Genomic DNA, 227,132 nt, shown 5'->3' with positions numbered 1-227,132 from the left:
TGTCGCTGATCGGCGCCTTCTACTACCTGCGCGTCGTCAAGGTCATGTACTTCGACGCCCCGCTGACCGCCACCAGCGTGTCCGCCCCAGTGGACGTGCGCGTGGTGCTGACCATCAACGGCGCCCTGGTGCTGGTGCTCGGCCTGCTGCCCGGTGGCCTGATGGCGCTGTGCGCCGAGGCCGTCGTGCGCGCCCTGGCCACCTGACCGACCGGCCGGAGCGAACCCGTGTCCCTGACCGGTTCCGTCTGGCTGGTGATCGTGGCGGCGCTGATCGCCGCCAACCTGCCCTTTGCCAACCAGCGCTGGCTGGTGGTGGGGCCGGTGGCGCAGCCGAAGAAGGGCCTGCCGGTGCGTATCGCAGAACTCGTGCTGGCGTATTTCCTGGTGGGGGGGCTGGCGCTGCTGCTGGAGCGCCGCGCCGGGCAAATCGCTCCCCAGGGCTGGGAGTTCTACGCCATCACCGGCACCATGTTCCTCACGCTGGCCTTCCCCGGCTTCGTGTACCGCTACCTGCTGCGCCGCCACGGCTGATCAGCTTTGGCGTCCTTTTCCCTCTGCTGCGCATCCCATGAAAGTGCTCGACCTGCACTGCCACGAAGGCCATGTCTTTGAAGGCTGGTTCGCGTCCGAGGACGATTTCCAGAGCCAGAACCAGCGTGGCCTGGTGCAGTGCCCCTGGTGTGGGGATTCGAGCATTTCCAAGCGCCTGAGCGCGCCGCGCCTGAACCTGGGCGCCAAGCCGCCGGTTCCCGCACCTGCCAAACCTGCTGCCACCGCCGGCAGCCAGGAGGCCGTGGCCTTGCCCCCAGCCTTGCAGGCAGCCTGGCTGGAGCTGGCGCGCAAGATTGCTGCCAACACCGAGGATGTGGGCAAGCGCTTTGCCGACGAGGCCCGGCGCATGCACCACGGCGAGACCGAGGAGCGCGCCATCCGCGGCCAGGCCACGCCCGACGAGGCGGCCCAATTGCTTGATGAAGGCATTGCCGTGCTGCCGCTGCCCTTGCCGGCTGCAGCCAAAGAAACCCTGCACTGATACGGATTTGCCTTCAACCGTATAACGTCGTTGAGTCGCCTTGCCGTGCTAAAGCACTGTCTGCGGCTCCCCGCCTAGTTCTACGGTCGAATGCAAATCCGTATGGATCTGCGCGTGGGCAGGGCAGGGGGACTGCGTTGGCCTCGGCTCAGGCCGTGAACTGCAGCGCCGCCAACCGCGCGTAGATGCCGTCGGCCGCCAGCAGGTCGGCATGCGTGCCTTGCTCCACGATGCGGCCATGCTCCAGCACCACGATGCGGTCGGCGTTCTGCACGGTGGCCAGGCGGTGGGCGATCACGAGCGTGGTGCGCTGGCCCGTGTGGCGCTGCATGGCCGTGTCCAGGGCCGCCTGCACCATGCGCTCGCTCTCCGCATCCAGGGCGCTGGTGGCCTCGTCGAGCAGCAGCAGGGGCGGGTTCTTGAGCATGGCGCGGGCGATGGCGATGCGCTGGCGCTGGCCGCCCGACAGGCGCACGCCGCGCTCGCCCAGAAAGGTGCCATAGCCCTCAGGCAGCGCCATCAGGAAGTCATGTGCAAAGGCCGAGCGAGCGGCGGCCATCACTTCTTCGTCCGTCGCCCCGGGGCGCCCGTAGCGGATGTTCTCCATCGCCGATGACGAAAAGATCACCGCATCCTGCGGCACCACGCCCACATGCGAGCGCAGCTCTGTGAGCGACAGGGAGCGGATGTCCGTGCCGTTCAGGCATATGGCACCTTGCGGCTCGCCGCCGGACGCCGCATCCACGTCATAGAAGCGCTGCAGCAGCTGGAAGACGGTGGTCTTGCCCGCGCCGCTGGCGCCCACCAGGGCCACGGTCTCGCCCGCGGCCAGCTGCAGGTTGAAGCCCTGCAGCGCAGGCTGGTCGGGGCGCGAGGGGTAGTGGAAGTCCACCTGCTCGAAGTCCACGGCCAGGCCCCTGCCGGTACCGGGCAGGGCCACGGGCGCGGCAGGCTCGGCCACGGGCGAGCGGCTGCCGAGCAGCTCCATCAACCGCTCGGTGGCGCCCGCCGCACGCAGCAGGTCGCCATACACTTCGCCCAGCACCGCCACGGAGCCCGCCAGCAGGACCACATAGACGATGGTCTGCCCCAGGTGCCCGGCGGTCATCTTGCCGGCCAGCACGGCCTGCGTGCCCTGGTACAGGCCCCACAGCAGCAGGGCGGCGTTGGCGATGATGATGAAGGCCACCAGCACCGCCCGCGCCAGGGTGCGGCGCACGGCCACCTGGAAGGCGTTTTCGTTGGCCTGCGTGAAGCGCTGGGCCTCGCGCGGCTCGGCCGTGTAGCTCTGCACCACGGGGATGGCGTTGAGCACCTCGGCCGCGATGGCGCTGGAGTCGGCCACGCGGTCCTGGCTGTCGCGCGAAAGGCGCCGCACACGCCGTCCTATCCACATGGTGGGCACGACCACCAGCACGATGGCCAGCAGCACCCAGGACATCACGTACGGGTTGGTCCATACCAGCATGGCCAGCGCACCGATGCCCATCACCGCGTTGCGCAGCCCCATGGACAGAGAGGAGCCCACCACCGTCTGCACCAGCGTCGTGTCCGCCGTCAGGCGCGAGAGCACCTCGCCGGTCTGCGTGGTCTCGAAGAACTGCGGGCTTTGCTGCAGCACATGGCTGTACACCGCATTGCGCAGGTCGGCCGTAACACGCTCGCCCAGCCAGCTCACCATGTAAAAGCGCCCGGCCGAGAACACGCCAAGCGCAATGGCCACGGCGAACAAGGCCTCGAAATGGTCGCGCAGCGCCATGGCCTGCTCGCCCTTGTCGGCGTTGACCAGGCCGCCGTCAACCAGCGTGCGCAGCGCGATCGGAAACGCCAGCGTGGCCAGCGCTGCCAGCACCAGAAAGACGCCCGAGAGGGCGATGCGCCCGCGGTACGGCCGCAGGAACGGCAGCAGGCCGCTCAGGGAGCGCGGCGCACCGCGGGCGGGGGAGGATGTCGAGGGAGAGGCCATGCGCGCAGTGTAGGGTGCCGCTTGCTTGCGTGTGCGAGGGAGGCTGACAACCGCACAGGTTGGTACAGGTCCCCGCCCACCCCACGCATGTCCTACCAGTCAGTAAAAAGTCAGCCGCCCGAACGGGTGGGTCCCCCGCTGCCCACACCGGGCTGTCGCGGTCTGCTCCAGAGGAGGCATTCGGGTATACGCGCATGCCCCGGGCGGGGTGCACACCGCCTCGCACTGTCACCTAGGCGTTTATACATAGGCATTAGTCCCAGTATCTGTGGATGGGCTCACCCGCATACGATGCGTTGCAACAAATAAGTATGCATGGAGACCTTGTTGCAAGGCCCGTCCATCCCGCACACCACGGAGCAGCCAAGGCGCAATGAGCGACGTCATCCTCGAAACCACCAGCCTGACCAAAGAGTTCAAGGGCTTCACCGCCGTCAGCGATGTGAACCTGGCCGTGCGCCGGGGTTCCATCCATGCGCTGATCGGCCCCAATGGCGCAGGCAAGACCACGTGCTTCAACCTGCTGACCAAGTTCCTCACGCCCACGTCGGGCGTCATCCGCTTCAACGGCCATGACATCACGCGCGAGCAGCCCGCACAGATCGCGCGCCGCGGGGTCATCCGCTCGTTCCAGATCTCGGCCGTGTTCCCGCACCTCACGCTGATGGAGAACGTGCGCCTGGGCCTGCAGCGCAAGCTCGGCACCTCGTTCCACTTCTGGCGCAGCGAGCGCAGCCTGCACCAGCTCGACGACCGCGCCATGCAGCTGCTGACCGAAGTCGGTCTGGCCGACATCGCCGACGAAGTCACCGTGAACCTGCCCTATGGCCGAAAGCGCGCCCTGGAGATCGCCACCACGCTGGCCATGGAGCCCGAACTGATGTTGCTCGACGAGCCCACCCAGGGCATGGGCCACGAGGATGTGGACCGCGTCACCCAGCTCATCAAGAAGGTCTCGGCCGGCCGCACCATCCTCATGGTGGAGCACAACATGAAGGTCGTCTCCACCATTGCCGACCGCATCACCGTGCTGCAGCGCGGCGCCGTGCTGGCCGAAGGGCCGTATGCCGAGGTATCGAACAATCCGCTGGTGATGGAAGCCTACATGGGCACCACCGACGGCCAACTGCAGGGAGCCCACTGATGGCCGGCACCCCCGCACTCGAAATCAAGGGCCTCGAAGCCTGGTACGGCGAATCGCACGTGCTGCATGGCGTGGACATCGTCGTGCAGCCCGGCGAAGTGGTGACCCTGCTGGGCCGCAACGGTGCTGGCCGCACCACCACCATGCGCGCCATCATGGGCCTGACCGGCGCGCGCAAGGGCTCGGTCAAGATCCACGGCGTGGAGACCGTGAACATGGCCACGCACCGCATCGCCCACCTGGGCGTGGGCTACTGCCCGGAAGAGCGCGGCATCTTCTCCAGCCTCTCGTGCGAGGAGAACCTGCTGCTGCCCCCGCAGCTCAAGACCGGCACGCCAGGCATGTCGGTGCAGGAGATCTACGCCATGTTCCCCAACCTGGCCGAGCGCAAGAACAGCCAGGGCACGCGCCTGTCAGGCGGCGAGCAGCAGATGCTGGCCGTGGCCCGCATCCTGCGCACCGGCGCCAAGCTGCTGCTGCTCGATGAGATCTCCGAAGGCCTGGCGCCCGTGATCGTGCAGGCCTTGGCGCGCATGATCACCATGCTGCGCGAGAAGGGCTACACGGTGGTCATGGTGGAGCAGAACTTCCGCTTCGCAGCGCCGCTGGCCGACCGTTTCTACGTCATGGAGCATGGCCGCATCGTCGAGAAGTTCGGTGCCGCCGAGCTCGAAGCCAAGATGCCGGTGCTCACCGAGCTGCTGGGCGTCTGAGCCGACCTCAGCGCCCTTGCGAAGACCCCACCCCCGATTCTTCACCACCACCACACCTACAGGAGACAACCATGAAGAACCAACTCAAAATGCTGGCCTTGATGCTCGGCGCAGCAGGTCTTGCAACGTCGGCCGCGCACGCACAGGACAAGGTCAAGATCGGTTTCATCACCGACATGTCCAGCCTGTACGCCGACGTGGAAGGCAAGAACGGCGCGCTGGCCATCCAGATGGCCATCGACGACTTCGGTGGCAAGGTACTGGGCATGCCCATCGAGCTGATGAGCGCTGACCACCAGAACAAGGCCGACATCGCCGCCTCCAAGGCGCGCGAGTGGATCGACACCCAGGGCCTGACGATGATCTTCGGCGGCACCAACTCCGGCACGGCCCTGGCGACGGCCAAGGTGGCGTCGGAGAAGAAGCGTGTCTATATCAACAACGGTGCCGCCAGTTCGGCCCTGACCAACGAGCAGTGCTCGCCCTACACGGTTCACTATGCCTACGACACCGTGGCGCTGGCCAAGGGCACGGGCTCGGCCATCGTCGATACCGGTGGCAAGAGCTGGTACTTCCTGACCGCTGACTACGCCTTCGGCCATGCGCTCGAAGCCGACACCACCACCGTGGTCAAGGCCAAGGGCGGCAACGTGGTGGGTGCCGTGCGCCACCCACTCAATGCATCGGACTTCTCGTCCTTCCTGCTCCAGGCGCAGAACTCCAAGGCCCAGATCCTGGGCCTGGCCAATGCGGGCGGCGACACCATCAACGCCATCAAGGCCGCCAAGGAATTCGGCATCGGCAAGACCATGAAGCTGGCCGGCCTGCTGATCTTCATCAGCGACGTACACAGCCTGGGCCTGCGCAACACCGAAGGCCTGCAGTTCACCACCAGCTGGTACTGGGACCTGAACGACGAGACGCGCAAGTTCTCGGCCCGCTTCTTCGAGAAGACCAAGCGCATGCCCACTGAGATCCAGGCCGCCGACTACTCGGCCACGATGAACTACCTCAAGGCCGTGGAAGCCGCCAAGAGCATCGATGCCGACAAGGTCATGACCACCTGGCGCGGCATGAAGATGAACGACTTCTTCGGTTCGGGCCAGCTGCGTGCCGATGGCCGCTACGTACACGACATGTACCTGATGGAAGTGAAGAAGCCTTCGGAGTCCACCAAGCCATGGGACTACTACAAGCTCGTCAAGAAGCTGCCCGGCGACACGGTGTTCACCACCAAGGCCGAGAGCAAGTGCCCGCTCTGGAAATAAGCCTTTTCTCGACCTGACCCGAACCTCCTTCGCACCTCCTGCCGCCTTTGCCCATGGAAATCTTTGGTGTCTCATTGCCAGGCCTGTTGAGCCAGCTCCTTCTGGGGCTGGTCAACGGATCCTTTTATGCAATCCTCAGCCTGGGGCTGGCCGTGATCTTCGGCCTGCTCAACGTCATCAACTTTGCGCATGGAGCGCTGTTCATGACGGGGGCATTGATCACCTGGATGGCCATGAACTACCTGGGCCTCGGCTACTGGTGGATGCTGCTGCTGGCGCCCCTGGTGGTGGGGGTGTTCGGGGTGGTGATCGAGCGCTTGTTGCTGCGCTGGATCTACAAGCTCGACCACCTGTACGGGCTGCTGCTCACGCTCGGCCTCACGCTGCTGATCGAAGGGGTGTTCCGCTCCATCTACGGCGTATCGGGCCTGGGCTACGACACGCCCGAGCTGCTCGAGGGGGCGACCAACCTCGGCTTCATGATCATGCCCAACTACCGGGCCTGGGTGGTGGTGGCCTCGGTGGTGGTCTGCCTGGCCACCTGGTACGTGATCGAGAAGACCAAGCTTGGTGCCTACCTGCGCGCCGGCACCGAGAACCCGCGCCTGGTGGAGGCCTTCGGCATCAACGTGCCGGTGATGGTGACCCTGACCTACGCCTTCGGCGCAGCCCTGGCCGCATTTGCCGGCGTGCTCGCCGCGCCGGTCTACCAGGTCACGCCGCTGATGGGGCAGAACCTGATCATCGTGGTCTTCGCCGTGGTGGTGATCGGGGGCATGGGCTCCATCATGGGCTCCATCCTCACCGGGCTGGGCCTGGGCGTCATCGAAGGCTTCACCAAGGTGTTCTACCCCGAGGCTTCTTCCACCGTGGTGTTCGTCATCATGGTCATCGTTCTCCTCATCCGCCCCGCCGGCCTGTTCGGCAAAGAGAAGTAAGCAGGGGCCGCTCGCATGAATCTCAAGAACCTTGCCCCCATCGGCTACGGCCTGCTGCTGCTCGCCTTGATCGCCGCGCCCTTTCTGGGCGCCTACCCCGTCTTCGTGATGAAGCTCATGTGCTTTGCACTGTTCGCTTCCGCCTTCAACCTGCTGCTCGGTTTCACCGGCCTGCTGTCCTTTGGACATGCGGCCTTCCTGGGTGGCGCGGCCTACGTGGCCGGCCATGCGATCAAGGTCTGGGGCCTCACCCCCGAAGTGGGCCTGCTGCTCGGGACGGCCGGCGGCGCCTTGCTGGGCCTGTTGTTCGGCTGGCTGGCCATCCGCCGCCAGGGCATCTATTTCTCGATGATCACCCTGGCCCTGGCGCAGATGCTGTTCTTCGCCTGCCTGCAGGCCCCGTTCACCGGTGGCGAGGACGGCCTGCAGGGCGTGCCCCGCGGCAAGCTGTTCGGCGTCATCAGCCTGCAGAGCGACCTGGTGATGTACTACGTGGCGCTGGTCATCGTGGTGCTGGCCTTCCTGGTCATCGTGCGCACCATCCACTCGCCGTTCGGGCAGGTGCTCAAGGGCATCAAGGAGAACGAGCCGCGCGCCATCTCCCTGGGCTATGACACGCACCGTTTCAAGCTGCTGGCCTTTGTTCTCTCGGCCGCACTGGCCGGGCTGGCGGGCTCGCTCAAGACCTTGGTGCTGGGTTTTGCCACCTTGTCCGACGTGCACTGGACGGCTTCGGGGCAGGTGATTTTGATGACCCTCGTGGGCGGGCTCGGGACGCTGTCCGGACCGCTGATCGGGTCGGCTGTTGTCGTTATGCTGGAGAACAAGATCGGCGAGTTCGGTAACTTGCTGGCTGCGCTCACCAGCGTCGAATGGTTCAAGACGCTGGGTGAGTCGGTCACCATGGTCACGGGCTTGATCTTCGTGATCTGTGTGCTGGCGTTCCGACGCGGGATCATGGGGGAGATCATTGCCTGGCTGGCCAGCCGTCGGGCATCCGGTTCGCGGCACTGATCTTTTTGAACTGCATGTTTTAGTTGAGGGCGGAGGCCGGGTCTCGGCCCGGCGGCCGAGGTACTCGTTCTTTGCTTCGCCAAAGAAAAGTACCCAAAAGAAAGGCGACCCTGCTGTCCGTGTCCCCGCTCGCCCGTTGGGCGAACGGGGCAACCTGCGATGCTCGGTCCTGGGGTGTGCCGCAGAACTCACTGCGTTCCCCCTGCGGGTGAACTCCGTTCGAACAGCTGCGGCAAGCCAGACAACGATGCGCGTGTCCTTCGGCACGCGCTCACCCCAGGCCCTGCGCTTCTCGGCACGTCCAGAAGGGATTGGGTGCCCCACACGGGCCATCGCTTCGCTCGGCCTGTGGTCCTTCGCTGCGCTCGGCTCGCCAGGGCGGTTGCACCGCCCCGTCGGCAGCGCGCAGCGCGAACCGACCCCCGGCGCAGCTGCGAAGCAGCAGCCGTCTTTGTCCCCGCTCCCCACCCCTGCTGGCTGCGCCGAGAAGCGCAGGAGCTGGGGTGGGCGTATGTGCCGAAGGACACACACGCTTCGTGATCTGGCTTGCCGATGCTGTTTGAGCGGAGTTCGAAGAACGCAGCGAGTTCATCGGCACCACCCCAGTTCCGAGCATCGCAGGTTGCCCCCATCGCCCGACAGGGCGATGGGGGACGCAGACTGGGGGCCGCCTTCTCTTTGGTGACTTTCTCTTGGCGGCCAAGAGAAAGTTACTGCGCCGCCGGGCGCACATCCCGGCTCCCGCACTCAACCAAGGCATGCTGCAACCACCGACCACCGACTACAACTTCAAAGGCCTCGCATACCCCGTCATCTCCAGATACCCCTTCCCCACCACAGCCCCCTCCCGCACCAACTCCGACAACCCCTCCCAGTAGATAGCCCCCGTAGACGCACTGCTATCGAGCTCCTGGTTGTCCAGCAGACTCCGCACCTCAAATACACCCACAGGCGTCCGCACCCGCCACTGCACCGGATACCGCGCCCCGCTCACAGCGCTCGTCCACCACCGCTCGGGCGTGAACACCACCTCGGCCGCATCGAACACGCGGGCCACCTGCCCAGGAGCGCGGAACGACCCACCGGCCCACAGCGCAGACCCATCCGCACGCCGCAACCGGAACGCCGTGAGCGCACTGCCATCGAGCAGGTTCATCCCGATCCAGTCCCACCCCTGCGCCTCGGGGTGCAGCAGCGCCTCGCTCCACTCATGGTCCATCCAGGCGCGGCCACTGCCGGGGTCGATGGCCATGCGCTTGCCATCGAGCACGATGGCGCCGCCCACCGCCAGTTGCGGCTGGCTGTAGTAGTAGCTGGCCTGCGCGCTCTCGGGCCCCTTGCGCGAGAGGCCTTCGCGGCCCTGCAGCAGCACGGGCTGGGTGGCGTTGAATTGCAGCTGCAGGCCGAAGTGTTCGCCCTCTATGCGCGCGGCATAGCGGCCGCCCTGGCCCCCCGGCAGGTCGCTGCGCACCAGGCGCCAGTCCTGCAGGCGGATGGCGGTATCGGATTCGCTCGCCTGGGCCACGCCAAAGCCCGCACGGGCGATGCGCTGGTCGTGGTGCAGGCGCTGGCCCTTCAGATCGGTGAGGGCGGCATGCGCGAACAACAAATGCTTTGCGCCAAAGGCCGACTGGATGCCCTGCGCAACATCCACGCGCGAGCGGAAGAAGGTCACCTGGAAGCCCCAGTCGCGCCCGCCCGCCTGTGCGTACCCGGTGATGTACCACCACTCGGTGCGCTGCTCGGGGTGGCTGCCGTGGTCGCGCGGAAAGGCCAGCGTGCGCGGCGGCAGGGCCTGGGCCGCGCTGCTCCAGGCGGCCGCACCCAGGGCGCCCGCCATGCCCAGCACGAGTGCCTTGCGGCGCGAAGGGGCGGGTGGCAAAGGGAACATCGGCTGCGGCATGCGGACTGGCCCAATCAGTCCATCAGCGCCTGCACCTTGCGCTGGGCCGCCGTGCAGTCGCCGAAATTCGCGGCCACCCATTCGGCGTTGAAGTAGGTGGGCAGGTAGCGCTCGCCCGCATCGCACAGCAGCGAAAGAATGGAACCCTGCTCGCCGCGCTCGCGCATCTCGCGCGCCAGGGTGAGCATGGCCACGAAGTTGGTGCCGGTGGAGGGCCCCACGCGCCGCCCGAGCAGCTGCGAGAGGGCCTGCATGGCGGCGACCGACTCCACGTCGGCCACTTCCTGCATGCGGTCCACCAGGGTGCGGATGAAGCTTGGCTCCACACGCGGGCGGCCGATGCCCTCGATGCGCGAGCCGGGCGCGGTCAGCGTGGCATCGCCCGTGCGGTGGTAGGCGCTGAACACCGAGCCTGCGGGGTCGGCCACGCAGACCTCGGTGGCGTGCTGCTGGTAGCGCAGGTAGCGGCCAATGGTGGCGCTGGTGCCGCCCGTGCCGGCGCCCACCACGATCCAGCGCGGCACGGGGTGGGGCTCGCGCGCCATCTGGGTGAACATGCTCTCGGCGATGTTGTTGTTGCCGCGCCAGTCGGTGGCGCGCTCGGCGTACGTGAACTGGTCCATGTAATGGCCGCCCGTCTGCTCGGCAATGGAGCGCGCCTCTTCGTACACCTGGCCGGCACTTTCCACCAGGTGGCAGCGGCCACCGTGGAACTCGATCTGCGCGATCTTTTCGGGCGAGGTGGTGCGCGGCATCACCGCCACGAAGGGCAAGCCCAGCAGGCGCGCGAAGTAGGCCTCGCTCACGGCGGTGGAGCCGCTGGAGGATTCGACCACGGTCGAGCCCTCGCTGATCCAGCCATTGCACAGCGCGTACAGGAACAGCGAGCGCGCCAGCCGGTGCTTCAAGCTGCCCGTGGGGTGCGTGGACTCGTCCTTGAGGTACAGGTCGATGCCATGCGCGCCATACGCGGGCAGGCGCAGCGGGATCAGGTGCGTGTCGGCGCTGCGCTGGTAGTCGGCTTCGATGCGGGCAATGGCGTTGTGCAGCCAGGCACTGGCACGCACGGGTGGGAGGGTCTTGTGGGCAGCGGTCATGGGGGGATTGTCTCGCAGTGCCCGCTGTCCACACAGGTTCTTACCAGTCTTCCTTGACGGCCATCACCGCGTCGCGCCCTGCGGCGGCCCGCCCGGCCAGCCAGGCAGTCACCGTGCCAGAGACCACCACGGCCGCGCACAGCGCCGCCAGGCGCCAGCCCGGAATGCGCAGGTCCATGGTCCAGTGAAAGCTCTGCGGATTCACCACGTGCACCAGCACCACCGACACGGCCAGGCCCAGCAGCACGCCGGCGACCGCGCCCACCCCGGTCCAGGCCGCGCCCTCGGCCGCCACCACGGCCAGGATCTGGCGGCGCGTAAGGCCCAGGTGCGCCAGCAGCCCGAACTCCTTGCGCCGCGCCAGCACCTGGGCACTGAAGCTTGCCGCCACGCCGAACAGGCCGATGCCGATGGCCACCGCCTGCAGCCAGTAGGTGACGGCGAAGCTGCGATCAAAGATGTGCAGCGAGCGCTCGCGGATCGCGCCGGCGGACATGAACTCCAGGGGCAGCTCCCCTGCGCCACGGACCGCCGCCAGGTCGCGGATGGCCTGCTGCAGCGCCGCCAGGTCGGTGCCCTCGCGCGGCCACAGCGCCAGGTCGCTGGTGCGCGCATCGCCCGTGAGGCGCAGGTAGTCCGCGCGGTCCAGCGCCACCGCACCCGACTGGCGCGCATAGTCGCGCCAGACCCCGGCGATGAAGAAGCGCGGTGCCTCCACCCGGGTGCTGAAGGCGCGCGACAGACCATCCCATTGCATGCCGGGTGCCAGTCCATACAGGTCCACCACGGCTTCGCTGATGTAGATGCCCAGGCTGCCGGACGGTACCGGCAAGGCCGTGCCGACCAGGGGCAGTTGGCGCGCCGGGTCGGCGCCCAGCGGGCGGCTGATGAGCATGAGCGCCGGGCGCGCGGGGTCGAGCTGCAGCGGGCTGGCACGCAGCGGCTGCACGCGCGCTATGCCCGGCAACTGCGCCACGGCCTCGGCAAAGCCGGCGGGCAACAACGCCGCCTCGCTGCCCGCCCCGCCCAGGGCCGAGCGCACATACAGCGGCGAGGGCAGCACCCCATCGAGCCACTGCGCGACCGAGCCGCGAAAGCTCGACACCATCACCGTCAGCGCCACGGCCAGGCTCAGGCTGGCCACCACGCCGCCTACGGCGATGGCGGCGCTGCCGCGCATGCGGCGCGCGCGCTCCAGCGCCAGCAGGGGCAGGGCGCGCCTTGCAGCCAATGGCTGCAGGCGTGCCAGCAGCGCCGCCATGCCGCGCGGCAGCAGGGCGATGCCGCCCACCAGCAACAGGGCAATGGCGCCATAGGCCGCCAGCGGAATGCCCGCCACGGGTGGCGCGAACGACAGCGCTACGCCCCCAACCACCAAGGCCAGGCCCACGGTGCCCCGGTCGGCCCCGGTGCTGGCGCTGCCCAGGCCCTTGAGGGTCTGCGCCGGAGGCAGCGTTTGCGCAGCGCGCGCGGGCCACCAGCCACCGGCCAAGGCCGCCGCAATGCCCAGCGCACCGTAAATGGCGGCGGCTGGCGCGCTCCATTGCAGCGCCGGCTGCACGCCCGCGAAATAGCCGCCGCCCAGGTCACCGCCCAGCAGGCGCAGCGCCGCCGCGGCCAGGCCCGTGCCCAAAGCGATGCCGGCCACGCTGCCCACCACCCCCAGCGCCGCCGATTCGGCCAGCACCAGGGCCAGGCGCTGGCGCGGCGTGGCACCGAGCACGGCCAGCAACGCGAACTGCGGCCCGCGCTGGGCCACGCTGAGCGCCAGCACCGAGAACACCAGAAAGGCGCCCGTGAACAGCGCCACCAGCGCCAGCACCGTGAGGTTGACGCGGTAGGCACGCGACAGGTTGCTGATGCGCTGAGCCGCATCGCCGGGCTCGGCCAGCATGGCCTGCGCCGGCCAGTCGGGCAGGGCGCGCAGACCCTGCGCGAAGGCCGTGCGGTCGCTGCCGGTCTGCAATTGCAGGTCGATGCGGCTCAGTTGCCCGCCACGGCCGAACAGGTCCTGCGCGGCGCCGATGTCCATCACCGCCAGCGGCGCGCCGCCTGCGCCCACGGTGCCTGCCACGCGCACGGCCAGGCGTTGCTGGCCGGTGTGCAGCGTGATCTGTGGCAATTGGGCGTTCGCATCGGCCGGGGCGGTGGTCGACAGACCGAGCGCCTGCAGCGCCGAGGCATTGAGGAACACCGTGGCTGGCGCGAACAGTGCAAAGCGGTCTGCCTGGGCCCAGGGGCGCGGCATGAGTGCCGGGGCCATGCCGTGCAACAGCAGGGCATCGGCCCCCAGCACGCGCAGCGGCACGCGCGCGGCCTGGGCCCCCGACGCGCCTGCGGGCGCCGCCACGGCAGACAGCTCCAGCACCGGGCTGGCCCGTGCCACCTGCGGGTGCGTGGCGATGCGTTCGTACCAGGCCTCGTCCAGGTGGCCCTGCATGGCGCGCAGCTCCAGGTCGGGCTGGCCGTTGACGGCACGCACCGCCTGCGAGAACTCGTCCAGCGCAGAGGCATTGATCACATGCACCGCGAACGCCAGCGCCACGCCCAGCATCACCGCGATCACGGCCGCCAGGCTGCGCCAGGGGTGGTGGCGCAGGTCCTGCCAGGAGAAGGTGCGCAGCAGGGCAAGCATGGCGGGCTGTGGCAGCGGTGTCAGCCCGCGCCGATGCCGTCGCTGGTGAGCCGCAGCACCCGGTCGGCGCGTGCGGCGGCTGCGTCCGAATGTGTGACCAGCACCAGCGAAGCGCCGTGCTCGCGCGTCTGCGCAAGCAGCAGGTCCATCACCCGCGCGGCGGTGGTGGGGTCCAGGTTGCCCGTGGGTTCGTCGGCCAGCAGCAGGGCCGGGCGGTGCACCAGGGCGCGGGCAATGGCCACGCGCTGCAACTGGCCGCCGCTGAGCTGCTGGGGCAGGCGCCTGCCCAGGTCCACCAGGCCCACGGCCGTGAGCATCTGCTGCACGCGCGCGGCATCGTTCTGGCCCAGCAGCATCAGCGGCAAGGCCACGTTCTGCGCCACGTCCAGGTGCGGCAGCACGTGGAAGGCCTGGAACACGAAGCCCACGTGTACGCGCCGCCACAGGGCGCGCGCCGTGTCGTCGAGCGCGCCCAGGTCGGTGCTGCCGTGCGTGATGCGCCCGGTGTCCCAGGTATCCAGGCCCGCCAGGCAGTTGAGCAGGGTGGACTTGCCCACCCCCGAGTCGCCCACGATGGCCACGAACTCACCGGGCTGCACGGCAAAGTCGACACCGGCGAACACCGTGGCCTCGCCATAGTGCTTGCCCAGTCCGCTGACGGTGAGGGTGGCCGTCATGGCGCCGCAGTATCCAGCCGGGCCAGCACGGCCTGCACCAGCGCGGCCGTGGCATCGGGCTGGTCGCAGGCGATGGCATGGCGCGCGGGCATGCTGCGCAGCCAGGTGATCTGGCGCTTGGCCAACTGGCGCGTGGCGGCAATGCCGCGCTCGCGCAGGCTGTCCAGGGGGAAGGGGCCGTACAGGCTTTCCCAGGCCTGGCGGTAGCCCACGCAGCGCATGGAGGGCAGGTCCGGGTGCAGGTCGCCGCGCGCGTGCAGAGCTTTCACCTCCTCCAGAAAGCCGGCTGCGAGCATGGCATCGAAGCGCAGGGCGATGCGCGCATGCAGCCAGGCGCGGTCCCCGGGCTCCAGGCTGAACAGGGCGGTGCTGGCCGCCAGGGGGCTGGGCGCGCGGTCCTTGGCCAGGTGAAAGCTCGACAGCGGCCGGCCCGAGACATGCCAGACCTCCAGCGCGCGCTGGATGCGCTGGCTGTCGGCCGGCGCCAGCCGCGCGGCGGTGACCGGGTCCACGCGCGCGAGTTCGGCATGCAGCGCGGGCCAGCCCTGCTCGGCGGCCTGGGCTTCGAGCCGTTCGCGCACGGCAGGGTCGGCGGCAGGCATGTCGTCGATGCCGTCGAACAGCGCCTTGAAGTAGAGCATGGTGCCGCCCACCAGCAGCGGCAGTGCGCCACGTGCGCGGACCTCGGCGATGAGCCGGGTGGCGTCCTGCACGAACTCGGCCGCACTGTAAGCCTGCAGCGGATCGCGGATGTCGATCAGGTGGTGCGGCACGGCAGCCAGCTCGTCCACCGTGGGCTTGGCGGTGCCGATGTCCATGCCGCGGTAGACCAGGGCCGAGTCCACGCTGATGATCTCCACCGACATGCGCGGCGCCAGCACGGCCGCCAGCGCCAGGGCGCCGGCGGTCTTGCCCGAGGCCGTGGGGCCGGCCAGCGCAATGGCTGGAAGGTGCTCAGGCGCGCTCACCCGGGTCTCCGAATTTCTGCACCAGCGTCCACGAGAGCAAGGCCAGCACCACCGACCAGAACCAGATGCCGTTGACCAGCGGCCACACCGTGCCATCCAGGCGCAGGCCCAGCCAGGCGCCGATGCCGAAGGCCGCCAGCATCATCATGAAACCATTGAGCGCCGAGGCCACGCCCGCCGCCTGGGGAAACGGCCCCACGGCGCCGCTCTGCCCGCAGGGCTGGTGGATTCCATGGGCCAGCATGAACAGGGAGAACGGCAGCAGCAGTGCCACGGGGTGGTGCCAGCCCATGAAGGCCACCAGCCCCATCAGCGTGCCCCCCGCCAGGCTCAGGCCGCCCGCAATGGCCACCGAGCGCTTGAGGCCGAAGCGCGCCAGCAGCCTGCGGCACAGGAAGGTGCCGGCAAAGTAGGCCACGCAGGCCGATGCCATGGCCCCGCCGTACTGCGTGCGCGACAGGCCCAGCACGTCGATGAACACGAAGGACGAGGAGGCCAGAAAGGTGAACAGCCCGCCATAGGTGGCCGTGGTCTGCAGTGAGAAGGCCCAGAAGGTCGGGTGGCGCAGCACCTGCAGCCAGGTGGCCACCAGGGTGCGGGGCTGCAGGGCCCGCGGGTTGCGGTGTACCAGGGTCTCGGGCAGGCGCAGGGCCACCAGGGCCAGCGTGGCCACGGCATACACCGTGAGGGCCGAGAGTGAGGCACGCCAGCCCAGCCACTCGGCCAGCAGGCCGCCCAGCGGCGCGCAGATGCAGGCCACGAAGCCCAGGCCGGTGAGCGCCTTGGACATGGCGCGCGCACCCTCCAGCGGGGTGTACAGGTCGCGCACGATGGCGCGCGCGCACATCACCACCGAGCCCATGGCCGCCCCCTGGGCGATGCGCCACAGGATCAGCAGCGACATGCTGGGCGCCAGCACGCTGCCCACGGATGCCACGGTATAGATGGACAGGCCCACCAGCAGGATGGGCCGGCGGCCGAAGCGATCCGACAAAGGACCCCAGACCAGCTGCGAGGAGCCGAAGGCCAGCAGCAGGCCGCTGAGCGTGAGCTGGGCCACGGACACGGACGAGCCCAGGCTGCGCGTGAGCGCCGGCAGCGCCGGCAGGTACAGGTCGGTGGTGACGGGCTGGATGCTCAGCAGCGCGGCCAGGATCAGGATGGCCAGCGCCGGGGCAATGGCAGCGGGCGCGGCCGGATGGCCGGCGGTGGCGAAGGGGGCAGACATATCTGTCTGAGCGTACCAGATGGGTCGGGACAAACCCGAGCACGGGGCTTTCGCGTCGCTTGCACGACATTGGCAGGCAAATGCGGGCCCTACAGTGCATCGCGGCACTGAACGCCAGGCCCCTACCACCCCAACAACAGGAGACAAGCGCATGCATTGCAGCAGCAATCACCCCTCGACCCCTTCCCCATTTCGCAGCCCCCTGACCACCCTGGCCCGTGCGGCGCTGGGTATGGTGCTGGGTGCGACCCTGGCGGCCGCCCACGCACAGGCCCCCGCTGCGGCGCCGGCCCTGCCGGCACCCGAATCGGTCTCGCTCGACAAGCTGGGCTACATGGGCACTTTCCCGCCCGAGGGTGCGCAGCGTGTGGACCTGAGCAACTCCTACAAGTACCCGCAGATGCGCTGGGCGCTGCAGCACTTGCGCGAGCTGCAGCCCACACGCAACATCCGCCGCGGCGCGGCCCCCGCATCGGCGCTGCCGGCCGATCCGCGCCCGCTGGGCGCGTTCTCGTTCGACGACGACAAGGGCCAGCCCATCACGGTGGACCAGTGGCTCACGCGCACCTACACGGATGCCATCGTCGTGCTGCACAAGGGCAAGGTGGTCTACGAGCGCTACGACAACCAGATGAAGCCCTGGACGCCGCACCTGCTGTTCTCGGTCACCAAGTCCTTCACCGGGCTGATGGCGGCGCAGTTGGCGCACGAGGGCAAGATCGACCCCGAAGCGCTGGTCACGAAATACGTGCCTGAGCTGGCCGATTCGGCCTGGGGCGACATGAAGGTGCGCGAGGTCATGGACATGACCGGGGCCGTGCGCTTTCGCGAGGTGTACACCGACCCGACCACCGAGATCTTCGGCTACAGCTGGTCCGCCGGCATGCTGCCGCGCCCACCGGGCTACCAGGGGGCGACCAACATTTATGACTTCCTCAAGACCCTGAAGAAGGAGGGCGAGCACGGCGAGGGTTTCGTCTACCGCACCGTGCATTCCGAGGTGCTGGGCTGGATCGTCTCGCGCGCCACGGGCAGGCACTGGGCCGAGCTCATGGGCGAGAACATCTGGCAGAAGCTGGGCATGGAGGAGGACGCGCATGTCATGGTGGACAGCGTGGGCACGCCGCTGCAGGGCGCGGGCCTGAACGCTACGGCGCGCGACCTGGCGCGCTTCGGCGAGATGCTGCGCCAGGGCGGCAGCTTCAACGGCCAGAAGGTCTTCGACAAGGCCGTGATCGACGACACGGCCAAGGGCGGCGACCGCACCAGGTTCCAGTTCCGCGGCATCCAGACCGCGCGGCCCGGCTACAGCTACCGCAACCAGTGGTGGGTGCTGCACAACGCCGACGGCGCCTACGAGGCCTCAGGCATCCATGGCCAGATGGTGCATGTGAACCCGGCGGCCGAGATGGTGGTCGTCAAGCTCTCCTCGCACCCTGTGGCCAGCGCGGCTGCCACGCATGCGCTCACGCTCAAGGCGTGGTCGGCGCTGGCGCAAGCGGTGCGTCGTTGAGGCCCACGACGGGCGCAGGATCGCCCTCGTAGCCGGGGGGCGTGAGGCGGAACAGCGAGACCAGGGCCTCGCGGTAGAGGTCCATGCCCACGTCGTTGGTGTTGTGGTGCGAGCCCCCCTCCACCAGCACGAAGCGCTTGGGCTCCTGGGCGGCCTCGTAGAGCTTGCGCCCCAGCGCCGGGGCGATCAGGCTGTCCTGGCTGCCATGCACCACCAGCAGTGGTGAGCCGATCTGGGGCACCTTGCGCACCGATTCGAAACGCTGGGTGATCAGTGCCGACACCGGCAGCCAGCCCCATTTGAAGGTGCTGATCACCTCGGCGATGCTGGTGAAGGTGCCTTCCACCATCACGCCCTTTTCGTCCTTGACCTCGCGGGCCAGGTCGATGGCGATGGCCCCGCCCAGCGAGTGGCCGAAGATGTAGCGCGCCGCCGTGGGGTGGCGCTCGCCAAGCCAGTCCCAGGCGGCGTGCGCGTCCTCGGCAGCCATGGCCTCCGAGGGCAGGCCCGCGCTGCTCTGGCCGAAACCCCGGTAGTCGATGGCCAGCACCGAAAAACCGAGCGCGTGCATGCGCCGGATGCGGGGCGACGAGCCGGCCACGTTCCAGCGCGCACCGTGCAGGTACAGCAGCACCGGTGCATCGGCCCGCTCGGCCGGCATCCACAGCCCATGCAGGCGCTCGGCCTTGCCCGTGGCGCGCGATGCGAAGTCGATCCACACGTCCTGCATGCCTTCGGTGACCCCCGTGCCGCCCCAGCTGCGGTTGCTGGGCTGAAAGATCCATTCACGCTGCTTGGAATCCAGGGTGGAACAACCTGCGCTGACCGCCAGGGCCAGCACCAGGGAGAGCAGGAGGGCGGTGCGTTTCATGGGTGGGACTGACTCGTGTGCGTGCCAGAAAGTTCTGCTTTCTATTGCATGCATCGTGCCTGTTACGCAAAAGGGAGGCCAAGCCTCCCTTTTGTTACCTATTTCCCGCTTTTGGCGGGATTTTGGACGCTGTTACGGCTTACACCACGCCCTGCGCCAGCATCGCATCGGCCACCTTCACAAAGCCCGCCACGTTGGCGCCGTCCACATAGCTCACGCTGCCATCGGCGCGCTTGCCGTAGCGCAGGCAGGCGGCATGGATGCCCTGCATGATCTGCAGCAGCCGTGCATCGACCTCTTCGCGCGGCCAGGACAGTCGGGCCGCGTTCTGGCTCATCTCCAGGCCCGAGGTGGCCACACCCCCCGCGTTGCTGGCCTTGCCAGGGGCGTACAGAACGCCAGCGGCCTCGAAGGCCTTGGCGGCCTCGATGGTCGAGGGCATGTTGGCGCCCTCGGCCACGCAGACCACGCCGTTACGGATCAGCACGGCCGCGTCGTCCGCGTCCAGCTCGTTCTGGGTGGCGCAGGGCAGGGCCACGTCCACCGGCACATGCCAGGGGCGCACGCCGGCCTCGAACTTCGCCCCCGTGCGGGCCGCATAGTCGCTCACGCGGCCGTAGTGGTGGTTCTTAACGTCCATCAGGATGGCGAGCTTCTCGGTGGTGAAGCCCTCCTCGTCGATGATGGTGCCGCTGGAGTCGGACACCGTGACCACCCTGGCACCGAGCTCCAGCGCCTTTTCCACTGCGTACTGGGCCACGTTGCCCGAACCGGAGACCGAGACGCGCAGGCCGTCGAAACTGCGGCCCCGCTGCTTGAGCATCTCGGCCGCGAAGTAGACCGTGCCGTAGCCCGTGGCCTCGGGGCGCACCAGCGAGCCGCCAAACGACAGGCCCTTGCCCGTGAACACGCAGTCGGCCCGGTTGCTGAGCTTCTTCATCATGCCGGCCATGAAGCCCACTTCGCGCCCACCCACGCCGATGTCACCGGCCGGCACATCGGTGTCCGCGCCCACATGGCGGAACAGTTCCGAAACGAAGGCCTGGCAAAAGCGCATCACCTCGCCGGGGCTCTTGCCTTTGGGGTCGAAGTCGGAGCCGCCCTTGCCGCCGCCCATGGGCAGGGTGGTCAGGGCGTTCTTGAAGGTCTGCTCGAACGCCAGGAACTTGAGCACCGACAGATTCACCGAGGGGTGGAAGCGCAGGCCGCCCTTGTAGGGGCCGATGGCCATGCTGTGCTGGATGCGGTAGCCGCGGTTGACCTGCACCGTGCCGTGGTCGTCCACCCAGGAGACGCGGAACATCACCACGCGCTCGGGCTCCACCAGGCGCTCCAGCAGGCCGTGTTCGGCGTAGCGCGGGTGCTGGGCGATGAAAGGCCAGAGACTTTCCGTGACTTCTGTAACGGCTTGCAAGAACTCGGGTTGGTGGGGGTTGCGCTGCGCCACCTGCGCCAGGAAACTGCCTGCGGACTCGTGCTTCATGTCAGAGAGATGTCTTTCTAGAAAGAGAGGGTTGGAGAAGCCCGGCAAAGGCCCGGACAGCTTGGTTATGTCATAAAAACATGACATCATGCATGCCAATGCATGGTTTTGGGGATTATGACGCTTTGATTGCACCAATTTGAGGCAATGGTGTTGTGTGTTGCAGATGCCACGTACCGTGCTGCAGCGCGTCATGCAGATGTCACACGCCGACCCCACAGTTCGGCGATTCCAATCCATGAATGAGGAGAAGACGATGCACAACAACGGTTTGAAGACCGCTCCCCTGGCGCTGATCGCAGCCCTGGCACTCACGGCCTGCGGTGGCGACAACGATTCCAAGTACCCCACGCTCAATGGCGCCACGCCCCTGGTCGTCGGTCACCGCGGTGCCAGCGGCTACCTGCCCGAGCACACGCTGGAGAGCTACCGCCGTGCCATCGAGCTGGGCGCCGACTTCATCGAGCCCGATCTCGTGGCCACCAAGGACGGTGTGCTGATCGCGCGCCACGAGCCCAACATCACGGCCACCACCGACGTCTCGCAGCGCCCCGAGTTCGCCAGCCGCAAGACCCAGAAGACCGTGGACGGCTTGAAGGAAGAAGGCTGGTTCGCCAGCGACTTCACCCTGGCCGAGATCAAGACCCTGCGCGCCATCCAGCCCATGGCCGACCGTGACCAGTCCAACAACGGCAAGTTCCAGATCCCCACCTACGAGGAGATCATCGAGCTGGCCAAGACCGAAGGCGCCAAGGCCAACCGCACTGTGGGCGTGTACACCGAGACCAAGCACCCCACCTACCATGTGGGCCTGAACCTGGCGCTCGAAGATCGCCTGCTGTCCATCCTGGCCAAGAACGGCTACACGGCCAAGAACTCGCCGGTGATCATCCAGTCGTTCGAGGTCGCGAACCTCAAGTACCTGCGCAGCAAGACCCAGGTGCGCCTGGTGCAGCTGGTGGACGCGGATGACGTGAAGGCCGACGGCAGCATGTCGCTGGTGGCCCCTTACGACAAGCCGTACGACTTCGCCGTGGCCGGCGATGCCCGCACCTTCGCCAGCCTGCTGACCCCCGCCGGCTTGAAGGAAGTGAAGACCTACGCCGACGGCATCGGCCCCTGGAAGCCCTACCTGATCCCTTCCAAGCAGGTGGATGCCAACAACGACGGCAAGCCCGACGACCTGAACGGCGACGGCCTCATCGACAACCGCGACCGCGTGATGATGCCCCCGACCGACGTGGTGAAGAGCGCCCACGCCGAGGGCCTGTTCGTGCACCCCTACACCTTCCGCAGCGAGCCCAAGCAGCTCGCATCGGACTTCAAGGGCGACCCCAAGGCCGAGTACAAGCTGTTCTTCAACCTGGGTGTGGACGGGCTGTTCAGCGACTTCCCCGACCAGGCCAAGGCGGCTCGCGACAATTGAGCTGTGTTGCGGTGGCTCTGAGCCAGGAAAGCCCGCCACGTGCGGGCTTTTTTCTTGGCGCGGGGGCGCCTCTGTCAGAAACCGCGCCGCAAACCCACGCTCAGCAGCGTGCGGCCCTGCTGTCGGCCTATGCTGCCGTCGATTTGCCACTGCGGCGTCCATTCCCAGCGGGCACCTGCCTGGAAGGTGGGGGCACTGCTGCGCTGGCCGAAGGCTTCGGCATGCACGGTGACGGGGCCGAGTGGGTGCTCCACGGCGAAGCCCCAGGCGGGAGTCCAGTGCCGCTGTGGCATGCGCAGTGCGCCCAGGTTGGCGTGCAGGGCACCCCAGGTGGTGGCGCAGGTTCCGATCAGGTTCAGTGCCAGGGTGCTGCCGGCGGCGTGGCGGGCGTGCAGTAGCCCGACACTGCTGGCGGCGTTGCAGCCCTGCTCCTGCGACGGGCTCCACAGCCATTTGGCCTGCAGGCCCTGCAGGGTGGTGTGGCCCACGTAGTCGCGTGCCAGCAGACCGCCCAGTTCCACCCCCTCCAGGGGCGAATAGGCCGGGGCGAGGTAGGCGCTGCCCCTGGTGCCACGCGGGCCTTCCCACCATGCTTCCAGCTGGCCTGCTCCCTGTTCAGCGACGCCCGCATCGTCCACGCTCAACGGTCGTCCGGCCTCTGCGGGCAGCACCATGGCCAGGGCGGCGGCAGTGCCCCACCAGCGGACTCGTCGGGGGAGTCGGGAAAAGCCCGTCGGTGGTGGGTGGCTGCGCATGGTGGTTGTAGGTTGGCTGCGGGGCGTGCCGGTGTGGCCCGCTCCGTTGGCTATGCAGGTGGCGGGCCTGCGGCTATCGTCCGCGCAGGAACAGCGCGTCCAGCTCGCGCATGGACAACTGGCGCCAGGTGGGGCGGCCATGGTTGCACTGGTCGGACCGGTCGGTGGTTTCCATCTGGCGCAGCAGGGCGTTCATTTCGTCGATGGTGAGCCGGCGGTTGGCGCGCACGGCGCCATGGCAGGCCATGGTGCCCAGGATCTCGTTGCGCGCGCGCTGCACCACGGTGGTGGCGTCGTGCGCGGCCAGTTCGGCCAGCACGCTGCGCGCCAGCTCCACCGCATCGCCCTGGGCCAGCGTGGTGGGCACGGCGCGCACGGCCAGGGTCTTGGGCGAGAAGGGCATGACCTCCAGGCCCAGCATGGCCAGCACGTCCACCGAGGCCTCGGCCGTGGCCACCTCTTCGGGCGTGGCCGCGAAGGTGGCCGGGATCAAGAGGGGCTGGCTGGCAATGCGTGCGCCGCTGTCCACCTGGGATTTCAGGCGCTCATAGACGATGCGCTCATGCGCGGCATGCATGTCCACGATGACCATGCCCTGCGCGTTTTCGGCCAGGATGTACACGCCGTGCAGCTGCGCCACGGCCCGGCCCAGGGGCCAGGCCGATTCCTGGCCATCGCGGCCCACGGGCAAGGGGGCGTCGCCCGAGGTGCGTTGTGGGTAGGTGGCAGGCGCCGCCGCAGCCATGCTGCCGACACCGGGCGCCGGGCGTTCTGCGAGCACCGTGTCGGCCTGTGCCGCTGGCACGGTGTTTGTGCTGTCGAACCCGGTGAACGGGGCCGGGGTGGCGGCAGGTGGTGTACCCCACAGGGCCTGCAGGTCCGTCACGCGGTGGCCCACGGGCTCCTCGAAGCGCATGGCAGACTGGGCGCGCCAGTCGGGCAGCGGCGTCCTGGCCAGGGTGAAGGGGGCTGGTTCGGTGGCCGCCGGTGCCGTTTCGGCGGCCAGGGCGGCCGCAGCCAATGCGGCAGCGCGCGGGGCGGCCAGGGCATTCTCCACGGCATGGCGCACGGCCTGGTGCACCTCGCGGCTGTCGCGAAAGCGCACCTCGATCTTGGTGGGGTGTACGTTCACGTCCACGCGGGCCGGGTCGATCTCCACGTACAGGGCATATACCGGCTGCTTGTGGCCGTGCAGCACGTCTTCATACGCGCTGCGCGCCGCGTGCGTGAGCACCTTGTCGCGCACGAAGCGGCCGTTCACGTAGCAGTATTGGTGGTCCGCGCGCGAGCGCGCCGCGTCGGGCAGGCCGGCGCGGCCGGTCACGGTGACGGGGCCCGAACGGTGGTGTACGGCGACCGATTCAGTGACGAAGTCTTCGCCCAGCACGTCGGACAGGCGCCGCGCCAGCGCGTCCTGCGCATCGCCCTGGCCGGGCACGAAAGTGGCGCGCCACTGCTCTACCAGCTTGCCCTCGTGCCAGATGGCAAAGCCCACGTCGGGCCGCGCCAGCGCATGGCGGCGCACGGATTCGATGCAGTGCGCGAGCTCGGTGGAGTCGGTCTTGAGGAACTTGCGCCGTGCCGGGGTGGAAAAGAACAGTTCCTTGACCTCCACCGTGGTGCCCGTGGCGCGGGCGGCCGGGCGCAGTTCGCCGCTGCGCGCATCGAGCAGAAAGGCCGTGGCCTGGCTGGCCGGGCGCGACAGCAGCGACATCTCGGACACCGAGGCCACGGCGGCCAGGGCCTCTCCGCGAAAGCCCATGGTGGCCACGGTCTCCAGGTCCGTGAGGTTGGTGATCTTGCTCGTGGCATGGCGGCGCAGGGCCACCGGCAGCTCGTCCTGCGGGATGCCACCGCCATCGTCTTCCACCGTGATCAGGCGCACGCCGCCGGCCGACAGCCGCACGGTGATCTGGGTGGCCCCCGCGTCCAGCGCGTTGTCCACCAGCTCGCGCACCACGGAGGCGGGGCGCTCGACCACCTCGCCGGCGGCGATCTGGCTGATCAGCTCGTCGGGCAGGTCGCGGATGGGGCGGCGGGCCGGGGTTTCGGCCGTGGGGGAGGGCAGGGTGGTGGAGGTCACCCGATGGATTTTAGGTCGGGTTGCCGTGGGGACTTGCCAGCAGGGGCTGGATGCCCATGGGGATAATGCGCGCTGCCTTCACCAGACCCGGACCCCATGGAACTCATCACCTTCCTGATCGACTTCATACTGCACGTGGACAAGTACCTCGAAATGTTCGTGCAGAACTACGGGCCCTGGGTCTATGCGCTGCTGTTCATCATCGTTTTCGTCGAGACGGGCGTGGTGGTCATGCCCTTTTTGCCCGGCGACTCGCTGCTGTTCATCGTGGGCGCGCTGTGCGGTGCGGGGCTCATGAACTTTCCGCTGGCCTGTGCGGTGCTCATCGTGGCGGCCATCCTCGGGGACCAGTGCAACTACTCCATCGGGCGCTATTTCGGGCCCAAGGTGTTCCAGTGGGAGGACTCGCGCTGGTTCAACCGCCGAGCCTTCAACCAGGCGCATGAGTTCTATGAGCGCTACGGCGGCGTCACCATCGTGATCGCACGCTTCATGCCCTTCATCCGCACCTTTGCGCCCTTCGTGGCCGGCGTGGCCGAAATGTCGCGCGGCAAGTTCACGGCGTTCAATGTGGGCGGTGCGCTGCTGTGGGTGCTGGGCATCGCCACGGCGGGCTACTTCTTCGGCAACTTCGCCTGGGTCAAGGAGAACCTGGACAAGATCATCTGGGCCATGATCTTCATCCCCGGGCTGATCGCGATCTTCGGCGCCTGGCGGGCTGGGCGCAAGGCCAAGGCCATGGCCTGACCCATTGCCCCCTGCGCAAAGCGCCGCCCATCGCGAGATGGCGGCGCTTTTTGCATGGTCGGGGGGCTGTGGAGCAGCCCTCCAAATCAACGGCGATAGTAGTGGCGTTGGTCGCGGTCTTCGCCGATTTCGTGGCCCACCAGGGCCCCGGCAGCGGCACCGCCGATGGTGCCCACAGGGCCGCCAAAGATGGCGTTGCCGGCAACACCGCCGACCACGGCACCGACACCGGTACCGACCTGTGCGTTGGTGGGGTTGGAGGCACAACCGCCCATGGCCAGGGCGGCGGTGGCGGAAGCGGCGACGAGAAGGGTTCGAAGGGTGGTGGTCATGGCAGGATTCCTTTGCGGTGGGTGGAGTCAGGCCGTGAATTTCAAGAGCCCTGGGGCTTTCGGTGTTCGACCTGTGCCTCTACTGTCACGCGCCAGGCATTTTTGCGGTGTAGGTACCCGGGGGCAGGGGCTGTAGGACCCTGTCCGGGCGCCGTGTCCCCAAAAAATGTGAACGCGAGGCACTTTTCGATGGCGAGGTGGTGCCGGGGGAGGGTTATGCTGCGTTCATTCGAGCACAAGCTGCTGCCGCGATGCGGCCATAACAAGCAAGGAGACAGACGCCATGGACAAGCCCGCACTTCCATCACCGCACAGCCACAGTACCGGGGGAGGCCGGCTCACCGTGGCCCAGCAGATCAGCCTGGTCGTGGCCCTGGCGGCGGCCGTGCTGGTCGTCGTGCTGGCGCTCAGCCTGGTGCGCGTGCAGCACCTGGGCGCCACGGTGGAGCAGCTGTCCGGCGAACAGGTCGAGCGCCTGCAATTGGCCCTGCGCTGGCGCAGCAACATCGCGGTCAATTCCACGCGCGTGTTCTCGGTCGTGCAGTCCGATGGCGACGACCTGCAGAATTTCTTCAAAGACCTGATCGCAGCGACCACAGCCGACACCTCGCAGGTGCAAAAGCGCTACACCGAACTGGAGACCAGTCCCGAGGGGCTGCGCATCCAGGAAGAACTGGCCACGGTGCGCAAGCCCTACCTGGAAACGCGCGACAAGGCCCTGGCGATCAAGAAAGGCGGGGATATGGCGGCGGCCAAGGCGTTTGCCCTGTCCACTTTCGTCCCCGTGGTCAACCAGTACAACGCGGTGGCCGACAAGATGGTGGCCTACCAGGTCCAGCGCTCGGCCGACCAGGCGGCCGAGGCGGCGGGGCTGATCCGCTCCTACCGCACCATGGTGCTGGTGGCCGGCGTGGTGGGCCTGGCGCTGCTGGTACTGCTGTCCTGGGTGGTGGTGCGGCGCATCCGCGCTTCGTTGCATGGGGTGGCTGTGGTGGCGCGCAACATCGGCGAGGGCGACCTGTCGCAGCACATCGCCGTGCAGGGGCGTGGCGAGGTGGCCGAAATGATGCAGGCCATGCAGCACATGCAGACCTCGCTGGTGCGCATCGTGGGCGCCGTGCGCCAGAGCAGCGACTCCATCGCCACGGGCTCCAGCGAGATCGCCATGGGCAACGCCGATCTGAGCCAGCGCACCGAGGAACAGGCCAGCAACCTCGAAGAGACTGCGGCCTCGATGGAAGAGATCACCAGCACCGTGAAGAACAACGCCGATACCGCACGCAAGGCGGCCACGCTGGCCGGCACCGCATCGCAGGCGGCGGTCAAGGGCGGCGAGGTGGTGGGCCAGGTGGTGGCCACCATGCAGGACATTTCGGTGGCATCGAAGAAGATCACCGACATCATCAGCGTCATCGATGGCATCGCCTTCCAGACCAACATCCTGGCGCTCAATGCCGCCGTGGAGGCCGCACGCGCGGGCGAGCAGGGGCGTGGGTTCGCGGTGGTCGCCAGCGAGGTGCGCAGCCTGGCGGGCCGCAGTGCGGAAGCCGCCAAGGAGATCAAGTCCCTGATCGGCGCCAGCGCCGAGCGTGTGGACAACGGCACCCGCCTTGTGGCCGATGCCGGCAGCAGCATGGAAGACATCGTGGCCCAGGTGCAGCGCGTGAGCGATCTGATCGCCGAGATCTCCAGCGCCACGGGCGAGCAAACCATCGGCATCGGCCAGGTGGGCGAGGCCGTGACCCAGCTCGACCAGGTGACCCAGCAGAACGCAGCGCTGGTCGAGCAGAGCGCTGCCGCGGCCGACAGCCTCAAGCACCAGGCGGCGCGCCTGGCCGAGATCGTGAGTGTCTTCCGGCTTTCCTGAACTCAGCCTGGCAGCAGGCAGATCGTCAGCAGCACCGACGAGTCCTTGACCGCCTTGAGCGCGTGCGGCGAGCGCGGTGCCAGGTGCACGAAGTCGCCGGGCTGCATGAGCTGCACCGAATCGCCGGCGTGGAACTCCACCGCGCCCTCCAGGCACTGTACGGTGGCCTCGCCCTGGGTCTGGTGCTCGCGCATGGCCTTGCCCGCGGGCAGCACCACGCGCATCACCTCCAGCTGGCCGGCCTTGAGGATGGCCGAGGTGGTGGCGCCGGCCAGTTGGTCGCCCAGGGGGCGCACGCTGGCCACTTCTCCGGATTGTGCGTGGGGCAGTGCCATGGTTCTTCTCCTTCACCGGGGTCGTGGATCGTTGGGTCCCACTGTGCCCGTGAAGGCCGAATGAAGCAAGCCACACCCCTGTGAAGGGCGTGCCGGCCTACACCGCTACACCGAGCGGCTGCGCGCCAGCGGCGGGTTCTTGGCGAAGTAGCGCGTGATGCCGCGCATCAGCGCGTCGGCCAGCTGTACCTGGTAGGCGCTGCTGCGCAGCTTGGCCTCTTCCTCGGGGTTGCTGATGAAGGCGGTCTCCACCAGCACGCTGGGAATGTCCGGTGCCTTGAGCACGGCGAAGCCGGCCTGCTCCACGCGCGGCTTGTGCAGCTTGGCCATGCTGCCGATCTCGCCCAGCAGCACGCTGCCGAGCTTGAGGCTGTCGTTGATCTGCGCCGTGGTGCTCATGTCCAGCAGCATGCGCTGCACATGGCGGTCCTGGCTCTGCACGTTCAGGCCCCCCACCAGGTCGGCCTGGTTCTCCTTGTTGGCCAGCCAGCGCGCGGCCGTGCTCGATGCGCCGCTCTGGCTCAGCGCGAACACGCTGGCGCCGCGCGCCGCGGGCGTGGTGAAGGCATCGGCGTGGATGCTCACGAACAGGTCGGCCTGCACGCGGCGGGCCTTTTCCACGCGCGTGCCCAGGGGCACGAAGAAGTCGCCATCGCGCGTGAGAAAAGCGCGCATGGGATTGCCGCCCACCGTGGTGGCGTTGATGCGGTCGCGCAGCAGGTGCGCCACGCGCAGCACCACGTCCTTTTCGCGCGTGCCGCCGGGCCCGATGGCGCCGGGGTCCTCGCCACCGTGGCCGGGGTCCAGTGCGACGATGATGATGCGGTCGGTCTGCGTGGACGTGGCGCGGTTGCCGCCTTTCGCGGGCGGGGCCACGGCCACGGCAGGCGGTGGGGCCGGGTCTGCGGGGGCGGCCGGCGCCGGGCCGGGGCGGTTGGCGCGCTGGGCGATCAGCTCGCCCAGGGGGTCGCTCTCGGCCGATGGCGGGGCTGGCGCCGCTCCGGGCGGGCGGGTGGCGGGAGCAGGCGCTGCGGCCACCGGCGCAGTGGCACGGGCCCCCGTGGTATCGCGCAGGCGCTCGGCGATCAGGGCCTCCAGTGGATCCACAGGCTCGGCAGGGTACAGGTCGAACACCAGGCGGTGCTGGTAGGCCGCCACCGGGGGAAGGGTGAACACCTGGGGCATGGCAGGCTGTTTCAGGTCCACCACCAGGCGCACGACGTTGGGTGCGTTCTGACCCACACGGATGCCGGCGATGTTCGGGTCGTCGGGCTTGACCTTGGCCACCAGCTCGCGCAGTTCGGGGCTCAGGTCGATCCCCTCGATGTCCACTGCCAGGCGCGGCGGCGTGGTCACGAAGAACTGCTTGGCCACCAGCTTGCCGTCGGACTCGATGGTCACGCGTGTGTACTCGGGGGCGGGCCAGACGCGCACTGCCAGGATGGTGGCGCCGCGCGCGATCTGCTGTGTGCCCAGCAAAAGCACCAGGCTGCCCGTCTGCAGCAGGGTGCGGCGAGACGGTTGGCGGGGTGCCGGGCGGGCGGGCAGCTTCATTCGTTCAGAGTCCTTGCAGCAGCCGTTGGCCGGCGGCGGTGTGTGCATGCACGGTGACTTGCCTTTCGGTGTCGTCAATTGCTTCAATGTGTATAGCAAGGTCGGCAGGCGGGGTCAGCGCTGCAGCCTTTTCCGGCCATTCTGCCACCTTGAGGCCCGGGTTGGCAAAAATGTCCCTGAATCCGGCATCCTCCCACTCGCGCGGGTCGTCGAAGCGGTAGAAGTCGAAGTGCCAGACGGTAGTGGCGTGCGGGGCCAGGCCCGGGGCCTCGTGCGGTTCCACCACGGCATAGGTGGGGCTCTTGATGCGACCCTGCACCCCCAAAGCACGCAGCAGGTGGCGCACCAGCGTCGTCTTGCCCGCGCCCAGGTCGCCGTGCAGGGTGAGGAAGGCGTTGGCCAGCAAGGGCTGCTGGGCGGCCAGCGCCTGCGCGAAGGCGGCGGTGTCGGCCTCGCCGTGCCAGTGCCAGATGCGAGGGCTTTGCGTGCGAGGGCTTTCCTGCGCGGCCGGGAGCGCGGGGCTTTCTACAATCGGGCCGGTATGTGGTGCAACAGTCAACTCGTTCCTCAAATGCAGGAGTGGGCCCGCGAGCTGGGATTTTCCCAAATCGGCGTGGCGGGGGTGGATTTGTCTGCCGCCGAAGCAGGGTTGGTGCAGTGGCTGGCCCAAGGGTTCCATGGCGAGATGCATTACATGGCCTCCCACGGCACCCGCCGCGCCCGCCCGGCGGAGCTGGTACCCGGCACCGTGAGCGTGATCACGGCACGCATGGATTATCTGCCGCGCGACAAGGCCATGGAAGGCTGGCAGGCGATGGAGCTGTCGCGCCTGGCGCGTCCGGGCGAGGGCATCGTCTCGGTCTATGCCCGGGGCCGCGACTACCACAAGGTGCTGCGCGCGCGGCTGCAAAAGCTCAGCGACCGTATTGCCGAGGCCGTGGGTCCGTTCGGCCACCGCGTGTTTACCGACTCGGCCCCGGTGCTCGAGGCCGAGCTCGCTGCGCGCAGCGGCCAGGGCTGGCGCGGCAAGCACACGCTGGTGCTCAACCGCGAGGCGGGCTCGATGTTCTTCCTGGGTGAGATCTACGTGGACATGCACCTGCCCGAGAGCGCGCCCGTCACCGCGCACTGCGGCAGCTGCAGCGCCTGCATCGACATCTGCCCCACGCAGGCCATCATCGCGCCGCACCGGATCGACGCGCGCCGCTGCATCTCCTACCTGAGCATCGAGCACAGCGGCCCCATCCCCGTGGAGTTCCGCGCGGCCATGGGCAACCGCATCTACGGCTGCGACGACTGCCAGCTGGCCTGCCCCTGGAACAAGTTTGCGCAGGTGAGCCGCCTGCCCGATTTCGACGAGCGCAGCGGCCTGTCGGGCCAGCAACTGGTGCATCTGTTCGGCTGGGACGAGGCCACCTTCCTGCGCATGACCGAGGGCGGGCCCATCCGCCGCATCGGCCACGAGCGCTGGCTGCGCAACGTGGCCGTGTCGCTGGGCAACGCGCTGCGCGCCGATCCCGGCGACGAAGGCCTGCGCAGCGCGCTGCAGTCGCGCGCCGGGCATGAGAGCGCGCTGGTGCGTGAGCATGTGGCGTGGGCGCTGGCGCAGTGATCGGCGCGATTGCGACAGTGCGCGGCCCGTTCTGAACAACGCGCCCGCTGGCCCGGTGAAAGAATGGTTTCCATGCAAGAAACCACCACCACCCCTGAATTCGTGGCGAGCGAAACCGCCATCGTTGCCGCCGCCCACGCGCTGCGCGGCGAAGCCGTCGCCATGCTCAGCGAACTGGTCACCCACCCCTCGCTGCTGGGCCAGGAGCAGAGTGCCCAGAGCTTCATGGCCAGGGCCTTCGCCGGCCTGGGCCTGCAGGTGGACGAGTTCCAGATCGACGAGGAAAAGCTCAAGGCCCACCCCGGCTACTCGCCCTCCCTGGTCTCGTACGAGGGGCGCACCAACGTGGTGGGCATCCACCGCCCCAGTGGCCCATTCAAGGGCAACTCGCTGATCTTCAATGGCCACATCGACGTGGTGCCCACGGGCGCCGAAGTGCTGTGGACCGGCTCGCCGTTCTCCGGCCGGGTCGAGGGGGACCGCCTCTACGGGCGCGGCGCGTCGGACATGAAGGCCGGCATCGTGGCCTACACCATGGCCTACAAGGCGCTCAGGTCCATGGGCCTGGAGCCCGCCTCTCCGGTTTACTTCCAGTCGGTGATCGAGGAGGAATGCACCGGCAACGGTGCGCTGGCCTGCCTGGTGGAGGGCTACCGAGCGGACGCTGCGGTGATCACCGAGCCGGTGGCGGACAACGGCGTCATGACCTGCCAGATGGGCGTGCTGTGGCTGGCCATCGAGGTGCTGGGCAAGCCCGTGCACGCCTCTGTTGCACAGACCGGCGTGGGCGCCATCGACTTCACCATGTACCTGTTCGGCGAACTCAAGAAGCTCGAAGCGCGCTGGAACGCGCCCAGCGCGCGCTACCGCAACTATGGGCACCACCAGCACCCGGTGAACTTCAACCTGGGCAAGATCAGCGGCGGCGAGTGGGCCTCCTCCGTGCCCTCGGCCTGCCGGGCCGACGTGCGCATCGGCTTCTATCCCGACATGAAGGTCGGCAAGGCCAAGGCCGAGATCGAAGCCGTGCTGGCAGCTGCCTATGCGGCCCATCCCGCGCACGATGCGCTGAGCTACCAGGTGGTCTATGGCGGCTTTCAGGCCGACGGCTGCGACGTGCCGCCCGATGCGCCCATCGTCGTGGCCATCTCGCAATGCCACAAGGACATCGTGGGCACGGAGCTGGTGCCCACGGCTTTCACCGGCACCACCGACGCCAAGTTCTTCAACCTCTACGGCGACACCCCGGCCATCTGCTACGGCCCCTCGGGCGGTGCCAACATCCACGGCATCGACGAGTGGGTCTCCATCGACAGCATGGTGCAGACGGTGGCGGTGCTCGCCGTCTTCATGGCGCGCTGGTGCGGGGTCAACCGGCTCGGTTGAACACGGCCAGAAGAAAAGCCCCGCCTGGTCCATGCCAGTCGGGGCTTTTTGCGCTCATGGTGCAGGCATGCACCAGTTCAGTCCAGATCCATGTCACCACGGCCCAGGTAGTGGCGCGGCGTCTTTCCCATCACGCGGCGGAACATGGCCGAGAAGGCGCTGGGGCTCTCGTAGCCCAGGTCGAAGGCCACCGTGGTGACGGGCGTGCCCGATGACAGGCGGCGCAGCGCCTCCATCAGGCGCACCTGCTGGCGCCACAGCGTGAAGGTGATGCCGGTCTGGTCGCGGAACAGCCGCGTGAGCGTGCGCCGGCCCAGGGCGCCATGGTGCGCCCAGTACTCGATGTCGCCGTCGTGGCTGGGGTCGGCCAGCAACGCCCGGCAGATGCGCAGCAGGCGCGCATCGCGCGGCATGGGCACGTGCAGCGGGATCTTGGGGGCGCCGCAGATCTCGTCGAGGATCAGGCGCATCACGCGGCCGTCGCGGCCCGCCTCGTCGTAGAGCAGGGGGATGTCGATGGCCTCGATGATCAGGTGGCGCATCAGCGGCGACACCTCGATCACGCAGCATTCGGTAGGCAGGTCGGGCGAGGCGTCGGGCTGGATGTAGAGCGAGCGGTTGGATACCGCCTGGCCGCGCGCATGCATCTCGTGCTCCACGCCGCCGGGCACCCACACGGCGCGGTTGGGCGGCACGAGCCAGGCACCTTCTTCGGTGTGCAGGGTGAACGTGCCCTTGACCGAATAGGCCAGCTGCGCGCGCGGGTGCGAATGCCGCGGAACGATCATCGACGGCTCGGGGTCGTGCTCCACGATGATCATGGAGACCGGCCTCGGGATGTCCTGGTAGTCCTGGAAAACGACGCTGCGGGCGGTGGTCAAGCTGTTGTTCATCACTCCCTCCCGGCACGCAAGAAGCGCGCCAAAGCAATGCAGCGGACTGTGACGCGCGCAAGTCCCGCCGTCAAGCCATCGCAAGGATGGCCCAAGCGAAACAGAACTCGGCTCGAAACGCGCCGCCTTGGCGGGGCCTGCTGCCTACACTGAATTCGCGATCAACACACCGCGCACCCCGTGCGGCAGTCCACGTCCAACCCCCTGAGGATCAGCATGAACAAACGTGAGTTCCACAAGTACCTGCTTGCGACCGGCGCCCTGGGCCTGGCCGAGTTTCCGCTGGGTATCACCGCAGCGCACGGCCAGACGCGCGGCGGTACGCTCAACTCCATCGTGCAGCCCGAGCCGCCGATCCTGAACCTCGCGGTGAGCCAGCTCACGCCCACGCAGATGGTCTCGGGCAAGATCTTCCTGAGCCTTTTGACCTACGACGTCAACCTCAAGCCCATGCCCAGTCTGGCCAAGAGCTGGACCATCTCTCCCGACGGCAAGACCTACACCTTCAAGCTCGAACCCAATGCCAAGTGGCATGACGGCAAGCCCCTCACGTCCGAGGACGTGCTCTACACCGTCAAGGAGTTCCTGCCCATCACGCACCCGCGCGCCAAGGCCATCTTCGGCCGCTGCGAGTCGATCACCGCGCCCGACGCGCAGACCGTGGTGTTCAAGCTGGCGGAGCCCTTCGGCCCCTTCATCGGCGCCTTCGACATCTCCAACCTGCCGGTGATGCCCAAGCACATCTATGCGGGCACCGACGTCGTCAAGAACCCGGCCAACCTCAACCCCATCGGCTCGGGCCCCTTCAAGCTCAAGGAATGGGTGCGCGGCTCGCACATCCACCTGGTGCGCAACGAGAACTACTTCAAGCCCGGCCTGCCCTACCTGGACGCCATCATCTACCGCGTGGTGCCCGATGGTGCATCGCGCGCCCTGGCGCTCGAAAACGGCACCGTGCAGCTCACGCAGTGGACCGACCTGGAATTGTTCGATGCGAACCGCCTGGCCAAGAAGGACAACCTGGCCGTCACCACCAAGGGCTACGAGTACTTCGCGCCCATCATGTGGCTGGAGATCAACAACCGCACGGCACCGCTGAACGACAAGCGCTTTCGCCAGGCGGTGATGCACGCCATCGACCGCAACTTCATCAAGGACAAGATCCTCTACGGCTTCGGCAAGGTCGCGACCGGCCCGGTGAACTCCAAGACCAAGTACTACGAACCCAACGTCAAGAAGTACGATTTCTCCATCGACAAGGCCAAGGCCCTGCTCGACGAGATGGGCCTCAAGCCCGACGCCAAGGGCGTGCGCACCACCGTGCGCCTGCCGGTCTCGCCCTACGGCGAGATGGTGCAGCGCACCTGCGAGTACATCCGCCAGTCGCTGGCCAAGGTGGGCATTGCCGTCACGCTGGAATCCACTGATCCCGGCAGCTACACGCAGCGCATCAGCAACTGGGACTACGAGCTCAACCTCTCGTGGCTGTACCAGTTCGGGGACCCAGCCCTGGGCGTCACGCGCAACTACGTGACCTCCAACATCCGCAAGATCCTGTTCACCAACACCGTGGGCTACTCCAACGCCCAGGTCGACAAGCTGGCCGACCAGGCCGCGGTGGAGGTGGACGAGGCCAAGCGCGGCGCACTGTACAGCGAGATGCAGAAGATCATCGTCGACGAGGTGCCTATCGCCTGGCTGGTGGAGATGGACTTCCCCACCATCCACGACAAGCGCCTGCAGAACCTGGTGACGAGTGCCATCGGCATCCACGAGAGCTTCGACACGGTCTACTTCAAGGGCTGATGGGACACGGGCGTGGCAGTGTGCCGCGCCCGGCGCCCGGGCATGACTTATGAATCTTCAATGGCTCAAGGGCCTCGGCGCGCTCGGCGTGCGGCTCGCAAAGATGGTGGCGGTGATCCTGCTGATCGCCATCTTCAATTTCATGCTGGTGCGCGCCGCGCCCGGTGACCCGGCCCTGGTGATGGCCGGGCAGTCCGGCGCCACCGACGCGGCCTTCCTCGAACGCGTGCGCGCCGACTACGGCCTGGACAAACCCATGGCGACGCAGCTGGTCACCTACCTGGGCAAGATCGTCACCCTGGACCTGGGTTACTCGCACCGCCAGCAGCGCACCGTGGCCAGCGCCATCGCCGAGCGCCTGCCGGCCACGCTGCTGCTCACGCTCTCGGCCTTTGCCATCTCGCTGGTGGGCGGGGTGGTGCTCGGTGCGCTGGCCGGCGTGCGCGCCGGCAAGCTGTCGGACACGCTGATCAGCCTGCTCGCTCTGGTGATCTACGCCACGCCCGTGTTCTGGCTGGGCCTGATGCTGGTGCTGCTGTTTTCCGTGCAACTGGGCTGGCTGCCGGCTTTCGGCTACCAGACCATCGGCACCAGCATCAGCGGCTGGGCCGCCGTGGTGGACAAGCTCAGGCACCTGGCGCTGCCGGCCTTCACCCTGGGCATGCTCTACCTGGCGATCTATGCGCGGCTCATGCGCTCGTCGATCATCGAGGTGAGCCACCAGGACTACGTGAAGACAGCGCGCGCCAAGGGCGCCTCCGAAGGCCGCATCCTGTGGCGCCACATGCTGCGCAACGCGCTGCTGCCGGTGGTGACCATGGCCGGCGTGCAGGCAGGCACCCTGATCGGCGGCTCGGTGGTGATCGAGACCGTGTTCGCCTGGCCGGGCCTGGGGCGGCTGACCTACGACGCCGTGCTGCAGCGCGACTACCAGGTGATGCTGGGCGTGTTCCTGGTGCTGTCGGTGCTGGTGATCTTCTTCAACTGGGTGACCGACCTGCTGTACCGCGTGATCGACCCCCGCATCCAGGCTGCCTGAGCGGCGCGGAGAACCCCGATGAAACACACCCTCAAATCCTTCCTGCGCCACCCGAGCGGCATGCTCGGCCTGGTGATCCTGCTGGCGGTGGTCGTGCTCGCGGCCAGCGCCCCCTTCTTCTTTCCGGGCGACCCCTGGGACACGGTGGCCGCGCCCTTCACGCCACCGCAGACCGAGGGCATGCTGCTGGGCAGCGACAGCCTGGGCCGCGACATCGCTGCCGGCATCGCGCACGGCACGCGCGTGTCGCTGATGATCGGCGTCACTTCCACCTTGGTCGCGCTCATCATCGGCGTGGTGGTGGGCTCGCTCTCGGGCTATGTGGGCGGGCGCGTGGGCGAGTGGCTGATGCGCTTCACCGAGCTGTTCCAGACCATTCCGGCATTCATGCTGTGCATCTTGCTGGTGGCCATCCTGGAGCCCTCGATCCGCACCGTGGTGGTGGCCATCGCGCTGGTCAGCTGGCCGCAGGTGGCGCGCCTCACACGCGGCGAGTTCCTGGCGCTCAAGGAGCGCGAGTTCGTGCTGGCCGCGCGCTGCCAGGGCGAGTCGCCGCTGTCGCTCATCGTGCGCTACATCCTGCCCAATGCGCTGTCGCCCATCATCGTGGCGGGCTCGCTGAGCATCGCCAGCGCCATCCTGATCGAGAGCGCGCTGAGCTTCATGGGCCTGGGCGATCCCAACCTCATGAGCTGGGGTTTCATGATCGGCGCGGCGCGCACCATGCTGCGCCAGGCGTGGTGGATGAGCTTCTTCCCCGGCATCGCCATCCTGCTCACCGTGCTGGCCATCAACCTCGTGGGCGAAGGCCTGAACGACGTGCTGAACCCGAGGATCTCTCGCCAATGACGACCGCCACCAACCCCGCCGCGCCCCTGCTGTCGATCCAGGGCCTGTCCATCGTGCTGCCCAGTTCGGGCGACCGCAACTACGCGGTGGACCGCCTGTCGCTGGACATCGCCGAGAACGAGATCGTCTGCCTGGTGGGTGAATCGGGCTCGGGCAAGTCCATGACGGCGCACGCCATACTGGGCCTCTTGCCGCCGCGCGTGGGCATCGACAAGAACAGCCGCATCCTGCTCGACGGCGCCGACCTCACCGGGCTCACCCCGCCGCAGATGCGCAAGCTGCGCGGTGAGCGCATCTCCATGGTCTTCCAGGAGCCCATGAGCGCCCTGAACCCGCTGCAGCGCATCGGCGCGCAGGTGGCCGAGGCGCTGCAACTGCACAACGCCGAGCACCTCGGCGCCGCCGCCATCGAGGAGCGCTGCATCGCCATCATCGACGCAGTGGGCCTGCCATCGCCCCGGCAGATCGTGCGCAGCTACCCCTTTCAGCTTTCGGGCGGGCAGCGCCAGCGCGTGATGATCGCCATGGCACTGCTCAACAACCCACGTCTGCTGCTGGCCGACGAGCCGACCACGGCGCTGGACGTGACCACGCAGCGCCAGATCCTGGACCTGATCCAGAAGGTGCAGGCCGAGCGCAAGATGGGTGTGCTGTTCATCACCCACGACTTCGGCGTGGTGGCCGACATTGCCGACCGCGTGGTGGTGATGCGCCACGGCCGCGTGGTGGAGGAGGGCACGCGCGACGCCATCCTGCGCAACCCGCAGCACGAATACACCCGCGCGCTGATCGACGCCGTGCCAGGCCGCCAGGCGCGCAGCACGGCCAGGCCTGCAGCGCAGGCCGAACCGCTGCTCAAGATCGAGCAGCTGAAGAAGACCTTCGTTTCCAAGGCGGGCCTGTTCGCGCCACCGCGCACCGTGGTGGCGGCCGACGGCATCGACCTGGCCATCGAGGAGGGCGAGACGGTGTCGGTGGTGGGCGAGTCCGGTTCGGGCAAGTCCACGCTGGGCCGCATGGTGATGCGCCTGATCGAGCCCGACAGCGGCCGCATCACCTTCGCCGGCAAGCCCATCCTGGGGCAGGACGCAGCGGCGCTGCGCGCGTACCGGCGCCAGGTGCAGATCATCTTCCAGGACCCGTTCGCCTCGCTCAACCCGCGCCAGAAGGTGGGCGATGCGATTGCGCGCGGCCCCATGATCTACGGCACACCGCGCGCCGAAGCGCTCAAGGCCGCTGCCGCGCTGCTCGACCGGGTGGGCCTGGGAGCCTCGGCCATCGACCGCTTTCCGCACGAGTTCTCGGGCGGGCAGCGCCAGCGCATCTCGATTGCCCGGGCGCTGGCGCTCAAGCCACGCCTGTTGATCGCGGACGAGGCGGTGTCGGCACTCGACGTGTCCATCCAGGCGCAGGTGCTGGCCCTGCTGGCCGAGCTCAAGGCCGAGCTCAACCTGACCATGATGTTCATCACCCACGACCTGCGCGTGGCGGCCGAGATATCGAACTCGGTGGTGGTCATGCAGCGCGGCCAGATCGTCGAGCGCGGCGCGCCGGGCCAGCTCTTCAGCAACCCGCAGCACGCCTATACGCGCACGCTGCTGGCGGCCATGCCGGGGCTGGATTTCTTCGAGCACAGGCTGGCGGCTTGACTACCATGCAAGTCCCTTCCACCCCGATGTCGGCCCACCCCGCGCTGGCACAGCACCTCATCGCATCCTCGCCATGACCACCGTTGCCCTTCTGAGCCGTACCGCCAACCTCGACTTCCTTCGCCCCCTGCTGCAGGCGGCCGACCCCACCCTGGACGTGTGTACCTGGCCCGATCCGCGTGCCCTGCAGGCCGAGGTGGCTGTCTGCTGGCAGACGCCGCCCGACCTGTATGCGCAGATGCCCCACCTCAAGCTCGTGCACAGCATCGCCGCTGGTGTGGACAACGTCGTGGCCGGGCAGGACCTGCGCGGCCTGCCGGTGTGCCGCGTGGTCGATCCCATGCTGGCCGAGGGCATGCTGCAGTTCGTGCTGTGGGGCGTGCTGTACTTTCACCGCAAGCTCGATGCCGCGCTGGCCAGCCAGCGTGTGCGCGAATGGAAGCGCCCGCTGCAGACGCCAGCCGCCACCTGCCGCATCGGCCTCATGGGCCTGGGCGAGCTGGGCGGCCTGATTGCCGCGCGCCTGCCCGTGCTGGGCTACACCGTGAGCGGCTGGGCACGTACGGCGCGCGAGGTACCCGGCATCCAGGTCTTTGCCGGGGAAGAGCAGTACGACGCCTTCCTGGCGCAGACCGATGTGCTGGTATGCCTGCTGCCGCTGACCGAGCAGACGCGCGGCATCCTGGGCCGCCGCACCTTCGATGCACTGCCCAAGGGCGCGGCGCTGATCCATTGCGGCCGGGGCGAGCACCTGATCGAAGGCGACCTGATCGCCGCGCTGGGCAGCGGCCAGTTGCGCGGCGCCGTGGTCGACGTCTTCGAGCAGGAGCCCCTGCCGCAGGACCACCCGCTGTGGACCACGCCGGGCGTGGTCGTCACGCCCCACATGGCCACCATGGCCACCTACGACGTGGTCGCAGGCCAGGTGGCTCGCAACATCGCCCAGATGCGCAGCGGGGCTGCGCTCTTCAACCAGGTAGACACCACGCGCGGCTACTGACGCCGCCCGCGCCGGCCTTTCGATCCATCCACTGCTACGACACTCCCCATGAACCAGCCCGACCCCGCCTTCGCTGCATCCACCCAGGGTGCCAAGCCTGCACCCCTCGATCCGCAAGTCCAGCTGTTCGTGCAGCGCATGGCGGCGGACGCATCGAAGTTTCCGCGCCGCGATACGGTGTCGATTGCCGAGGGCCGTGACATCGCCGAGAAGGTGCGCGCCCCCTGGACCGCGGGCGGCCCGTTGATGGCGCGCACCACCGAGCGCCAGGTACCCACGCGCCATGGCGAGGTGCTGATTCGCATCCATGAGCCCCAGGAGCGGCGCATGCCCGGCGCCTTTTTCTACATCCACGGTGGTGGCTTCGTGCTGTTCAGCGTGGACACGCATGACCGCCTGATGCGCGAGTACGCCGAGCGAGCCGGCATCATGGTGATCGGTATCAACTACACGCGTGCGCCGGACGCCAGGTTTCCCCAGCCCATCGAGGAATGCATCGACACGGTGGACTGGCTCATCGCCCACGCGGGCGAAATCGGCTTCGACACGGCGCAGTTCTTCGTCGGCGGCGACTCGGCGGGCGGCAACCTCTCGCTGTGCACGGCGCTGCATTTTCGCGACCAGGGCCCAAGCCCCATCCGCGGCCTGGTGCTCAACTACACCGGCTTCAGCACCGACCTGTACCAGGACTCGGTGGTGCGCTACGGCGCAGGCGACTACGGCCTGTCGCTGCACATGATGGTCTGGTTCTACCGCAACTACCTGGGCCGCAAGGAGGACTACACTGACCCGCGCATGAACCTGCTGGACGCGGACCTGCGCGGCATCCCACCCGCCTTCCTGGTCATCACCGAGTGCGATCCGCTGTACGACGGCAACATCGACATGGTGGCGAAGATGCAGGCCGAGGGCGTGGATGTGCAGTCCAAGGTCTACAAGGGCACGGTGCACAGCTTCCTCGAAGCCGTCTCGGTGGCCGACATCGCGGGCGTGGCCTTCGACGACACGGTGCGCTGGTTCCACCAGCACGCCTGAGCGGGAGCGAGCGCCATGTACACGCCGCCCGCCTACGCGGAAAAAGACGAGCCGCTGCTGCGCGAGCGCATGCGCGCGTGGAGTTTCGCCACCCTGGTGACCCAAGGCGCGCAGGGGCTCAACGCCACGCACCTGCCGTTCCTGGTGGACGAGGAGGGCGGGCCGCACGGCCTGCTGACCACGCACCTGGCGCGTGGCAATGCGCAATACCATGACCTCAAGGCCGGTGCTCCGGCACTGGTCATTTTCCAGGGTCCTCACGCCTTCATCTCGCCGAGCTGGTATGCCAATCGGCTGACCTTCCCGACCTGGAACTACACCGCCATCCACGTGCGGGGCACGCCCGAAGTGGTGGAAGACGTGGCAGCGATCCACGCGGTGCTCACGCGCACCGTGGCCACCTACGACACGCCGCTGGGCGGCGAATGGACCTTTGAAGGCGTGCCCACTGACCATACCGCATCGCGCCTGCGCGCCATTGCAGCCGTGCGCATTCCCATCGCCCGCATCGAAGGCAAGATGAAGCTCAACCAGGACAAGTCCGTGGCCGACCGCCTGGGCGTGATCGCCGCGCTGGAGGCCCAGGGCGATGCGCAGAGCCTGGCCGTGGCGGCCATGATCCGCCAGCAGCCGGACCTGGCGCTGGCCTGACGACCACTGCAAACCAGCACACCACCATGACCACCCACCAAACTGCGGCATCCGTGGATGCCGAAACCCAGACCCGGCGCGACCTTGCGGCCCTGTACCGGCTCATTGCGCACTTTCGCATGACCGACCTGATCGACACGCACATCAGCGCGCGCATTCCCGGCACGCCGGACCACTTCCTCATCAACCGCTACGGCGTGCTGTTCCACGAGATGCGGCCCGAGGACCTGGTGAAGATCGACCCCAGCGGCGCGGCGGTGGAGGCCAGCGATGCGGCCGAGCGCGTGAACGCGGCGGGCTTCACCATCCACTCTGCCGTGCACATGGCACGCCATGACCTGGCCTGTGTGATCCACACGCACACGGCCGACGGCATTGCCGTGTCGTGCCAGGAGGAGGGGCTCTTGCCCATCACCCAGCATGCGCTCAAGTTCTATGGCCATATCGGCTACCACGCCTACGAGGGCATCGCCCTGGACCTGGAGGAGCGCGAGCGCCTGGTGGCCAGCCTGGGCGCGCACCGCGTGATGATCCTGCGCAACCACGGCCTGCTGGCCGCGGGGCGCACCATCGCCGAAGCCTTCCTGAACATCTACTTCCTGGAGCGGGCCTGCCAGGCGCAGACCAAGGCCCTCTCGGGCGGCCGCACCATCACCTACCCGCCGGTGGCGGTGTGCGAGCGCACGGCGGCGCAGTTCAACCGGGAAGAGGGGCTTTCCCACGCGCAGATGGCCTGGGAGTCGGCGCTGCGCCTGATCGCCTGATCCCGCAACCTACCGGGCGAGCAGCCCGGTGTCCTTCAGGGTGTCCACCAGCCCCTGGGTGAACAGTTCGTACCCGGCGGCGTTGGCGTGGATGTTGTCCGAACGCAGCCTGGCGTCGGCCAGCACGCCCGACCAGCCCTTGCGGTGCAGGGGAATCCCCAGCTCCTTGGCGATGTCTTCGTACATCGCATGGTCACTCAACTGGCCCAGGGTGGCCAGGATCGTCAGCTCGGGTATCGCCACCAGCAGCACCTGCGCGCCGCCGGCCTTCGCGTCGGCGCAGATCCTGTGTACGTTGGTGCGCGTGGCGCTGGCGCTCTGGCGGCGCAGGAAGTCGTTGCCGCCGATGCTGACGATCACCAGCGCGGGCTGGTGCTTTTGCAGAAGCTCCGGCAGCCTTTGCATGGCCTGGGCCGAGGTGTCGCCCGAGACGCCACCGTTGATGATCTTCCACCCCGTCAGGCGCTGCAGCACGGCGGGGTAGGCAGTGTCGGCAGAAGCGCCCACGCCAGAGGTCAGCGAGTCGCCCAGCGCGAGCACGGTGGCCCCGGACGGGACGGTCTGCCCACGGCTTGGTTTGCGTCCACAAGCGGCCAGCGGTGCGATGCCGGCCGCCAGCAGGCCGGCGGCCAGCACGCGTCTGCGAACCAGGGCGTGGATGGCATTCACCGCAGTACCCCTAGCGCAAATGGCAGGCTCACCACCCCGAACAGGGTGGACAGCGTCACCAGCCCGGCCACGTAAGGGCCGTTGTAGCCCATGCGCGCGGCCAGCACGTAGCAGGTGCTGGCCGTGGGCAGGGCCGAGAAGGCCAGCAGCACGGTCGCCTGCACCGGGTTCAGTCCGAACAGGTGCGCCATGCCGAAGGCGATCACGGGCAGCACCAGATGGCGTATGGCCAGCACCGAGATGCTGAGCGCCTTGCCGCGCGTGAGCAGGCCGAACTGCATGCCTGCGCCCGCCGCCATCAGGCCCAGAGCCAGCGAGGCGGCACTGATGCGCGTGACGGTGGGCTCGATCCAGGTGGGGATCTGGAACCCGAGCAGGTTGGCCACCAGGCCCGAGAGCGTGGCCACGATCAGCGGGTTGCGCGCCAATTCGCGCACGAAGCCGTGCTCGCCCTGGCGTGCCATGGGCCACACGGCGGCCACGTTGAACAGCGGCACACACACGCCGATGAGTACGGCGATCATGAGCAGGCCCTGCGCGCCCGCCAGCCGCTCGGCAATCGCCAGGCCGATGAAGGAGTTGAAACGGAACGCGATCTGCGCGCTGGCCGCATGGTCGCGCAGGTCCAGCCGCTTGCCCAGCCAGGGCCAGTGCGGCATGCTGTAGGCCAGCGCAATGCCGGCAATGCCGGTGAGCATGCCGGCGGCGATCAGGCCCGAGGCGGCGCCGATGTCCACGGGGCTCTTGACGATGGACTGGAACAGCAGCACCGGGAACAGCAGGTAGTACACCAGGCTCTCGACCGGCTGCCACACGGCTCGGTTCAGGGCGGTGAACCGGCACACCAGATAACCGCACAGGATGAGGGAGAAATCGGGGAGCAGGAGCTGGGCGTAATTCACACTCCGAGGATAACGGAAGCGGTGGCGGCCTGCGGGTAAGCACCTATGTGGAATCCATAGGGAATCGGGAACCGCATTGCGCATACCATCGGCTGTTGTTTGTCATACCCCATGAAGGAGAAATCAATGCATCGTCGTCAATGGCTCGCGCTGACGCTGGTGGCTGCCGCAGGAACTGCCGCCGCCCAGGGATACCCCAACAAGGTCATCAAGCTGCAGGTGCCCTTTGCCCCCGGTGGCACCACCGACATCATTGCGCGCGTGATCGCCGACCCGCTGGGCAAGGCCCTGGGCCAGAGCGTGATCGTGGAGAACAAGGCCGGTGGCGGCGGCATCGTGGGCGCCAGTGAAACCGCGCGCTCGGCGCCCGATGGCTATACCCTGGGCGTGGCCACGGTGTCCACCACGGCCGCCAATCCGGCCATCAACCCCAAGACGCCGTACAACCCGCTGACCGACTTCACGCCCATCATCAACATCGCGGCCACGCCCAACATCATTGCGGTGCACCCGAGCTTTCCCGCCAAGGACTACAAGGCCTTCGTGGCCGAACTCAAGAAGTCGCCCGGCAAATACTCGTACTCGTCGTCCGGCACGGGCGGCATCGGCCACCTGCAGATGGAGCTGTACAAAAGCCTCTCGGGCACCTTCGTGACGCACATCCCCTACCGCGGCGCAGGCCCGGCGCTGAACGACACGGTGGCCGGCCAGGTACCGATGATCTTCGACAACCTGCCCTCGGCACTGCCCTTCATCAAGGAAAACCGCCTGGTGCCCATCGTGGTGGCTGCGCCCCAGCGTGTGGCAGCCCTGCCGAACGTGCCCACGTTCAAGGAGATGGGCCTGGAGCCTGTGAATCGCATGGCCTACTACGGCATCCTGGGGCCCAAGGGCCTGCCCAAGGACGTGGTGGACAAGGTCAACGCCGCCGTGCGCAAGGCCCTGGAAGACCCGGCCGTGAAGAAGCGCATCGAGGAAACCGGCTCCATCGTGATCGGCAACACGCCCGAGCAGTTCGCCGAGCAGATCAAGGCCGAATTCGGTGTCTACAAGGACGTGGTGGCCAAGCAGAAGCTGGCGCTGGAATAAGCGCGGCAGCACCGCCCCTTTGCAAAAAGCCGCCAGGCCTGGCCTGGCGGCTTTTTTACGTGCTATCGTTTTTGGATGCTCACCGCCAGCCTGAACGCGATCGATACCTTTGTGGACGCCCTGTGGCTGGAGGATGGCCTCTCGCGCAACACCCTGGCTGCCTACCGGCGCGACCTCACGCTGTATGTGCAGTGGCTGGCCGAGCACCACCCCGAAGTGGCCCTGGACGGCACGGCCGAGCCGCACCTGCAGGGCTACTTCGCGGCACGGCATGAAGAGACCCGCGCCACCTCGGCCAACCGGCGCCTGACGGTGCTGCGGCGCTACTTCCACTGGGCGCTGCGCGAGCGCCGCATCAGCGCCGACCCCACCGTGCGCCTGCAGGCAGCGCGCCAGCCCCTGCGCGTGCCCAAGACCCTGTCGCAGGCGCAGGTGGAGGCCTTGCTCACCGCGCCCGATCTGGGCAACCCCCTGGGCCTGCGCGACCGCACCATGCTGGAGCTGATGTACGCCAGCGGCCTGCGCGTGACCGAGCTGGTCACGCTCAAGACCTTCCAGCTGGGGCTCAATGAAGGCGTGTTGCGCGTCATGGGCAAGGGCAGCAAGGAGCGCCTGGTGCCTTTTGGCGAAGAGGCGCGCCAGTGGCTCGACCGCTACCTGGCCGAGGCGCGCGGCGCCATCCTCGCGGGCCAGCAGACCGACGACCTGTTCGTGACCCATCGCGGTGCCGGCATGACGCGCGTGATGTTCTGGGTCATTGTCAAGAAATGGGCGGCCGTGGCGGGCATCACCACGCCGCTGTCGCCGCACACGCTGCGCCATGCCTTTGCCACCCACCTGCTCAACCACGGTGCCGACCTGCGCGTGGTGCAGTTGCTGCTCGGGCATGCCGATATTTCCACCACCACCATCTACACCCACGTGGCGCGCGAGCGGCTCAAGGCCATCCACGCGCAGCACCACCCGCGGGGCTGAGCCCGGACCGAAATTTCAACAACAACGAGGAGACAACCATGAAAAAGCCCTTGATCACCCTGCTGCTGCTGGCCACTGCCGGCCTGGCCATGGCCCAGGTCTGGCCGGCTGCCAAACCCATTCGCCTGGTCGTGGGCTACCCGCCGGGGGGCGGCATCGACTTTGCCGCGCGCACCATCCAGACGCCGCTGCAGGAGGCCTTGAAGCAGCAGATCGTGGTGGACTACAAGCCCGGCGCCGGTGGCCTGCTGGCCGCCGGCGAGCTGGTGCGCGCGCAGCCCGATGGCTACACCATCCTGCTGGCCAACACGGGCCCCTTCGCCATCGCGCCCTACCTGCAGCGCAAGCTGCCCTACGACCCGCTCAAGCAGTTCACCTACATCGGCCAGATCAGCCAGGGCAGCTACATCGCCGTGACCTACCCGGCGCACCCCGCCAAGGACCTCAAGGAGTGGGTCACCTGGGCGCGGGCCAATGCCGGCAAGGTCAACTTCGCATCGGGCGGTGCGGGCACCTCCACCCACCTCAACGGCGAGCTCATGAACCAGGCCATCGGCATGGACATCACCCACGTGCCCTACAAGGGCAGTGCCCCGGCCCTGCAGGAACTGATCGGCGGGCAGACGCAACTGCTGATCGATGCCGGCACCGTGCTGCTGCCGCAGATCAAGGGTGGCAAGCTCAAGGCCCTGGCCGTCACCGGCGCGCAGCGCGACCCGCAGCTGCCCGATGTGCCCACGGTGCGCGAACTGGGCCTCTCCGCCATGGAGTCCGTGGGCTTCCAGGGCCTGGTGGGCCCGGCCGGCATGCCGCGCGAGGTGGTGGAAAAGCTTTCGGCCGAACTGGCCAAGGTGCTGGCCCAGCCGGAGATCCAGGCCAAGTTCGCGGCCGCCGGGGCCCAGGTACACCCGCTCGGCCCTGCGGAGTTCACGGCTTTCGTGAAGGGCGAAAATGACAAGTGGGCCAAACTGATACGCGAGCGCAAGCTCCAGGTGGATTGACAAGAAGGAACGCAATGGACATGGAAACCGAGATGGTCGACGGGCGCCGACGCGCTGCGCTGGCGATGGGGGCCTTCGGGGCTGCTGCCGTGCTGGCGCCACGCCTGGCGCTGGCGCAGGCAGCAGGCAACAACTGGCCCACGCGGCCGGTGCGCATCGTGGTGGCCTACCCGGCCGGCGGGGTCAGCGACGTGGTCGCTCGCCTGCTGGCCGACAAGCTCGCAGGCCCGCTGGGCCAGCCGGTGGTGATCGAGAACAAGGCCGGGGCCAGCGGCAGCATCGGCATGGATGCCGTGGCCAAGGCGACGGACGGCCACACCCTGGGCTTTGCTGCCATCAGCCCGCTGGCGCTGAACCCGCACTTGGGTGCATCGCCGTTCGACCCGGCCAAGGACATCGTGCCCGTGGCCACCGTGATGTACTCGCCGGTGCTGCTGCTGGGCACGCCGGCCAGCAGTGCGCGCGATTTCCGCGACCTGCTGGCCCAGGCCAAGGCGAAGCCGGGCAGCATCCGCTGGGCGACCTCGGGCCAAGCCTCGCTGGGCCACATCATGCTCGAGCAGGTCATGCACACCGCGGGCGTGCAGATGACGCACATCCCCTACAAGGGTGGCGGCCAGCAGATGAACGACGCGCTCAGCGGGCAGTTCGAGATCCTCTCCACCAACGCCGGACCGGCCGTGCTGCAGCACATCAAGGCCGGCAAGCTCAAGGCCCTGGCCGTGGGTGCCCCGGACCGGCTCGATACCCTGCCCGAGGTGCCCACCCTGGCCGAGCTGGGCCAGGGCGCGGCCAACCTGTCCTCGCTGTTCGGCGTGTTCGCGCCGGCAGCCATGCCGGCCGCCGTGGTGGCGCGGCTCAATGCCGAGATCAACAAGGTGCTGGCCCTGCCCGATGTGCGCGCCAAGCTCGACGCCTCCGACAACGTGCCCCTGGGCGGTACGGCGACCGATTTCGGCAAGCGCATTGCCGCCGAATCCGAGGCCAACCTGCGCATCATCCGCGCGGCGGGCATCAAGGGGCAGTGAGGGGCTGAATGACAAAGGGGAGCCGAGGCTCCCCTTTTTGTGTGTTCCGCGCAGGCTCAGTCAGCGTTCAGGCTTTCTGCCCAGGTCAGCGCCTGCAGGTGGGCCCAGTTGACCTGGCGGTTGGACAGGTGCAGGGCCTCTGCCGTGCGCGCAAACACCACTTCGTCGCCGCTCTCGCAGGCCTTGGTCAGCTCCAGGAAGGGGGCGAACACGCCGGTGTTGTGCAGCAGCGCGTCGGTCACGGGCTGGGGCAGGGCCACGGATTCGAGGGCCTTCTCGATGGGCACGTTGAGCATGGTGTCCAGCAGCGAGAACACGCCCACCACGAAGGCGTTGTCGCACTCTTCGGGCGGCAGCAGTTCGGTGGCCAGCAGCTCCATCAGGCGGCCGCGCACCACGGCGGTCTGGCCCACGGCCGGCGGCGAGCCATCGGCGCGCGAGGTGGTCATGAGCAGGGCGGCCCAGCGGAACAGCTTCTTGAGGCCCAGGATCATCACCGCATGGCGGAACGAAGTGATTTCGCACGACAGGCCGAAGCCCGAGGAATTGATGAAGCGCAGCAGGTTGAAGGACAGCGTGGGGTCCTTCTTGAGCAGGTCTTCGATCTCGGCCGTGCTGGCCTGTTTGCGCACCAGGTTGATGAGCTGGATGATGGTGGCCTGCGAGGGCCGGATGGTCGTGGCCTTGACCAGCGAGGGCTTGGCGAACCAGAAGCCCTGGAACAGCTTCACGCCCAGGTCGAGCATCATCTTGAACTGCTCGGGCGTCTCCACCTTTTCGGCCACCAGCGTGGCCTTGGCGTAGTTGCCGGCAAACTTGACCAGGGGCCCTGCCAGCTCGGGCTTGAAGGCCTGCATGTCGAGCTTGATGTAGGCGGCCAGCGGCATCCAGTTGGCATAGGCCCGGCGCAGGGCATGCTGGTTGAACGCCAGGCGAAAGCCGCGGGCGCGCAGCGATTCGAGCACGGGCACGCGGCCGTCGATCTCTTCCTGGGTGGCGCTGTCGGGCAGCGGGGGCACTTCGAGCACCACCTTCTCGGGATGGATCAGCTCCAGGTGGCCGCCGGCCAGGCTGTCGTGCGTGCAGTTGATGAAGACGGTCTTCTTGCCCACCAGGGCTTCGGTGCCCGCATAGGACAGCGCGTTGAACAGCAGCGCGGCATCGCTGGCCGCCGTGTGCGAGGCACTGGCCGTGGAGCGGTCGAACAGCTCGTAGCCATACACCGCGCGGTGCTGGTCCACGATGGGCTGGCGCGCAATGATGGCCAGGTTGCTGTCTTCGACGTTCTCCTGGGTCGGGTCGACTTCGGAGGCGGCTTGTTCAGGGGTGGTCGACATGGGCGCTTGGATAGGGATAGGCAATGGGGGCTACTGGTTGGATTCTAGACCCGCTCCCGCAATCCTTCTGTATGCAAATTGCACGCCATGCCCCAATGGGGGTCAATCCTCTGTCAGTTGGTCGGCCCAGGCGAGGGCCTGCAGGTGGGCCAGGTTGATCTGCTGGCTGGACAGGTGCAGGGTGCCGGCGGCGCGGTGGAATATGGCGTCGTCGCTGGATTCGCAGGCCTCGGCCAGGTTCAGCAGGTCACCGAGGAAGCCCTCGCGGCGCAGCAGGGCCGCTGCAGAGGCCTCGGGCACGTTGAGCAGGCCGATGGCCGACTCCATGGGGATGGAAAGCATCACGTCCAGCAGCGAGAAGATGCCCACGACGAAGGCCTGGTCGGCCTCGTCGGGCGGCAAGGTCTCCAGCGCCAGCAGCTCCATCAGGCGCCCACGCACCACGGCGGTCTGGCCCACGGACGAGGGTGCGCCGCTGGTGCGCGAGGCCGTGAGCAGCAGGGCCGCCCAGCGGAACAGCTTTTTCAGGCCCATGAGCATCACGGCCTGGCGGAAGGAGGTGATCTCGCGGTTCATGCCGAACCCGGCCGAATTGATCAGGCGCATGAGGTTGAAGGCCAGGCCCGCATCCTTCTTGAGCACTTCCTCGATGTCGTCGGTGCTGGCCTGCTGGCGCACCAGGTTGATCAGCTGGATGATGCTGCTTTGTGCCGGCGTGAGCAGCTTGGCCTCGACCAGGGCCGGCCGCGCGAACCAGTAGCCCTGGAACAGCTGCACCCCCTGGGTGGAGACCATGTCGTACTGCTGGGCGGTTTCCACCTTTTCGGCGATGAGTTCGGCCTGGGAGTGGCGCCCGGCATAGCTGATCAGCACCGCCAACTGGTCGACCGCCAGCACCGACAGGTCGAGCTTGATGTAGTCGGCCAGCGGCAGCCAGGGCGCATAGGTGGACTGCAGCACCGTGTGGTTGAACGCCAGGTGAAAGCCGCGGTCGCGCAGGCCGGTGAGGATCGGCAGGCGTGCCTGCACCTCGTCGGCGGCCGCGTGGCCCAGGGGCGGGATCTCCAGCACCACCTTGTCGGGGTCCAGCAGTTCCAGGTGGCCGCCCGAGAGGCTTTCGTGCGTGCAGTTCACGAAGATCAGCTTCTTGCCCACGAGCTCTTCGGTGCCCGCATGCGAGAGGGCGTTGAAGATCAGGATCACGTCGCTGGCCGCCGTGTGGGAGGCCTCGGTGCGCGAGCGGTTGAACAGCTCATAGCCGACCACGATCTGCTGGCCATTGACGATGGCCTGGCGCGCGATCATTGCCACGGAAGACTGGCCAGGTGCGAAGCTGGCGGGGTAGGTGGTTCCATTGGCAGGGTGGGAGGGCATGGATCGTGGAGGCGTTGGCGGAACATGGTGGGGCGAGGGGCGCGAGGCATTGTAGGGAAGTTCGGGTGTCCGAGCAGTCCGCTCAGCCCTGCTGGAGCCATTGGAGCTCCGCATCGGTGAAGCCCGCAGCGCGGCGGGCCGCATCGTTGAACGGCGGCTTCAGGCGTGGTGCCTCGTACTGGCGCGCCAACACGCCGTAGTGTGTTTCGGGCTCCAGCCCATGGCGCGTACACAGCCAGCGGTACCAGTGGTTGCCGATGGCCACGTGGCCGACCTCGTCGCGCAGGATGATCTCCAGGATGTCCACGGCGGCCAGCGCATCGGGCGTGCCCACCTGGCGCAGCTTGCGCTGGATCTGCGGGGTGGCATCCAGGCCGCGCGCCTCCATCGTGCGCGGCACCAGGGCCATGCGCGCCAGGACGTCGTCCTGCGTCTTCTCGCACATGGTCCACTGGCCCTGGTGGGCCGGGAAGTCGCCATAGTCATGGCCGTGCGTGCGCAGGTGTTCGCGCAGCAGGTTGAAATGGGTGGCCTCTTCGGCCGCCACGCGCAGCCAGTCCAGGTAGTAGGCGCCGGGCATGCCGTCGAAGCGCCAGATGGCGTCGAGCGCCAGGTTGATGGCGTTGAACTCGATGTGGGCGATGGCGTGCAGCAAAATGGCCCGGCCTTCGGGCGTGGCGGGGGAGCGGCGCGCCAGCTCGGTATGCCGCAGCAGCACCGGGCGCTCCGGGCGGCCGGGCAGAACGCCAGGGTCCGCAGGGCCTTCAGGGGCTTTGTCTGCTATTGAAAGCCGAGCGGCCTGCGCATGCAGGCTCAGCGACTGCGCCGCTTTTTGTTCGGGGTCTGCAAGGCACAAGACCTGCAATGCACGTTGGCGAAGCTCCATCCTTACAATTCTAGGCCCTGCCATCTGGAACGCTGCAAACGCTTTGTAACCATTGGCAGGCCCCGATGCGTGCATTATTTTTCTGTCTGGAGTCTGCGGTATGGCGATTTACGAACTCGATGGTGCGATTCCCCAGCTGGCCGCTTCGGCCTGGGTGGCGGACAGCGCCCAGGTCATGGGCAACGTGGTGCTGGGCGAGGACGCGAGCGTCTGGTTCGGCACCGTGGTGCGCGGCGACACGGAAAGCATCACCATCGGCGCCGGCTCCAACATCCAGGATGCCAGCGTGCTGCATGCCGACATCGGCAAGCCGCTGGTGGTGGGCGAGCGCGTGACCGTGGGCCACCAGGTCATGCTGCACGGCTGCACCATCGGCGACGAGTCGCTGATCGGCATCGGGGCCATCGTGCTCAACGGCGCGAAGATCGGCAAGCACTGCCTGGTGGGTGCCGGCGCGCTGGTGACCGAGGGCAAGGAGTTTCCCGATGGTTCCATGATCATCGGCAGCCCCGCCAAGGCGGTGCGCGAACTGACCCCCGAGCAGATCGAGGGCCTGCGCCAGAGCGCGCAGCACTACATCGATAATGCGCGCCGCTTCCAGAGCGGCCTGCACCGGATCGGCTGATGCGGATTGGCCTTCAACCGTATAACGTCGTTGGGGACCCTTGCCGTGCTACAGCACTGTCTGCGGCTCCCCGCCTGGTTATCCGATTGAATGCCAATCCGCATGGGAGCACATCTCCACCGATCCTTGTATTTACCTGGAACCCTGCTTAGTGTCTGAACTCCACAAATTCCTCTTCGATGGCCTGCCCGTGCGCGGCATGCTGGTGCGCCTGACCGACGCCTGGACCGACATCCTGCGCCGGCGCGCCGGCAACTCGGCCACCGGCGCCTATGCCGCCCCCGTCACCGAACTGCTCGGTGAGATGGCGGCCGCCGGCGTGCTGATGCAGTCGAACATCAAGTTCAATGGCGCGCTGATCCTGCAGGTGTTTGGCGACGGGCCGGTGAAGCTGGCCGTGGCCGAGGTGCAGTCCGACCTCTCCCTGCGCGCCACCGCCACCGTCACCGGCGAGGTGCCGGCCGACGCCCGCCTGAGCCAGATGGTGAACGTGGGCGGCGGCGGGCGCTGCGCCATCACGCTCGACCCCAAGAACCGCCACCCCGGCCAGCAGCCCTACCAGGGCGTGGTGCCGCTGCACGGCGACCACCACGAAAAGCTCGACCGGCTGTCGGACGTGCTGCAGCACTACATGCTGCAGTCCGAGCAGCTCGACACCGTGCTGGTGCTGGGCGCCAGCGACACGGTGGCCGCAGGCCTCCTGATCCAGCGCATGCCCATCAAGGGCGAGGGCAACCTGGCCGCCGGTCTCACGCACCGCGAGAACGAAGACCAGATCGGCCACAACGAAGACTACAACCGCATTGCCCACCTGGCCGCCAGCCTGACCCGTGAGGAACTGCTGAGCCTGGATGTGGACACCATCCTGCGCCGCCTGTTTTGGGAGGAAAAACTGGTGCGCTTTACGCCCCAGCAGGGCGAGACGGGCCCGCGCTTTGCATGCACCTGCAGCCGCGAACGCGTGAGCGCCATGCTGCGCAACCTGGGCGCAGAGGAGGCCGAGAGCATCCTGGCCGAGCGCGGCGAGATCGAGGTGGGCTGCGAGTTTTGTGGCCAGCAGTACCGCTTCGATGCGGTGGATGCGGCGCAGATCTTCGTGGAGCCGGCCATCATCCAGCCGCCAGCGCCCACGGGCATGCAATAGCGGCGACGGCCGCCACACAGGATGCGGCTGGGCATCTGACCATCGTTGACAATCGCCGCCGGCACGTGAAGCGCGGCGGGTCTACCATCAAGGCCTGTTACAAAGGGCTGTCATGGGGTTTCTGAGTCGCGTCATGGGCATGGGTGCCCGCCACAGGGGAGTGCCACCACTGGCGCTGTACGAGAGCTCGCTCGCACAGGACTCCCGGCGTGCCGACACGGTGCTGGCCGTGCTCGACCTGGACGCTGCCATCAATGCCCATGAGCGCTGGAAAGAGCGGCTGATGGACTACCTCGAAGGCCGCTCCTCCAAGGGGCTGGACCCGGCCATGGTGCGCCGCACCGACCAGGACGCCCTGGGCCGCTGGCTGCACGGCGTGGGTGCCGAGCTGCTGGGTGACCGCCCGGCCTTTACCTTGCTGGTGGCGCGCCACCAGTACTTCCACGAACAGGCCGCCACCATCGTCGAGCTGGCGCAGCAAGGCGAATGGCCGCGCGTGGTGCAGGTGCTCAATGGCGGCTACCGCCACGGCTCCAGCCAGGTGGTGCTGTTGCTCAAGGAGCTCAAACGCGGGCTGGCGCAGGAGGCCGGGTCAGCGCAGTGAACAGCCGGTGTTCGCACACCGGGTCGCTGCATTTTTCACACCCATAGGCACGCAGACGGGCCGCGCGGGATGCGCTGGCGTCGTCCATGGCGCTGTTTGCCGGCACGCCCAGCACCGGCCCCAGCGCTCGCAGGGCGCTGGCCAGGCGCGCCGGCCCCGTGCCATACACCACCCGGTAGCCGATGGCTGCCGCATCGAGCGCCGTGCGCAGCCGCGCGTCGGCCGCCCGTTGCATGGGCTGCTGGTCTTGCGGGCAGGGCAGGTCCAGCCCCATGAGCAGTGCCATGGAGGCGGCCCGGTCCAGGTCCGCCGCGGCGGTGAAGTCCGCCAGCACGGTCAGCGTGACGGGCGCAGGGGCGGTGGCCAGGTGCGCCGCCAAGGCGTCGGCCAGCGCCTGTGCGCCAGTGCCGGGCGCACCCAGCAGCACGATCTTCGAAGGCACGGGAGCGGTCTGAGAAGGGGGGCGCCGCTCAGCGCGGCGTGAACTGCACGTAGATTTCGTTGGGCCGCACCATGCCCAGTTCGCTGCGCGCCTTTTCCTCGACCATGTCCAGGCCCTCCTTGAGGTCATGCACCTCGGAGGTCAGGCGCTCGTTGGCCTGCTGGGCCTGGGCGTTGGCGGTTTTCTGCACGTCGATCTGGCGCTGCATGGCGTTCACGCGCGGCAGGCTGCCGCGCCCCAGCCAGAGCTGGGCATGCACGGCCGCCAGCAGGGCCAGCAGCACAACGGGAACAAGGCGGTTGACCATGCTTTAGCTTACCAGCCAGGCGCCCGGGGCCGCAGCGCCGCCCCGGCCGGGGCGGGCGGCGCGCAACGGGGCTGGCGGCCGGGCCGGCATGCGGGCAGGGATCAGCGCAGGTTGTAGAAGGCAGCGCGGCCGGGGTAGTGCGCGATGTCGCCCAGGTCTTCCTCGATGCGCAGCAACTGGTTGTACTTGGCGATGCGGTCCGAACGCGACAGCGAGCCGGTCTTGATCTGGCCGGCATTGGTACCCACGGCGATGTCGGCAATGGTGCTGTCTTCGGTTTCGCCCGAGCGGTGCGAGATCACGGCGGTGTAGCCGGCGCGCTTGGCCATCTCGATGGCGGCGAAGGTCTCGGTCAGCGTGCCGATCTGGTTGATCTTGATCAGGATCGAGTTGGCGATCTGCTTGTCGATGCCTTCCTTGAGGATCTTGGTGTTGGTCACGAACAGGTCGTCGCCCACCAGTTGCACGTTCTTGCCCAGGCGCTCGGTCAGGATCTTCCAGCCGTCCCAGTCGCCCTCGTGCATGCCGTCTTCGATGCTGATGATCGGGTACTTGTCGCACCACGAGGCCAGCATGTCGGTCCATTGCGTGGCCGTGAGCTTCAGGCCGCCTTCGCCTTCGAGCACGTAGTGGCCGTCCTTGTAGAACTCGCTGGCCGCGCAATCGAGGCCCAGGGCGATCTGCTCGCCCGCCGTGTAGCCGGCGGCTTCGATGGCCTGCAGGATCAGCACGATGGCCGCTTCATGGTTCTCGACGCTGGGGGCAAAGCCGCCTTCGTCGCCCACGGCGGTGCTGATACCCTTGTCGTGCAGGATCTTCTTCAAGGCGTGGAACACCTCGGCGCCCCAGCGCAGGGCTTCGCGGAAGGTGGGGGCGCCCACGGGGATGATCATGAACTCCTGCAGGTCCAGGCTGTTGTTGGCATGCGCGCCGCCATTGATCACGTTCATCATGGGCACGGGCAGCTGCATGCTGCCCATGCCGCCCAGGTAGCGGTACAGCGGCAGGCCGGACTCTTCGGCTGCGGCGCGGGCCACGGCCATCGAGACGGCCAGCATGGCGTTGGCGCCCAGGCGGCCCTTGTTGTCGGTGCCGTCCAGGTCGATCAAGGTCTTGTCCAGGAAGGCCTGCTCGGAGGCATCCAGGCCCAGCACGGCCTCGGAGATCTCGGTGTTGATGTGCTCCACCGCCTTGAGCACGCCCTTGCCCAGGTAGCGGCTCTTGTCGCCGTCGCGCAGCTCGATGGCTTCGCGGCTGCCGGTGGAGGCGCCCGAGGGAACGGCCGCACGGCCCATCACGCCCGACTCCAGCAGCACGTCGCATTCGACGGTGGGGTTGCCGCGGCTGTCCAGCACTTCGCGGCCTACGATGTCAACAATGGCACTCATGATCTTCCTTGAGGGTTTTTGAAATTCATCCGGACGGGCAGGGAGGAGGGGCAAACCACCTGCGGTGCCTGGCGCCGCCGCGCGTCGGTCGCGATTCTATGCTACCGATTTGATAGTGTTCTGGGCAGGTGCGGTACGTACCGGGTACGTATTGCGGCCTGCGGTGGCTATACGCCTTCTACGCAGACCATGCGCATGATGGCTGCGCCTTCACGCGCTGCCTTGGCCTTCTGGTACTCGGGCGTGTCGTAAAAAGCGCGGGCCGCTTCGAAGCTCGGGAACTTGAGGATCACGGTGCGGCCGGGGTTCCAGTCGCCTTCCAGCACCTCGACCTTGCCGCCGCGCACGCACACTTCGGCGCCATGGGCCTGCATGGCGATGGTGCTCCACTTGCGGTACTCCTCGTACTGCGTGGGGTTGGTGACGGTGACCGATGCGATGACGTAACCACTGCTCATGTCTTCAGGCTCCAAAGTTGTTTTCGAGGAATCCGTTCTTCTTGGTGATGCCGTCCAGCGCCACCAGTGTCTCCAGCAGCGCCTTCATGTGCTTGAGCGGCACGGCGTTGGGTCCGTCGGACAGGGCGTTGGCCGGGTCCGGGTGGGTTTCCATGAACAGGCCGGCCACACCCACGGCCACGGCCGCGCGTGCCAGCACCGGCACCATCTCGCGCTGGCCGCCGCTGCTGGTGCCGTTGCCTCCGGGCAACTGCACCGAATGCGTGGCGTCGAACACCACGGGGGCATGGGTCTCGCGCATGATGGACAGGCTGCGCATGTCCGACACCAGGTTGTTGTAGCCGAAGCTCGCACCGCGTTCGCAGGCCATGAAGCTGTCCTCAGGCAGGCCGGCTTCCTTGGCGGCAGCGCGGGCCTTGTCGATCACGTTCTTCATGTCGTGCGGCGCAAGGAACTGGCCCTTCTTGATGTTCACCGGCTTGCCCGACTGCGCCACGGCGCGGATGAAGTCGGTCTGGCGGCACAGGAAGGCGGGCGTCTGCAGCACGTCGACCACCTTGGCGGCCTCGGTGATGTCGTCTTCGGTGTGTACGTCGGTGAGCACCGGCACACCCAGGTCCTTGCGGATCTTGGCCAGGATTTCCAGGCCCTTCTCGCGGCCCGGGCCGCGAAAGCTCGTGCCCGAGGAGCGGTTGGCCTTGTCGAAGCTGCTCTTGAAGATGAACGGAATGCCCAGGGCACCCGTGATCTCCTTGAGCTGCCCGGCCACGTCCATCTGCAGTTGCTCGGACTCGATCACGCAGGGGCCTGCGATGAGGAAGAAGCGGTGTGTGAGGCCGACGTCGAAGCCGCAGAGTTTCATGGCAGGGTCTCTTCTTTTTGAGGGTTGCTGGCGCCGGTGATCAAGCCGCCTTGGCGGGCTGCTGTTGCAGGCCCTTCTGGTGTTCCACCGCCGCCTTGATGAAGGCGTTGAACAGCGGGTGGCCGTTCCAGGGCGTGGACTTGAACTCGGGGTGGAACTGCACGCCGATGAACCAGGGGTGTACGCTCTTGGGCAGCTCGACGATCTCGGTGAGCTGCTCGCGCTGCGTCAGTGCCGAGATCACCAGGCCCGCCTTGCGCAACTGGTCCAGGTAGTTCACGTTGGCTTCGTAGCGGTGGCGGTGGCGCTCGGTCACGATGTTGCCGTAGATCTCGTGCGCCAGGGTGCCGGCCGAGACGTCCGAGCTCTGCGCGCCCAGGCGCATGGTGCCGCCCAGGTCGGAGTTCTCGTCGCGCTGCTTGATGGTGCCGTCGGCGTCCTTCCACTCGGTGATCAAAGCGATCACGGGGTGGGGCGTGGCGGGCTCGAACTCGGTGCTGTTGGCGTCCTTGAGGCCGGCCACATGGCGCGCATACTCGATGGTCGCGACCTGCATCCCCAGGCAGATGCCCAGGTAGGGCACCTGCTGCTCGCGGGCAAAGCGGGCGGTGCTGATCTTGCCCTCTACGCCGCGTGCGCCAAAGCCGCCGGGCACCAGGATGGCGTCGTACTTGGCCAGCTTCTCGGCCGCGTCGGCGGCGTTGATGGTCTCGGAGTCCACGTGCTCGATCTTCACGCGCACATGGTTCTTCATGCCGGCGTGGCGCAAGGCCTCGTTCACCGACTTGTAGCTGTCCGACAGGTCCACGTACTTGCCGACCATGGCGATGGTGACCTCGCCCTGCGGGTGCTCGGTCTCGTACACCAGTTGGTCCCAGCGCTTCAAGCTCGTGGGGGGCGTGTTCAGACGCAGCTTGTCGCAGATCAGGCCGTCCAGGCCCTGCTCGTGCAGCATGCGCGGCACCTTGTAGATGGTGTCCACGTCCCACATGCTGATCACGCCCCACTCGGGCACGTTGGTGAACAGCGAGATCTTGGCGCGCTCGTCCTCGGGCATGCGGCGGTCAGCGCGGCACAGCAGCGCGTCGGGCTGGATACCGATCTTGCGCAGCTCCTGCACGGTGTGCTGGGTCGGCTTGGTCTTGAGCTCGCCGGCCGCGGCGATCCACGGCACGTAGGTCAGATGCACGAAGGCGGCGTTGTTCGGGCCGAGCTTGAGGCTCAGCTGGCGCACGGCCTCCAGGAAGGGCAGCGACTCGATGTCGCCCACGGTGCCGCCGACTTCCACGATGGCCACGTCCACGGCATCATCGGTGCCGACGCCGGCGCCGCGCTTGATGTACTCCTGGATTTCGTTGGTGACGTGCGGAATCACCTGCACCGTCTTGCCCAGGTAGTCGCCCCTGCGCTCCTTTTCCAGCACGCTCTGGTAGATGCGGCCGGTCGTGAAGTTGTTGGTCTTTTTCATGCGCGTTTCAATGAAACGCTCATAGTGACCCAGGTCGAGATCGGTTTCGGCGCCATCGTCCGTGACGAACACTTCGCCATGCTGGAACGGTGACATGGTGCCCGGATCCACGTTGATGTACGGGTCGAGCTTGATGAGGGTGACTTTGAGGCCCCGCGATTCGAGGATCGCGGCAAGGGAGGCTGAGGCGATTCCCTTGCCCAGGGAAGACACCACACCGCCGGTGACGAAGACAAATTTGGTCATGTCTTTTTTGGTGGTGGGAAATTGGGATTATAGATGGCCGCCCGGCACCGGGCCTGCCAAGGTCTTTTGACGCCATGCACCGGCAGGCCAGGAGGCTGTCGGACTTGGAAATCGTCGGCTGCAAATCGGCCGCAGCGGTCCATTTTTCACCGCCTTTTTGCCTCATAGCCTGGCTATGGGGCTGCAAATCCGGCAAAAACTGTCCTCGCTGGGGCCGATTTTCGCTTTCGACGCTCCAATTCCGACAGCCTCCTAGCCGTCTGCTAAATTCGCGCCCATGAATGAGCTTGCTGGCAAACACATTGTTCTGGGACTGAGCGGAGGCGTGGCTTGCTACAAGTCGGCCGATTTGTGCCGCCAGCTCATCAAGGAGGGCGCCACCGTGCAGGTGGTGATGACCGAGGCGGCCGCGCAGTTCATCACGCCGGTGACCATGCAGGCCCTGTCGGGGAGGCCCGTGTACGGCTCGCAGTGGGACGCGCGCGAGCCCAACAACATGCCCCACATCAACCTGAGCCGCGAGGCCGACGCCATCCTGATTGCGCCCTGCAGCGCCGATTTCATCGCCCGGCTCGTCGAGGGCCGATCCGACGAGCTCCTGAGCCTGCTGTGCCTGGCTCGTCCCATGGACCGCGTGCCGCTGCTGCTGGCGCCCGCCATGAACCGCGAGATGTGGGCCCACCCCGCGACCCAGCGCAACCTGGCCCAAGTCGCGAAAGACGGCGCCCGGGTGCTCGGCGTGGGCAACGGCGACCAGGCCTGTGGCGAGACGGGCGACGGCCGCATGCTCGAACCGCTGGAGCTGCTCGATGAGCTGATCGCCTTTTTCACGCCCAAGCCCCTGGCCGGGCGCAAGGTGCTGATCACGGCGGGCCCGACCTTCGAAGCCATCGACCCGGTGCGCGGCATCACCAACCTGTCGAGCGGCAAGATGGGCTTTGCCATCGCCCGCGCAGCGCGCGAAGCGGGTGCCGAGGTGACCCTGGTGGCCGGGCCCGTGCACCTGCCCACGCCGCGCGGCGTGCAGCGCATCAACGTGCAGTCGGCCCAGCAGATGCTGGCTGCGGTGATGGCGCTGGCGCCCACGTCCTCGGTGTTCATCGCCACGGCGGCCGTGGCCGACTGGCGCCCAGCCACGCAGGCCGGCGAGAAGATCAAGAAGGACGGCTCGGGCCAGACCCCGACGCTGGCGTTCGTGGAGAACCCCGACATCCTGGCCACCGTGGCCCGGTTGCCCGAGGCGCTGTCGGGCGAACTCTACTGCGTGGGCTTTGCGGCGGAAAGCCATGACCTGCTGGCCCATGCCACGGCCAAGCGCCTGCGCAAGAAAATTCCGCTGCTGGTGGGCAATATCGGCCCCGCCACCTTCGGCCAGGACGACAATGCCCTGTTGCTGGTGGACGAGCATGGCCACCGCGAACTGCCCCTGGCCTCCAAGCGCTCGCTGGCGCAGGGCTTGGTTGCCGAGGTGGCTGCGCGCTTGCCCGTGCGGCACGGCTGATTTTTTTTCGCCCCATTTTCTTCACCCTGCCGGGAGGCCTTATGACGATGCACTCGATCAAGCCCGAATGGGACACCCCGCCCAACGGCGACTTTGCCAGCTATGTGGAGCGGTTGAGCGCCTCCCAGGCGCTGCAGTCGGGGCGGGCGCAGGCGGCCCATTCCGCGCAGGTCACGCAGCAGCATGCATTGCCCGGCGGCGTTGCGCCCGGGTCCGCGCAGGCGGCCGCCCGCCAGGGCGGCGCCAGCCCGGCGCCGCTGGCCGTGGCCTTGCCGCCCGATCTGCTGAAAGTGGTCGCGCCCTTCATCGGCCTGGTGCGCATCGCCCGCACCCTGCTGGCCGTGATCGCCGCGGTGCATGCGCTCACGCTGCTGATGGCGGGTCAGGGCTCATGGTTCGTCTTGGCGGTGATGGCCGGCCTGTGGTGGTTCATGGGCATTGTGGTCAATGCCGCGTCGGCAGGCACCGTGGTGGTACTGCCCGCGGCCGTGAAGGAGCGCCAGCGGCAAGCAGCCCAGCAGCGCAAGACAGGAAACAAGAAGTGAAGATTGACGTCAAGATTCTCGACCCGCGCATGGCGGACCAGTTGCCCACCTACGCCACACCCGGCAGCGCGGGGCTCGACCTGCGGGCCTGCCTGGATGCGCCGCTCACCCTTGAACCCAATGCCTGGCAACTGGTGCCCACGGGCATTTCCATCTACCTCAAGGACCCCGGCTACGCCGCACTGATCCTGCCGCGCTCGGGCCTGGGGCACAAGCACGGCATCGTGCTGGGCAACCTGGTGGGCCTGATCGACAGCGACTACCAGGGGCAGCTCATGGTGAGCGCCTGGAACCGCAGCAGCACGGCCTTCACGCTCGAGCCCATGGAGCGGCTGGCGCAACTGGTCATCGTGCCGGTAGTTCAGGCGCAGTTCAATGTGGTCAGCGAATTCCCTGCCAGCGAGCGCGGCGAGGGGGGCTACGGCTCCACCGGCAAGGCCTGAGAGGCTGAGAATCTTTCGTCCATGCCCGCCTTGCACGCCAAAACCCCCCGGCTCGTCGTTACAAATGCTCGCCATAGCCCGCGCTATGGCTGTGCTTTGCGCCTAGATCCGAGGCGTTGTGACGCGCACTTCGGTCACGGCCAAAAAATTCCCAGCCTCTGACCCACGCAGCATTTGTAATCTGCTGAACAAACGCTTACTGGCGGCTCGGCAGGCTGCCTATCCTGTAGGTGACGACTGACGCTACCGGGGTGCGCGGCCTGACGCAGTCACCCGCTGCATGATGGCGTGGCGCGCGAACCCCTGGTGCTTCAATCTCACCATTGCCTGGCGGTGAACGCTGCGGTCCTGCAGCGATCCGCCTGGCGAGATTCATTCCAGGAGATCTGCCATGACCCCAATCACCCGTATCGCCACGCTGACCGGCTCCCTCGTCCTCATCGGCAGCCTTGCCGCCTGCGGAGCGCCTCCCCGTTCGGAGGAATACTATGCCGGCGGCGGCTACACCACCAGCGCGCCCGCGCCCGTCTACCATTCGTCCAACCCGGTTCCTACCGAGTTCGGCCGCGTGGCCAACATCGAGACGACTCAGACCCAGGGTTCGGGCCGCACGTCGGGTGCTGGTGCCGTGATTGGTGCCGTGGTCGGCGGCGTACTGGGCAATGCGGTCGGCGGCGGCTCGGGCCGCGCCGCTGCCACCGCCGTGGGTGTGCTGGGTGGTGCCGTGGCCGGCAATGCCGTGGAGCGCCGCAACAACAGTGGCGAGTACATCGGCTACCGCGTCTCGATCCAGTTGGACCAGGGCGGTTACCGCGCCTATGACGTGCCTACGCCCGGCGATCTGCGCATCGGTGACCGCGTACGCGTGTACGACGGCCAGATCCAGCGCATCTAAACCCTTCGCCATGCAAAACGGGCCCTCCAGAGGGCCCGTTTTTTTTTGAGTTTGGAGGATCAGTGCAGCAGGTCGTTGCCGGGTGCCTGGGGCTGGACGCGGAAGAACCCGGTTCCCGCGCTGCCCTGGCCGATTTCGTCCTCGGTCGCTTCGCGCACCGACTGCACCGTGAGCTGCAGGCGCAGCGCAATGCCGGCCAGCGGGTGGTTGCCGTCCAGCACCACATGCTCGGGGTAGATTTCGGCCACCGTGTAGAGCACGTCGCGCGGCGCGTCGGGGTTCACGCCTTCGGGCAGGGCCGCGCCATCGAAGGTCATGCCTTCCTCGATTTCCTGCGGGAACAGCGAGCGCGGCTCCAGGAACAGCAACTGGTCGTTGAAGTCCCCAAAGGCATCTTCGGGTTCCAGGTGCAGCGCCACCGAGGCACCCGCACTGTGGCCCTGCAGGGCCTCCTCGATACGGGGCAGGAGGTCATCGCCTCCCACCAGGAACTCCACCGGCTCGTCGAGCACATCGAGTTCCTCGCCCAGGGTGTCTTTGAGGATCCAGGTCAAAGCGACCACACATTGTTCGGTAATTTCCATAGGAGAATTGTCGCAGTTTGACCAACCGCCCTGCCAAGGGCCGCACAGTACCCATGGACGCCCACCAACCCCTGACCCTTCTGGGCGGACTCACACCGGCCCAGTTCATGCGCCGCCACTGGCAAAAAAAGCCGCTGCTGGTGCGCCAGGCCATCCCGGGCTTCGTGCCACCGGTGCAGCGTGCCGAGCTGTTCGACCTGGCCGGCCAGGACGGCGTGGAGTCGCGCCTGGTGCAGCAGCTGCGTGGCGCCTGGAAGCTGCGCCAGGGGCCGCTCCCGCGCCGCGCGTTGCCCTCGCTCAAGCAGCCCGACTGGACGCTGCTGGTGCAGGGCGTGGACCTGCACAAGCAGGGCGTACACGCGCTGATGCAGCAGTTCCGTTTCGTGCCCGAGGCGCGCCTGGACGACCTCATGATCAGCTATGCCAGCGACGGTGGCGGTGTGGGCCCGCACTTCGACAGCTACGACGTGTTCCTGCTGCAGGCCCATGGCCGGCGGCGCTGGCGCATCGGCCGCCAGAAGGACCTCACGCTCAAGGACGGCATCCCGCTCAAGGTGCTGGCGCAGTTCGAGCCCGAGGAGGAGTTCGTGCTCGAGCCCGGCGACATGCTCTACCTGCCGCCGCGCTATGCCCACGACGGCATCGCCGAGGGCGAGTGCATGACCTATTCGATCGGCTTTCGCGCGCCAGCGCGGGCCGAGCTGGCCAACGAGCTGCTGGTGCGCCTGACCGAAGAGGCCGAGGAGGGTGACGCCCGCGTGCTCTACCGCGACCCGCGCCAGGAGGCGGTGGAGCAGCCCGCCGCCATTCCGGCCAGCCTGCAGGACTTCGCGCGCGAGGCGCTGGCCCGGGCCCTGGCCGAACCGCTGGCGCTGGAGCGGGCCCTGGGCGAGTACCTGACCGAGCCCAAGCCCAGTGTCTGGTTCGATCCCGACGCATCCGGCGCCATGATCGAAGGGGTGGTGCTGGACCGCCGCACCCGCATGATGTATGACGCGCAGCATGTGTTCATCAACGGCGAGAGCTACCGTGCCGCTGGCCGCGATGCCACGCTGATGCGGCGCCTGGCCGACCACCGGCGCCTGTCCGAGCGCGAGCTGGCGCGGGCCAGCGACGATGCGCTCGAGCTGATATCGTCCTGGTGCGATGCAGGATGGGCCCATTCCGATACCGAGGAACCACAGGAGGATTGACCGTGACGCAGGATCCGAGCACCCCACCGTCTGACGTTTCGCCGGTCGAGCTGCCTTCGGGCCGCTTCGCCAGCCGCGAGACCTTCATTCAACTGGTGCGCGATGCGCTGGCCACGGCGGCGCGCGACGGCTGGGGGGAGATCGTGGTCAGCGACGCCAACTTCCATGACTGGCCGCTCGGCGAGCGGGCCGTGGTGGAGTCGCTGCAGAACTGGGCCCGCACGGGCCGGCGCTTCACCATGCTGGCCGGCTCCTACGACGAGGTGATCCGCCGCCATGCGCGCTTCGTGCGCTGGCGTGGCACCTGGGACCACATCATCACCTGCCGGCGCGCCGGATCGGCCGACCCGCTGGGCATTCCCAGTGTGCTATGGTCGCCGCAATGGGTGATGCACCGCCTGGACCCCGAGCGCTGTGTGGGCATCACGGGCAGCGAGCCTGATCGCCGTGTGCTGGTGCGTGAAACGCTCAACGACTGGGTGCACGGAAAAAGTGCCCCGGGCTTCCCCGCCTCTACCCTGGGCCTGTAGGACAAGCGCCCGACTTGGTGTTTCCAGGCCTTGCACCATGTGAAGGCACGGTAAACCTTGCATCGGTGTTAGTCAGTATTGACTAAATGCCAATATAATCGGCGGCTGCGCCGAAATGGTGCTACTCAAGTGCACTGTGCCAATGCGCAAAGGCTTTTTTGGAGCCGGGCGCTGTGGCTTTTCAAGATTCTGTCTGTCCCAACTAGGAAAAATCGCAATGAAGAACTCTCTCGTTCTGGCCGCCCTGATCGCTGCTGCTGCCCTCGCCGCTTGTGGCAAGAAGGAAGAACCCGCTCCAGCACCTGCACCAGCACCCGTGGTGGTTCCAGCTCCTGCTGCTGATCCAGCACCAGCTGCTGCCGCTTCCGAAGCAGCTTCTGCCGCTTCGGACGCCGCTGCCGCTGCCAACGCTGCTGCCACGGCTGCTACCGCTGCTGCCAGCGCTGCTTCGAACTAAGCACCGACCTGACCGGGGTCGCGCCCAGGCGCCGGCCCCTGGTTCGGAAGCCCTGCCCTCGCAAGAGAGCAGGGTTTTTTTTCGCCCGCCCCCTGTCCGCCAGGGTGCGGCTATGGCCGCTCAGAAAAGCGAGGTCGGCAAGGGCGGCGGCGAGAGAGGCCCCACGGGTGCAGGCTGCTCGCCCACCGTCAGCCAGCCCGTCCCTTGGGCCTGGTCGGCCACGGCGATGAGCTCGGGCGCCCACTGCAGTGCGCCTGCAAGCGCCTGGCGGGCCAGTTCGGGTGTGTTGTTGCGTGCGCTCAGGTGGGCGGCCACCACCCATTTGAGGCCGTCATGCCGCACCGCCTGCACGATGGCGGCCGTGGCCTGGTTGGCCAGGTGGCCATAGGCGCCGCCCACGCGGCGCTTGAGGAAGGCCGGGTAGGCCGATGCCGCCAGCAGGTCCGGGTCGTGGTTGGCCTCGATGAACAGGGCGTGGCAACCTGCCACCTGCTGCAGCACATGGGGCGTGGCATGGCCCAGGTCGGTGAGCAGGGCCAGGTCGTGGGCGCCGTCGGTGCAGCGCAGTTGCAGGGGTTCGCGCGCATCGTGCGGCACGGTGAAGGGGCGGATGGACAGCGGGCCCAGCTCGATGGCCTGCATGTCGCAGGCGAGCTGCAGCAGGCCGTCGAAATCCGGTGCGCCGATGGCCATGTGCGTGCCCTGGCTCATCCACACCGGAATGCGGTGGCGCAGGGCCAGCGTATGCGTGCAGCCGATGTGGTCCGAATGCTCGTGGGTGATGAAAACGCCGTCGATCTGCCCGATCTGCAGGCCGGCCGCGGAGAGGCGGGTTTCGAGCTGGCGTATGCCCAGCCCGCAGTCGACCAGCAGCCGGCGCGTGTGCAGGCCGTCGCTGGCCTCCACGAGGGTGGCATTGCCGGCGCTGCCGCTGGCGAGGTTCTTCAAACGCAGCATCTTGAAATGCATTGCGCCTGGGCCCCACCCCGCGGGGTGGCGTCCAGGCGCAACAAGTGGGGATCTTCTTGCTGGGGGCTTACTTGAGCTCGTCCGCAATCACGCGCACGATGCGCTCGGCGTTGGCCGAGGATTCGGGCGTGCCGCCCTCGTTGAGCACCGACACGGTGGTCGATTCACCCTGGCTGCGCACCACGATGCGGTACTTGAGCGGTGGCACGGCAGCCGGCGAGCGGCTGAACAGCTTGCCGAAGAAGCCGGCGTCCTTCTTGTCGGCATTGGGGGCCACGTAGCGCACGAAGTACACGCCCTCGTTGCGGTTGCGGTCTTCCACGGTGAAGCCGGTGCGGTCCAGGGCCACGCCGACACGGCGCCAGGCACGGTCGAAGCCTTCGTTCAACTGCACCACGGGCACGCTGTTCACCGTGGTCACGGTGGCCGATTGCGCCACGGGTGCGGCGGCGGCCACGACGGCCTTGGATTGCTCCTGGCTCACGCCCAGCCTGACCATCAGGCGGCGCAGGAATTCGGTTTCCAGCTCGGGGTCGGCCGCACGGGGCTGCCAGACGGTCTGGTCCTTGGTGGTGTTGCTGTAGACCTCGACCATGCCGCGGTGCGTGATGTAGACCTCGGTGCCCCCTGCGGCATTGCGTTCCAGGCGGGTGCGGAAGCGGTCACGCTCACCCGTGGAGTACAGCGAGTCGATCACCTTGCCCAGCGTCGAGCGGATCAGGTCCTGCGGCAGCTTGGCGCGGTTTTCGGCCCAGTCGGTTTCCATGATGCCCAGGTTGGCCTGGTCCAGGTCGAGCGTGAAACCGTTCTCCAGCCAGAAGTCGCGCACGGGCTCCCACAGCTTGTCAGCGGGGCGGTCGATCACCAGCCAGCGCTTGTTGCCCTCGCGCTGGATGCGCACGTCGCCCAGTTGCGCGGCGGCCGCGTTGGCCGTGCCCGAAGGCTGGGCCGCCTGGCTGGCCTGCAGGGCCGCGGCCGACACGGCACCGCCCGGCACGTTGTAGCGGGAGTCGCGCGAGAGCTGCGTAAGGTCCGGAGGCACCTCCAGCGTGGAGCCCTTGGCGGCGCTCTTGTAGTCGATCTTGTCGCCTTCGAGGGCGGAGCAGGCAGACAGGGCCAGGGCGAGGGCCAGCAGGCCCGCTCGGGTAGTAACAGCGTTCACGCGGAATTCCTTGGAGTGTCAGGGTTCGGGCGCAGCCCGGGTTAGATCAGGCTGGCGGAGCGCAGGGCCGCCTCGACCACGGCTTCATTGGCCTGGGTCAGCGGGGTCATGGGCAGGCGCAGTGTGCCACCGCACAGGCCCATGCGGGCCACGGCCCACTTCACGGGAATGGGGTTGGCTTCGACGAAGAGCTGCTTGTGCACAGGCATCAGCTGGAACTGGATTTCCATGGCGCGCTGCACGTTGCCGGCAATCGCCGCCACGCACAGCTCGTGCATCAGGCGCGGGGCCACGTTGGCCGTCACGCTCACGTTGCCATGGCCGCCGCACAGCATCAGCGCCACGGCGGTCGGATCGTCGCCCGAGTAGATGCCAAAGCCCTTGGGGGCTTCGCGGATCAGCCACTGCGCGCGCTCGATGTTGCCCGTGGCTTCCTTGATGCCGATGATGCCGGGCACCTGGGCCAGGCGCAGCACGGTGTCGTGCTGCATGTCGGCCACGGAGCGACCGGGCACGTTGTACAAGATGGTGGGCAGGTCGCCCACGGCCTCGGCAATGGCCTTGAAATGCTGGTACTGGCCCTCTTGCGTGGGCTTGTTGTAGTAGGGCACGACCTGCAATTGCGTGTCGGCGCCCACCTTCTTGGCGAAACGCGCCAGCTCGATGGCCTCGGCCGTGGAGTTGGCGCCGCAGCCGGCCATGATGGGCACGCGCTTGGCGGCCTGCTCCACGGACACACGGATGATCTCGCAGTGCTCCTCCACGTTCACCGTGGGCGATTCGCCCGTGGTGCCCACGACACCGATGCAGTCGGTGCCTTCGGCGATGTGCCAGTCGATCAGTTTGCGCAGCGCAGGGTAGTCGACGCTACCGTCCTCATGCAAGGGGGTGACGAGGGCGACGATGCTGCCAGTGAGTGGCACTAAGGAAGATGTCATGTCCGCAGTGGTGAACGGGATAAAAGAGCATTCTAACTAGCCGGACTGGCCAGCAGATGTCTTGAGGGTGCCCCGGCGTCCGCAAGTTCCCTGATGGCCGTGATGCGCTGCACGAAACGCGCGGGTTCTTCGAGGAAGCCGTCCTCGTAGGCCACGGTGCGCAGGCTGCGGCAGGCGGCCAGCAATTCACCGGGCTGCAGCAAAAATTCGGGCCGCGCGGGGCGTCCCACCGTTTCGTTACCGTGTGCAAAGGTCTCGTAGACCAGTACGCCCCCTGGCGCCAAGCTGGCCAGCAGGGTGGGAAACAGCGGCCGCCACAGGTAATTGGTGACCACCACGGCGCCAAACTGCCGCCCGGCAAAGGGCCAGGGGCCGTTTTCGAGGTCGGCGCAGACCATCTCCCCGAACGGGGCGCCTGCGGCCACGGCCTCGGGGGAGCGGTCTACCCCCACCACGCTGTGGCCCAGGCCGTGCAGCCAGCGCAGGTGGCGCCCGGCGCCGCAGGCCACGTCGAGCACGGTGCTCTGGGGTGCGATCAGGGCCGACCAGCGGCGTACCCAGTCCGAGGGCTTGTCAGATCCATGCATGGGCAATCAGAAGCAGTTCCACACCTGGTCGGCCAGCATCACCATGAATTCGGGCACGGTGTACATGGCAAACACGGCCAGGCAAGCCAGGATGGCCACCGCCCAGGCCAGCACCCGCCACACCAGCGGCAGGGCCGGGGTGCGGTGGGGAGCAGGGTCGGGGGCGGCTTGCATGGTGATGGGGTGCAAAGGTTCAGGCCGCCATCATGCCGGCACGGGCGCCGCGCGCTGGATAGGGCTTTCCTTGACGGGCAGGTTCACCAGGGCGGCGAACACCCCGAGCGCAATGGCGATGTACCAGACGATGTCGTAGCTGCCCGTGGCGTCGTACAGGTAGCCGCCCAGCCAGACGCCCAGGAAGCTGCCGATCTGGTGGCTGAAGAACACGAAGCCGCCCAGCATGGACAGGTGCTGCACGCCGAAGATCTGGGCAATGGTGGCATTGGTCGGCGGAATGGTGGACAGCCACAGCGTGCCCATCACGGCCGAGAAGATGTACACCGAGGCCGGCGACAGCGGCACCACGAGGAACACTGCAATGGCTATCGCCCGCGCAAAGTAGATGAAGGCCAGGATGTAGCGCTTTTGCAGGCGCTGGCCCAGGGTGCCGGCGATGTAGGTGCCGAACACATTGAACAGGCCGATCAGCGCCAGCGCGTAGCTGGCCACCTGGGGCGACAGGCCATGGTCCTTGAGGTAGCTGGGCATGTGTACGCCGATGAACACCACCTGGAAGCCGCAGACGAAGTAGCCCGCCATCAGCAGCGAGAAGCTCGGGTAGCGGAAGGCCTCGAACAGCGCCTGGGCGATGGTCTGGTCGCGCTTGGGAGGTGCTGCGCCCTTGAAGCCTGGCTCGCGCAGGCCGAACGCCAGGGGCACGATGAGCAGCACCGCCAGCGACAGCGCCAGCAGCGCCTGCTGCCAGCCGAAACTGGCGATCAGCCAGCCTTCCATGGGCACCATCAGGAACTGGCCGAAGGAGCCGGCCGCTGCCGCCACGCCCATGGCCCAGGAGCGTTTTTCGGGGGCGATCTGGCGGCCCAGCACGCCATAGATCACCGCGTAGGTGGTGCCTGCCTGGGCGGCGCCGATCAGCACGCCCGCGGTCAGCGCGAACAGCAGCGGCGTGGGCGACAGGGCCATGCCGGCCAGGCCCGCCGCATACAGGGCGGCGCCGGCCAGCAGCACGCGGAAGGCACCGAAGCGGTCGGCCGCCATGCCGGCAAAGATGCCGATCAGGCCCCAGGAGAGGTTCTGGATGGCGATGGCCAGGGCAAAGGACTGGCGCGTCCAGCCCATTTCCTGGGTGATGGGCAGCAGCCACAGGCCAAAGCCGTGGCGGATGCCCATGGACAGGGTCACGATGGCCGCGCCGCACGCGAGCACCTGGAACATGGACAGTTTCGGAGGATGCATAGACATGCGCAGAATGTAGCCAGATTGGCCACAATCTGCCCGCACACCACCGAACAGTACAGTTGAAGGCAGTGGAGCTGTATTTTTATCCAGTCTTTGCTGCGCCGCACTACAATCCGCCGCATGTCTGCCAAACCGTCTCCCGTCTCCGCCAGCGAATATTCCGAAGGCTCGATCCGCGTGCTCAAGGGCCTGGAGCCCGTCAAGCAGCGCCCGGGCATGTACACCCGCACCGACAACCCCCTGCACATCATCCAGGAGGTGCTGGACAACGCCGCCGACGAGGCGCTGGCCGGCCATGGCAAGAAGATCAAGGTCACGCTGCACACCGACGGCTCGGTCAGCATCGAGGACGATGGGCGCGGCATCCCCTTCGGCATGCACCCTGAAGAGAACGCCCCGGTGATCGAGCTGGTGTTCACGCGTCTGCACGCAGGCGGCAAGTTCGACAAGGGCAAGGGCGGCGCCTACAGCTTCTCGGGCGGCCTGCACGGCGTGGGCGTGAGCGTGACCAATGCGCTGGCCACCCGCCTGGAAGTGAGCAGCCACCGCGAGGGCAAGGTCGCCCGGCTGGTGTTCTCGGCCGGCGACGTGGTCGAGCCCCTGGTGACCCGCGCGCTCGAAGCCGGTGAGCGCAAGCAGGGCACGACCGTACGCGCCTGGCCCGATGCCAAGTATTTCGAGTCGAGCGCGCTGCCCATGGGCGAGCTCACCCACCTGTTGCGCAGCAAGGCGGTTCTCATGCCCGGCGTGTCGGTGACGCTGGTCAACGAGAAGACGCGCGACACCCAGACCTGGCAGTACAAGGGCGGCCTGCGCGACTACCTGATGCAGACGCTCAACGGTGACCCGGTGATCCCGCTGTTCGAGGGCGAAGGCTTTGCCGACCGCCACAACGAGAGCTTTGCCGAGGGGGAGGGCGCATCCTGGTGCGTGGCCTTCACCGAAGACGGCCAGCCCGTGCGCGAGAGCTACGTCAACCTGATCCCCACGAGCGCCGGCGGCACCCACGAAAGCGGACTGCGCGATGGCCTGTTCAATGCCGTCAAGAGCTTCATCGAGCTGCACAGCCTGCTGCCCAAGGGCGTGAAGCTGTTGCCCGAGGACGTGTTTGCCCGCGCCAGCTACGTGCTGTCGGCCAAGGTGCTGGACCCGCAGTTCCAGGGCCAGATCAAGGAGCGGTTGAACTCGCGCGACGCGGTGCGCCTGGTGTCGGGCTTCGTGCGCCCGGCGCTCGAACTGTGGCTCAACCAGCACGTCGATTACGGCAAGAAGCTGGCCGAGCTGGCCATCAAGGCCGCGCAAACGCGCCAGAAGGCTGGCCAGAAGGTCGAAAAGCGCAAGGGCTCGGGCGTGGCGGTGCTGCCCGGCAAGCTCACCGACTGCGAAAGCAAGGACATCGCCCACAACGAAGTCTTCCTGGTCGAGGGCGACTCGGCCGGCGGCAGCGCCAAGATGGGCCGCGACAAGGAAAGCCAGGCCATCCTGCCGCTGCGCGGCAAGGTGCTCAACACCTGGGAGGTGGAGCGCGACCGCCTGTTTGCCAACAACGAGATCCACGACATCTCGGTGGCCATCGGCGTGGACCCGCATGGCCCCAACGACACGCCCGACCTCTCGGGCCTGCGCTACGGCAAGGTCTGCATCCTCTCGGACGCCGACGTGGATGGCTCGCACATCCAGGTGCTGCTGCTCACGCTGTTCTTCCGCCACTTCCCCAAGCTCATCGAGACCGGCCATATCTACGTGGCGCGCCCCCCGCTGTTCCGCGTGGACGTGCCCGCGCGCGGCAAGAAGCCCGCCGCCAAGATGTATGCGCTGGACGACGGCGAGCTCACCGCCATCCTCGACAAGTGCGCCAAGGACGGCGTGGCGCGTGAAAAATGCCAGATCAGCCGCTTCAAGGGCCTGGGCGAGATGAACGCCGAGCAGCTGTGGGAAACCACGCTCAACCCCGACACCCGCCGCCTGCTGCCAGTGCAGCTGGGCGACATGGACTTCGCCCAGACCGAGGACCTGATCACCAAGCTCATGGGCAAGGGCGAGGCAGCCTCGCGGCGCGAGCTGATGGAACTGCACGGCGATGCGGTCGAAATCGACATCTGAGCGGTTGCGACTGCTGTGCGCGGGCCTCTTGCTGGGCCTGGTGCAGACGGCCGCCCATGCCGACCTGTGGGCCTATGTCGATCCGCGCGGGGTGACGCATTTCGCGCCCGAGCAGGTGGATGCCAACTACCAGTTGTTCTTCAAGGGCAACGAGTTCGATTCCACGCGCGACGCGCCCGTCGGTGCGGCCACCTTGCCCCATGCCCTGCCGCCCGCCGGGGCCCGGCTGCTGGCCTTCTTCGACATCGCGCCGGACTACAAGCGCGTCAAGCACCACCTGCGCGCCGCCGCCGCCAAGCACGAGGTGGACTACGAGTTGCTGCAGGCGCTGATCGCGACGGAGTCGGGCTTCGATGCCGATGCCGTGTCGCCCAAGGGGGCTGTGGGCCTCATGCAGGTGATGCCGGCCACGGCCACCCGCTTTGGCGTGAGCGCCGATGCCAAGCGCTCGGTCGAGAAGAAACTTGCCGACCCGGCGGTGAACGTGCCCACCGGCACCCGCTACCTGCGCCACCTGCTCGACCTGTTTCCCGAGCGCCTGGACCTGGCGCTGGCCGCCTACAACGCGGGCGAGGGTGCGGTGCAGCGCGCGGGCAACCAGATCCCGGCCTACAAGGAAACGCAGAACTACGTGCGTACCGTGATGGGCCTGTATACGCAGCTCAAGCCGCCGGCGCCCGTGAAGGCGCAGCGCGCCGTCTCCGGCCGCGTGCGCATGGAGCTCTCGGGCGGCGCCCTGAACCGGGGCAACCTTCCGCCCGCCCGCGTGGCGCAGACGCCCGCAATGACCGAACCTCCTGAATCCAGCAAGAACGAATGAGCGACCAACCCACTCTCGATTTTCCGGCCTCCGATGACGGCGGCGATTCCCTGGGCCTGGCCGGCTATGCCCAGCGCGCCTACCTGGAGTACGCGCTCTCGGTCGTCAAGGGCCGTGCGCTGCCCGACGTATGCGATGGCCTCAAGCCCGTGCAGCGGCGCATCCTGTACTCCATGGACCGCATGGGCCTGGGTTACAGCGGCCCTGCGCGCAACACGGCGGCCAAGCCGGTCAAGAGCGCTCGCGTGGTAGGCGACGTGCTGGGCCGCTTCCACCCGCACGGCGACCAGTCGGCCTATGACGCGCTGGTGCGCATGGCGCAGGACTTCGCCCAGCGCTACCCGCTGATCGACGGCCAGGGCAACTTCGGCAGCCGCGATGGCGATGGCGCCGCGGCCATGCGCTACACCGAGGCGCGCCTGTCGCGCATCACCAGCCTGCTGCTCGACGAGATCGACGAGGGCACGGTCGACTTCATGCCCAACTACGACGGCTCCACCACCGAGCCGCGCCAGTTGCCCGCACGCCTGCCGTTCGCGCTGCTCAACGGCGCCAGCGGCATCGCCGTGGGCCTGGCCACCGAGATCCCGAGCCACAACCTGCGCGAGATCGCGGATGCCTGCGTGGCGCTGATCAAGACGCCCGCGCTCTCGCAGGAAGACCTGCTGGCGCTGGTGCCCGGCCCCGACTACCCGGGTGGTGGGCAGATCATCAGCGCTGCGTCCGATATCGCCGATGCCTACCGCACCGGTCGCGGCAGCCTCAAGGTGCGCGCGCGCTGGAAGATCGAGGACCTGGCGCGCGGCCAGTGGCAACTGGTGGTCAACGAGCTGCCGCCGGGCGTGAGCTCGCAGAAGGTGCTCGAAGAGATCGAGGAAATCACCAACCCCAAGGTCAAGGCCGGCAAGAAGGCGCTGAGCCAGGACCAGACCCAGCTCAAGGCCAGCATGCTGGCCGTGCTGGACGTGGTGCGCGACGAATCGAGCAAGGACGCGCCGGTACGCCTGGTGTTCGAGCCCAAGACCGGCAAGACACCGCAGCAGGAGCTGATCACCGCACTGCTGGCGCACACCAGCCTGGAGACCTCGGCCCCGATCAACCTGACCATGGTGGGCCTGGACGGCCGGCCGGTGCAGAAGTCGCTGCGCCTGATGCTGGAGGAGTGGATCTCCTTCCGCCAGAGCACCATTACCCGCCGCTCGCAGCACCGCCTGGGCAAGGTGCTGGACCGCATCCACATCCTCGAAGGGCGGCAGCTCGTGCTGCTCAACATCGATGAAGTGATCGCCATCATCCGCCAGTCCGACGATCCCAAGGCCGCGCTGATCGCCCGCTTTTCATTGAGCGACCGCCAGGCCGAGGACATCCTGGAACTCCGCCTGCGCCAGCTGGCCCGGCTCGAAGCCATCAAGATCGAGCAGGATCTCAAGGACCTGCGCGACAGCCAAAGCAAGCTCGAAGACATCCTGAACAACCCCGGCTCGCTGCGCCGCCTGATGGTCAAGGAGATCGAGGCCGACGCCAAGACCTTCGCCGACCCGCGCCGCACGCTGATCCAGGCCGAAAAGAAGGCCGTGGCCGAAGTCAAGGTGGTCGATGAGCCGGTGACCGTGATCGTCTCGCAAAAAGGCTGGGTGCGCGCGCGTACCGGCCATGGACACGAGGCGGCGAGCTTCGCCTTCAAGGCCGGCGACGGGCTCTACCGCACCTTCGAGTGCCGCACGGTCGACACCCTGCTGGCCTTTGGCAGCAACGGCCGGGTGTACTCGGTGCCGGTGTCGGTGCTTCCGGGCGCGCGCGGCGATGGCCAGCCCGTGACCACGCTGATCGAGCTCGAATCGGGCACGCAGCTCTTGCACTACTTCGCCGGCCCGGCCAGTGCCAGCCTGCTGCTGTCCAACTCGGGCGGCTACGGCTTTCTGGCCTCGGTGGAGAACATGGTCTCGCGCCAGAAGGGCGGCAAGGCCTTTCTCACGCTGGGCGAGGGCGAAACCGTGTGTCCGCCTTCGCATGCAGCGGGCAGCACCGGCGGCCAGCCGCTGGCGCCGGCCACACACGTGGCCTGCGCATCGGCGGGCGGACGCATCCTGACCTTCGAGATCGCCGAACTCAAGACCATGGCCAATGGCGGGCGCGGCCTGATGCTGATCGACCTGGAGCCCAAGGACACCCTGGCCGGCGCGGCGGCCTACACGCGCAGCATCCGCATCGACGGCATCGGCCGGGGCGGCAAGGAGCGCGACGAGACGCTGGAGATCCGCTCGCTCAACAACGCCCGGGCCGCCCGGGGCCGCAAGGGCAAGGCGGCCGACCTGGGGTTCAAGCCGGCATCGGTGACCCGCGTGGAATAGCCGCTCCCCCTGCCAACCGCCACGAAGCCACCCACCGGGTGGCTTTTTTGTGCCCCGCAGCATTCCACGGGTTGCTACGGATTGGACGAAAGGACGGAACGGGCGCACCATATGTAAAGAAGTGTCTGCAATGGCGCCAGCCGTGGGTCTCGCCCCCGATGGTGGCGGGCAGGCCCTGAAAAAATCGACAACGACAGGAGACCATGATGTTCCAACGCATCCGGATTGCCCAGAAACTGTGGCTCGCCGTCATTTTCATTGTGGTCATGCTGGCCGGAGTGGTGGGCTTTTCGGCCTACCGCTCGGCCAAGGTGCAGGCCCAGGCCGATGAGGTCGCCCGCGAGATGCAGACCCGCGTCGGGGCCGCCATCCGCTGGGCAGGCCTCACGGAGACCAACGCGGCGCGCACGCAGGCGCTCATCGTGAGCAGCGATGCGGCGGTGGAGGCCGAATTCAAGGACGTGATCACCGCTACCTCGGCGCAGATCACCGAGGTGCAGAAGTCGCTCGAAGCCATGGCGCTGTCCGACGCGGACAAGGCGCAGATGGCCAAGATCGCCGACGCCCGCAAAACCATGATCGACCTGCGCGGCAAGGCCCGCCAGCTCAAGACCGATGGCAAGGCGGAGGAAGCGGTCACCCTGGTCAAGCAGACCTACAACCCGGCCGTGGCGGCTTACCTCACGACGCTGCGCGATTTTGTCGAGCTGCAGCAAAAGACCGCCCAGACCCGGCTGGCCGAGATGGCGGCCTCGCGCATGCTCACGGTGAAGATCGCCGCCGTGGCGGTGACCGCCTTGCTGCTGGCCATCATCGCCGGGGCCTACTACCTGATCGGCCACATCCAGCGGCCCCTGGCGCAGGCCAATGACCTCGCGGCCAAGATCGCGGCGGGCGACCTGAGCGAGCAGGGCTCCGTCACGCGCGGCGACGAATTCGGCGACCTGCTGCGCTCGCAGTACGCGATGAGCGATTCGCTCGGGCGCATGGTGCACCAGGTGCGCCAGAGCACCGACAGCATCGCCATTGCCAGCGCCGAGATCGCCACCGGCAACCACGACCTGTCGGCGCGCACCGAGCAGACGTCGAGCAACCTGCAGGAGACGGCGGCCGCCATGGAGCAGTTCACCAGCACCATCGCGCAGAGCGCCACCAGCGCGCGCCAGGCCAGCACCCTGGCGGCCAGCGCCACGGGCGTGGCCGAACGCGGTGGCTCGGTGGTGACCCAGGTGGTCTCCACCATGGAGGACATCAACCACAGCAGCAAGAAGATCAGCGACATCATCGGCACCATCGATGGCATTGCCTTCCAGACCAACATCCTGGCGCTCAACGCGGCGGTGGAGGCTGCGCGTGCCGGCGAGCAGGGCCGGGGCTTCGCCGTGGTGGCCAGCGAGGTGCGCAGCCTGGCCCAGCGCAGCGCCGAGGCGGCCAAGGAGATCAAGGCGCTGATCAGCGCCTCGGTGGAAAAGGTGGAAACCGGCAGCCGCCTGGTGGCCGATGCGGGCAGCACCATGACCGACATCGTGCGCTCGGTGCAGAGCGTGACCGACATGATCGGCGAGATCACCTCGGCATCGTCCGAGCAGAGCCTGGGCATCAACCAGGTCAACCAGGCCGTGGGCAACCTCGATCAGATGACGCAGCAGAACGCCGCGTTGGTGGAAGAGAGCGCCGCCGCTGCCCAAAGCCTGCGCGAGCAGGCCGAACACCTGGCGCAGGTGGTGTCGGTGTTCAAGGTCAACGGGGCCGCCTATGGCGGCGTGGCGCCGCCGATGCGCGCGGCGCACACACCGGCGCCACCGGCCCGGCCGGCTGCCAGCACCAAACCCACCGCACCGCGCATCACCCAGGCAGCCGTCAAACCGGCCGCGAAAGCCGCTGCACCGGCTGCCAAGGCCGCGCCAGCACGCTCACCGGCACTGGCCCAGGGGGCCGAGGAGGATTGGGAGTCGTTCTGACCAGGCTGCCTTTCCCGGGCTTGCCGGGTGGGCCGGGTCAGCAAGTGCTTCAGGCCAGCTCTGCGATCAGCTCGATCTCGACGCAGGCACCCATGGGGATCTGCGCCACGCCGAAGGCACTGCGTGCATGCACGCCCTTGTCGCCGAACACCTGGCCGAACAGTTCGCTCGCGCCGTTGGTCACCAGGTGCTGTTCGGTGAAGTCGCCGGTCGAGTTCACCAGGCTCATCACCTTCACGATACGCTTGATGCGGTTCAGGTCGCCGCCAGTGGCCGCATGCAGCGTGCCCAGCAGGTCCACGGCGACGGCGCGCGCGGCGTTCTTGCCTTCTTCGGTGCTGATGTTGTTGCCGAACTGGGCCACCCAGGGCTTGCCGTCCTTGCGCGCAATGTGGCCGGAGAGGAACACCAGGTTGCCGGTCTGCACGTAGGGCACATAGGCGGCAGCAGGCACCGACACCGGCGGCAGGGTGATGTTCAGTTCGGAAAGCTTGTCGTAAACGCTCATGGTCGTCATCCTTGGTTGGAGGTGGTTGATCGGGCCTGCGGCATTGGGTGGCGATGTTCACCGGGCCAGGCCAGGGCAGCACGGGAGTGTTACATACCCAGGCGCCCGGGTGGTGCGCGAAGGCCTGTTGCGCCCGCGGTTTAGCATGCGCGCATGCCCGAACCCCTTGCCAGCGTGCTAGCCAGTCCCACAGGTGTCCCTGTGGCGGCGCTGCGCAGTGGCGCTCCCGCCCTGTGGCGCCTGCCTTCACTGCTGGCGGGCAGTCTGCTGGGGGCGGCACTGCAGCTGCAGCAGCCGGTGCTGTGGCATTGGCACGGCTATGCACTGGTGCTGGCGTGTGCGGTCGTACTGTGGGGCTTGTCGGGCCTGCTGGTGCGGTCCGGCGGCGCCCGCCGCTGGCTTTGCCAATTGCTCGTGGCCTGCGCTGGCACCGGCCTGCTGTTTGCCACCACAGGCCTGCGCGCCACGGCGTACCTGCAGGGTGCGCTGGACCCGGCGCTGGAGGGGCAGAACATCCGCGTCATTGGCACCATCGCCGCGATGCCGCAGGTCAACGAAGCGGGCGTGCGCATGCGCCTGGCAGTCGAGTCGGCCTGGCTGCCTGGCGAAGGGGCGCAGGCGCAGCGCCAGCCCGTGCGGCTGCCCGAGCGCATGGACGTTTCCTGGTACGGCGGCTTTTTCTTCGGCGCCACCAGCGCGACCACCACCGTGCGGCCGCTGGAGCCGCAGCGCCGGCCCCCGGCCCTGCATGCGGGCGAGCGCTGGGAGTTCACGGTGCGCCCGCGCGCGCCGCACGGCCTGAGCAACCCACACGGCTTCGACTACGAGCTGTGGGCCTGGGAGCAAGGCGTGCAGGCCACGGGCAGCGTGCGCACGGGCCCCAAGGACCTGGCGCCCGTGCGGCTGGCCAGCACCTGGCAGTACCCGGTGGAACAGGCGCGCCAATCCGTGCGCGATGCCATCCTGGCGCGGCTGGCCCCGGGCCTGGACCCCGACGACCCGGGCCGCGCACGCATGGCTGGCGTGGTGGCGGCGCTGGTCACGGGCGATCAGCGCGCCATCGACCGGGCCGATTGGGATGTGTTCCGCGCGACCGGTGTGGCGCACCTGATGAGCATCTCCGGGCTCCACATCACGCTCTTCGCCTGGCTCGCTGCGCTGTTGGTGGGTGCCTTGTGGCGCCGCTCGCCGCGCCTTTGCCTGGCCGTGCCGGCGCCCACGGCGGCGCTGGCGGCCGGGGTGCTGCTGGCGGCGGCCTATGCGCTCTTCAGCGGCTGGGGCGTGCCGGCGCAGCGCACGGTGACCATGCTGGCCACGGTGGCCCTGCTGCAGCTCTCGGGCCGCCGCTGGCCCTGGCCCCAGGTGTGGCTGCTGGCCTGCGCGGCCGTGGTCTGGGTGGACCCGTGGGCGCTGTACCAGGCGGGTTTCTGGCTCAGCTTCGTGGCGGTGGCGGTGCTGTTTGCCACCGACACCCGGGCTGTGGGCGGAGCGCCCCCCACGGGCAGGGTGCGCGTGCTGGCACTGCTGCGCGAGCAGTGGGTGGTCACGCTGGCGCTCACGCCGCTCTCTTTGCTGCTGTTCGGCCAGGTGTCGCTGGTGGGCTTTGTGGCCAATCTGGTGGCGATCCCCTGGGTCACCCTTGTCGTCACGCCGCTGGCACTGGGCGGCGTGCTCTGCGTGCCCTTGTGGAACCTCGCGCTGTGGAGCCTGCAGCCTCTGGCGGCCCTGCTGCAGTGGCTGGCCACCTGGCCCATGGCCGTGCTGTACCTGCCCGTGGCGCCGCTGTGGGCCGGGGCTGCGGCCCTGGCCGGTGGGCTGCTGCTGGCCATGCGCCTGCCATGGCGGCTGCGCCTGCTGGCCCTGCCGCTGGTGCTGCCGGTGCTGTGGTGGCAGCCCGGCCGGCCGGCGCCGGGCCAGTTCGAGCTGCTGGCCGCCGACATTGGCCAGGGCAATGCGGTGCTGGTGCGCACAGCCAGCCACACCCTGCTGTACGACGCGGGCCCGCGCTTCAGCCTGGAGAGCGATGCCGGCCACCGCGTGCTGGTGCCGCTGCTGCGGGCCCTGGGTGAGCGGGTGGACGTGCTCATGCTCAGCCACCGCGATGCCGACCACACCGGTGGCGCCGCGGCGGTGCTGGCCCAGCAGCCAGGCGCTCGGCTCACCGGCTCCATCGAGGCTGGGCACGAGCTGCAGGCGCTGCGCCCGGCCACCCCCTGCCTGGCGGGCCAGCGCTGGGAGTGGGACGGCGTGGCCTTCGAGGTGCTGCACCCCGCGCCCGGCGCGGGTGCGGTGGTGCGTGCCAACCACGCCAGCTGCGTGCTGCGCATCGTGGCGGCGGGGACGAGTGCGGGGGATGGGCCCACCAGTGGCGCTGCTGGCCGGCGACATCGAGACCGCGCAGGAGCAGGCCCTGGTGGCCGGCGCTGCCCCGCTCAAGGCCGATGTGCTGCTGGTGCCGCACCACGGCAGCAAGACCTCGTCCACCGGCGGCTTCCTGGATGCCGTGGCACCCCGCACCGCTTTGGTGCAGGCCGGCTACCGCAACCGTTTTGGCCATCCGGCGCCCGAGGTGTTGGCGCGCTACCAGGAACGCGGCATCACCGTGGTGGAGTCGGCGCGCTGCGGGGCAGCCACCTGGTCATCGACCTGGCCCGATGGCGTGGCCTGCCAGCGTGAATCCGGCCAGCGGTACTGGCAGCACAGCATGGTGCCAGCTTTGCCGCGCTGAGTCTTGAGGGCCGGTGATGGCACAGTGCCTTGGTAGGCCGATTCGGGAAACTGGGCGCACAACTTGCTATCCTGCAAGCAGGAGGCCAGTTCATGCAGAAATTTGATGAGATGTACGCCATGCTGCCTTTTGACGGCAGCGACGTGCGAGAACACTACAAGCGCTACGCGCAATGGCTGTCCAGGCAGCCGGTGGACGTGATGCAGGCCCGCCGGGCCGAGGCGGAGATGATCTTCCGCCGCGTGGGGATCACCTTTGCCGTCTATGGCGCCAAGGACGAGGACGGCGCCGGCAACGAACGCCTCATCCCCTTCGACCTGATACCCCGCATCATTCCTTCGCACGAGTGGGCCAGCATGCAGCAGGGGCTGGTGCAGCGGGTCACGGCGCTCAACCGTTTCATCCATGACGTCTACCACGGGCAGGACATCATCCGCGCCGGCATCGTGCCGGCCGACCTGGTGCTCAACAACGCCCAGTACCGGCCCGAGATGGCCGGCGTGCAGGTGCCGCAGAACATCTACGCGCACATTGCCGGCATCGACATCGTGCGCGCACCCAACGCCCAGGGCGAAGGCGAGTACTACGTGCTCGAGGACAACCTGCGCGTGCCCAGCGGCGTGAGCTACATGCTGGAAAACCGCAAGATGATGATGCGGCTGTTCCCCGACCTGTTCAGCATGCACAAGGTGGCGCCAGTGGCCCACTACCCCGACATGCTGCTCGAAACCCTGCGCGCCAGCGCCCCTGCCACGGCCGACGAGCCCACGGTGGTGGTGCTCACGCCCGGCATGCACAACAGCGCCTACTTCGAGCACGCCTTCCTCGCCCAGCAGATGGGCGTGGAGCTGGTCGAAGGGCAGGACCTGGTGGTCAAGGACCGCTTCGTCTACATGCGCACCACGCGCGGCCTGCAGCGCGTGGACGTGATCTACCGCCGCGTGGACGACGACTTCCTCGATCCGCAGGTGTTCCGCCGCACCTCCACGCTGGGCTGCGCCGGCCTGATGGAGGCCTACCGCGCGGGCAACGTGGGCATCTGCAACGCCGTGGGCACGGGCGTGGCCGACGACAAGTCGGTCTACCCCTATGTGCCCGAGATGATCCGCTTCTACCTGGGCCAGGAGCCCATCCTGAAGAACGTGCCCACCTGGATGTGCCGCAAGCAGGACGACCTGCAGTACGTGCTGGACCACCTGCACGAGCTGGTGGTCAAGGAAGTGCACGGCGCGGGCGGCTACGGCATGCTCATCGGCCCGGCCGCCACCAAGGCCGAGATCGAGGACTTTCGCCGTGCGCTGCTGGCCAACCCGGCCGGCTACATCGGCCAGCCCACGCTCAGCCTGTCGAGCTGCCCCACCTATGTGGAAAGCGGCATCGCCCCGCGCCACATCGACCTGCGCCCCTTCGTGCTCAGCGGGCGTGAGGTGCAGATGGTCGCCGGCGGCCTGACCCGCGTGGCCCTGCAGGAGGGTTCGCTGGTCGTCAATTCATCACAAGGCGGGGGCACCAAGGACACCTGGGTTCTCGGAGAAGGAGGGACCCCATAATGCTCAGCCGTACCGCCGACCACCTGTTCTGGATGTCCCGCTACACCGAGCGGGCAGAGAACACTGCACGCATGTTGAACGTCAGCTACGAGACTTCGCTGCTGCCCCAGTCTGCCGCCGTGGCGCAGGAGGGCTGGGAAGGCCTGCTGTCCATCAGCGAGCTGATCCCCGCCTACACCGCCAAGCATGGCGAAGTGACGCCCGAGCGCGTGCTGCACTTCATGGTGCGCGACGGCGAGAACCCCTCGTCCATCGTCTCCTGCCTGCGCGCTGCGCGCGAGAACGCCCGCGCCGTGCGCGGCGCGCTGACCACCGAGATCTGGGAGACCCAGAACCAGACCTGGCTGGAACTGCAGCGCCTGCTCAAGGGCGATGCCTACGAGCGCGACCCGGGCCAGTTCTTCGAATGGGTCAAGTACCGCTCGCACCTGTCGCGGGGCGTCACACTGGGCACCATGCTGCAGGACGAGGCCTTTCACTTCCTGCGCATGGGCACCTTCCTGGAGCGCTCGGACAACACCGCGCGCCTGCTGGACGTGAAGTTCCACGCGGTGAAGAAGGACTTCTTTGGCCGCGCCAGCGAGCGCAACCAGGAGAACGACTTCTACCACTGGAGCGCCATCCTGCGCAGCGTCTCGGCCTTCGAGGTCTACCGCAAGGTCTACCGCGACGTGATCACGCCGGGCCGTGTGGCGGACCTGTTGATCCTGCGCCGCGACATGCCGCGCTCGCTGCATGCCAGCATGCGCGAGGTGGTGGACAACCTGGCTGTGCTGGCCAACGACCACTCGTCCGAGACCCAGCGCCGCGCCGGCCGCCTGCTGGCCGACCTGCAGTACGGCCGCATCGACGAGATCCTGTCGACTGGGCTGCACGCCTTCCTCACGCAGTTCCTGGACCGCGTGAACGACCTGGGCGGCGGCATCAGCCGCAACTTCCTGGTTGCCACGGGAGACTGAGGCCCTGGCCTGGCATCTGCCGCACGGCGGATGCGGGTGCGGGTGCCGTCATTCTGCCGAGGTTGTGGGCATGCGCCCCCATTGCCCGGCCACCACCGACTGCACCTGTGCCACGGCCGAATCGCGCAGCGCATCGGTGCGCCAGCCCAGCTCCACCGCATAGCGCGGCATCGCCACGGGGCAGGGCAGTACCGTGAGCCCGCACAGGCGTGCCATGGCGTGCGCGGCATGGGCAGGGACGGTGGCCACGGCCTGGGTGCCCTTGAGCAGGTAGGGCAGGGCGGCGAAGTGCGTGGTCGATGCCACCACCCGGCGCTTGTGACCCAGGGCAGCCAGCACCTCGTCCACCACGCCGATGAAGCCGCCCGATGAAATCAGGACGTGGTCGCGCGCCACGTAGTCCTCCACCGTAAGGCGCAGCGCCGCCTTGCGCCGCCCGGGCCGTGCATCGACCACGCAGGCATAGCCGCCTTCGCCCAGCGCCTGGTGGCTCAGCCAGCGCGTGGCAAAACCTCCCGCCGTGATGGCCAGGTCGACTTCACGCGCCATCAGCATCTCGGCCACGATCTGGCTGTGCGTTTGCCGGAAGGCCAGCCGCAGCCCCGGCGCATGCTGCGCCAGCAACTGCACCAGCCACGGACCCATGGCGATCTCGAAATCGTCCGACAGGCCCAGCACCACCGAGCGGCCCTGGTAGCGCGCCGCGGGTGAGGTGCCCAGGGCCAGGCTCTCGCGGCATTTGTTGAGCGCCTCGCCGATCACGGGTCGCAGTTCCTGCGCGCGCAGCGTGGGCGCCAGGCCCCGCCCCGTGCGCGTGAACAGCGGGTCGCCGTAAACCTTGCGCAGCCGCCCCAGCGCCGCGCTCACGGCCGACTGGGTGAGCGACAGGCGCAACGCGGCGCGCGTGGCGCCACCTTCCTCGTACAGCGCCTCGAACACGCGCAACCCGTTGAGGTCGAACCCGATATCAATCTCGTTCATATCAATCAGCAATGGAAAGGCATTGATTCATCTTAGGGCTTTGGCAACACTGCGCTTGTCTTCCATTCCCAGGAACCCACGCCATGACCCTTTCCACCGTCGCCGCCCTGCAGATCGGCTCCTCCCCCGAGGGCACTGCCCAGACCCTGGCCAACGTGCTCGCTTTCGAGGGCGAGATCAAGGCCTCGGGCGCCCGCCTCGTCGTCATGCCCGAGGCGCTGCTGGGCGGCTACCCCAAGGGCGAGATCTTCGGCACCCGCCTGGGCTACCGCCTGCCCGAGGGGCGCGAGGCCTACGCGCGCTACTACGCCAGCGCCATCGATGTGCCCGGGCCCGAGACCGAGGCCCTGGCCAGCCTGGCGCAGCGCACCGGCGCCATGCTGGTGCTCGGCGTGATCGAGCGCGCCGGCAGCACGCTGTACTGCACGGCGCTGTACTTCGACCCCGAAAAGGGCCTGGTGGCCAAGCACCGCAAGCTCATGCCCACGGGCACCGAGCGCCTGATCTGGGGCCAGGGCGACGGCTCCACACTGCCGGTGGTGGAGTCGGCCGCCGGCCGCGTGGGCGGCGTGATCTGCTGGGAGAACCACATGCCCCTGCTGCGCACTGCGATGTATGCGCAGGGCGTGCAGATCTGGTGCGCGCCCACCGTGGACGAGCGCGACATCTGGCAATGCTCGATGCGCCACATCGCGCACGAGGGGCGCTGCTTCGTCATCAGCGCCTGCCAGGTGCAGCCCTCGCCGCGCGCGCTGGGCATCGATGCGCCCGGCTGGGATGCCGACCGCCCGCTGATCCGTGGCAACAGTGTCATCGTGGGCCCGCTGGGCGACGTGCTCGCCGGCCCGCTGCAGAACACCACCGGCCTGCTCACCGCGCAGATTGACACCGACGAGCTGGTGCGGGCGCGTTACGACTTCGACGTGGTGGGCCACTACGCGCGGCCCGACATCTTCAGCCTGCAGGTGGACCGGCGCGCACGCCAGACCGTCGCTTTCACTGACTAGGAAGAATCCTGCTCCACGGCCTGCCGCACCAGCGCGAGGGCATGGGGCAGGTCCTCCAGCGGAACCGACCCGAGCGCCACGCGCAGCGCCTGGGGCACGTGGGTCGTGGTGGCGAAGGCTTCGGCGGTGGAGACGGTCACGCCGCGCCGCAGCAGCGTGGCCGCGATGCGGTCGGCGCGCTGGTCATCGCCGAGCGGCAGCCACACGAAGTACGAGTGCGGGTGGCGCACCAGCGGCAGGCCCCGCAGCGTGCGGGTCACCAGGGCCTGGCGCCGGGCGGTGTCGGTGCGCTTCTCGGCCTCCAGCCGGGCCACGGTGCCGTCCTCGATCCAGGCGCAGGCCATGGCCGTGAGTACGCCGGCCGTGTTCCACGAGGTGGCGCGGATCGCGCGCTCCAGGGCCGGGATCAGCGCCGGCGCCGCCGCGACAAAACCGAAGCGCAGGCCGGTGGCCACATTCTTGGACAGGCTGGACACGTACACCGTGCGTTCCGGTGCGAGCGCGGCGATGGGCACCAGGGCGTCGCCTGCCAGGTAGGCGTAGGGCGCATCCTCGATCACCAGCAGGTCGTGCTGGCGCGCAATCATGGCCAGCCGCCCGCGTGCGCGCGCCGGCATCACGCAGCCCAGCGGGTTGTGCAAGGTGGGCATGGTGTAGATGGCGCGCACGGGCCGCGCGTGGCACAGGCGCTGCAGGGCGTCCAGGTCGGTGCCCTCGGGGCCGATGGGCACCGGTGCCAGGTCCAGCCGCAGGCGCTCGGCCAGCACGCGAAAGCCGGGGTAGGTGAGGGCATCCACCGCCACGATGTCGCCGGGATTGAGCAGGCCCAGCGCGGCGATGGCCATGCCGTGCTGCGCGCCGTTGACGATGAGGACCTGCTCGCCAGTGACCTTGAGCAGCCTCGATTGCAGGTGCCGTGCCACGATGGCGCGCTCGTGCAGGCGCCCGCCATAGGGCTGGTAGTGCAGCAGCGACTCCAGGTCGCCCGATGCCGCCAGCTGGCGCAGGGCCTCGCGCAACTGCTCGGTCTGGCCGGGCACGCTGGGGTTGTTGAACGACAGGTCGATGGCGCTGGCCTGTGGCGCGGTGAGGTCGGCCCCCGGCCGCGGGTACGAGGGGTCGCGCACGAAGGTGCCGCGCCCGGTCTCGCCCACCACCAGGCCGATGGCCTCCAGCTCCGCATACACCCGGCTCGCGGTGCCCAGCGCCAGGCCGTGTCTGGCGGCCAGTTCACGGTGCGTGGGCAGCCGGGTGGCGGGCCGCAGCCGGCCCGTGCGGATATCGGCCGCCAGTGCATCAACCACCTGCTTGTACCGGATGAGACCCATGGCAAACCCAAGCGTATCTATGACAATTCTTTGATTGTACTAAGTGCTTTGCCTACGATGGCGGCTCCATCCCCCCAACGGAACCCCTCCATGCGCATCGCCCTGCTGGCCTTCGACGGCTTCAATGAACTCGACTCCCTGATCGCCCTGGGCATCCTCAGCCGGGTCAAGCGCCCGGGCTGGGAGGTGGCCCTGGTCTGCCCCACGCCGCGCGTGCGCTCCATGAACGGCATCGTGGTCGAGCCGCACCACGCCTCGCTGGCCTGGGCACAAGGTGCCGATGCCGTGCTGGTGGGCAGCGGCATCCAAACCCGCGCGGTGGTGGAGGATGCCGCGCTGATGGGCGCGTTGCAGTTCGACCCCAGCCGCCAGTTGCTGGGCGCGCAATGCTCGGGTGCCCTGGTGCTGGCGAAGCTGGGCCTGCTCAACGGCGTGCCCGCCTGCACGGACCTGACCACCCGGCCCTGGGTGCAGGCGGCGGGTGTCACGGTGCTCGACCAGCCGATATTTGCCAATGGCAATGTCGCCACGGCCGGGGGGTGCCTGTCGTCGTCGTACCTGGCGGGGTGGGTGATTGCCCGCCTTGCGGGTGTGCAGGAGGCGGCCACGGCACTGCATTACTTCGCCCCGGTGGGCGAAAAAGAGGAGTACGTGGCCCGCGCCATGGGCCATATCGAGCGCTACCTGCCGGCGGCAGAGCCGGCTTGACTACTCCTGCGCGTTGCGCCGCTGGTCGCGCAGCATGAACAGGTACAGGCTTTCGACCTTCTCGCGCGCCCAGGGCGTCTTGCGCAGGAACTTGAGGCTCGAGCCCACGCTCGGGTCGCTCTGGAAGCAGCGCACAGGGATGCGCTGGCCCAGCTCGTCCCAGCCGAAGTAGTCGGCCAGGGCCACCACCATGGCCTCCAGCGTCACGCCGTGCAGCGGGTTGTGCGGCTGGACCGGCTTGGCGGGCGTGGCTTCTGGCGGGGGCCCTGGTTCGGGCGTCGGGGTGTCGGGGACGTCGCTCATCCCCCAAGCATACCTTGGGGCATGGCGCGAAACGGCTCAGGCCGTCCGTTGCAGGTGCGAGTTGCGTTGCACCAGCTCGGCCGTCCAGTCCACGAAGGCACGCACCTTGGCGCTCAGGTGGCGGTTGGGCGGGTAGACCACATAGATCGGCAGGAGCGCCTGCGTCCATTCGGGCAGCAGGCGCACCAGCGTGCCGTTCTCGAAGTGGCGCGTGGCCTGGAAGCTGGTGATCTGCCCGATGCCCAGGCCCGACACCACCGCCGTCACATAGGCATTGGTTTCGTTCACGCTGACCTGGTAGGGGCCGGTGATGTCCACGGATTCCTCGCCCTTGCGGAACTCCAGCGGGTAGTGGCGTCCGCTCTGGGGCGAGAAATAGACCACGATCGAGTGTTTTTCTTCGATTTCCAGCGGGTGCGTGGGTGTGCCGTGGCGTTCCAGGTACTCGGGCGAGGCCACGGTGATGAACTCCAGGTTGCCGATGCGCCGCGCCACCAGCGACTGGTCGGTCAACTCGCCGCCGCGGATCACGCAGTCCACGTTGTCGCTGATCAGGTCCACCATGCGGTCGCTCACGCCCAGGTCCACCTGGATGTCGGGGTAGCGCGCATGGAACTCGGCCAGGTTGGGCAGGATGAGCAACTGCGCCATCGAGGTGCCCACGTCCACGCGCAGGCGCCCGCGCGGGTTGGAGCGGGCGTTGGTCATGCTCGCCTCGATGTCATCGAGGTCGGTGAGCAGGCGAATGGTGCGCTCGTAGTAGGCGGCGCCGTCTGCCGTCACGGTGACGCGGCGCGTGGTGCGGTTGAGCAGTTTCACGCGCAGGCGCTCTTCCAGCGCCTGCACGTGCTTGGTCACCGTGGCCTTGGGCAGCGAAAGCGAATCCGCCGCCCTGGTGAACGTGCCGGCCTCCACCACCCGCACGAATATGCGCATGGCCTGTATCTGGTCCATGGGCTCTCCTTGTACTTTGTACTTGCACCCACCAGTGGGTGCAGGGTAATTCTCACACGCGGCCTGCGCGGGATTGTTGAGCTTTTGGAAACAGTGCAGTGGTGTTTGGCCTGTTTATCCGAAAGTCGCAAGGTACTACATTTCATCCATCGTCAATCCAATGGGTCCATGCCATGCAGCCCGATCGCTCGTCTCCCACATCGTCGCCTAGCCGTGCCGGAGCCTCCTCCAAGGCCCCTGGCGCCGCAGTGGGCGCCCCCCAGCGCACCGACGCCACCATTGAGGTGGCCAAGGGCGAAGAGGTGGCGGTGCGCGTCTACGGCCGCAAGCTGCCCGGCAAGCCTTCGCCGCTGGTGGTGCATTTCCACGGTGGTGCGTTCACCACGGGTGACCTGGATACCGGCTGCACCGTGGCCGACCTGCTCGAACGCGCCGGCGCCGTGGTGGTGTCGGTGGCCTACCCGCTCACACCCTTCCCCCAGCCGGTCAACACCGGCTACGGCGTGCTGCAATGGGCCTTTCGCAACCGCGTCAAGCTCGGCGGGCAGGGCGCGCAGATCTACCTGGCCGGCGAAGAGGCCGGGGGCAACCTGGCGGCCGCCGTCTCGGTGATGGCACGCGACCAGTCGCACCCGCCGCTGGCCGGGCAGATCTTGCTGTCCCCCATGCTCGACCCCTGCGTGGGCACGGCCTCGGTGCGCGAAGCCACGGGCGATGCCACCGGCTGCAAGTGGACCGAGGGCTGGCGCAACTTCCTGCGCTGCCCGCGCGACGCCGAACACCCCTACGCCGTGCCCGCCACCGCGCACCGCCTGGCGGGCCTGCCATCCACGCTGGTGATGGTGGGCGACACCGACCCCATGCACGATGAGGCGCTGGCCTATGCCGCGCGTCTTGAGTCCGCTGGCCTGCTGGTGCGGCGCCATGTGTTTCCCAAAGCCGGTGAGATGCCCGAAGCCCTGGAGTCGGGGCTGCGCGAATGCCCCTGCGCCGAAGGCGCGCTAGTGCAGATCCGGCAGTTTTTCGAGGACACCCGATGTCCGGCCCCCACCTGAGACCCCAGGGTTTGTAGGATGTGGTTGACCTCAACTTAAGTTGAGGTTCGATACTCCCGCCACCCACAACAACCGAGCAAGGCTCACCCCGCAATTTCCGGCCATTGGCGCCGGAGGGGAGAAGCTTTGCCCATGACTGGCCAGGAGCCAGTGCAGGTGCCGTCTGCGAGCGGTACGGACCGGCTGTTGCCCGCATTTTTTGCTGATCTGTTTTTTGCCCATTTCAATGACACGGAGGAATCACACATGAACGTTATCCACCTGCAGGCGGCTGCACCCGGGAGCACTGCCACTGCCGACACCCAGGCCGCCACCGCACGCCGCCGGTGTTGACCTTGCCACCGTGTCATTGCCCAGACTTCGTTTGCATCCATTCCACCCGATCTTGAAAACCGCTGCGGGACCTGTTCCACGAGAACTGCCCCGCCACTGAAAGTCACCATGAACTTCCATCTTCCCTTCCCCAAGCGCCCTCTGGGCCTGGCCACGCTGGCCACCGCCGTCACCGCCGTGGTGGCTTCGTCCGTGCTGGTGTTCCAGTCTCCTTCCGCACAGGCCACTGCCGGCGCGGCGCAACCCCAGGCCGTGCCTGTCTCCGTGGCCGCCGTGCTGCAGCAGGACATTTCCCTGTGGGACGAGTTCTCGGGCCGGCTCGAAGCCGTGCAGCGCGTGGACATCCGCCCGCGCGTGGCGGGCGCGGTGCAGGCCGTTCACTTCCGTGAAGGCTCTCTGGTCAAGCAGGGCGACCTGCTGATCACCGTGGACCCGGCCCCGTACGCTGCCGAGGTGGACCGCGCCGAGGCGCAGGTCGCCGCAGCGCAGGCCCGCGTCTCCTACACCCGCAGCGAACTGGAGCGCGCCACGCGCCTGCTGCAGGAAAGCGCCATTGCCCAGCGCGAGCACGACGAACGCCAGAACGCCCAGCGCGAGGCCGATGCCAACCTGCGTGCCGCGCAGGCCGCCCTGCAGGCCGCGCGCCTGAACCTCGGCTACACCCAGGTGCGTGCCCCCGTGGCGGGCCGCGTGGGCCGCATCGAAGTCACCGTGGGCAACCTGGTGGCCTCGGGCGCCGGTGCGCCGGTGCTGACCACGCTGGTCTCGGTGAGCCCGATCTACGCGAGCTTCGATTCCGACGAGCAGATCGTGGTCAAGGCCCTGCAGGACCTCAAGTCCGGCACCAGTGCCCGCACCCTGATCGAGCGCATCCCCGTGCAGATGGGCACCGGCACCTCGGGCGGCACACCCCACGCGGGCAAGCTGCAGCTCATCGACAACCAGGTCGATGCGAAAAGCGGCACGGTGCGCGTGCGCGCCGTGTTCGACAACGCCGATGGCGACCTCATCCCCGGCCAGTTCGCGCGCATCCGCATGGGCCAGGCGCGCAGCTCGCAGGCCATCCTGATCAACGAGCGCGCCGTGGGCACGGACCAGAACAAGAAGTTCGTGCTGGTGGTGGGCGAGGGCAACAAGGCCGAGTACCGCGAGGTCACGCTGGGTGCGCCCATCGAAGGCCTGCGCGTGGTCACCTCGGGCCTGAAGGCCGGCGAGACCATCATCGTCAACGGCCTGCAGCGCGTGCGCCCCGGCGCCGTCGTCGCCCCGCAGTCCGTCCCCATGACCGCCAAGGCCGAAATCCCTGCTGCCGACCGCAAGGAAGCCCGCGCCGCCAAGTCGCCTGCCGCATAAGGGCACCGAGCGCCTGCTGAAAGACCATCGCCATGAATCTATCCCGCTTCTTCATCGACCGCCCCATCTTCGCCGGGGTGCTGTCGGTGCTCATCTTCCTCGGGGGGCTGATCGCGCTGCGCAGCCTGCCGATCTCCGAGTACCCCGAGGTGGCCCCGCCCTCGGTGGTGGTGCGCGCCCAGTACCCGGGCGCCAACCCCAAGGTCATCGCCGAAACCGTGGCCACGCCGCTGGAGGAATCCATCAACGGCGTGGAAGGCATGCTCTACATGGGCAGCCAGGCCACGACCGACGGCGTGATGACGCTGACCGTGACCTTTGCCCTGGGTACCGACCCCGACAAGGCCCAGCAACTGGTGCAGAACCGCGTCTCGCAGGCCGAGCCGCGCCTGCCCGAGGAAGTGCGCCGCCTGGGTGTCACCACGGTCAAGAGCGCGCCCGACCTGACCATGGTCGTGCACATGGTCTCGCCCAACGGCCGCTATGACATCGATTACCTGCGCAACTACGCCGTGCTCAACGTCAAGGACCGGCTTGCCCGCATCCAGGGCGTGGGCCAGGTGCAGATCTTCGGCGGTGGCGACTACTCCATGCGCGTCTGGCTCGACCCCCAGAAGGTGGCGCAGCGCGGCCTCTCGGCCAGCGACGTGGTGTCCGCCATCCGCGGCCAGAACGTGCAGGCCGCCGCCGGCGTGGTCGGCGCATCGCCCGGCCTGCCCGGCGTGGACCTGCAACTGTCCATCAACGCCCAGGGCCGCCTGCAGACCGAGGACGACTTCGGCGACATCATCGTCAAGACCGGTGCCGATGGTGCGGTGACGCGCCTGCGCGACATCGCCCGCCTGGAGCTGGGCGCGGCGGACTATTCGCTGCGCTCGCTGCTCAACAACGACCCGGCCGTCGGCATGGGCGTGTTCCAGGCCCCGGGCTCCAATGCCCTGGACATCTCGGCCAATGTGCGCAAGACCATGGACGAGCTGCAGAAGAACATGCCCGAGGGTGTCGAGTTCCGCATCGCCTACGACCCGACGCAGTTCGTGCGCGCCTCCATCAAGTCCGTGATCCAGACCCTGCTCGAAGCCATCGCGCTGGTGGTGGTGGTGGTGATCCTGTTCCTGCAGACCTGGCGCGCCTCCATCATCCCGCTGCTGGCCGTGCCGGTGTCGGTGGTGGGCACCTTCGCCGTGCTGCACCTGCTGGGCTTTTCGATCAACGCCTTGAGCCTGTTCGGCCTGGTGCTGGCCATCGGCATCGTGGTGGACGACGCCATCGTGGTGGTGGAGAACGTGGAGCGCAACATCGAGGCCGGGCTGACGCCGCGCGAGGCCACCTACCGCGCCATGCGCGAGGTCTCCGGTCCCATCATCGCCATTGCGCTGGTGCTGGTGGCGGTGTTCGTGCCGCTGGCCTTCATCAGCGGGCTCACGGGCCAGTTCTACCGCCAGTTCGCGGTCACCATCGCGATCTCCACGGTGATCTCGGCCATCAACTCGCTGACCCTGTCGCCCGCGCTCAGCGCGCTGCTGCTCAAGGGCCACCATGAGCCCAAGGATGCGCTCACGCGCGGCATGGACAAGGTGCTGGGCGGTGTGTTCCGCGGCTTCAACCGCGTGTTCCACCGCGGATCCGAGGCCTACAGCGGCGGGGTCAAGCGCGTCATCGGCCGCAAGGCGCTGATGCTGGTGGTCTACCTGGCGCTGGTGGGCGTGACCTTCGGCCTGTTCAAGCTGGTCCCCAGCGGCTTCGTGCCCGCACAGGACAAGCAGTACCTGATCGGCTTTGCGCAACTGCCCGACGGCGCCACGCTGGACCGCACCGAGGACGTGATCCGCCGCATGGGCGACATCATGAAGAAGAACCCGAACGTGGAGGACGCCATCGCCTTCCCCGGCCTGTCGATCAATGGCTTCACCAACAGCTCGAACTCCGGCATCGTCTTCGCCACGCTCAAGCCCTTTGCCGAGCGCACGCGTGCCGACCAGAGCGGTGGCGCCGTGGCCGGCCAACTGAACCAGTCGTTCGGCGCGATCCAGGAAGCTTTCATCGCCATGTTCCCGCCGCCACCGGTGGCAGGCCTCGGTACCACGGGCGGCTTCAAGCTGCAGATCGAGGACCGTGCGTCGCTGGGCTACGAGGCCATGGATTCGGCCGTGAAGGCCTTCATGGCCAAGGCCTACCAGACGCCCGAGCTGGCCGGCCTGTTCACGAGCTGGCAGGTCAACGTGCCGCAGCTGTACGCGAACATCGACCGCACCAAGGCGCGCCAGCTCGGCGTGCCCGTGACGGACATCTTCGAGACGCTGCAGATCTACCTGGGCAGCCTGTACGCCAACGACTTCAACCAGTTCGGCCGTACCTACAGCGTGCGCGTGCAGGCCGATGCGGCCTTCCGTGCCCGCAGCGACGACGTGGGTCTGCTCAAGGTGCGCTCCACCACGGGTGAGATGGTGCCGCTGTCGGCGCTGATGAAGCTTGAGCCGAGCTTCGGCCCCGAGCGCGCCATGCGCTACAACGGCTTCCTGGCCGCCGACGTGAACGGCCAGCCTGCGCCCGGCTTCTCGTCGGGCCAGGCGCAGGACGCCATCGAGCGCATTGCCGCCGAAACGCTGCCCAAGGGCATCGGCTTCGAGTGGACCGAGCTGACCTACCAGGAAATCCTGGCCGGCAATTCCGCCGTGCTGGTGTTCCCCATCGCCATCCTGCTGGTGTTCCTGGTGCTGGCCGCGCAGTACGAAAGCCTGACCCTGCCGATCGCCATCATCCTGATCGTGCCCATGGGCCTCTTGGCCGCGATGACGGGCGTGTGGCTCAGCAACGGGGACAACAACGTGTTCACGCAGATCGGGCTCATCGTGCTGGTGGGGCTATCGGCGAAGAACGCGATCCTGATCGTGGAGTTCGCCCGCGAGCTGGAGTTTGCCGGGCGCACACCCGTGCAGGCCGCCATCGAGGCCAGTCGCCTGCGGCTGCGCCCCATCCTGATGACCTCGCTGGCCTTCGTGATGGGTGTGCTGCCCCTGGTGCTGTCCACCGGTGCCGGCGCCGAAATGCGCAGCGCCATGGGCGTGGCGGTGTTCGCCGGGATGATCGGGGTGACGGCCTTCGGCCTGTTCCTCACGCCCGTGTTCTACGTGGTGCTGCGCCGCCTGGCGGGCAACCGCCCCCTGCAGCAGCACGGCAGCCATGTCGCGCCACTGACGGATGCCTCCGGCCCTGGCGCCGTGGCCCACCCCATATTGGCTGCACCGCGCGGCCATGACGAATGAGCGCAAAGGAGCCTTTGCAATGATTGCCAATACGATGTTTTCCGACCCTTCCCTGACCGTGCGGCGCGCGGCGCGCCTGGCGCCGCTGGTCGCGGCCCTGGTGCTGGCCGGCTGCATGGGCACGCCCATCGCGCCGCAGCCCGAGCATGCCGGTGTGGCCGTGCCCGCGAGCTTCAGCGTGGCCGATGGCGCGCCCGCCTGGACCACTGCCGCCCCCGCCGAGGCGCAGCCGCGCGGCGAATGGTGGCTGGGCTTCCAGGACCCGGTGCTCAGCAGCCTGGTCGAGCGCGCTGCCAGCGGCAACACCAGCATCCAGGAGGCGGCGGCCCGCTTGGCCGAGGCGCGCTCGCTGCTGCGCTCGGCCGATGCGGCGCGCGCTCCGCAGGTGGGTGCATCGGCCGGTGCCAGCCGCCAGGCCGGTGCCGGCACCACGGGCAGCACCGATGCGTCCACACTCACCTCGGTGGGGCTCAACGTCTCGTACGAGCTCGACCTGTTCGGGCGCCTGTCCAAGGCCAGCGATGCCGCGCGCCTCGATGCCCAGGCCCGCGACGCGCTGCTGCAGAGCACGCGGTTGCTGGTACAGGCCGACGTGGCGCAGACCTACCTGCAGCTGCGCTCGGTGCAGGCCGAACAGGTGCTGCTGCAGGGCAGCCTGTCGGCCTACCGCGACACGCTGCGCCTGACGCAGCGGCGCTTCCAGGCCGGCGACGTGGCCGAGCTCGATGTGGCGCGCGTGCAGACCGAGGTGGCGGCCACCGAGTCCGAGGCCCTGGCCCTGGAGCGCCAGCAGGCGCTGCTGTCCAACGCCCTGGCGGTGCTGGTGGGCGACGTGGCCACCGGTTTTGCCGTGGCACCTGCGGGCAGCGATGCGGCCCTGCCGGTGATACCCGCCGGTGTGCCCGGCACGGTGCTCACGCGCCGGCCCGACGTGTCGGCCGCGCAGGCCTCGGTGCTGGCAGCCCAGGCGCGCGTGGGCGTGGCCCAGGCAGCCTGGTTCCCGGCCATCACGCTCACCGGCAATGCCGGCCAGGCCTCGCCCGAGCTCGGTGACCTGTTCAAGTGGTCGGCCCGCTCCTGGGGCATCGGCGCGCTGCTGTCGCTGCCGATCTTCGACGGCGGCCAGCGCAAGGCGCAGGAAGAGGGCGCCCGCGCCCGGCTGGAAGCCGCCATGGCTGCCCACCGCGGCCAGGTGCTCACCGCCTTTCGCGAGGTGGAGGACCAGTTGAGCGCGCTGCGCCTGCTGGCCGGCCAGTCCGAGGCGCAAAGCCGCGCCGTCCAATCCGCCGTGCGCGCCACGCAGCTGTCGGACTCGCGCTACCGCAACGGCCTGGTGAGCCAGCTTGAACTGCTGGACGCGCGCCGCAGCGAACTGCGCAACCGCCGCCAGGCCCTGCAGGTGCGCACCGCGCAGTACACCGCCACCGTGGGCCTGATCCGCGCTTTGGGCGGCGGCTGGGGCGATGGCCAGGGCGCCGCCCTGGCGCAGGCGCCCGCCCGCTGAGCGATCACTGTCGCTGGCGGGCTTGACAGGGACATTCCGGGGTGCCCGCCCCGGCCTGTTGCAAGGGGCCTATAGTGCCGGGTGTCGCCGCTCGACCGATGGGTTGGTTTTGTGGCCGTCCCCTTCACACCCCTTGCTAATCAGGAGCATCCGCATGAGTTATCCCGATACCCGTCTCTTCATCGCTGGCCAGTGGCAGGACGCCGCCGACGGCAAGACCATCGCCGTGCACAACCCCGCCACCGGCAAGGAAATCGGCCGCGTGGCCCATGCCAGCAAGGCCGACCTGGACCGTGCGCTCGAAGCCGCCCAGAAGGGCTTCGAGGCCTGGCGCGACATCCCCGCGGCAGACCGCGCCAAGACCATGCGCCGCGCTGCCGTGCTGATGCGCGAGCGCGTGGACGCGATTGCCGCCATCATGGTGCAGGAGCAGGGCAAGCCCCTGGCCGAAGCCAAGGTCGAGACCATGGCGTCTGCCGACATCATCGAATGGTTCGCCGACGAATCCCTGCGCGTCTACGGCCGCATCGTGCCGTCGCGCAACCTCAAGGCCCAGCAACTGGTCATCAAAGACCCCGTGGGCCCCGTGGCGGCGTTCACGCCCTGGAACTTCCCGATCAACCAGGTGGTGCGCAAGCTCGCGGCCGCCCTGTCGGCCGGCTGCTCCATCCTCGTCAAGGCACCTGAAGAGACCCCGGCCAGCCCGGCCGAGCTGATCCGCGCGTTCGCCGATGCCGGCGTGCCCGCCGGCACCGTGGGCCTGGTCTATGGCGACCCGGCCGAGATCTCCAACTACCTGATCCCGCACCCCATCATCCGCAAGGTCACCTTCACCGGCTCCACGCCGGTGGGCAAGCAGCTCGCGGCCCTGGCCGGCAAGCACATGAAGCGCGTGACCATGGAGCTCGGTGGCCACGCCCCCGTGATCGTCGCCGAGGACGCCGACGTGGCCCTGGCCATCAAGGCCGCCGGTGGCGCCAAGTTCCGCAATGCGGGCCAGGTCTGCATCTCGCCCACGCGTTTCCTGGTGCATGAGAGCATCCGCGCCGAGTTCGTGGCCGCGCTCACAGGCCATGCCAAGGGCCTGAAGGTCGGTGACGGCCTGGTCCAGGGCACGCAGATGGGCCCGCTGGCCAACCCGCGCCGCATCACCGCCATGGCCGACCTGCTGGCCGACGCCGTGCAGCAGGGCGCGCAACTGGCCGCCGGCGGCGAGCGCATCGGCAGCGAAGGCAATTTCTTCCAGCCCACCGTACTCGACAACGTGCCGCTGTCGGCCCGCATCTTCAACGAAGAGCCCTTCGGCCCCGTGGCCGCCGTGCGCGGTTTCGAGAAAATCGAGGACGCCATTGCCGAGGCCAACCGCCTGCCCTTCGGCCTGGCCGGCTACGCCTTCACGCGCTCGCTCAAGAACGCGCACCTGCTGTCCCAGCGCCTGGAAGTGGGCATGCTGTGGATCAACCAGGCGGCGGCTCCCGCGGCCGAGCTGCCATTCGGCGGTTTGAAGGACTCGGGCTACGGCTCCGAAGGCGGCTCCGAGGCCGTCGAGGCGCACCTGAACACGCGCCTGGTCTCGATCATGAACGTGTGATGGCGATCTGATCGTTGCCTGCAGGCCCCTCAATGCCGGGGGCCTGCTTCATTTCACCTGTTCGTGAGGTAGGAGATGCCAACCGCTGCAGATGCGCTGCACCCCTGTGCCGCGGCCCTGGTCCGGGGCGACATGGACATGCTCAAGGACCGGGACTATTTCCGCCGGCTGGGCATCGCCTACGATGTTCAGGGCCTCCTGGCCGTGCTGCGCAACCACAAGCCCAAATCGGCCATGCCGCTGGCATGCCACAGCCTGGCGGACTTGGGCGCCTTCGAGGTCCTTCCCGTTCTCAAGGAACTGGCCGACTTTCCGGTGCAGGACGTCAAGGCGACCTCGGTCCTGGCCGTGGCACGCCTGTGTGGGGCTGACGCGACGGACTGGCTCACCGAATGCCTGGTGCGCAAGGGAACGCTCAAGGGCTATGTCCTCTGGGCCCTGGCGGCCGTGGCCGACCCGCGGGCCTACCCGGCCGTGAAGGCCTGGTCCGCCCCCCTGATCCGAAAGCTGGAGCGCAAGCCCGAGAAGCCTGCGCTTCGGAACCTGGTGTTTGCCATCGCCTACCTGGAACAGGTGGCGCAAATCCATCCCGAGGCCCTGGGCTTGCTGGAGCGCTTTGAGGCCGTGGCACGCACGCTGCCCCCGGGCGATCTGTCGGAATTTCGGAGCTTCACGCGCATGTTTGCAAGGAGTGCTGCCACCACGGATCCCGTACCCAACGGGCTGGCGTAGGTGGTGGATGCCCTCCCTTCAGGGTGTCGGCTGCATCAGCCGTGCCCGGACATCGGCCGCATAGGTCCGTCCGACCTTGGCGGCCTGGCCCCCCGGGAACACGACGCTCAGTGAGGAGTACCGGCCGACCGCCACATGGGAGATCGCACCCAGGCGGACCAGCGTGCTGCGGTGGATGCGCATGAATTCGCCGCCTGGCAGGCTGCGCTCCAGGTCGGACAGGCTCTCGCTGTGCAGGTAGTCCCTGCCGTCAGCGTGGATGCGCGCGTAGTCGCGCTCCGCCTGGATGTGGGTGATGCTGCTGCACGGGATGCGCAGGTAGTTGTGGCCCGACTTCACCCACAGGTCGCTGGTGCCGGCACTGCGGTGCGTGGCGGCGGCTGCTGTGCTGCGCAGGCTGGCAATGATCTCCTCCAGTTCCGCGATCCGATCCTGGCGGCCTTGCGACAGCACGGCCTGGCGCGCGCGCTCCAGGGCCAGGTGCAGGCGCCCCGGGTCGATGGGCTTGGTCACGTAGTCGATGGCATGGGCGTCGAATGCGCGGCAGGCCTGGTCGTCGAAGGCGGTCACGAAGACGATGGCGGGTGCCGGGGCGGGCAGGCGGGGTACCAGGTCGAAGCCGCTGCCGCCGGGCATCTGGATGTCCAGCAGGACGATGCGCGCGTCGAACTGCGCCAGCCTGGCAAGGGCCTGCTGCACGGTGGCCGCTTCCGCGACCGCGCCGACCCAGTCCAGGCGCTGCAGGTGGCGGATGAGCCGGCGGCGTGCCAGCGGCTCGTCGTCCACGACCAGCACGTCGATGGGAGCCATCACCCGGTCCTCCAGGGCAGTTCGATCTCGGCGCGAAAGCGCGCTCCATCGGTGTAGGCGCTGAACCGGCCGCTCTCACCGAAGCGCATGCGCAGGCGGTCCGCCACGTTGCGCAGGCCGATGCCGAAGCCGACCACGGTGCCCGCCGACGGGTACCCGCCGGCCGGCAGATCGTTCTCGACCACCAGCCGCAGAGCGTCCTGCTGGCGCAGCGCGCGGATGGTGATCTGGGTGTGCGCCGCGGACTGGCCCACGCCATGCTTGACGGCATTCTCGATCAGCGGCTGCAGGATCAGGCTGGGCACGAGCGCGTGCCGCACCTCCTCGGCGGCATCCACGGCGAAGCCCATGCGGTCGGAAAAGCGCTCCTGCTCGATCTCCAGGTAGTCCTCCTGCAGCACCAGTTCCTCGGCCAGCGTGACGTCCTGCAGGGGGTCGATGGTCAGCGTCGTGCGCAGGAACATCGACAGCGACAGCAGCATGCGGCCTGCGCGCGCGGTGGCGCCTTCCTCGACCAGGCCAGCGATGGAGTTGAGGGTGTTGAACAGGAAATGCGGGTTCGCCTGGTAGCGCAGGGCGCGCATCTGGGCGAGCAGGGCCTCCTCGCGCGCGGCGGCCAGGCTGCGTTCGCGGTCCCGCACCTCGAAGGCATAGACCATGGACACATACAGGCAGGACCAGCCGAAGAACATCGCCATGCTCGAGACCATGGTGTAGCCGAAGTTGCGCCAGCTGAATTCAGGCACTTCGGGTGCCACGTAGAAGGTGTAGACCTGGAAATCGAACAGGCTGTACAGCGGTGCACAGGCCAGGGACAGCGCAAACGCCATGGCCGCCTTGAACAGGATGCCGCGGCGGCGCACCCGGAACAGCAGTGCCGACATGCCGATGGTGAGCAGGGCGCCGAAGCTGTTGAGCACCAGCTTGCCCGAGAACGATTCGAGCGGGTCGACGCCTGCGATCCCCCACAGGATGCTGTCGCTGAGCAGCACGGCGCTCCAGAACACCGCGGCCAGCTGCAATGTCGTGCGGCGCAGGCCGGACCAGGTGCTGGCGGCGGCAGCGCCGGACAGGTCGGCAGTGTCGTTCGTCGAAGCTTGGGGTCCGTTCGTCGAAATGTGCATGGTTTCGTCTGCCAGGGAAGTCGTTGGAATTTCCGGATGGGGGAGTCTCGCCAAGAATTCTCCCGGGTCCTCTCCATTTCTGGAATGGGGGCCTTGCAGGCCCCGGTTCCAGCCGGATGGATTCTGGCCCATCCCCGTTCCACCCTTTTCCGCCAATGGATCTGACGCTACAGCCCTTTCGCGAATCGCTCGACCAGCTGCTGCACAGCCCCGACCTGCCCAGTCTGCATGCCCAGGTGCAGCGGCTGGCGCAGGCGCTCGGATTCGAGCATTTCATCTATGCCCTGCGGGTGCCGGAGCACTTCGCGCAGTCGAGCGTGCTGCTGGTGGATGGCTATCCGCAGGGATGGACCCGCCACTACATGGCCCGCGACTACCATGCACACGACCCCATCATCCGCTATTGCAGCCGCAACATCCTGCCGGTGCTGTGGCACCAGGTGCCGGGGGATGCCCCTGGCCCCGAAGCCAGGCTGGTCATGGACGAGGCCGCCGGGCACGGGCTGTGCACCGGCCTGAGCGTGCCGCTGCACACGCCCCACGGCGAGGTGGGCATATTGAGCGGCACCACCTCGCGCGTGGGCCGCAGCGCCCGTGCCGACATTGCGCAGGCCCAGGCGCACGCGCACCTCTTGGCCTCGTATGTGCACGAGGCCATGCGGCGCCTGGCGCCCATGCCGCTGCAGCGCCCGGCCCTGAGCCCGCGCGAACAGCAGGTACTGCGCTGGGCCGCCGACGGCAAGACCTCGTGGGAGATATCGTGCCTGCTGCACATCTCCGAGCGCACGGCCAATTTCCACCTCAACACCATCGCGCAGAAGCTGGGGGTGTTCAGCCGCCAGCATGCGATTGCGCGGGCCCTGCTGCTCGGCCTTCTCCAGCCGCGTCCGTTCTGATCACGTGCCTGCAGGCGCGCGCTGTTCCGGCGAGCAACAGAGGATTCTTGACAGGCGCTGACCAAATACATATCATGATATATATCAAAGGAAAATCATGGTCCAGGATACGGTCAAGGAGCTCGGATTCCTCACCCTCGGCACGCGCTTTCGGCGCATCGGTGAGTCGCTGCAGGCGCAGACCCAGGCGCTCATGGCCCGGCAGGGCATCGACCTGCCTGCGGCCCACTTTCCGCTGCTGGCGGCGCTGGACCGGCATGGCCCGCTGGGCGTGGGCGAACTGAGCGCGGCGGTCGGCGTCAGCCAGCCGGTGGTCACGCGCTCGCTGCGCGGGCTGGAGGCCAGCGGGCTGGTGGAGTCCCGTTCGCTGCAGGGGGACCGGCGCATCCGCAAGGTGCAGCTCAGCAGCGAAGGGCAGGCACTGGTCGCGCGTGCCAAGCGCGATGTCTGGCCGGTGATCGAAGCCTCCGTCGCGCAGATCTGCGCGCCCCTGCAGGGGCCTTTGCTGGAGCAGCTCGCTGCCCTGGAAGCAGGCCTCGAAAACACCTCGCTGCTGCAGCGTGCGGCGGCGTCTCTCACCCCCAGGCCGCAAGGGCCGCAAGAAAAGGCATCCCCATGAACAACAAGCCTCTTGACCGCCCTGTGTGGGCCTCGCTGCTCCACGCGCCGCAGCTCACCGAAGGCACAGGCCTCGCCCGGCGCTACCGGCGCGATGTGAACCTGTTCGCGTCCGCGCGTGATGATGACAGCGCCAGCCTCGCAGCGCTGGCCGACCTGGTGGGGGCGGGCGAATCCGTCTTCCTGGCGCAGGTGCCACCCGTCCAGGTGCCGCCGGGCCTGCAGCTCGTGCGCAGTGCCCAGGGCGTGCAGATGCTGGCCATGCAAGCCGTCGCGCCCGTGCCGGGCGAAGAGGCCGTGGTGGTGCTTGGCGATGCGGATGCGCCCGAGATGCTGGCGCTGGCGCAACTCACCGAGCCTGGCCCATTCCTGCCGCGCACGCACACCATGGGCCGCTTTGTCGGCGTGCGGATCGGGGGGCGGCTGGCCGCCATGGCCGGCGAGCGCATGCGCTTTGCGGGTGCCACGGAGGTCAGCGGGGTCTGCACGCACCCCGACTTTCGCGGCCGGGGCCTGGCGCGCCGGCTGTCGTCCGTGGTAGCGCATGCCATCCAGCAGCGTGGCGACCAGGCCTTCCTGCATGCCTGGGTCAGTAACCACGCGGCCATCGCGCTCTATGAAAGCCTGGGTTTCCAGACCCGGACGGAACTGCAGGTGGCGGTGCTGGCGCGCTAGTCTCCGGGAGCGCGGGAGCGCGGGCGGGCTTGTCGGTGCCGTGCCGGCGCTCAGCCCGTGCCCAGTGGCTCGGCCATGACGAAGCGCCGTTTCCCCGCCTCCTTGGCACGGTACATGGCGTTGTCGGCCTGCTGCAGCAGGGCCTCGCAGCTGGCCAGGTCGGTGGCGGCATGCGGGCCGTAGCTGGCACCGCCGATGCTGGCGGAGATCTGCAGCACCAGGCCCTCGATCAGGAACGGGGATGCCAGGCTTTCCACCAGCATGCCGGCCACCTTGGCCGTGCCCCGCAGGCCCGGCTGGACCAGTGCCACGGCGAATTCGTCGCCCCCCAGCCGTGCGACCAGGTCACCGCCGCGCACCCCCAGCAGCAGGCGCTGGGCCGCCTGCTGCAGCAGGGCATCGCCCACCGCGTGGCCGTGGGCGTCGTTGATGGCCTTGAAGCCATCGAGATCGACGAACAGGATGGAGACGTTGCCCCCGCTGCGGTGGGCCTGCGCCAGTTGCTGCTGCACGATCTGCCGGAACAGCGACCGGTTGGCCAGGCCGGTCAGCATGTCATGGTGGGCCTCGTGCTTCGCCGTGTCCAGCAGGTGCGCGGCCTGGCGCAGTGCATGGCCGACCTTGTCGGCCTCCGTCAGGCCCAGGGGCGGCACCACGATGGGGGCGCCCGAACCCAGCGCCAATGCCGGTCCGGTCAGGGCCTGCATGGCGTTGGCGATGCTGCCGCCGATGCGCCAGGCCAGGAGCAGGCTGGCGGTCAGCATCAGCACCAGGCCTGCCATCAGCCACGCGACCGTGCTCAGCAGCGGGGTGCTCAGGCTGCTGCTTGGAATGCCAATGGAGACCGCCCAGCCCGTGGCGGGTGAGCGGCTGAAGGCCGAGAGCACGGGGATGCCTTCCAGGGTCACGGCATCCACCGAGTCCTCGTCCACCTGGGCCAGGCGCTGCAGTAGTCGCGGGGCGCCCTTGGCCCCGACAAAGCGCCGCATCTCGTGGCTGCGCGCGACGATGGTCCCCTCGGCGTCGTAGATGGAGACGATCCAGTCCCTGGCCAGGTGCTGGTTGTTCAGCAACTGGGTCAGCCGTTCGGGCCACAGGCTGGCCCTCAGCCACTGGTCCGATGCAGCGGTCTTGCCGGCGTTCCCTGGCGCCACGGGCACCGCGATCGTGACGGTGGTCTCCTTCTCGAAACGGGTTTGCAGAAAGGCCGCTTTCGAAAAGGCGGAAGAGGCTGGGCGGGGGCCGTGCGATGGGGTCGTGGAGTGGGCGCCCGGTGGCAGGCGGGTGTCCATCAGCACGCTGCCATGGCCGTCCTCCAGCACGAGGGCCGCCACATGCAGGTGGCCCAGCGCGTCTTCGGCCTGCAGCTGGAAGGCGGGCAGGTTGCCGTCCAGCAGCGATCGGGACGTGGACAGCACCCGAAGGCCCGACTCGACACCGGCGAGGTCCTTGTCCACGGTGGCAATGATGGCGCGGGCCGTGACCACGAGCGCCCTGGCTTGCTGCTCGCGCAGGCGCTGGTAGTCGTAGACCATGACCACCACGGCCATCAGGGACACAGGCAGGCTGGCTGCCATCACCAGGAATACCAGGCGCGAGCGGATGGTCGGTGGCATGGCGCCATAGACCGAGATCAGCAGCGTTGTGAGCAGGAACAGCGCCACCAGCCCGCTGATGATGAAGCCCAGCCAACTGCCACCGATGCCGTTCGGCCCCACACCGCAGACGCTGCCGGGGGCGAAGTTGGCGGCCGCCATGCCCGTGTAGTGCATGCCAGCGATGGCGGCACCCATGACGAGGGCGCTGGCCGTCTTCTTGCGAAAGCCCGTCAGCACGGTTTCGTGGCGCAGGCGAAAGCAGATCAGCAGCGCAGCGCTCGAGGCAGCGATGGCGACGAGCACCGAGAGGCCAAACAGCCAGGGGTCGTAGGCGATGCGCGGGCGCATCTGCATCGCCTCCATGCCCAGGTAGTGCATGGCGGCGATACCCACGCCCATGAGCGTGCCCGCGCCCAGCAGGCGTTGCCAGCCCAGGTGTGGCTGGCTGACCGTGTGCAGGGCCAGTGCGGAGGACAGCACGGCGACCAGCCAGGAGGCCAGCGTGGCGCCGACCTCGTAGGCCAATGGCACCGGCAGCGAAAAGGCGAGCATGCCCACGAAATGCATGGACCAGATGCCGGTCCCCATGGCCAGTGCGCCGCACCCCAGCCACAGCAGTGCGCGGCGCGCGTTGCCGATGGCCGCTGCCACCCGCGAGGCCATGTCCAGCGCCACGAACGATGCCACCACCGCCGTCGCCACCGACAGCAGCACCAGCACCAGGTCGTAGCTACCCTGCATGGGCGCCCGGGATCCGGCCCCTGCGCGGGGCGGCTGGCATGCGCAGACTCATCGACACCTCCCCTGGGAAACGCGTGGACATCCTCTTTGGACAACCATGCTAGCGGTTCCCTGCGGCGGCTGAAAGCTTTGCTTTGCACGCCGCCGCCGCAGCAGCGGCCGGACCGGTGCCTCAGAGGCTGGGAATTTTTTGGCCGTGTCCGAAGTGCGCGCCACAACGCCTCGGATCTAGGCGCAAAGCACAGCCATAGCTCGGGCTATGGCGAGCATTTGCAACGACGATCCGGGGTGTTTTGGCGTGCAAGGCGGGCGTGGACGAAAGATTCTCAGTCTCTCAGAACCGGTAGGTCGAGGTCAGTGCGTAGGTGCGCCCCTGCCCGTAGAAGCAGTCGCCCCGCGCCAGGCACTGGGTGATGTGCACCTTGTCGGCCAGGTTGGTCACGTTGAAGGCCAGGCGCCAGTCGCCCGCGTCGTAGGCCAGCAGGGCATCGGCCAGCGTGGCCGAGGGGGTGGTGATGGCGGACGTGCCGCTCCACTGCGAGCCGGTGTAGCGCACGCCGGCGCCCACGGTCCAGCCGCCGCGGCCTTCGGAGGCAAAGCGGTGCGACAGCCAGGCTGATGCCGTGTGCTTGGGCACGCTGGCCACGGGCAGGCCCTGGTCGCCCGCGTTGCTGCGCGAGATCTTCGCATCGGTGTAGCCATAGGCCAGGGTGGCGTCCCAGTGGCTGGCCAGGCTGGCGGTGATCTCGGCCTCCAGGCCGGTGACCTTGACCTCGCCGATCTGCAGGCTGTTGAGCGGGTTGGCCGGGTCATTGGTCTTGCGGTTGGTCTCGCGCAACTGGTAGGCGGCAACAAAGGCCGAGATGCCCTGGCCTGGCGGCTGCCACTTCACGCCGGCCTCCCACTGCTTGCCGCGCGTGGGCTTGTAGGGCGTACCGTACACGTCCACGCCGCCCAGCGGCTGGAAGGACTCGGAGTAACCCACGTACGGGGCCCAGCCGCCGTCCATCTGGTAGGTGGCACCGGCGCGCTTGGTCCAGGCCTTGTCGTCCACGGCGGCTGCGGGGCGGCCTTCGGTGTCGGTCTTGGCGCTGTCGTGGCGCAGGCCCAGCGTGGCCGTCCATCGACCCCAGGTGATCTGGTCCTGGGCGTAGAAGCCGAGCTGGCGCTGCGCCACGCCCGGCTGGCGCACCAGGGCCGAGGCCGCAGGCGGCGTGAAGTTGCCGTACACCGGGTTGTAGACGTCGATGGACGGGGCCAGTGCGCGCCAGGCCGACTGGCCCGAGTGGTTGCGCTGCACATCCAGGCCTGCCAGCAGCGTGTGCTGCGTGGCGCCCGCATTGAGCTTGCCCTCGAGCTGGGTGTCGATGAGCAGCATGCGGCCGGTATTGAGGTTCCAGGAGGCATCGCGCACCACGCTGCGGTTGTCGCTGTTGAACACCGGGCGCGCGGGGCGGCCCGTGGCGGCATTCGCGGCGAAGCTGGTGTAGATGGTGCGGTAGTCCACCTCGGTCACGGTGCGGCGCAGGTTCTGGCGCACGGTCCAGGCATCGTTCAGGCGGTGGCTGAACAGGTAGCCCCAGGAGCTGTTCTCGGTGTTGAAGGCGTCCCAGCCCGGCTCGCTGATGAAGGTCGAGCGCGGGATCTGGCCATAGGGGCTGGGCAGTTGCGTGCCCTGCCAGGGGAAAAAGCCGATCAGCGATCCGCTCTTGTCCTTTTGGTACAGGCCCTGCAGCGTGAGCGAGGTGTCCGCGCTGGGGCGCCAGGTCAGTGACGGCGCCAGCACCGTGCGGTCATCGGCCACGTGGTTGACCTGGGTATCGCTGTCGCGGCCCACGGCGACCAGGCGGTACAGCCACTGGCCATTGGCATCGAGCGCGCCGGTCAGGTCGGCGGCGATCTGCTTGCGCGCATGGCTGCCCACCTGCACCTGCACTTCGCGTGCAGTCTCGGCCTGGGGGCGCTTGCTCGTGAGATTCAGCACACCGCCCACGCTGCCCTGGCCATACAGCACAGAGGTCGGGCCGCGCAAAAACTCCACGCGCTCCAGCGTGTACGGATCGGGCCGGCTGCTGTTGTAGGTGCCGTAGGTGCGCAGCAGGCCGTCCTGGTACTGGGACACATTGGCGCCGCGCGCGCTGAAGCTGTCCACGCGGCTGTCGAAGTAGTTGGAGACCGCGCCTGCCGTGTAGGCCGTGACCTGGCGCAGCGTCTGCACGCCCTGGGCCTCCATCTGGTCGCGCGTCACCACGCTGATGGCCTGCGGCGTTTCGAGCAGCGGCGTGTCGGTCTTGGTAGCGCTCAGGGCGCGCTTGGCCACGAAGCCGGAGACCGGCGCCGTGGGGTTCTCCCGCTCTGCGCCGGATTGCACGGTCACGGGGGCGAGGGTGGCTTCAGCGGCGGGGGGCGTGGCGGTCTGGGCCTGTGCACAGGCGCTGCAGACCATCAGGAACGCGGCGTGTGCAACGGCAGTGCGCGCAGGTCGCGCGGGGCAATGGGATGGCATGGTCTTCAAGGGTGGTGCAGCCTGCGGCCATGCGGCAGCGAAGGCGGGTTGGCTGGGGTGTGGCGGTGCGCGGCCGGCGCCGTGAAGGCTCCGGTGGCAGTGGCTGGCGAAGGAAAAGGGCCGGTTGCAGGTCCGGACGCCCTGGAAACCCCCACCAGGCTCGATGGCCCTGCAGCCGCCTGGGTTGGGGGTTGGCGCCCCTTCGGGCGCGGGTTGTCAGTGCTTTTCGGGTGCGGGTGGCAGCGGTGGCGAGACAGCGCCTTCGGCCTGCACGAAGCTCAGCGTGGTGACGTAGCTGGCCTCACCATACTTCTCGCCCTGGGCTTCGCCGGGCGTCTTGTCGGTGTGGTGCACTTCGGCCACGTACTGGCCCTTCCAGGGGGTCAGGAACTCCACGGTGCCGTCGTCGGCGGATTGGGCTTCGCGGCTCCAGCCGGCGGGCGAGACCAGTTGCACCTTGGCCTTGGGCAGCGGCTTGCCGTTGAACACGACCTTGAGCTGGCCCGGCTTGCCGGTGGGCACCAGGTCCAGCGCCTGGCCAGGCGCCACGGGCTGGGCCAGGCTGGCGACCCAGCGGGCCGAGGGCTGCCAGTACATGGCGGGCAGGTTGCGCTTGCTGCGGTCGATCAGCGGGTAGGTGGCAGCAGCGAACAGCGTGTCGGCGTTGCCGGTCACGGTGTAGGCAAACGCGTCCTTGGTGAGCTTGCCTTCGACCTTCTGGCTGCTGGTGCCGGCGCGCTGTTCGAGCACGGGCACGCCCTTGAACTTGTCGAGCGAGCCGGGGGAGGTCTCGCGCAGGTTGTCATTGAACTCGCCGAAGTGCAGGCGGGCCTGGCCACCGGCATTTTCAAGCCAGACCTGGTGGGCATTGGCGGCGGTGGCGGCGGCGGCCAGCAGGGCGAGGGTGGCGGCGGTGCGAAGTGCGAAGGTCATGGCGAAAGGCCTTTGGAAGTGAAAGAGAAGGTAAATGAGAACGATGGTGATTATCGTTGTACTTTACAAGTCCACTTGCGCGGACAGGGAGGCCGTGCGTGGGCGGCCCAGGTAGGTGCCGTTGAGCCAGTACTGCCGGTCGGTGAGGTTGGCCACCGACAGGCGCCAGACCACGGGCTTGCCCGACACCTTGGTGGCATAGCGCAGCCCCACATCGAGCAGCGTGTAGGCAGGCAACTGCTGGGTGTTGAGGGCGTCGCGCTGCTGCTTGCCGGTGTAGAGCACAGCGCCCGTGAGCGCCAGGCCGGGCACGGCGGCGATGTCCTGTTCGGCGTAGAGCTTGGCCTGGACTTCGGCGACGTTGGCAGGGGTCTTGCCCTGCAGGGCCGGCGTGGCGGTCTGCCGGGTCACCTGGGCGTCCAGCAGGGTGACGCCGCCCCATAGCGTGAGCCCGGGCAAAGCGCGGCCGCTGGCGGTGAACTCGACGCCCTTGTGCACCTGGCGGCCATCCTGCACGTACACCGGCGCGGCAGGGTGGGTGGTGGTGTCGGTGTACTGCAGGCCCTTGCCGATCTGGAACAGGGCCCCGGTCAGCAGCATGCGGCCCAGCTCGGCCTTGACCCCCAGTTCGGCCTGCTTGGACAGCAGGGGCGGCAGGATGGCGCCCGCGTTGACCACGGCGCGCCCTCCGGCGGTCAGCGGTGCCGTGCCGCCCTTTTCCAGGCTCTCCATGTAGTTGGCATAGAGCGTGATGTGCTCCAGCGGCTTGAACAGCACCGCCACCGAGGGCGTGGTGCGGCTGTCGCCGTAGCGCGCCGTGGTGGTGCCCGCCGCGTTGTAGCTGGTGTCCGTGATGCTCGCGTGCGTGAGGCCGACCAGGGCCGACCACTGCGCGTTGAACTCCACGTGGTCGCCCAGCACCCAGTTGCCGTAGCGCGAGCGCTGGGCGATGTACTTGGCGCCGGCGATGGCAAAGGGCGGGGCCGTGAGTGCCGTGGGCGCGGCGATGTCCACCGGGGCGGAGGTCAGCGTGGCCCAGCCGCCCGCCGAACTCAGGAACGGGGTGCGCTCGTCGTGGTCTCCGTACCAGCCCGCAGTGAGCTTGTGGCGCAGGCTGCCGGTCTGCAGCTTGCCGTCCACCAGCGCGAAGCCGCCCAGCGCCTTGACGTCGGGGTAGTCCCAGGCGCTGGCCTGCACGCGGTAGCGGCCAGGGGTTCCCGTGACGAAGAGGTTGTTGGCCGCGATGAGGTCGATGTCGCTCTTGCGCTGCGTGAGGCCGGTGCGCACGGTCAGCGCCTCGCTGGCGCGCCAGGTCATGCGCGCGCCCCATTGGGTCTGCGTGGTGTCGGTGCGCGTGAAGGGCTGGCCATAGGCGCGGTGCAGGTCGGGTGCTGCGGGAAACGCGGCCCCGGGGTCCACGTCCCAAAAGGGTTCGGTGCCCTGCATGTGGTAGGTGCTGCGCGAGGCGTCGAACTGGAGCTGCAGGCGGTCACTGAGGTTCCAGTCCAGCGCGCCGCTGACCAGCGCGCGCCGCAGGGATTGGCCATCGAGCCGCAGGTCGCCGTCCTGCGCCACCGCGTTGAGGCGGTAGGCCAGGCGGCCGTCGGCGTCCAGCGCACCGCCGAAGTCGCCGTGCACCCGCAGGTTGCCGCCTTCGGTGATGCCCGCGGTCACGCGCGCCAGCGGCTGGTAGACGGGGCGCTTGAGCACGTAGTTGATGGTGCCGCCCACATTGCCGCTGCCATAGAGAAAGCCCGACAGGCCGGTCAGCACCTCGATGCGCTCCTTGTCCTCCAGGTCCGTGTTCACATAGGTGGTGGTGCTGGGAACGCCGTCGATGCGCTTGGTGGACCCGACGCTGAAGCCGCGCATGGCGACGCTGGTGAAAAAGCGCGACTGCGGCCCCTGCAGCTGCACCACGGGGTTGTAGCGAAAGGCATCGTCGGGTTTGCTGGCCTGCAGGTTCTGCAGCAGCTCGCTGGTGGTCACGTGGACCGAGAACGGCGTGTCCAGCAGCGGAAGATCGGCCAGGGGGCCAAGCTGGTGCACCTGGGCGGGGCGGTAGCCCTGCGCAGCAACGCCATCGCGTTCGCTGGCGGTTTCCTGGATCTTGACTTCGGGCAGGGCCTGCTGGGCCTGGGCCGTGGCGGCCAGGCCGAGCAGCGCGGCCATCAAGGGTGTCAGTGTGCGGGGCATGGCAGTGTCATCTCTTGAAAAAGGCAGGCAGGCCCTTGGTGGCCGCATGCCGTGGATCACAAAGAATTGGCTGCCTGTGCAGGACACGTTGGTCTGCACCGGTGGCTGGAGAAATTCGCACGAACCACCGGGCCATCTGCGCAGCAGTCCGCAGGTCGCCCGATGGCCGCAAGGCCGGCGTCAGAAGTCGACGCTGGCGCTCAGGGTGAAGGCGCGCGGGGCACCGACCACCAGGTAACCCGAGCCGGGGTAGCCGCCCACCGAGGCCCAGTGGTTCTTGTTGGTCGCGTTGTCGATGCGCGCGCGCAGTGTGACCAGCTTGCCGCCCATCTCGGTCAGGTAGCGGGCGCCCAGGTCCAGGCGGTTCCAGCCGGCCACGCGAAGGGTGTTGGTGGCGTTGGCGTAGCTCGATCCGGTGTGCACCAGGCGGCCGTCCAGGGCCAGGCCGCGCACGCCGGGTACATCCCATTCCAGCCCCAGGTTGGCCTGCAGCTTGGGCACGCCGATCACGCGCTGGCCTTCGGTGAGGGCCGAGCCGGTGCGCTGCTGCTTGGCTTCGAGCCAGGTGGCACCGCCGAGCACGCGCAGGCCGCTCACGGCCTCGCCCTGCACGGCCAGCTCCAGGCCCTGGTGGCGGTCCTTGCCATTGGAGCCGAAGATGCCGGCGGCATCGACCACGGAGCGTGGCTTGTCGGTGGAGAACAGCGCCAGGCTGCCGCCCACGCGGCCGCCGTCGTATTTCACGCCGATTTCCTTTTGCTTGGAGACATAGGGGGCCAGCATGGTGCCCCGGTTGGCTGCGGTGGAGGGCGCGGTCTCGCCCTGGCTCAGGCCTTCGGCATAGTTGGCGTACACCGACAGGCTCTTGTCCAGCTTGTACAGGGCGCCGAGCAGGGGGCTGGTGCGGCTTTGGTCGTAGCGGTCGGTCTGCGCGCCGGTGCCATAGGCGAAGTTGGCGATGTCGAACTTCTGGTGGCGCAGGCCCAGCGTCACGAGCAGGCGCTTGTCCAGCATGGACAGCGTGTCGCCCAGCGCCACGCTGCTCAGTTTGATGCGGCCCGTGGTCAGCGGGTTGTCCATCACCCCACCGCGCAGCGCCGTGGCGCTGTAGGCCGGCGTGGCGGTGTACAACGGGTTGTAGAGGTTGGTGGCCTGGGTATTGCCGAAGTCCATGACATAGGCGTTCTTCTTGTCCAGGCTGAACGTGGACGCCGCGAGCACCCATTCGTGGCCCACGCTGCCGGTCTGCAGCTTGCCGCGCAGTCCCAGCTCGCCGGTGTTCACGTTGTCCTTGCGGTTGTTGTCGAAGCGGTAGGTCGTGCCTGCGCCCGTGGCCGCATTGGCCACCGAGAGGTTGGCCAGCGAGTTCGACTCCGTGCCGCTGCGCGCACCGGCCGCGGCCCAGGCCGTGATGCTCTGGTTGATGTCCCACTCGCCGCGCAGCGTGCCAAAGGTGTCGCGCTCGTTGGAGAAGGCCCAGGGCTGTGCGAAGTTGGAGTTGCCGTCGGGTGCCGTGGGCACGGCGGTCGCCGTGGCGCCCAGCGTGACATTGGTGCGCGTGCGGTTGAGCTTGTGGTCCTGCCAGCCGATGTCGCCCGACAGGCGCACGTCGCGGCTGCGCCAGTCCAGTCCCACGGCGGCCAGGCCGAGCTTGGCCTTCTCGTCGTCGACGGCGGTACCGCCGTTGTGCGAGGCCACGTTGACGCGGATGCCGGTGTTGCCATCGGGGCCGAAGCGCCGCGCGATGTCGGCCGCCACGTCGCTGTGGCCGCCGCTGCCCACGCCCACGCTGACCCGACTCAAAGGCTCATTGGGTGCGCGCTTGGGCAGCAGGTTGATGGCGCCGCCCAGGCCGCCGCCACCGGGGTTGGCACCGTTGAGGAAGGACGATGCGCCGCGCAGCACTTCCACGCGCTCGAACAGTTCGGTGGCGATGTACTGGCGTGGCAGCAGGCCGTACAGGCCGTTGTAAGCCGTGTCGTCCGAGCCCAGGATGAAGCCGCGGATGAAATACGACTCCTGGAAGTTGCCGAAGCCGCGTGCCACGCGCACGGTGGGGTCGTTCTGCAGCACGTCGCCCACGCTGCGGGCGTGGCGGTCCTGGATCAGTTCGTTGGTGTAGCTGATGGTGGAGAACGGCGTTTCCATCGCGTCGCGCGTACCCAGGATGCCCACGCGGCCGCCGCGCGCCACCTGGCCGCCCGCATAGGCAGGCGACAGGCCCTGCGCCGAGGCATCGGCGCTGGCGTTCACGGTGACGGTGGAGAGCGTCTTGTCGCTGCCGGCAGCGGTCTGCGCGATGGCGGCGGCCGGCAGGGCAAACGCGCACAGCAGGGCGGCGGCCAGGGCCGCGGGCGTGTGTGCCAACAGGGGAGGGCGATGGGTGTGGTGCATGGTGGTCAGGAAAAGTGGACGGTGAGGTCGATGTCAGAAAGGGGTGGCAGGGTCATCGCTGGGGTTCGAATCTGCAGGGGCCGCAGCCGCAGCGGGCCGCCAGGCGAACCAGGCCATCACGGCCACGGGCACGCCCAGCCCGACCCAGGACCACCAGTCGCCCCAGGCGTCCGAGATGAGGGCGGTGGCCAGGCCGCTGGCCGTGAGCAGCCCGAGCACGATGGGCCAGCCCCAGAAGGGTGCGAAAGGATGTGGGTGCGCTCTTGGTCATGCGGTGCGCTCCGGGTTGGCGGCCAGGGAGGCCGTGGCGCTGGCGGGCAGGCCGGTGGGAGCTGCAGGGGCGGCAGCCGAGGCCGGCGCCCGGCGGCGCAGCCACAGGTACAGGCCGCTGCCCAGCACCACGATGGTGGCGATGTCCAGCAGCGCCCAGAGGATCTTCATCGGCATGCCGCCGTAGTCGCCGAAGTGCAGCGGCTGCGACACCAGCAGCGCCGTGAGGTACCAGGGCAGCTGCGGCGCGGCCGTGATCTGGCCGCTGTGGGCATCGACCAGGATCGGCTGCAGCAGGCGCGAGGTGAGCGGCTCGGCACCGCGCACGAAGACGGTGTTGTGGTGCGGGCTGGAGAACGAGGTGCCCGGGAAGGCGATGAACGACAGCTTGGTGCCCGGCGCATGCGCGCGTGACACCTCCACCGCCTGCTGCAGCGGGCCGCGCTCTGCCATGGCGATCACGGGCTTGCCCTTGTAGGGCGCCAGCAGGGTGGACAGTTGGTCGTACTGCCAGTACTTGATCATCAGGTCGGCCCAGGTGTTGATCATGCCCGTGGCGCCCACCACCAGCGCCCAGACCAGGGTGACGATGCCCAAGAGGTTGTGCAGGTCCAGCCACTTCACGCGCGTGGAGCGGTCACGCCGCACGTCGCCGAACTGCAGCTTGCGCATGAAGGGCGCGTACAGCACCACGCCCGTGACGATGGCCACCAGCAGCAACAGGCCCATGAAACCGAGGAACAGCTTGCCCGGCAGGCCCGCGAACAGGTCCACGTGCAGGCGGAACATCAGGTTCATGAAGCCCTGGTTGGTGGGAATGTCGGACAGCACCTTGGCCGTGCGCGCATCGACCGCGACGGACTTGAAGTCCTCGGTCGGGTCGGGCGTGTGCGTGAGCGTGACGAACCAGACCTTGTCATCGTCCTCGGCCTGCGAGACGAACTGCACCATGCGCTCGGGATGCACGGCCCGGGCGGCGGCGATCACGGTATCGAGGCTGGCGCGCGGCGTGCCTTCGGGCATGGCGGGCGCCTCGACCTCGGTGCCCAGCAGATGGCCGATTTCGTGGTGGAAGATCAGCGGCAGGCCCGTGAGGCACAGCAGCAGCATGAAGACCGTGCAGATGAGGCTGGACCACTTGTGGGTCCAGGACCAGCGGCGGATGGCGGTGGGTGACAGCATGGTGCAGGGTTTCTTGGGCCGGAAAAGCTTGGAAACGTGGAAACAGGGCGATGGAAGAAGCCCCCGCAGCGGCGTGCCGAGGGGGCTTGCATGCTGATTTTACGATGCAAGTAAGAATGATTTGCTTTTGCGTTATTTTTGCGTTGTTGTTTTGATGGCAAAAAAGGCCCGGTGCGCCTTGGGCGAACCGGGCCATGCAAGGGGCCTGGGGCTGCCGCGCGCTCAGTAGCGCGCCTTGAGTGCCAGCGTCACGCGGCGTGGCTCGCCGTAGAAGTTCTGGCGCGCGATGCCCGAGACCTTCTCGTAGTAGGTCTTGTCGAACAGGTTGTCCACCGAGAGGTTCAGCGCCAACTGGTCATTGATCTGGTAGCCCACCTGGGCGCTGGCCAGCACGTAGTCGCCCGAGGTGATGCGCAGCGTGCCGCTCTGCGCGAAGAAGTCGCTGCGGTAGGAGATGCCGCCGCCGATGCTGAAGCCGCGCAATGCGGGCGAGGTGAATGCATAGCGTGTGAACAGGTTCACACTGTGGCGCGGCGTCACGGGGCTGAACACCTGGCCCTGCTGCGCCACGGGCGCGCGCAGGTAGAGCGTGTCGTTGAAGGCGTAGCCGGCCAGCACATCCCAGCCGGGCTGCACCTGCCCGCTCACTTCGGCCTCGAAGCCTTGCGAACGCACCTTGCCGCCGGCGAAGAAGGCACCGGCCAGCCTGGAGTCGGCGATGGCGCGGTCCTCGTCGATGATGCGGAAAATGGCGGCATGCGCCTGCAGGCGCTTGTCCAGGAACTCGCCCTTCACGCCCACTTCCACCTGCTTGCCGGTGCGGGGATTGAGCAGCTGTTTGTCGATGTCGAGCTGGCTTTGCACCACGAAGGTCTCGGAGTAGCCCGCATAGGCCGTGTACTGTGGGTGGAAGTCGTACAGCACTGCCACCGACGGCACGAACTGGCGCCCCGGGTCGACCGTGCTCGTGGCGGCACCCGTGGCGGTGCTGCGCGTCACCGAATCGGCCCAGCTCAGGCGCCCGCCGGCCAGAACCTTGACGGAGTCCGCCACGCTGACCTGCGCCTGGCCGTACAGCGCGTTCTCGGTGCGCGTGGTGATGGCCGTGTAGCCAGGCAGCACGAGCGCCGGGTAGGGCGCGTTGTAGTTGGGCGCGAGCAGGTTGGCCTGGGTTGGGGTGCCGTAGACGAAGTTGTTGTCGTAGCTCTTGTTCTCGCTGCGGCTGGCGCCCACCAGCAGGCGGTGACTGCGGCCTGCCACGTCGACTGGCAGGCTGGCGAACAGGTCGTAGTTGCGCGTCTTCACGTGGGTCAGGCCGTCCACCATTTCCATGGTGAAGTTGCCATTGGGGGCGAGGGCGCTGTTGGCGCGTGCGGCGCTGTAGAAGGCGGTGCGGTCCACATCGCGGGCCGACAGGCGCACCGTGCCGCCACCCGAAAGGCGGTGCTCCAGTTCGGCAAACAGGTCGGTGGTCTCCAGGTCCTGGCGGTTGGAGGCCAAGCCCGAGAAGGCGCTGCGCGGCAGCGCGGCCAGGCGGCCATCGGCATAGGTCGGCAGGCCCTGGTCGATGGAGGAGCGCACGCGCTGCTGCGCGCCGCCGATGGACAGCGTGGTGGACGGCGCGATGTCCCATTCCAGCGTGCCGTAGCCCAGGCGCTTGTTGTTGAACAGGGTGTCGACATGGCTGTCGCGGTCTTCGGCCACGGCCACGGCGCGGGCGCGCACGCTGCCGCTCGTGTTGAGCGCGCCGCCCACGTCCACCGTGCCGCGGCGCAGGCCGAAGGAGCCCACGGCCGCGTCGGCATTGATCATGAGCTTGCCGGGCGCGCGCTTGCGCACCAGGTTCACCGTGCCGCCCGGCTCGCTGCCGCCCTGCAGCAGGCCGGCGGGGCCGCGCAGCACCTCGATGCGGTCGTACATGGCGGTGTCCAGCGTGCTGTAGTTGCCCTGCGGGATGGGCACGCCATCGAGCTGCAGGGCGCCCAAGTCGAAGCCGCGCGACTGGAAGGTGTTGTAGTTGCCGGCACCGTCGAAGCGGGTCACGGTGATGCCGGTGCTGAACTTGACGGCGTCCTCCACCTTGGTGACGTTGCGGTCGTCGAGTTGCTGGCGCGTGATGACGCTGATGGACTGCGGGATCTCGCGCGGCGCCTGGTCTATCTTGCCCACGCTGACCTGGCGGGCCGTGTACTGGCCCGTGCCTTCGGTGGCCGGGGTGTCGGCGCTGTTGGTGACCTTCACTTCGGGCAGGGCCGCATCCTGTGCATGGGCGGCCGTCGTGGCCACCAGGCAGCTGCAGGCGGCCAGCAGGGCCAGGGTGGTCAAGGGAAAACGGGGTGGGGGGAGGATCGAGGGGTGCATGGTGTGGACGAAGGGAGGGAGAGAGGGAATGGGGTGGCGCCGCCTTACCAGGTGTAGCGGGCCGACAGCGTGACGTTGCGCTCTTCGCCATGGAAGCAGGCGAAGCTGCACGAGGCCAGGTAGGTCTTGTCGGTCAGGTTCTTCACGTTGAGCGCGAAGCGCCACTTGTCCACCTGGTAGCGCAGGGCGGCGTCGAACACGGTGTACGAGGGCGTGGGCAGACGGTTGAGTTCCATGGCGCCTGCGTGGCGCACGCCGGCGCCCAGGCTCACGTGGCCATGGAGCACTGCCAACAGTGCGGCGGCCAGCGGGGTCAGGGTGGTGGTGGAAAAAGGACGCATCGGACATCCTGGAGTGAAGGTCAAAGAGCGGGGTGGAGGTGGGTGCGCCATGGGGGTACAAGCCGGCTGGCGCGTCACCACCCGGCAGCCCAGGCGGCCAGGCCAGCGGCCAGCGCCACGCCCGCCAAGCGGGGCGCGTGGCGCGGCTGCCACGTCATCACCGCCGTGACGGCCACGGCCGCGACCGAGAGGGCGATGGTCCAGGCCGTCACCCCGAGCGATGCCGGCACGCCCGCGTGGGGCCGCGCGGCCAGCCACAGCGACAGGGCCAGCAGCAGCCAGCCTGCGCGGCGCAGTTGCGCCAGGCGCGGTGCAGCCGCCTCTCGCCCCAGGGCATCTTCGTGGTGGCGGTCCATGCCCAGGGCAATGGCGGACCAGGCGGCAAAGCAGAGGAAAAAGGCGGACATGGCGAATGGCTCCTTCAGGCCGGGGCGGCTGGCTGGGCATCGGGCGCGGCCATCGCTGCGGTCGCTGCGGGGCTGCGCGTGGCCTTGTTCGGCAAGGGCCGGCCCGGGCGCAGGCGCCAGGCCAGCCAACCCAGCAGCACACCGGTGGCCAGGAACGTGAGGTCCATCCCCGCCCACAGCCAGTCGCCCGCCGGCAGGCTGACCCCCAGGTGCGTGGCGGTGGTCAGCGCGTTGAGCACCGGCAGCGATGCCCAGGCGGCGCCGGCCAGGGCCAGCACCACTGACCAGCCGCGGCGGTTGGGGAACAGCACGCCCCAGAGCAGGGCCACGCCCCAGGCGCCGAAGAAGTACGACAGCTCGGTATCGGGCCGCTCCGGGGCATTGAGCGGGATCAGCCGGTTGGACGCCATGTACACGGCGCAGGCCAGAGGCAGGCCGGCCAGCGAGGCGATGTTGAGGCTGGCCACCAGGCGCTGGCCGAATGGCAGGCGCAGCGGCCCATCGGCTGCAGCGCTGCCCTTGCGCTGGTCCTGCGCGCTGCGCTTGACCGACCACAGCACCATGCCGGTGGCGATCATCAGGCTGCCCAGCAGGCCGAAGCCCACCAGCACCCAGCGCATGCCCGGGCCGGCAAAGCGCCCCAGGTGCAGGCCATAGAGCACGCCATAGGTCACGGCGGCGGGCGTGGTGGCGTCGGTCTGTTCCAGCACGGCGCCGGTGGTGCCGTGGAACAGCATGCGCTCGGGCCGGTACTGCAGGCGGTCGCCTTCGTGGCGCGTGACCTCCACCACCGGCGTGCCCTGTGCGTCGCGCCGCGCCTGGATGCCCCCGATGCGCCCGCCCTCCCAGCGCTGGCGCGCGGTTTCCAGGATGGTGGCAAGCGGCATGGCTGTGGGCAGCGGCTCCACCTTGTCGCCGGGGTTGCGGCGCACGCGGCGCTCGGGTTTTTCGCCCTGCAGGTCGGCAAAGTAGGTCTGCGACTCCACGCCCTTGGGGCCCTGGTAGGCCGCAGCGATGCCCGAGGGCATGTACAGCGTGTGGAAGATCATCAGCCCGCTGAAGGTGATCATCAGGTAGAACGGCAGCACCAGCACGCCGGTGACGTTGTGCGCATCGAGCCAGGCGCGCTGCCCGCCCTTGGTGGGGCGGAAGGTGAAGAAGTCCTTGAAGATGCGCCGGTGCGTGACCACGCCCGTGAGCAGGGCGATGAACATCAGCATGGTGGCCACGCCCACCACCCAGCGGCCCTCGATGGCCCAGCGGCCCTTCTGCGCGGTGCGCAGCTCGAAGTGGAAGCGGTAGAAGAACTCGCCGCCCATGGTCTTGCGCGCGTCCACCGTCTCGCCGGTCTGCGGGTTCATGAGCAGGGTCTCGAAGCGGCCATTGCCCGTGTCGCGCCACAGCAGCGTGATGGCGTTCTGGCGCTCGTCGGGCATGCGCATGATCCACTGGGTGACGTTGGGCACCTTCTGGTTCATCGCCGCCACGGCACGCTCGGCCACATCGCGCGTGGGCTGCGGCATGCCATGCAGCTCGGGCCGCATCCACAGGTTGATCTCGGTCTTGAAGAACGACAGCGTGCCCGTGAGGAAGATCGCGAACAGCAGCCAGCCCAGGACGAGACCGGCCCAGGTGTGCAGCCAGGACATGGCCTGGCGAAAGCCTTCGCGCGCCGGTTCGCGCGCTGCGCGCGGTGCGGGGGAGGCAGGGGTGGTGGTATCGGTCATTGCAGTGTCTCCAGCCAGCGCGGCGCCATGGCACTGGCGCCCAGCACCAGCGCGGGCAGCAGGGTGCCGCCCCAGGCGCCCCAGGCCGTGCGCGCGTAGAAGGCCCAGCCTGCGGCGCCCGCATAGACCAGCCAGGCCAGCATGGTGGCGGTGAGCACGGCTTCGACGCGCGGCAGGGCCAGGGCCAGGGCGAGGGACAGCGCGGCAGTGAAGGCCGCAGCCAGCGCGTACCCGCCCGCCGTGGCGGCCAGGGCGCGCGAGGCGATGGCCAGGCGGTAGCGCCAGGCCGGTTGGGTGGCTTTCATTGGCCGGGGCTCCCCTGGCTCAGAACGTGCCGCGCAGCGTGAACGAGGCGGTGCGCGGGTCGGACCAGTGCACGCCGTTGTAGAAGCCCACGCGGTTGTAGTAGTGCTTGTTGAGCAGGTTGTTGACGTTCACGCTGGCGGTGAGGTGGTCGTTGATGCGGTAGCTGGCCATCAGGCTGCCGATGACCACGGCACCCTGGTCGATGCGCGAAGCAATGGTGACGGGCGCTCCGGTGGCAGTGAGCGCGCCCGTGGGCCGCTGGGCGGCATTCCAGAAGCTGCTTTGCCAGTTGATGCCGCCGCCCACGGTCCAGCGCTGGCCGTCGCCGAATTTGTAGGTGGTGAACAAGCGCAGCAGGTTGCGCGGGATCACGGTGTTGGTGGCCAGGCCGAGCGCGGTGCGTGAGCGCGTGTGGCTGTAGCCGGCCGACAGGTTCCACTGGCGCGTGATCTGGCCCGAGGCCTCGAATTCCAGGCCATCGACCTTGTTGCCCTTGCCCGCGGCACGGTAGGCCTGCACGCCGCCGGGCAGCGAGTTGGGGGCCACCGAGTCGTCGATCTCGGCCACGTTGTCCTTGGTGCTCTTGAAGATGGCGGCCGAGACGTTCATGCGCTTGTCGAACAACTCGCCCTTGATGCCGGCCTCGATGCTCTTGCCCACCACGGGATCAAGGATGGTGTTGTTCTTGTCGCGGAAGTTCTGCGGCTGGAAGATGTCGGTGTAGGCGCCGTAGGCGGTCCACTCGGGCGTCAGGTCGTACAGCACGCCGGCATAGGGCGTGTAGATGCCGTCGTTGCGGTAGCCCGAGGTGGAGCTGAGCGCGCCGGTGGCGGCGTAGTTGTGGGTGCGGGTCTCGTACTCGCCGTAGCGCAGGCCCAGGATCACCTTGAGCGGGTCGGTGATGTGCAGGCGCGTGGCGGCGTAGCCGGCCTTCTGCTCGATGGTGCCGATGCTGGTTGGCACGGGCTCGATGGTGGTCGGGAAGATCGGCACGTTGCCGGTCCAGGTGCGCCAGTCGGGGATCTGGCTGTAGCTGGCCGGCATGCTGCCCAGGGTGACGCGCAGGCTGTCCGTGGTGCGCTTGTTCTGGCCCCAGCCGAAGACGACGTCGTGGCGGCGGCCGAAGGCGTCGAACTTGCCTTCCATGTTGAGGTCGACCACGTTCATGGTCTCGTCGGAGGGAAAGCGGCCGTAGGCCACGGTGATGCCGCTGCCGTCAGGCCGCGGGTTGTTGCCGTAGCCGAAGTACAGGTGCCCGTCCTGCACGCGCGCACTGTGTGTGAGCGCCGCGCGCAGGCGCCAGTCGGCGTTGAAGCGGTGGTCCAGCGTCGCCGTGGTCTTCTTCTCGATGATGTTCCACGAGGCCCAGGGGGTGGACAGGTTCAGGTCGTAAGGCAGGTTGGCCACGGAGCCATCGGCGTTCCAGTACAGCACGGTGCCCCAGGTGGCGCCGCGCGGGTCGGACTTCTGGCGCTCGTAGCCCAGGGACACGGTGGTGTCGGGGCCCACATCGGCCTCGACGATGCCGTACAGGGCATCAAGCTTCTGTTCGTAGAACGGCCGGAACGAGTCGGACTGCTGCTGCGCAGCGACGAAGCGCCCACGGATCTTGCCGTCGAAGGCCAGCGGCCCGCTCAGGTCGACCTCGCCGCGGCGCAGGCCGTAGGTGCCCACGCGCACGGCAGCGCTGCCCTGGAACTGCGGGGTCGGGCGCTTGCGCACCTGGTTGATGGTGGCCGAGGGGTCGCCCGCACCCACGGTCAGGCCGGAGGCACCGCGCAGCACCTCGATGCGGTCGTAGACCACATTGTCGCCATTGGTCTTGAGCGAGCCACCGAAGGTGTTCAGCATGCCATCGACCTGGAAGTTGGTGATGTTGTAGCCGCGTGCGCTGTAGCCGATGCGCTCGCTGTCGGTGTAGCTCACGTAGACGCCGGTAGTTGCCTGCAGGGTCTCCGACAGGGTCTGCAGGCCCTGTTCCTCCATGCGCTCGCGCGTGATGACGGACAGGGACTGCGGCGTTTCGCGCGGCGTCAGGCCCAGCCGGGTGGCGCTGGAAAGCGGCGCCCGGGTGGTGTAGGAGCCGGTGCCTTCGGTGGTGGCGTCGTGGCCGTCGGTGACCACCACTTCCTTGAGCACGGTGGGGGCGGGGGCCGCAGGGGTCTGCGCATGGGCCATGCCCGTGCAGGCCGTGAGGATGGCGGCGGCAAGGGGCGTCAGATGGTGTCGGCGGCGGTGCATGTCGGGTTTCCCTGGTGTCGTTGGTCGGCCGTTGCTGCTGCACAGGACCCGGCCATGTCCGCGGTGCAGGCAGGGAGGGGCTGGAGGGCGGCGCCATGACGAGGGACGCGCAGCCAACGGAGAAGGGCCGCGCGCAGGCGCAGCGCGGGGCGCGCGGCGGCGTCCCGAAGGTCAAGTTGGCTGGCAGGGAAAGGGATGGACGCGCACGCGCTGGCGGAGCAGGCGTGCGACCCGGAGGCTGCTGGCTAAGCCTCTGATCTTACTTTTGATTGAGAACGTTTCTCATTCCTGTTGTTCAAATGTGTGCGTTTGCAACAACAGTGCGGGGTCGATCCTGGGGTGATGGCGGCCCGGCGGGAATGAAAAACGGGCCCGAAGGCCCGCTGGAAAAGTGTGGGGTGGTTCTTTTTAGCGCTGCTGGTCAGTCTTCTTCTTGGGGTCGAGTCTGCTTCTTCTTGTCTTCGCGGGGCGACTCGTGAAGGGGGGAACTCAGTCTTCTTCGCTCATCTGGGACTGCAGGTAGTTCTGCAGGCCAACCTTGGCGATCAGCTCGATCTGGGTTTCCAGGAAGTCGATGTGCTCTTCGGTGTCGTCGAGGATCTTTTGCAGGATGTCGCGCGAGACGTAGTCGCGCACGGTCTCGCAGTGGGCGATGCCTTCCTTGATGGTGGCCTGGGCGCCTTTTTCGGAGCTCAGGTCGCAGGCCAGGATCTCCGGCACGTCTTCACCGACCTGCAGCTTGGCCAGGTCCTGCAGGTTGGGCAGGCCATCGAGCATGAAGATGCGGTCCATGAGCACGTCGGCGTGCTTCATCTCGCCGATGGACTCCGAGTACTCCTTCTTGGCGAGCTTGTCGAAGCCCCAGTGCTTGAGCATGCGGTAGTGCAGGAAGTACTGGTTGATGGCAGTGAGCTCGTTCTTGAGCTGGGCCTGCAGATGGCCGATAACCTGTGCGTCGCCTTGCATGGGAGACTCCTTGTTATGTTGTTTCGCCGCTGATTGTCGTAAGGCACAGGGCGGCTTGCAAGGCAAGCCCCCGTACTCGCGCATTGGCTGCGTGTGATGCTGAGTTGTGTTCGCGTTTGTTGCGCCCCGCCAGGCCTGCCCGCGTTTTTTCGCCGTCGTTTCACAGAACGCAACCATGATCATGCATGGCCCAGGCGCGCCCGAAACAGCCGCTTTCAACCCGCAACAGACGCAAGGCCGGGTTTCTTTGTATAGTCACAGGCAATTGATTCAATCAAATCAATTAATTGGATTGATGGCCTCCAAGGGCCTAAACTTCATTCCGTAGTCAGTTCAACCCACCCTTAAGGAAACAGCAATGTCCCTGATCAACACGCAAGTTCAACCCTTCAAGACCACCGCTTTCGTCAACCGCAATGGCAAGGGCGAGTTCGTCGACCTGACCGAAGCCGATCTCAAGGGCAAGTGGTCCGTGCTGATCTTCATGCCTGCAGCGTTCACCTTCAACTGCCCCACCGAAATCGAAGACGCTGCCGACAACTACCCCGAGTTCCAGAAGGCCGGTACCGAGGTCTACATCGTCACCACCGACACGCATTTCTCGCACAAGGTCTGGCACGAAACCTCGCCCGCCGTGGGCAAGGCCAAGTTCCCGCTGGTTGGCGACCCAACTCACCAGCTGACCAACGCTTTCGGCGTACACATCGCTGAAGAAGGCCTGGCACTGCGCGGCACCTTCGTGATCAACCCTGACGGCATCATCAAGACGGCCGAAGTGCATTCCAACGAAATCGCCCGCGACGTCAAGGAAACCGTGCGCAAGCTCAAGGCCGCCCAGTACACCGCCGCCCACCCCGGTGAAGTGTGCCCCGCCAAGTGGAACGACGGCGCCAAGACCCTGGCTCCTTCGCTGGACCTGGTCGGCAAGATCTGATCGGCTGATTGCATCGGCAGAGCGGTCTTAGGGCCGCTCCCCAGCCGGACAGCGTCATGGCGTGCGTGCGCCATGCCGTCCGGCTTTTTTTCGCCCATTTTTTACGCTCTGTTGCGGACCCGGGCTTGCCACAAGCGGCCCTGGCCCCCACCCTACAAGCCAGAACTCGAAAGGACACCACCATGCTCGACGACCAACTCAAGACCCAGCTTGCCGCCTACCTGGAGCGCGTGACGCAGCCGTTCGAACTGGTGGCCTCCCTGGACGACAGCCCCACCTCGCGCGAGATGCTGGAGCTGTTGACCACCATCCAGTCCCTGCGCGGCGACAAGATCAGCCTGCGCACCGATGGCCAGGACGCACGCAAGCCCTCGTTCAGCCTGCAGCGCGTGGGCAGCACGAATTCGCTGCGCTTTGCCGGCCTGCCCCTGGGCCATGAGTTCACCTCGCTGGTGCTGGCCCTGCTGTGGACAGGCGGCCACCCGCCCAAGGTCGAACCCGAGGTGATCGAGCAGATCGCCGCGCTCGACGGCGATTTCGAGTTCGACGTCTACATGAGCCTGACCTGCCACAACTGCCCGGATGTGGTGCAGGCGCTGTCGCTCATGTCCATCTTCAACCCCAAGATTAAGACCACGGTGGTCGAGGGCGGTGCCTTCCAGCAGGAAGTGGCCGACCGCGAGATCATGGCCGTGCCCATGGTGTTCATGAATGGCAAGGTCTTCGCTTCGGGCCGCATGTCGGTCGAGGAGATCATCGCCAAGCTCGATACCGGCGCCGCTGCCCGTGACGCCGCCAAGCTGTCGGCCAAGGCGCCGTACGACGTGCTCATCGTCGGTGGCGGCCCTGCCGGCGCCGCAGCCGCGGTGTACGCCGCCCGCAAGGGCATCCGCACCGGCGTGGCGGCCGAGCGCTTTGGCGGCCAGGTCAACGACACGCTGGCCATCGAGAACTACATCTCGGTGCTCGAGACCGACGGTCCCAAGTTCGCCGCCGCGCTGGAAGCCCACACCCGCGCCTACGATGTGGACATCATGAACCTGCAGCGCGCCGACAAGCTGATCCCGGCCAGCGAGCCCGGCGGCCTGATCGGCGTGCAACTGGCCAATGGCGCCACGCTGCATTCCAAGACGGTGATCCTGTCCACCGGCGCGCGCTGGCGCAACGTCAACGTGCCCGGCGAAGCCGAGTACAAGAACAAGGGCGTGGCCTACTGCCCGCACTGCGACGGCCCGCTGTTCAAGGGCAAGCGCACGGCGGTGATCGGCGGCGGCAACTCGGGTGTCGAGGCCGCCATCGACTTGGCCGGCCTGGTGGCTCATGTCACGCTGGTCGAGTTTGCCGACCAGCTCAAGGCCGATGCCGTGCTGGTGAACAAGCTCAAGAGCCTGCCCAACGTGAGCATTCACACCAACGCGCAGACCACCGAGATCACCGGCGCCGATGGCAAGGTCAACGGCCTGAAGTACAAGGACCGCGCCACGGGCGAAGAGCACCTGGTGGCCCTCGAAGGCGTGTTCGTGCAGATCGGCCTGGTGCCCAACACCGAATGGCTCAAGGGCACGGTGGAGCTGTCCAGGTTCGGCGAGGTCATCGTCGACTCGCATGGCCGCACCAACCTGCCTGGCGTATTCGCCGCCGGCGACTGCACCACGGTGCCGTTCAAGCAGATCGTGATCGCTGCAGGCGATGGCTCCAAGGCTGCCCTGGCCGCCTTCGACCACCTGATCCGCATGCCGGTGCTGGCCAAGGCCACGGCCGAAGCCGTGCCCGAGGCGGTGGCTGCATGAACCTGCGTACCTTTCAATGAATCAACGGGAGCCCTCGGTCTCCCGTTTTTCATGGCGCGTTCGGTGCCGTCAAAACTTGGCGTGCAAAGCCAGGTAGTAGCGGCGACCGTCTTCGTTGAAGTCGGCCGAGGTGGTGCGGTCGAAAGTCCTGTTGGTCAGGTTCAGAATGCCGCCGCGCAGCGTGAGCGCCTCGGTGATGCGCCAGCCTGCGCTGAGGTCGGCAATCGCGTAGCCGGCCTTCTCCACCTTGTTCTGGCCGTTGGATGGCACATTGATGTACTGGGCGCTGTGGTAACGCAGGCTGCTGCTCACGGTCAACAGCGCGGTGGCGCGCCAGTCGGCACCCAGGTTGACGACGTGGCGCGGCCGGTAGGTCAGCGGCAGGGCGATGGCGCCGCTGGTGTTCCTGGCGTCGGTGATGGTGTAGTTGGCGCGCAGGCTCCAGGCGGCCGTGGGGCGCGCCGCCCAGCTGGCTTCGAGCCCGCGCGAGCGCACGCTAGCGATGTTCTGGTAGCGGAAGATCGGGCGGCCATCGGGCAGGTAGCCGACGAAGTTGTCGTAGCTCGGCGCCAGCGCGCGGTCGGCCGTGCGGTTGGTGATGTCGATCATGTTCTTCAGGTCGGTGTTGAAGAACGTCAGCCCGCCGCTGTGGATGCCCTGGGCGAACTGCAGGCCCAGTTCCTGGCTGGTGCCGGTTTCGGGTTGTATGGCATTGCTGCCCACGATGTAGCAGCCCACGGTGGCGTTGCCGCAGGAGACCGATCCCCAGTTGGGGCTGCCCTGCAGCAGCGTGGGCGCACGGAAGGCGCGGGAGACGCCGCCCTTGACGGTGAGGGCATCGCTCAGGTGGTAGACCGCGTAGGCGCGCGGGCTGTTGTGGCCGCCGAAGTTCTCGTGGTGGTCGAAGCGATTGCCCAGGGTGATGGCGAGCTTGTCGCTGATGCGGATCTCGTCCTCCACGAACAGCGCCCACTGGCCGATGGAGGTTTCGGGGCTGGCGTTGTAGCCCGCCGTGCCTGGCAGGCCGCGCAGGTTGGCCGGGTCGTTGAGCTTTTCATGGCGCACGTCGAAGCCCGCCGTGACGAACTGGTTGCCCCAGGCCACGGGCAGGTTGAGCTTGCCGCTCAGGTTGCTGGTGCGGGCCTTGTTGGGGTTGACCTGGCCCGTGACCATGCCGGTGAGGTTGCGGATCTCGTCGGCCGCGTAGGTCAGCTCGGTGTTGCCGAAGCCCCATTTCCCCTTGTGGCGCAGCGCCACCGCATCGCGCTCCATCAGAAAGCCCGCGTGGTCGCGCCGGCTGGTGTCCACGTCGGCGGTGATGCTCTGGCGGGTATCGGGCGTGAGGGCCAGCTGCGCGCCGAACAGGCGGTTGCGGATGTGTTGCAGCCCGGTCTGGCGCGTGCCCGAGGCCGGCAGGGAGTTGATGTTGGCGCCGTCGGCATCGCGCTGGTCGTAGGCGCCCGTGAGTTTGAGGCCCAGCAGGTCGGTGGTGATGGGACCGGCCAGCGAAAAGCCGGCCAGGCGGCTGTCGCCGGCCTGCTTGTCCTGCTGCCTCACCGTCTCCACACGGGCCGAGCCGCGCCATTTTTTTCCCACGGGGCGCGTGATGATGTTGACCACGCCACCGATGGCGTCCGAACCGTAGAGCGAGGACATCGGCCCGCGCACGATCTCGATGCGCTCGATCTCGTCGGTGGCCACCCAGCCCGTGTCGTAGTCGTTGCCGCGGAACATGGCCGAGGTGGCGTTCACGCGCTTGCCGTCGATCAGCATCAGCGTGTAGGCCGAGCCCAGGCCGCGCAGCTGCACGCCGGGCACCAGGTTGCCGCTGCGGCTGAGCGTCACACCCTCCACCGTGCCCAGCAGTTCGGCCAGTTCCTGCACGGGTCGGCGCTCGATCTCCTCGCGGGTGATCACGGAGATGCTGGCCGGTGCCTCGCGCAGCTCCTGCTCGTTGCCCGAGGCGGTGACCACGACGGTGGAGAGGGCAGGGGTGGCAGGGGCTTCGGCGGCCGCCTGCGCATGGACCCCGGCAGCGGCGAGGGCGGCGCACAGCGCGGTCAGTGCCAGGGGGAGGGTGTTGGTACGGAAATGCATGCAGTCCTCGGATCTGTTGTATGTTCTAAATGAGAATGAAACCCGTTTATCATTTCACGCTTCCGCCCCCGTGGGCCGCCGCCATGTTTGACATTCCCCCAGAAAGCTTTGCGCTGTGCCCAGAAATGCCCGTCCTCGGGCTGCCCGAGCTCACGCGCAACCTGCACCTGCTGGGCGGTGACTACCAGGTCAGCGGCATGCAGGCGGCACCGCGCGAGGTGCTGCGCGGCAGCATGGAGACCCTGGAGCTGCGCCCCGGCCTGGTGCTCTACCGCACCGAGCTGCAGGACCTGTGCACGCTGCGCACCTCCAACCTGCTGTACCCCGGACTCAAGCTGTGCATGCTGGTGCAGGGCAGTTCCGAGTTGTCGTACGGGCGGCGCAGCTTCGTGCTCGGCCCGGGGGCAGGGCGCACCGCCGCCGCCCTGGTGGCACTGGCCGAACCCGACCGCTTCACGCGCCATTGGCAGAGCGGTCGTGCCGAGCGCAAGGTCTCGCTCACGCTGATGCCCGAATGGCTGGAGGCCAACGGCGTGGCCAATGGCGCCGTGCGCGCCTTCTGCCGCCAGCACCTGGCCGTGGCGCCATGGCGGCCCTCGGCGCGCGCCATGGCCCTGGCCGACCAGATCGGCCGCCCGCCCGAGATGGCGCCCGGCCTGCGCCGCCTGTGGCTGGAGAGCCGCTGCCTGGACATCGTGGTCGAAGCGCTGGACGTGATCGCGCGCCAGCCGGGCGCGACCGCTGGCGAACTGAAGGCCCTGGAGGCCCAGGACGCGCTCGACGCGCGCAGCCACCGCCGCCTGCGCGAGCTGCGCGACTTCCTGGACAGCGGCGGCGCCGACGCCATGCCCCTGGCCGCCATCGCGCGCCATGCGGGCATGAGCGCGGCCCACCTGCAGCGGCATTTCCCCAAGGTGGGCGGCACCTCGGTGGTGGACTACCTGCGCCAGCGCCGCCTGCTGCGCGCGCGCCAGGCGCTGGAGCGCGGTGAGGCGGACGTGGCCGGCGCCGCGGCGCTGGCCGGCTATGCCAGCGCGGCCAACTTCGCGACGGCGTTTCGCCGCTGTTTCGGCATTACGCCGCGGCAGGCGCGCCAGCGGCTGTGAGGACACCATCAGAGACAGGTCAATTCGTATTGATAATTATTCTCATATAATTTCCCCGATAGCCAGCCATTGCCAGCCCCGCATACCAGGGGTTTCCGGCGTCCGAAGCCAGCTCTGTTCCAAACCCTGATTCAGAGAGAAGGTTTCCCCCGTGGCGTACCCGACCGACAACTTCCCCCGTTTTGCACTCCGTCCGCTGGCCCTGGTGGCCGCCCTGGCGTGTACCTCCTTCACCGGCGCCCACGCGCAGACCGCGGGCGCGCCCGTGCAGATCGTGGCTGCGGGCCCGGCGCTCAAGGAGGTGGTGATCAGCGGTTCGCGCAGCGAGCAGAACCCCGACGAGCTGCCGATGAGCATCGACGTGATCAACTCGCGTGCGCTCGAAGAGGGCCAGGTGCGCGACATCCGCGATGCGGTGCGCGAGCTGCCCAATGTCTCCGTCACGCGCTCGCCGGCGCGCTTCTCGCTGGCCAGCGGCTCCACCGGCCGCGAGCAGAACGCGGGCTTCAACATCCGCGGGCTCGATGGCAACCGCGTGCTGATGATGGTGGACGGCATCCGCCTGCCGCGCAGCTACGTGTTCAGCGCCAACGCCTTCGGCCGCGACTACCTGGACATGGGCCTGTTGCAGCGCATCGAGGTGGTGCGCGGCGCCACTTCGGCGCTGTACGGTTCGGACGGTATGGCCGGCCTGGTGAACTTCATCACCGTGGACCCCGAGAACTTCCTCAAGGACGGCAAGACCCTGGGCGGCCAGGTGAGCGCCGGCTACGACGGCGACGACCACGGCAAGCGCCTGGGCGCCACGGTGGCCGGCCGCGCCAACGACACAGTGCAGTGGCTGGTCAGTGGCAGCGTGAACCGTGCGCGCGAGCTCGACAACATGGGCACCAACGACTCGGCCAACGCCGACCGCACCCTGCCCAACCCGCAGAAGGACCAGGGCGGCGCGCTGCTGGCCAAGGTGGTGCTCACGCCCGGCGGCGGCCAGCGCCACGCCTTCACGCTGGAGCATGTGGACAAGACCTCCGACTACGAGCTGCTCACCGCACGCTCCAAGCCGCCGCTGGCGGCCACCTCCACGCTGTCGTCCAACTCGTCCACCGACATGCAGCGCACGCGCGCCACGTGGGAGGGCCGCTGGCGCCTGAACACCGGCTTTGCCGACGACGTGAAGGCCACGCTGAGCTTGCAGGACGCGCACTCGCGCGAGTACGCCTTCGAGGACCGCAGCACCGCCGCCGACCGGGTGCGCGACGTGACCTACGACGAGCGCAGCTGGCAGGCCAATGTGCAGGGCAGCAAGCTGCTGCGCACGGGTGGCAACTGGGTGCAGAAGATCACCTACGGCATCGACCATTCGTCCGCCAAGGTCACCAACCTGCAGGACGGCGTGACGCCGCCCGTGGGCGAGACCTTCCCGCTCAAGCGCTTTCCCGACACCACCGAGACCAGCACCGCCCTGTATGTGCAGGACGAGATCATGAGCGGCCCCTGGAGCGTGACGCCCGGCGTGCGCTTCGACACCTTCCGCATCAAGGCCGAGCAGAGCGGCTTCGGCGCGCAGGCGGTCTCGCTGTCGGGCAACGCCACCTCACCCAAGCTCGGCGTGCTGTACCGCGCCACCGATGCCTGGAGCGTGTTCGGCAACTATGCTGCGGGCTTTCGCGCGCCCAATGCCGGCCAGGTCAACGCCTTCTTCGAGAACCCGGTCAGCAACTACAAGACGGTGCCCAACGGCGACCTCAAGCCCGAGAAGAGCCAGAACTTCGAGCTGGGCGTGCGCGGCCGCATGGATGCGCTGTCCATCGAAGCGGCGGCCTTCACCGGCCGCTACAAGGACTTCATCGAAGACCTGCGCCAGGTGGGTGGCACCGGCGCGCCGGGCAACCCGCTGGTGTTCCAGTCGGTCAACATCGGCCGCGTCAAGCTCAATGGCTTCGAGGTCAAGGGCGACGTGCGCTGGGGCAGCTTCGCGGGCGGCCAGCTGAGCACGCCGTTTGCCTACGGCCAGACGCGCGGGCGCGACACCGCCACTGGCAAGCCGGTCAACACCGTGGACCCGCAGCGCCTGACGGCCGGCCTGCGCTACGACACCAGCGCGTGGATGGCCCGCCTGGACCTGACGCACGCCGCCGCCAAGAAGGCCAGCGACGTGACCGTGGCCACGGGCAGCACGCAGTACCTCACGCCTTCGTACACGGTGCTCGACCTGTCGGGCCAGTGGCGCATCCGCAAGGACCTGCGCCTGAACGCGGGCATCTACAACCTGACCGACAAGAAGCACTGGCGCTGGGCCGACGTGCGCGCTCTGGCCGCCAACGCCAGCTTCATCGACGCCTACAGCCAGCCCGGCCGCTCCGTGCGCGTCTCGCTGGTCGCGGACTTCTGACCGATCTTTCGAACCCATCCATCACGGCTTTCCTTCCAGGGAGACAGACCATGAGCCAAGCAACCGATACCACCGCCTCGGGCGCCCATTGCGACGAGGAATACAGCCTGCCCTGCGCCGAGGCGCTGCTGGCCGGCACGCTGGCCCTGATGACGGGCTACGTGCAGGCCTGCTGCGACAGCCACCGCGATGCGATGGGCCGCAAGATCACCGCCAACCTGCAGATGCTGGCCGATGCCGAGGGCTTCACGCCGCACTTTCGCACCGTGGTCTGGAGCCTGCAGGGCCGCTGGGCACAGCAGAGTTCTGGCCAGGGCGCGGACGCCGCGAGCGCTGCCCTGTCGGCCGCAGAGCAGCGCCGCGCGCTGTGGCTGACCGCACCGGAGACCGTGCAATGAGTGATGGACTGAACAACGCCGACCTGAGCGGCCTGCGCCTGCAGACCGCACCTGCCATCCGCGCGCAGTTCGCGGCCGTGCGCGCCACGGGCAAGCGTGCCAAGGATGCCGCCGAGGCCCTGGGCCTGTCCGAGGGCGCGGCCATCGCCGCCCACGCGGGCGAGCACGAATTCCCGCTCAAGGCCGTGCCGCTGCAGGGCGGGTGGCTGCAGCTGCTGCTGTCGCTGGAAGCCTGCGGCCCGCTGATGGCGCTGACACGCAATGAAGGCGTGGTGCACGAGAAGACCGGCGTCTACACCAACCTCTCGGCCACGGGGCCGGTGGGCCTGGCCCTGGGCGAGGACATCGACCTGCGCCTGTTCTTCGCGCAGTGGCATGCCGGCTTCGCGGTGACCGAGGCCGCCGCCGACCCGGCGCGCGCGCCCCAGCGCAGCCTGCAGTTCTTCAACGCCCACGGGCGTGCGGTACACAAGGTCTTCGTGCGCGACGCCACCGACCTGGCCGCGCTCGATGCCGTGGTGCAACGCTTTGCCCAGCCGAGCGCAGGCTATGTGTTCGGCGCCGCACCGCTGGCCGAGGTGGCGCGGCCCGATGCCGAGATCGACGCCCCCGGCCTGCGCGAGGCCTGGGCCGCGATGCAGGACACGCACGAGTTCTTCGGCCTGACCAAGAGGTTCGGCGTGGAGCGCCAGCAGAGCTTTCGCCTGGTGGAAGGGCAGTTCGCCTGGCGCCTGGCGCGTGAATCCGTCACCGCTCTGCTGCAGGGTGCGGCGGGCGGCGGCCTGCCCATCATGGTCTTCGTCAGCAGCGGTGGCTGCATCCAGATCCACACCGGCCCTGTGGCCAACATCAAGCCGCTCGACACGCCCGGTGGCGCGCAGTGGATCAATGTGCTCGACCCCGGCTTCAACCTGCACCTGCGCACCGACATGGTGGCCAGCGTGTGGCTGGTGCAAAAGCCCACGGCCGACGGCGTGGTGACCTCGGTCGAGGCCTTCGACCCTGCAGGCGAGCTGATGGCCATGTTCTTTGGCGCGCGCAAGCCCGGCAAGCCCGAGCTGCAGGGTTGGCGCGATCTGGCAGCCGGCTTGCCGCGACTGCAGGAGCTGGCCCATGCCGCGTGATACCGGGTTGATCGAACGCCGCCACCTGCTGCGCGGTGCTGCGGCGTTGCCCTTGTCTCTTGCCTTGGGCCAGGTCCATGCCGCAGGGGCTGCGCGCATCGTCTCGCTGGGCGGCGCGCTGACCGAAGTGGTCTACCTGCTGGGCGCGCAGAGCCAGCTCGTGGGCACGGACACGACGAGCCTGTTCCCCGAGGCCGCGCTCAAGACCGCCAAGGTCGGCTACATGCGCCAGCTCTCGGCCGAGGGGCTGCTGTCCCTCAGGCCCGATGCCGTGGTGGGCACCACCGAGGCAGGGCCGCCCGTGGTGCTGGACCAGGTGCGCAGCGCCGGTGTGCGCGTGGAGTTGGTCAAGGCCGACCACACCTGGGACGAGGTGCAGCGCAAGGTGGCTGCCGTGGGCCGCGTGGCGGGCCGCGAGCGCGAGGCCGCCGCCCTGCAGGCCGACCTCGACGCCCAATGGGCGGCGGTGCAAAAGAGCGTGGCCGCGGCAGCGCGCCGCCCGCGCGCGATCTTCATCCTCTCGCACAGTGGCAGCCCCATGGTGGCCGGCACCGGTACCGCAGCCGATGCGCTGATCCGCTTTGCCGGCGGCACCAACGCCATCACCCAGTTCGCTGGCTACCGGCCGCTCACGGCCGAAGCCATGGCCAGCGCCGCGCCCGAGGTGCTGCTCAACAGCACCCAGGGCATCGAGGCGCTGGGCGGCGAGGCGGCCTTCTGGCAGCGGCCCGAGTTGGCGCTTACCCCCGCCTTCCGCCGCAAGGCCCTGGTGACGATGGAGGCCAGCCAACTGCTCGGCTTCGGGCCGCGCTTGCCTGGTACCGTGCGGGAGATCCAGGCGCGCATGCAGGCGATCACCGCGTGAGCGGGTTGGCAGCCGTGCAGCCCCTGGTGCGGTGCACCCCGGGGCGCCTGTCCCCGCGCACCGCGCTGGCGTTGGGCCTGGCCCTGGTGCTGCTGGCCTTTGTCTGGGGCAGCACGCAGGGCGCCTATGCGATCACGACCGCCCAGCTCTGGCAGGTGCTGCTGCAGGCCGTGGGTGCCGTGCCGGCACCCGAGCATGCGCCCGAGTACCTGGTGTTCGTCAACATCCGCCTGCCGCGCCTGCTGATGGGCGTGGCCGCCGGCGCGGGCCTGGGCCTGGCTGGCGCGCTGATGCAGGGGCTGTTCCGCAACCCGCTGGCCGACCCCGGCCTCATCGGCGTGAGCAGCGGTGCCGCGCTGGCGGCGGCGCTCGCCATCGTGCTGGGCATGCACTTTCTGCCCGATCTGCCGCGCACCCTGGGCAGCTGGACCCTGGTGCTCATGGCCTTTGGCGGCGGCCTGCTGGTCACCGCGCTCATCTACGGCCTGGCGCAGGCCGATGGCGGCACGCGCATGGGGCTGATGCTGCTGGCCGGCGTGGCGGTCAATGCGCTGGCGCTGGCGGGGATCGGCTACCTCAATTTCATCTCCACCGACGAGCAGTTGCGCAACATCCAGATGTGGCTGCTGGGCAGCCTGGGCGGGGCGCGCTGGAGCGCCGTGGCCCTGGTGGGCAGCGTGGTCGCGGTGGCCTGCGGCCTGGGCCTGGCGCTGGCGCGCCCGCTCAATGCGATTGCCCTGGGCGAGGCACAGGCCGCGCTCTTGGGCGTGCCGGTGGAGCGCACCAAGCGCCTGGCCGTGCTGGTGACGGCGCTGGCCGTGGGGGCCGTGACGGCGGCCACCGGCATCATCGGCTTCATCGGCCTGGTGGCGCCGCACTGGGTGCGCCTCGTGGCCGGGCCGGACCACCGCGTGGTGCTGCCCTGCTCGGCGCTGCTGGGCGCCACGCTGGTGCTGGCGGCCGACGTGGTGGCGCGCACCATCGTCAAGCCGGCCGAGCTGCCGCTCGGCGTGCTCACGGCCTTCATCGGCGTGCCCTTGTTCCTGGCCATGCTGCGCCAGTTCAGGAGCAAGGTATGACCGCGAACCTGCTCCATCCCGGCGATCCGCTGGTGTGCGATCAACTGGGGGTGGGCCTGCCCGGCAGGCCCCTGCTGGCCACCGTGCATGCACGCCTGGCGCCTGGCCGCTTTACCGCCATCCTCGGGCCCAATGGGGCGGGCAAGTCCACGCTGCTGTCCATGCTCTCGGGCCAGCGCGCGCCGCGCTCGGGTTCGGTGAGCCTGGGGGGCAGGGCGCTCTCGGCCATTGCCGCGCTGGAACTGGCGCGCCTGCGCGCCGTGCTGCCACAGGAGACGGCCGTGGCCTTCGACTTCACGGTGCAGGAGGTGGTGGAGATGGGGCGCTTTCCCCACCGCCAGTCGCCCAGTCGGCAGGAGGCGCGCATTGCCCACGATGCCATGGAAGCCACCGGCGTGGCCCACCTGGCGACGCGGGGCGTCAACACCCTCTCGGGCGGCGAGCGCGCACGCGCCCACCTTGCCCGTGCGCTGGCCCAGATCTGGGAACCAAGGCCCGATGGCGCCACACGCTGGCTGCTGCTCGACGAGCCCACGGCCGCGCTCGACCTCGCCCACCAGCACCAGGCCATGGCCCTGGTGCGCCGCTGGGCGGTGGAGCAGGGCATCGGCGTGGTGGCCGTGCTGCACGACCTGAACCTGGCGCTGCGCTATGCACACGACACGGTGCTGATGGGTGCGGGGCGCTGTGACGTAGGGCCCACGGGCGAGACGCTGGACGCCGCGGCCATTGCGCGCGTATGGGGAGTGGAATGCTCCGAGGTGCGCGCCAGCGACGGCACGCCGCAGTTTCTTGTGGCGGCCGGATGATGCGCAGATGACGATTCGGTCATCTGCCATGGCCATGCCCTTGGCCCCATGGGGACATGCGCGCTTGGGCATGCTGCGCTGCACGATCTTGTCACTAGAATGCGCGCACACCATGCGCCGCCTGCTCCTCGCCTTCCTGCTGCTGTTCATGCCGCTCCAGTCCATCTGGGCGGCGGCATCGCCGTATTGCGGGCACGAGGCAGCGCCGCAGGCCTCGCATTTTGGCCACCATGTGCACGAGCACCAGGCCGATGAGCAAGCCGCGCCATCCCAGACCAGTGAAACGCCCGACCATAGGGGCCTTGCCACCTCTGGCACGGCCGACATGGATTGCCACGCCTGCCACGGCGCGGGCAGCGGCATGGCGCTGAGCGCCGGCGCCCAGGCCATCGTGGTGTCGGTGGGCCGCCCTGCGTCCCAGGCGGCGCCAGCCTGGGTCCACCCACCCCTCTCCCGCCCCGAACGCCCCAATTGGTCCGACCTCGCCTGAGCGGCGAGGCGGGGCACCGGGTAGCCCCTTCCTGACGATTCCTCGCGGCCCTGGCGGGCCGCAGCGGTGCGCGCTTGCGTGCCGGGCATCGTGCCTTGCCGATTTCAACCCTGTGGCCCTCGGCCACTGCAGAGGAATCGGATGCAACGAACGAGAAGAACCATCAACCACACCCCACGGCTGCGCATGGCCGCCGTGGTCCTGGCGTGGGCGCTGGCCGGCAGTGCGGCGCTGGCCCAGTCGCCGCCGGCACCGCCGCCGCTCACGCTCAAGGCCTTGTTCGACAGGGCCTGGGAGCGCCAGCCCGAGGCACAGTCGGCCGCACTGCGGCGCGAATCGGCGCAGGCCGCGCGCAGCGGCGCATCGTCCTTTACGGCCGAGCCCGCCGCACTGGAGCTGTCCACCAAGACCGACCGCCCCGGCAGTAACCAGGGCAACCGCGAGGTCGAGGTGGGCGTGGCCATGCCCCTGTGGCTGCCCGGCGAGCGTGCGCGCAAGGCGGCGCTGGGCGACGCCGAGATCAAGGCCGTGGAAACCCGCCGCCTCGCCGCGCAACTGCAACTGGCCGCCACCGTGCGCGAAGCCTGGTGGACCCTGCAGCGTGCGCAGGCGGAACTGGGCCTGGCGCAGGACCGGCTGCAGAACGCGCAGCGCCTGGCCGCCGACGTGGCCCGGCGCTTCAAGGCGGGTGACATGTCGCGCGCCGACCAGGCCCAGGCCGACGGTGCCGTGGCCCAGGCCGAGGCCACCGTGGCCGAGGCCGCGGGTGCGCGCGATGTGGCGCAAGCCGCCCTGGCCGCATGGGGCGGCAGCGCCGTGGTGGGCGCGGAGCCCGAGGCGGAAGCGATGCCCGGCACCGCGCTGCCGGACGACCACCCGGCCGTGGCCAACTGGCAGGACCAGGCCGAGGTCGCGCGCCGCGCCGCCGACCTGGCTGCCGTGCAGACCCGTGCCAACCCCGAACTGACCGTGGCCGCCACGCGCGGGCGTGAGCAGGCGGGCGAACGCTACCTGCAAAGCTTCACCGTCGGCCTGCGCGTTCCCCTGGGCGGCGGCGACCGTGCGCGCGCCAAGGAGGCCGCCGCACGCGCCGACGCACTCGACGCCGAAGTGCGCGCCCGCGTGGAGCAGGACCGGCTGGCCGCCGACGTGGCCGCCGCCATGGCGCGCGTGAAGGCCACCCAGGCCCAGCGCGAGGCCATGGACCGCCATGCGGTACTGGCGCGTGACACGCGCGGCTTCATCGACAAGGCCTTCCGCCTGGGCGAAGCCGACTGGCCCACGCGCCTGCGCGTGGAGCTCGAAGCCGTGCAGGCCGAGCGCCAGTGGGCGCGTGCCCGCATCGATGCTGCGGCCGCCGTCTCCACCCTGCGCCAGGCCCTGGGCCTGCTGCCGCAGTGACCGCCCCATCCACCCCGACCCCATTCTTGTGACCACCATGCAACTCCTTTCTCTTCTTTCCACACTGGGCCTGGCCCTTGTGCTGAGCCTGCTGCCGCCAGCAGTCCATGCCGATGCCGGCCATGACCATGGCGAGGCTCCCGCCGCTGCGGCCGGCCCAGGCCTGCCGCGCTTTGCCGCCACCTCCGACCTGTTCGAGCTCGTGGGCGTGCTCGATGGGCAAAAACTGGCGCTCTACCTCGACCATGCAGGCGACAACAGCCCCGTGAAGGAGGCGCAGTTGGAGCTGGACATCGCCGGCACGCGCGTGCCCGTCACCCGCGTCGCCGAGGGCGAGTTCCAGGCCGCGCTGGCCGCACCGCTGGCCGAGGGCGTGAGCCCCGTCACGGCCACCGTGGTGGCCGGCACTGAGACCGACCTGCTGGCCGGCGAGATCGATGTGCATGCCGCAGCCCATGCGCATGCCGAGCTCGCGGGCCGGCGCTATGCGCTGGTGGCGGGTGCCGTGGCTGCCGTGCTGCTGGCCCTGGCCGCCGTATGGGGTCTGCGGCGCAGCCGCGCTGCCCGCGTGGGAGGTGCAGCATGAAGCAATCACTTCCAACCCGCACCCTGGCGGCCTTGCTGGTGGCCACCGGCCTGTGTGCCCCCCTGAGCGCAGTGGCCGGCGAAGGCCATGACCATGGCGACGCACCTGCGGCCGCCGATGGCAATGGCCCCAAGCGCCAGCCCGATGGCAGCGTTTTTTTACCCAAGCCCGCGCAGCGCCAGCTGGGCGTGCGCACCCTGGTGGCTGCTGAAGGGCAGCATGCCAAGGCTTTCGAGCTGGCCGGCACTGTGGTGATGGACCCGAATGCCGGCGGCAAGGTGCAGGCCGCGCTGGCTGGCCGGCTGGAGGCCGGGCCCAAGGGCCTGCCCGGTGTGGGCCAGGCAGTGCGCAAGGGCGAGGTGCTGGCCTATGTGGTGCCCACGGCGGGCGCCATCGAGCGCTCCAACCAGGTGGCCCAGCAGGCCGAGCTGCGCGCCGCGCGCGACCTGGCCGCACGCCGCGTGGCGCGTTTGAAGGACTTGGCAGACACCGTGCCGCGCAAGGACATCGAGGCGGCCGAGAGCGAGCTGCAAAGCTTCACCCAGCGCCTGGGCGCCGTGGGGGCGGGCCTGTCCACGCGCGATGCGCTGGTGGCACCCGTGTCGGGCGTGATCGCCTCGGCCAACGCCGTGGCAGGGCAGGTGGTGGATGCGCGCGAACTGCTGTTCGAGGTGGTGGACCCTTCGCGCTTGCGCGTCGAAGCCCTGGCCTACGACACGGCGCAGGCCCACAGCGTGGCCGGTGCCGCGCTTGCCGTGGGCGGGCAGCGCGTGCCGCTGCGTTTTCTGGGCGCGGCGCGCAGCCTGCGCGACCAGGCGCTGCCGCTGCAGTTTGCGGGCGACTCGGCGGTGCTCGGCACTTTGGCCCTGGGCCAGCCCGTGCGAGTGTTCGTGCAGTCCACCGAGCAGGCCGCCGGCGTGCAGGTGCCCGTGGCCTCGCTGCTGCGCAACCCCGCGAACCAGACCATCGTCTGGGTCAAGGAGTCGCCCGAGCGCTTCGTGCCCCGCGTGGTCACCTACGTGCCGCTGGACGGCACCTCGGTGGCCGTGACCTCGGGCCTCAAGGCCGGTGACCGCGTGGCCACGCAGGGCGCCACGCTGATCAACCAGGTCCGCTAGGAGCCACCCCCATGTTCAAGTGGCTACTCGAAAACAGCCTGGCCAACCGGCTGCTGGTGCTCATCGCGGCCGGCGTGCTCATGGCCTATGGCGCGTTCACGCTCTCGCGCACGCCGGTGGACGTGTTCCCCGACCTCAACAAGCCCACGGTCACGCTGATGACCGAGGCCGGCGGCATGGCCGCCGAGGAGGTGGAGCAGCTCATCACCTTCCCGCTGGAAACCACGATGAACGGGCTGCCCGGCGTGGAGAGCGTGCGCTCCACCTCCAGCGCGGGCCTGTCCTTCATCTACGTCACCTTCGACTGGAGCACGGACATCTTCCGTGCGCGCCAGATGGTGTCCGAGCGCCTGTCGTCCATGGAGGAGGGGCTGCCCGTGGGCGTGACGCCGCGCATGGGTCCCATCAGCTCCATCATGGGCGAGATCATGCAGGTGGCGATCCCCATCGACGTGCAGCGCACCACGCCCATGGCCGTGCGCGAGTACGCCGACTGGGTGCTGCGCCCGCGCCTGCTGGCGATTGCCGGCGTGGCGCAGGTGATCCCCATCGGCGGCGAGGTGCGCCAGTTCCAGGTGCAGCCGCAAACGGCGCGCATGGCCGAGCTGGGCATCACACACGACCAGCTCACAGGGGCGCTCAAGGGCTTCTCGGCCAATACCTCGGGGGGCTTTCTGGAGCTCAACGGGCGCGAGTACCTGATCCGCCACCTGGGTCGCACCTCGCGCCTGGAAGACCTGCAGAACCTGGCGCTCACCGCGAAGAACGGCCAGCCGGTGCTGCTGCGCCAGGTGGCCGAGGTGACCTTCGCCGCGGCCCTCAAGCGCGGCGACGCGGGCTTCGAAGGCAAGCCCGCCGTGATCCTCGGTATCCAGAAGCAGCCCACGGCCGACACGATTGCGCTCACGCGCAGCATCGAGGCAGCACTTGGGGACCTGAAGAAGTCGCTGCCCGCGGGCATGGAGGCGCCGCGCGTCACCTTCCGCCAGGCGAGCTTCATCGAGGCCTCGGTCACCACCTTGCAGGGCAAGCTCATGGGCGCCTCGGTGTTCGTGGCGGTGATCCTGTTCGTGTTCCTCGGCACGCTCAGGCCCACGGTGATCGCGCTCACGGCCATTCCGGTGTCGATCTTCATCACGGCGCTGGTGTTCAAGTACTTCGGCCTGTCGATCAACACCATGACGCTGGGCGGCCTGGCCATTGCCATCGGCGGCCTGGTGGACGATGCGGTGGTGGATGTGGAGAACGTGCTGCGCCGCCTGAAGATGGACCGCGCCAAGCACCCCAACCACCGGCTGCACCCCATCGAGGTGGTCAAGCTCGCGTCGATGGAAGTGCGCTCGGGCATCCTCTACGCCACGGCCATCATCGTGCTGGTGTTCCTGCCGCTGTTCGCGCTGCCGGGCATTGAGGGGCGGCTGTTCGTGCCCCTGGGCATCGCCTTCATCGTCTCCACCGTGGCCTCGCTGCTGGTGTCGGTCACGGTGACGCCGGTGCTGGCCTTCTACCTCTTGCCGCGCATGAAGAACCTGGACCATGGCGACACGCGCGTGGTGGCCTGGCTCAAGGCGCGCTACCGCAGCGGGCTCACCGGCGTGCTCGCACACCCGCGCATCGCCATGGCCGTGAGCGCCGTGGCGGTGGTGCTTTCGGTGGCGGCGGTGCCGTTCTTTCCGACCACCTTTTTGCCGCCTTTCAACGAGGGCACGCTGCTCATCGGCATGCGCCTGAACCCGGGCGTGACGCTGGCCGAATCGGCCGCGCTGGCCAGCCAGGCCGAAGTGCTGGTGCGCCAGGTGCCCGAGGTCACTCACGTGGGCCGGCGCAGCGGCCGGGCCGAGCTGGACGAACATGCCGAGGGCGTACACGTGAGCGAACTCGACGTGGGCCTGCTGCCTGCGGCCGAGATGAAACGCAGCATGGCCGAGGTGCAGGCCGACATCCGCAGCCGGCTGGCGCAGATGCCGGCGGCGATTGCCATCGGCCAGCCGATCTCGCACCGCATCGACCACATGCTCTCGGGCGTGCGCTCGCAGATCGCGATCAAGCTCTTTGGCGAAGACCTCGACACCCTGCGCGGCCAGGCCGATGCGTTGCGCGCGCGCCTGGCCAGCATCGACGGCCTGGCCGACCTGGAGGTGGAAAAGCAGGTGCTGGCGCCGCAGATCACCGTGCGCGTGGACCATGCCGCGGCCGCCCAGTACGGCGTGCCGGCCGCGCAGGTGCTGGCCACCTTGCAGGGCCTGGTGGAGGGCGAGAAAGTCACGCAGATCGTGGAGGGCAGCCGGCGCTTTGCGCTGGTGGTACGCCTGCCCGAGAGCGCGCGCTCACTCGAAGGCCTGGCGCAGATCATGATCGAGACCCCGCGCGGGCGGGTGCCGCTGTCGCGCCTGGCGAGCATCGAGGACGGCGACGGCCCCAACCAGATCAGCCGCGACGACGGCAAGCGCCGCATCGTGCTGTCGGCCAACGCGCAGGGCCGGGCGCTGTCCGACGTGGTGGCCGACATCCGCAAGGTGGTGGGCGAGACGCGCCTGCCCGATGGCTACTTCATCACCCTGGGCGGCCAGTTCCAGGCCCAGGAGGAGGCCAGCCGCCTGGTGGGCATGCTGGCCATCGTCTCGCTGGTGCTGATGTTCGTGGTGCTGTACACGCGCTACCGCTCGGCCACGCTGTCGGCGCTGATCATGGCCAACATCCCGCTGGCGCTGGTGGGGGCCGTGCTGGGGCTGTGGATCTCGGGGCAACCGCTGTCGGTGGCGGCGCTGATCGGCTTCATCACGCTGGCCGGCATCTCGGTGCGCAACGGCATCCTGAAGGTGAGCCACTACCTGAACCTGATGCGCGTGGAGGGCGAGAACTTCGACACCGCGATGATCGTGCGCGGCTCGCTCGAACGCCTCTCCCCCGTGCTCATGACGGCCCTGGTCACCGCCTTCGCGCTTGCGCCGCTGCTGCTGGAAGCCGAGCGCCCCGGCACCGAGATATTGCACCCGGTGGCGGTGGTGATCTTCTCGGGCCTGATCAGCTCGACCTTGCTCGACACCTTCCTCACCCCGGCCCTGTTCTGGCTGTTCGGCCGCCGTGACGCCGAACGCCTGCTCGATGACAAGAACGCCGAGGCGTTCTGAGCTTTTTCCCTGTTTCCGTCAACCGTTTGAAAGGACACCCATGAAAACCAAGTACCTCCTGGCCTCCCTGGCCCTGGCCCTCTCTGGAGCGGCCTTCGCCGCCGGCGACCACACCCATGGCGACGACCACAAGCCGCAGCACGGCGGCATCGTGGCCGGCACGCACGACATGGACTATGAACTGGTGGCACGGCCCGACGTGATCACCCTGCACTTGCGCGACCACGGCAAGCCGGCCAGCTCGCAGGGTGTGGGCGCCAAGCTCACGCTGCTCAACGGCACGGAAAAGTCCGAGGCCGTGCTGGTGCCAGCCGGCGAGGGCAGGCTTGAAGCCAAGGGCACGTTCAAGGTGGCGGCCGGCACCAAGGTGGTGGCGCTGGTGACCCTGCCGGGCAAGAAACCCGCGAACGTGCGTTTTGCATTGAAGTAAGCCGGCACCAACGCCAGTCGGCGCGCAATGCGTCACGAAAATGGCGCCCGGTGGCGCCGGCACGGGCTGCCTGCGACCCAGGGTGGGCCTACCATGTGCCCATGCCTGCTTCTACCACCGACTTCGATTTCGCCGCGCTGGCCGAGGGCATCGCCCAGGCCAGCCGCGCCGCCCTGGCCGATATCACTGCGCGCTGCGGCCCGCAGGACCCCGTGTGTGCCTTCACCCTGTACACCGACGACGGGGCCATGACCGTCTGCCCGGCCCTGTTGACCGAATCGCAGGTGCGTGAACTCACAGCGCGCCACCCGGACGATGCCGGCTACTACCGCTACAGCGCCTCGGAATGGCCCCTGGAGGGCGAGGGCGCCAATGGCGCCTTCAATGACCTGTGTACGCTGGTGCGTGAACATGTGCTGGCATTGCCGGACGAGGGGGGCGATGCCGCCTTCACCGCCTTCCGCGCGCAACTGCTCGAAACCATGGTCCAGGTGCTGGAGCGCCTGCGCCGCGAAGACCCGGCCTTCGCCCGCGAATCCCTGCTGCTGCAGGTCTCGGTCTCCGACGGCGACGAGCCTGCCGAGGTGTTGAACCAGTGGGTGGCCCGCCTGAATCCGCCCGACCTGGCCGCCGGTTTCAAGGCCTGGACCGATTCCTGGGGTTGACGGCTGGCGCCGCCCCTGTCAGTACACCAGCCGTTCGGGCCGGATTTCCTGCAGGATGGTGGTGGCGATCTCTTCGATGGACTTGGTGGTGGTGGACAGCCAGCGGATGCCGGCGCGGCGCATCATGGCCTCGGCCTCGGCCACCTCGTGGCGGCAGTTGACCAGGTCGGCGTACTTGGAGTTGGGGCGGCGCTCGTTGCGGATTTCGGACAGGCGCTCGGGCTGGATGGTCAGGCCGAAGATCTTCTTGCGGTGCGGCTCCAGCGCAGGCGGCAACTGGCGGCGGTCGAAATCCTCGGGGATCAGCGGGTAGTTGGCCGCCTTCATGCCGTACTGCATGGCCAGGTACAGGCTGGTGGGGGTCTTGCCGCTGCGGCTCACGCCCACCAGGATCACGTCGGCGCCGGCCAGGTCGCGGTTGCTCTGGCCGTCGTCGTGCGCCAGGCTGAAATTGATGGCCTCGATGCGGTCGGTGTACTCCTTGCTGCGGCTCACGTCACTGAAGCGGCCCACGCGGTGGTGGGACTTGATGCCCAGTTCTTCCTCCAGCGGATGCACGAAAGTGCCGAACATGTCGAGCAGCATGCCCTTGCAGCCTTCCTGGATGACGCGCAGCACCTCCATGTTGACCAGGGTGGTGAAGACGATGGGTTTCTTGCCCTCGATCTCGGCCGTGTGGTTGATCTGGCGCACCGTCTGGTGTGCCTTGTCCACGCTGTCGATGAAGGGCAGGCGCACATGGCGCGGTTTCATCTCGAACTGGGCCAGGATGGCATTGCCGAAGGTCTCTGCCGTGATGCCGGTGCCGTCCGAGACGAAGAATACGGTGCGCGTGTGCATGGGGCAGGGCCTTTCGGTGCTGGGGCCTGCTCACCGGCCGGTGACGGCCGTGCAGGCGCCTTTTGGTGGGCGGGAAGGGGAATGTGGGGGCCTTGGCCTTTGTAATACCCGGGACTACAGGCATCGTAAACAGGTTCCTGCCCGTGGCTGGCCCGGCCGGCCTACAATTGTGTCAATTATCCAAATTTCTCAACCATGCACTTCGTCGGCCTACAACCACAACGACAAAGCCACCGCCAGTGCATGGCAGCTCGCCCCACGGTGCCTCCTTGTGGGGGCGGGCGCGCAGACGACCCGGTTTCAACTTCTGGAGCTTTCCCATGTCTGCACTTTTCAGCCCGACCGCCCTGGTCGTACCGTTTGAAAACCTGAGAATGACCGATGTCGAGTCGGTGGGCGGTAAAAACGCCTCCCTCGGCGAAATGATCTCCCAGCTGCCCGAGGGTGTGCGCGTGCCCACCGGCTTTGCCACCACGGCACACGCCTTCCGCGAATTCCTGGCCCACGATGGCCTGGCCGACAAGATCAGCGCCAAGCTGGCCAGCCTGGACACCGAGGACGTGCGCGCCCTGGCCCGGGTCGGCGGCGAAATTCGCGCGATGGTCGAGGCCCAGCCCTTCCCGGCCGATCTGCAAAAAGCCATCGGCGAAGCATTCGCCACCCTATCCGCCGGCAATCCGCAGGCCAGCTTTGCCGTGCGCTCGTCCGCTACGGCCGAAGACTTGCCCGACGCATCGTTCGCCGGCCAGCAGGAGACCTTCCTGAACGTGGTGGGCATCGACGACGTGCTGCACAAGATGAAAGAGGTGTTCGCCTCCCTGTACAACGACCGCGCCATCTCCTACCGCGTACACAAGGGCTTTGCCCACGACGTGGTGGCCCTGTCGGCCGGCGTGCAGCGCATGGTGCGCTCGGACCTGGGCGCTGCGGGCGTGATGTTCACCATCGACACCGAGTCGGGCTTCGATCAGGTCGTCTTCATCACCAGCAGCTACGGCCTGGGCGAGACCGTGGTGCAGGGCGCCGTGAACCCCGACGAGTTCTACGTACACAAGCCCACCCTCAAGGCCGGCAAGAAGGCCGTGATCCGCCGCAATCTGGGCAGCAAGCTGGTGCAGATGGTGTTCTCCACGGCCGAGGAAAAGGCCGCGTCGGGCAAGCTGGTGAAGACCACCGATGTGCCCACCGAGCAGCGCAATCGCTACTCGCTGACCGATGCCGACGTGCAGCAACTGGCGCACTACGCGCTGGTGATCGAGCAGCACTATGGCCGCCCGATGGACATCGAATGGGGCAAGGACGGCACCGACGGCCTGCTCTACATCCTGCAGGCCCGCCCCGAGACCGTGAAGAGCCAGTCCAAGGGCCAGGCCGAGATGCGCTACAAGCTCAAGGGCCAGGGCACCGTGCTGGCCGAGGGCCGCGCCATCGGCCAGAAGATCGGCACCGGCCCGGTGCGCCTGGTGCACAACATTGCCGAGATGGACAAGGTGCAGCCCGGCGACGTGCTGGTCACCGACATGACCGACCCCAACTGGGAGCCGGTGATGAAGCGCGCCAGCGCCATCGTCACCAACCGCGGCGGCCGCACCTGCCACGCGGCCATCATCGCGCGCGAGCTGGGCATTCCGGCCGTGGTGGGCTGCGGTGACGCCACCGAGTTGCTGAAAGACGGCACCCTGGTCACGGTGAGCTGCGCCGAGGGCGACACCGGCCACATCTACGACGGCCTGCTGGAAACCGAGGTCACCGAGGTGCAGCGCGGTGAGATGCCGAGCATCCAAACCAAGATCATGATGAACGTGGGCAACCCCCAGCTGGCCTTCGACTTCTGCCAGTTGCCCAACGAAGGCGTGGGCCTGGCGCGGCTTGAGTTCATCATCAACAACAACATCGGCGTACACCCCAAGGCCATCCTGGACTACCCGCAGATCGATGCCGATTTGAAGAAGGCCGTGGAGTCGGTGGCCCGTGGCCATGCCAGCCCGCGCGCCTTCTACGTGGACAAGGTCGCCGAGGGCGTGGCCACCATCGCTGCGGCCTTCTACCCCAAGCCGGTGATCGTGCGCCTGTCGGACTTCAAGAGCAATGAGTACCGCAAGCTCATCGGCGGCAGCCGCTACGAGCCCGAGGAAGAAAATCCGATGCTGGGCTTTCGCGGTGCGGCGCGCTACCTGAGCGCCGACTTCGGCGAGGCCTTTGCCATGGAGTGTGAAGCCTTGAAGCGCGTGCGCAACGAGATGGGCCTGACCAATGTGCAGGTGATGGTGCCCTTCGTGCGCACCCTGGGCCAGGCCGAGCGCGTGACGCAGCTGCTGGCCCAGCACGGCCTGCAGCGTGGCAAGGACGACCTCAAGGTCATCATGATGTGCGAGGTGCCAAGCAACGCCATCCTGGCCGAGCGCTTCCTGGAGTTCTTCGACGGCTTCTCCATCGGCTCCAACGACCTGACCCAGCTCACCCTGGGCCTGGACCGCGACTCGGGCCTGGAACTGCTGGCGCACGACTTCGATGAGCGCGACCCGGCCGTGCTGGCACTGATCCACCAGGCCATCAAGGCCTGCCTGGCCCAGGGCAAGTACATCGGCATCTGCGGCCAGGGCCCCAGCGACCACCCTGACTTCGCGCAGTGGCTGGCTGCCGAAGGCATCTCCTCCATCTCGTTGAACCCCGACAGCGTGATGGCCACCTGGCAGCAACTGGCCGCGGGCTGACGCCTTGCGGGCACGGGCACGGGAATCCATGCAACGCCCTGGCTGATCCGATGTCCGTGCTGCCCCGTGCCCCCGTCCAGCCTGCCGAGCCCGAGCTCGCAGGCCCTTTTCCGCCCGACCTGCACGACGTGCGCCACCTGTGGCTCAAGGCCGGGTTGCTGGTCATCTGGGTGCTGGTGTCCTTCGTGGCCACCTATTTCGCGCGCGACCTGCAATTCCTCATCCCGGGCGGCTGGCCGCTGGGCTACTGGATCGAGGCGCAGGGTGCGGTGCTGGTGTTCATTGCCATCGTGGTGGTGTATGCCTGGGCCATGAACCGCTTCGAGCGGCAGGACGAAAGGCGCCGTCTGGCGCTGGCAACCGCCCCGCCAGCGGACGGCAAGCTCCCTGCGGACGCGGCCTGACGCCATGCGCAAGCAGGGCCCAGCAGGAGCGCCTCCCGGCAAGGTATCCGGGGCCGCGCCGAGTGCGATGGAGAAAGCCTATTCCTGGCGCCTGCACCGCATCCTGGCGCTGTACATCGCCGGGGTGCTCGGTTTCCTGGCCCTCATGACCTGGGCCGAGCACCAGGGGCTGTCGCGGCACTGGATCGGGCCCATCTTTCTGTTCCTCACCGTCATGGTGTACGCCGGCATCGGCGTCTATGGCCGTACCTCGGACCCCGAGGAGTACTACGTGGCCGGGCGGCGCATTCCGCCCATGTACAACGGCATGGCCGCCGCTGCCGACTGGATGAGCGCGGCTTCGTTCATCAGCCTCTCGGGCGCGCTGTACCTGCAGGGCTTCGCGGGCACGCCCGGCCAGCCCGGCGGGCTGGCCTACCTGCTGGGCTGGACGGGGGGCTTTTGCCTGGTGGCCATGCTGATCGCACCGCACCTGCGGGCCATGGGCCTGTACACCGTGCCGGATTTCTTCCACGTGCGCTTTGGCGGACGCTGGCCGCGCTTGATTGCCGCATTGGCCGCGGTGCTGTGCTCGTTCACCTACGTCGTGGCGCAGATCTACGGCGTGGGGCTGATCGCCTCGCGCCTGACGGGCGTGCAGTTCGAGATCGGCATCATGCTCGGCCTGGGCGGGGTGCTGCTGTGCTCCTTCCTGGGGGGCATGCGTGCCATCACCTGGACGCAGGTGGCGCAGTACGTGGTGCTGCTGCTGGCCTTCCTGATCCCCGTGTCCTGGCTGGCCTACAAGCAACTGGGCAGCCCGCTCGCGCCACTGGTGTACGGCGCGCAGATCACCAAGATCGCCGACCTGGAGGCGCAGTTGCTCGACTCGCCCGCCGAGCAGCAGGTGGTGCAGGTCTATCGCCAGCGCGCGCAGGAGTTCGAGGAGCGCCTGAGGGACGTGGAAGCGGCGTTGGAGCACGAGCGCGAGAAGGGCCGCGAGCGCATCCGCACCTTGCGCGCGCAGAACGCCGATGTCGGCCTGATCGTGCTGGCCAGCCGCGACCTGGCAGCGCTGCCGCGCGACCCCGCCGCCGCGCGCGAGCGCTGGACGCGCGAGATGCACGAGAACAATGAGCGCGCCCGCCCCCTGGGCGGCCTGCCGCAGCACAGCCAGGCCTTTGCCGGCGACCCCGACGGCACGCCCGAGGAGCAGCGCGAGTTCGACCTGAGCCGGCGCAACTTCATGGCGCTGATGTTCTGCCTGATGGTGGGCACGGCCGGGCTGCCGCACCTGCTCACGCGCTACTACACCTCGCCCACGGTATCGGGCGCGCGGGCCTCGGTGGGCTGGTCGCTGTTCTTCATTGCCCTCCTGTACCTGAGTGCGCCCGCGCTCGCGGTGCTGGTGAAGTTCGAGGTCATGCACAACCTGGTGGGCAGCAGCTTCGAGGCGCTGCCCAACTGGATGGCACAGTGGGCGCGGGTGGATGGCTCGCTGCTGTCCATCGAGGACGTCAATGGCGACGGCATCGTGCAGTTCGGCGAGATCCGCCTGGGGGCCGACCTGATCATGCTGGCCACGCCCGAGCTCGGCGGCCTGCCTTACGTGGTCTCGGGCCTGGTGGCGGCGGGCGGGCTGGCGGCAGCGCTGTCCACGGCCGATGGTCTGCTGCTGACCATCAGCAATGCCCTGGTGCGCGACCTGTACTTCCAGGGATCGGACCGCGAGGCCTCGCCCGAGCAGCGGGTGATCCTCACCAAGTTTGCGCTGCTGGCGGTGGCGCTGTCGGCGGCCTTCGTGGCAGCGCTCAAGCCGGCCGAAATTTTGCCCATGGTGTCGGCCTCGTTCTCGCTGGCGGCATCGGCCTTCGTGCCGGTGATGGTGCTCGGTATCTTCTGGCGCGGCACCACGCGCCAGGGGGCGGTAGCGGGCATGCTCTCGGGCCTGGGCGTGGCGGTGTACTACATGCTCTCGCACGTGGTGGCCGTGAAGGCGCTGCTGCCGGGCTGGATGCTGGCCGACGGGCTGTGGTTCGGCATCCAGCCCATCTCGGCCGGGGTGTTCGGGGTGCCGACGGGCTTGCTGGTGGCGCTGGTGGTCAGCCGCATCACGCGGCCCGCGCCCGAGCTGCCGCGCGTGCGCGTGGAGATGTAGCCGGCCCACGCCTGGCCGCTGCGTGCTTCGCTCCCCGGGCCGGAACATAAAACCGGCGCAGCCGAAGGGGCATGGAAAAACCCGACTTCTCAACAGGCTGCAAACGTGACACCCTGTAACCCGGCTCCAACAGGGGGCGGTGAAGGGGCTGCGCGCAGCCCGCGATGGATGGGTTATTTCAAAGAATTCGGGGGAGATACATGGTTCTTGTCAAAACACAGGCGGGGCAGGAGGCGCTCAAGGACCGCCACGGTGGTTTGACCTCGCGGCAGCGCTCCGCCTTCATCCTGTTCGATGGCAAGCGCTCCACGGGCGAGGTGCTGGCGGCCACGGCGGCCATGGGCATCACGCAGGACGACGTGCAGGCCATGATTGCCCAGGGCCTGCTGGAGCCGCAGTCCGGCAGCGGCGCAGGCGCTGCCGTGGCTGCGGCAGCGGCCGCCAAGGGAACGGGACAGGCGGTGGCAGCTGCCAATGCCGTGTCGTCTGCCTCAAGCACCTCGTACGAAGCCACCGTGGCCATGGAGGCCGTGAAGGGCAGCGGCCGCTCGGACCAGCAGCGCTACACGGATGCCTATCCGATTGCCACGGAGCTCACGGCCGGCCTTGGCCTGCGCGGCTTTCGCCTGAACCTGGCGGTGGAGGGGGCTGGCAGCTTCTCCGACCTGGCCGCGCTGGCGCCCAAGATCCGCGAGGCGGTGGGGGACGCGAAGTTTGCGCGCTTCGACAAAGCGCTTTTTGACTGAGAGCAGTCACAACCGGCCATGAAAAAGCGGCCCGCAGGCCGCTTGGTCTCTCCGGTCGCCAGGAGGCGCAGGGCTCAGCGGCCGACCTTGAGCAGTTCCACGTCGAACTTGAGCGTGGCGTTCGGCGGGATCACGCCGCCGGCGCCGCGCGCGCCGTAGCCCAGGGCTGCGGGGATGATCAGCGTGCGCTGGCCGCCAATCTTCATGCCCTGCACGCCTTCGTCCCAGCCCTTGATGACCATGCCGGCACCCAGCGAGAACTCGAAGGGGTCGTTGCGGTCACGGCTGGAATCGAACTTGGCGCCTTGTTCGCCGTTGTTGTAGAGCCAGCCGGTGTAATGCACCGATACGTTCTGGCCCTTGGTGGCTTCTGCGCCTTCGCCTGCGGTGGTGTCTTCGTACTGCAGGCCGGATGCGGTGGTGGTGAACGCCATGAAAATCCTTGTTTGCTATGGAGTTGGTAGCGGTATGCCGTTGTATTGCAACGGAAAAACGCCGGTTGAAGGGTGTTGGTGGAGGGCGCTGGCCCTGGCGAACAGCCTGATTTTACGCGGCTGGCTTCTTCACGCGGCTGGCCACCCAGCGCGTGGCAAAGGCCTGCACGTCGCTCAGGCGCTTGAGCAGGTCGGTGCCCGAGGGCGTGACGGTGTAGCCGTCGCTGCCGTGGTCCACCAGGCCGGCCTCGCGCAGTTCCTTGATGCGGGTGTTGAGCGTATTGGGGGTGATGCCGCCCACGCTGTCCTGCAGCAGGCGGAAGGTCTGGGGGTGTCCGTCACGCAGGGCCCACAGCACACGCAGCGCATAGCGGCATTCCAGCCGCTCGAACAGCTGGTTGATGGCGAAATTTTCCTTGGAGCTCATGCAAGCTTCTCCTCGCGCGGTGTGTATGGAAAACAGTGGCGGCCCGCCGGACACTGCCCGCAAGACGCTGTCAATATAGCTTGGAAACGATTTTGCTACAAGTTTAATAGCTCTGAACGCAGCACTGATATACGCCAGCCCCATTAACAAGGGGTCTTTTTTGCGAAGTGTTGCGGTGCTGCCACGGCGGGGTGGAGCAGGTAGCATGCCGGCCATCGAGGCGCGTTGCCTTGCAAGGAATCCATGGAACACAAACACCTGCACGAGGCCAACCGGCTGTCCTGGAACGCCGCCACCCGGGCCCACAACCAGCACAAGGGCGACCAGGCCGCCTTTTTCCGGAACGGCGGCTCGCCGTTGTTTTCCGAAGAAACGGCGCTGCTGGGCGACCTGCACGGCCAGTCCGTGCTGCACCTGCAGTGCAACGCCGGGCAGGACAGCCTGGGCATCGCCCAACTGGGCGCGCGGGTGACGGGCGTAGACATCTCCGACGAGGCGATTGCCTTCGCGCGGGCGCTGTCCGATGCCAGCGGCATTGCAGCGGAGTTCGTGCGCTCGGATGTGTACGACTACTTCGACGGGCTGGCCGCGTCGGCAGGGCAGGGTGGGCTGTTCGATACCGTGTTCAGCTCCTACGGCACCATCTGCTGGCTGTCGGATCTGGCGCGCTGGGCGCGCGGCATCAGGGCGGCGCTGCGCCCGGGCGGGCGCTTCGTCTTCGTGGAATTCCATCCCGCCGCCCTGGTTTTTGACCCGCAGTGGCAGGCCCGGTACGACTACTTCAACGAGGCACCGGTGCATGAGGCCGGCGTGGGCGACTACGTGGGCGAGACGCAGAAGGCGCGCGAAGGGCAGGAAGCAGCAGCGCCCGAGGTGTTTGCCAACCCCCACCCCAGCCACGAGTTCGCCTGGGGCCTTGGCCGCGTGGTGACGGCGCTGCTGGGCGCCGGCCTGCAGGTCGAGGCGCTGCAGGAGTACCCGTACATGAACGGCTGGCGCGCCTTCGAGGGCATGCAGGACCTGGGCGGGCGGCGCTGGGGCATGCCGCCGGGCATGGCGCGCATGCCGCTGATGTACTCGTTGGTGGCGCGCCGGCCGGTAGCGGCCTGATACGGATTTGCCTTCAACCGTCTAACTTCGTTGGTTCGCCTTGCCGTGCTACAGCACTGTCTGCGGCCTCCCGCCTAGTTATACGATTGAATGCAAATCGGTATGAGCGGCGCTTGCAAGGCTGCGCGGCTCAGCCGCGCGCCGCCAGGTGGTCCACCAGCAACCGGGCCGCCGGGGTCAGTGCCTGTGGGCTGCGCCAGCAGATGGCAAAGCGACGGTCGGCCCAGGGGTCCGACAGGCCGATGATGCGCACCGGTGCGGTCTGGGCAAAGGATGCGGCCACCTCGCGCGGCACCACGCTGATGGCCAGGTTGGCGCGCACCACACGCAGGGCGGCGTCGAAGTTGGAGACCTGCACGCGGTGCGCCAGGGCTTTGCCCTCCACGGCGGCGGCCCGGGTCAGCAGCAGTTGCACGGCGCTCAGGGCGGGCATGCTCACGAACTCGTGGTCCAGCACGTCGGCGAAGCGCACGCTCTCGTGCTGCGCCACCGGGTGGCTGGCATGGGCCACGATGGCCAGGTGGTCGTGGCGGTAGCTGCAGGTGGCCAGGCCCGTGAGGTCGGCCGCATCCCAGCAGATGCCGATGGAGGCGCTGCCCTCGCGGATGCCGCGCACCACGTCGGGGCTTACGCGTTCCTCCATGCTTATCTGGATGTCGCGGTGGGCCGGATCCTGCAAAAAGGCCGCCACGTCCTCGGCCAGCGATTCGGCCATCACCGAGGCCGTCGCCAGCACCCGCACATGGCCCCGGATGCCGGTGGCAAAGGCGGCCATGTCGCGCTCGATCTGGCCCACGCTGGCGAGCATGGCGCGCGCGTGCTCCAGCAGGGTGTCGCCCGCCGGCGTGGGCACCATGCCATGGCGCTTGCGCACCAGCAGCGGTGTGCCCACGGTGTCTTCCAGTTGCGCCAGTCGCTTGCTCACAGCCGAGCCGACGATGGACTCCTGCTCGGCCGCGCGCGCAATGTTGCGGTGCTCGCAGACGGCGACGAAGAGTTTGAGCGTTTGCAGGTCGAGCGGGCGCATGGTGGTGCTTCTCCAGATATTCCGGTTCGGAATTTTAGGAGTTCCAAAATTGAGTTCATATGTCGTAGTGGAATTTTAGAATGCCTCCACGCCATGAACATCGCTCACCACACCATGAACCCTGTGCCCGCGACCGCCGTCATCCGCGAGGTCGGCCTGCGCGATGGCCTGCAGAGCATTGCCACCATCGTCTCCACCGCGCACAAGATCGAGTGGCTCGATGCGGCCCATGCCGCTGGCCTGCGCGAGATCGAGGTCGGCTCTTTCGTGCCCGCACGCCTCTTGCCCCAACTGGCCGACACGGCCGAGGTGCTGGCGCATGCGCTCACGCTGCCCGGCCTCACGGCCTCGGTGCTGGTGCCCAACCTCAAGGGTGCCGAGCGCGCCATCGAATGCGGCGCCCACCTGATGGTGGTGCCCTTGTCGGCCAGCCATGCCCACAGCCTGGCCAATCTGCGCAAGACACCCGACGAGGTGGTGGCCGAGGTGGCGCGCATCCGCGCGGCACGCGACGCCTCGGGTAGCCGCACGCTGATCGAGGGCGGTGTGGGCACGGCCTTCGGATGCACGCTGCAGGGCGAGGTGGCCGAGAGCGAGGTGCTGCGCCTGATGCAGGCCCTGCTGGACGCTGGTGCCGACCGCGTGAGCCTGGCCGACACCGTGGGCTATGCCGACCCGGTGGGCGTGCAGCGCCTGTTCGAGAAGGCCCGCGCCCTGGTGGGCGAGCGCCTGGCCTGCGCGCACTTCCACGACACGCGTGGCATGGGCCTGACCAACGCCTACGCCGCATGGCAGACCGGCATCACGCGCTTCGATGCCTGCCTGGCCGGCATCGGCGGCTGTCCGCATGCGCCCGGCGCCAGCGGCAACGTGACCACCGAGGACCTGGCCTTCATGCTCGAACGCATGGGGGTAGCCACCTGCCTCGACGTGCCCGCGCTGCTGGCCCTGCGCCAGCGCGTGCAAGGCTGGCTGGCCGGTGAGACCTTGCACGGCACGCTGTGGCAGGCGGGGCTGCCACGCACCCATGCAGCCGCTGCGGCACTGGCCGTTGCCTGAACCGTTTATCGTCCCGACCCATGAATGCTCCTTTGAACCCTTCTTCTGTCCCTGCCCCCGCGCTGCCCCTGGCCGGCCTGCGCGTGGTGGAATTCACCCACATGGTCATGGGCCCCACCTGCGGCATGGTGCTGGCCGACCTGGGGGCCGAGGTCATCAAGGTCGAGCCGGTGGATGGCGACCGCACGCGCCACCTGCTGGGCGCGGGGGCCGGCTTCTTCCCCATGTTCAACCGCAACAAGAAGAGCATTGCGCTGGACCTGCGCCGGCCCGAAGGCCTGGAGGTGGCGATCCGCCTGGCTTCGTCGGCCGACGTGGTGGCGCAGAACTTCAAGCCCGGGGTGATGGCCAAGTACGGCCTGGACTATGCCGCGCTCTCGCGCCTGAACGAGCGCCTGGTCTATGTGAACCACACGGGCTTTCTGCCCGGCCCGTACGAGCACCGCACCGCGCTCGACGAGGTGGTGCAGATGATGGGCGGCCTGGCCTACATGACAGGGCGCCCCGGGGACCCGCTGCGCGCAGGCACCAGCGTCAACGACATCATGGGCGGCATGTTCGGCGCCATCGGTGCCATGGCGGCGCTGATGCAGCGCGCGGCCACCGGGCGCGGGCAGGAGGTGGATTCGGCCCTGTTCGAGAACAATGTCTTCCTCGTCGGCCAGCACATGATGCAGTACGCGGTGACGGGCCAGCCCGCCGCGCCCATGCCCGACCGCATCTCCTCCTGGGCGGTGTACGACGTGTTCAGCGTGAAGGACGGCGGGCAGATCTTCCTGGCGGCGGTGAGCGATGCGCAGTGGGCCACCTTCTGCGACGCCATGGGCTATGCCGACCTCAAGGCCGATGCGGGCCTGGCCAGCAACAACGACCGCGTGCGCGCCCGTGGCACCCTGCTGCCCGACCTGCGCCAGCGCCTGGCGCAGCACACGGCCGAGGAGCTGTCGGCCATCTTCGAGCGGCATGGCCTGCCGTTCGCGCCCATCATGCGGCCCGAGCAGTTGTTCGACGACCCGCACCTGAACGCCACCGGCGGCCTGGCCGATATCACGCTGCCCGATGGCGAGCGCGCCGGCGAAACGGCGCGCGTGACGCTGATGCCGCTGCGCATGGACGGCCAGCGCATGGCCGTGCGCACGGACCCGCCGAAGCTGGGCCAGCACACGGCCGAACTGCTGGCCGGCCTGGGCTACACCGCCGACCAGGTACAGGCATTGCAGGCGTCAGCCGCCGTGGCCTGATTTCCCCCCCCGCCTGGCGGCTTGAGCGCAGCGGCCGTCTGCGCGCTGCCCGGCGGTTCACCCCCCAGGAGACAAAGCATGCACGCACTTTCTTCCCCCACCCGCCGACGCGCCCTGGCCCTGGGCGCTGCTGCGCTCGCGGCACCGGGCCTGGCGCTGGCCCAGCTGGGCGACAAGCCCTTGCGCATCATCCTGCCGCTGTCGGCCGGCTCGGGCGCGGACGGCGCCATCCGCGCCATCAGCAGCAGCCTGTCCAAGGCGCTGGGCCAGCCCGTGGTGATCGAGAACCTGCCCGGTGCGGGGGGCATCACCGGCACCACGCAACTGGTGCGGGCACCCAAGGATGGCTCGGTGATCGGCGTGGTCTCCAACAACCACGTGGTCAACCCCAGTGTGTACAAGAACATCCCGTTCGACTCCATCGAGGACATCACGCCCATCACCATCATCGGCGCCACGCCCTTCGTGCTGGTGGCCCACCCCTCGGTGCCGGCGAAGAACGTCAAGGAATTGATCGCCCTGGCCAAGGCCAAGCCGGGCGTGCTCAACTACGGCTCATCGGGCAACGGAACCATCCTGCACCTGGGTGCGGCGATGTTCGTGGACCAGGCGCAGCTCGACATCAAGCACATCCCTTACAAGGGCATGGGCCCGCTCATGAACGACATCCTGGGCGGGCAGGTGCAGCTCGGTGTGGTCGCGGTGGCGCCGGCCGCTGCGCACATCAAGGCCGGCGCGCTGCGGGCGCTGGGCGTGAGCACCGCCACGCGCGTGCCCACGCTGCCCGACGTGCCGACCATTGCCGAGCAGGGGCTGCCGCGCTACGAGCTCGACGGCTGGATCGCTGCCGTGGCGCCTGCGGGCATCCCCAAGGCGGAACTGGCGCGCCTGCACAGCGGTTTCAAGAACGCGCTGGCCATGCCCGAGGCGCGCGACGCGCTGATCGCCCAGGGCTATGAGATCCGCCTCACGGCGCCCGAAACATCCGCCGCCTTCATGCGCAGCGAACTGGCGCGCATGGCGCAGGTGGTGAAGAACGCGCACGTGAGCATGGATTGAAATGAAGCCACCTTGCGCAGTCGCTTCGCGGCTTCGCCCTGGAGGGCAAGCGTCGGCAGGGCAGGGTGGTGCCATGTCCCGGCCGCTTCCCGAGGTAAAGATGATTCAAATGCAAATGGTTGTCATTCTCTTCAACTAGAATCCTGGTTTCGCATCCCCGCGCGACGTCTTTCGGCGTGTTGCGCGCACCCCTCCAGGAATGACCAAACCACAGGACAACCGGCGCCGGTCTTACTGGCTCAAGACGCTGCACGAATGGCATTGGGTCAGCTCGGCCATGTGCCTGATCGGCATGCTGCTGTTTGCCGTCACGGGCTTCACGCTCAACCATGCCGGGCAGATCGAGTCCAAACCCAAGGTCGTGAGCCAGCAGGCCACCGTACCCGGTGCACTGCTGACCACGCTCAAGGCCTTGCCTGCGCCGCCGAAAGGCCGCGCCCCGCTGCCCGAGGCCTTGCAGGCCTGGGCGCGCACGCAGTGGTCGCTGGACACGGCGGGCCGCGAGGCCGAGTGGTCGGCTGATGAAATCTATGTCTCGCTGCCGCGCCCCGGCGGCGATGCCTGGTTGCGTGTGAACCTGGCCGACGGCGAGGCCGAGTACGAGCGCACCGACCGCGGCTGGATCTCCTACCTCAACGACCTGCACAAGGGCCGCAACACGGGGGCCGCCTGGAGCTGGTTCATCGACATCTTCGCCGCCGCCTGCCTGGTGTTCACCGTCACCGGGCTGTTCATCCTGAAGATGCATGCGGGCAACCGCCCCTTCACCTGGCCCATGGTGGGCATGGGTCTGGTGATCCCGGTGGTGCTGGCGCTCCTGTTTATCCACTGAACCGAAAGAAGACAAGAATGCCTGTGACAAAGCATTTGCACCTGCGCTACAGCATCGCGCTGGGCGCATGCCTGGGCGCCCCGGCCTTTGCCGCTGGCCTGGGCGTGGGCGTGGAAATCCCGCGCCTGGACGTGGCCGAGTACCACCGCCCCTACGTGGCGATGTGGGTCGAGCGTGCCGACAACTCGGTGGCATCGACCCTGGCCGTCTGGTACGACGTGAAGATGAAGAACGACGAGGGCGCCAAGTGGCTCAAGGACCTGCGCCAGTGGTGGCGCCGCACGGGCCGTGACCTCACCGTGCCCATCGACGGCGTGACCAGCCCCACGCGCCCCGTGGGCAGGCACCAGGTGGCTTTCAACGAAGGCACCAGGCAACTGGCCACGCTGCCCGCCGGCAGCTACAAGCTGGTGGTCGAGGCCTCGCGCGAGGTCGGTGGCCGCGAGATGGTGACGATTCCCTTCACCTGGCCTGCCGCCAAGGCCCAGCAGCTCAGTGCCAAGGGCAGCAGCGAGCTGGGCGAGGTCACCCTCGACCTCAAGCCCTGAACCCTTTGACGAATACCCGGAGACTTTCCATGCAACTCAAGACCCGTATCGCCACCTGCATCGCCCTCCTGTGCGGTGCCTTCTCGGCCCAGGCCCACAACGTGTGGCTGCTGCCATCGACCACCGTGCTCTCCAAGGCCGAGTGGATCACCGTGGATGCCGCCGTCTCCAACGACCTGTTCTTCTTCAACCACTTCCCGCTGGGCCTGGACAACCTCGTGGTGGTGGCACCCGATGGCTCCGCCATCAAGCCCGAGAATTCGCACCGCGGCAAGCTGCGCAGCGTGTTCGACCTGAACCTCACCCAGTCCGGCACCTACCACCTGGCCGTGGTCAGCAGCGGCCTGAACGCCACGTATAAGGACAAGGCCGGCCAGAACAAGCGCTGGCGCGGCACGGCCGAGAAGTTCGCGGCCGAAGTGCCTGCCGACGCGCAGGAGCTCAAGGTCACGCAGTCGGCAGGCCGCATCGAGACCTTCGTGACGGTGGGCAAGCCCAGCGCCATCAAGCCCACGGGCCAGGGCCTGGAGCTGGTGCCCGTGACGCACCCCAACGACCTCGTGAAGGGCGAGAAGGCCACGTTTGCCTTCCACGTGGACGGCAAGCCCGCCGCCAACCTCGACGTGGTGCTGGTGGCGGGTGCCACGCGCTACCGCGACAAGATCGGCGAGATCAAGGCCACCACCGATGCCAAGGGCGAATTCAGCGTGACCTGGCCTGCCGCCGGCATGTACTGGGTGGACGCCGATGCCAAGGACGAGAAGACCTCGCTGCCCCAGGCCAAGGAGCGTCGTCTTTCGTACGTGGGCACGCTCGAAGTTTTGCCTTGATCTGTTGCAGGTGAGTTTTCGGCGCGCATGAGCATCCAGGTGCAGTACGGGCAGGGGTTTGGGCGCGCAGCCGTTGTTGCGGCGCCTCTTCCTGCCTTGGCATCGTTCGGCGGGGCTGGCCATGCCGCCCCGCATGTGCCTGTGCGCGCTGCCGATCCCGCTGTCTTGCAGACCCTGGCCGGCGAGGCCATGGGCACCACCTGGTCGGTGCGCCTGTGCAATCCGCAGTTCATGCCGCTGGCGCCCGTGCGCGCCGCCATCGAAGAAGCCCTGGCCCTGGTGGTGCGGCAGATGAGCAACTGGGAGCCCGAATCGGAGGTCTCGCGCTTCAACCGCGCGCCGGCCGGTAGTTGGCATGCACTGTCGCCCGCGTTCTTCGCGGTGCTGCAGGCCGCACAGCACTGGGCGCTGGCCAGCGGCGGCGCCTTCGACGTGGGCGTGGGAGCGCTGGTGGACCGCTGGGGCTTTGGCCCACGGCACAATGCGCAGGCTGACCATGCGGCGCCCGCCACGATGCCCTCGGTGCAGGAGCTGCAGGCCCTGCGTCCGCACCGCGCGGGCCTGGCGCTGCGCGACGCGGGCTTTCAGGCGCTGCAGCCGGGCGGCCTGCAACTGGACCTGTCGGGCATTGCCAAGGGCTATTCGGTGGACCTGGTGGTAAACAGCTTGCGTGCGCAGGGCTGGACGGATTTCCTGGTGGAGGTGGGCGGCGAGCTGCGCGCGAGCGGCATGCGCCCCGGCGGCCAGCCCTGGCGCGTGGCCGTGGCGGGCGAGGCCGCAGGCCCGGCCCGGGCGCTCCCGCTCCAGGACATGGCGGTTGCCACGTCGGGCGACCATTGGCATGCCTTTGAGCACGGGGGCCGCCGGTATTCGCACACCATCGACCCACGCACCGGGGAGCCGGTGGCACATGCGCTGGCCAGCGTGACCGTGCTGCACGCCGAGTGCATGCATGCCGATGCCCTGGCCACGGTGCTCACCGTGCTGGGGCCGGTGCAGGGCCTGGCCTTTGCCACAGAGCAGGGCGTGGCCGCGCTGCTGTGCGAGCGCACGCACCAGGGGGCTCAGTGGACTGAGACCCCGGCCTGGCGCGAGCGCTTTCCCGAATTTCAATGAACTTTTCTGATCCCACTGTGCGGCTGGCCGCTGCCGCCACCCTGGTGCTGCTCTACGCCGCCCTGTGCGCCGCCATCTGGCTGCGCGAGCGGCGCAGGCACCAGGCACAGGCCGCGCAGGCACTGGCCTTGGCATCCGCGCGCGAAGGCGTGCAGCCGCTGCTGGTGGTGTACGCCAGCCAGACTGGCCAGGCCGAAGAACTGGCGCGCGAGACGGCACGCCTCCTGCACACGGCGGGTGAGCCCGTGCACCTGTGCGCGCTCGACAAGCTCGATGCCGCCTTGCTCGCACGCAGCCGACGCGCGCTGTTCCTGGTCAGCACCTACGGCGAGGGCGATGCGCCCGACAATGCGGCGGCCTTCCAGCAAGCGTGCATGGGGGCGAACGAAGACAGTGCGCCGGACCTGTCGCAACTGCAGTACGGCCTGCTGGCGCTGGGCGACCGCCAGTACACCCACTTTTGCGGCTTCGGCCGCCAGCTCGACACGTGGCTGCGGGCGTGCGGTGCGGTGCCGCTGTTCGAGCGCGTGGAGATGGACAACGCTGCGCCAGCGGCCCTCACGGCCTGGCAGCACCAGCTCGCGCAGGTGTCGAGCCTGAGCGAGCTGCCCGTGTTGGAGGCGCCCGCGTTCGACCAGTGGACCCTGGCCGCGCGCACCCACCTGAACCCCGGCAGCGAGGGGGCTCCCGTGCACCTGGTGGAGCTGGCGCCACCCGCTGGCGCGGCGGCTGCATGGGAGTCGGGCGACCTGGTGCAGGTGTGCGTCCCCGGCGACCTGGAGCACCCGCGCGAGTATTCGATCGCCTCGCTCGCCAGCGATGGCCGCGTGCACCTGGTGGTGCGCCAGGCCACCCGCGAGGATGGCACGCCGGGCCTGGCATCGCATTGGCTGACCGAGGGCGCGCAAGTGGGCCAAGCAGTGCCAATGCGCCTGCGCGCGCACCGCAATTTCCGGCTTGAAGACAACGCTGCGCGCCCGCTGATCCTGGTGGGCAATGGCACGGGCATCGCCGGCCTGCGCAGCCACCTGCGGGCCCGGGCGCAGGCCGGTGCCGGGCGCAACTGGCTGCTCTTCGGCGAGCGCAACGCTGCGCACGATTTCCTCTTTCGCGACGAGCTCACCGCCTGGCAGGCGGCTGGGGTGCTCACGCGGCTGGATGTGGCCTTTTCGCGCGACGACCCGGCCCACAGGGTTTATGTGCAGGACCTGCTGCAGGCGCATGCCGCCACCGTGCGTGCCTGGGTCGAGGAGCAGGGGGCAGCCATCTACGTCTGCGGCAGCCTGCAGGGCATGGCGCAGGGCGTGGACATGGCGCTCACCGGCCTGCTCGGCCCTGCACCCATGGCCGAGCTGGTGCGCAGCGGGCGCTACCGGCGTGATGTGTACTGAGGGCGGCGCATGCGTGCGTGGATGCGCGTTGCAACCGTGCGTGGATGCGTTTGGTCAGTCCATCAATGTGGACGAGGCCGTGACGCGCGGGCTTGAACTGAGCACCTGCATTCCGATCGCCAAGGCCTGGTCGGCCACGGCCAACTGCACGTACACGACGAGCGAGCAAAAGAGCGGGCCTAATGTGGGCAAGCCGCTCATGGATACACCCGAGCATGCGTTGAACGCACGGTTGAACTGGGAGCCTTCGCAGCAGTGGAATGTGTGGCTGCGTGCGGAGTACCGCAGCGAGCGTTTCCGGGATCCGGGGACGACGGCGGATACGCGGGCTGCGAAGGCGGCGCTCGGTGACTTCAAAGAGTACACGCAGTTCCATGTGGGGGGCAGCTACAAGGTCACGCCGCAGTTCTCCATCAACGCTGCGGTGTACAACCTGTTCAACAAGGATTTTGTGGAGTACACGGCGTATACGGTGCCGGGGCGCCCGCGGTGACGAACTATAGGAACCTTTGTATGAACAGCCAGGATGGGCGTCGCCTCTGGTTGTCGGCGACCTACAAGTTCTGATTTGTTGTGTGGGTGTCGCTTCGCTCTGATGGTGCGCGGCTGAGCAGAGGGCGGGGGCCGGGGTGTGCGCCCGGCGGCGCAGTGCTTCTGTTAGACCTCATGCCTATGTTGCGGGCGAGAGCCGGGTCTCGGCCCGGCGACCGAGGTACCTTTCTTTGCGTCGCCAAAGAAACGTACCCCAAAGAAAGGCGACCCCGCTGCCCGTGTCCCCCTCGCCGGTGGCGAGGGGGCAGCCTGCGATGCTCGGTCCTGGGGTGACGCCGAAGAACTCCCTGCGCTGCCTCTGCGAGGCAGCTCCGGTCAGACAGCTTCGGCGAGCCAGATGACGAGGCGCGTGTCCTTCGGCACGCGCTCACCCCAGGCCCTGCGCTTCTCGGCACGGTCAGAAGGGGGTGGGAGCGGGCTCCACACGGGCCATTGCTTCGCTCGGCCCCAACTGCCTCGCTGCGCTTGGCCTGGACAGGGCGGCTGCGCCCGCACCGTCGGCAGCGCACAGCGCGAACCGACACCCGGCGTAGCTGCGCAGCAGCAGCCGTCCCTGACCCCGCTCCCCACCCCTGCTGGCTGCGCCGAGAAGCGCAGGGGCTGGGGTGGGCGTGTGTGCCGAAGGACACACACGCTTCGTGATCTGACTTGCCGATGCTGTTTGAGCGGAGTTCGAAGAACGCAGCGAGTTCATCGGCACCACCCCAGGTCCGAGCATCGCAGGTTGCCTCCATCGCCCGACAGGGCGATGGGGGACGCAGACTGGGGGCCGCCTTCTCTTTGGTGACTTTCTCTTGGCGGCCAAGAGAAAGTTACTGCGCCGCCGGGCGCACATCCCGGCCTCCGCCCTCAACACAAGCACGCAGCCTTAATAAGCCGCGAGCCACAAACAAAAAGTCAGGGCAAATCCACCCGCACAATCCGATCCGTAGCCGGCGGCACCACAGCCCCTCCAGAAGCAGTGAAGTAAGCCTCCAACGCATCCAGATCCTGCCCGGCCCCCAACCCATCCACGCCTTGCGTGAACACCGTGAAGTTATCCCCACCCGTAGCCAGAAAGCTGCTCACCACCACCCGGTACACAGCATCGAAGCGCAGCGGCTGCCCGTTGAGCAACACGCCACTCACCCGCTGCCCCACAGGCAGACGCAGGTCATATCGGTAGGTAAACCCCTTGGAGACCGACAGCACCCGAGGGCTCTGCGCGGTGTTGGTGCCGCTGGCGAACTGCTGCTCAAGGATGGCTTTCACCTGTGCACCGGTGAACGACTGCACCATCAGGCTGTTGCCGAACGGCTGGGCCGTGAACATCTGCCCGTAGCGCACCTGGCCATCGGGCCCAGGCACCAGCACGCCGCGCACGCCGCCGGGGTTCATGAAGGAGATCTGGGCATTGAGGCCGGGGCCCTGGGCCGCGAGCAACTGCGCGTCGGCGATCAGGTTGCCCATGGAGGTTTCGAGCGACGCAGCGGGCTCGCGCGAGACAGGGCCCGTGAGGCGGCCGGCGGGGCGCTGGGCCTGGGGCTCTGCGGCGGCGCGGTAGCGCTCCACGATGGCGTGCACGCCCTCATCGCGCGCGAAGACGGGGAAGCGTGTGTCCACGGCGAAGGTGGTTTGCCCGCTGGTGAAGCCCTCGCCCTGCACGATGACCTGGCGTGCGCTCTTGCGCACCACGCGGCGGGTGGCGGTGTCCACGCGCAGGCTGATGTCGGTGACATGCGTGCCGTACTGGCCGGCGCTGGTCAGCAGCAGCGGGTGGGCGGGGTTCACGGTGCCATAGTCGCACAGGTAGGAGCGGTGCGTGTGGCCCGAGACCACCACGTCCACCGCGGGGTCGAGCCGCTCCAGGATGGGCAGGATGTCGCCGCTCAGGCCCTTGCAGCTGGTCTCGCCCAGGGCCGCCTCGGTTTCGCCGCCCTCATGCACCATGACCACGATCACATCGGCCCCCTGGGCGCGCAGGCCAGGAATGAGGGCGTTGACGGTATCGGCCTCGTCCGCAAAGCGCAGGCCGGCCACGCCGGCCGGTGCCACCATGGCGGGCGTGCCGCGCAGGGTCAGGCCGATGAAGCCCACGCTGACCGTCACGCCGCCTTCGGTGAAGCGCTTGATGCCGGTAGGTGGCAGCAGCGGGCGGCCGTCGTCGTGCGAGGTGTTGGCCGCCAGCAGGCCGAAGTTGGTGCCAGGGAAGGTGGGGTTGAGCTGGCAGGGCTCGCGCACGGTGTGCTTCTCGCAGCCGCCGTTTTTGAGGCGCAGCAGCTCGCGCCAGCCCTTGTCGAACTCGTGGTTGCCCACGGCATTGAAGTCGATGCCCATGCGGTTGACGGCCTCGATCGTCGGCTCGTCGAGGAACAATGCCGACACCAGGGGCGATGCGCCCACCATGTCCCCCGCCGCCACCACCGCGTGGTGCCTGTGCAGGGTCTTCAGGTGCGCGATGGCGCTGGCCATGTAGGCCGCGCCGCCTGCGGGCACGCGCGCCTGGCCGCTGCCATCGGGCGCGGCCACGTTCAGGGCCATGCGCGGCGGTTCCAGGTTGCCGTGCAGGTCGTTGAAGGCGATGAGGCCGATGTCGATGTGGGTGGGAGGCGCGGGTGGGGATGCGCAGCCCGCCAGCAGGGCGGCTGCGGCCAGGGCAGACGCGGCGAAGGCCAGCGGCCAGCGGCGCAAGGCGCCCCCTGCTGCTGCGGCGCTCAAAGGAAGGACGCCTGGATGGGTGCCACCTCGCGCACCACGTCCGCACACTGGGCGCGGTTGCGCAGGGCATGCTCGATCACCACCAGCGCCAGCAGCGCCTCGGCAATCGGCGCGGCGCGGATGCCCACGCAGGGGTCGTGGCGGCCCTTGGTGATGACCTCGGTGGGCTGGCCGTGGATGTCGATGGACTCGCGCGGGCTGATGATGGAGCTGGTCGGCTTGATCGCGATCGACACTTCCAGGTCCTGCCCGGTGCTGATGCCGCCGAGCACGCCGCCGGCGTGGTTGGTGCGAAAGCCCTGGGGCGTCATCGAGTCGCCGTGCATGGTGCCGCGGTGGGCCACGCTCTCGAAGCCGGCACCGATCTCCACGCCCTTGACGGCGTTCAGGCCCATCATGGCGTGGGCGATGTCGGCGTCGAGCTTGTCGTACAGCGGCTCGCCCAGGCCCACGGGCACGCCGCTGGCCGAGATGCGGATGCGCGCGCCGCAGGAGTCGCCGGCCTTGCGCAGCGCGTCCATGTAGTCCTCGTACTGCTGCACGTCGGCCACGGGGGCGAAGAAGGGGTTCTGGCGCACGTGGTCCCAGCTCTCGAAGGGGATGGGCAGCTCGCCCAGCTGCGTCATGCAGGCGCGGAACTGCGTGCCGTACTGCTCGGCCAGCCACTTCTTGGCCACCGCACCGGCGGCCACGGTGGGTGCCGTCAGCCGGGCCGACGAACGGCCGCCGCCGCGCGGGTCGCGGATGCCGTACTTGTGCCAGTAGGTGTAGTCGGCATGGCCCGGGCGAAAGCTCTCGGAGATGTTGCTGTAGTCCTTGCTGCGCTGGTCGGTGTTGCGAATCAGCAGCGCGATGGGGGTGCCGGTGGTCCGGCCTTCGTACACGCCCGAGAGGATCTCCACCGCATCGGGCTCGTTGCGCTGGGTCACGTGGCGGCTGGTGCCGGGGCGGCGGCGGTCCAGGTCGGCCTGGATGTCCGCCTCGGCGAGCGGCATGCCCGGCGGGCAGCCGTCGATCACGCAGCCAATGGCCGGGCCGTGGGATTCACCAAAATTGGTGACAGCGAATAGGGTACCGATGGTGTTGCCGCTCATGGGATCGATTATCCCAGAGTGGCGGAACCTGTTCAGCCGCCGCGCTCTTCTTCGGGCCAGTCGCGGATATAGGCCTTGAGCATCTTGTTCTCGAAGTTCTGGCTGTCCACCACGGCCTTGGCCACGTCGTAGAAGCTGATCACGCCCATGAGCATGCGCTTGTCCATCACCGGCATGTAGCGCGCATGGCGGTCCAGCATCATGCGGCGCACCTCGTCCATGTCGGTTTCGAGGGTGCAGGTCAGGGGGTGGTCGTCCATGGCCGAGCGCACCTGCAGCGTGCCCACGCTGCCGCCGTTCTTGACGATGGCCTGGATCACTTCGCGGAAGGTGAGCATGCCCACCAGGTCACCGAGCTCCATCACCACCAGGGAGCCGATGTCGCGGTCGGCCATGATGTCCACGGCATTGGCCAGCGGTTCGTCGGGGGTGACGGTGTAAAGGGTGTTGCCTTTGACGCGAAGGATATCGCTGACTTTCATGATCGGTCTCCAATGGGGCTCGGTAGGGCGCGGCAGGCCTGTTCGCATGAAATATAGCCCACAATGCCTGCCAGCACCGACAACATGGGAGACATTGGATGCCCGGTTACTCCGACCCCGGCTTTGACACGCTTGCGCTGCACGCCGGAGCCACCCCCGACCCCGCCACCGGCGCACGCGCCGTACCGATCCACCTGACCACCTCGTTCGTCTTCGAATCGAGCGATCACGCCGCCTCGCTGTTCAACCTGGAGCGGCCCGGCCATGTCTACAGCCGCATCAGCAATCCCACCAATGCGGTGCTGGAGCAGCGCGTGTCGGCCCTGGAAGGCGGCGTGGGTGCCATCGCCACCGCCAGCGGCCAGGCCGCGCTGCACCTGGCCATCTGCACGCTGATGGGTGCGGGCAGCCACATCGTGGCCAGCACGGCGCTGTACGGCGGCTCGCAGAACCTGCTGCACTACACGCTGTCGCGCTTCGGCATCGCAACCACCTTCGTCAAGCCCGGCGACATCGACGGCTGGCGCGCCGCCGTGCGGCCCGATACCAAGCTGTTCTTCGGCGAGACCGTGGGCAACCCGGGCCTGGATGTGCTGGACATCCCGACCATCAGCGCCATTGCCCATGAAGCGGGTGTGCCGCTGCTGGTCGACTCCACCCTGACCTCGCCCTGGCTCATGAAGCCGCTGGAGCTCGGTGCCGACCTGGTTTACCACTCGGCCACCAAGTTCCTCTCGGGCCACGGCACGGTGGTGGGCGGCATCGTGGTCGACGGCGGCAGCTTCGACTGGGACGGCCCGCGCTCGGCGGGCAAGTTCGCCGAGCTGACTGAGCCGTACGAGGGTTTCCACAACATGGTGTTCAGCGAGGAAAGCTCGGTCGGCGCCTTTTTGCTGCGCGCACGGCGCGAAGGCCTGCGCGACTTTGGCGCCTGCATGAGCCCGCACACGGCCTGGCTGATCCTACAGGGCATCGAGACGCTGCCGCTGCGCATGGAGCGGCACATGCGCAACACGGCGCGCGTGGTCGAGTTCCTGGCCAGCCAGCCCTTTGTCTCGCGCGTCGGCCACCCCATGCTCGAATCGCACCCCAGCCACGGCCTGGCGCAGAAGCTGCTGCCGCGCGGCGCGGGCTCGGTGTTCAGCTTCGACCTCAAAGGCAACCGCGAGCAGGGCAAGAAGTTCATCGAGGCGCTCAAGGTCTTCAGCCACCTGGCCAACGTGGGCGACTGCCGCAGCCTGGTGATCCACCCGGCCAGCACCACGCACTTCCGCATGAGCGACGAGGCGCTGGTGAACGCCGGCATCACGCAGGGCACGATCCGCCTGTCCATCGGGCTGGAGGATGCCGATGACCTGATCGACGACCTCAAGCGCGCCCTCAAGGCTGCGGAGAAGGCGGCCTGAGCCGGGTGATGGCTGACAAGGCACCCGCCATGGACTGGCAGGCCTTCGAGCAGACGCTGCTGGACGACGCGCTGGCGCTGGTGCTGCCCGCGTTGCAGGCACACCCGCTGCGCGGCGATGTGTATGCCGTGGCGCTGGCAGGCATGTACCGCGAGCTCGATGGCCCCATCTACCTGCCTACCGTGTCCATGGGCAGCGAGGCGGCATTGGCCGAGGTGGAACCGGAAGATGACGGCGGCACGCTCCACAGCCTGCGCTGGAACCCCGCCGACTGGAACTGGCCCGAAATGTCCTCGGACAGCGCCGCCATGGCCTCTGCCCAGGCCGCATTGGCGGCCGAGGCCCAGGGCGGCGATGTGGCGCAATGGGAGGCCACGGACCGCCGCTGCGTCGATGCGCTGGTGAGCGTGTGCCACCGGTTGCGTGCCGCCCTGCAAGCGTCGCCCGTGGCCGACCGGCTCACACCCGGCTTTGCCGTGCTGCTGCACGAGGACAGCGACGAGGGCATTGCCATGGCCCTGCGATGCCTGGGTGAGGAGGCCTTTGCACGCCTGCTGCCCGGCCATGCGGCCGACCTGGCCGAGGCGGCGCGCGTGGCCGTCTTGCCTGATGCCGAGCGCCTGCGCTACCACCTGGCTTGCCTGGCGCGCCAGCCCGCGCCCGAGCTGGGCCTGACGCGCGAGCAGGCGCAGCGCCATGGCGAGGCGGCGCAGCGTGCGCTGCGCGCCTTTGGCACCACTGCCATCCCGGCACTGCTGCAATTGCTGGCGCGCACCGAGACACAGTGCGAGGCCGCGCGCCTGCTGGGCGAGATCGGTGCCGCCACGCCCGAGGTGGTGGCCGCCTTGCGGGCCCAGGTGCTCAAGACCGTGCCGCGCGGCAGCAGGCGCCATCTGGCCCAGGCGGGCCGCAATATCTGCGCTGGTGCGCTGGCCCACCTGGGCGACAGTGCCTGGCTGCTGCAGCAGGCCCAGGCGGGCACGCTTAGCGATGAGTGCGTGGCCCAGGGCCTGTCATCGCCCTACGGCGCGTTCCGCAACCGTGCGCTGGACCCGCTGCCGCTTGACTACCGCCCGGTCGAATCGCTGCCCGGCGTGCGGCCTGCGCTGCTGCCGCTGGTGGAGCAATGGCTGCGCCCCGGCAGGGGCACCTGCACCTTGCGCCCGCAGGAGGTGGACGAAGCCCTGCGCGGCTTGCAATCGCCGCTGACCGCGGTGCGCCAGCACGCGGCCATGGTGCTGGGCGAACGGGCCTTGGGCGCCGAGGCCGGTGCGCGCACCGTGCCTGCACTGGCCCGTGCCGTGTTGCACGACAGCGACGAGACCGTGCGCTACCTGGCGGTTCTGGCCCTGGACGACTGGCGTGGCGCGGCCGCTGCACAGCGACCGCTGGCCGAGGCCACGGCGCAAGGGGACAGCAGCACCAAGGTGCGCGACGCAGCACAACGCTGGCTCCAGGTGCTGGACGACCTGGCCGCCGGTGTGCCGCCGCGCTGAGGGCTGTCATCGCGCCCGACACGACAAGAACGACGAAGCAAAGACAGACAAAGAGGAACCATCCGCATGCAGATCCAAGTCAACGGCCACACCACCTACTGCTACACTGGCGGCAAGGCGTTCAACCCCGCACTGCCCACCGTGGTCATGGTCCACGGCGTGCTCAACGACCACAGCGTGTGGGCCCTGCAAAGCCGCTACCTCGCCAACCATGGCTGGAACGTGCTGGCCGTGGACCTGCCTGGCCACTGCCGCAGTGCGGGCGAGGCGCCGGCCAGCGTCGAGGCGGGGGCGGACTTCGTTGCCGCGCTGCTCGATGCCGCGGGCGTGCAGCGCGCCGCGCTGGTGGGCCACAGCTTCGGTTCGCTGATCGCGCTGGAGGCCGCGGCCCGCTTGGGTGAGCGCGTGAGCCACCTGGTGCTGGTGGGCACGGCCTACCCGATGAAGGTCTCGCCCGCGCTGATCGACGCGGCGCTCAACGAGCCCGAGAAGGCGCTGCGCATGGTCAACGTGTTCTCGCGCAGCACGCTGGCGCCGCCTTCGGGCGCGGGCTTCTGGGTCTACAACGCGGGCATGGCGCTGGGCCGCAAGGTGCTGCGCAGCAACACGGCGGTCAATGTGTTCCACCGCGGCTTCGTGGCCTGCGACAGCTATGCCAACGGCGAGCAGGCGATTGCCGCCGTGCAGTGCCCGGTGCTGTTCGCGCTGGGCGCGCAGGACCAGATGACCGCGCCCAAGGCCGCCCAGGGCCTGGTGGCGGCCGCGCGTGCCGCCGGCAAGCGGGTGCACACCACCAGCCTGCCCGTGGGCCACAACCAGATGAGCGAGGCGCCGGATGGCACGCTGATGGCCATTCGCGACTTTTTAGCGCTCCAGCCCAGCTGACGCTCGCGTCTCCACCGGCTCCCGTTTTTTCCATCTAAATCAGAGGCTCCCGTCCCATGACCCTGCGCACCGCCCTGTTCGAGCTGGCCCGCCAGCACACGCTGGACCGACCGGCCGCCACGCGCCTGCTCGGTCTCGCGGGGTTCGACCGCCCGCCTGCCGCCCTGCACACCACGCTGTGGCGCACCGTCGCGGTCATCGCCGCGGCGCTGGGTGGCCTGGGCCTGGTGATGTGGATCGCGGCCAACTGGGAGAGCCTGGGCCGCTTCATGCGCTTTGCGCTGCTGCAGGGCTTTGTGCTGGCCATGTGCGCAGGCGCTGCGTTCCGGGCCGGTGCGCGTGCGCCGCTGGCCATGCTGGCGCTGCTGGGCTCGGGTGCGCTGTTCGCCTACTTCGGGCAGACCTACCAGACCGGGGCCGACCCCTGGCAGCTGTTTGCCGTGTGGGCCGTGCTCACGCTTCCCCTGGCGCTGGCCGTGCGCAGCGATGTGGTGTGGGTGCCATGGACCCTGGTGGCCATGGTCGGCATCTCGCTGTGGGCGCAGGCGCACACGGGCCACAGCTGGCGCGTTTCGCCTGTGGACATGACAGTGCACCTGGTCTCCCTGGGCGCTGCGCTGGCCGTGGCGGCGGCCATGCTGCCACAGGCCCACCGCTTCACCGGCGCAGGCGTCTGGGCGTTGCGCACGGCGGGCACGCTGGCGCTGATGTTGGTCACGCTCACCGCGCTGGGCGGCCTGTTTCACTCGCCCGTGGCGGGCCACTACGGCCTGGGCCTGGTGCTGCTGGCGGCGGCTGCCGCGCTGGTAGGTACGCGCACGCATTTCGACATCTTCCTGCTCAGTGGTGCGGCGCTGGGGCTCAACATCCTGCTGGTGACCGGGTTGGCGCGCGCCATGTTCTCGGGCTCCCGCCTCGGTGATTTCGTGGGCTCGCTGCTGCTCATCGGCCTGGTGGCCGCAGGGCTGCTGGCGGCCACCGTGAATCTGGTGATGCGCCTGGCGCGGCGCGCCGCATCGCAGCAGGGACAGGGAGAAGCGGCATGAGCGGCGCTCCCATCGATCCGGTGGACACCTCGGCAAGCGCTGCGGCACCTGTGAACTCTGCCCCGCCGAGTGTTCTGGATTCCATCGTGCAAGCCGCCGTGGCGCAAGGCGTCCTGCCGCCCGGCGCTTCGGCGGCAGACGCACACCGTGCCGGCGGCACGGCGCGCCCCTGGCCCGTGGTGCTGCTCACGGCGCTGGGTGCCTGGCTGGCCGCGCTGCCGCTGCTGGCCATGTTCGGCCTGTTCTTCGGCGAGTGGATCGTGCGGGACGCGGGCGCCTACGTCATCGGCGCCGTGGTGCTGGCCGGCGCCACGGCCGCCCTGCGCAGCAAGGACCTGCCGATCTTCCTGGAGCAACTGGCGTTTCCTGCGCTGCTCACGGGCGCGGGTCTGCTGGGCTTTGCCTTCGGGCGCGACATGGGCCTGCAGCCGGCGGCCGCCTTCATGCTGGTGGTGGCGCTGGGCGTGGCCGCACTCGTGGCCTTGCCCTGGCTGCGCGTGCTGCTGGGTGCGGGAGCGGCGGCGCTGTTCGCTGTCCTCATCTGGCCCGGCTCCGATGGCCGCTGGGCCTTGTCGCCGCTGGTGCCCTGGAGCATGGTGCATGGCGTGCTCGCGGTATGGGTGGGGCTGCTGCTGTGGCAGCGCCATGCGCTGGGCCGCGGTAGTGCCGGCAACTGGCTGGCAGCGCTGCTGGAGCCCCTGGCCTGCGGCTGGCTGCTGGTGCTGCTGTGGGGCATCTGCGGCCTGTCGGGCCAGACCTTCCTGGTGGGCGGTGCGTTCGGTGCCGGCATCGGCGGTGAGCTGGTGCGCGAGGTCGGCCGGGAGGTCGGGCCGCGCGCCTTTGCGCTGCAATGGCTGGTGCAGGCGGCCAGCGTGCTGCTGGCGCTGGGTGCCGCCGCCATCGCGCAGCGCGCTTGGCCGGTGCTGCGCCAGCCCCGCGCTGGTGTGGTGGCGTTGGTGCTGGCGCTGCTGTGCTGGTTCTCGCCTTTGCTCGGCAGTGCGCTGCTGGCCCTGGCCATCGCCGGCACCACCCGCCGCTGGGGCCAGGCCACTGCGGCCGCCCTGGCCTGCACCTGGATCATGGGTGGTTTCTACTACCTGCTGGCCTGGCCCCTGGCCACCAAGGCCATGGTGCTCGTGGGCTGCGGCGCGCTGCTGGGTGTGCTGGCCTGGAGCGCGCTGCGCACACCACGTGCTGCCGCCGCCGCTGGTCCTGGCCATGCAGCCCACCGCTGGGCCTACCGCGCCAGCCCCTGGCTGCTGGCTCTGAGCGCGGTGGCCACCGTGGCCGTGGCCAACATCGGCATTGCCGACAAGGAGCACACGATTGCCAACGGCCAGAAGGTCTACGTGCCCTTGGCCCCGGTGGACCCGCGCTCGCTGATGCAGGGCGACTACATGCGCCTGCGCTTCACCCTGCCGCCCATGGTCGATATCGACCGGCGCGAAGCCGGCGTGGAAGGCCTGCTGGGCAGCCGGCCCTATGCCGTGGGCCGGCTCGATGCACGCGGCGTGGTGGCCTGGGAGCGCGTGGAAAAGTACGATGCGCCCATTGCCCCCGGCGAGTTCCGCATCCAGCTCACACCCAAGAACGGCGACTGGACGCTGGTGACGGACGGTTGGTACTTCGCCGAAGGCGATGCCAGCCGCTGGGAGCAGGCGCGCTTTGGCGAATTCCGTGTGCAACCAGACGGCAAGGCCTTGCTGGTGGGCATGGCGGACGAGCAGCTCGTGCCCATCGGCCGGTGATGCGGCCGCGCATACCGCTCACTCGACCGGGTGGGCCGTGCGCTGCCATGCGGGCCGGCGCAGCAGCGTGAACGCTCGCAGCAGCCACTCGGCTGGCCCGTAGGCGTGTAGCCCCATCCAGCGGCGGCTCTGCACGAGCAGGGCCGCGTACAACGCCAGGCAGCCCAGCAACACCGCCAGCGGCGACACCTGCCCCACCAGCGCCAGGCCGTAGGCGGTGAACACCACCGCCCCCACCAGGGATTGCAGCAGGTAGTTGGACAGCGCCATGCGGCCCGCAGGTTCCAGCCAGGCGCCCAGTCGGCGGCCTGCAGATCCGCTCTGCAGGGCCCAGAGCAGTGCCGCGACATAACTGAAGGTGAGGAAGGGCGCTGTCGCCAGGTCCAGCGCGAGCGTGGCGGCCGACACATGATCGGGTTGGCGGACGGTGCTGTTCTGCGCTGTGGCATAGACCCAGGCACCCAGGCCGCCCACTGGCAGGCAGCACAGCACCCAGCGGCGCAGGCGTGCCGGCTGCAGCGCAATGGTGGCCAGGTAGCCCGAGCGATGGGCTGCCAACCCCAGCAGGAACATGGCCAGCGCACAAGGCCCCTGCACGAACACCAGCACGAACCAGACGCCATCGGCCATGTCGCGCCCGCGCTGGGCGATGGCCTCGATCGCCCCGGAACGGTAGGCCTGTGCGGCCTGCTGTGCCTTGGCGTGGATCTCGGCCAGCGGCCAGTCCATCGGCGGCGCGAGCGACATCAGCCAGGCGAGCAGTCCCCAGCCCGCGGACACCAGCGCCAGCAGCGCCACGGCCATCACCACCGCAGTACCCGGCCGCAGCTTGCGTAGCGCCAGCAGCAACAAACCCAGCAGCGCATAGGTCACCAGGATGTCGCCCGAGAACAGCAGCCAGGCATGGGCCACCCCCAGCAGCAAAAGCCCCGCCAGGCGCCGCAGGAAGCGCGGCACGAAGGCGCTGCCGGAGCGCTGGGCGGCATCCATCTGCAAGGCAAAGCTGTAGCCGAACAGCAGCGAGAACAAGAGGTAGAACTTGGTCTCGAAGACCAGGCTGATGAACCAGCGCACGGCATGGTCCACGGGCCGCGAGAACGCGGGGTCGGCCACGCCGAGGCCAAAGTAGGTCGAGGCAAAGCTGCCCGCATTGACGACCAGGATGCCCAGCAGCGCGAAACCGCGCAGGGCGTCGATGGCGTGCTCGCGGCTGGTGTTGCCCGCGGGCGCCAAGGTCGCAGGGCCGGGGAGAGTGGGGGTGCCGACCGGTGTCATGCCAGGGGCCCGATCACGGTCGCCAGCGCGCCCAGCACCAGCGTGCGGTAGGCCGTGCTGTCGAACGGCACCTCCACCATGGCTCGCCCAAAGGCGCCGTCGAGCAGCAGCAGCACCCAGTCCGCCGCCTGGGCTGCGGGCATGGACAGGCGCACTTGCCCACGCTCCACGGCTGCCTCCAGCAGTTGCACCAGCGCGGCCTTGCGCACCGCCTCACCGTGCGCCACACAGGCCATGACAACCGGGTTGCGCACGCCCTCGGCCAGCACCTCCAAGCCGATGCGGGTGTAGACGGGGTCCGCCAGCAGGGCCAGGCTGTCTTCCACGGTGTTCAGCAGCGCCTGGTACAGGTCCTGCGCCTGCCCGGCCTGGGCAAAGCGCTCGGCGGTCTCGCGCTGGTCCTCCTCCACGATGGCGGCAATGATGGCCTCCTTGGTGGGGAAGTAGTGGAACAGGTTGCCGGGGCTCATGCCGGCCTGCGCACAGATCTCGGCCGTGCGTGTGCCGTGAAAGCCTTTGCGCATGAAACATTCCACGGCCGCGGCCAGGATGTGCTGACGCCGGGCCTGGTACTGTGCGGGATTGACGGGGCGCATGGATGGTGGCAAAGGTTATTAATAGACCAACTAGTCGATCTATTAAACATTGTCACCTGCCCTCTGTCAAACCCGGCACGCCTGTGCGGCGCACTTGGGCGTATAAAGCGCAGACAACAAAACCCTACGGAGACAAGCCATGGACCTCAGCGCCACCCCTGCCGACAAGGCCGCCACCCCCACCGACCCGCGTGCTTTCAAGAGCTTCGCGGAGTTCTACCCGTTCTACCTGACCGAGCACAGCAACCGCACCTGCCGGCGCCTGCATTTCGTGGGCTCCACCCTGTCGCTCCTGTGCGTGGCCTGGGCAGTGGCCACACGGCAGCCGTACTTCCTGCTGGTTGGCCTGCTGTGTGGTTATGGCTTTGCGTGGGTGGGGCATTTCGGCTTCGAGAAGAACAAGCCGGCCAGCTTCAAGCGCCCCCTGTACAGCTTCATGGGGGATTGGGCGATGTACCGGGACATCTGGCTGGGCCGCGTGCCGTTCTGAGGCGCCGAGGGGCCTGGCAGCCCCCAGAGTCTTCGGTCGAATCGATCCGGCGGCCGCCTTCTATCGTCAGTCCGCAGTTTCGCCGGAGTCTTTGATGATTCTGGCCCAGCGGATCATTTCGCCCTCCACGTATTTCTTGTGCTCCGCGGGGTCCAGGCGCGCGTCGGTCACGATGCGCACACCGAGTGCCTCCTCGCGCTGGATGAGTTCGGGGTCCTTGAGCGCTGCGCGGATGGCTGCGTTCAGCCTGGCCAGCACGGCCGGTGGCGTGCCCTTGGGGGCATACACGCCATGCCACACCGACATCTCGAAGCCGGTCAGGCCTGCTTCGGCCAGCGTGGGCACCTGGGCAAGCGCGGGCAACGCCATGCGCTGCTTGCTGGTGACGCCAAAGACCTTGACCTTCTTCGCTTCGATCTGGGGCACGGCGTTGGTGGCCTGCTCGCACATCAGGTCCACCTGTCCGCCCATCAGGTCGGTCATGGCGGGTGCCGTGCCCTTGTAGGGCACGAAGGCCATCTTCGATTGCAGGCCGGCCTGCAGCACCAGCCCGCACAGGTGGGATGCCGAGCCCACGCCGGCATTCGCGAGGTTGACCTTTCCGTCATTGGCGCTGATCCATTTGCGAAGGTCCGCAAAGTTGCTGGCCGCCAGGCCTGGCTTGCCGATCAGGGTCGAAGGCGCTTCGTTGATGAGTCCAAGGTATTCGAAGTCTTCCAGCGTTTTGTACGGCAGCTTCTTGTAGAGCGCTGGTGCGGTGGAGATGCCGATGTGGTGCACCAGCAGGGTGTAGCCGTCCGGTGAGGCACGTGCGACGCGCGCCGCACCGATGGTGCCTCCCGCACCTGCCGTGTTGTCGACGATCACGGTCTGGGCCAAAGGCTTGCGCAGGGCCTCTGCCAGATCACGGGCAATTTTGTCGCTGGGGCCGCCAGCAGAAAAGGGGACGACCAAGGTAATTGGCTTGTCCGGAAATTCCGCCCGTGCGGTTGTGCTGATGCTGATCGCAACCAGTCCGATGGCTGCGGCTGCAGCCCCTTGCTTCAAAATGCCCATGGCTTGTCTCCTTCAGGTTCTGTTTTTGAGGGGGTGATCAGGCCGACAGTGCCTGCATCTGCGCGTACAGGTCGGCCTTGCCTTCGAAGCCGATGCCTGGCAGGTCGGGCAGGGTGACGTGGCCGTCGATCACCTGCACGCCATCGGGGAAGCCGCCGAAGGGCTGGAACAGGTCCGGGTAGGACTCGTTGCCGCCCAGGCCCAGGCCGGCCGCGATGTTCAGCGACATCTGGTGCCCGCCGTGCGGGATGCAGCGGCTCGCGGACCAGCCGTGTTCCTTGAGCATGTCCAGCGTGCGCAGGTACTCCACCAGGCCGTAGCTCAGTGCGCAGTCGAATTGCAGCCAGTCGCGGTCAGGGCGCATGCCGCCATAGCGGATCAGGTTGCGCGCGTCCTGCATGGAGAACAGGTCTTCGCCCGTGGCCATGGGGTTCTTGTAGTAGTTGCGCAAGGCTGCCTGCAGCTCGAAATCGAGTGGGTCACCGGGCTCCTCGTACCAGAACAGGTCGTATTGCGAGAGCGCCTTGGCGTACTGGATGGCGGTGTCCAGGTCGAAGCGGCCATTGGCATCCACGCACAGCTTCTGGCCGTCCTGCAGCACTTCCATGATGGAGTCGATGCGGCGCAGGTCTTCGTCGAGCGAGGCACCGCCGATCTTCTTCTTGACCACGGTGTAGCCGCGGTCGATGTAGCTCTTCATTTCGTCTTTCAGTTTGCCGTGGTCCTGGCCGGGGTAGTAGTAGCCGCCGGCGGCATAGACGAAGATCTTGCGATTGGGTGTGCCGTTTCCGTAGCGGTCGGCCAGCAACTGGAACAGCGGCTTGCCTTCGATCTTGGCCACGGCGTCCCACACGGCCATGTCGATGGTGCCGATGGCCACCGAGCGCTCGCCATGGCCGCCCGGCTTCTCGTTGGTGAACATGGCGTTCCAGATCCTGTGCGGATCGAGGTTCTTGCCGCTGTCGTCGATCAGTGATTCGGGGTTGGCTTCGAGCACGCGGGGGATGAAGCGCTCGCGCATGAGCTTGCCCTGGCCATAGCGGCCGTTGGAGTTGAAGCCGTAGCCCACCACTGGCTTGCCATCGCGGATCACATCCGTGACCACTGCCACCAGGCTCAGCGTCATCTTGCTGAAGTCGATGTAGGCATTGCGGATGGGCGAACTGATGGGGATGGTCTTCTCTCTGATCTCAACGATTTTCATGCGGTGCTCCGGGTGTCGAAACGGGGTGTCACAACGGGTGACGGGATGGGTATGATCCGCAACCGCGCGGTGTTTGACCAATGCCGTTTTTCTTCTCTTCAGTGCTTTCAGAGCACAGCGGGCTTGTTATGAACATCTCCTGGCTGGAGGATTTCCTGGTCCTGGCCGCCGTCGGAAATTTTTCCCGCGCCGCAGAAGACCGCCACATGACGCAGCCGGCCTTCGGCCGCCGCGTGCGGGCGCTGGAGGAGTGGCTCGGGGTGGAGCTGTTCGACCGCAGCACCCAGCCGGTCAGGCTGACGGAAGCGGGCCAGTGGTTTCAGGGCGTTGCGCCCGAATTGCTCGCCGAGGTGGCGCGCCTGCCCGGCGCGGCGCGTGCGGTGGCCGAGGCGAATTCGAAGAGCCTGCGCTTTGCGGCGACCCACGCCTTGTCGCTGACCTTCATGCCGGGGTGGCTGCGCAGCTACGGAGCGCACACCATGGCCGGGACCTTGCAGCTGGAGTCCGACATGCTGCACCGCTGCGAGGCGCTGCTGGCCCAGAGCAAGGTGCAGTTCGTGCTGTGCCATGCCCATGCGCAGGCCCCCAGCCTGTTGCACGCGCAGGCCTATCCATCGGTCTGCGTCGGTACCGATGTCTTGCGGCCCGTGTGTGCCGTAGGGCCGGACGGTGCCGCCCTCTATGGCCTGGAGCGCTCCGGTGCGGCTGCGCCCTTGCTGGCCTACAGCGCGGAATCGGGGCTTGGCAATATCCTGCACAAGACCATCGACGGTGCGCTCGGGAAGCTCTCGACGCAGACGGTTTTCACGGCCCACCTGGCTTCCGTGCTGCGCACGATGGCGCTGGAAGGCCGGGGCATTGCCTGGCTGCCCCAGAGTCTGGTGGGCGACGATCTGTCAGCGGGGCGGCTGGCCTGCGCTGCGGCCACGCCGCAGTGGAGCATCGAGCTGGAGATCCGGGTCTACCGCTCCCACTTGCAGATGGGGCGCGCCGCCGAGGCGCTGTGGGATGCGGTGGTGCGCGAGGCTGCTGGCCCCTCACCTGCCACGTTTTGATCAGCGCAGCCGGAACACCGCCACAGCCTCCACCAACTGGTGGGCCTGGCCGCTCAGGCTGCCGGCGGCAGCCGCGCTTTGCTCCACCAGCGCGGCGTTCTGCTGCGTGGCGTCGTCCATGCGCACGATGGCCTGGGTCACGCGCAGCATGTCGTTGGTCTGTTCGGCGCTGGCCTGGCTGATCTCTTCCATCAGCGTGCTCACGCCGCGGATGGACTCGACCACCTCGCCCATGGTGCTGCCGGCATTGCGCGCCAGGCTGGAGCCCGCTTCCACGCGCTCCACGCTGGTCTGGATCAGTGCCTTGATCTCGCGCGCCGCGCTGGCGCTGCGCGTGGCCAGGCTGCGCACCTCGCTGGCCACCACGGCAAAGCCGCGGCCCTGCTCGCCGGCACGGGCGGCTTCCACGGCGGCATTGAGCGCGAGGATGTTGGTCTGGAAGGCGATGCCATCGATCACGCCGATGATGTCGGCGATCTTGCGTGAGCTTTCCTGGATGCCCTGCACCACCTCCACCATCTGCCCCACGACCTGACCGCCGCGCTCGGCGACCGAGGCACCGCTGCGGGCGAGTTCGTTGGCCCGCTGGGCGCTTGCCGCGTTGTTCTGCACGGTCTGCTGCAGCTGCTGCATGGACGATGAGGTTTCGTCCAGTGACGAGGCCTGGTCTTCGGTGCGCATGCTCAGGTCGGTATTGCCCTGCGCGATCTCGGCGCTGGCGCTGGCCACGCCTTCGGCATTGGTGCGCACGCCCGAGACCACGCGCTCCAGGTTCTCCTGCATCGCAGCCAGGGCCTGCAGCAGGCGCGCGGGCTCGTCATTGCCTTCGATGGCGATGGTGGTCGTCAGGTCGCCTGCGGCCACCTTGTTGGCCAGGGACACGGCCACGCGCAGCGGGCCCACCACCGAGCGCGTGAGCACCCAGCCGGCAAACACCCCCAGGGCGCTCACCAGCGCCAGTGCCACCAGGCTGCTGACCAGGGCACGGCGCGCATCCTGCGCGGCCTGCTGGGCAATGGCAGCGCTGCTGTCGGCCACCTGGCGGCTGAGTTCGCCCAGCAGCTTGGCCGGGCCCTGGTCAATGTCGGCCACATCGGCGTCACCGGCCGATGCCACGAAGCCCAGTGACTGGAAGGCCTCGAAACCCTTGCGGTAGCCCTGGGCCATCTGGGTGTGCGCGTCGGCGAATTTCTGCAGCGCGGCGCGCTCGGCGCTGTCCACCAGCTGCGGCGCCAGCGCCTTGGCGGCATCGGCCACGCGCTTTTCGCTGGCCTGGAAGGCGTTCCAGTGCAGTTCACGCTTGCGCGAGTCCTCGCCGCGCAGCAGCGTGTTCTTCCACTCCATCACCTGGGTCTTGAACTCGCTCTCCATGCGCGAAACCGCGCGCTCCTGCGCCACACGCTGCAGCACGGTGGCGTCGTAGGTACCCAGCGTGCTGTACAGCGCGGCAATACCGAACAGCGCGGCACCGATCATCAGCGCCAGCACCAGGCCCAATGCACCGGCCATGCGCGTGCCGATGGAGTAGTGGGACATTTTCATCAGGAGGTCCTAGGTGTCGGCAGCAGGAAGGCGGTGCGATGCAAGCGCCTTGCGAAGGGAGGTGTCAGGCTTTGAGCTTGAGCAGGTAGACCATCACGCGGGCGGTGGTCAGGTCCAGTTCCATGAATTCGGTGAGGTCCTTGCCCGTGAGCCAGGAGGCATCCCACTTGTTGGCTTTCAGGGTGCGCACCCAGGATTCATGCACGGTGGCGGCTTCCACGGCGCTCACCATCTCGGCCAGGCGTGCGGCAGAGACGCCCTTGCCCGTGAAGACGCCACGCCAGTTGGCCATGACGGCATCGATCCCCTGCTCGCGGAACGCGGGCAGGCCGAACACGCTGCGCCGGGCCGACACGCCGATGGCGCGCAGCTTGCCGGCCGCAATCGCTTCGCTGAACTCGCTGTAGCCCGACAGGCCCAGGGCGGCCTTGCCGGTGACCAGCGCATCCACCACCTCGTTGCCGCCCGCAAAGGGGCGGTAGACCAGTGCCTCGGGGCTGGCCTTGGCGGCACGGGCCAGCACGCCCGCATAGATATGGTCCACACCGCCCGCGGAACCGCCGGCCACCGGCAAGGCGGGCAGGTCGGCCTTCATGGCGGCCACCAGGTCCTTGGCCGTGCGGATGGGGGAGGATGCGGGCACGGCCGCCACCAGGTAGTCGCTGGTCAGGCGCGCGATGGGTTGGATCTGCGTGAGGTCCACGGCCGGCTTTTGCAGTGCCACGGCGCCCACCATCACCATGCCACCCATGAGCAGCGTATTGGGGTCGTTGGCGTACTTCTCGGCGTAGCGGGCCAGGCCGATGGTGCCGCCCTTGCCGCCCACGTTCTCGTACTCCACCTGGTCCACGGCACCGGCGCCCACCAGGGCAGCGCCCAGCGCGCGGCCGGTCTGGTCCCAGCCGCCGCCGGCATTGGCGGGGATCACGATGCGCAGCGTGCCCGCCAGCTTGGCGACCTTGGCCGGAGGGCGGGCCTGGGCCAGCACCGTGCCGCCAAACGGGGTGGCCAGCGCGGCGAGCGCAGCCGCGCGGGTCAGCACCTGCCGGCGCCGCGTGTTCATGGGTGTGTGGGCGGTCATGGGTTCCCTCGGTAAGCGAATGTATCCAGTCGCCCATGGTGGGCCCTGAAACTGTCATTCGGCTGTCCAGAGTATCAGGGTATACGCTTGAACGCGTGACACCTGTGGCCGCCACACCACCATGAAAAACGCCCTGCGCCGCGGGTGCGGGGCAGGGCGTCGGGGGGCGAGAAAGCCCCTGCAAGGGGCCTTCGCCGAGGGCGCTTACAGCGAATCGATGAAGCTGCGCAGCTTGTCCGAACGGCTGGGGTGCTTCAACTTGCGCAGCGCCTTGGCTTCGATCTGGCGGATGCGTTCGCGCGTCACGTCGAACTGCTTGCCCACTTCTTCCAGCGTGTGGTCGGTGGACATCTCGATGCCGAAGCGCATGCGCAGCACCTTGGCTTCGCGCGGCGTGAGGCCGTCCAGGATGTCCTTGACCACGTCGCGCAGGCCGGCCTGCATGGCGGCATCGATGGGGGCGGTGTTGGCGCCGTCCTCGATGAAGTCGCCCAGGTGGCTGTCGTCGTCGTCGCCGATGGGGGTTTCCATCGAGATCGGCTCCTTGGCGATCTTCATGATCTTGCGGATCTTCTCTTCCGGGATCTCCATCTTCGCGGCCAGGATGGACGCATCGGGCTCGAAGCCGAACTCCTGCAAGTGCTGGCGGCTGATGCGGTTCATCTTGTTGATGGTCTCGATCATGTGCACCGGGATACGGATGGTGCGCGCCTGGTCGGCGATCGAGCGCGTGATGGCCTGGCGGATCCACCACGTGGCGTAGGTCGAGAACTTGTAGCCGCGGCGGTATTCGAACTTGTCCACGGCCTTCATCAGGCCGATGTTGCCTTCCTGGATCAGATCGAGGAACTGCAGGCCGCGGTTCGTGTACTTCTTGGCGATGGAGATCACGAGGCGCAGGTTGGCCTCGATCATTTCCTTCTTGGCATCGCGCGAGGTGGCTTCGCCCTCGTTCATGCGCTTGTTGATGTCCTTGAGCTCGGTCAGCGGCACGACCACGCGCGACTGCAGGTCCATCAGCTTTTGCTGCAGTTCCTGCACGGGCGGGATGTTGCGCGCCATCACCGTGCTCCAGGGCTTGCCGGCGGCGGCCTGCTTTTCCACCCACTTGAGGTTCAGCAGGTTGGCCGGGAAGTCCTTGATGAAGGTTTCCTGCGGCATGCCGCACTTGTCCACGATGATGCGGCGCAGCTCGCGCTCCTTCTTGCGCACGTCGTCCACCTGGCCGCGCACCATGTCGCACAGCTTCTCGATGGTCTTGGCGGTGAAGCGGATGGTCATCAGCTCTTCCGACAGGGCGTGCTGCGCCTTCACGTAGGCGGGCGTGCCGTAGCCTTCCTTGTCGTAGATCTTGTGGACCTTCTCGAACAGGTCCCGGAGCTTGTCGAAGCGCTCCAGCGCCTGCTTCTTGAGTTCTTCGAGCTTCTTGGTCAGCGCCTTGGAGCCGCCCTTGCCATCGTCGTCGTCGGCTTCGTCGAATTCGTCGAAGTCTTCTTCGGCCACGTAGTCGTCGGCCTCGTTGGGGTTGGAGAAACCGTCCACGATGGTGGAGATGACGACCTTGCCTTCGCGGATCTCCTCACCCATGTTGAGGATCTCGGCGATGGTGGCGGGCGATGCGCTGATCGCCTCCATCATGGCCATCAGGCCGCCTTCGATGCGCTTGGCGATCTCGATTTCGCCTTCGCGCGTGAGCAGCTCCACCGTGCCCATTTCGCGCATGTACATGCGCACGGGGTCGGTGGTGCGGCCGAACTCGCTGTCCACGGTGGACAGGGCGGCTTCGGCGGCTTCTTCGGCTTCTTCTTCACTGGCGCCAGCGGGGGCGTTGTCGGTGATGATCAGCGCCTCGGCGTCGGGCGTCTGCTCGTACACGGCCACGCCCAGGTCGTTCAGCGTGGTGATGACGGCTTCGAGCGTTTCGGCATCGACCAGCTTGTCGGGCAAGTGGTCGGAGATTTCGACGTGCGTGAGGTAGCCGCGCGTCTTGCCCAGCTTGATCAGGGTTTTCAGGCGCGAGCGGCGCTTGGCCAGGTCTTCTTCGGTCAGGACGGTCTCGTCCAGGCCGAATTCCTTCATCAAGGCCCGTTCCTTGGCCTTGCTGATCTTCATGCGCAGCGGCTTGACCTTCTCGGCCGTGGGCGTGGCTTCGGCCTCGACCTCGACTTCACCTTCCAGGTCGGATTCGATGTCCGACAGGTCGGCATCGTCGCTGCTTTCCGCGGCACCACCGGCAGCGGCCTTGGGTTTGCGGCCACGCTTGGCGGGCACCTTGGCCTCGTCCGTGGCTGCGCCAGCGACCTTGGCGGGGCGGCCAGGGCGCTTCTTGGGGGCCTCTTCACCGTCTGCGTCGACGGCAGCCTTGGCGCGGGCTTTCTTGAGTTCTTCGGGGGCTTCCGTCTTCTCGGCAGACTTGTTCAAGGGCACAGTTTTCACTTTCTTGGCGACCGGGGCGGGCGCGGCAACTGTTTTGGAAGCAGTTGCCTTGGCCGGCACCTTGGCCGCGGTTTTTGAGACGGCCTTCGCGGCGGTCACTGGGGCTGACTTGGATGGCTTCGCGGACTTTTGAGCGGGCATGAACAACCTCAGAATCAAAAACGGACACAAAGAAAACGCAAGCGCCACAGATCCCGGCGCGGGTGGCACTGCAAAAGCCGTGCTTTTGCAGCTTGAGGGGTATCCCTCAGGGGCAAGATGTCTGGGCGAACATTTGGTGTGCAGTCCTTGCGATGGGTGGGCGGTTGTGCGCGTTTGTCACGGTGGCCCGGCTCGGAGGTGCTGCTGTCGCTCTTGCCTAACCCTACATTATACCATTTGGACTGATTTCAAGCCGCTTTGACGGTTGCGCCCAATAAAACAACGCGTTTTTGCTCCAGGACGCGGTAGCGCTCCAGGGCCGTGGGGTCCTTGGCCGCCTGCAGGATCAGCAGTTTCTGCTGTTCCTTGATGTCTTCGATGAGCATCCGGTTCAGTAGATCGCGCAATTCCAGCCGGAGTTCCTGCGGCTCGCCCTTGGTCTGGGCGTGGGCGCCGGTCATCACCTTCATGGCCAGGTCTTCGCACTCGTGGTCGCGCAGGCCCTCGCGCAGCACTTCCCAGGCCTGGGGGCCGTGCTCATGGAACCGGCCTTCCAGCCAGGTGAACAGCGGCCCGTGGGGGGCGGGCTGGGCGCACAGGGCGGCGTGGTCGTCGTGCGTGAGCTCTTCCAGGAAACCCATGTGCGACAGCAGCAGGCGCGCAGCGTGGTCTGCCCGGCCCATGGCGGGGGTGCGCGGCAGCCGAGGCTGGGGCGGCCAGGGGGAGTCCTTGTCCTTTTTCTTCCACTTTCCGCCAACGTTGACCCAGTCGCCGCCACCCTTGCGGAAGGGGGGCTTGCCATTGCCGGTTCCGCCACTGCCGCCGCCGCTGTAGCCGCCATGGCCTCCACCGCTCTGGCCCGGGTAGCCGCCGCCCACGTAGTCGGGCTCATGGGGCGGGTGCCAGCCGTCCAGGTCGGGCGGGGAACCGCCCCAGGGCGGCTCATCGGCATAGGGGTTGGCGGCTTCCTGCGTGCGTGCCGGGCGCTGCTGGGGTGCCGGCGCCGGGGCGGGAGCGCGGGCGCCGCCGGGGTTCCACAGCTCGGACAGGTCGCGCGCGTTCAACTGCGTCAGTTCGGCCAGTTCGCCCAGCAACTGGCGCTTGAGCACGCCGTCGGGCAGCGCCGTCCACAGCGGGCGGGCGTTGCTGGCCATGTGGGCACGGCCCTCGGCCGTGGTCAGGTCGCAGCCATCGCTGGCCGATTCGACCAGGAAGCGGCTCAGCGGCACGGCCTCGCTCACATGCTTGGCAAAGGCATCGGTCCCATTGGCGCGGATGAAGCTGTCCGGGTCGTGCTCGGCGGGCAGGAACAAAAACTTGATGCTGCGCGTGTCCGTGGCGTGGGGCAGGGCGCCGTCGAGCGCCTTGCGCGCGGCGCGCCGCCCGGCGTTGTCGCCGTCGAAGCTGAACACCACCGATTCGGTGAAGCGCAGCAGCTTTTGCACATGATCGGGCGTGCAGGCCGTGCCCAGCGTGGCCACGGCGTTCGGAAAACCCAGCTGCGCCAACGCCACCACGTCCATGTAGCCCTCGGTGACCAGGGCGTAGCCGTGCTCGCGGATGGCGGTGCGCGCCTCGAACAGGCCGTAGAGCTCGCGCCCCTTGTGGAACACCGGGGTTTCGGGCGAATTGAGGTATTTGGGCTTGTCGTCGCCCAGCACGCGCCCGCCAAAGCCGATGCACTCGCCCTTGACGTTGCGGATGGGGAACATCACCCGGTCGCGAAAGCGGTCATAGCGCTTGTCCTGCCCGTCCTCGCCCACGATGACCAGGCCGCTTTCCTCCAGCAGCGGGTCGTCGTAGTGTGGGAACACGCTGGCCAGGCTGCGCCAGCCCTCGGGTGCGTAGCCCAGGCCGTAGCGCTTGGCCACCGCACCCGAGACGCCCCGGCCCTTGAAGTAGGCAATGGCGCGCTGCGACTCGCGCAACTGGCGTCGGTAGGCGTCGCCGGCCTTTTCCAGCACGTCGGTCAGCGTGGCCTGCTTCTGGCGGGCCGCAGCGGCACGCTCCTTTTCCTGCTGGGAGATGTCGTCGTCGGGTACCTGCAGGCCGACCTGCTGGGCCAGGTCCTGCACCGCCTCGACAAAGCCCATGCCCGCATGGTCCATGAGAAAGCCGATGGCATTGCCGTTCTTGCCGCAGCCAAAGCAGTGGTAGAACTGTTTGGAGGGGCTGACGCTGAAGGACGGCGACTTTTCCCCGTGGAAAGGGCACAGCCCCATGAAATTGGCCCCCCCCTTCTTCAACTGGACGTAGCGGCCCACGATCTCGACCACGTCGGTGCGGGCTAGCAGTTCCTGGATGAATGACTGGGGGATGGACACCGCTGCATTTTCCTCTATCCCTGGGCGGGCCCCGGGTTCGCCCGCAGATCCCCGCAACAACCCTGCGTTGTAATAGGGCGGTTCATCGTCCCCGCGAAGGAAATCCCTGCCATGCCCCACATGTTCGACCAGCACCTGGACCGCAACCCGGCCAACTTCGCGCCCTTGTCGCCCCTGTCCTTCCTGGAGCGCACGGCCGAGGTCTACCCGGACCGCCTGGCCATCGTCCATGGTGAATTGCGCCAGACCTGGGGCCAGACCTATGCGCGCTGCCGCCAGCTGGCCAGCAGCCTGAACCGCGCCGGCATAGCCAAGAACGACACCGTGGCCGCACTGCTGCCCAACACCCCGCCCATGGTGGAGGCGCATTTCGGCGTGCCCATGGCGGGCGCCGTGCTCAACGCCATCAACACCCGGCTGGACCCCGAGACCATCGCCTTCATGCTCGACCACGGCGAGGCCCGTGCCATCATCGTCGACCCGGAGTTCACCGGCACTCTCGCCAAGGCCCTGGCATGGCGCAAGTCGCAGGCGCCGCTCCTGGTGCTCACGGTGCAGGACGCCGTGTACGGCCCCGCCGTGCAAGACTTGGGCGGCACGGACTACGACGCCTTCGTGGCCGCAGGCGACGCGCAGCATGCCTGGGAGCTGCCCGCCGACGAGTGGGATGCCATCGCCCTGAACTACACCAGTGGCACCACCGGCAACCCCAAGGGCGTGGTCTACCACCACCGGGGCGCGGCCACCAATGCCATCAGCAACGTGCTGGAGTGGGACATGCCCAAGGGGGCGGTCTACCTGTGGACGCTGCCGATGTTCCACTGCAACGGCTGGTGCTTTCCGTGGACGGTGGCGGCACGCGCGGGCGTCAACGTCTGCCTGCGCCGGGTGGAGGCGCAGGCCATCTTTGACGCCATGCGCCAGCACGGCGTCACGCACTACTGCGGCGCCCCCATCGTGCATGGCATGCTGGTCAATGCGCCCGACGCCATGAAGGCCGGCGTGCCCGCCGGCATCCAGGCCATGGTGGCGGGTGCCGCGCCGCCTGCGTCCATGATCGAGGGCATGGAGAAGATGGGCTTCGACCTGACCCATGTGTATGGCCTGACCGAGGTGTACGGCCCCGCCACCGTGTGCGCCAAGCACAGGGCCTGGGATGACCTGGACATCGGCGAGCGCGCCCGTCTGAACGCCCGCCAGGGCGTGCGCTACCACCTGGAGCGCGATGTGCGCGTGCTCGACCCCGCAACCCTGCAGCCCGTGCCGCAGGACGGCGAGACCATGGGCGAGATCATGTTCAAGGGCAATATCGTGATGAAGGGCTACCTCAAGAACCCGAAGGCCACGGACGAAGCCTTTGCCGGCGGCTGGTTCCACAGCGGCGACCTGGCCGTGCAGTACCCCGACGGCTACATCAAGATCAAGGACCGCAGCAAGGACATCATCATCTCGGGCGGCGAGAACATCTCCTCCATCGAGGTGGAGGATGTGCTCTACCGCCACCCCGCCGTGCTCGCTGCCGCCGTGGTGGCGCGGCCCGACCCCAAGTGGGGCGAGACGCCCTGCGCCTTCGTCGAGCTCAAGGCCGGTGCCACGCTCACGCCCGAGGACATCGTGGCTCACTGCAAGCAGCACCTGGCCGGCTTCAAGGTGCCGCGCGCCGTGGTGTTTGGCGAGCTGCCCAAGACCAGCACCGGCAAGATCCAGAAGTTCGAGCTGCGCAAGCAGGCGGGGTCGGCCGAGGCCATCGACGTCTGAGCCCGAGGGGCGGCTGCTATGCCCCTGCCCGCGCCGCGTCGCGCCAGGCGCGTGGCGATGCGCCCACCTTCTGCGCGAACACGCGCGACAGGGCCGACGCATTGGCGTAGCCCAGGTCGTCGGCAATCGCCTTGACCGAGCGCCCCTGGTTGAGCTGGGCCTGCGCGAGTGCCAGGCGCCAGTGCGCCAGGTACCCGGCGGGTGTGTCCCCCACCACGGCCTTGAAGTGCGCCGCAAAGGCGCTGCGCGACATGCCGGCCACCTCGGCCATCAGCGCCAGGCTCCAGGGCTTGCCCGGTGCATCGTGCAGCGCCACCAGGGTGCGCGCCAGGCGCGGGTCTGCCAGGCCGGTGAGCAGGCCGGGCGACAGCGGCGCCTGCGTGGGGTGGTCCAGCAGCCAGCGCAGCAGTTGCAGCAATACCACCTCGAACAAACGGTCTGCCAGCAGCCGGTGGCCGCAGCGCACCTGGTCTGTCTCGCTGAACAGCAGCGCCAGCGAATGCTCCAGCCCAGGCACTTCCCTGAGCGGCAGCACGATCAGGGCGGGCAGGGCGCGTGCCAGCGGGTGGTTGCTGCCGCCTTCGAAGTCGAGCGCCGCGCAGGTGAAGTCCGCACCCTCGGTAGGCGCGTTGTGGAAATGGTGCTCCAGCGGGCGCGGATAGAACAGCAGGCTGGGCTCGCGCACCTCCACCCGCTCCAGCAATCCGGGCTGCGGCCGGTGGGTGACCACCATCTCGCCCTGGCGCAGCACATGCAGGAAACCCCGGCCCGGTGCGGCCTGGTAGCGCGTGACGCCGCACAGCGGACCGTTGTGGAACAGGTGGGCACGCACCCGAAAGCGTTCAAGCAGGGAGGACAGCCGGTCCAGTGGGGCAGGGGTGGTGTCCATCGATTTGGATGATTGGGTATGAATGGTGGATTTTTGAATACCAATGGTACATGGGTCGGCGAGAAACTGCCCCGGTGGCTGAGAGCACAGGCGCTGTGCCCGGTAGCAGGTGCCGCAAGCCATCCCAACGCCCCTTCGCTTTGTTGCAGGGGTCTCTGTCTGTCAATTTCTCAAGGAAGAAAGCCATGTCCCGCATTTCCCTCGTCGACCACCAGCAAGCCCCCGCAGCCAGCCAGCCGCTGCTGGACCAGATCCAGCGTGCCATGGGCGGCACGCCCAACATGTTCCGCGCGGTGGCGCATTCGCCCGCCGCGCTGCAGAGCATGTGGGGCTCTTTTGCGGCGCTCAGCGGCGGCACGCTGGGCGCGGCCGTGGGCGAGCAGATCGCCGTGGCCGTGGCCAACCGCAATGCCTGCGAATACTGCCTGGCCGCGCACGTGGCGCTGGGTGGCAAGGCCGGCGTGGCGCGCGAGGCACTGGACGCTGCCCAGTCCGGCCACTCGGCCGACCCGCGCACGGCTGCCGTGCTGCGCTTTGCCCTGCAACTCGTGGAGCAGCGCGGGCAGGTGCCTGCCGGGGACCTGCAGGCGCTGCGCGACCAAGGCCTGAGCGACGGCCAGATCGTGGAGGTGATTGCGCACGTGGCGCTCAACCTCTTCACCAACTACGTCAACGTGGCGCTGCAGGTGCTGGTGGACTTCCCGGCTGTGGCCTTGCGCTAGACAGTTGTACTGCCGGCTGCCAGCTGTGCCTGCAGCCACTGCGCAACGCATTGCGCCTCGGGTGCCGCGTCGGGTGCCAGGCCGTAGTAGTGGCGCGTGAGCGGCAGGCGCAGTGCCGGCAGGGGGCACACCAGGCGGCCGGCGGTCAGGTCGTGCGCCACCAGTGAAGCCGGGGCCAATGCAAAGCCCAGACCATCGAGTGCGGCCTGCAGCACGAAGTGCAGGTGGTCGAACTGCAGCTGACTGGCCGGCCGCAGGCGCGGCGCGCCCACCTGGCGCTTCCAGTGGTCCCAGTCGTCGGGGCGTGAGCGCGACCAGAGCAGCACATGCGCCGCCAGCGCGCGGGGCTCGGCCACTGGCATGGTCGCCAACAGGGCGGGCGCACCCACGATCAGCGCCTCGTCCTGCAAGAAGGGCTGCACCGCGATGGATGTCGGCCAGCCCGCACTGCGGCCGCGGCGGATCGCCACGTCGAAGTGCTCGTTGACCTGGTCGGGCGAGACCGTGCTGGTGACCACCTGGGGCTCGATCCCGGGGAACTGCGCCACGAAGTCCGGAAGGCGCGGAATCACCCAGCGCACCGCGAACGAAGGCCGCACATTGATCGTCACCGTGCGCGCGGGAGCGCCTTCCATCAGCGCCCGTGCAGCGGCGCCGATCTGCTCCAGTGCCGGGGCCACCTCGGCAAAGAAGCGCTGCCCCTCGGGCGTGAGCGACACCTGCCGCACGCGCCGTTCGAACAGCGCCACACCGAGGAATTCTTCGAGTGCCTTGACCTGCCGGCTGATGGCGCCATGCGTGACGAACAGCTCGGCCGCCGCCAGCGTGAAGCTCTGGTGGCGGGCCGCCGCTGCAAAGGCGCGCACGGCGTTGAGCGGGGGCAGGCGGGGCGTCATGCGTGTGATTTTCTCACGCATGGGCCGCCGTAAACTCGTTTGTCGCTGGCGGTGCCGCACTGCACCATGGCGACCGTGCCACCCGCCATCTTTGCCACCCACCCCTGGACGCTGACATGACCGCCACCGCCGTCGATACTGCCCATTCCATCGAGAGCATTGCCCAGCTCGAAGCCTTGTTCGGCACGCCCGGCGAGGCCTCGCTGTCCAAAGAGGTGCCTTTCGTGCATCCCTCGTACCGCGCCATGATCGAGGCGTCGCCCTTTGCCGTGCTGGCCACCACCGGCCCGGGCGGGCTCGATGCGTCGCCACGCGGCGACCCACCGGGCTTCGTGCAGGTGCTGGACGAGCGCACCCTGCTGCTGCCCGAGCGGCGCGGCAACAACCGCGTGGACAGCCTGCGCAACATCGTGGCCGACCCGCGCGTGGCGCTGCTGTTCCTGATCCCCGGCGTGGGCGAGACGCTGCGGGTCAATGGCCGCGCCAGCATCACCACGGCACCCGATCTGATGGAGCGCTTCGTGGTCGGCGGCCAGCCGCCCAAGTGCGTGATCCGCATCGCGGTGGAGGCTGTGTACTTCCAGTGCGCCCGCGCCATCCTGCGCTCGCGCCTGTGGGAGGCCACCGAGCCCGGTGCGCCCCGGCCCGTGCCCACACCCGGCGCCATCCTCTCGGCCATCAGCCAGAGCTTCGATGGCGCGGCCTACGACCAGGCGCTGCCCGAGCGGCAGCGCACGACCCTGTATTGAGCGGCAGGAGCGGGCAGGGCGCCCGCTCCAGGCCGATCACAGCGACCGCAGGAAGGCCAGCAGCGCTTCGCGGTCCGCCGTGGGCAGCGCCTCGAAGCGGCGGCGTGCGGCATCGGCCTCGCCGCCATGCCAGAGCACCGCTTCGGTCAGCGAGCGGGCCCGGCCGTCGTGCAGGTAGCCCACCTTGGCGGCCTGGCCTGCGCCCATCACCTTTTCGGTATAGCCGATACCCCACAGCGGCGCGGTGCGCCACAGGGCGCCCGTGGCCTGGCCCTGCGCGAAGTTGTCGGCCAGCTCGGCGCCCATGTCGTGCAGCAGCAGGTCGGTGTAGGGGCGGATGGTCTGGTCGCGCAGCTCGGCGAACAGGTGGCCCGGGCCGGTCTTCATCTCGGCCGTGTGGCAGGCCACGCAGCGCAGGCTGTCGAACAGCCTCGCGCCCAGGGTGACCTGCTGCGGGTTCACGCGGTGCTCGTCCAGCGGCGCCACGCCCTTGGGGAAGCCGCTGGCCTGGCTGCGCTGGGCGGGCACGGCCACCAGGGCCAGGTAGTTGGAGATCGACGCCAGGTCGGCTTCGGTGATGCCGGGCTTGCGCGCGCCTGCTGCACAGGCGGTGGGGCCGTAGTTGCAATCACGCGAGGGGTAGACGGTGGAGGTGACCGACATGTCCTGCAGCAGCGCCGTGGAGGCCTGCTGGCGCAGCGTGGCCTTGGACGCCTTCCAGCCGAAGCGGCCCAGGCGCACCACGCCGCTCTCGGGGTCGTACACATAGTTGGGCACGCCCTTCACGCCATCGGCATCCGGCACGGTGCGTGCGCGGGCCAGGATGTCGGCCTCGGGCACGGCTTCGAGCAGGCCCATGCCGATCATGGGGGGCGCGGCACGCAGCGAGTGGACGGCTGGCACCGGGCCGTCGAAGCCGAGCACGGGCTTGCGCAGCTCCACCACGCTGCCATCGGCCAGGCGCACATTGCGCGTCTCGAACCGGGCCACGCGCACGCTGTTGCCCCAGTCCTGCGCTTCGCCGGTGGCGGCGCGGGCGTTCATCTGCAGCACGCTGCCGTAGCGCGGATGCGGTTGCTGCTGGCCGGCATCGCCCAGGCTCGCGGTCTGCAGCGACATGCTGTCCAGGCGCTGGTTGACCTGCATGGGCGCAGGGCTGCGGCCGTTGTTGACGTGGCAGGCCACGCAGGCCGACTGGTTGAAGTGCGTGCCCTGCAGCTTGGCGGCCGGCATGTAGGGGTCGTTGCCCGGCTCGCTATGGGCGCCGGTGTCGAAGCTGGTGTGGATCAGCCGGCGCCCCTCGACGAAGCGCTGCATGTTCTGCATGCCCACGTTGTTGAACGGCTGCTGGAACATCGAGGCGCCGTTGTCCGAGTAGTTGTACGAGACCGAGCCGGTGCCGCCCGAGAGCGTGATCGCCGGCAGCGGCGCCGAGTTCAGCCGCGGCTGCACGCCATACCAGGGCACGAGGCCGGTGCCCACCACGTACAGCCATTCGGCCGAGTAGTAGCGGATGCCGCCGTTGTCGCCCCTGGAGGACATGGATTCGCGCGTGCTGAACATCGCGGGAGAGACCTCGATGGCATCGCCGGCCACCAGCGCGCGCGAGGGCACGTTGGTGCCATTGGGCAGGCCGTCGGCGCCCAGGCCGCCGTGGCCCGGGTAGTCCTTGATGCGCAGCGTGCAGGGGCCGTTGATGCCATCGGGGCTGGCCAGGCGGCCGTTGGCCGGGTAGGCCGTGGGTGCGCAGACCTTGGCGTTGCGGTCCACCAGCTCGCCCGGATTCATCCAGCCGTAGCCGGTGACGCCGGGCCGGTCGAACGCGCGAAAGAACGCCGTGTCGCCCGGCAAAAAGTCCACCGTGGTGTAGCGGTTGACCACCAGCGTGGGCTTGGTCACGCCCGCCACGCGGCTGTTGTCGATGATCTCCATGCCCCAGGTGCGGTTCTGGAAATACTGGGTCACGAAGGTCAGGTGGGCACCGGGGCCCTTGTCCACGGGGGCGCCTGTGACCGGGTCCACCGTGTCGTTGGGGCCAAAGCCGATCTCGTTCCACTCTTCACCCCGCTCGCGGCCGTGGCGGCCCAGGGCGCGTGCGCCGAAGCGCGTCACCAGCGTGCCATCGGCCAGGCGGAACTGGGTCAGCTCGGCAGCCTCGGGTGCGGCGGGCAAGGGTGCCAGCCCCTGGCCATTGGCCGGGTAGCGCCAGGCCGAGGTCGCGCCCACGCCCTGGGTGTTGTCGGTGCCCGGCGTCTTGAACTCCACCTCGAACAGCGAGTAGCCGTAGCCCCCGGCCCGCGCCACGCCCTGCAGGCGGATGTAGCGGGCGCTCATGCCCAGGTTCAGGAACTCCTCGGTCCCGCCCTTGCCGTTGGTGACATAGCGGATCTGCGTCCAGGTGCTTCCGTCCTGCGAAACCTGCAGCGCGTACTCCTTGCCGTAGGAGCGCTCCCAGACCAGCTTCATGTAGCCCACGTCGACCTTGGCGCCAAAGTCGAACTGGATCCAGGCATCGTCCACGAAGCTGCTGCCCCAGCGGCTACCCAGGTTGCCGTCGATGGCGGCCGTGGCCGCCATGCCGGGGTTTTCCACCGCCGACGAGGTTGCCGTCACAGGCTTGATGGCCACGCCCGGCTGGGTGGGCGCTGCGGCCGCCACCTGGTAGGCGGACTTCTGCTGCACGTAGACCACGTTGGACGAAGACTGTGAAGCCTCCTGCCCACTGCCGCCGCTGTCCGTGCTGCCTCCACCGCAGGCGGCCAGGCCCAGCGCGAATGCGCCCAGCGCTCCCCAGCGCGCACTGCGGTGCGCGCGTTTGATCATCGTGTATTGCATGTTTTTCCCACCCCGCATCCGTGTGCGTTTGTTGTGGGCAAATCATAGGCATGCAGTCCATCGCGCCGTCTACCGCAGTTGCGTGGCCGCCTCAGTTAATTTGCGTTAATTAATTGCAAAACGTGTGCAGACGTATCTGCCAAGGGCGCGTTCGTAGGCCACGTTCATCGGCGCGCGGCTTGGCCTATGGTGCTCCCTGTTTTGGGGCGGTTGCATATGGATGCACTTTGGTGGGCGCCATGGAAATATTTCATTTGGCAGCCAACCGGGGTTGATGGCATATGGCCGCGCGGGCGGCTGCAGTCTCTTCGATGGGCGCTATTGGCTGCGGGTGTGCAGCAAATTGGCATGCGTGCGAAGATGCCTTGCAAGCCGCATGCAGCGGATCGAACCTTCCAACCGCCAGACGCCAGGAACCCAGCAATGACCCAGCCGCATCCTTCCCTGCTACTCAACGATGGCCGCTCCATCCCCCAACTCGGTCTGGGCGTATGGCGCACCCCGGCCGATGCCACCGCGCAGGCCGTGAAGGCGGCACTGGCATCGGGCTACCGGCATATCGACACCGCGGCCATCTACGGCAACGAGGCGGGCGTGGGCGAAGGCCTGCGTGCCAGCGGCGTGGCGCGCGAGGAGGTGTTCATCACCACCAAACTGTGGAACGCCGAGCAGGGCCTCGACTCCACGCTGCGTGCCTTCGATGCCAGCATGCAGTTGCTGGGCCTCGATGTGCTCGACCTGTACCTGATCCACTGGCCGAACCCTTCGCGCGATCTGTACGTGGACACCTGGCGCGCCTTTGTGCGCCTGCAGTCCGAAGGGCGGGTGCGCTCCATCGGCGTCTCGAACTTCGAGCCCGAGCACATTGACCGCCTGGTGCAGGAGACGGGTGCCAAACCGGTGCTCAACCAGATCGAGCTGCACCCGCGCTTCCAGCAGCGCCGGCTGCGCGACTACCACGCCGCGCACGGCATCGCCACGCAGGCCTGGAGCCCGCTGGGCCAGGGCCAGTTGCTGGAGGATGCGGGCATCCAGGCCATCGCTGCCAAACACGGCAAGACGCCGGCCCAGGTCGTCGTGCGCTGGCACATCGAGGTGGGCAACGTCGTGATCCCGAAGTCGGTCAACCCCGGCCGCATCGCCGAGAACGCGGATGTCTTCGACTTTGTGCTGGACGCACAGGACATGGCAGCCATTGCCCAACTGGACCAGGCCGAAGGGCGCATCGGGCCGGACCCGCTGACGGCGGCGTTCTGAGCGCGCAGCGGGCAGTTACGGCACGGATTCTTCCTCGCGTTCTTTCCTGGCGGATGCCGAGCGCAGCTTGCGCTCGTAGCCGTCCATCTCCTTGAACGCGACGATCTCGCGCCCGCGGTACTTGGCGTACTCGGTCATGAAGGTCTGCGTGTCCGCATACGGACCGGCGATATGGCCCGGCCGCTTGGAGTCGGCAAAGAACCAGGTCTGGCCCTCCCGCTGGAACGAGGCCACCCAGTGGCGGCGCAGCGTGTTGCCACGGATGGCGACCGGGTTGAACTCGATCATCACGTAGCCGGGGCGCGAGGCTGGGTCCACGGCGCGCAGCGTCTCCACGGCAAAGCGCGACAGGTCCACGCACACGCCGCGGGGATTGACGAAGAACGCCGCCGGCTCGTGGATGGGCATGCGCCCGCTGCGGCTGCGCTGGGTTTCGGACAACTGCATGGCGCGCTGCAGGTCGTACTCGAAACGCGCACCGATGAAGGCGTTCACATCGGCCGGGCCCTTCCAGCGCTGGAGCGCTTGCGCATACGAGGCCGGTGCATCGGCCAGGGGCATGGTGGCGCGGCCCGGCTCCGGTGCATCCGAAGCGGGGTCTGCGGTGCTGGTGGCTTCAGCCAGCTTCGGCCGGGAGCCGCAGCCCGCCGCCAGGCTGGCGACAAGGCTGGACGTGGCAATGACAAGCATTCTTCGTTGCATGGCAGGTATCCCCGGTTCTATGGGCCCTATGGAGTGGAGCCCCACGCCAAAGGTTCCCTGAAAAAAGGAGCTCATGCCGCCTCCGCTGCAAAGCCGGCAGCCGCATCGCGCAGTGCCTGCGCGAGCAATGCCACCTCCGCATACTGCGCGCCTTCGGAGCGCTGGAACAGCGTGATGGGCGGCAGCGTCCAGCCAAAGCGGTGCGGCACGATGGCCACGCCGGCAATGCGCACCAGTTCCTGCGCGATGTCGGCAGGCACGATGGAGACGGCACGCTCGCTGGCCGCGATCAACTCGCCGATGACCTTGGACGACAGGCTCTCCACAGAGGCCTGCGGCGGCGCCACACCGGCACGCAGGAAGAAGTCGGTGATCTGCTCGCGCATGGGGGTCTGGCGCGCGCCCAGCACCCAGTCGAGTTCGGCCAGCTCGGGCCAGGACAGCGGGCGCCGCGCCAGCCGCGCCGACAGGCGGCGGTGGGCGATCAGTCGGGGCTCCTGGTGGTAGAGCACCTCATGCACCAGGCCGCCCATGTCGAGCACGGCCGAGGCACGGCCGATCACGCAGTCGAGCTCGTGCGCGCGCAGGCGCTGCAGCAGGTGGTCGCTGGTGCCTTCGTGGATGCTGACCGTGGCGCGCAGGCCGCGCGGCCGCGTCTGGCCGATGGCGGCGGCCAGCAGGCGACCGGGCACGAAGGGGATCACGCCGATCTGCAGATGCGCGGCGCGGCCGGCGCTGGCGGCCTCGATGTCCAGCGCCCAGTGGGTGAGGTCCTGCAGCATGGTGCGCGCGCGGGCCAGCGCCAGGGTGCCGAGCGCGGTGGGCACCATGCCGCGCGCAGAGCGCTCGAACAGCGGCGCACCGAAGATCGCTTCGAGCTCGGCCAGTGCATGGGTGATGGCCGGCTGGCTGGTGGCCATGTGGTGCGCCACGCGGGTGAGCGTGCCATGGGCTTCGATCTGCTGCAGCAGCACCAGGTGCCGCATCTTCAGGCGCGAGGCCAGGCGGGCCTGCAGGGCCTGGGCGGCATCGGTGTCGTGGGGTGGCATGGCGGTTTGAAAAGGGTATGCGAAAAATCGCATGGGTAGATAGTAATTGCTGATGGTTTGCTTATATGAAGCGAACACAATCCACGGCTGCGGGCACCGTACGAGCGGTCGCCAGGCAACAACCACAGGGGCAGGCAATGGATTCGTCGGTGTTGGTGATCGTGGCGCTGGGCGCAGCGGCGGCAGGCTTCGTACAAGGGCTGTCGGGCTTTGGCTTTGGCCTGACGGCGATGTCGCTCTGGGCCTGGACGCTGGAGCCGCGCCTGGCAGCCGTGCTGGTGGTCGCCGGCTCGCTCACCGGCCAGGTGCTCGCTGCGTTCTCGGTGCGCCGGGGCTTCGACAAGCTGCGCCTGCTGCCCTTCGTGCTGGGCGGGCTGGCGGGCATCCCCATCGGCGTGGCCTTGCTGCCGCGGCTGGACATGGACGCCTTCAAGCTGGTGCTGGGCACGCTGCTGGTGCTGTGGTGCCCGGCCATGCTGCTGGCCAAGCAGCTGCCGCGCCTCACGCGCGGCGGCCGGCTGGCCGATGCGGTGGTCGGCATGGCGGGTGGGGTGATGGGCGGCATCGGCGGCTTCACCGGCGTGCTGCCCACGCTGTGGTGTACGCTGCGCGGCTGGGACAAGGACGCCCAGCGCGCCGTGGTCCAGAACTTCAACCTGGCCATGCTGCTCGTCACCATGGTGGCCTACCTGGCCACGGGCATGGTCACGGCGCCCATGCTGCCCTACCTGGCCGTGGCGCTGCCCGCCATGCTGGTGCCCGTGCTGCTGGGCGCGCGGCTGTACCACGGCATCAGCGAGGCGCGATTTCGCCAGATCGTGCTGGGCATGCTCACGCTGTCCGGCGTGGCGATGCTGGCATCGGCGCTGCCCAGGCTGGCGGGATGAGCGGGGCCTTCAGATTCCTGACGGCCCGGGCACGCGCAGCCCGGCAGGCTCTACTATCTCCACCGGCAGTGCGCCATGCGCTGCCACGACAACAACACTGGAGACATATGACAAAAGCAATTTCTGCATGGGCTGCGGGCGCAGCCATGGCCCTGTCCCTCGCGGCTACGCCGGCCCTGGCCGACGTGTTCACCAAGGAAGAACTCATCAAGGTCAACAAGGAGGCCGCCGGTGGTGGCAAGGGCACCCTGATCGGCGAATACGCCTTCACCCGCGACAAGGCCCTGAAAGACCAGGCCATCAAGGAAATCAGCTGGCTGACCCTCAAGCCCGGCGACTCCATCGGTTACCACAAGCACACGACGAATGAGGACACCTACATCATCATCTCGGGCCGTGGCACCTTCAAGGACAAGGATGGCAAGGATGTGGCGGTGAAGGCTGGCGACGTGACCATCGTGCGCAAGAATGAATCGCACGGGCTCACGAACACGGGTACTGAGCCGCTGGTTTTTGTGGATGTGATTGCGGAGCAGTAATCTCCCTGCATGCGTGTGCGGTCTGTTTTGAACGGCATGCTTTAGTCGAGTTCGGAGGCCGGGATGTGCGCCCGGCGGCGCACCTTCTTTCTTTTGCGTCGCCAAAAGAAAGAAGGCAAAGAAAAGGCGACCCCGCTGCCCGTGTCCCCCATCGCCCTGTCGGGCGCTGGGGGCAGCCTGCGATGCTCGAAGCTGGGGTGCGCCTCGGAACTCCCTGCGTTCTTCGAACTCCGCTCAAACATCTGCGGCGAGTCAGATGACGAAGCGCGTGTGTCCTTCGGCACACGCGCCACCCCAGCTTCTGCGCTTCTCGGCACGGTCAGAAGGGGGTGGGAGCGGGCTCCACACGGGCCATTGCTTCGCTCGGCCTGTGGTCCTTCGCTGCGCTCGGCTCGCCAGAACGATCGCCCAGCACGTCGGCAGCGCGCAGCGCGACCCGACACCCGGCGCAGCTGCGAAGCAGCAGCCGTGTGGTACCCGCTCCCCACCCCTGCTGGCTGCGCCGAGAAGCGCAGGGGCTGGGGTGGGTGCATGTGCCGCAGGACACATGCACTTCGTGAACTAGCTTGCCGCAGTTGTCTGAGCGGAGTTCGAAGAACGCAGCGAGTTCTGCGGCACCACCCCAGGACCGAGCATCGCAGGCTGCCCCCGTTCGCCCGACAGGGCGTACGGGGGACGCAGACTGGGGGTCGTCTTCTCTTTGGTGACTTTCTCTTGGCGACGCAAGAGAAAGTTACTGCGCCGCCGGGCGCACATCCCGGCCTCCGCCCTTCAACCAGGCAAACCGCACGATTCCAGCGGACGGGACCGACAATGCATGAAGAACCAGGTCAGTCTCCCATCACAACACCTTCACGCCGCGGATCCGCCCCCCCAAACCACAGCTTCTTCCCATGCGCATGCCCCCGCGTGATGGCCTGCAACCCACTGGTCATGTTCATCTCCCGCACCTCGGCCCCCCGCGCCCGCAAGGTCTCCACGGTAAGCGACGGGAACCGCTTCTCCTCCAGCAACGAAGGCCCATTCATCGAGCCGAAGTTGGGCAGATTGATCGCCTGCTGCGGCATCAATCCCCAGTTGAACACGCCATACAGCGTCTTGGCCGTGTAGTGGATGATGGCCGCCCCACCCGGGCTGCCGCCACTCATCAGCAACTCGCCCGTGGCCTTGTCGAACACCAGGGTGGGCGACATCGACGAGCGCGGCCGCTTGCCCGGCTGCACGCGGTTGGCGATCGGCTGGCCCTGTGCGTCGGCCGGGGCAAAGCTGAAATCGGTGAGCTCGTTGTTCAGCAGAAAGCCCTTGACCATCTGGCGTGCACCGAACTGGTCCTCGATGGTCGTCGTCATCGCCACCGCATTGCCGAAGGCATCGACGATGCTGATGTGGCTGGTGCCGTACTCGGGCTGGTCGGGCATGGGCGCGTAGCTCGTGGCCACGGCGCCGGGCTTGCCGGGCTGGGCGACCTTCAGGCTCTGTGTGCCGATGAGCTTGGCGCGCTCGGCCAGGTAGGCCGGTGCGATCAGGCTGCTCCAGCTGCCGGCCGGCGGCTGCACGAAGTCGGGGTCGGCCACGTACAGCGCCCGGTCGGCAAACGCCAGGCGCGCGGCGTCGGTGTACAGGTGCAGCCAGTCGGCCGTCGGCAGGCCGTCTTCCAGCGGCATGGCGGCCGCATCGGTGTTCTTGAGGATGCCCAGGATCTGCGCGATGGCGATGGCGCCCGAGCTCGGCGGCGGAAAGCCGCACATGCGGTAGTTTTTGCTGGCCACCTGGTAGTCGTGGCACAGGGGCTCGCGCTTCTTGGGCTGGTAGCCGGCCAAGTCGGCCATGCTGAGCTTGCCGGGGTTGGTGGGGTGCTTTTGCACCTTGTCCACGATGGCCTGGGCGATCTCGCCCTCGTGCAGGGCCTTGCTGCCCTCGGCCGCGATGCGGCGCAGCACGGCACCGAGCTCGGGGTTGCGCAGGTTGAAGCCCACGTCGCGCGCGTCGCCATCGGGCTTGTAGAAGTAGGCCGCCGCCACCGGGTCCTTCTTGAGGTGGGCGTCGGCCGTGGCCAGGGTGTTCAGCCGCGCGCTGACCTTGAAGCCACCCTCGGCCAGGGTGATGGCGGGCTGGAACAGCGTGGCCCAGGGCAGCTTGCCGTGCTCCTTGTGCGCCATCTCGAGCATGCGCACGGTGCCCGGCACGCCGACCGAGCGGCCACCCACCACGCCGTCGTAGAACGGCACAGGCTTGCCGTCCGCGCCGAGAAAGAGCTTTTCGTCGGCCCCGGCCGGCGCGGTCTCCCGGCCGTCATAGGCCTCCACCTTGACGCCGGTGCTGTGCAGCAAAAAGGCGCCGCCGCCGATGCCGCTGGACTGCGGCTCCACCAGCGTGAGCACCATCTGCACGGCAATGGCCGCGTCCAGGGCCGAACCGCCGGCCCTGAGGATCTGGTAGCCGGCATCGGTGGCTAACGGGTTGGCGGCGGCGACGGCGAACTTCTCGGTGGCCCAGCCGGGCTTTTCGGTGTAGCCCGAGGAACCTTCGGGCTGGGCGGGCACGGTGTACTCGAATCGCTGGGAGCTGGCACAGCCGGCCAGCAGTGCGGCCAGGGCCAGCAGGGTCAGGGTGGGTGTCTTGCGCATCGCTTGTCTCCAAGGGGGCTGGGATGCAGACCATGGTAAGGCGCCTGCACGGCGGCGGTGTCCCTTTTTTACAGGATGCTACAAGCGACCGAAAGGACATTGCCAGCGCCGGGCCGCCTTGAACAGGTTCTCAGGCCGGCACCGGCCCTGCGCGCCGGTCCTCGACGACGAAGCGCGCCAGCGTTCTGGCACCGCTGTCCTCGCGCAAGGGGTCGTCCAGCACGCGCAAGGTGGTGGTCCAGCGGGTGGGCGTGATGTCGGCCAGCCCATAGCCGCGCTGCTCACAGCGCGCCAGCAGCACATGCGGGCTGTGGCGCACCACGGCATCCACCTTGTCCTGCGTGGTGCCCGAGCGCGAGCTGATCGAGGTGCCGCAAAATTCGCTGGCGATCACCGGGGCGTCGGGCCGGGCCGCGTCGGCCAGCACACGGCAGACATAGTTCTGGTGGATGTCGCCGCCCAGCAGCACGGTGTTGCGCGGGGCATGCTGCGCGATGGACTGCAGCAGACGGGCGCGCGCGGCGGGATAGCCGTCCCAGCTGTCGCTGGAGACCACGCCCGAGGGGTAGTGGCGCGGCGAAAACAGGGTTTGCTGCGCGACCACGCTCCAGCGGGTGCGGTCGTCTCGGGCGTCGGCCGCCAGTCCGGCATCCAGCCACTGTTCCTGGGCGGTGCCCAGGAAGCTGCGGGCCGGTTCGGCCAGTTCGGCGCAGTCCCTGGGGCGCACGGCGCCGGCACCGCTGGCACTGGTGGTGCGGCAGGCCTGCAGGCTGCGGTACTGGCGCGCGTCGAGCACGTGCAGTTGCGCCAGGCGCCCCCAGGGCAGGCGCCGGTACAGCTGCAGGGCGGTGGTGTCGCGCTGCACCAGGCTGGCGGCGCGCAGGGGCATGTTTTCGTAGAAGGCCTGCCAGGCGGCGCTGCGCTGGGCCAGGAAGGCGGCGGGGTCGCCCTTGCCCGTGCTGCCGGCGTAGTCGTTCTGCACTTCGTGGTCGTCCCAGGTCACCAACCAGGGGCAGGCGGCGTGGGCAGCCTGCAGGGCCGGGTCGCTCCTGTGCAGGGCGTATCGGTCGCGGTAGTCGGCCAGGGTGGTGGCCAGGCGCAGGCCGTGCATGCGCGCCAGTCCCGTGGTGTCGCGCGGGCTGGCGTACTCGTAGATGTAGTCGCCCAGAAACAGCACCAGGTCCGGCGCATCTGCGCGCACATGGCGCCAGGCGGCGTAGTGCCCGTGCTCCCAGCGCTGGCACGAGGCAAAGGCCACACGCAGGCGCTCGGGCAGGGCGTCGGCGGCGGGCGCGGTGCGTGTGCGGCCGGTGGCGCTCACGGCATCGCCGTGCATGAAGCGGTAGTGGTACCAGCGGCCCGGCGCAAGGCCGGTCAGCTCCACATGCACGCTGTGGCCCAGCGCCGGCAGGGCCGTGGCCTGGCCGCGCTGGACGATGCGCCTGAAGCCTTCGTCGTCGGCCAGCTCCCAGTGCACGGTGAGGGGCGTGCTGGCCTGGCCCGGCTCCGCAGGGACAAGGCGTGTCCAGAGCACCACGCCGTCGGCGCTGGGGTCGCCGCTGGCCACGCCCAGCGCGAAGGGATGGGTTTGCTGGCGCTGCGGCTGGGCCCAGGCCCAGCGGGGCAGGGTGGTGGCGGCCGCGCCCTGTGCGGCCAGCCAAAGGAACGAGCGACGTTGCTGGGGATTCACTGGCGGGGGCTCATGCCGCCATCACGCGGTTCTTGCCGGAGCGCTTGGCCAGGTACATGCTTTGGTCGGCGCGCTTGATCGCGTCGAAGCTGCTCTCGCTGTCGTGCAGCTGGGCCACGCCTGCGCTGAAGGTGATCAGGATCTTCTCGCTGCCCTGCAGGAAGAAGCGCGTGGTCAGCTCGCGCTGCAGGCGCGTCATGGCGGCCACACCGGCTTCCACCGCGGTGTCGGGCAGCAGCAGCACGAACTCCTCGCCGCCATAGCGGGCCAGCAGGTCCTGCGGTCGCATCACCTCGCGCGTGACCTGCGCCAGGTGCACCAGGGCGGCGTCGCCCACGCTGTGGCCCAGGCGGTCGTTGATGAGCTTGAAGTTGTCGATGTCCAGCAGCGCAAAGCACAGCGGTGCGCCCAGGCGGCGGGAGCGCGCGATCTCGCGCTCCATGGCCTCGTCCAGGCCCTTGCGGTTGAGGCTGCCCGTGAGCGGGTCGTGCCGCGCCTGGGCGCTGGCGCGATCGAGCTCCTGCTGGAGCTTGGTGACTTCGGCGTGCTTGGCCTCGGTGCGCTCGCGCAGGTCCAGCAGCTCGGTGTGGGTGAGCTTGGTGTCCAGCGCCATGCTGCGCGTGGCGGTCATCACCTCCTCCAGCACCGGCGCGATCTCCTGCAGGCTGGCGGCCTTGCCGATCAGGTCGGCGCAGCGCTCCATGGTGCCCTGGTAGGTGGTGCTGGACGCGGTGATCAGTGCCAGGCGCTCGATGAAGGTGGCCAGAAGCTCCTTCATTTGCTCCTGGGCTTCGATGGTGCGCGCCTTGGCCTCGGTCTGCTTGAAGATCACGTCCTTGAGGCGCAGTTGCACATCGTCGAGCCGGCGCAGCGTGAGCGGCGGGGTGGCGGCGGTCATCAGTGCCTCGGCCTGGCCCTTGAGCCAGCGGTCGTCGGCGCTGAGCACGGCGATGTTCTCGAACACCATGTGCAGCAGTTCCAGCAGCCCCGCGCGGATGGCGGCCTGGTCCTCGGTGGCGAACGACAGCCGGTAGGTGAAGTTGCCCAGCATCAGCATCAGCGTGGGGATGAGGGGGGCGGGCTCGCGCAGGAAGGTGGTGAGCTGCCCGGCCATCTCAAGCACGCGCGCGTCGTCTTCGCCCAGTGCGGGCAGGGTGTTGTCGATCAGGCGGGCCAGCAGTTCGGCCAGGTCCTGCGGCAGGACGCTGACGGGGGCGGGGCTGGCCAGCTCGACAGGCGCGGCTGCGGCAGGGCTCAGCCCCAGATTGGCATAGCCGACGAGCACACTCTGCAGGCCGCTCCAGTCCTTGTTGGCGACAGCCTTCTCGAACTGGCCGAGCAGGCGTTTTTGCCCCGGGGTCTGGCCGGGAATCAGGCGCAGGATGCTGGCCAGCTGCGCGTCGGGAAAGGGCGCAGCACTGCGCACACCGGCGATCTCGTCGTAGATCGCCAGGTAGTTCTCGGGTGTCGGGGCCAGCCGGCGGGTCGAGAGCTGCTTGAGCGTTTCGCGTGCGATTTCGTAAGGTGGACGGTCGGCCATGGGCGGGCACCAGTAACAGGGGCTGCGATGAACCGCGAGTTTGACACAGCCCTCTGTTTCCCGTTGCAGGCGTTGCGCCCAGCGTCTGTTTTCGGCGCCGGGTCTCAGTTGACCATCACGAGCTTGCCCATCACGCCGCGCGAGCCCATGTGGGCGTAGGCCGCAGGCAGCTCGGCCATGGGCATGGTGCGGTCGATCACGGGCTTGATCCGGCCCTTGGCGTACCACTGGGCCAGTTCGCCCATCATGGCGGCATTGGCCTTGGGCTCGCGCTTGGCGAAGTCGCCCCAGAACACGCCGACGATGGAGGCGCCCTTGAGCAGCGCCAGGTTGAACGGCAGCGCCGGGATGGGGCCGGAGGCAAAGCCCACCACCAGGTAGCGCCCGCGCCAGGCGATGGAGCGGAAGGCCGGCTCGGCGAAATCGCCGCCCACCGGGTCGTAGATCACGTCGGGGCCCTTGCCATCGGTCAGGGCCTTGATGGCCTCGCGCAGGTTGTCCTTGCTGTAGTTGATGGTGGCATCGGCGCCGATGGAGGTACACAGCGCGCACTTTTCGTCGCTGGAAGCGGCGGCGATCACGCGCGCGCCCATGGCCTTGGCGATCTGAATGGCCGAGGTGCCCACGCCGCCCGCAGCGCCCAGTACCAGCACGGTTTCGCCGGCCTTGAGTTGCGCCCGGTCCACCAGCGCATGGTAGGAGGTGGCGTAGATCATGATGAAGGCGGCCGCGTCCACATGCGAGAAGCCCGGCGGCAGAGGCATGCACAGCGCCGCTGGTGCGATGGTGTGGGTGCCGAAGCCTCCGGTGCCCGACAGGCAGGCCACGTTCTGGCCCACCTGCAGGTGGCTGACGCCTTCGCCCACGGCCTGCACCACGCCTGCGTACTCCGAGCCGGGCACGAAGGGCAGCGGTGGCTTCATCTGGTACTTGTTCTGCACGATCAGCAGGTCGGGAAAGTTCAGGCTGGCAGCCTTGATCTCGATCAGCACCTCCCCCGCCTTGGGCGTGGGCGTGGGCAGTTCGGTCCAGGCCAGGGCCTCGACGCCGGTGGGGTTGGTGCAAAGCCAAGCGTGCATGGGAAAAGTCTCCTGTCAGTGATGCGCCGGATGATAGGCGCGCCGTCGTGGCGCGCGATGTCCCCCGAGCGACCGGGGCCCGCCCGCACCGGGCGCGTCCTACAATCCGAGGCAAACCCGACCCCAATCCATGAAGATCCTGATTTCCAACGACGACGGCTTCCAGGCCCCTGGCATCGTGGCGCTGCATGACGCGCTCAAGACATTGGCGGGCGTGGAGGTGGAGGTGGTCGCGCCCGAGCACAACAACAGTGCCAAGTCCAACGCGCTGACCCTGCATTCGCCGCTGACCGTGACCAAGGCGGCCAACGGTTTTCGCTATGTGAACGGCACGCCAGCGGACTGCGTACACATCGCCCTCACCGGGCTGCTGGGCTACCGGCCCGACCTGGTGGTCTCGGGCATCAACAATGGTGCCAACATGGGGGATGACACCATCTACTCGGGCACCGTGGGGGCCGCCATGGAGGGCTATCTCTTCGGTGTGCCTGCCATTGCCTTCTCGCAGGTGGACAAGGGCTGGGGCGAGATCGAGGCGGCCGCCGCCAAGGCGCGCGAGATCGTCGAGCAGATGCGGGCGCAGAGCCTGGTGACCGAGGTGCCCTGGCTGCTCAACGTGAACATCCCCAACATGCCGCTGGCGGCGCTCAAGTCCATCAGGCTGTGCCGCCTGGGGCGCCGGCATGCGGCCGAGCGCGTGATCGTGCAGGAGAGCCCGCGGGGCGAGGCGATGTACTGGATCGGCAACGCAGGCGCGGCCAAGGACGATGCCGAGGGCACGGATTTCCATGCCACGGCGCAGGGGCATGTGGCCATCACCCCCCTCAAGGTGGACCTCACGGACCATGACAACCTGGGCTACTGGGCGCAGACCGCCTCGAAGCTCGCGGCGGGGGTGTGATGCAGCGGCGTCCGGGCTTTCCCGCCAGGCTTCCCGGCAGCGGTGCGCCGGCGCCGCGCCCGGCAGGATCGGGTGTGGGCGCCGGTGCAGGCACCCCCAAGGGCGCCGGGGCCGGTCTGGGCCAGCGGGCTCCGGCCGCCACGGCCGTGGGCGTGGGCCTGGATTCGGCGGCCGTGCGCAACCGCATGGTGCAAAAAATCGCGGCCGGGGGCATCACCTCGCCGGCCGTGCTGCAGGCCCTGGCGACGGTGGAGCGCCACCGCTTCGTGGACAGTGGCCTGGTCAACCAGGCGTACGAAGACACCAGTCTGCCGATCGGCCTGGGGCAGACGATCTCCAAGCCCAGCGTGGTGGCGCGCATGTGCGAGCTGCTGCTGTCGGCCGAGAGCGCCCGGCCGGCCGGCCTGGCCCGGGTGCTGGAGATCGGCACCGGCTGCGGCTACCAGGCGGCCGTGCTGGGCCTGCTGGCGCGCGAGGTCTACACCATCGAGCGCCTGCGCGGCCTGCACGACAAGGCGCGCGACAACCTGCGCCCGTTTCGCCTGGCCAATGTCCACCTGATGCTGGGCGACGGCATGCTCGGCTATGCCAAGGGCGCGCCCTACGCGGCCATCATCGCCGCGGCCGGCGGCGACGCCGTGCCGCAGGAGTGGTGCGACCAGTTGGCGGTGGGCGGGCGCCTGGTGGCGCCCATGGCGGTGGCCGGCGGGCAGCAGATGTTGCTGGTGATTGACAAGACCCCACACGGGTTGAAACAAAGCGTGCTCGAGCCGGTTCACTTTGTCCCTCTAAAATCGGGGATTGCCTGAAGGGAAAATGCTTATGTTGGTATCGCGTGGTCTTGTTGCAGGGTTTACCGTGGCGTTGCTGTTGGTGGGCTGTGGAACACGGATGACCAAGGCCCCTGTGGAGGACCGGGGAACCTATGCCGGTGCCATGACCACCACGACCGGATCGCCGCAGCCCGGGGTGGTGGCCGCGCCCATCAAACCCCTGCCCGGGGCCGAGAATGCCGGAAAGCCCGGCTACTACACCGTCAAGCCCGGTGACACCCTGATCCGCATCGGCCTGGAGAACGGGCAGGGCTGGAAGGACATCGCGCGCTGGAACAACCTGGAGAACGCCAACCTGATCGAGGTGGGCCAGGTGCTGCGCGTCATCGCACCCGGCACGACCCCGCCGCCCGTGATCGCCGCCGATACCGGCGTGGTCACGCGCCCGGTGACCTCCACGACCATCACCCCATCGGCGCCGACGGCAACCCCGTTGCCGCCCGCATCCACCGCCAGCGGCGCCAGGCCTGTCACGCCGGCGCCGGCCGTGGCGGCCACGCCGGCACCGAGCGCGGGCGAGGACGACCTGAACTTCATCTGGCCCGCATCGGGCTCGCTGCTGGCCGGTTTCGACGAGGCCCGCAACAAGGGCTACGACATTTCCGGCAAGGCCGGCGACGCGGTGCTGGCGGCCGCGGACGGGCGCGTGGTGTATTCCGGTGCCGGCCTCAGGGGTTATGGCAACCTGGTGATCCTCAAGCACAACAACACCTTCCTGACGGCTTACGCGCACAACCAGACGCTGCTGGTCAAGGAAGACCAGTCGGTGCGCAAGGGGCAGAAGATCGCCGAGATGGGCAGCACCGACGCCGACCGCGTGAAGCTGCACTTCGAGATCCGCCGCAACGGCAAGCCGGTGGACCCTGCGCGCTACCTGTCGGCGCGTTGAGCGCCGTGGTGGTGCCCGCGCAAGCCCCTGAACCCGGCCAGCCTGGCAGCCCTGACGAGGAGTGGGCCGGCGAGGAGGCTGGCGGATCCGACGAGGCCGAGGTGCGCCAGATGCAGGTGGGCACGGCGCAGCATGCCGCCCGCCTGGACCGGGCCCTGGCCGAGCTGGTGCCCGAATTTTCCCGCAGCTACCTGCAGCAATTGCTCGGCCAGGGACTGGTGCGCCTGAACGGCAGCCCGGCGACCAAGGCATCGCTCAAGGTCAAGGCCGGTGATGGCCTGAGCCTCGAGATGCGCCCCACGCAACAGAGCCAGGCCTTTCGGCCCGAGGCGATGGACATCGACGTGGTGTACGAGGACGAGCACCTGCTGGTGGTGAACAAGCCCGCCGGCCTGGTGGTGCATCCGGCCCCCGGCAACTGGAGCGGCACCCTGCTCAATGGCCTGCTGGCGCGCGATGCCAAGGCGCTGCTGGTGCCGCGCGCGGGCATCGTGCACCGGCTGGACAAGGACACCAGCGGCCTGATGGTGGTGGCGCGCGAGCGCGCCACCATGGACGCGCTGGTGGCCATGATCGCGGCGCGCACGGTGCACCGCCAGTACCTGGCGCTGGCGCACAAGCCCTGGGCCGGCGCTGCCCGCCGCACGGTGGAGCAGCCTATCGGCCGCGATCCGCGCAACCGCCTGCGCATGGCCGTGGTGGACCTGGCCAGCCATGCCGGCAAGCCGGCGCGCACGGATTTCCGCCTGCTCGAAGGGGTGGACGCGGGCTGCTGGGTGGAATGCACGCTGCACACCGGCCGCACGCACCAGATCCGCGTACACATGGCTTCCATCGGCCATCCGCTGGTGGCCGACGTGCTCTACGGCGGCACCCCGGTGGGGGCCTTGCAGCGCCAGGCGCTGCATGCCTTTCGCCTGGCGTTCACCCATCCCGTCACCGGCCAGCCGCTGCAGCTGCATGCCCCGCTGCCCCGGGACATGGGCGATGCACTGTCTTTTTGGGGCCTGCGCTACAATGGCGCATAGCGAAACGCAGTATCTGTGTTTCCAGGCCTGACCGGCCCTGGGGCGTGAACACCGCGCCCCGAACCCGAAGACGGAATCCCGCCGGGCCCCAGTGTCGCGCCAGCGGCCGCGCAGTATGCGCCCCTTGATGGATGAATCCCCGCTGCTGGTGCGGTCCCTGTCACGACACGTGCCACCTTTTTTCCCGGAATCGCTGAACCATGAACACGGTGGATGCCAAACGGGTCCTTGAGACTGCCCTGATTTGCGCGCAGCAGCCCGTGGCGCTGCGCGAGATGCGGGTGCTTTTCAATGACGCCCTGGGTACGGACACGCTCAAGTTGCTGCTGCTCGACCTGCAGCGCGACTGGTCCCACCGGGGGGTGGAGCTGGTGCAGGTGGCCACGGGCTGGCGCCTGCAAAGCCGCCCCGAAATGCGCGAGTACCTCGACCGGCTGCACCCCGAGAAGCCGCCCAAGTACACGCGCGCCGTGCTGGAGACGCTGGCCATCATTGCCTACCGGCAGCCGGTGACGCGCGGGGACATCGAGGACATCCGCGGGGTGACGGTGAACAGCCTGATCATCAAGCAGCTCGAAGACCGTGGCTGGGTGGAGGTGATCGGCCACCGCGAGACGGTGGGGCGGCCTTCCTTGTTCGCGACCACGCGCCAGTTCCTCGATGACCTGGGCCTGGCCTCGCTGGACCAGTTGCCCATGCTGGAGGATGCCTCGGGCCATGCCAACGTGCTGGAGGCCATGGCGGCTGCGGCGCAGGGCGTGATCGAGGAGCCGGTGGAGGAGGAGGGCGCGGCGGAAGCTGCGCAGCCGCCCGAGGGCGATGCCCCAGAGCCACTGGTCGGCGAGCCGGCCGACGGCGGCGTGACGACCGAGCCTGTCCAGCAAGCCCTCGCTGGCCTGGAAGTTGGGGCTGTGCCGGATGGGGACGCCGATGCCAACGATGCCAACGATGACAGCGACGACGATGATGATGGGCTGGTGGCAGCCGCTGCTGCGTGGGCATTGGAAGCCGCCGAGGTCTTGCTGCCGGACGATGTTTCGGGCGGGGCCGTGGAGGGCGGGGCGGTACGGCTCGATGGCGACAGCCATCTGGTGGCCGGCGACGATGCGGCCCAGGCAGGTACCGCTTTGAGTGCGGACGATTTGAACAAGACGGAGCGGGGCGATGATGCTTCCCGCGACGATGATGACGATGCCCCACAGGGCGTCCAGGGAAAGCTGACATGAACGACGATTCGACGACCCCCGACCCCGCCACCTCCGGTGCCGAGGCTTCCACGGCGCCTGCCAAGCCACGCCGCGCACCGCGCAAGAAGGTGGTGGCCGACGATGCTGCCACTGCCGTGGCGCCCGCCGAGGCCGCAGTGCAGCCGGCTGCAGAGGCCGAGCCTGCGGTGAAGAAGCCGCGCAAGCCGCGCCAGCCCCGCGCAGAGGCCGATGTGGCTGTGGTGGTCGAAGCGCCCCAGGCGCAGGAGCCCGCGCCGCAGCTGGCCGTGCAGGAGGTGCTGCCCCTGGTCGACGTGCAGGCCGTGGCCTCCCAGGACGCACCTGCTGCTGGCGACGCAGAGGATGCGGCAGCGCCGGTGCCGACGGTGCTGGTCGACCGTGCGCCCGGCGCGCGCATCTATGGCGATGCCCCCCGTGCGGAGCGTGGCGATGGCCAGGAGCGCAGGGACGGCCGCAAGGAGGGGCACGGCAAGGGCCAGAACCAGCCTGGCCAGAAGGGCCCCCGGGGTCCCAAGCCGCAGCATGGCGTGCAGGGCTACCAGTTCGAGGACGTGGTCTCCGGCCAGTTCGATGCGGACGAAGAATCGGGTGAGGAGGTGCCCCTCAAGCGCGTGCTGCTGCCCCAGGTGGAGACGCCCAAGCTGCACAAGGTGCTGGCGCAGGCCGGCCTGGGCTCGCGGCTGGAGATGGAGCAGCTCATCCTGGAAGGCCGCATCTCGGTCAACAGCGAGCCGGCGCACATCGGCCAGCGCATCCAGTTCGGCGACCAGGTCAAGGTCAACGGCAAGCCCATCCGCTACCGCATCGACCCGCCACCGGCACGCGTGATCGCCTACCACAAGCCTGTGGGTGAAGTGGTGTCGCACGACGACCCGCAGAACCGCCCCACGGTGTTCCGCAAGCTGCCGCGCCTGCAGCAGGGCAAGTGGCAGTCCGTGGGCCGGCTGGACCTGAACACCGAAGGCCTGCTGCTGTTCACCAGCTCGGGCGAACTGGCCAACAAGCTCATGCACCCGCGCTTCGGCCTGGAGCGCGAGTACGCCGTGCGCGTGCTCGGCGCCCTGAGCAATGAAGAAAAAGCCAAGCTGATCGAGGGCGTGCGCCTGGACGACGGCATGGCCGCCTTCGGCTCCATCGAAGACGGCGGCGGCGAAGGGGCCAACTGCTGGTACCGCGTCACCATTTCCGAAGGCCGCAACCGCGAAGTGCGGCGCATGCTGGAGTCGGTGGGCCATGCGGTCAGCCGGCTGATCCGCATCCGCTACGGCGCCATGGTGCTGCCGCGCGGCCTCAAGCGCGGTGCGTTCCTGGAGCTGGACGAAAGCGACATCCGCGCACTGGTGAAGGCCGCAGGCGCCGGGCGCGACCCGTTGGAAGACCGTGGCGATGCCGCGCCGGGCGAAGGCGCCCCCGCAGGCAACGGCAACAAGCGCGGCAATATCCGCCGCGGCGGACCACGCGGCGACGGCAGTCGCCGTGACCAGCCTCCGGGCGCCGGCGCCAACGGCCCGCGCGGCCAGAAGCCCCGCCGCGATGGCGGTGGTGGCGGGCAGGGCGGCCGGGGTGGCAATGGCAGCGGTGGCAACAACAATGCGGACCGTGCGCGCGGCGGCTCGGCCCAGCCCGATCCGATGAAGACCTCGGTCGGCTACATCGGTACCGACAGCCTCTCGCGCCACCGCCAAGCCCAGCGTGCTCCTGGTGGCGGTGGTGGTGGCGGCCCGCGCCGTGGCCGTGGCCGTTGATTCACAGGGGTTACCCGGCGCACGGTTAGAATCGAGGGTTTTGTCCGCTGGGCAAAAGAATTCGCATCGTTTATATCAATCCAATCAGGAAAAACACCATGGCAATCGAACGCACTCTCTCCATCATCAAGCCTGACGCAGTCGCCAAGAACGTGATCGGCCAGATCTATGCCCGTTTCGAAGCTGCCGGCCTGAAGGTCGTGGCGGCCCGCATGGTGCACCTGTCGCGCCTGGAAGCCGAGCAGTTCTACGGTGTACACAAGGCACGTCCCTTCTTCAAGGACCTGGTCGATTTCATGATCTCCGGCCCCGTGATGATCCAGGCCCTGGAAGGCGAAAACGCCATCCTGAAGAACCGCGAACTGATGGGCGCCACCGACCCCAAGAAGGCAGAAGCCGGCACCATCCGCGCTGACTTCGCCGACAGCATCGACGCCAACGCCGTGCACGGCTCGGACGCCGCCGAAACGGCTGCCGTGGAAATCGCTTTCTTCTTCCCTGGCCTGAACATTTACACCCGCTGAGATGGTGGTCCCCATGCTTGAGCCCACCCCGGTGGGGCGGCCGCACCATGGGGACGACTGCGAGCGGTTACCCGAAGGGACGCCGCTATGACGACCGCGATAGAAACCACCGCTGTGATCGCCCCGCCTGCCACCAAGGCAGCGGCGACCCTGGCCACGACCACCAACCTGCTCGAGTTCGATCTCGACGGCCTGGCGGCCTTCTGCGAAAAGCTCGGTGAGAAGCGCTTTCGCGCGACCCAGCTGTTCCGCTGGATCCACCAGCGCGGCGCGCGCGATTTTGACGCCATGAGCGACCTGGCCAAGGCCCTGCGTGACAAGCTCAAGGGCTGCGCGCATGTCCAGGCGCTGCCGGTCATCACCGAACATGTCTCGGCCGACGGCACCGTCAAGTGGCTGTTCGACGTGGGCGGTGGCAATGCGGTCGAGGCCGTGTTCATCCCCGAGGACGACCGCGGCACCTTGTGCATTTCCTCTCAGGCCGGTTGTGCCGTGGGATGCCGTTTCTGCTCCACCGGCCACCAGGGCTTCAGCCGCAACCTCACCACCGGTGAGATCGTGGCCCAGCTGTGGTTTGCCGAGCATGCGCTGCGTGCGCGCCTGGGCAAGACGGAACGCATCATCTCCAACGTGGTGATGATGGGCATGGGCGAGCCCCTGCAGAATTACTCGGCCCTGGTGCCGGCGCTGCGCGTGATGCTGGACGACCATGCCTATGGCCTGTCGCGCCGCCGCGTGACGGTGTCGACGTCGGGCGTGGTGCCCATGATCGACCGGCTGGCCCAGGACTGCCCCGTGGCGCTGGCCGTTTCGTTGCATGCACCCAACGATCCGCTGCGCGACAACCTGGTTCCGCTGAACCGAAAATACCCCATTGAAGAGCTGCTGGCCGCGTGCAACCGCTACCTGGAACACGCGCCGCGCGACTTCATCACCTTCGAATACTGCATGCTGGACGGGGTCAACGACCAGCTCGAGCATGCGCAGCAGCTGATCGACCTGGTCAAGCCCGCGCGCGGCGAGGGCGTGCGCTGCAAGTTCAACCTGATCCCCTTCAACCCGTTCCCGGCATCAGGCCTTTTGCGTTCTTCACAGGCGCAGGTGCTGGCCTTTGGCAAACTGCTCAGCGACGCGGGCATCGTGACCACGGTGCGCAAGACGCGCGGCGACGATATCGACGCCGCCTGTGGTCAATTGGCCGGTGACGTCAAAGATCGCACAAAAGCGGCGGAGCGCATGGCCAAACAGCGCACAATCGCGCTCAAACCGGTGACCTGACAAATCAAACTTGAAGGAGGCTCTACATGGTGGGATTGGTTGAACGCTGGCAGCGCATGGGCCGCTGTGCGCTCCTGGCCTGTGGGGTGGTGGCTGGCGTGGCGGGGCTCTCGGGCTGTGCGGGCGGCGGCAGTGGCCCATCGGCCGGCGAGCCCGGCGGTACTGTCTTCACCCCGTCCGACGAGCCCGAGGCGCGCCGCCGCGCCCGCATCCGCCTGGAGCTGGCGACCAATTACTTCGAGAACGGCCAGACCACGGTGGCGCTGGACGAGGTCAAGCAGGCCCTGGTCGCCGACCCCACCTATTCCGACGCCTTCAACCTGCGCGGCCTGATCTACCTGCGCCTCAACGAGTTCGGCCAGGCCGAGGACAGCTTTCGCCGCGCGCTGGGCCTGCGCAGCAACGATCCCAACCTGTTGCACAACCTGGGCTGGTTGCACTGCCAGCAGCGCAAGTACGCCGAGGCCGACCAGAGCTTCGTGACGGCGCTGGCCAACCCGGCCTATACCGCACGCAGCAAGACGCTGATGGCGCGCGGCCTGTGCCAGATGGAAGCCGGCCAGGTGGCCGAGGCCGAGCAGTCGTTGCTCAAGGCCTACGAGCTCGATGCATCCAACCCCGTGGTGGGCTACCACCTGTCCAATCTTCTGATGCGCCGCAATGAGCTCACGCGGGCGCAGTTCTACATCCGCCGCCTGAACAACAGCGATTTCTCCAACGCCGAAACGCTGTGGCTGGGCATCAAGGTCGAGCGCGGCCTGGGCGACACGGTCGCCATGCGCCAGTTGGGCGATCAATTGCGCAGGCGTTTCCCGGAAGCGCGTGAGACGGGTGCCTATCAGCGTGGGGCTTTCAATGAGTGATTCGGTGGCAGGGGTGTCGGTGCATGCAGAGGCGCCGGGAATGGCGGGGGGCAGGACAGCGGGGACCATGCTGCGCGAAGCGCGCATGGAGGCCGGCCTGCACATTGCAGCGCTGGCCGTGGCCTTGAAGGTGCCGGTCGCCAAACTGGAGGCCCTGGAGGCTGACAATTTCTCGGTGCTGCCCGACACGGTGTTCGTGCGGGCCCTGGCATCGAGCGTGTGCCGCACGCTCAAGATCGACGCGGCGCCCATCCTGGCGCTGCTGCCGCAGAGCAAGAGCCCGCGCCTGGTGGCGGGCAACGCGGGGATCAATGCGCCGGTCAAGGGCAGCAGCTCCAGCGCGGGCAACGGCTCCTTCGCTCCGGCCTCGTCGGGCGGCAAGAAGTCCTGGGCCATCACCGTGGTGGTGCTGGCCTTGCTGGTGGGGGCCCTGGCCATCATGTTCGTCCCGGCCGACCGCAATCCGTTCGGCAGCAGTGCGGTTGACGAGGTGCCTGCGTCCCCACCCGTGTCGGCCCAGGAGCCGCAGGCCCCTGTGGCTGCCGCATCCAGCCCGGCGGCTGCGCCCGCTCCCTCCGCTCCCGTGGTGACCGCTCCTGCGCCGGCTGCGACTTCCGCAGTCCCCGCGCCTGCAGCCGCCGGGGTCGCCAGTGCGGCGGCTCCTGCGGCCGCCCTGTCGGCGGCATCGACGCCAGAGGCGGTGTCGATCTCCAGTGTTCTGACGCTGAGTGCGCGCGGCGCCTCGTGGGTGCAGGTGCGCGATGCCAATGGAACCATTGCCCTGCAGAAGAATCTGGCAGTGGGTGAGTCGGTGGCCGTCTCGGGCGCGCTCCCTCTGGCGGTGGTGATCGGCCGGGCCGATGTGACCGATGTGTTTGTGCGTGGCAAGCCATTCGCGCTGACCACCGTTTCGCGCGAAAATGTCGCGCGTTTTGAGGTGAAATAAGTGGACAAGTCCCTGACCGATCCGGCCCCGATTGCCATTGCCCTGCCTGCCCCCCGGCGCTCCCGCCAGGCCCGCGTGGTCTGGGGTTCGCGCGTGGTCACGGTGGGGGGCGATGCGCCGGTGCGCGTGCAGTCCATGACCAATACCGATACGGTGGATGCCATTGGCACCGCCATCCAGGTCAAGGAGCTGGCGCAGGCCGGCTCCGAGTTCGTGCGCATCACCGTCAACACGCCCGAGGCGGCGCAGGCGGTGCCCTACATCCGCGAGCAGCTCGACCGCATGGGCGAAACCGTGCCGCTTGTGGGGGATTTCCACTTCAACGGCCACCGGCTGCTGACCGACTACCCGGACTGCGCGCAGGCGCTGTCCAAGTACCGCATCAACCCCGGCAACGTGGGCAAGGGTGACAAACGCGACCGCCAGTTCGGCCAGATGATCGAGGCCGCCATCCGCTGGGACAAGGCGGTGCGCATCGGCGTCAACTGGGGCAGCCTGGACCAGGAGCTGCTGGCCGAGCTGATGGACACCAACAGCCGCCGCGCCAGGCCCTGGGAGGCGCGCCAGGTGATGTACGAGGCGCTGATCACCTCGGCCATCGAATCGGCCCGCCGGGCCGAGGAAATGGGCCTGAACGGCGACCAGATCATCCTGTCGTGCAAGGTCAGCGGCGTGCAGGACCTGATTTCCGTGTACCGGGCCCTGGCCCAGCGCTGCGACTATGCGCTGCACCTGGGCCTGACCGAGGCCGGCATGGGCACCAAGGGCACGGTGGCGTCGGCCACGGCGCTGTCCATCCTGCTGCAGGAAGGCATTGGCGACACCATCCGCGTCTCCCTGACCCCGCAGCCGGGCGAAGCCCGCACCCAGGAAGTGGTCGTGGCGTCCGAAATCCTGCAGTCGCTGGGCCTGCGCATTTTCGTGCCCAGCGTGACGGCCTGCCCCGGCTGTGGCCGCACCACCAGCACTACCTTCCAGGACCTGGCCAAGCAGATCGACGACTACCTGCGCGCGCAGATGCCTGTGTGGCGCGTCAAGTACCCGGGCGTGGAAAAGCTCAAGGTGGCGGTCATGGGCTGCATCGTCAACGGCCCGGGCGAGAGCAAGCATGCCGACATCGGCATCAGCCTGCCGGGTACCGGCGAAGCGCCCGCAGCACCGGTGTTCATCGATGGTGAGAAGGCCCTGACCCTGCGCGGCGAGAACATCGCCAACGAGTTCCACCAGGTGGTCGAAAACTACATCGAAAAACGCTTTGGCGGCACCCATCCGGTGGCCGCCCCGGCGGTGGGTGCGCCCGACGGCGCACTGGCCTGACCCGGCGGCGGCCGACGCCCCTGCGACAATCGCACCCTGCGGGCCCAAACGGCCCAGCGAGGCGCCTCCCTGGAGCCGCCTCCCGTATCCCTATTCAAATGGAAGCCCATTGCCGTGAGTAAAGACGTATCTGCCGCTGCCGCCAAGCCCGAGAAGCTGGTGGCGGTCAAGGGCATGAATGACATCCTGCCGCCCGACTCAGCCCGCTGGGAGTGGCTGGAAGAGAAGGTGCGCAATCTGATGGCGCGCTATGCCTACCGCAACATGCGCACGCCCATCGTCGAGCCCACGCCGCTGTTCGTGCGCGGCCTGGGCGAGGTGACCGACATCGTCGAGAAGGAGATGTACTCCTTCGAAGACCGCCTCAATGGCGAGCGCCTGACCCTGCGCCCCGAGGCCACGGCCGGCGTGGTGCGCGCGGTGGTCGAGCATTCCATGCTGTACGAGGGCGGAAAGCGCCTGTACTACATGGGCCCCATGTTCCGCCACGAGCGCCCCCAGCGCGGCCGTTACCGCCAGTTCCACCAGATCGGTGCCGAGGCCCTGGGCTTTGGCGGCCCCGAGGTGGATGCCGAGCTGATCCTGCTGGCCAACGCGCTGTGGAAAGACATCGGCCTTTCCAGCGTGCGCCTGGAGCTCAACAGTCTGGGTCAGCCCGAGGAGCGCAAGGCGCACCGCGCGGCGCTCATCGCCTATTTCGAGCAGAACGCCGACCAGTTGGACGAAGAGGCGCGCCGCCGCCTGCACGCCAACCCGCTGCGCATCCTGGACACTAAGAACCCGGCCATGCAGGCGCTGGTGAATGCCGCACCGCGGCTCATCGACTTCCTGGGCGCCGAGTCGCTGGCGCACTTCGATGCGGTCAAGGCCATCCTGGATGCCAATGGCGTGGCCTGGACGGTCAACCCGCGCCTGGTGCGCGGCATGGACTACTACAACCTCACGGTGTTCGAGTTCATCACCGAGCAACTGGGCTCGCAGGGCACCATCTGCGGCGGCGGGCGCTACGACTACCTGATCGAGCAGATCGGCGGCAAGCCCGCGCCGGCCGTGGGCTGGGCCCTGGGCGTGGAGCGTGTGCTGGAACTGGTCAAGGAGCAGGGCGCCGAGGTGCCGGCCCTGGTGCCCGATGTCTATGCCATCATCCCCGGCCGCGCGGCGCTGCCTGTGGCCAGCCGCGTGCTCGAGCAGTTGCGTGCCCAGGGTGTCCAGGTGCAGATGCATGGCGCGCCGACGGCGGGCGAGGGCATGGGCAGCATGAAGTCCCAGTTCAAGAAGGCCGACGGCAGCGGCGCGCAGTATGCTTTGGTGTTTGGCGACGATGAACTCGCCCGCGGCACCGTCACCGTGAAGTCCCTGCGCGATGGCGCCGGCGGCGCCCAGGTGGAGCAAGCCATCGCCAATGTGGCCGATTGGGCCGCCACCCTACAATCCAACCGTTAATTCTTACCTATCTCCATGGCAAATCACTTAGACCTCGAAGAGCAGGAACAACTGGACCAGCTCAAGCATTTCTGGAACCAGTGGGGTACCCTCATCAGCTGCGTGCTGATCGTGGTGTGCGGTTCGCTGGCGGCATGGAACGGTTACCAGTACTGGCAGGGCCGCCAGGCCACCAAGGCGGCGGCGCTGTTCGATGCAGTCGAAGTCGCCAACCGCGCCAAGGACCAGGCGCGCGTGGAGCAGGCTTTTGGCGACCTCAAGGCCAGCTATGCCGGCACGCCCCAGGCGGCCCAGGCCGGTTTCCTGCTGGCCCGCAGCCTGGTGGAGGCTGCCAAGGCCGATGAGGCACGCGAGGTGCTTGCCTGGGTGGCCGCGAATGCGGGTGACGATGGCTTCAAGGCCCTGGCCAAGCTGCGCCTGGCCGCCGTGCTGACCGAACAGAAGAAGTACGACGAAGCGCTGGCCCAGCTGTCGGGCTCGCTGCCTGCGGCGTTCGATGGCGTCGCCGCCGACCACCGGGGCGACATCCTGATGCTGCAGGACAAGCGCACCGAAGCCCTGGCCCAGTACACCAAGGCCTACAAGGCCATGAGTGAAGACGTGGAATACCGCCGCCTGGTGGAAGTCAAGCTCAATGCGCTGGGCTCCAACCCCGCCGCAGATACCGTGGCGGCCGCCAAGACGGCAGAGGCGGCCAAATGAGCGCGCGCCTGGCTTCCCGGATGGGGCAGGGCCGCGCGGCCCGTGGCCTGGTGCTGCTGTCCCTGGCGGCGGCGCTGGCCGGCTGCTCGATGATGCCCAGCGGCTCCTTCTGGGGCGGCGCGTCCAAGCCCGTGCCGGCCGACCTCGGTGCCAATGTGCCCGTGCTGGGTGTACGCCAGGCCTGGACCAGCAAGGTCGGTGCGGTGGCGGCCCTGTCGCTGGACGTGCGCGTCAATGGCACCACGGTGACCGTGGCCTCGGCCGATGGCACGGTGGCGGCCATCGATGCCCGCACGGGGGGCGACGTCTGGCGCCTGGCCCTGGCCGAGCCGTTGTCTGCCGGCGTCGGCAGCGATGGCAAGCTGGCCGCGGTGGTGGCGCGCAGCAATGCGCTGATCGCCATCGATGCCGGCCGCGAACGCTGGCGCCAGCCCATGGCCTCGCAGGTCTTCACCGCCCCGCTGGTGGCCGGTGGCCGCGTGTTCGTGCTGGCCGCCGACCGCACCGTGACCGCCTTCGACGCGGCCACGGGCAAGCGCCTGTGGGCGCAGCAGCGCCCCGGCGAGCCCCTGGTGCTGCGCCAGGATGGCGTGCTGCTGGCGGTGGGCGACACCCTGGTGGTCGGCCTGTCTGGCCGCCTGGTGGGCCTGAACCCCGACAACGGCAGCGCCCGCTGGGAGGCCCCGCTGGCCAGCTCGCGTGGCACCAACGACGTCGAGCGCCTGGTCGAGCTGGTGGGGCGCAGCAGCCGCGTCGGCGAATCCGTGTGCGCCCGTGCCTTCCAGTCGGCCGTGGGCTGCGTGAACACGGTGCGCGGCAACGTCGCCTGGACCCAGCGTGCTGCCGGAGCCGAAGGCATCGATGGCGACAAGGATGCGATCTTCGGCACCGAGAGCAATGGCGCGCTGGTGGCCTGGAACCGCAACGACGGCACGCGCCTGTGGGGCTCCGACCGCCTCAAGCACCGCAAGCTGACCTCGCCGCTGCTGCTGGGTCGCTCGGTGGTGGTGGGCGACGACACGGGCCTGGTGCATCTGCTGTCGCGCACCGATGGTGCGCCCCTGAACCGCATGACCACCGATGGCTCCGGCATTGCCGCGGCCCCGGTGGCTGCGGCCGACACCCTGGTGGTGGTCACCCGCAATGGCGGTGTATTTGGCTTCAGGCCAGAATGATGGATCGTATTCAATGAAGCCAGTTATCGCCCTCGTGGGGCGGCCGAATGTCGGTAAATCCACGCTGTTCAACCGCTTGACGAAGACCCGCGACGCGATCGTGGCGGACTTCGCCGGGCTCACGCGTGACCGCCACTACGGCAATGGCAAGCAGGGCAAGCACGAGTACATCGTCATCGATACCGGGGGCTTCGAGCCCGATGCCTCCACCGGCATCTACCGCGAGATGGCCAAGCAGACGCAACAGGCCGTGGCCGAGGCCGACGTGGTCGTCTTCGTCGTGGATGCGCGCGCCGGTGTTTCCGCACAAGACCATGACATCGCCAACTACCTGCGCCGGCTGTCCAAGCCCTGCGTGTTGGTGGCCAACAAGGCCGAGGGCATGGTCGAGGGCGTGCAACTGGCCGAGTTCTATGAGTTGGGGCTGGGCGAGGTGTTCCCTGTGTCGGCCGCGCACGGCCAGGGCATTCGCAGCTTGGTGGAGATCGCACTCGAACCGCTGAACCTGCCCGACCCGGACGAGGCCGATGCTGCGGACGACAAGAGCGTCATCAAGCTCGCCGTGGCGGGCCGCCCCAATGTGGGCAAGTCCACCCTGATCAACACCTGGCTGGGCGAGGAGCGCCTGGTGGCGTTCGACATGCCGGGCACCACGCGCGATGCGATCACCGTGCCCTTCGAGCGCAACGGCCAGCGCTTCGAGCTGGTGGACACGGCTGGCCTGCGCCGCAAGGGCAAGGTCTTCGAAGCCATCGAGAAGTTCTCGGTGGTCAAGACGCTGCAGGCCATCGAGTCGGCCAACGTGGTGCTGCTGCTGCTCGATGCCACGCAGGGCGTGACCGACCAGGACGCGCACATTGCCGGCTACATCCTGGAGAGCGGCCGCGCCGTGGTGCTGGCCGTGAACAAGTGGGACGCCGTGGACGAGTACCAGCGCACGCTGCTGGAGCGCTCCATCGAAAGCCGCCTGTCGTTCCTGAAGTTCGCCTCCATGCACTTCATCTCGGCCAAGAAGCGCCAGGGCCTGGGCCCGCTGTGGACCTCCATCGTGCAGGGGCACAAGGCGGCCACCTGCAAGATGTCCACCCCCGTGCTCACCCGGCTGCTGCTGGAGGCGGTGCAGTTCCAGGCGCCCAAGCGCTCGGGCATGTTCCGCCCCAAGCTGCGCTATGCGCACCAGGGCGGCATGAACCCGCCGGTGATCGTGATCCACGGCAACTCGCTGGAGCATGTGACCGATGCCTACAAGCGCTTCCTGGAAGGGCGCTTCCGCAAGGAATTCGACCTGGTGGGCACGCCGCTGCGCATCGAGGTCAAGACCTCGCACAACCCCTTTGTGGACAAGGACGAAGGATGATGGCGAAGTCCCCCGACCGCGTTGGCGGTGGGGGATGGCTAATGCATGTGCTGCACTGCAGCATGGTTATTGCAGCGACATGATTCTGTGCATGGCACTTAAGAGTAACCATCTGTTTCTTGGGGCGGATAATCTCCAGGGACATTTCCCTGGCAAGCACCCCGGTCCGGCGTGAACAAAGGCCGGGTTGGCGAAAGGCCATGGCAACAGGCGGCAAAACTCTGACTTTGCTGTGGTAAGGTGGTGGTTTACAACAACATTTTTGAACACGGAGAATATCGTGAGCAATAAAGGCCAACTTTTGCAAGATCCTTTCCTGAACGCACTGCGTAGGGAGCATGTGCCCGTTTCCATCTACCTGGTGAACGGTATCAAGCTGCAAGGGCAAATCGAATCGTTCGACCAGTATGTGGTGTTGCTGCGCAATACCGTCACGCAGATGGTCTACAAGCATGCCATCTCCACCATCGTGCCTGGCCGCGCGGTCAATTTCTCGACGGCCGAAACCCCTGATGCAGACGGCGCCGGCAACTGAGTTGCGGCATCCAGTTCAGCATTCAACTCTGGGTCAGATGGTCATGGGCGGAGGCCATCCGCTTTGAGCGCTCCCGCATCTTCTGACGCGGGTAGTGGAGCCTCGGTATTGTTGGTGGGGGTCGACTTTGGTCTTCCCCATTTCGATGGCGAGCTCGAAGAGCTGGGTTTGCTTGCGCAAACTGCGGGGCTCAACCCCGTGGCGCGCCTGACCTGCAAGCGCAAGGCACCCGATGCCGCCCTGTTCGTGGGCAGTGGCAAGGCCGACGAGATCCGCACCCTGGCGCAAATGCACGGTGCGGTGGAGGTGCTGTTCGACCAGTCGCTCAGCCCTGCGCAGCAGCGCAACCTGGAGCGGCACCTGGAGTTGCCGGTCTCTGACCGCACCTTCCTCATCCTCGAAATCTTCGCCCAGCGCGCCCGCAGCCATGAGGGCAAGCTGCAGGTGGAGCTGGCGCGGTTGCAGTACCTGAGCACGCGCCTGGTACGCCGCTGGTCGCACCTGGAGCGCCAGACCGGCGGCATCGGTGCGCGCGGCGGCCCGGGCGAAAAGCAGATCGAACTCGATCGCCGCATGATCGGCGAGGCCATCAAGCGCACGCGCGAGCGGCTCGTCAAGGTCAAGCGCCAGCGCTCAACCCAGCGCCGCCAGCGCGACCGGCGCGACACCTTCACCATCTCTCTGGTGGGCTATACCAACGCCGGCAAGTCCACGCTGTTCAATGCGCTGGTCAAGGCCCGCGCGTACGCGGCCGACCAGTTGTTTGCCACCCTGGACACCACCACGCGCCAGCTGTACCTGGGCGATGCGGGGCGTTCGGTGTCGCTGTCCGACACGGTGGGCTTCATCCGCGATTTGCCGCACGGCCTGGTCGATGCCTTCCAGGCCACGCTGCAGGAGGCGGTCGATGCCGACCTGCTGCTGCATGTGGTCGATGCCTCCAATCCCCATTTCCCCGAGCAGATGGACCAGGTGCAGCGTGTGCTGCACGAGATCGGTGCCGCCGACATTCCACAGCTGCTGGTGTTCAACAAGCTCGATGCGCTCGGTGCCGAGCAGCAGCCCGCGCTGCTGGAAGACCAGTACGAAGTGGAAGGGCAGATGGTGCCACGCCTGTTCGTGAGTGCGCGCTCCGGCCAGGGGCTGGACACTTTGCGCCGTGCGCTGTCTGCACGGGTGCTGGCGGCACAGGAGGACATGACCCCAGCTGATGCTGCCCCATTGCCAGCCCACGAAGAGTGATTGGGCACAATGCCGTTTTGATCGATGCCACCAGAGAACCAGAGACTTTGCGCATGAATTTCCAAAATCGCACCCTACGCTGGGCTTCGCTGCCAGAACGTATCCGGGGCATGTTCAATCTGAACGATCCCCGCTGGGGCCGTGGTGAAGACAAGCCGGATGAAGGCGCTCGCCCGGACGAGCGCCCGCCGGCGCAGCCCCCCGCAGGCAACCGTGGGCGCGAGAACAACAAGGGCCAGGGCAATGGCCAGCCGCCGGACCTGGACGAACTGTGGCGTGACCTCAACCGCAAGCTCGGCGGCCTGTTTGGCGGCAAGGGTGGCGGTGGCGGGCGCGGCACGGGGGGCGCCGGCAACGGCGGCTTCCAGCCTCCCGACATGAAGAGCGCGGGCGTGGGCGTGGGCCTGATCGCCGGCATCATCTTCGTGATCTGGATGGGCACGGGCTTCTTCATCGTGCAGGAAGGCCAGCAGGCCGTGATCACCCAGTTCGGCAAGTACAAGAGCACGGTGGGTGCGGGCTTCAACTGGCGCCTGCCGTACCCGATCGAGCGCCATGAACTGGTGTTCGTGACGCAGATCCGTTCGGCCGACGTGGGCCGCGACAACATCATCAAGAGCACGGGCCTGCGTGAGTCGGCCATGCTCACCGAAGACGAGAACATCGTCGAGATCAAGTTCGCCGTGCAGTACCGCCTGAGCGATGCGCGCGCCTGGCTGTTCGAAAGCAAGAATCCTTCGGATGCCGTGATCCAGGCCGCTGAAACGGCCGTGCGTGAAGTGGTGGGCAAGATGCGCATGGACACGGCACTGGCCGAAGAGCGCGACCAGATCGCGCCGCGCGTGCGCACGCTGATGCAGACCATTCTGGACCGCTACAAGGTGGGTGTCGAAGTGGTGGGCATCAACCTGCAGCAGGGCGGCGTGCGCCCACCCGAGCAGGTGCAGGCTTCTTTCGACGATGTGCTCAAGGCCGGTCAGGAGCGCGAACGCGCCAAGAACGATGCCCAGGCCTATGCCAACGACGTGATCCCGCGTGCTGTGGGTTCGGCGTCGCGCCTCAATGAAGAGGCGGCTGCCTACAAGGCCCGCATCGTGGCCCAGGCACAGGGCGATGCGCAGCGCTTCTCCTCGGTGTTGGCCGAGTACCAGAAGGCGCCCCAGGTCACCCGCGACCGCATGTACATCGAGAGCATGCAGCAGATCTACGGCAACGTGACCAAGGTGCTGGTGGATTCGCGCCAGGGCTCCAACCTGCTGTACCTGCCGCTGGACAAGATCATGCAGAGCGTGGCCACCGGCACGCCAGGCGCCCTGGATGCGGCGCCCGCCAGCGCTGCCACCACGGTGGTTCCGGCTGCGCCTGCGGCCCCTTTTTCGAATGACCCCCGGGCGCGTGACAGCAGTCGCACACGCGAACGTGAATCCCGCTAGGAGCAGCTCGTGAACAGAGTCGGATTTATCGCATCCACCCTCCTGGTGGTGCTTGCACTCATGAGCTCCATGCTCTTCGTGGTGGACCAGCGCCAGTTCGGCGTGCTCTACGCGCTCGGGCAGATCAAGGAAGTGATCACCGAGCCGGGCCTGAACTTCAAGCTGCCTCCGCCGTTCCAGAACGTGACCTACATCGACAAGCGCCTGCTCACGCTGGACAGCCCCGATACGGAGCCCATGCTCACGGCCGAAAAGCAGCGCGTGGTGATCGACTGGTACGTGCGCTGGCGCATCTCCGAGCCCACCCAGTACATCCGCAACGTGGGTCTGGATGAAAGCGCCGGTGCCATGCAGCTCAACCGCGTGGTGCGCAATGCCTTCCAGGAAGAAATCAACAAGCGCACCGTGAAGGAGCTGCTGTCGCTCAAGCGCGAAGCGCTGATGGCCGACGTGAAGCGCGAAGTGCTGGAAACCGTGCGCGGCGCCAAGCCCTGGGGCGTGGACGTGGTGGACGTGCGCATCACGCGCGTCGACTATGTCGAGGCCATCACCGAGTCGGTGTACCGCCGCATGGAGGCCGAGCGCAAGCGCGTGGCCAACGAGCTGCGTTCCACCGGTGCTGCCGAAGGCGAAAAGATCCGCGCCGATGCCGACCGCCAGCGCGAGATCGCCATTGCCAACGCCTACCGCGATGCCCAGAAGCTCAAGGGCGAAGGCGATGCCGAAGCCGCCCGCATCTACGCCGAGGCCTTTGGCCGCGACCCGCAGTTTGCGCAGTTCTACCGCAGCCTGGAGGCCTACAAATCGAGCTTCAACAAGAAGAGCGACGTGATGGTGGTGGACCCCTCGTCGTCCGAGTTCTTCAAGGCCTTCCGAGGTGGCACCGCTGCATCCGCGGCGCAGCCTGCCGCCCCGCGCAAGTAAAAAGCGGCGCCAGGCGCGCAACGGCAGCCTCTGCATTGCAGGGCTGCCGTTTTTTTTGGGTGTCTTTTTCACTGCAAGGTGGGCCGGCATCTTCTGTTCCATGTGCCCGATCCCCTTGTTGGCCAGTCCCCGTTTGAGGGGCCTTGGCCGGTGCCGGTAGAATCACGGTTTTAACAGCCTCCCCTTTTCTCATGTCTGCTTGGGTCCTGCCGGATCACATTGCCGATGTCTTGCCGTCCGAAGCGCGGCACATCGAAGAATTGCGTCGCGGGCTGCTCGACACGGCGCGCTGCTATGGCTATGAGCTGGTCATGCCGCCGCTGCTGGAGCACCTGGAATCCCTGCTGACCGGTACCGGAGAGGCGCTGGACCTCCAGACCTTCAAGCTGGTGGACCAGTTGTCGGGCCGCTCCATGGGGCTGCGTGCGGACACCACGCCCCAGGTGGCGCGCATCGATGCCCACCTGCTCAACCGCAAGGGCGTGACACGGCTGTGCTACTGCGGCCCCGTGCTGCACACCCGCCCCGACCGCCCCCATGCCACGCGCGAGCCGCTGCAATTTGGCGCCGAGATCTACGGCCATGCCGGGCTGGAGGCCGACCTCGAAGCCCTGCAACTGGCGCGTGAATGCCTGCGCGTGGCCGAGGTGCGCGACACCACCATCGACCTGGCCGACGTGCGCATCGTGCGCAGCCTGCTCGCCGGTGTGGCGGTGGATGCACCGCTGCTCAGCCGCATCCATGCCGCCCTGGCGGCCAAGGACGCGAGCGAACTGGCAACGCTGACCCGTGATTTCCCTGCGGCATCGCGCCAGGGGCTGCTGGCGCTGCTGCAGCTGTATGGCGATGAATCCGTGCTGGCCGAGGCCGACCAGGCCTTGAAGCACATCGCCGGCGTTTCCGAGGTGCTGTCGCACCTGCGCTGGCTGGCTTCGCGCCTGGATGGTGCGGTGGTCACCTTTGACCTGGCCGACCTGCGTGGCTATGCCTACTACAGCGGCACGCGCTTTGCCATCTACGGCAAGGGCGCCAGCGACGCGCTGGTGCGCGGCGGGCGCTATGACGAAGTGGGTGCCGTGTTCGGGCGCAACCGGCCTGCGGCCGGCTTCAGCCTGGACATCAAGCAACTGGTGAGCGTGGTGTCACCGCGCGCCCTCAAGGCCGCCATCCGCGCGCCCTGGGGCGAAGCGAGCGACGTGAATGCCGCCATTGCCGAGCTGCGCCGCCAGGGCGAGACGGTGGTGTGTGTTCTGCCTGGGCACGGGAGCGAAGTCGATGAGTTCCACTGTGACCGAGAGCTGGTGCAGATTGCGGGCCAGTGGGTCGTGCAGGCTGTTTGAGTTAATTGCAATTGAAAATTGGGTCTGAGATGAAAGCAACCAAAGGTCGCAACGTAGTGGTGGTCGGAACCCAATGGGGTGACGAAGGCAAGGGCAAGCTGGTCGACTGGCTCACCGAGAGCGCGCAAGGCGTGGTCCGGTTCCAGGGCGGTCACAATGCCGGCCATACGCTGGTCATCAACGGCGTGAAGACCGCACTGCACCTGATCCCCAGCGGCATCATGCGTCCGGGCGTCAAGTGCTACATCGGCAACGGCGTGGTGCTGTCGGCCGCCAAGCTCTTCGAGGAAATCGAAGGCCTGGAGAAAGCCGGTGTGGAAGTGCGCTCGCGCCTGCGCATCAGCGAGGCCTGCCCGCTGATCCTGCCCTTCCACGCTGCCATCGACGTGGCCCGTGAAGCGGCGCGCGAGCAGGGCGGTACCGAGAAGATCGGCACCACCGGCCGCGGCATCGGCCCGGCTTACGAAGACAAGATCGCGCGCCGCGCGCTGCGCGTGCAGGACCTGAAGTACCCCGAGCGCTTTGCCGCCAAGCTGCGCGAGCTGCTGGACCTGCACAACCATGTGCTGACCACCTACCTGGGCTCGGCCAAGTTCATTTTCGGCGACGCCTTGAAGCCCTATAT

197 protein-coding genes and 2 pseudogenes (2 of these 199 only partly in view) are annotated in these 227,132 nt (G+C 68.1%); 118 read left to right on the top strand and 81 right to left on the bottom strand.

The annotated features are described in order from the left end of the window. The 3 genes in view from nuoN to AC0IZS_RS01015 are tightly spaced (at most 37 nt apart) and all read left to right on the top strand, a layout consistent with a single transcriptional unit that may run on beyond the window. A protein-coding gene (gene nuoN / locus AC0IZS_RS01025; RefSeq protein ID WP_471633944.1) for an NADH-quinone oxidoreductase subunit NuoN crosses the window boundary here: on the top strand, positions 1-206 show its final stretch. 1,288 nt of this gene lie to the left of the window's left edge; only the last 206 of its 1,494 coding nucleotides appear in the window; its start codon lies off the left edge, out of view; its stop codon occupies positions 204-206. Positions 207-227: 21 nt separating this feature from the next. Then, positions 228-533, top strand: a complete 306-nt coding sequence (locus AC0IZS_RS01020) for a DUF2818 family protein (RefSeq protein WP_179681528.1) — start codon at positions 228-230, stop codon at positions 531-533. Positions 534-570: 37 nt separating this feature from the next. Next, positions 571-1,035: a DUF1178 family protein gene (locus AC0IZS_RS01015; RefSeq protein WP_471633943.1), complete on the top strand. Its 465-nt coding sequence runs from the start codon at positions 571-573 to the stop codon at positions 1,033-1,035. Between the two features lie 148 nt (positions 1,036-1,183). Here the strand turns inward: AC0IZS_RS01015 and AC0IZS_RS01010 are convergent, their stop codons facing one another. Further along, the gene (locus AC0IZS_RS01010) at positions 1,184-3,001 is read right to left on the bottom strand and encodes an ABC transporter transmembrane domain-containing protein (RefSeq protein WP_471633942.1); all 1,818 of its coding nucleotides are present in this window, start codon (positions 2,999-3,001) and stop codon (positions 1,184-1,186) included. 373 nt (positions 3,002-3,374) lie between these two features. Between AC0IZS_RS01010 and AC0IZS_RS01005 the strand changes: the two genes are divergently transcribed. From AC0IZS_RS01005 to AC0IZS_RS00985, 5 genes are all read left to right on the top strand, one after another. Then, the gene (locus AC0IZS_RS01005) at positions 3,375-4,145 is read left to right on the top strand and encodes an ABC transporter ATP-binding protein (protein ID WP_322596003.1); all 771 of its coding nucleotides are present in this window, start codon (positions 3,375-3,377) and stop codon (positions 4,143-4,145) included. Beyond that, positions 4,145-4,858 (top strand): ABC transporter ATP-binding protein, encoded by a 714-nt coding sequence (locus tag AC0IZS_RS01000; protein WP_179681525.1) that lies wholly within the window; start codon positions 4,145-4,147, stop codon positions 4,856-4,858. The genes AC0IZS_RS01005 and AC0IZS_RS01000 overlap by 1 nt, the downstream gene beginning before the upstream one ends. A 71-nt stretch (positions 4,859-4,929) precedes the next feature. Continuing rightward, positions 4,930-6,126 carry an ABC transporter substrate-binding protein gene (locus AC0IZS_RS00995; protein ID WP_471633941.1) on the top strand — a complete coding sequence of 399 codons (1,197 nt, stop codon included), beginning with the start codon at positions 4,930-4,932 and terminating at the stop codon, positions 6,124-6,126. Positions 6,127-6,179: 53 nt separating this feature from the next. Then, a complete protein-coding gene (locus AC0IZS_RS00990) occupies positions 6,180-7,064 on the top strand; it encodes a branched-chain amino acid ABC transporter permease (RefSeq protein WP_471633940.1) in 885 nt (294 codons plus the stop codon). A 15-nt stretch (positions 7,065-7,079) separates the two neighbouring features. Then, the gene (locus AC0IZS_RS00985) at positions 7,080-8,078 is read left to right on the top strand and encodes a branched-chain amino acid ABC transporter permease (protein ID WP_471633939.1); all 999 of its coding nucleotides are present in this window, start codon (positions 7,080-7,082) and stop codon (positions 8,076-8,078) included. 781 nt (positions 8,079-8,859) lie between these two features. Here the strand turns inward: AC0IZS_RS00985 and AC0IZS_RS00980 are convergent. The 6 genes from AC0IZS_RS00980 to AC0IZS_RS00955 are packed head-to-tail and all read right to left on the bottom strand — an operon-like array spanning position 8,860 to position 16,586. Next, positions 8,860-9,969 (bottom strand): lipocalin-like domain-containing protein, encoded by a 1,110-nt coding sequence (locus tag AC0IZS_RS00980; RefSeq protein ID WP_471633938.1) that lies wholly within the window; start codon positions 9,967-9,969, stop codon positions 8,860-8,862. Between the two features lie 26 nt (positions 9,970-9,995). Beyond that, positions 9,996-11,078: a PLP-dependent cysteine synthase family protein gene (locus AC0IZS_RS00975; protein WP_471633937.1), complete on the bottom strand. Its 1,083-nt coding sequence runs from the start codon at positions 11,076-11,078 to the stop codon at positions 9,996-9,998. Between the two features lie 40 nt (positions 11,079-11,118). Further along, entirely contained in the window at positions 11,119-13,713 is a 2,595-nt protein-coding gene (locus tag AC0IZS_RS00970; RefSeq protein WP_471633936.1) for an FtsX-like permease family protein, read from the bottom strand. 20 nt (positions 13,714-13,733) lie between these two features. Then, positions 13,734-14,390 carry an ABC transporter ATP-binding protein gene (locus AC0IZS_RS00965; RefSeq protein WP_471633935.1) on the bottom strand — a complete coding sequence of 219 codons (657 nt, stop codon included), beginning with the start codon at positions 14,388-14,390 and terminating at the stop codon, positions 13,734-13,736. After that, positions 14,387-15,358 carry a tRNA (adenosine(37)-N6)-dimethylallyltransferase MiaA gene (gene miaA, locus AC0IZS_RS00960; RefSeq protein WP_471633934.1) on the bottom strand — a complete coding sequence of 324 codons (972 nt, stop codon included), beginning with the start codon at positions 15,356-15,358 and terminating at the stop codon, positions 14,387-14,389. The genes AC0IZS_RS00965 and miaA overlap by 4 nt, the downstream gene beginning before the upstream one ends. After that, positions 15,345-16,586: a multidrug effflux MFS transporter gene (locus AC0IZS_RS00955; protein ID WP_471633933.1), complete on the bottom strand. Its 1,242-nt coding sequence runs from the start codon at positions 16,584-16,586 to the stop codon at positions 15,345-15,347. The genes miaA and AC0IZS_RS00955 overlap by 14 nt, the downstream gene beginning before the upstream one ends. A 151-nt stretch (positions 16,587-16,737) precedes the next feature. On the opposite strand from AC0IZS_RS00955, the gene AC0IZS_RS00950 reads away from it, so the two are divergent. Beyond that, complete coding sequence (locus AC0IZS_RS00950) at positions 16,738-18,099, top strand: serine hydrolase domain-containing protein (RefSeq protein ID WP_471633932.1); 1,362 nt, start codon at positions 16,738-16,740, stop codon at positions 18,097-18,099. Here AC0IZS_RS00950 and AC0IZS_RS00945 read toward each other — a convergent pair. Beyond that, positions 18,059-18,970: an alpha/beta hydrolase gene (locus AC0IZS_RS00945; protein WP_471633931.1), complete on the bottom strand. Its 912-nt coding sequence runs from the start codon at positions 18,968-18,970 to the stop codon at positions 18,059-18,061. The two genes, AC0IZS_RS00950 and AC0IZS_RS00945, sit on opposite strands and share 41 nt — an antisense overlap. Before the next feature lie 139 nt (positions 18,971-19,109). Further along, positions 19,110-20,453 (bottom strand): NADP-specific glutamate dehydrogenase, encoded by a 1,344-nt coding sequence (gene gdhA, locus AC0IZS_RS00940; protein WP_471633930.1) that lies wholly within the window; start codon positions 20,451-20,453, stop codon positions 19,110-19,112. Positions 20,454-20,709: 256 nt separating this feature from the next. On the opposite strand from gdhA, the gene AC0IZS_RS00935 reads away from it, so the two are divergent. Then, the gene (locus AC0IZS_RS00935) at positions 20,710-21,879 is read left to right on the top strand and encodes a glycerophosphodiester phosphodiesterase (RefSeq protein WP_471633929.1); all 1,170 of its coding nucleotides are present in this window, start codon (positions 20,710-20,712) and stop codon (positions 21,877-21,879) included. Between the two features lie 74 nt (positions 21,880-21,953). On the opposite strand, the gene AC0IZS_RS00930 is transcribed toward AC0IZS_RS00935, so the two are convergent. Both AC0IZS_RS00930 and mutL read right to left on the bottom strand, forming a co-directional pair. Beyond that, positions 21,954-22,634, bottom strand: a complete 681-nt coding sequence (locus tag AC0IZS_RS00930; RefSeq protein WP_471633928.1) for a hypothetical protein — start codon at positions 22,632-22,634, stop codon at positions 21,954-21,956. A gap of 73 nt (positions 22,635-22,707) precedes the next feature. Further along, positions 22,708-24,717 carry a DNA mismatch repair endonuclease MutL gene (mutL, locus tag AC0IZS_RS00925; protein WP_471633927.1) on the bottom strand — a complete coding sequence of 670 codons (2,010 nt, stop codon included), beginning with the start codon at positions 24,715-24,717 and terminating at the stop codon, positions 22,708-22,710. 96 nt (positions 24,718-24,813) lie between these two features. Between mutL and AC0IZS_RS00920 the strand changes: the two genes are divergently transcribed. Continuing rightward, complete coding sequence (locus AC0IZS_RS00920; protein WP_471633926.1) at positions 24,814-25,464, top strand: DedA family protein; 651 nt, start codon at positions 24,814-24,816, stop codon at positions 25,462-25,464. Between the two features lie 86 nt (positions 25,465-25,550). On the opposite strand, the gene AC0IZS_RS00915 is transcribed toward AC0IZS_RS00920, so the two are convergent. Further along, positions 25,551-25,796, bottom strand: a complete 246-nt coding sequence (locus AC0IZS_RS00915; protein ID WP_471633925.1) for a glycine zipper 2TM domain-containing protein — start codon at positions 25,794-25,796, stop codon at positions 25,551-25,553. A 283-nt stretch (positions 25,797-26,079) separates the two neighbouring features. Here AC0IZS_RS00915 and AC0IZS_RS00910 point away from each other — a divergent pair, with 283 nt between their 5' ends. Further along, on the top strand, positions 26,080-27,663 hold the full coding sequence (locus AC0IZS_RS00910; RefSeq protein WP_471633924.1) for a methyl-accepting chemotaxis protein: 1,584 nt from the start codon (positions 26,080-26,082) through the stop codon (positions 27,661-27,663). A 2-nt stretch (positions 27,664-27,665) separates the two neighbouring features. On the opposite strand, the gene AC0IZS_RS00905 is transcribed toward AC0IZS_RS00910, so the two are convergent. From AC0IZS_RS00905 to tsaE, 3 genes are all read right to left on the bottom strand, one after another. After that, the gene (locus AC0IZS_RS00905) at positions 27,666-27,998 is read right to left on the bottom strand and encodes a cupin domain-containing protein (protein ID WP_471633923.1); all 333 of its coding nucleotides are present in this window, start codon (positions 27,996-27,998) and stop codon (positions 27,666-27,668) included. A gap of 105 nt (positions 27,999-28,103) precedes the next feature. Beyond that, complete coding sequence (locus AC0IZS_RS00900; protein WP_471633922.1) at positions 28,104-29,552, bottom strand: N-acetylmuramoyl-L-alanine amidase; 1,449 nt, start codon at positions 29,550-29,552, stop codon at positions 28,104-28,106. A 4-nt stretch (positions 29,553-29,556) separates the two neighbouring features. Next, a complete protein-coding gene (gene tsaE / locus AC0IZS_RS00895) occupies positions 29,557-30,111 on the bottom strand; it encodes a tRNA (adenosine(37)-N6)-threonylcarbamoyltransferase complex ATPase subunit type 1 TsaE (protein WP_471633921.1) in 555 nt (184 codons plus the stop codon). A gap of 12 nt (positions 30,112-30,123) precedes the next feature. On the opposite strand from tsaE, the gene queG reads away from it, so the two are divergent. Together queG and AC0IZS_RS00885 are read left to right on the top strand one after the other, a co-directional pair. Continuing rightward, the gene (gene queG / locus AC0IZS_RS00890; protein ID WP_471633920.1) at positions 30,124-31,164 is read left to right on the top strand and encodes a tRNA epoxyqueuosine(34) reductase QueG; all 1,041 of its coding nucleotides are present in this window, start codon (positions 30,124-30,126) and stop codon (positions 31,162-31,164) included. A 72-nt stretch (positions 31,165-31,236) separates the two neighbouring features. Next, entirely contained in the window at positions 31,237-32,550 is a 1,314-nt protein-coding gene (locus tag AC0IZS_RS00885) for an ArgE/DapE family deacylase (RefSeq protein ID WP_471633919.1), read from the top strand. A gap of 77 nt (positions 32,551-32,627) precedes the next feature. Here the strand turns inward: AC0IZS_RS00885 and AC0IZS_RS00880 are convergent, their stop codons facing one another. Beyond that, entirely contained in the window at positions 32,628-33,443 is an 816-nt protein-coding gene (locus tag AC0IZS_RS00880) for an AraC family transcriptional regulator (RefSeq protein ID WP_471633918.1), read from the bottom strand. A gap of 216 nt (positions 33,444-33,659) precedes the next feature. Between AC0IZS_RS00880 and AC0IZS_RS00875 the strand changes: the two genes are divergently transcribed. From AC0IZS_RS00875 to AC0IZS_RS00840, 8 genes are all read left to right on the top strand, one after another. Continuing rightward, complete coding sequence (locus tag AC0IZS_RS00875; RefSeq protein ID WP_471633917.1) at positions 33,660-35,249, top strand: ABC transporter substrate-binding protein; 1,590 nt, start codon at positions 33,660-33,662, stop codon at positions 35,247-35,249. Between the two features lie 49 nt (positions 35,250-35,298). Beyond that, positions 35,299-36,288, top strand: a complete 990-nt coding sequence (locus AC0IZS_RS00870) for an ABC transporter permease (RefSeq protein WP_057202216.1) — start codon at positions 35,299-35,301, stop codon at positions 36,286-36,288. An 18-nt stretch (positions 36,289-36,306) separates the two neighbouring features. Next, on the top strand, positions 36,307-37,137 hold the full coding sequence (locus AC0IZS_RS00865) for an ABC transporter permease (protein ID WP_471633916.1): 831 nt from the start codon (positions 36,307-36,309) through the stop codon (positions 37,135-37,137). Next, entirely contained in the window at positions 37,134-38,786 is a 1,653-nt protein-coding gene (locus AC0IZS_RS00860) for an ABC transporter ATP-binding protein (protein WP_471633915.1), read from the top strand. Before AC0IZS_RS00865 ends, AC0IZS_RS00860 begins: the two co-directional genes overlap by 4 nt. 73 nt (positions 38,787-38,859) lie before the next feature. Continuing rightward, the gene (locus AC0IZS_RS00855; RefSeq protein ID WP_471633914.1) at positions 38,860-39,786 is read left to right on the top strand and encodes a 2-hydroxyacid dehydrogenase; all 927 of its coding nucleotides are present in this window, start codon (positions 38,860-38,862) and stop codon (positions 39,784-39,786) included. Between the two features lie 48 nt (positions 39,787-39,834). Next, positions 39,835-40,821, top strand: a complete 987-nt coding sequence (locus AC0IZS_RS00850; RefSeq protein ID WP_471633913.1) for an alpha/beta hydrolase — start codon at positions 39,835-39,837, stop codon at positions 40,819-40,821. Positions 40,822-40,836: 15 nt separating this feature from the next. Next, on the top strand, positions 40,837-41,472 hold the full coding sequence (locus AC0IZS_RS00845; RefSeq protein WP_057202221.1) for an FMN-binding negative transcriptional regulator: 636 nt from the start codon (positions 40,837-40,839) through the stop codon (positions 41,470-41,472). A gap of 26 nt (positions 41,473-41,498) precedes the next feature. Further along, the gene (locus tag AC0IZS_RS00840) at positions 41,499-42,236 is read left to right on the top strand and encodes a class II aldolase/adducin family protein (protein WP_471633912.1); all 738 of its coding nucleotides are present in this window, start codon (positions 41,499-41,501) and stop codon (positions 42,234-42,236) included. Positions 42,237-42,245: 9 nt separating this feature from the next. Here AC0IZS_RS00840 and AC0IZS_RS00835 read toward each other — a convergent pair whose 3' ends face one another. Both AC0IZS_RS00835 and AC0IZS_RS00830 read right to left on the bottom strand, forming a co-directional pair. Continuing rightward, positions 42,246-42,896, bottom strand: a complete 651-nt coding sequence (locus AC0IZS_RS00835) for a GDSL-type esterase/lipase family protein (RefSeq protein ID WP_471639450.1) — start codon at positions 42,894-42,896, stop codon at positions 42,246-42,248. 5 nt (positions 42,897-42,901) lie between these two features. After that, the gene (locus AC0IZS_RS00830) at positions 42,902-43,807 is read right to left on the bottom strand and encodes an AEC family transporter (protein ID WP_471633911.1); all 906 of its coding nucleotides are present in this window, start codon (positions 43,805-43,807) and stop codon (positions 42,902-42,904) included. Between the two features lie 126 nt (positions 43,808-43,933). On the opposite strand from AC0IZS_RS00830, the gene AC0IZS_RS00825 reads away from it, so the two are divergent. From AC0IZS_RS00825 to AC0IZS_RS00810, 4 genes are all read left to right on the top strand, one after another. After that, the gene (locus tag AC0IZS_RS00825) at positions 43,934-44,896 is read left to right on the top strand and encodes a tripartite tricarboxylate transporter substrate binding protein BugE (RefSeq protein WP_471633910.1); all 963 of its coding nucleotides are present in this window, start codon (positions 43,934-43,936) and stop codon (positions 44,894-44,896) included. A gap of 75 nt (positions 44,897-44,971) precedes the next feature. Further along, positions 44,972-45,871 carry a site-specific tyrosine recombinase XerD gene (gene xerD / locus AC0IZS_RS00820; protein WP_471633909.1) on the top strand — a complete coding sequence of 300 codons (900 nt, stop codon included), beginning with the start codon at positions 44,972-44,974 and terminating at the stop codon, positions 45,869-45,871. Between the two features lie 38 nt (positions 45,872-45,909). Next, positions 45,910-46,872, top strand: coding sequence for a Bug family tripartite tricarboxylate transporter substrate binding protein (locus AC0IZS_RS00815; RefSeq protein WP_471633908.1), 963 nt, complete (start codon positions 45,910-45,912; stop codon positions 46,870-46,872). 32 nt (positions 46,873-46,904) lie between these two features. Next, a complete protein-coding gene (locus AC0IZS_RS00810) occupies positions 46,905-47,900 on the top strand; it encodes a Bug family tripartite tricarboxylate transporter substrate binding protein (RefSeq protein WP_471639449.1) in 996 nt (331 codons plus the stop codon). Between the two features lie 56 nt (positions 47,901-47,956). Here AC0IZS_RS00810 and AC0IZS_RS00805 read toward each other — a convergent pair whose 3' ends face one another. The 3 genes from AC0IZS_RS00805 to AC0IZS_RS00795 all read right to left on the bottom strand — a co-directional run bounded on the left by AC0IZS_RS00805 (position 47,957) and on the right by AC0IZS_RS00795 (position 51,497). Continuing rightward, positions 47,957-49,237 carry an EAL and HDOD domain-containing protein gene (locus AC0IZS_RS00805; RefSeq protein ID WP_471633907.1) on the bottom strand — a complete coding sequence of 427 codons (1,281 nt, stop codon included), beginning with the start codon at positions 49,235-49,237 and terminating at the stop codon, positions 47,957-47,959. A 102-nt stretch (positions 49,238-49,339) separates the two neighbouring features. Beyond that, positions 49,340-50,611 (bottom strand): EAL and HDOD domain-containing protein, encoded by a 1,272-nt coding sequence (locus AC0IZS_RS00800; protein WP_471633906.1) that lies wholly within the window; start codon positions 50,609-50,611, stop codon positions 49,340-49,342. An 82-nt stretch (positions 50,612-50,693) separates the two neighbouring features. Further along, a complete protein-coding gene (locus tag AC0IZS_RS00795) occupies positions 50,694-51,497 on the bottom strand; it encodes a ferritin-like domain-containing protein (RefSeq protein ID WP_471633905.1) in 804 nt (267 codons plus the stop codon). A 100-nt stretch (positions 51,498-51,597) separates the two neighbouring features. On the opposite strand from AC0IZS_RS00795, the gene AC0IZS_RS00790 reads away from it, so the two are divergent. The 3 genes from AC0IZS_RS00790 (at position 51,598) to AC0IZS_RS00780 (ending at position 53,870) form a co-directional block, all read left to right on the top strand. Beyond that, complete coding sequence (locus AC0IZS_RS00790) at positions 51,598-52,122, top strand: gamma carbonic anhydrase family protein (RefSeq protein ID WP_471633904.1); 525 nt, start codon at positions 51,598-51,600, stop codon at positions 52,120-52,122. 151 nt (positions 52,123-52,273) lie between these two features. Next, the gene (gene hslO / locus AC0IZS_RS00785; RefSeq protein WP_471633903.1) at positions 52,274-53,266 is read left to right on the top strand and encodes an Hsp33 family molecular chaperone HslO; all 993 of its coding nucleotides are present in this window, start codon (positions 52,274-52,276) and stop codon (positions 53,264-53,266) included. A gap of 112 nt (positions 53,267-53,378) precedes the next feature. Next, complete coding sequence (locus AC0IZS_RS00780) at positions 53,379-53,870, top strand: CZB domain-containing protein (protein WP_471633902.1); 492 nt, start codon at positions 53,379-53,381, stop codon at positions 53,868-53,870. Here the strand turns inward: AC0IZS_RS00780 and AC0IZS_RS00775 are convergent. The 6 genes from AC0IZS_RS00775 to AC0IZS_RS00750 form a co-directional block, all read right to left on the bottom strand. Continuing rightward, on the bottom strand, positions 53,830-54,312 hold the full coding sequence (locus AC0IZS_RS00775; protein ID WP_471633901.1) for a hypothetical protein: 483 nt from the start codon (positions 54,310-54,312) through the stop codon (positions 53,830-53,832). The two genes, AC0IZS_RS00780 and AC0IZS_RS00775, sit on opposite strands and share 41 nt — an antisense overlap. A gap of 28 nt (positions 54,313-54,340) precedes the next feature. Then, positions 54,341-54,619, bottom strand: coding sequence for a septum formation initiator family protein (locus AC0IZS_RS00770; RefSeq protein ID WP_471633900.1), 279 nt, complete (start codon positions 54,617-54,619; stop codon positions 54,341-54,343). A gap of 101 nt (positions 54,620-54,720) precedes the next feature. Continuing rightward, positions 54,721-56,007, bottom strand: a complete 1,287-nt coding sequence (gene eno / locus AC0IZS_RS00765; RefSeq protein ID WP_305745761.1) for a phosphopyruvate hydratase — start codon at positions 56,005-56,007, stop codon at positions 54,721-54,723. A 167-nt stretch (positions 56,008-56,174) separates the two neighbouring features. Continuing rightward, on the bottom strand, positions 56,175-56,465 hold the full coding sequence (locus AC0IZS_RS00760; protein WP_007859228.1) for a DUF1330 domain-containing protein: 291 nt from the start codon (positions 56,463-56,465) through the stop codon (positions 56,175-56,177). A 4-nt stretch (positions 56,466-56,469) separates the two neighbouring features. After that, on the bottom strand, positions 56,470-57,327 hold the full coding sequence (kdsA, locus tag AC0IZS_RS00755) for a 3-deoxy-8-phosphooctulonate synthase (protein WP_471633899.1): 858 nt from the start codon (positions 57,325-57,327) through the stop codon (positions 56,470-56,472). Positions 57,328-57,367: 40 nt separating this feature from the next. Next, positions 57,368-59,041, bottom strand: coding sequence for a CTP synthase (locus AC0IZS_RS00750; RefSeq protein ID WP_471633898.1), 1,674 nt, complete (start codon positions 59,039-59,041; stop codon positions 57,368-57,370). 277 nt (positions 59,042-59,318) lie between these two features. Here AC0IZS_RS00750 and coaBC point away from each other — a divergent pair, with 277 nt between their 5' ends. The 4 genes from coaBC to AC0IZS_RS00730 all read left to right on the top strand — a co-directional run bounded on the left by coaBC (position 59,319) and on the right by AC0IZS_RS00730 (position 62,425). Next, on the top strand, positions 59,319-60,542 hold the full coding sequence (coaBC, locus tag AC0IZS_RS00745) for a bifunctional phosphopantothenoylcysteine decarboxylase/phosphopantothenate--cysteine ligase CoaBC (RefSeq protein WP_471633897.1): 1,224 nt from the start codon (positions 59,319-59,321) through the stop codon (positions 60,540-60,542). A 41-nt stretch (positions 60,543-60,583) separates the two neighbouring features. After that, positions 60,584-61,087: a hypothetical protein gene (locus AC0IZS_RS00740; RefSeq protein WP_057202255.1), complete on the top strand. Its 504-nt coding sequence runs from the start codon at positions 60,584-60,586 to the stop codon at positions 61,085-61,087. After that, positions 61,084-61,530: a dUTP diphosphatase gene (dut, locus tag AC0IZS_RS00735; RefSeq protein WP_322595957.1), complete on the top strand. Its 447-nt coding sequence runs from the start codon at positions 61,084-61,086 to the stop codon at positions 61,528-61,530. Before AC0IZS_RS00740 ends, dut begins: the two co-directional genes overlap by 4 nt. Before the next feature lie 391 nt (positions 61,531-61,921). Continuing rightward, entirely contained in the window at positions 61,922-62,425 is a 504-nt protein-coding gene (locus AC0IZS_RS00730) for an outer membrane lipoprotein (protein ID WP_471633896.1), read from the top strand. A 59-nt stretch (positions 62,426-62,484) separates the two neighbouring features. Here the strand turns inward: AC0IZS_RS00730 and AC0IZS_RS00725 are convergent, their stop codons facing one another. Then, entirely contained in the window at positions 62,485-63,009 is a 525-nt protein-coding gene (locus tag AC0IZS_RS00725) for an FKBP-type peptidyl-prolyl cis-trans isomerase (RefSeq protein WP_057202261.1), read from the bottom strand. A gap of 53 nt (positions 63,010-63,062) precedes the next feature. Here AC0IZS_RS00725 and AC0IZS_RS00720 point away from each other — a divergent pair, with 53 nt between their 5' ends. The 3 genes from AC0IZS_RS00720 (at position 63,063) to AC0IZS_RS00710 (ending at position 65,189) form a co-directional block, all read left to right on the top strand. Next, positions 63,063-64,202: a JmjC domain-containing protein gene (locus tag AC0IZS_RS00720; RefSeq protein ID WP_471633895.1), complete on the top strand. Its 1,140-nt coding sequence runs from the start codon at positions 63,063-63,065 to the stop codon at positions 64,200-64,202. Positions 64,203-64,204: 2 nt separating this feature from the next. Further along, entirely contained in the window at positions 64,205-64,732 is a 528-nt protein-coding gene (locus AC0IZS_RS00715) for a hypothetical protein (protein WP_471633894.1), read from the top strand. 217 nt (positions 64,733-64,949) lie between these two features. After that, on the top strand, positions 64,950-65,189 hold the full coding sequence (locus AC0IZS_RS00710; protein ID WP_082604143.1) for a hypothetical protein: 240 nt from the start codon (positions 64,950-64,952) through the stop codon (positions 65,187-65,189). A gap of 120 nt (positions 65,190-65,309) precedes the next feature. On the opposite strand, the gene AC0IZS_RS00705 is transcribed toward AC0IZS_RS00710, so the two are convergent. The 6 genes from AC0IZS_RS00705 to AC0IZS_RS00680 form a co-directional block, all read right to left on the bottom strand. Then, positions 65,310-66,146: an MBL fold metallo-hydrolase gene (locus AC0IZS_RS00705; protein WP_471633893.1), complete on the bottom strand. Its 837-nt coding sequence runs from the start codon at positions 66,144-66,146 to the stop codon at positions 65,310-65,312. A gap of 79 nt (positions 66,147-66,225) precedes the next feature. After that, positions 66,226-67,320, bottom strand: coding sequence for an outer membrane protein assembly factor BamC (gene bamC / locus AC0IZS_RS00700; RefSeq protein WP_471633892.1), 1,095 nt, complete (start codon positions 67,318-67,320; stop codon positions 66,226-66,228). 41 nt (positions 67,321-67,361) lie between these two features. Continuing rightward, positions 67,362-68,258: a 4-hydroxy-tetrahydrodipicolinate synthase gene (gene dapA, locus AC0IZS_RS00695; protein WP_471633891.1), complete on the bottom strand. Its 897-nt coding sequence runs from the start codon at positions 68,256-68,258 to the stop codon at positions 67,362-67,364. A 32-nt stretch (positions 68,259-68,290) separates the two neighbouring features. Beyond that, complete coding sequence (locus AC0IZS_RS00690) at positions 68,291-68,845, bottom strand: class I SAM-dependent methyltransferase (RefSeq protein WP_471633890.1); 555 nt, start codon at positions 68,843-68,845, stop codon at positions 68,291-68,293. Between the two features lie 6 nt (positions 68,846-68,851). Further along, positions 68,852-69,019 carry a hypothetical protein gene (locus AC0IZS_RS00685; protein ID WP_471633889.1) on the bottom strand — a complete coding sequence of 56 codons (168 nt, stop codon included), beginning with the start codon at positions 69,017-69,019 and terminating at the stop codon, positions 68,852-68,854. 30 nt (positions 69,020-69,049) lie between these two features. Further along, entirely contained in the window at positions 69,050-70,267 is a 1,218-nt protein-coding gene (locus AC0IZS_RS00680; RefSeq protein WP_471633888.1) for an MFS transporter, read from the bottom strand. A 117-nt stretch (positions 70,268-70,384) separates the two neighbouring features. Here AC0IZS_RS00680 and AC0IZS_RS00675 point away from each other — a divergent pair, with 117 nt between their 5' ends. The 4 genes from AC0IZS_RS00675 (at position 70,385) to AC0IZS_RS00660 (ending at position 77,499) form a co-directional block, all read left to right on the top strand. Further along, on the top strand, positions 70,385-72,367 hold the full coding sequence (locus tag AC0IZS_RS00675; protein WP_471633887.1) for a DNA topoisomerase IV subunit B: 1,983 nt from the start codon (positions 70,385-70,387) through the stop codon (positions 72,365-72,367). After that, positions 72,345-73,187 (top strand): lytic transglycosylase domain-containing protein, encoded by an 843-nt coding sequence (locus AC0IZS_RS00670; RefSeq protein WP_471633886.1) that lies wholly within the window; start codon positions 72,345-72,347, stop codon positions 73,185-73,187. The genes AC0IZS_RS00675 and AC0IZS_RS00670 overlap by 23 nt, the downstream gene beginning before the upstream one ends. Further along, positions 73,184-75,538 (top strand): DNA topoisomerase IV subunit A, encoded by a 2,355-nt coding sequence (gene parC, locus AC0IZS_RS00665; RefSeq protein ID WP_471633885.1) that lies wholly within the window; start codon positions 73,184-73,186, stop codon positions 75,536-75,538. The genes AC0IZS_RS00670 and parC overlap by 4 nt, the downstream gene beginning before the upstream one ends. A 206-nt stretch (positions 75,539-75,744) precedes the next feature. Next, entirely contained in the window at positions 75,745-77,499 is a 1,755-nt protein-coding gene (locus AC0IZS_RS00660; protein ID WP_471633884.1) for a methyl-accepting chemotaxis protein, read from the top strand. A 49-nt stretch (positions 77,500-77,548) separates the two neighbouring features. On the opposite strand, the gene AC0IZS_RS00655 is transcribed toward AC0IZS_RS00660, so the two are convergent. After that, on the bottom strand, positions 77,549-78,007 hold the full coding sequence (locus tag AC0IZS_RS00655) for a RidA family protein (RefSeq protein ID WP_471633883.1): 459 nt from the start codon (positions 78,005-78,007) through the stop codon (positions 77,549-77,551). Positions 78,008-78,160: 153 nt separating this feature from the next. On the opposite strand from AC0IZS_RS00655, the pseudogene AC0IZS_RS00650 reads away from it, so the two are divergent. From AC0IZS_RS00650 to AC0IZS_RS00640, 3 genes and pseudogenes are all read left to right on the top strand, one after another. Beyond that, a pseudogene (locus AC0IZS_RS00650) lies at positions 78,161-80,735 on the top strand (DNA internalization-related competence protein ComEC/Rec2). Between the two features lie 92 nt (positions 80,736-80,827). Next, on the top strand, positions 80,828-82,285 hold the full coding sequence (locus tag AC0IZS_RS00645; protein WP_007854621.1) for a circularly permuted type 2 ATP-grasp protein: 1,458 nt from the start codon (positions 80,828-80,830) through the stop codon (positions 82,283-82,285). Continuing rightward, entirely contained in the window at positions 82,285-83,244 is a 960-nt protein-coding gene (locus AC0IZS_RS00640; protein ID WP_007854623.1) for an alpha-E domain-containing protein, read from the top strand. Before AC0IZS_RS00645 ends, AC0IZS_RS00640 begins: the two co-directional genes overlap by 1 nt. 48 nt (positions 83,245-83,292) lie before the next feature. Here the strand turns inward: AC0IZS_RS00640 and AC0IZS_RS00635 are convergent, their stop codons facing one another. Next, positions 83,293-84,225 (bottom strand): LysR family transcriptional regulator, encoded by a 933-nt coding sequence (locus AC0IZS_RS00635; RefSeq protein WP_471633882.1) that lies wholly within the window; start codon positions 84,223-84,225, stop codon positions 83,293-83,295. A gap of 83 nt (positions 84,226-84,308) precedes the next feature. Here AC0IZS_RS00635 and AC0IZS_RS00630 point away from each other — a divergent pair, with 83 nt between their 5' ends. Then, positions 84,309-85,232 carry a carbon-nitrogen hydrolase family protein gene (locus AC0IZS_RS00630; RefSeq protein ID WP_471633881.1) on the top strand — a complete coding sequence of 308 codons (924 nt, stop codon included), beginning with the start codon at positions 84,309-84,311 and terminating at the stop codon, positions 85,230-85,232. Here AC0IZS_RS00630 and AC0IZS_RS00625 read toward each other — a convergent pair. Further along, positions 85,229-86,560, bottom strand: coding sequence for an aminotransferase-like domain-containing protein (locus tag AC0IZS_RS00625; protein WP_471633880.1), 1,332 nt, complete (start codon positions 86,558-86,560; stop codon positions 85,229-85,231). The genes AC0IZS_RS00630 and AC0IZS_RS00625 overlap by 4 nt on opposite strands. A 90-nt stretch (positions 86,561-86,650) precedes the next feature. Here AC0IZS_RS00625 and AC0IZS_RS00620 point away from each other — a divergent pair, with 90 nt between their 5' ends. Next, complete coding sequence (locus AC0IZS_RS00620) at positions 86,651-87,268, top strand: DJ-1/PfpI family protein (RefSeq protein ID WP_471633879.1); 618 nt, start codon at positions 86,651-86,653, stop codon at positions 87,266-87,268. Here AC0IZS_RS00620 and AC0IZS_RS00615 read toward each other — a convergent pair whose 3' ends face one another. Together AC0IZS_RS00615 and AC0IZS_RS00610 are read right to left on the bottom strand one after the other, a co-directional pair. Further along, the gene (locus AC0IZS_RS00615; RefSeq protein ID WP_471633878.1) at positions 87,269-87,571 is read right to left on the bottom strand and encodes a VF530 family protein; all 303 of its coding nucleotides are present in this window, start codon (positions 87,569-87,571) and stop codon (positions 87,269-87,271) included. It lies immediately after the preceding gene. Between the two features lie 36 nt (positions 87,572-87,607). Beyond that, entirely contained in the window at positions 87,608-88,525 is a 918-nt protein-coding gene (locus tag AC0IZS_RS00610) for a LysR family transcriptional regulator (RefSeq protein WP_471633877.1), read from the bottom strand. Between the two features lie 173 nt (positions 88,526-88,698). On the opposite strand from AC0IZS_RS00610, the gene AC0IZS_RS00605 reads away from it, so the two are divergent. From AC0IZS_RS00605 to AC0IZS_RS00580, 6 genes are all read left to right on the top strand, one after another. Next, on the top strand, positions 88,699-89,580 hold the full coding sequence (locus tag AC0IZS_RS00605; protein WP_471633876.1) for an alpha/beta hydrolase: 882 nt from the start codon (positions 88,699-88,701) through the stop codon (positions 89,578-89,580). A 441-nt stretch (positions 89,581-90,021) separates the two neighbouring features. After that, positions 90,022-91,266, top strand: a complete 1,245-nt coding sequence (locus tag AC0IZS_RS00600; protein ID WP_471633875.1) for an efflux RND transporter periplasmic adaptor subunit — start codon at positions 90,022-90,024, stop codon at positions 91,264-91,266. A 32-nt stretch (positions 91,267-91,298) separates the two neighbouring features. Beyond that, on the top strand, positions 91,299-94,532 hold the full coding sequence (locus AC0IZS_RS00595) for an efflux RND transporter permease subunit (RefSeq protein WP_471633874.1): 3,234 nt from the start codon (positions 91,299-91,301) through the stop codon (positions 94,530-94,532). A gap of 19 nt (positions 94,533-94,551) precedes the next feature. Next, positions 94,552-96,036 (top strand): efflux transporter outer membrane subunit, encoded by a 1,485-nt coding sequence (locus AC0IZS_RS00590; protein ID WP_471633873.1) that lies wholly within the window; start codon positions 94,552-94,554, stop codon positions 96,034-96,036. A gap of 154 nt (positions 96,037-96,190) precedes the next feature. Beyond that, a complete protein-coding gene (locus tag AC0IZS_RS00585) occupies positions 96,191-97,627 on the top strand; it encodes an NAD-dependent succinate-semialdehyde dehydrogenase (protein ID WP_471633872.1) in 1,437 nt (478 codons plus the stop codon). A gap of 75 nt (positions 97,628-97,702) precedes the next feature. Next, a complete protein-coding gene (locus AC0IZS_RS00580) occupies positions 97,703-98,359 on the top strand; it encodes a hypothetical protein (protein WP_471633871.1) in 657 nt (218 codons plus the stop codon). An 18-nt stretch (positions 98,360-98,377) separates the two neighbouring features. Here AC0IZS_RS00580 and AC0IZS_RS00575 read toward each other — a convergent pair whose 3' ends face one another. Both AC0IZS_RS00575 and AC0IZS_RS00570 read right to left on the bottom strand, forming a co-directional pair. Continuing rightward, positions 98,378-99,169: a LytR/AlgR family response regulator transcription factor gene (locus AC0IZS_RS00575; RefSeq protein WP_471633870.1), complete on the bottom strand. Its 792-nt coding sequence runs from the start codon at positions 99,167-99,169 to the stop codon at positions 98,378-98,380. Continuing rightward, positions 99,169-100,293 carry a sensor histidine kinase gene (locus AC0IZS_RS00570; RefSeq protein WP_471633869.1) on the bottom strand — a complete coding sequence of 375 codons (1,125 nt, stop codon included), beginning with the start codon at positions 100,291-100,293 and terminating at the stop codon, positions 99,169-99,171. The genes AC0IZS_RS00575 and AC0IZS_RS00570 overlap by 1 nt, the downstream gene beginning before the upstream one ends. A gap of 155 nt (positions 100,294-100,448) precedes the next feature. On the opposite strand from AC0IZS_RS00570, the gene AC0IZS_RS00565 reads away from it, so the two are divergent. From AC0IZS_RS00565 to AC0IZS_RS00555, 3 genes are all read left to right on the top strand, one after another. Further along, complete coding sequence (locus AC0IZS_RS00565; protein WP_471633868.1) at positions 100,449-101,189, top strand: LuxR family transcriptional regulator; 741 nt, start codon at positions 100,449-100,451, stop codon at positions 101,187-101,189. Positions 101,190-101,286: 97 nt separating this feature from the next. Beyond that, positions 101,287-101,808: a MarR family winged helix-turn-helix transcriptional regulator gene (locus AC0IZS_RS00560; protein ID WP_471633867.1), complete on the top strand. Its 522-nt coding sequence runs from the start codon at positions 101,287-101,289 to the stop codon at positions 101,806-101,808. After that, positions 101,805-102,482 (top strand): GNAT family N-acetyltransferase, encoded by a 678-nt coding sequence (locus tag AC0IZS_RS00555; RefSeq protein ID WP_471633866.1) that lies wholly within the window; start codon positions 101,805-101,807, stop codon positions 102,480-102,482. Before AC0IZS_RS00560 ends, AC0IZS_RS00555 begins: the two co-directional genes overlap by 4 nt. Positions 102,483-102,532: 50 nt before the next feature. Here the strand turns inward: AC0IZS_RS00555 and AC0IZS_RS00550 are convergent, their stop codons facing one another. The 15 genes and pseudogenes from AC0IZS_RS00550 to bfr form a co-directional block, all read right to left on the bottom strand. Further along, positions 102,533-104,098: a diguanylate cyclase domain-containing protein gene (locus AC0IZS_RS00550; RefSeq protein WP_471639448.1), complete on the bottom strand. Its 1,566-nt coding sequence runs from the start codon at positions 104,096-104,098 to the stop codon at positions 102,533-102,535. Between the two features lie 36 nt (positions 104,099-104,134). Further along, positions 104,135-104,824, bottom strand: a pseudogene (locus AC0IZS_RS00545) (MHYT domain-containing protein); the annotation flags it as partial. Positions 104,825-105,155: 331 nt separating this feature from the next. Continuing rightward, positions 105,156-107,327: a TonB-dependent siderophore receptor gene (locus AC0IZS_RS00540; protein ID WP_471633865.1), complete on the bottom strand. Its 2,172-nt coding sequence runs from the start codon at positions 107,325-107,327 to the stop codon at positions 105,156-105,158. A gap of 216 nt (positions 107,328-107,543) precedes the next feature. Further along, complete coding sequence (locus tag AC0IZS_RS00535) at positions 107,544-108,260, bottom strand: TonB-dependent receptor (RefSeq protein WP_471633864.1); 717 nt, start codon at positions 108,258-108,260, stop codon at positions 107,544-107,546. A 63-nt stretch (positions 108,261-108,323) separates the two neighbouring features. Beyond that, a complete protein-coding gene (locus AC0IZS_RS00530) occupies positions 108,324-110,456 on the bottom strand; it encodes a TonB-dependent receptor (protein ID WP_471633863.1) in 2,133 nt (710 codons plus the stop codon). A gap of 180 nt (positions 110,457-110,636) precedes the next feature. Next, positions 110,637-112,850 carry a TonB-dependent receptor gene (locus AC0IZS_RS00525; RefSeq protein WP_471633862.1) on the bottom strand — a complete coding sequence of 738 codons (2,214 nt, stop codon included), beginning with the start codon at positions 112,848-112,850 and terminating at the stop codon, positions 110,637-110,639. Between the two features lie 33 nt (positions 112,851-112,883). After that, complete coding sequence (locus tag AC0IZS_RS00520) at positions 112,884-113,069, bottom strand: hypothetical protein (RefSeq protein WP_471633861.1); 186 nt, start codon at positions 113,067-113,069, stop codon at positions 112,884-112,886. A gap of 48 nt (positions 113,070-113,117) precedes the next feature. Then, complete coding sequence (locus AC0IZS_RS00515; RefSeq protein ID WP_471633860.1) at positions 113,118-114,302, bottom strand: PepSY-associated TM helix domain-containing protein; 1,185 nt, start codon at positions 114,300-114,302, stop codon at positions 113,118-113,120. A 222-nt stretch (positions 114,303-114,524) separates the two neighbouring features. Next, entirely contained in the window at positions 114,525-116,627 is a 2,103-nt protein-coding gene (locus AC0IZS_RS00510; protein WP_471633859.1) for a TonB-dependent siderophore receptor, read from the bottom strand. Positions 116,628-116,707: 80 nt separating this feature from the next. Beyond that, a complete protein-coding gene (locus AC0IZS_RS00505) occupies positions 116,708-117,004 on the bottom strand; it encodes a hypothetical protein (RefSeq protein WP_471633858.1) in 297 nt (98 codons plus the stop codon). A 74-nt stretch (positions 117,005-117,078) separates the two neighbouring features. Further along, positions 117,079-117,411, bottom strand: a complete 333-nt coding sequence (locus tag AC0IZS_RS00500; protein ID WP_471633857.1) for a DUF3325 domain-containing protein — start codon at positions 117,409-117,411, stop codon at positions 117,079-117,081. Between the two features lie 14 nt (positions 117,412-117,425). Next, positions 117,426-119,138 (bottom strand): PepSY-associated TM helix domain-containing protein, encoded by a 1,713-nt coding sequence (locus AC0IZS_RS00495; RefSeq protein ID WP_471633856.1) that lies wholly within the window; start codon positions 119,136-119,138, stop codon positions 117,426-117,428. Beyond that, positions 119,135-119,443 carry a DUF3649 domain-containing protein gene (locus tag AC0IZS_RS00490; protein ID WP_471633855.1) on the bottom strand — a complete coding sequence of 103 codons (309 nt, stop codon included), beginning with the start codon at positions 119,441-119,443 and terminating at the stop codon, positions 119,135-119,137. Before AC0IZS_RS00490 ends, AC0IZS_RS00495 begins: the two co-directional genes overlap by 4 nt. A gap of 19 nt (positions 119,444-119,462) precedes the next feature. Continuing rightward, positions 119,463-121,685 (bottom strand): TonB-dependent siderophore receptor, encoded by a 2,223-nt coding sequence (locus tag AC0IZS_RS00485; protein ID WP_471633854.1) that lies wholly within the window; start codon positions 121,683-121,685, stop codon positions 119,463-119,465. 489 nt (positions 121,686-122,174) lie between these two features. Further along, on the bottom strand, positions 122,175-122,651 hold the full coding sequence (gene bfr / locus AC0IZS_RS00480) for a bacterioferritin (RefSeq protein WP_471633853.1): 477 nt from the start codon (positions 122,649-122,651) through the stop codon (positions 122,175-122,177). 358 nt (positions 122,652-123,009) lie between these two features. On the opposite strand from bfr, the gene ahpC reads away from it, so the two are divergent. Together ahpC and ahpF are read left to right on the top strand one after the other, a co-directional pair. Next, positions 123,010-123,585, top strand: coding sequence for an alkyl hydroperoxide reductase subunit C (ahpC, locus tag AC0IZS_RS00475; RefSeq protein WP_471633852.1), 576 nt, complete (start codon positions 123,010-123,012; stop codon positions 123,583-123,585). 182 nt (positions 123,586-123,767) lie between these two features. After that, positions 123,768-125,375: an alkyl hydroperoxide reductase subunit F gene (gene ahpF, locus AC0IZS_RS00470; protein ID WP_471633851.1), complete on the top strand. Its 1,608-nt coding sequence runs from the start codon at positions 123,768-123,770 to the stop codon at positions 125,373-125,375. 69 nt (positions 125,376-125,444) lie between these two features. Here the strand turns inward: ahpF and AC0IZS_RS00465 are convergent, their stop codons facing one another. Then, on the bottom strand, positions 125,445-127,472 hold the full coding sequence (locus tag AC0IZS_RS00465; RefSeq protein WP_471633850.1) for a TonB-dependent receptor domain-containing protein: 2,028 nt from the start codon (positions 127,470-127,472) through the stop codon (positions 125,445-125,447). Between the two features lie 83 nt (positions 127,473-127,555). On the opposite strand from AC0IZS_RS00465, the gene AC0IZS_RS00460 reads away from it, so the two are divergent. The 14 genes from AC0IZS_RS00460 to AC0IZS_RS00395 all read left to right on the top strand — a co-directional run bounded on the left by AC0IZS_RS00460 (position 127,556) and on the right by AC0IZS_RS00395 (position 143,066). Then, positions 127,556-128,578, top strand: a complete 1,023-nt coding sequence (locus AC0IZS_RS00460) for a helix-turn-helix domain-containing protein (RefSeq protein ID WP_471633849.1) — start codon at positions 127,556-127,558, stop codon at positions 128,576-128,578. Positions 128,579-128,729: 151 nt separating this feature from the next. Continuing rightward, positions 128,730-130,970, top strand: a complete 2,241-nt coding sequence (locus AC0IZS_RS00455) for a TonB-dependent hemoglobin/transferrin/lactoferrin family receptor (protein WP_471633848.1) — start codon at positions 128,730-128,732, stop codon at positions 130,968-130,970. A gap of 50 nt (positions 130,971-131,020) precedes the next feature. Continuing rightward, positions 131,021-131,368 carry a hypothetical protein gene (locus AC0IZS_RS00450; protein ID WP_471633847.1) on the top strand — a complete coding sequence of 116 codons (348 nt, stop codon included), beginning with the start codon at positions 131,021-131,023 and terminating at the stop codon, positions 131,366-131,368. Further along, entirely contained in the window at positions 131,365-132,492 is a 1,128-nt protein-coding gene (locus AC0IZS_RS00445) for a hemin-degrading factor (RefSeq protein ID WP_471633846.1), read from the top strand. The genes AC0IZS_RS00450 and AC0IZS_RS00445 overlap by 4 nt, the downstream gene beginning before the upstream one ends. Continuing rightward, positions 132,482-133,357: a heme/hemin ABC transporter substrate-binding protein gene (locus AC0IZS_RS00440; protein WP_471633845.1), complete on the top strand. Its 876-nt coding sequence runs from the start codon at positions 132,482-132,484 to the stop codon at positions 133,355-133,357. Before AC0IZS_RS00445 ends, AC0IZS_RS00440 begins: the two co-directional genes overlap by 11 nt. Continuing rightward, the gene (locus AC0IZS_RS00435) at positions 133,354-134,436 is read left to right on the top strand and encodes a FecCD family ABC transporter permease (RefSeq protein ID WP_471633844.1); all 1,083 of its coding nucleotides are present in this window, start codon (positions 133,354-133,356) and stop codon (positions 134,434-134,436) included. Before AC0IZS_RS00440 ends, AC0IZS_RS00435 begins: the two co-directional genes overlap by 4 nt. After that, positions 134,433-135,245 carry a heme ABC transporter ATP-binding protein gene (locus tag AC0IZS_RS00430; RefSeq protein ID WP_471633843.1) on the top strand — a complete coding sequence of 271 codons (813 nt, stop codon included), beginning with the start codon at positions 134,433-134,435 and terminating at the stop codon, positions 135,243-135,245. Before AC0IZS_RS00435 ends, AC0IZS_RS00430 begins: the two co-directional genes overlap by 4 nt. 112 nt (positions 135,246-135,357) lie before the next feature. Then, a complete protein-coding gene (locus AC0IZS_RS00425) occupies positions 135,358-135,735 on the top strand; it encodes a hypothetical protein (RefSeq protein WP_471633842.1) in 378 nt (125 codons plus the stop codon). Between the two features lie 186 nt (positions 135,736-135,921). Beyond that, positions 135,922-137,136, top strand: a complete 1,215-nt coding sequence (locus tag AC0IZS_RS00420; RefSeq protein ID WP_471639447.1) for a TolC family protein — start codon at positions 135,922-135,924, stop codon at positions 137,134-137,136. Positions 137,137-137,173: 37 nt separating this feature from the next. Beyond that, positions 137,174-137,722 carry a hypothetical protein gene (locus tag AC0IZS_RS00415; RefSeq protein WP_471633841.1) on the top strand — a complete coding sequence of 183 codons (549 nt, stop codon included), beginning with the start codon at positions 137,174-137,176 and terminating at the stop codon, positions 137,720-137,722. After that, entirely contained in the window at positions 137,719-138,840 is a 1,122-nt protein-coding gene (locus AC0IZS_RS00410; protein ID WP_471633840.1) for an efflux RND transporter periplasmic adaptor subunit, read from the top strand. The genes AC0IZS_RS00415 and AC0IZS_RS00410 overlap by 4 nt, the downstream gene beginning before the upstream one ends. Before the next feature lie 11 nt (positions 138,841-138,851). Beyond that, positions 138,852-141,971 carry an efflux RND transporter permease subunit gene (locus AC0IZS_RS00405; RefSeq protein ID WP_471633839.1) on the top strand — a complete coding sequence of 1,040 codons (3,120 nt, stop codon included), beginning with the start codon at positions 138,852-138,854 and terminating at the stop codon, positions 141,969-141,971. Between the two features lie 40 nt (positions 141,972-142,011). Beyond that, positions 142,012-142,401, top strand: a complete 390-nt coding sequence (locus tag AC0IZS_RS00400) for a hypothetical protein (RefSeq protein ID WP_471633838.1) — start codon at positions 142,012-142,014, stop codon at positions 142,399-142,401. Positions 142,402-142,502: 101 nt separating this feature from the next. Continuing rightward, the gene (locus AC0IZS_RS00395) at positions 142,503-143,066 is read left to right on the top strand and encodes a DUF4303 domain-containing protein (RefSeq protein ID WP_471633837.1); all 564 of its coding nucleotides are present in this window, start codon (positions 142,503-142,505) and stop codon (positions 143,064-143,066) included. Between the two features lie 18 nt (positions 143,067-143,084). On the opposite strand, the gene ppsR is transcribed toward AC0IZS_RS00395, so the two are convergent. Beyond that, the gene (gene ppsR, locus AC0IZS_RS00390) at positions 143,085-143,906 is read right to left on the bottom strand and encodes a posphoenolpyruvate synthetase regulatory kinase/phosphorylase PpsR (RefSeq protein WP_436217040.1); all 822 of its coding nucleotides are present in this window, start codon (positions 143,904-143,906) and stop codon (positions 143,085-143,087) included. A 320-nt stretch (positions 143,907-144,226) separates the two neighbouring features. Between ppsR and ppsA the strand changes: the two genes are divergently transcribed. The 4 genes from ppsA to AC0IZS_RS00370 all read left to right on the top strand — a co-directional run bounded on the left by ppsA (position 144,227) and on the right by AC0IZS_RS00370 (position 149,907). Further along, a complete protein-coding gene (gene ppsA, locus AC0IZS_RS00385) occupies positions 144,227-146,620 on the top strand; it encodes a phosphoenolpyruvate synthase (protein WP_471633836.1) in 2,394 nt (797 codons plus the stop codon). A gap of 50 nt (positions 146,621-146,670) precedes the next feature. Then, positions 146,671-147,024 (top strand): DUF4212 domain-containing protein, encoded by a 354-nt coding sequence (locus tag AC0IZS_RS00380; protein WP_471633835.1) that lies wholly within the window; start codon positions 146,671-146,673, stop codon positions 147,022-147,024. A 67-nt stretch (positions 147,025-147,091) separates the two neighbouring features. Next, complete coding sequence (locus AC0IZS_RS00375) at positions 147,092-149,161, top strand: VC_2705 family sodium/solute symporter (RefSeq protein ID WP_471633834.1); 2,070 nt, start codon at positions 147,092-147,094, stop codon at positions 149,159-149,161. Between the two features lie 200 nt (positions 149,162-149,361). Further along, the gene (locus AC0IZS_RS00370; RefSeq protein ID WP_471633833.1) at positions 149,362-149,907 is read left to right on the top strand and encodes a hypothetical protein; all 546 of its coding nucleotides are present in this window, start codon (positions 149,362-149,364) and stop codon (positions 149,905-149,907) included. 74 nt (positions 149,908-149,981) lie between these two features. Here AC0IZS_RS00370 and AC0IZS_RS00365 read toward each other — a convergent pair whose 3' ends face one another. Both AC0IZS_RS00365 and AC0IZS_RS00360 read right to left on the bottom strand, forming a co-directional pair. Further along, on the bottom strand, positions 149,982-150,341 hold the full coding sequence (locus AC0IZS_RS00365) for an FKBP-type peptidyl-prolyl cis-trans isomerase (RefSeq protein ID WP_471633832.1): 360 nt from the start codon (positions 150,339-150,341) through the stop codon (positions 149,982-149,984). 112 nt (positions 150,342-150,453) lie between these two features. Then, positions 150,454-150,768, bottom strand: a complete 315-nt coding sequence (locus AC0IZS_RS00360; protein ID WP_007857697.1) for a winged helix-turn-helix transcriptional regulator — start codon at positions 150,766-150,768, stop codon at positions 150,454-150,456. Positions 150,769-151,011: 243 nt separating this feature from the next. Here AC0IZS_RS00360 and AC0IZS_RS00355 point away from each other — a divergent pair, with 243 nt between their 5' ends. Further along, a complete protein-coding gene (locus AC0IZS_RS00355) occupies positions 151,012-151,878 on the top strand; it encodes a class I SAM-dependent methyltransferase (protein WP_471633831.1) in 867 nt (288 codons plus the stop codon). Between the two features lie 130 nt (positions 151,879-152,008). Here AC0IZS_RS00355 and AC0IZS_RS00350 read toward each other — a convergent pair whose 3' ends face one another. Then, on the bottom strand, positions 152,009-152,905 hold the full coding sequence (locus AC0IZS_RS00350) for a LysR family transcriptional regulator (protein WP_471633830.1): 897 nt from the start codon (positions 152,903-152,905) through the stop codon (positions 152,009-152,011). 114 nt (positions 152,906-153,019) lie between these two features. Between AC0IZS_RS00350 and AC0IZS_RS00345 the strand changes: the two genes are divergently transcribed. The 9 genes from AC0IZS_RS00345 to AC0IZS_RS00305 all read left to right on the top strand — a co-directional run bounded on the left by AC0IZS_RS00345 (position 153,020) and on the right by AC0IZS_RS00305 (position 161,474). Continuing rightward, entirely contained in the window at positions 153,020-153,964 is a 945-nt protein-coding gene (locus AC0IZS_RS00345) for a hydroxymethylglutaryl-CoA lyase (RefSeq protein ID WP_471639446.1), read from the top strand. Positions 153,965-153,984: 20 nt separating this feature from the next. After that, entirely contained in the window at positions 153,985-155,205 is a 1,221-nt protein-coding gene (locus AC0IZS_RS00340) for a CaiB/BaiF CoA transferase family protein (RefSeq protein ID WP_471633829.1), read from the top strand. A gap of 78 nt (positions 155,206-155,283) precedes the next feature. Then, positions 155,284-156,264: a tripartite tricarboxylate transporter substrate binding protein gene (locus AC0IZS_RS00335; protein ID WP_471633828.1), complete on the top strand. Its 981-nt coding sequence runs from the start codon at positions 155,284-155,286 to the stop codon at positions 156,262-156,264. Between the two features lie 199 nt (positions 156,265-156,463). Next, positions 156,464-157,096: a PepSY-associated TM helix domain-containing protein gene (locus AC0IZS_RS00330; RefSeq protein ID WP_471633827.1), complete on the top strand. Its 633-nt coding sequence runs from the start codon at positions 156,464-156,466 to the stop codon at positions 157,094-157,096. 17 nt (positions 157,097-157,113) lie between these two features. After that, positions 157,114-157,644, top strand: a complete 531-nt coding sequence (locus AC0IZS_RS00325; RefSeq protein ID WP_471633826.1) for a DUF2271 domain-containing protein — start codon at positions 157,114-157,116, stop codon at positions 157,642-157,644. A 29-nt stretch (positions 157,645-157,673) separates the two neighbouring features. After that, the gene (locus tag AC0IZS_RS00320; protein WP_471633825.1) at positions 157,674-158,474 is read left to right on the top strand and encodes a DUF4198 domain-containing protein; all 801 of its coding nucleotides are present in this window, start codon (positions 157,674-157,676) and stop codon (positions 158,472-158,474) included. Between the two features lie 27 nt (positions 158,475-158,501). Then, entirely contained in the window at positions 158,502-159,590 is a 1,089-nt protein-coding gene (locus AC0IZS_RS00315; RefSeq protein WP_471633824.1) for an FAD:protein FMN transferase, read from the top strand. Continuing rightward, positions 159,587-160,981 (top strand): sulfite reductase subunit alpha, encoded by a 1,395-nt coding sequence (locus tag AC0IZS_RS00310; RefSeq protein WP_471633823.1) that lies wholly within the window; start codon positions 159,587-159,589, stop codon positions 160,979-160,981. Before AC0IZS_RS00315 ends, AC0IZS_RS00310 begins: the two co-directional genes overlap by 4 nt. Before the next feature lie 40 nt (positions 160,982-161,021). Beyond that, the gene (locus AC0IZS_RS00305) at positions 161,022-161,474 is read left to right on the top strand and encodes a TonB-dependent receptor domain-containing protein (protein WP_471633822.1); all 453 of its coding nucleotides are present in this window, start codon (positions 161,022-161,024) and stop codon (positions 161,472-161,474) included. Positions 161,475-162,430: 956 nt separating this feature from the next. On the opposite strand, the gene AC0IZS_RS00300 is transcribed toward AC0IZS_RS00305, so the two are convergent. Genes AC0IZS_RS00300 through AC0IZS_RS00290 form a run of 3 tightly spaced genes read right to left on the bottom strand, consistent with a single transcriptional unit; the run spans position 162,431 to position 165,806 of the window. Beyond that, on the bottom strand, positions 162,431-164,230 hold the full coding sequence (locus AC0IZS_RS00300; protein WP_471633821.1) for a bifunctional metallophosphatase/5'-nucleotidase: 1,800 nt from the start codon (positions 164,228-164,230) through the stop codon (positions 162,431-162,433). Continuing rightward, on the bottom strand, positions 164,227-165,324 hold the full coding sequence (aroC, locus tag AC0IZS_RS00295; RefSeq protein ID WP_471633820.1) for a chorismate synthase: 1,098 nt from the start codon (positions 165,322-165,324) through the stop codon (positions 164,227-164,229). The genes AC0IZS_RS00300 and aroC overlap by 4 nt, the downstream gene beginning before the upstream one ends. A 32-nt stretch (positions 165,325-165,356) precedes the next feature. Beyond that, positions 165,357-165,806, bottom strand: coding sequence for a CBS domain-containing protein (locus AC0IZS_RS00290; RefSeq protein ID WP_305745831.1), 450 nt, complete (start codon positions 165,804-165,806; stop codon positions 165,357-165,359). 98 nt (positions 165,807-165,904) lie between these two features. Between AC0IZS_RS00290 and AC0IZS_RS00285 the strand changes: the two genes are divergently transcribed. From AC0IZS_RS00285 to AC0IZS_RS00265, 5 genes are all read left to right on the top strand, one after another. Continuing rightward, positions 165,905-167,212 carry an O-acetylhomoserine aminocarboxypropyltransferase gene (locus tag AC0IZS_RS00285; RefSeq protein WP_471633819.1) on the top strand — a complete coding sequence of 436 codons (1,308 nt, stop codon included), beginning with the start codon at positions 165,905-165,907 and terminating at the stop codon, positions 167,210-167,212. Positions 167,213-167,220: 8 nt separating this feature from the next. After that, positions 167,221-168,708, top strand: coding sequence for a DUF4303 domain-containing protein (locus tag AC0IZS_RS00280; protein ID WP_471633818.1), 1,488 nt, complete (start codon positions 167,221-167,223; stop codon positions 168,706-168,708). 66 nt (positions 168,709-168,774) lie between these two features. Continuing rightward, positions 168,775-169,593, top strand: coding sequence for an alpha/beta fold hydrolase (locus AC0IZS_RS00275; protein ID WP_471633817.1), 819 nt, complete (start codon positions 168,775-168,777; stop codon positions 169,591-169,593). 56 nt (positions 169,594-169,649) lie between these two features. Beyond that, positions 169,650-170,639, top strand: a complete 990-nt coding sequence (locus AC0IZS_RS00270; RefSeq protein WP_471633816.1) for a DUF2157 domain-containing protein — start codon at positions 169,650-169,652, stop codon at positions 170,637-170,639. Beyond that, positions 170,636-172,387 carry a GDYXXLXY domain-containing protein gene (locus tag AC0IZS_RS00265; RefSeq protein ID WP_471633815.1) on the top strand — a complete coding sequence of 584 codons (1,752 nt, stop codon included), beginning with the start codon at positions 170,636-170,638 and terminating at the stop codon, positions 172,385-172,387. Before AC0IZS_RS00270 ends, AC0IZS_RS00265 begins: the two co-directional genes overlap by 4 nt. Before the next feature lie 18 nt (positions 172,388-172,405). Here the strand turns inward: AC0IZS_RS00265 and AC0IZS_RS00260 are convergent, their stop codons facing one another. Both AC0IZS_RS00260 and AC0IZS_RS00255 read right to left on the bottom strand, forming a co-directional pair. Continuing rightward, positions 172,406-173,662, bottom strand: coding sequence for a DUF418 domain-containing protein (locus AC0IZS_RS00260; protein ID WP_471633814.1), 1,257 nt, complete (start codon positions 173,660-173,662; stop codon positions 172,406-172,408). Further along, positions 173,659-174,258 (bottom strand): TetR/AcrR family transcriptional regulator, encoded by a 600-nt coding sequence (locus AC0IZS_RS00255; RefSeq protein WP_471633813.1) that lies wholly within the window; start codon positions 174,256-174,258, stop codon positions 173,659-173,661. Before AC0IZS_RS00255 ends, AC0IZS_RS00260 begins: the two co-directional genes overlap by 4 nt. Positions 174,259-174,397: 139 nt before the next feature. Between AC0IZS_RS00255 and AC0IZS_RS00250 the strand changes: the two genes are divergently transcribed. Then, the gene (locus AC0IZS_RS00250; RefSeq protein WP_471633812.1) at positions 174,398-174,748 is read left to right on the top strand and encodes an Mpo1-like protein; all 351 of its coding nucleotides are present in this window, start codon (positions 174,398-174,400) and stop codon (positions 174,746-174,748) included. Between the two features lie 66 nt (positions 174,749-174,814). Here the strand turns inward: AC0IZS_RS00250 and AC0IZS_RS00245 are convergent, their stop codons facing one another. Both AC0IZS_RS00245 and AC0IZS_RS00240 read right to left on the bottom strand, forming a co-directional pair. Then, positions 174,815-175,804, bottom strand: a complete 990-nt coding sequence (locus tag AC0IZS_RS00245) for a tripartite tricarboxylate transporter substrate-binding protein (protein WP_471633811.1) — start codon at positions 175,802-175,804, stop codon at positions 174,815-174,817. 37 nt (positions 175,805-175,841) lie between these two features. Beyond that, on the bottom strand, positions 175,842-177,008 hold the full coding sequence (locus tag AC0IZS_RS00240) for a mandelate racemase/muconate lactonizing enzyme family protein (protein WP_471633810.1): 1,167 nt from the start codon (positions 177,006-177,008) through the stop codon (positions 175,842-175,844). 128 nt (positions 177,009-177,136) lie between these two features. On the opposite strand from AC0IZS_RS00240, the gene AC0IZS_RS00235 reads away from it, so the two are divergent. Then, positions 177,137-178,063, top strand: a complete 927-nt coding sequence (locus AC0IZS_RS00235) for a LysR family transcriptional regulator (protein WP_471633809.1) — start codon at positions 177,137-177,139, stop codon at positions 178,061-178,063. Here the strand turns inward: AC0IZS_RS00235 and AC0IZS_RS00230 are convergent, their stop codons facing one another. The 4 genes from AC0IZS_RS00230 to dnaG all read right to left on the bottom strand — a co-directional run bounded on the left by AC0IZS_RS00230 (position 178,064) and on the right by dnaG (position 185,587). Next, on the bottom strand, positions 178,064-179,605 hold the full coding sequence (locus tag AC0IZS_RS00230) for a methyl-accepting chemotaxis protein (RefSeq protein ID WP_471633808.1): 1,542 nt from the start codon (positions 179,603-179,605) through the stop codon (positions 178,064-178,066). It abuts the gene before it with no gap. Between the two features lie 64 nt (positions 179,606-179,669). Continuing rightward, positions 179,670-180,686, bottom strand: a complete 1,017-nt coding sequence (locus AC0IZS_RS00225) for a Bug family tripartite tricarboxylate transporter substrate binding protein (RefSeq protein WP_471633807.1) — start codon at positions 180,684-180,686, stop codon at positions 179,670-179,672. A 204-nt stretch (positions 180,687-180,890) separates the two neighbouring features. Then, the gene (rpoD, locus tag AC0IZS_RS00220; protein WP_471633806.1) at positions 180,891-183,263 is read right to left on the bottom strand and encodes an RNA polymerase sigma factor RpoD; all 2,373 of its coding nucleotides are present in this window, start codon (positions 183,261-183,263) and stop codon (positions 180,891-180,893) included. Positions 183,264-183,511: 248 nt separating this feature from the next. Further along, the gene (gene dnaG, locus AC0IZS_RS00215; RefSeq protein ID WP_471633805.1) at positions 183,512-185,587 is read right to left on the bottom strand and encodes a DNA primase; all 2,076 of its coding nucleotides are present in this window, start codon (positions 185,585-185,587) and stop codon (positions 183,512-183,514) included. Between the two features lie 111 nt (positions 185,588-185,698). Here dnaG and AC0IZS_RS00210 point away from each other — a divergent pair, with 111 nt between their 5' ends. Beyond that, positions 185,699-187,345: an acyl-CoA synthetase gene (locus AC0IZS_RS00210; protein ID WP_471633804.1), complete on the top strand. Its 1,647-nt coding sequence runs from the start codon at positions 185,699-185,701 to the stop codon at positions 187,343-187,345. A gap of 16 nt (positions 187,346-187,361) precedes the next feature. On the opposite strand, the gene AC0IZS_RS00205 is transcribed toward AC0IZS_RS00210, so the two are convergent. Next, a complete protein-coding gene (locus AC0IZS_RS00205; protein ID WP_471633803.1) occupies positions 187,362-188,234 on the bottom strand; it encodes a cupin domain-containing protein in 873 nt (290 codons plus the stop codon). Positions 188,235-188,419: 185 nt separating this feature from the next. Here AC0IZS_RS00205 and AC0IZS_RS00200 point away from each other — a divergent pair, with 185 nt between their 5' ends. Beyond that, positions 188,420-188,956 carry a carboxymuconolactone decarboxylase family protein gene (locus tag AC0IZS_RS00200; RefSeq protein WP_471633802.1) on the top strand — a complete coding sequence of 179 codons (537 nt, stop codon included), beginning with the start codon at positions 188,420-188,422 and terminating at the stop codon, positions 188,954-188,956. Here AC0IZS_RS00200 and gcvA read toward each other — a convergent pair. Further along, positions 188,953-189,852, bottom strand: a complete 900-nt coding sequence (gene gcvA, locus AC0IZS_RS00195; RefSeq protein ID WP_471633801.1) for a transcriptional regulator GcvA — start codon at positions 189,850-189,852, stop codon at positions 188,953-188,955. The two genes, AC0IZS_RS00200 and gcvA, sit on opposite strands and share 4 nt — an antisense overlap. A 116-nt stretch (positions 189,853-189,968) precedes the next feature. On the opposite strand from gcvA, the gene AC0IZS_RS00190 reads away from it, so the two are divergent. Then, positions 189,969-190,601, top strand: a complete 633-nt coding sequence (locus AC0IZS_RS00190) for a pyridoxamine 5'-phosphate oxidase family protein (protein WP_471633800.1) — start codon at positions 189,969-189,971, stop codon at positions 190,599-190,601. 36 nt (positions 190,602-190,637) lie between these two features. On the opposite strand, the gene AC0IZS_RS00185 is transcribed toward AC0IZS_RS00190, so the two are convergent. After that, entirely contained in the window at positions 190,638-193,424 is a 2,787-nt protein-coding gene (locus tag AC0IZS_RS00185; RefSeq protein WP_471633799.1) for a di-heme oxidoredictase family protein, read from the bottom strand. Positions 193,425-193,859: 435 nt separating this feature from the next. Here AC0IZS_RS00185 and AC0IZS_RS00180 point away from each other — a divergent pair, with 435 nt between their 5' ends. Continuing rightward, positions 193,860-194,693, top strand: a complete 834-nt coding sequence (locus AC0IZS_RS00180) for an aldo/keto reductase (RefSeq protein ID WP_471633798.1) — start codon at positions 193,860-193,862, stop codon at positions 194,691-194,693. A 15-nt stretch (positions 194,694-194,708) separates the two neighbouring features. Here the strand turns inward: AC0IZS_RS00180 and AC0IZS_RS00175 are convergent, their stop codons facing one another. After that, positions 194,709-195,383 carry a hypothetical protein gene (locus AC0IZS_RS00175; RefSeq protein WP_471633797.1) on the bottom strand — a complete coding sequence of 225 codons (675 nt, stop codon included), beginning with the start codon at positions 195,381-195,383 and terminating at the stop codon, positions 194,709-194,711. An 83-nt stretch (positions 195,384-195,466) separates the two neighbouring features. Continuing rightward, on the bottom strand, positions 195,467-196,444 hold the full coding sequence (locus tag AC0IZS_RS00170; protein WP_471633796.1) for a LysR substrate-binding domain-containing protein: 978 nt from the start codon (positions 196,442-196,444) through the stop codon (positions 195,467-195,469). 137 nt (positions 196,445-196,581) lie between these two features. Between AC0IZS_RS00170 and AC0IZS_RS00165 the strand changes: the two genes are divergently transcribed. Together AC0IZS_RS00165 and AC0IZS_RS00160 are read left to right on the top strand one after the other, a co-directional pair. Further along, positions 196,582-197,331, top strand: a complete 750-nt coding sequence (locus AC0IZS_RS00165; RefSeq protein ID WP_471633795.1) for a sulfite exporter TauE/SafE family protein — start codon at positions 196,582-196,584, stop codon at positions 197,329-197,331. A gap of 107 nt (positions 197,332-197,438) precedes the next feature. Then, on the top strand, positions 197,439-197,870 hold the full coding sequence (locus AC0IZS_RS00160; RefSeq protein ID WP_471633794.1) for a cupin domain-containing protein: 432 nt from the start codon (positions 197,439-197,441) through the stop codon (positions 197,868-197,870). A gap of 830 nt (positions 197,871-198,700) precedes the next feature. Here AC0IZS_RS00160 and AC0IZS_RS00155 read toward each other — a convergent pair. The 4 genes from AC0IZS_RS00155 to AC0IZS_RS00140 all read right to left on the bottom strand — a co-directional run bounded on the left by AC0IZS_RS00155 (position 198,701) and on the right by AC0IZS_RS00140 (position 204,806). Then, positions 198,701-200,497: a gamma-glutamyltransferase family protein gene (locus AC0IZS_RS00155; RefSeq protein ID WP_471633793.1), complete on the bottom strand. Its 1,797-nt coding sequence runs from the start codon at positions 200,495-200,497 to the stop codon at positions 198,701-198,703. Between the two features lie 130 nt (positions 200,498-200,627). After that, positions 200,628-202,187 carry an alkaline phosphatase D family protein gene (locus tag AC0IZS_RS00150; RefSeq protein WP_471633792.1) on the bottom strand — a complete coding sequence of 520 codons (1,560 nt, stop codon included), beginning with the start codon at positions 202,185-202,187 and terminating at the stop codon, positions 200,628-200,630. Between the two features lie 10 nt (positions 202,188-202,197). Further along, on the bottom strand, positions 202,198-203,727 hold the full coding sequence (locus AC0IZS_RS00145) for a GGDEF domain-containing protein (RefSeq protein ID WP_471633791.1): 1,530 nt from the start codon (positions 203,725-203,727) through the stop codon (positions 202,198-202,200). Between the two features lie 104 nt (positions 203,728-203,831). Then, positions 203,832-204,806: an NADPH:quinone oxidoreductase family protein gene (locus AC0IZS_RS00140; RefSeq protein WP_471633790.1), complete on the bottom strand. Its 975-nt coding sequence runs from the start codon at positions 204,804-204,806 to the stop codon at positions 203,832-203,834. A 130-nt stretch (positions 204,807-204,936) separates the two neighbouring features. Between AC0IZS_RS00140 and surE the strand changes: the two genes are divergently transcribed. From surE to AC0IZS_RS00035, 21 genes are all read left to right on the top strand, one after another. Further along, a complete protein-coding gene (gene surE, locus AC0IZS_RS00135) occupies positions 204,937-205,707 on the top strand; it encodes a 5'/3'-nucleotidase SurE (RefSeq protein ID WP_471633789.1) in 771 nt (256 codons plus the stop codon). Further along, the gene (locus AC0IZS_RS00130) at positions 205,707-206,516 is read left to right on the top strand and encodes a protein-L-isoaspartate(D-aspartate) O-methyltransferase (protein WP_471633788.1); all 810 of its coding nucleotides are present in this window, start codon (positions 205,707-205,709) and stop codon (positions 206,514-206,516) included. Before surE ends, AC0IZS_RS00130 begins: the two co-directional genes overlap by 1 nt. A gap of 13 nt (positions 206,517-206,529) precedes the next feature. Then, complete coding sequence (locus tag AC0IZS_RS00125; protein ID WP_471633787.1) at positions 206,530-207,429, top strand: peptidoglycan DD-metalloendopeptidase family protein; 900 nt, start codon at positions 206,530-206,532, stop codon at positions 207,427-207,429. Then, complete coding sequence (locus tag AC0IZS_RS00120; RefSeq protein WP_471633786.1) at positions 207,426-208,457, top strand: RluA family pseudouridine synthase; 1,032 nt, start codon at positions 207,426-207,428, stop codon at positions 208,455-208,457. The genes AC0IZS_RS00125 and AC0IZS_RS00120 overlap by 4 nt, the downstream gene beginning before the upstream one ends. A 200-nt stretch (positions 208,458-208,657) precedes the next feature. After that, positions 208,658-209,683 carry an SMC-Scp complex subunit ScpB gene (scpB, locus tag AC0IZS_RS00115; RefSeq protein ID WP_471633785.1) on the top strand — a complete coding sequence of 342 codons (1,026 nt, stop codon included), beginning with the start codon at positions 208,658-208,660 and terminating at the stop codon, positions 209,681-209,683. Further along, on the top strand, positions 209,680-211,428 hold the full coding sequence (locus tag AC0IZS_RS00110) for a pseudouridine synthase (protein WP_471633784.1): 1,749 nt from the start codon (positions 209,680-209,682) through the stop codon (positions 211,426-211,428). Before scpB ends, AC0IZS_RS00110 begins: the two co-directional genes overlap by 4 nt. Before the next feature lie 98 nt (positions 211,429-211,526). Further along, on the top strand, positions 211,527-211,952 hold the full coding sequence (ndk, locus tag AC0IZS_RS00105) for a nucleoside-diphosphate kinase (RefSeq protein WP_007848912.1): 426 nt from the start codon (positions 211,527-211,529) through the stop codon (positions 211,950-211,952). An 87-nt stretch (positions 211,953-212,039) separates the two neighbouring features. Next, positions 212,040-213,230, top strand: coding sequence for a dual-specificity RNA methyltransferase RlmN (gene rlmN, locus AC0IZS_RS00100; RefSeq protein WP_471633783.1), 1,191 nt, complete (start codon positions 212,040-212,042; stop codon positions 213,228-213,230). 26 nt (positions 213,231-213,256) lie between these two features. Next, positions 213,257-214,093, top strand: a complete 837-nt coding sequence (pilW, locus tag AC0IZS_RS00095; protein WP_471633782.1) for a type IV pilus biogenesis/stability protein PilW — start codon at positions 213,257-213,259, stop codon at positions 214,091-214,093. After that, positions 214,086-215,039, top strand: coding sequence for a helix-turn-helix domain-containing protein (locus tag AC0IZS_RS00090; protein WP_471633781.1), 954 nt, complete (start codon positions 214,086-214,088; stop codon positions 215,037-215,039). Before pilW ends, AC0IZS_RS00090 begins: the two co-directional genes overlap by 8 nt. Continuing rightward, entirely contained in the window at positions 215,040-216,356 is a 1,317-nt protein-coding gene (ispG, locus tag AC0IZS_RS00085; RefSeq protein ID WP_471633780.1) for a flavodoxin-dependent (E)-4-hydroxy-3-methylbut-2-enyl-diphosphate synthase, read from the top strand. A 174-nt stretch (positions 216,357-216,530) separates the two neighbouring features. Beyond that, positions 216,531-217,799 (top strand): histidine--tRNA ligase, encoded by a 1,269-nt coding sequence (hisS, locus tag AC0IZS_RS00080; RefSeq protein WP_471639445.1) that lies wholly within the window; start codon positions 216,531-216,533, stop codon positions 217,797-217,799. Positions 217,800-217,814: 15 nt separating this feature from the next. Continuing rightward, positions 217,815-218,501 carry a YfgM family protein gene (locus AC0IZS_RS00075; RefSeq protein ID WP_471633779.1) on the top strand — a complete coding sequence of 229 codons (687 nt, stop codon included), beginning with the start codon at positions 217,815-217,817 and terminating at the stop codon, positions 218,499-218,501. A gap of 20 nt (positions 218,502-218,521) precedes the next feature. Continuing rightward, complete coding sequence (bamB, locus tag AC0IZS_RS00070; RefSeq protein ID WP_471639444.1) at positions 218,522-219,676, top strand: outer membrane protein assembly factor BamB; 1,155 nt, start codon at positions 218,522-218,524, stop codon at positions 219,674-219,676. A 13-nt stretch (positions 219,677-219,689) separates the two neighbouring features. Further along, positions 219,690-221,033 (top strand): ribosome biogenesis GTPase Der, encoded by a 1,344-nt coding sequence (gene der, locus AC0IZS_RS00065; protein ID WP_471633778.1) that lies wholly within the window; start codon positions 219,690-219,692, stop codon positions 221,031-221,033. 280 nt (positions 221,034-221,313) lie between these two features. After that, positions 221,314-221,568 carry an RNA chaperone Hfq gene (gene hfq / locus AC0IZS_RS00060; RefSeq protein ID WP_007848873.1) on the top strand — a complete coding sequence of 85 codons (255 nt, stop codon included), beginning with the start codon at positions 221,314-221,316 and terminating at the stop codon, positions 221,566-221,568. Positions 221,569-221,631: 63 nt separating this feature from the next. Continuing rightward, on the top strand, positions 221,632-222,810 hold the full coding sequence (hflX, locus tag AC0IZS_RS00055) for a GTPase HflX (RefSeq protein ID WP_471633777.1): 1,179 nt from the start codon (positions 221,632-221,634) through the stop codon (positions 222,808-222,810). 53 nt (positions 222,811-222,863) lie between these two features. Beyond that, a complete protein-coding gene (hflK, locus tag AC0IZS_RS00050; protein WP_471633776.1) occupies positions 222,864-224,243 on the top strand; it encodes an FtsH protease activity modulator HflK in 1,380 nt (459 codons plus the stop codon). A 9-nt stretch (positions 224,244-224,252) separates the two neighbouring features. Further along, positions 224,253-225,167, top strand: a complete 915-nt coding sequence (gene hflC, locus AC0IZS_RS00045; RefSeq protein ID WP_471633775.1) for a protease modulator HflC — start codon at positions 224,253-224,255, stop codon at positions 225,165-225,167. A gap of 191 nt (positions 225,168-225,358) precedes the next feature. Continuing rightward, positions 225,359-226,507, top strand: coding sequence for an ATP phosphoribosyltransferase regulatory subunit (locus tag AC0IZS_RS00040; RefSeq protein WP_471633774.1), 1,149 nt, complete (start codon positions 225,359-225,361; stop codon positions 226,505-226,507). A 29-nt stretch (positions 226,508-226,536) separates the two neighbouring features. Further along, positions 226,537-227,132 carry the 5' portion of an adenylosuccinate synthase gene (locus AC0IZS_RS00035; RefSeq protein ID WP_471633773.1) on the top strand. The gene runs 781 nt beyond the window's last position, so the window shows 596 of its 1,377 coding nt (coding positions 1-596); it begins with the start codon at positions 226,537-226,539; its stop codon lies off the right edge, out of view.

The sequence above is a fragment of the Acidovorax sp. AC410 genome (assembly GCF_979253235.1).
The sequence above is the reverse complement of the archived record's forward strand: the minus strand, read 5'-3'. Positions and strand labels throughout refer to the sequence as shown.

Coding starts and splice junctions, on each gene's coding strand:
- AC0IZS_RS00825 (WP_471633910.1), top strand. CDS start 43,934: ATGCATCGTCGTCAATGGCTCGCGCTGACGCTGGTGGCTGCCGCAGGA.
- rpoD (WP_471633806.1), bottom strand. CDS start 183,263: ATGCCCGCTCAAAAGTCCGCGAAGCCATCCAAGTCAGCCCCAGTGACC.
- AC0IZS_RS00110 (WP_471633784.1), top strand. CDS start 209,680: ATGAACGACGATTCGACGACCCCCGACCCCGCCACCTCCGGTGCCGAG.
- der (WP_471633778.1), top strand. CDS start 219,690: ATGAAGCCAGTTATCGCCCTCGTGGGGCGGCCGAATGTCGGTAAATCC.
- AC0IZS_RS00595 (WP_471633874.1), top strand. CDS start 91,299: ATGAATCTATCCCGCTTCTTCATCGACCGCCCCATCTTCGCCGGGGTG.
- AC0IZS_RS00935 (WP_471633929.1), top strand. CDS start 20,710: ATGCACAACAACGGTTTGAAGACCGCTCCCCTGGCGCTGATCGCAGCC.
- AC0IZS_RS00855 (WP_471633914.1), top strand. CDS start 38,860: ATGACCACCGTTGCCCTTCTGAGCCGTACCGCCAACCTCGACTTCCTT.
- hflK (WP_471633776.1), top strand. CDS start 222,864: ATGAATTTCCAAAATCGCACCCTACGCTGGGCTTCGCTGCCAGAACGT.
- AC0IZS_RS00720 (WP_471633895.1), top strand. CDS start 63,063: ATGGACGCCCACCAACCCCTGACCCTTCTGGGCGGACTCACACCGGCC.
- AC0IZS_RS00615 (WP_471633878.1), bottom strand. CDS start 87,571: ATGAGCGACGTCCCCGACACCCCGACGCCCGAACCAGGGCCCCCGCCA.
- AC0IZS_RS00990 (WP_471633940.1), top strand. CDS start 6,180: ATGGAAATCTTTGGTGTCTCATTGCCAGGCCTGTTGAGCCAGCTCCTT.
- AC0IZS_RS00840 (WP_471633912.1), top strand. CDS start 41,499: ATGACCACCCACCAAACTGCGGCATCCGTGGATGCCGAAACCCAGACC.
- gdhA (WP_471633930.1), bottom strand. CDS start 20,453: ATGAAGCACGAGTCCGCAGGCAGTTTCCTGGCGCAGGTGGCGCAGCGC.
- gcvA (WP_471633801.1), bottom strand. CDS start 189,852: ATGACGCCCCGCCTGCCCCCGCTCAACGCCGTGCGCGCCTTTGCAGCG.
- AC0IZS_RS00740 (WP_057202255.1), top strand. CDS start 60,584: ATGACGATGCACTCGATCAAGCCCGAATGGGACACCCCGCCCAACGGC.
- AC0IZS_RS00950 (WP_471633932.1), top strand. CDS start 16,738: ATGCATTGCAGCAGCAATCACCCCTCGACCCCTTCCCCATTTCGCAGC.
- AC0IZS_RS00725 (WP_057202261.1), bottom strand. CDS start 63,009: ATGGAAATTACCGAACAATGTGTGGTCGCTTTGACCTGGATCCTCAAA.
- AC0IZS_RS00575 (WP_471633870.1), bottom strand. CDS start 99,169: ATGGCTCCCATCGACGTGCTGGTCGTGGACGACGAGCCGCTGGCACGC.
- AC0IZS_RS00920 (WP_471633926.1), top strand. CDS start 24,814: ATGGAACTCATCACCTTCCTGATCGACTTCATACTGCACGTGGACAAG.
- pilW (WP_471633782.1), top strand. CDS start 213,257: ATGGTGGGATTGGTTGAACGCTGGCAGCGCATGGGCCGCTGTGCGCTC.
- AC0IZS_RS00780 (WP_471633902.1), top strand. CDS start 53,379: ATGGGGTTTCTGAGTCGCGTCATGGGCATGGGTGCCCGCCACAGGGGA.
- AC0IZS_RS00560 (WP_471633867.1), top strand. CDS start 101,287: ATGGTCCAGGATACGGTCAAGGAGCTCGGATTCCTCACCCTCGGCACG.
- AC0IZS_RS00905 (WP_471633923.1), bottom strand. CDS start 27,998: ATGGCACTGCCCCACGCACAATCCGGAGAAGTGGCCAGCGTGCGCCCC.
- AC0IZS_RS00160 (WP_471633794.1), top strand. CDS start 197,439: ATGACAAAAGCAATTTCTGCATGGGCTGCGGGCGCAGCCATGGCCCTG.
- AC0IZS_RS00445 (WP_471633846.1), top strand. CDS start 131,365: ATGAGTGATGGACTGAACAACGCCGACCTGAGCGGCCTGCGCCTGCAG.
- AC0IZS_RS00630 (WP_471633881.1), top strand. CDS start 84,309: ATGACCCTTTCCACCGTCGCCGCCCTGCAGATCGGCTCCTCCCCCGAG.
- AC0IZS_RS00525 (WP_471633862.1), bottom strand. CDS start 112,850: ATGCACCACACCCATCGCCCTCCCCTGTTGGCACACACGCCCGCGGCC.
- AC0IZS_RS00975 (WP_471633937.1), bottom strand. CDS start 11,078: ATGACCGCTGCCCACAAGACCCTCCCACCCGTGCGTGCCAGTGCCTGG.
- AC0IZS_RS00680 (WP_471633888.1), bottom strand. CDS start 70,267: ATGTCTATGCATCCTCCGAAACTGTCCATGTTCCAGGTGCTCGCGTGC.
- AC0IZS_RS00760 (WP_007859228.1), bottom strand. CDS start 56,465: ATGAGCAGTGGTTACGTCATCGCATCGGTCACCGTCACCAACCCCACG.
- AC0IZS_RS00770 (WP_471633900.1), bottom strand. CDS start 54,619: ATGGTCAACCGCCTTGTTCCCGTTGTGCTGCTGGCCCTGCTGGCGGCC.
- AC0IZS_RS00285 (WP_471633819.1), top strand. CDS start 165,905: ATGCCCGGTTACTCCGACCCCGGCTTTGACACGCTTGCGCTGCACGCC.
- AC0IZS_RS00815 (WP_471633908.1), top strand. CDS start 45,910: ATGAAAAAGCCCTTGATCACCCTGCTGCTGCTGGCCACTGCCGGCCTG.
- AC0IZS_RS00375 (WP_471633834.1), top strand. CDS start 147,092: ATGGAGAAAGCCTATTCCTGGCGCCTGCACCGCATCCTGGCGCTGTAC.
- scpB (WP_471633785.1), top strand. CDS start 208,658: ATGAACACGGTGGATGCCAAACGGGTCCTTGAGACTGCCCTGATTTGC.
- AC0IZS_RS00335 (WP_471633828.1), top strand. CDS start 155,284: ATGCACGCACTTTCTTCCCCCACCCGCCGACGCGCCCTGGCCCTGGGC.
- ppsA (WP_471633836.1), top strand. CDS start 144,227: ATGTCTGCACTTTTCAGCCCGACCGCCCTGGTCGTACCGTTTGAAAAC.
- AC0IZS_RS01010 (WP_471633942.1), bottom strand. CDS start 3,001: ATGGCCTCTCCCTCGACATCCTCCCCCGCCCGCGGTGCGCCGCGCTCC.
- AC0IZS_RS00290 (WP_305745831.1), bottom strand. CDS start 165,806: ATGAAAGTCAGCGATATCCTTCGCGTCAAAGGCAACACCCTTTACACC.
- AC0IZS_RS00075 (WP_471633779.1), top strand. CDS start 217,815: ATGGCAAATCACTTAGACCTCGAAGAGCAGGAACAACTGGACCAGCTC.
- AC0IZS_RS00970 (WP_471633936.1), bottom strand. CDS start 13,713: ATGCTTGCCCTGCTGCGCACCTTCTCCTGGCAGGACCTGCGCCACCAC.
- ahpC (WP_471633852.1), top strand. CDS start 123,010: ATGTCCCTGATCAACACGCAAGTTCAACCCTTCAAGACCACCGCTTTC.
- AC0IZS_RS00885 (WP_471633919.1), top strand. CDS start 31,237: ATGCAAGAAACCACCACCACCCCTGAATTCGTGGCGAGCGAAACCGCC.
- AC0IZS_RS00460 (WP_471633849.1), top strand. CDS start 127,556: ATGTTTGACATTCCCCCAGAAAGCTTTGCGCTGTGCCCAGAAATGCCC.
- AC0IZS_RS00685 (WP_471633889.1), bottom strand. CDS start 69,019: ATGCAAGCCGCCCCCGACCCTGCTCCCCACCGCACCCCGGCCCTGCCG.
- AC0IZS_RS00340 (WP_471633829.1), top strand. CDS start 153,985: ATGAATGCTCCTTTGAACCCTTCTTCTGTCCCTGCCCCCGCGCTGCCC.
- AC0IZS_RS00965 (WP_471633935.1), bottom strand. CDS start 14,390: ATGACGGCCACCCTCACCGTCAGCGGACTGGGCAAGCACTATGGCGAG.
- ppsR (WP_436217040.1), bottom strand. CDS start 143,906: ATGCACACGCGCACCGTATTCTTCGTCTCGGACGGCACCGGCATCACG.
- AC0IZS_RS00540 (WP_471633865.1), bottom strand. CDS start 107,327: ATGCCATCCCATTGCCCCGCGCGACCTGCGCGCACTGCCGTTGCACAC.
- AC0IZS_RS00675 (WP_471633887.1), top strand. CDS start 70,385: ATGTCTGCCAAACCGTCTCCCGTCTCCGCCAGCGAATATTCCGAAGGC.
- AC0IZS_RS00415 (WP_471633841.1), top strand. CDS start 137,174: ATGCAACTCCTTTCTCTTCTTTCCACACTGGGCCTGGCCCTTGTGCTG.
- AC0IZS_RS00535 (WP_471633864.1), bottom strand. CDS start 108,260: ATGACCTTCGCACTTCGCACCGCCGCCACCCTCGCCCTGCTGGCCGCC.
- AC0IZS_RS00515 (WP_471633860.1), bottom strand. CDS start 114,302: ATGCTGTCACCCACCGCCATCCGCCGCTGGTCCTGGACCCACAAGTGG.
- AC0IZS_RS00380 (WP_471633835.1), top strand. CDS start 146,671: ATGTCCGTGCTGCCCCGTGCCCCCGTCCAGCCTGCCGAGCCCGAGCTC.
- AC0IZS_RS00550 (WP_471639448.1), bottom strand. CDS start 104,098: ATGCCACCGACCATCCGCTCGCGCCTGGTATTCCTGGTGATGGCAGCC.
- AC0IZS_RS00190 (WP_471633800.1), top strand. CDS start 189,969: ATGACCGCCACCGCCGTCGATACTGCCCATTCCATCGAGAGCATTGCC.
- AC0IZS_RS00850 (WP_471633913.1), top strand. CDS start 39,835: ATGAACCAGCCCGACCCCGCCTTCGCTGCATCCACCCAGGGTGCCAAG.
- parC (WP_471633885.1), top strand. CDS start 73,184: ATGAGCGACCAACCCACTCTCGATTTTCCGGCCTCCGATGACGGCGGC.
- AC0IZS_RS01000 (WP_179681525.1), top strand. CDS start 4,145: ATGGCCGGCACCCCCGCACTCGAAATCAAGGGCCTCGAAGCCTGGTAC.
- AC0IZS_RS00870 (WP_057202216.1), top strand. CDS start 35,299: ATGAATCTTCAATGGCTCAAGGGCCTCGGCGCGCTCGGCGTGCGGCTC.
- AC0IZS_RS00465 (WP_471633850.1), bottom strand. CDS start 127,472: ATGCATTTCCGTACCAACACCCTCCCCCTGGCACTGACCGCGCTGTGC.
- AC0IZS_RS00265 (WP_471633815.1), top strand. CDS start 170,636: ATGAGCGGCGCTCCCATCGATCCGGTGGACACCTCGGCAAGCGCTGCG.
- AC0IZS_RS00420 (WP_471639447.1), top strand. CDS start 135,922: ATGGCCGCCGTGGTCCTGGCGTGGGCGCTGGCCGGCAGTGCGGCGCTG.
- ndk (WP_007848912.1), top strand. CDS start 211,527: ATGGCAATCGAACGCACTCTCTCCATCATCAAGCCTGACGCAGTCGCC.
- bamB (WP_471639444.1), top strand. CDS start 218,522: ATGGGGCAGGGCCGCGCGGCCCGTGGCCTGGTGCTGCTGTCCCTGGCG.
- AC0IZS_RS00145 (WP_471633791.1), bottom strand. CDS start 203,727: ATGGCCGACCGTCCACCTTACGAAATCGCACGCGAAACGCTCAAGCAG.
- AC0IZS_RS00610 (WP_471633877.1), bottom strand. CDS start 88,525: ATGGACCAGATACAGGCCATGCGCATATTCGTGCGGGTGGTGGAGGCC.
- AC0IZS_RS00660 (WP_471633884.1), top strand. CDS start 75,745: ATGTTCCAACGCATCCGGATTGCCCAGAAACTGTGGCTCGCCGTCATT.
- AC0IZS_RS00280 (WP_471633818.1), top strand. CDS start 167,221: ATGGCTGACAAGGCACCCGCCATGGACTGGCAGGCCTTCGAGCAGACG.
- AC0IZS_RS00710 (WP_082604143.1), top strand. CDS start 64,950: ATGAAGAACTCTCTCGTTCTGGCCGCCCTGATCGCTGCTGCTGCCCTC.
- AC0IZS_RS00635 (WP_471633882.1), bottom strand. CDS start 84,225: ATGAACGAGATTGATATCGGGTTCGACCTCAACGGGTTGCGCGTGTTC.
- AC0IZS_RS00200 (WP_471633802.1), top strand. CDS start 188,420: ATGTCCCGCATTTCCCTCGTCGACCACCAGCAAGCCCCCGCAGCCAGC.
- AC0IZS_RS00505 (WP_471633858.1), bottom strand. CDS start 117,004: ATGCGTCCTTTTTCCACCACCACCCTGACCCCGCTGGCCGCCGCACTG.
- AC0IZS_RS00625 (WP_471633880.1), bottom strand. CDS start 86,560: ATGGGTCTCATCCGGTACAAGCAGGTGGTTGATGCACTGGCGGCCGAT.
- AC0IZS_RS00425 (WP_471633842.1), top strand. CDS start 135,358: ATGCGCCGCCTGCTCCTCGCCTTCCTGCTGCTGTTCATGCCGCTCCAG.
- AC0IZS_RS00450 (WP_471633847.1), top strand. CDS start 131,021: ATGAGCCAAGCAACCGATACCACCGCCTCGGGCGCCCATTGCGACGAG.
- AC0IZS_RS00275 (WP_471633817.1), top strand. CDS start 168,775: ATGCAGATCCAAGTCAACGGCCACACCACCTACTGCTACACTGGCGGC.
- AC0IZS_RS00580 (WP_471633871.1), top strand. CDS start 97,703: ATGCCAACCGCTGCAGATGCGCTGCACCCCTGTGCCGCGGCCCTGGTC.
- AC0IZS_RS00860 (WP_471633915.1), top strand. CDS start 37,134: ATGACGACCGCCACCAACCCCGCCGCGCCCCTGCTGTCGATCCAGGGC.
- AC0IZS_RS00995 (WP_471633941.1), top strand. CDS start 4,930: ATGAAGAACCAACTCAAAATGCTGGCCTTGATGCTCGGCGCAGCAGGT.
- hisS (WP_471639445.1), top strand. CDS start 216,531: ATGAATGACATCCTGCCGCCCGACTCAGCCCGCTGGGAGTGGCTGGAA.
- AC0IZS_RS00410 (WP_471633840.1), top strand. CDS start 137,719: ATGAAGCAATCACTTCCAACCCGCACCCTGGCGGCCTTGCTGGTGGCC.
- AC0IZS_RS00570 (WP_471633869.1), bottom strand. CDS start 100,293: ATGCACATTTCGACGAACGGACCCCAAGCTTCGACGAACGACACTGCC.
- AC0IZS_RS00945 (WP_471633931.1), bottom strand. CDS start 18,970: ATGAAACGCACCGCCCTCCTGCTCTCCCTGGTGCTGGCCCTGGCGGTC.
- AC0IZS_RS00690 (WP_471633890.1), bottom strand. CDS start 68,845: ATGCATGGATCTGACAAGCCCTCGGACTGGGTACGCCGCTGGTCGGCC.
- AC0IZS_RS00640 (WP_007854623.1), top strand. CDS start 82,285: ATGCTCAGCCGTACCGCCGACCACCTGTTCTGGATGTCCCGCTACACC.
- AC0IZS_RS00670 (WP_471633886.1), top strand. CDS start 72,345: ATGCGGTCGAAATCGACATCTGAGCGGTTGCGACTGCTGTGCGCGGGC.
- AC0IZS_RS00320 (WP_471633825.1), top strand. CDS start 157,674: ATGCAACTCAAGACCCGTATCGCCACCTGCATCGCCCTCCTGTGCGGT.
- xerD (WP_471633909.1), top strand. CDS start 44,972: ATGCTCACCGCCAGCCTGAACGCGATCGATACCTTTGTGGACGCCCTG.
- AC0IZS_RS00980 (WP_471633938.1), bottom strand. CDS start 9,969: ATGTTCCCTTTGCCACCCGCCCCTTCGCGCCGCAAGGCACTCGTGCTG.
- AC0IZS_RS00310 (WP_471633823.1), top strand. CDS start 159,587: ATGAACTTTTCTGATCCCACTGTGCGGCTGGCCGCTGCCGCCACCCTG.
- AC0IZS_RS00360 (WP_007857697.1), bottom strand. CDS start 150,768: ATGAGCTCCAAGGAAAATTTCGCCATCAACCAGCTGTTCGAGCGGCTG.
- AC0IZS_RS00810 (WP_471639449.1), top strand. CDS start 46,905: ATGGTCGACGGGCGCCGACGCGCTGCGCTGGCGATGGGGGCCTTCGGG.
- bfr (WP_471633853.1), bottom strand. CDS start 122,651: ATGCAAGGCGACGCACAGGTTATCGGCCATCTGCAGGCCCAGCTCAAG.
- AC0IZS_RS00865 (WP_471633916.1), top strand. CDS start 36,307: ATGAAACACACCCTCAAATCCTTCCTGCGCCACCCGAGCGGCATGCTC.
- rlmN (WP_471633783.1), top strand. CDS start 212,040: ATGACGACCGCGATAGAAACCACCGCTGTGATCGCCCCGCCTGCCACC.
- aroC (WP_471633820.1), bottom strand. CDS start 165,324: ATGAGCGGCAACACCATCGGTACCCTATTCGCTGTCACCAATTTTGGT.
- AC0IZS_RS00530 (WP_471633863.1), bottom strand. CDS start 110,456: ATGCCCCGCACACTGACACCCTTGATGGCCGCGCTGCTCGGCCTGGCC.
- AC0IZS_RS00245 (WP_471633811.1), bottom strand. CDS start 175,804: ATGGGCATTTTGAAGCAAGGGGCTGCAGCCGCAGCCATCGGACTGGTT.
- AC0IZS_RS00395 (WP_471633837.1), top strand. CDS start 142,503: ATGCCTGCTTCTACCACCGACTTCGATTTCGCCGCGCTGGCCGAGGGC.
- AC0IZS_RS00930 (WP_471633928.1), bottom strand. CDS start 22,634: ATGCGCAGCCACCCACCACCGACGGGCTTTTCCCGACTCCCCCGACGA.
- AC0IZS_RS00325 (WP_471633826.1), top strand. CDS start 157,114: ATGCCTGTGACAAAGCATTTGCACCTGCGCTACAGCATCGCGCTGGGC.
- AC0IZS_RS00235 (WP_471633809.1), top strand. CDS start 177,137: ATGAACATCTCCTGGCTGGAGGATTTCCTGGTCCTGGCCGCCGTCGGA.
- AC0IZS_RS00805 (WP_471633907.1), bottom strand. CDS start 49,237: ATGTCGACCACCCCTGAACAAGCCGCCTCCGAAGTCGACCCGACCCAG.
- AC0IZS_RS00260 (WP_471633814.1), bottom strand. CDS start 173,662: ATGACACCGGTCGGCACCCCCACTCTCCCCGGCCCTGCGACCTTGGCG.
- AC0IZS_RS00240 (WP_471633810.1), bottom strand. CDS start 177,008: ATGAAAATCGTTGAGATCAGAGAGAAGACCATCCCCATCAGTTCGCCC.
- AC0IZS_RS00655 (WP_471633883.1), bottom strand. CDS start 78,007: ATGAGCGTTTACGACAAGCTTTCCGAACTGAACATCACCCTGCCGCCG.
- AC0IZS_RS00600 (WP_471633875.1), top strand. CDS start 90,022: ATGAACTTCCATCTTCCCTTCCCCAAGCGCCCTCTGGGCCTGGCCACG.
- AC0IZS_RS00125 (WP_471633787.1), top strand. CDS start 206,530: ATGTTGGTATCGCGTGGTCTTGTTGCAGGGTTTACCGTGGCGTTGCTG.
- AC0IZS_RS00845 (WP_057202221.1), top strand. CDS start 40,837: ATGTACACGCCGCCCGCCTACGCGGAAAAAGACGAGCCGCTGCTGCGC.
- AC0IZS_RS00490 (WP_471633855.1), bottom strand. CDS start 119,443: ATGAAAGCCACCCAACCGGCCTGGCGCTACCGCCTGGCCATCGCCTCG.
- AC0IZS_RS00585 (WP_471633872.1), top strand. CDS start 96,191: ATGAGTTATCCCGATACCCGTCTCTTCATCGCTGGCCAGTGGCAGGAC.
- queG (WP_471633920.1), top strand. CDS start 30,124: ATGCAGGAGTGGGCCCGCGAGCTGGGATTTTCCCAAATCGGCGTGGCG.
- AC0IZS_RS00250 (WP_471633812.1), top strand. CDS start 174,398: ATGGACCTCAGCGCCACCCCTGCCGACAAGGCCGCCACCCCCACCGAC.
- AC0IZS_RS00405 (WP_471633839.1), top strand. CDS start 138,852: ATGTTCAAGTGGCTACTCGAAAACAGCCTGGCCAACCGGCTGCTGGTG.
- AC0IZS_RS00910 (WP_471633924.1), top strand. CDS start 26,080: ATGGACAAGCCCGCACTTCCATCACCGCACAGCCACAGTACCGGGGGA.
- AC0IZS_RS00205 (WP_471633803.1), bottom strand. CDS start 188,234: ATGGACACCACCCCTGCCCCACTGGACCGGCTGTCCTCCCTGCTTGAA.
- AC0IZS_RS00090 (WP_471633781.1), top strand. CDS start 214,086: ATGAGTGATTCGGTGGCAGGGGTGTCGGTGCATGCAGAGGCGCCGGGA.
- coaBC (WP_471633897.1), top strand. CDS start 59,319: ATGAATGAGCTTGCTGGCAAACACATTGTTCTGGGACTGAGCGGAGGC.
- AC0IZS_RS00370 (WP_471633833.1), top strand. CDS start 149,362: ATGGTTCTTGTCAAAACACAGGCGGGGCAGGAGGCGCTCAAGGACCGC.
- AC0IZS_RS00555 (WP_471633866.1), top strand. CDS start 101,805: ATGAACAACAAGCCTCTTGACCGCCCTGTGTGGGCCTCGCTGCTCCAC.
- AC0IZS_RS00315 (WP_471633824.1), top strand. CDS start 158,502: ATGAGCATCCAGGTGCAGTACGGGCAGGGGTTTGGGCGCGCAGCCGTT.
- AC0IZS_RS00180 (WP_471633798.1), top strand. CDS start 193,860: ATGACCCAGCCGCATCCTTCCCTGCTACTCAACGATGGCCGCTCCATC.
- AC0IZS_RS00345 (WP_471639446.1), top strand. CDS start 153,020: ATGAACCCTGTGCCCGCGACCGCCGTCATCCGCGAGGTCGGCCTGCGC.
- dapA (WP_471633891.1), bottom strand. CDS start 68,258: ATGACATCTTCCTTAGTGCCACTCACTGGCAGCATCGTCGCCCTCGTC.
- AC0IZS_RS00430 (WP_471633843.1), top strand. CDS start 134,433: ATGACCGCGAACCTGCTCCATCCCGGCGATCCGCTGGTGTGCGATCAA.
- AC0IZS_RS00880 (WP_471633918.1), bottom strand. CDS start 33,443: ATGAACAACAGCTTGACCACCGCCCGCAGCGTCGTTTTCCAGGACTAC.
- AC0IZS_RS00900 (WP_471633922.1), bottom strand. CDS start 29,552: ATGAAGCTGCCCGCCCGCCCGGCACCCCGCCAACCGTCTCGCCGCACC.
- AC0IZS_RS00795 (WP_471633905.1), bottom strand. CDS start 51,497: ATGGAGCTTCGCCAACGTGCATTGCAGGTCTTGTGCCTTGCAGACCCC.
- AC0IZS_RS00270 (WP_471633816.1), top strand. CDS start 169,650: ATGACCCTGCGCACCGCCCTGTTCGAGCTGGCCCGCCAGCACACGCTG.
- AC0IZS_RS00915 (WP_471633925.1), bottom strand. CDS start 25,796: ATGACCACCACCCTTCGAACCCTTCTCGTCGCCGCTTCCGCCACCGCC.
- AC0IZS_RS00985 (WP_471633939.1), top strand. CDS start 7,080: ATGAATCTCAAGAACCTTGCCCCCATCGGCTACGGCCTGCTGCTGCTC.
- AC0IZS_RS00440 (WP_471633845.1), top strand. CDS start 132,482: ATGCCGCGTGATACCGGGTTGATCGAACGCCGCCACCTGCTGCGCGGT.
- AC0IZS_RS00210 (WP_471633804.1), top strand. CDS start 185,699: ATGCCCCACATGTTCGACCAGCACCTGGACCGCAACCCGGCCAACTTC.
- AC0IZS_RS00485 (WP_471633854.1), bottom strand. CDS start 121,685: ATGCACCGCCGCCGACACCATCTGACGCCCCTTGCCGCCGCCATCCTC.
- eno (WP_305745761.1), bottom strand. CDS start 56,007: ATGAGTGCCATTGTTGACATCGTAGGCCGCGAAGTGCTGGACAGCCGC.
- AC0IZS_RS00800 (WP_471633906.1), bottom strand. CDS start 50,611: ATGCCCTCCCACCCTGCCAATGGAACCACCTACCCCGCCAGCTTCGCA.
- AC0IZS_RS00230 (WP_471633808.1), bottom strand. CDS start 179,605: ATGAAAATGTCCCACTACTCCATCGGCACGCGCATGGCCGGTGCATTG.
- AC0IZS_RS00140 (WP_471633790.1), bottom strand. CDS start 204,806: ATGCACGCTTGGCTTTGCACCAACCCCACCGGCGTCGAGGCCCTGGCC.
- AC0IZS_RS00875 (WP_471633917.1), top strand. CDS start 33,660: ATGAACAAACGTGAGTTCCACAAGTACCTGCTTGCGACCGGCGCCCTG.
- AC0IZS_RS00400 (WP_471633838.1), top strand. CDS start 142,012: ATGAAAACCAAGTACCTCCTGGCCTCCCTGGCCCTGGCCCTCTCTGGA.
- surE (WP_471633789.1), top strand. CDS start 204,937: ATGAAGATCCTGATTTCCAACGACGACGGCTTCCAGGCCCCTGGCATC.
- kdsA (WP_471633899.1), bottom strand. CDS start 57,327: ATGAAACTCTGCGGCTTCGACGTCGGCCTCACACACCGCTTCTTCCTC.
- AC0IZS_RS00130 (WP_471633788.1), top strand. CDS start 205,707: ATGCAGCGGCGTCCGGGCTTTCCCGCCAGGCTTCCCGGCAGCGGTGCG.
- AC0IZS_RS00620 (WP_471633879.1), top strand. CDS start 86,651: ATGCGCATCGCCCTGCTGGCCTTCGACGGCTTCAATGAACTCGACTCC.
- AC0IZS_RS00225 (WP_471633807.1), bottom strand. CDS start 180,686: ATGACCGCCCACACACCCATGAACACGCGGCGCCGGCAGGTGCTGACC.
- AC0IZS_RS00355 (WP_471633831.1), top strand. CDS start 151,012: ATGGAACACAAACACCTGCACGAGGCCAACCGGCTGTCCTGGAACGCC.
- AC0IZS_RS00645 (WP_007854621.1), top strand. CDS start 80,828: ATGCAGAAATTTGATGAGATGTACGCCATGCTGCCTTTTGACGGCAGC.
- AC0IZS_RS00955 (WP_471633933.1), bottom strand. CDS start 16,586: ATGTCTGCCCCCTTCGCCACCGCCGGCCATCCGGCCGCGCCCGCTGCC.
- AC0IZS_RS00170 (WP_471633796.1), bottom strand. CDS start 196,444: ATGCCACCCCACGACACCGATGCCGCCCAGGCCCTGCAGGCCCGCCTG.
- AC0IZS_RS01005 (WP_322596003.1), top strand. CDS start 3,375: ATGAGCGACGTCATCCTCGAAACCACCAGCCTGACCAAAGAGTTCAAG.
- AC0IZS_RS01015 (WP_471633943.1), top strand. CDS start 571: ATGAAAGTGCTCGACCTGCACTGCCACGAAGGCCATGTCTTTGAAGGC.
- AC0IZS_RS00330 (WP_471633827.1), top strand. CDS start 156,464: ATGACCAAACCACAGGACAACCGGCGCCGGTCTTACTGGCTCAAGACG.
- AC0IZS_RS00590 (WP_471633873.1), top strand. CDS start 94,552: ATGATTGCCAATACGATGTTTTCCGACCCTTCCCTGACCGTGCGGCGC.
- AC0IZS_RS00565 (WP_471633868.1), top strand. CDS start 100,449: ATGGATCTGACGCTACAGCCCTTTCGCGAATCGCTCGACCAGCTGCTG.
- ahpF (WP_471633851.1), top strand. CDS start 123,768: ATGCTCGACGACCAACTCAAGACCCAGCTTGCCGCCTACCTGGAGCGC.
- AC0IZS_RS00350 (WP_471633830.1), bottom strand. CDS start 152,905: ATGCGCCCGCTCGACCTGCAAACGCTCAAACTCTTCGTCGCCGTCTGC.
- AC0IZS_RS00175 (WP_471633797.1), bottom strand. CDS start 195,383: ATGCTTGTCATTGCCACGTCCAGCCTTGTCGCCAGCCTGGCGGCGGGC.
- AC0IZS_RS00605 (WP_471633876.1), top strand. CDS start 88,699: ATGCAGCCCGATCGCTCGTCTCCCACATCGTCGCCTAGCCGTGCCGGA.
- AC0IZS_RS00500 (WP_471633857.1), bottom strand. CDS start 117,411: ATGTCCGCCTTTTTCCTCTGCTTTGCCGCCTGGTCCGCCATTGCCCTG.
- AC0IZS_RS00040 (WP_471633774.1), top strand. CDS start 225,359: ATGTCTGCTTGGGTCCTGCCGGATCACATTGCCGATGTCTTGCCGTCC.
- AC0IZS_RS00495 (WP_471633856.1), bottom strand. CDS start 119,138: ATGACCGATACCACCACCCCTGCCTCCCCCGCACCGCGCGCAGCGCGC.
- AC0IZS_RS00365 (WP_471633832.1), bottom strand. CDS start 150,341: ATGGCGTTCACCACCACCGCATCCGGCCTGCAGTACGAAGACACCACC.
- AC0IZS_RS00730 (WP_471633896.1), top strand. CDS start 61,922: ATGACCCCAATCACCCGTATCGCCACGCTGACCGGCTCCCTCGTCCTC.
- AC0IZS_RS00155 (WP_471633793.1), bottom strand. CDS start 200,497: ATGCGCAAGACACCCACCCTGACCCTGCTGGCCCTGGCCGCACTGCTG.
- AC0IZS_RS00750 (WP_471633898.1), bottom strand. CDS start 59,041: ATGACCAAATTTGTCTTCGTCACCGGCGGTGTGGTGTCTTCCCTGGGC.
- AC0IZS_RS00255 (WP_471633813.1), bottom strand. CDS start 174,258: ATGCGCCCCGTCAATCCCGCACAGTACCAGGCCCGGCGTCAGCACATC.
- AC0IZS_RS00165 (WP_471633795.1), top strand. CDS start 196,582: ATGGATTCGTCGGTGTTGGTGATCGTGGCGCTGGGCGCAGCGGCGGCA.
- AC0IZS_RS00790 (WP_471633904.1), top strand. CDS start 51,598: ATGGCGATTTACGAACTCGATGGTGCGATTCCCCAGCTGGCCGCTTCG.
- AC0IZS_RS00185 (WP_471633799.1), bottom strand. CDS start 193,424: ATGATCAAACGCGCGCACCGCAGTGCGCGCTGGGGAGCGCTGGGCGCA.
- AC0IZS_RS00705 (WP_471633893.1), bottom strand. CDS start 66,146: ATGCTGCGTTTGAAGAACCTCGCCAGCGGCAGCGCCGGCAATGCCACC.